Origin of the sequence: Micromonospora sp. SH-82, assembly GCF_051132485.1 — a bacterium.
Taxonomy (GTDB): Bacteria; Actinomycetota; Actinomycetes; order Mycobacteriales; family Micromonosporaceae; genus Micromonospora.
Genome location: NZ_CP148049.1, coordinates 5,222,405 through 5,453,090, shown reverse-complemented (window position 1 = coordinate 5,453,090; position 230,686 = coordinate 5,222,405). Strand labels below are relative to the sequence as shown.

194 protein-coding genes, 1 tRNA gene, 8 pseudogenes and 1 CRISPR repeat array are annotated in these 230,686 nt (G+C 70.5%); of the genes and pseudogenes, 116 read left to right on the top strand and 87 right to left on the bottom strand.

Annotated elements, in window-relative coordinates:
• Positions 1 to 58 precede the first annotated feature (58 nt).
• Positions 59 to 3,379 carry a penicillin acylase family protein gene (locus tag WHN02_RS23885; RefSeq protein WP_434740927.1) on the bottom strand — a complete coding sequence of 1,107 codons (3,321 nt, stop codon included), beginning with the start codon at positions 3,377 to 3,379 and terminating at the stop codon, positions 59 to 61.
• Positions 3,380 to 3,553: 174 nt separating this feature from the next.
• Here WHN02_RS23885 and uvrC point away from each other — a divergent pair, with 174 nt between their 5' ends.
• A complete protein-coding gene (uvrC, locus tag WHN02_RS23880) occupies positions 3,554 to 5,509 on the top strand; it encodes an excinuclease ABC subunit UvrC (RefSeq protein WP_434740926.1) in 1,956 nt (651 codons plus the stop codon).
• Here uvrC and WHN02_RS23875 read toward each other — a convergent pair.
• Genes WHN02_RS23875 through WHN02_RS23865 form a run of 3 tightly spaced genes read right to left on the bottom strand, consistent with a single transcriptional unit; the run spans position 5,497 to position 9,335 of the window.
• Positions 5,497 to 6,414, bottom strand: coding sequence for a sulfotransferase family protein (locus WHN02_RS23875; RefSeq protein ID WP_434740925.1), 918 nt, complete (start codon positions 6,412 to 6,414; stop codon positions 5,497 to 5,499). The genes uvrC and WHN02_RS23875 overlap by 13 nt on opposite strands.
• A 48-nt stretch (positions 6,415 to 6,462) precedes the next feature.
• The gene (locus WHN02_RS23870; RefSeq protein WP_434740924.1) at positions 6,463 to 7,782 is read right to left on the bottom strand and encodes an aminotransferase class III-fold pyridoxal phosphate-dependent enzyme; all 1,320 of its coding nucleotides are present in this window, start codon (positions 7,780 to 7,782) and stop codon (positions 6,463 to 6,465) included.
• Positions 7,779 to 9,335: an FAD-dependent oxidoreductase gene (locus WHN02_RS23865; protein WP_434740923.1), complete on the bottom strand. Its 1,557-nt coding sequence runs from the start codon at positions 9,333 to 9,335 to the stop codon at positions 7,779 to 7,781. The genes WHN02_RS23870 and WHN02_RS23865 overlap by 4 nt, the downstream gene beginning before the upstream one ends.
• 420 nt (positions 9,336 to 9,755) lie before the next feature.
• On the opposite strand from WHN02_RS23865, the gene WHN02_RS23860 reads away from it, so the two are divergent.
• A complete protein-coding gene (locus WHN02_RS23860; RefSeq protein ID WP_434740922.1) occupies positions 9,756 to 10,913 on the top strand; it encodes an MFS transporter in 1,158 nt (385 codons plus the stop codon).
• Between the two features lie 69 nt (positions 10,914 to 10,982).
• Here the strand turns inward: WHN02_RS23860 and WHN02_RS23855 are convergent, their stop codons facing one another.
• Positions 10,983 to 12,086: a hypothetical protein gene (locus WHN02_RS23855; protein ID WP_434740921.1), complete on the bottom strand. Its 1,104-nt coding sequence runs from the start codon at positions 12,084 to 12,086 to the stop codon at positions 10,983 to 10,985.
• 58 nt (positions 12,087 to 12,144) lie between these two features.
• Positions 12,145 to 14,013, bottom strand: a complete 1,869-nt coding sequence (recQ, locus tag WHN02_RS23850; RefSeq protein WP_434740920.1) for a DNA helicase RecQ — start codon at positions 14,011 to 14,013, stop codon at positions 12,145 to 12,147.
• A gap of 67 nt (positions 14,014 to 14,080) precedes the next feature.
• Between recQ and WHN02_RS23845 the strand changes: the two genes are divergently transcribed.
• The 4 genes from WHN02_RS23845 to WHN02_RS23830 all read left to right on the top strand — a co-directional run bounded on the left by WHN02_RS23845 (position 14,081) and on the right by WHN02_RS23830 (position 19,489).
• Positions 14,081 to 14,527, top strand: coding sequence for a helix-turn-helix transcriptional regulator (locus WHN02_RS23845; RefSeq protein WP_434740919.1), 447 nt, complete (start codon positions 14,081 to 14,083; stop codon positions 14,525 to 14,527).
• A 5-nt stretch (positions 14,528 to 14,532) separates the two neighbouring features.
• Positions 14,533 to 14,943, top strand: a complete 411-nt coding sequence (locus WHN02_RS23840; protein WP_434740918.1) for a VOC family protein — start codon at positions 14,533 to 14,535, stop codon at positions 14,941 to 14,943.
• 78 nt (positions 14,944 to 15,021) lie between these two features.
• The gene (locus WHN02_RS23835; RefSeq protein ID WP_434740917.1) at positions 15,022 to 17,406 is read left to right on the top strand and encodes an ATP-binding cassette domain-containing protein; all 2,385 of its coding nucleotides are present in this window, start codon (positions 15,022 to 15,024) and stop codon (positions 17,404 to 17,406) included.
• 337 nt (positions 17,407 to 17,743) lie between these two features.
• Positions 17,744 to 19,489 carry an ATP-binding cassette domain-containing protein gene (locus WHN02_RS23830; RefSeq protein ID WP_434740916.1) on the top strand — a complete coding sequence of 582 codons (1,746 nt, stop codon included), beginning with the start codon at positions 17,744 to 17,746 and terminating at the stop codon, positions 19,487 to 19,489.
• On the opposite strand, the gene WHN02_RS23825 is transcribed toward WHN02_RS23830, so the two are convergent.
• Positions 19,480 to 20,469: a hypothetical protein gene (locus WHN02_RS23825; RefSeq protein WP_434740915.1), complete on the bottom strand. Its 990-nt coding sequence runs from the start codon at positions 20,467 to 20,469 to the stop codon at positions 19,480 to 19,482. The genes WHN02_RS23830 and WHN02_RS23825 overlap by 10 nt on opposite strands.
• 211 nt (positions 20,470 to 20,680) lie before the next feature.
• On the opposite strand from WHN02_RS23825, the gene WHN02_RS23820 reads away from it, so the two are divergent.
• On the top strand, positions 20,681 to 21,373 hold the full coding sequence (locus tag WHN02_RS23820) for an NADPH-dependent F420 reductase (RefSeq protein WP_434744044.1): 693 nt from the start codon (positions 20,681 to 20,683) through the stop codon (positions 21,371 to 21,373).
• 150 nt (positions 21,374 to 21,523) lie between these two features.
• On the opposite strand, the gene WHN02_RS23815 is transcribed toward WHN02_RS23820, so the two are convergent.
• On the bottom strand, positions 21,524 to 21,865 hold the full coding sequence (locus WHN02_RS23815; RefSeq protein WP_434740914.1) for a hypothetical protein: 342 nt from the start codon (positions 21,863 to 21,865) through the stop codon (positions 21,524 to 21,526).
• 247 nt (positions 21,866 to 22,112) lie between these two features.
• Here WHN02_RS23815 and rapZ point away from each other — a divergent pair, with 247 nt between their 5' ends.
• The 7 genes from rapZ to secG all read left to right on the top strand — a co-directional run bounded on the left by rapZ (position 22,113) and on the right by secG (position 28,661).
• Positions 22,113 to 23,027, top strand: coding sequence for an RNase adapter RapZ (rapZ, locus tag WHN02_RS23810; protein ID WP_434740913.1), 915 nt, complete (start codon positions 22,113 to 22,115; stop codon positions 23,025 to 23,027).
• Positions 23,024 to 23,998 (top strand): gluconeogenesis factor YvcK family protein, encoded by a 975-nt coding sequence (locus WHN02_RS23805; RefSeq protein ID WP_434740912.1) that lies wholly within the window; start codon positions 23,024 to 23,026, stop codon positions 23,996 to 23,998. Before rapZ ends, WHN02_RS23805 begins: the two co-directional genes overlap by 4 nt.
• Positions 23,999 to 24,053: 55 nt before the next feature.
• Positions 24,054 to 25,034: a DNA-binding protein WhiA gene (whiA, locus tag WHN02_RS23800; RefSeq protein ID WP_350894965.1), complete on the top strand. Its 981-nt coding sequence runs from the start codon at positions 24,054 to 24,056 to the stop codon at positions 25,032 to 25,034.
• Positions 25,035 to 25,316: 282 nt separating this feature from the next.
• Positions 25,317 to 26,321, top strand: a complete 1,005-nt coding sequence (gene gap, locus WHN02_RS23795) for a type I glyceraldehyde-3-phosphate dehydrogenase (protein WP_434740911.1) — start codon at positions 25,317 to 25,319, stop codon at positions 26,319 to 26,321.
• A complete protein-coding gene (locus WHN02_RS23790; RefSeq protein ID WP_434740910.1) occupies positions 26,318 to 27,517 on the top strand; it encodes a phosphoglycerate kinase in 1,200 nt (399 codons plus the stop codon). The genes gap and WHN02_RS23790 overlap by 4 nt, the downstream gene beginning before the upstream one ends.
• Positions 27,517 to 28,308: a triose-phosphate isomerase gene (gene tpiA / locus WHN02_RS23785; protein ID WP_350894962.1), complete on the top strand. Its 792-nt coding sequence runs from the start codon at positions 27,517 to 27,519 to the stop codon at positions 28,306 to 28,308. Before WHN02_RS23790 ends, tpiA begins: the two co-directional genes overlap by 1 nt.
• Positions 28,309 to 28,403: 95 nt before the next feature.
• Complete coding sequence (gene secG, locus WHN02_RS23780) at positions 28,404 to 28,661, top strand: preprotein translocase subunit SecG (RefSeq protein ID WP_350894961.1); 258 nt, start codon at positions 28,404 to 28,406, stop codon at positions 28,659 to 28,661.
• Between the two features lie 80 nt (positions 28,662 to 28,741).
• Here the strand turns inward: secG and pgl are convergent, their stop codons facing one another.
• From pgl to tkt, 6 genes are read right to left on the bottom strand one after another with little or no spacing between them, the layout of a single operon-like run.
• Positions 28,742 to 29,512: a 6-phosphogluconolactonase gene (pgl, locus tag WHN02_RS23775; RefSeq protein ID WP_434740909.1), complete on the bottom strand. Its 771-nt coding sequence runs from the start codon at positions 29,510 to 29,512 to the stop codon at positions 28,742 to 28,744.
• A 58-nt stretch (positions 29,513 to 29,570) separates the two neighbouring features.
• Positions 29,571 to 30,587 (bottom strand): glucose-6-phosphate dehydrogenase assembly protein OpcA, encoded by a 1,017-nt coding sequence (locus WHN02_RS23770; protein WP_434740908.1) that lies wholly within the window; start codon positions 30,585 to 30,587, stop codon positions 29,571 to 29,573.
• Entirely contained in the window at positions 30,584 to 32,134 is a 1,551-nt protein-coding gene (zwf, locus tag WHN02_RS23765; protein ID WP_434740907.1) for a glucose-6-phosphate dehydrogenase, read from the bottom strand. Before zwf ends, WHN02_RS23770 begins: the two co-directional genes overlap by 4 nt.
• A gap of 2 nt (positions 32,135 to 32,136) precedes the next feature.
• Positions 32,137 to 33,786: a glucose-6-phosphate isomerase gene (locus WHN02_RS23760; protein WP_434740906.1), complete on the bottom strand. Its 1,650-nt coding sequence runs from the start codon at positions 33,784 to 33,786 to the stop codon at positions 32,137 to 32,139.
• Positions 33,783 to 34,901 carry a transaldolase gene (gene tal / locus WHN02_RS23755; RefSeq protein ID WP_434740905.1) on the bottom strand — a complete coding sequence of 373 codons (1,119 nt, stop codon included), beginning with the start codon at positions 34,899 to 34,901 and terminating at the stop codon, positions 33,783 to 33,785. The genes WHN02_RS23760 and tal overlap by 4 nt, the downstream gene beginning before the upstream one ends.
• Before the next feature lie 15 nt (positions 34,902 to 34,916).
• Positions 34,917 to 37,055, bottom strand: coding sequence for a transketolase (tkt, locus tag WHN02_RS23750; protein WP_434740904.1), 2,139 nt, complete (start codon positions 37,053 to 37,055; stop codon positions 34,917 to 34,919).
• 257 nt (positions 37,056 to 37,312) lie between these two features.
• On the opposite strand from tkt, the gene WHN02_RS23745 reads away from it, so the two are divergent.
• Both WHN02_RS23745 and WHN02_RS23740 read left to right on the top strand, forming a co-directional pair.
• Positions 37,313 to 38,269 carry a heme o synthase gene (locus tag WHN02_RS23745; RefSeq protein ID WP_434740903.1) on the top strand — a complete coding sequence of 319 codons (957 nt, stop codon included), beginning with the start codon at positions 37,313 to 37,315 and terminating at the stop codon, positions 38,267 to 38,269.
• 226 nt (positions 38,270 to 38,495) lie between these two features.
• Positions 38,496 to 38,831: a hypothetical protein gene (locus tag WHN02_RS23740; protein ID WP_434740902.1), complete on the top strand. Its 336-nt coding sequence runs from the start codon at positions 38,496 to 38,498 to the stop codon at positions 38,829 to 38,831.
• A 95-nt stretch (positions 38,832 to 38,926) separates the two neighbouring features.
• Here the strand turns inward: WHN02_RS23740 and WHN02_RS23735 are convergent, their stop codons facing one another.
• Complete coding sequence (locus tag WHN02_RS23735) at positions 38,927 to 39,904, bottom strand: COX15/CtaA family protein (RefSeq protein WP_434740901.1); 978 nt, start codon at positions 39,902 to 39,904, stop codon at positions 38,927 to 38,929.
• Between the two features lie 98 nt (positions 39,905 to 40,002).
• Here WHN02_RS23735 and WHN02_RS23730 point away from each other — a divergent pair, with 98 nt between their 5' ends.
• From WHN02_RS23730 to WHN02_RS23685, 10 genes are all read left to right on the top strand, one after another.
• Positions 40,003 to 40,791, top strand: coding sequence for a helix-turn-helix transcriptional regulator (locus tag WHN02_RS23730; RefSeq protein ID WP_434740900.1), 789 nt, complete (start codon positions 40,003 to 40,005; stop codon positions 40,789 to 40,791).
• The gene (gene sufB, locus WHN02_RS23725) at positions 40,788 to 42,218 is read left to right on the top strand and encodes a Fe-S cluster assembly protein SufB (protein WP_350894951.1); all 1,431 of its coding nucleotides are present in this window, start codon (positions 40,788 to 40,790) and stop codon (positions 42,216 to 42,218) included. Before WHN02_RS23730 ends, sufB begins: the two co-directional genes overlap by 4 nt.
• Positions 42,219 to 42,307: 89 nt before the next feature.
• A complete protein-coding gene (gene sufD, locus WHN02_RS23720) occupies positions 42,308 to 43,495 on the top strand; it encodes a Fe-S cluster assembly protein SufD (RefSeq protein WP_434740899.1) in 1,188 nt (395 codons plus the stop codon).
• Between the two features lies 1 nt (position 43,496).
• The gene (locus WHN02_RS23715; protein ID WP_350894949.1) at positions 43,497 to 43,820 is read left to right on the top strand and encodes a bifunctional 3-phenylpropionate/cinnamic acid dioxygenase ferredoxin subunit; all 324 of its coding nucleotides are present in this window, start codon (positions 43,497 to 43,499) and stop codon (positions 43,818 to 43,820) included.
• Positions 43,820 to 44,593 (top strand): Fe-S cluster assembly ATPase SufC, encoded by a 774-nt coding sequence (gene sufC, locus WHN02_RS23710; protein WP_434740898.1) that lies wholly within the window; start codon positions 43,820 to 43,822, stop codon positions 44,591 to 44,593. The genes WHN02_RS23715 and sufC overlap by 1 nt, the downstream gene beginning before the upstream one ends.
• Positions 44,590 to 45,894 (top strand): cysteine desulfurase, encoded by a 1,305-nt coding sequence (locus tag WHN02_RS23705; protein WP_434740897.1) that lies wholly within the window; start codon positions 44,590 to 44,592, stop codon positions 45,892 to 45,894. Before sufC ends, WHN02_RS23705 begins: the two co-directional genes overlap by 4 nt.
• Positions 45,894 to 46,370, top strand: a complete 477-nt coding sequence (gene sufU / locus WHN02_RS23700; protein ID WP_350894946.1) for a Fe-S cluster assembly sulfur transfer protein SufU — start codon at positions 45,894 to 45,896, stop codon at positions 46,368 to 46,370. Before WHN02_RS23705 ends, sufU begins: the two co-directional genes overlap by 1 nt.
• Positions 46,367 to 46,840 (top strand): metal-sulfur cluster assembly factor, encoded by a 474-nt coding sequence (locus tag WHN02_RS23695; protein ID WP_434740896.1) that lies wholly within the window; start codon positions 46,367 to 46,369, stop codon positions 46,838 to 46,840. Before sufU ends, WHN02_RS23695 begins: the two co-directional genes overlap by 4 nt.
• Before the next feature lie 270 nt (positions 46,841 to 47,110).
• A complete protein-coding gene (locus tag WHN02_RS23690; protein ID WP_434740895.1) occupies positions 47,111 to 47,986 on the top strand; it encodes a sulfurtransferase in 876 nt (291 codons plus the stop codon).
• Positions 47,987 to 48,070: 84 nt separating this feature from the next.
• On the top strand, positions 48,071 to 48,718 hold the full coding sequence (locus WHN02_RS23685) for an acVLRF1 family peptidyl-tRNA hydrolase (RefSeq protein WP_434740894.1): 648 nt from the start codon (positions 48,071 to 48,073) through the stop codon (positions 48,716 to 48,718).
• A 76-nt stretch (positions 48,719 to 48,794) separates the two neighbouring features.
• On the opposite strand, the gene ypfJ is transcribed toward WHN02_RS23685, so the two are convergent.
• Positions 48,795 to 49,712 (bottom strand): KPN_02809 family neutral zinc metallopeptidase, encoded by a 918-nt coding sequence (gene ypfJ / locus WHN02_RS23680; protein WP_434740893.1) that lies wholly within the window; start codon positions 49,710 to 49,712, stop codon positions 48,795 to 48,797.
• Between the two features lie 275 nt (positions 49,713 to 49,987).
• On the opposite strand from ypfJ, the gene WHN02_RS23675 reads away from it, so the two are divergent.
• The 4 genes from WHN02_RS23675 (at position 49,988) to WHN02_RS23660 (ending at position 54,975) form a co-directional block, all read left to right on the top strand.
• A complete protein-coding gene (locus WHN02_RS23675) occupies positions 49,988 to 51,592 on the top strand; it encodes an ABC-F family ATP-binding cassette domain-containing protein (protein WP_434740892.1) in 1,605 nt (534 codons plus the stop codon).
• Between the two features lie 162 nt (positions 51,593 to 51,754).
• Positions 51,755 to 51,982, top strand: coding sequence for a helix-turn-helix domain-containing protein (locus tag WHN02_RS23670; RefSeq protein WP_350894940.1), 228 nt, complete (start codon positions 51,755 to 51,757; stop codon positions 51,980 to 51,982).
• Positions 51,983 to 52,025: 43 nt separating this feature from the next.
• Positions 52,026 to 52,793 carry an enoyl-CoA hydratase/isomerase family protein gene (locus tag WHN02_RS23665; RefSeq protein WP_434740891.1) on the top strand — a complete coding sequence of 256 codons (768 nt, stop codon included), beginning with the start codon at positions 52,026 to 52,028 and terminating at the stop codon, positions 52,791 to 52,793.
• Between the two features lie 205 nt (positions 52,794 to 52,998).
• A complete protein-coding gene (locus tag WHN02_RS23660; RefSeq protein WP_434744043.1) occupies positions 52,999 to 54,975 on the top strand; it encodes an ABC transporter ATP-binding protein in 1,977 nt (658 codons plus the stop codon).
• Here the strand turns inward: WHN02_RS23660 and mug are convergent.
• The 5 genes from mug to WHN02_RS23635 form a co-directional block, all read right to left on the bottom strand.
• On the bottom strand, positions 54,936 to 55,550 hold the full coding sequence (mug, locus tag WHN02_RS23655) for a G/U mismatch-specific DNA glycosylase (RefSeq protein WP_434740890.1): 615 nt from the start codon (positions 55,548 to 55,550) through the stop codon (positions 54,936 to 54,938). The genes WHN02_RS23660 and mug overlap by 40 nt on opposite strands.
• A gap of 38 nt (positions 55,551 to 55,588) precedes the next feature.
• A complete protein-coding gene (locus tag WHN02_RS23650; protein WP_434740889.1) occupies positions 55,589 to 56,059 on the bottom strand; it encodes a hypothetical protein in 471 nt (156 codons plus the stop codon).
• The gene (locus WHN02_RS23645) at positions 56,056 to 56,910 is read right to left on the bottom strand and encodes a DUF692 domain-containing protein (protein ID WP_434740888.1); all 855 of its coding nucleotides are present in this window, start codon (positions 56,908 to 56,910) and stop codon (positions 56,056 to 56,058) included. The genes WHN02_RS23650 and WHN02_RS23645 overlap by 4 nt, the downstream gene beginning before the upstream one ends.
• Positions 56,898 to 57,806, bottom strand: coding sequence for a TIGR04222 domain-containing membrane protein (locus tag WHN02_RS23640; RefSeq protein WP_434740887.1), 909 nt, complete (start codon positions 57,804 to 57,806; stop codon positions 56,898 to 56,900). The genes WHN02_RS23645 and WHN02_RS23640 overlap by 13 nt, the downstream gene beginning before the upstream one ends.
• Positions 57,807 to 57,915: 109 nt before the next feature.
• Complete coding sequence (locus tag WHN02_RS23635; protein ID WP_434740886.1) at positions 57,916 to 58,488, bottom strand: TetR/AcrR family transcriptional regulator; 573 nt, start codon at positions 58,486 to 58,488, stop codon at positions 57,916 to 57,918.
• 153 nt (positions 58,489 to 58,641) lie between these two features.
• Between WHN02_RS23635 and WHN02_RS23630 the strand changes: the two genes are divergently transcribed.
• Positions 58,642 to 59,286: an HAD family hydrolase gene (locus WHN02_RS23630; RefSeq protein WP_350894933.1), complete on the top strand. Its 645-nt coding sequence runs from the start codon at positions 58,642 to 58,644 to the stop codon at positions 59,284 to 59,286.
• A gap of 184 nt (positions 59,287 to 59,470) precedes the next feature.
• Positions 59,471 to 60,409 (top strand): serine protein kinase RIO, encoded by a 939-nt coding sequence (locus tag WHN02_RS23625; protein ID WP_434740885.1) that lies wholly within the window; start codon positions 59,471 to 59,473, stop codon positions 60,407 to 60,409.
• Between the two features lie 18 nt (positions 60,410 to 60,427).
• On the opposite strand, the gene WHN02_RS23620 is transcribed toward WHN02_RS23625, so the two are convergent.
• Positions 60,428 to 60,673, bottom strand: coding sequence for a DUF2630 family protein (locus WHN02_RS23620; RefSeq protein WP_434740884.1), 246 nt, complete (start codon positions 60,671 to 60,673; stop codon positions 60,428 to 60,430).
• A gap of 339 nt (positions 60,674 to 61,012) precedes the next feature.
• On the opposite strand from WHN02_RS23620, the gene WHN02_RS23615 reads away from it, so the two are divergent.
• Genes WHN02_RS23615 through WHN02_RS23605 form a run of 3 tightly spaced genes read left to right on the top strand, consistent with a single transcriptional unit; the run spans position 61,013 to position 62,408 of the window.
• Positions 61,013 to 61,435 carry a roadblock/LC7 domain-containing protein gene (locus WHN02_RS23615; RefSeq protein WP_434740883.1) on the top strand — a complete coding sequence of 141 codons (423 nt, stop codon included), beginning with the start codon at positions 61,013 to 61,015 and terminating at the stop codon, positions 61,433 to 61,435.
• Positions 61,436 to 61,441: 6 nt separating this feature from the next.
• Positions 61,442 to 61,831: a DUF742 domain-containing protein gene (locus WHN02_RS23610; RefSeq protein ID WP_434740882.1), complete on the top strand. Its 390-nt coding sequence runs from the start codon at positions 61,442 to 61,444 to the stop codon at positions 61,829 to 61,831.
• Positions 61,812 to 62,408 (top strand): GTP-binding protein, encoded by a 597-nt coding sequence (locus tag WHN02_RS23605; protein WP_434740881.1) that lies wholly within the window; start codon positions 61,812 to 61,814, stop codon positions 62,406 to 62,408. Before WHN02_RS23610 ends, WHN02_RS23605 begins: the two co-directional genes overlap by 20 nt.
• A gap of 54 nt (positions 62,409 to 62,462) precedes the next feature.
• On the opposite strand, the gene WHN02_RS23600 is transcribed toward WHN02_RS23605, so the two are convergent.
• From WHN02_RS23600 to WHN02_RS23585, 4 genes are all read right to left on the bottom strand, one after another.
• Complete coding sequence (locus WHN02_RS23600) at positions 62,463 to 65,318, bottom strand: aconitate hydratase (RefSeq protein ID WP_434740880.1); 2,856 nt, start codon at positions 65,316 to 65,318, stop codon at positions 62,463 to 62,465.
• 259 nt (positions 65,319 to 65,577) lie between these two features.
• Complete coding sequence (locus tag WHN02_RS23595) at positions 65,578 to 66,234, bottom strand: C39 family peptidase (protein WP_434740879.1); 657 nt, start codon at positions 66,232 to 66,234, stop codon at positions 65,578 to 65,580.
• A gap of 412 nt (positions 66,235 to 66,646) precedes the next feature.
• Positions 66,647 to 67,297, bottom strand: a complete 651-nt coding sequence (locus WHN02_RS23590) for a C39 family peptidase (RefSeq protein ID WP_434740878.1) — start codon at positions 67,295 to 67,297, stop codon at positions 66,647 to 66,649.
• Between the two features lie 155 nt (positions 67,298 to 67,452).
• Positions 67,453 to 67,647, bottom strand: a complete 195-nt coding sequence (locus WHN02_RS23585; protein WP_434740877.1) for a hypothetical protein — start codon at positions 67,645 to 67,647, stop codon at positions 67,453 to 67,455.
• 54 nt (positions 67,648 to 67,701) lie between these two features.
• Between WHN02_RS23585 and WHN02_RS23580 the strand changes: the two genes are divergently transcribed.
• The 3 genes from WHN02_RS23580 (at position 67,702) to WHN02_RS23570 (ending at position 69,803) form a co-directional block, all read left to right on the top strand.
• Complete coding sequence (locus WHN02_RS23580; RefSeq protein WP_434740876.1) at positions 67,702 to 68,421, top strand: hypothetical protein; 720 nt, start codon at positions 67,702 to 67,704, stop codon at positions 68,419 to 68,421.
• Between the two features lie 69 nt (positions 68,422 to 68,490).
• Entirely contained in the window at positions 68,491 to 68,880 is a 390-nt protein-coding gene (locus tag WHN02_RS23575; protein ID WP_434740875.1) for a hypothetical protein, read from the top strand.
• Between the two features lie 212 nt (positions 68,881 to 69,092).
• Positions 69,093 to 69,803: a cellulose binding domain-containing protein gene (locus WHN02_RS23570; RefSeq protein ID WP_434740874.1), complete on the top strand. Its 711-nt coding sequence runs from the start codon at positions 69,093 to 69,095 to the stop codon at positions 69,801 to 69,803.
• Positions 69,804 to 69,930: 127 nt separating this feature from the next.
• Here the strand turns inward: WHN02_RS23570 and WHN02_RS23565 are convergent, their stop codons facing one another.
• Both WHN02_RS23565 and WHN02_RS23560 read right to left on the bottom strand, forming a co-directional pair.
• Positions 69,931 to 71,721 carry a hypothetical protein gene (locus tag WHN02_RS23565; protein WP_434740873.1) on the bottom strand — a complete coding sequence of 597 codons (1,791 nt, stop codon included), beginning with the start codon at positions 71,719 to 71,721 and terminating at the stop codon, positions 69,931 to 69,933.
• Positions 71,722 to 72,208: 487 nt separating this feature from the next.
• On the bottom strand, positions 72,209 to 73,690 hold the full coding sequence (locus WHN02_RS23560; protein ID WP_434740872.1) for an aminopeptidase P family protein: 1,482 nt from the start codon (positions 73,688 to 73,690) through the stop codon (positions 72,209 to 72,211).
• Positions 73,691 to 73,804: 114 nt separating this feature from the next.
• Between WHN02_RS23560 and asnB the strand changes: the two genes are divergently transcribed.
• Positions 73,805 to 75,766 carry an asparagine synthase (glutamine-hydrolyzing) gene (gene asnB / locus WHN02_RS23555; RefSeq protein WP_434740871.1) on the top strand — a complete coding sequence of 654 codons (1,962 nt, stop codon included), beginning with the start codon at positions 73,805 to 73,807 and terminating at the stop codon, positions 75,764 to 75,766.
• A gap of 92 nt (positions 75,767 to 75,858) precedes the next feature.
• Here the strand turns inward: asnB and WHN02_RS23550 are convergent, their stop codons facing one another.
• Positions 75,859 to 76,983 (bottom strand): lytic polysaccharide monooxygenase, encoded by a 1,125-nt coding sequence (locus WHN02_RS23550; protein ID WP_434740870.1) that lies wholly within the window; start codon positions 76,981 to 76,983, stop codon positions 75,859 to 75,861.
• Between the two features lie 411 nt (positions 76,984 to 77,394).
• On the opposite strand from WHN02_RS23550, the gene WHN02_RS23545 reads away from it, so the two are divergent.
• Positions 77,395 to 78,327: a carbohydrate kinase family protein gene (locus tag WHN02_RS23545; RefSeq protein ID WP_434740869.1), complete on the top strand. Its 933-nt coding sequence runs from the start codon at positions 77,395 to 77,397 to the stop codon at positions 78,325 to 78,327.
• A 112-nt stretch (positions 78,328 to 78,439) separates the two neighbouring features.
• Here the strand turns inward: WHN02_RS23545 and WHN02_RS23540 are convergent, their stop codons facing one another.
• Both WHN02_RS23540 and WHN02_RS23535 read right to left on the bottom strand, forming a co-directional pair.
• Positions 78,440 to 79,270, bottom strand: coding sequence for an MBL fold metallo-hydrolase (locus WHN02_RS23540; RefSeq protein ID WP_434740868.1), 831 nt, complete (start codon positions 79,268 to 79,270; stop codon positions 78,440 to 78,442).
• Positions 79,267 to 79,725, bottom strand: a complete 459-nt coding sequence (locus tag WHN02_RS23535; RefSeq protein ID WP_434740867.1) for a thioesterase family protein — start codon at positions 79,723 to 79,725, stop codon at positions 79,267 to 79,269. The genes WHN02_RS23540 and WHN02_RS23535 overlap by 4 nt, the downstream gene beginning before the upstream one ends.
• A gap of 125 nt (positions 79,726 to 79,850) precedes the next feature.
• Between WHN02_RS23535 and WHN02_RS23530 the strand changes: the two genes are divergently transcribed.
• Positions 79,851 to 81,092, top strand: a complete 1,242-nt coding sequence (locus WHN02_RS23530) for a phosphatase PAP2 family protein (protein WP_434740866.1) — start codon at positions 79,851 to 79,853, stop codon at positions 81,090 to 81,092.
• Positions 81,093 to 81,305: 213 nt separating this feature from the next.
• Here WHN02_RS23530 and WHN02_RS23525 read toward each other — a convergent pair whose 3' ends face one another.
• From WHN02_RS23525 to WHN02_RS23515, 3 genes are all read right to left on the bottom strand, one after another.
• Entirely contained in the window at positions 81,306 to 82,727 is a 1,422-nt protein-coding gene (locus WHN02_RS23525; protein WP_434744042.1) for a PH domain-containing protein, read from the bottom strand.
• Between the two features lie 326 nt (positions 82,728 to 83,053).
• A complete protein-coding gene (locus WHN02_RS23520; protein WP_434740865.1) occupies positions 83,054 to 83,602 on the bottom strand; it encodes a PH domain-containing protein in 549 nt (182 codons plus the stop codon).
• Positions 83,599 to 83,823, bottom strand: coding sequence for a hypothetical protein (locus tag WHN02_RS23515; RefSeq protein ID WP_350894914.1), 225 nt, complete (start codon positions 83,821 to 83,823; stop codon positions 83,599 to 83,601). Before WHN02_RS23515 ends, WHN02_RS23520 begins: the two co-directional genes overlap by 4 nt.
• Before the next feature lie 415 nt (positions 83,824 to 84,238).
• Between WHN02_RS23515 and WHN02_RS23510 the strand changes: the two genes are divergently transcribed.
• The 7 genes from WHN02_RS23510 to WHN02_RS23480 all read left to right on the top strand — a co-directional run bounded on the left by WHN02_RS23510 (position 84,239) and on the right by WHN02_RS23480 (position 90,808).
• A complete protein-coding gene (locus tag WHN02_RS23510) occupies positions 84,239 to 85,339 on the top strand; it encodes an AAA family ATPase (protein WP_434740864.1) in 1,101 nt (366 codons plus the stop codon).
• Positions 85,324 to 86,349 carry a DUF58 domain-containing protein gene (locus tag WHN02_RS23505; protein WP_434740863.1) on the top strand — a complete coding sequence of 342 codons (1,026 nt, stop codon included), beginning with the start codon at positions 85,324 to 85,326 and terminating at the stop codon, positions 86,347 to 86,349. The genes WHN02_RS23510 and WHN02_RS23505 overlap by 16 nt, the downstream gene beginning before the upstream one ends.
• The gene (locus tag WHN02_RS23500) at positions 86,346 to 87,296 is read left to right on the top strand and encodes a VWA domain-containing protein (protein ID WP_434740862.1); all 951 of its coding nucleotides are present in this window, start codon (positions 86,346 to 86,348) and stop codon (positions 87,294 to 87,296) included. Before WHN02_RS23505 ends, WHN02_RS23500 begins: the two co-directional genes overlap by 4 nt.
• Before the next feature lie 118 nt (positions 87,297 to 87,414).
• Positions 87,415 to 88,119 (top strand): 3-oxoacyl-ACP reductase FabG, encoded by a 705-nt coding sequence (gene fabG, locus WHN02_RS23495; protein ID WP_434740861.1) that lies wholly within the window; start codon positions 87,415 to 87,417, stop codon positions 88,117 to 88,119.
• Positions 88,120 to 88,140: 21 nt separating this feature from the next.
• Positions 88,141 to 88,908, top strand: a complete 768-nt coding sequence (gene fabI / locus WHN02_RS23490) for an enoyl-ACP reductase FabI (protein WP_434740860.1) — start codon at positions 88,141 to 88,143, stop codon at positions 88,906 to 88,908.
• 59 nt (positions 88,909 to 88,967) lie between these two features.
• A complete protein-coding gene (locus WHN02_RS23485; protein ID WP_434740859.1) occupies positions 88,968 to 90,032 on the top strand; it encodes a ferrochelatase in 1,065 nt (354 codons plus the stop codon).
• Positions 89,948 to 90,808 carry an HAD-IIA family hydrolase gene (locus WHN02_RS23480; RefSeq protein WP_434744041.1) on the top strand — a complete coding sequence of 287 codons (861 nt, stop codon included), beginning with the start codon at positions 89,948 to 89,950 and terminating at the stop codon, positions 90,806 to 90,808. The genes WHN02_RS23485 and WHN02_RS23480 overlap by 85 nt, the downstream gene beginning before the upstream one ends.
• Positions 90,809 to 90,838: 30 nt before the next feature.
• On the opposite strand, the gene WHN02_RS23475 is transcribed toward WHN02_RS23480, so the two are convergent.
• Positions 90,839 to 91,633, bottom strand: a complete 795-nt coding sequence (locus tag WHN02_RS23475) for a hypothetical protein (RefSeq protein ID WP_434740858.1) — start codon at positions 91,631 to 91,633, stop codon at positions 90,839 to 90,841.
• Positions 91,634 to 91,805: 172 nt separating this feature from the next.
• Between WHN02_RS23475 and WHN02_RS23470 the strand changes: the two genes are divergently transcribed.
• Entirely contained in the window at positions 91,806 to 92,639 is an 834-nt protein-coding gene (locus WHN02_RS23470; protein ID WP_434740857.1) for a DUF3097 domain-containing protein, read from the top strand.
• An 84-nt stretch (positions 92,640 to 92,723) separates the two neighbouring features.
• On the opposite strand, the gene WHN02_RS23465 is transcribed toward WHN02_RS23470, so the two are convergent.
• Complete coding sequence (locus tag WHN02_RS23465; RefSeq protein WP_434740856.1) at positions 92,724 to 94,034, bottom strand: serine hydrolase domain-containing protein; 1,311 nt, start codon at positions 94,032 to 94,034, stop codon at positions 92,724 to 92,726.
• Between the two features lie 122 nt (positions 94,035 to 94,156).
• Here WHN02_RS23465 and WHN02_RS23460 point away from each other — a divergent pair, with 122 nt between their 5' ends.
• The 7 genes and pseudogenes from WHN02_RS23460 (at position 94,157) to WHN02_RS23430 (ending at position 101,834) form a co-directional block, all read left to right on the top strand.
• Entirely contained in the window at positions 94,157 to 94,630 is a 474-nt protein-coding gene (locus WHN02_RS23460; protein WP_350899495.1) for an NfeD family protein, read from the top strand.
• A gap of 326 nt (positions 94,631 to 94,956) precedes the next feature.
• A pseudogene (locus WHN02_RS23455) lies at positions 94,957 to 96,042 on the top strand (SPFH domain-containing protein); the annotation flags it as partial.
• A gap of 289 nt (positions 96,043 to 96,331) precedes the next feature.
• Entirely contained in the window at positions 96,332 to 97,102 is a 771-nt protein-coding gene (locus tag WHN02_RS23450; protein WP_434740855.1) for a hypothetical protein, read from the top strand.
• A gap of 83 nt (positions 97,103 to 97,185) precedes the next feature.
• Complete coding sequence (locus WHN02_RS23445; RefSeq protein ID WP_434740854.1) at positions 97,186 to 99,411, top strand: transglycosylase domain-containing protein; 2,226 nt, start codon at positions 97,186 to 97,188, stop codon at positions 99,409 to 99,411.
• 74 nt (positions 99,412 to 99,485) lie between these two features.
• On the top strand, positions 99,486 to 100,445 hold the full coding sequence (locus tag WHN02_RS23440) for a hypothetical protein (protein ID WP_434740853.1): 960 nt from the start codon (positions 99,486 to 99,488) through the stop codon (positions 100,443 to 100,445).
• Positions 100,442 to 100,621, top strand: coding sequence for a hypothetical protein (locus WHN02_RS23435; protein ID WP_434740852.1), 180 nt, complete (start codon positions 100,442 to 100,444; stop codon positions 100,619 to 100,621). The genes WHN02_RS23440 and WHN02_RS23435 overlap by 4 nt, the downstream gene beginning before the upstream one ends.
• 76 nt (positions 100,622 to 100,697) lie before the next feature.
• Positions 100,698 to 101,834, top strand: coding sequence for a hypothetical protein (locus WHN02_RS23430; protein ID WP_434740851.1), 1,137 nt, complete (start codon positions 100,698 to 100,700; stop codon positions 101,832 to 101,834).
• Between the two features lie 77 nt (positions 101,835 to 101,911).
• Here the strand turns inward: WHN02_RS23430 and WHN02_RS23425 are convergent, their stop codons facing one another.
• The 5 genes and pseudogenes from WHN02_RS23425 to WHN02_RS23405 all read right to left on the bottom strand — a co-directional run bounded on the left by WHN02_RS23425 (position 101,912) and on the right by WHN02_RS23405 (position 105,866).
• On the bottom strand, positions 101,912 to 102,688 hold the full coding sequence (locus WHN02_RS23425; protein ID WP_434740850.1) for an SDR family oxidoreductase: 777 nt from the start codon (positions 102,686 to 102,688) through the stop codon (positions 101,912 to 101,914).
• Between the two features lie 243 nt (positions 102,689 to 102,931).
• Entirely contained in the window at positions 102,932 to 103,384 is a 453-nt protein-coding gene (locus WHN02_RS23420; RefSeq protein ID WP_434740849.1) for a SitI3 family protein, read from the bottom strand.
• Positions 103,385 to 103,397: 13 nt separating this feature from the next.
• Positions 103,398 to 103,784: a hypothetical protein gene (locus tag WHN02_RS23415; RefSeq protein WP_434744040.1), complete on the bottom strand. Its 387-nt coding sequence runs from the start codon at positions 103,782 to 103,784 to the stop codon at positions 103,398 to 103,400.
• 273 nt (positions 103,785 to 104,057) lie between these two features.
• Positions 104,058 to 104,210, bottom strand: a pseudogene (locus tag WHN02_RS23410) (DUF6244 family protein); the annotation flags it as partial.
• A gap of 369 nt (positions 104,211 to 104,579) precedes the next feature.
• A complete protein-coding gene (locus WHN02_RS23405; protein ID WP_434740848.1) occupies positions 104,580 to 105,866 on the bottom strand; it encodes a hypothetical protein in 1,287 nt (428 codons plus the stop codon).
• A 78-nt stretch (positions 105,867 to 105,944) separates the two neighbouring features.
• Between WHN02_RS23405 and WHN02_RS23400 the strand changes: the two are divergent.
• Positions 105,945 to 110,914 (top strand): annotated as a pseudogene (locus tag WHN02_RS23400) (DEAD/DEAH box helicase).
• A gap of 215 nt (positions 110,915 to 111,129) precedes the next feature.
• Complete coding sequence (locus WHN02_RS23395; protein WP_434740847.1) at positions 111,130 to 112,221, top strand: IS630 family transposase; 1,092 nt, start codon at positions 111,130 to 111,132, stop codon at positions 112,219 to 112,221.
• Between the two features lie 7 nt (positions 112,222 to 112,228).
• On the opposite strand, the gene WHN02_RS23390 is transcribed toward WHN02_RS23395, so the two are convergent.
• From WHN02_RS23390 to WHN02_RS23360, 7 genes and pseudogenes are all read right to left on the bottom strand, one after another.
• The gene (locus tag WHN02_RS23390; protein ID WP_434740846.1) at positions 112,229 to 112,471 is read right to left on the bottom strand and encodes a hypothetical protein; all 243 of its coding nucleotides are present in this window, start codon (positions 112,469 to 112,471) and stop codon (positions 112,229 to 112,231) included.
• Positions 112,468 to 112,896, bottom strand: a complete 429-nt coding sequence (locus WHN02_RS23385; protein WP_434740845.1) for a hypothetical protein — start codon at positions 112,894 to 112,896, stop codon at positions 112,468 to 112,470. The genes WHN02_RS23390 and WHN02_RS23385 overlap by 4 nt, the downstream gene beginning before the upstream one ends.
• Entirely contained in the window at positions 112,896 to 113,285 is a 390-nt protein-coding gene (locus tag WHN02_RS23380) for a hypothetical protein (RefSeq protein WP_434740844.1), read from the bottom strand. Before WHN02_RS23380 ends, WHN02_RS23385 begins: the two co-directional genes overlap by 1 nt.
• Positions 113,286 to 113,641: 356 nt before the next feature.
• Positions 113,642 to 113,848, bottom strand: coding sequence for a DUF397 domain-containing protein (locus WHN02_RS23375; protein ID WP_434740843.1), 207 nt, complete (start codon positions 113,846 to 113,848; stop codon positions 113,642 to 113,644).
• A 13-nt stretch (positions 113,849 to 113,861) separates the two neighbouring features.
• Positions 113,862 to 113,987, bottom strand: a pseudogene (locus WHN02_RS23370) (XRE family transcriptional regulator); the annotation flags it as partial.
• A gap of 106 nt (positions 113,988 to 114,093) precedes the next feature.
• Positions 114,094 to 114,297, bottom strand: a complete 204-nt coding sequence (locus tag WHN02_RS23365; RefSeq protein WP_434740842.1) for a DUF397 domain-containing protein — start codon at positions 114,295 to 114,297, stop codon at positions 114,094 to 114,096.
• The gene (locus WHN02_RS23360) at positions 114,287 to 115,183 is read right to left on the bottom strand and encodes a helix-turn-helix domain-containing protein (RefSeq protein ID WP_434744039.1); all 897 of its coding nucleotides are present in this window, start codon (positions 115,181 to 115,183) and stop codon (positions 114,287 to 114,289) included. The genes WHN02_RS23365 and WHN02_RS23360 overlap by 11 nt, the downstream gene beginning before the upstream one ends.
• A gap of 360 nt (positions 115,184 to 115,543) precedes the next feature.
• Between WHN02_RS23360 and WHN02_RS23355 the strand changes: the two genes are divergently transcribed.
• From WHN02_RS23355 to WHN02_RS23345, 3 genes are read left to right on the top strand one after another with little or no spacing between them, the layout of a single operon-like run.
• On the top strand, positions 115,544 to 115,861 hold the full coding sequence (locus WHN02_RS23355; RefSeq protein WP_434740841.1) for a DivIVA domain-containing protein: 318 nt from the start codon (positions 115,544 to 115,546) through the stop codon (positions 115,859 to 115,861).
• Positions 115,858 to 116,112, top strand: a complete 255-nt coding sequence (locus WHN02_RS23350; RefSeq protein WP_434740840.1) for a hypothetical protein — start codon at positions 115,858 to 115,860, stop codon at positions 116,110 to 116,112. The genes WHN02_RS23355 and WHN02_RS23350 overlap by 4 nt, the downstream gene beginning before the upstream one ends.
• Positions 116,109 to 118,217, top strand: coding sequence for a hypothetical protein (locus WHN02_RS23345; protein ID WP_434740839.1), 2,109 nt, complete (start codon positions 116,109 to 116,111; stop codon positions 118,215 to 118,217). Before WHN02_RS23350 ends, WHN02_RS23345 begins: the two co-directional genes overlap by 4 nt.
• Positions 118,218 to 118,331: 114 nt before the next feature.
• Here WHN02_RS23345 and WHN02_RS23340 read toward each other — a convergent pair whose 3' ends face one another.
• Positions 118,332 to 120,170 carry a thiamine pyrophosphate-requiring protein gene (locus WHN02_RS23340; RefSeq protein WP_434740838.1) on the bottom strand — a complete coding sequence of 613 codons (1,839 nt, stop codon included), beginning with the start codon at positions 120,168 to 120,170 and terminating at the stop codon, positions 118,332 to 118,334.
• Between the two features lie 185 nt (positions 120,171 to 120,355).
• Between WHN02_RS23340 and WHN02_RS23335 the strand changes: the two genes are divergently transcribed.
• On the top strand, positions 120,356 to 121,165 hold the full coding sequence (locus WHN02_RS23335; RefSeq protein ID WP_434740837.1) for a TrmH family RNA methyltransferase: 810 nt from the start codon (positions 120,356 to 120,358) through the stop codon (positions 121,163 to 121,165).
• Between the two features lie 85 nt (positions 121,166 to 121,250).
• On the opposite strand, the gene WHN02_RS23330 is transcribed toward WHN02_RS23335, so the two are convergent.
• Entirely contained in the window at positions 121,251 to 122,096 is an 846-nt protein-coding gene (locus WHN02_RS23330; RefSeq protein WP_434744038.1) for a M23 family metallopeptidase, read from the bottom strand.
• Between the two features lie 500 nt (positions 122,097 to 122,596).
• On the opposite strand from WHN02_RS23330, the gene WHN02_RS23325 reads away from it, so the two are divergent.
• The 10 genes from WHN02_RS23325 (at position 122,597) to WHN02_RS23280 (ending at position 133,481) form a co-directional block, all read left to right on the top strand.
• On the top strand, positions 122,597 to 123,799 hold the full coding sequence (locus WHN02_RS23325) for a dipeptidase (protein WP_434744037.1): 1,203 nt from the start codon (positions 122,597 to 122,599) through the stop codon (positions 123,797 to 123,799).
• Complete coding sequence (locus tag WHN02_RS23320) at positions 123,796 to 125,436, top strand: ABC transporter substrate-binding protein (RefSeq protein WP_434740836.1); 1,641 nt, start codon at positions 123,796 to 123,798, stop codon at positions 125,434 to 125,436. The genes WHN02_RS23325 and WHN02_RS23320 overlap by 4 nt, the downstream gene beginning before the upstream one ends.
• Before the next feature lie 37 nt (positions 125,437 to 125,473).
• Complete coding sequence (locus tag WHN02_RS23315) at positions 125,474 to 126,427, top strand: ABC transporter permease (protein ID WP_434740835.1); 954 nt, start codon at positions 125,474 to 125,476, stop codon at positions 126,425 to 126,427.
• A 115-nt stretch (positions 126,428 to 126,542) separates the two neighbouring features.
• Entirely contained in the window at positions 126,543 to 127,430 is an 888-nt protein-coding gene (locus WHN02_RS23310) for an ABC transporter permease (RefSeq protein ID WP_350896479.1), read from the top strand.
• Between the two features lie 3 nt (positions 127,431 to 127,433).
• Positions 127,434 to 128,609, top strand: coding sequence for a M24 family metallopeptidase (locus WHN02_RS23305; protein ID WP_434740834.1), 1,176 nt, complete (start codon positions 127,434 to 127,436; stop codon positions 128,607 to 128,609).
• Positions 128,606 to 129,439 carry an alpha/beta fold hydrolase gene (locus WHN02_RS23300; RefSeq protein WP_434740833.1) on the top strand — a complete coding sequence of 278 codons (834 nt, stop codon included), beginning with the start codon at positions 128,606 to 128,608 and terminating at the stop codon, positions 129,437 to 129,439. Before WHN02_RS23305 ends, WHN02_RS23300 begins: the two co-directional genes overlap by 4 nt.
• A gap of 1 nt (position 129,440) precedes the next feature.
• Complete coding sequence (locus tag WHN02_RS23295) at positions 129,441 to 130,424, top strand: ABC transporter ATP-binding protein (protein WP_434740832.1); 984 nt, start codon at positions 129,441 to 129,443, stop codon at positions 130,422 to 130,424.
• Positions 130,411 to 131,400 (top strand): ABC transporter ATP-binding protein, encoded by a 990-nt coding sequence (locus tag WHN02_RS23290; protein ID WP_434740831.1) that lies wholly within the window; start codon positions 130,411 to 130,413, stop codon positions 131,398 to 131,400. The genes WHN02_RS23295 and WHN02_RS23290 overlap by 14 nt, the downstream gene beginning before the upstream one ends.
• A 60-nt stretch (positions 131,401 to 131,460) precedes the next feature.
• A complete protein-coding gene (locus WHN02_RS23285; protein ID WP_434740830.1) occupies positions 131,461 to 132,663 on the top strand; it encodes a dipeptidase in 1,203 nt (400 codons plus the stop codon).
• Between the two features lie 89 nt (positions 132,664 to 132,752).
• Entirely contained in the window at positions 132,753 to 133,481 is a 729-nt protein-coding gene (locus WHN02_RS23280; protein WP_434740829.1) for a GntR family transcriptional regulator, read from the top strand.
• Positions 133,482 to 133,502: 21 nt separating this feature from the next.
• Here the strand turns inward: WHN02_RS23280 and WHN02_RS23275 are convergent, their stop codons facing one another.
• Entirely contained in the window at positions 133,503 to 134,861 is a 1,359-nt protein-coding gene (locus tag WHN02_RS23275; RefSeq protein WP_434740828.1) for a hypothetical protein, read from the bottom strand.
• A gap of 76 nt (positions 134,862 to 134,937) precedes the next feature.
• On the opposite strand from WHN02_RS23275, the gene murD reads away from it, so the two are divergent.
• Both murD and WHN02_RS23265 read left to right on the top strand, forming a co-directional pair.
• Positions 134,938 to 136,284: a UDP-N-acetylmuramoyl-L-alanine--D-glutamate ligase gene (murD, locus tag WHN02_RS23270; protein ID WP_434740827.1), complete on the top strand. Its 1,347-nt coding sequence runs from the start codon at positions 134,938 to 134,940 to the stop codon at positions 136,282 to 136,284.
• A 179-nt stretch (positions 136,285 to 136,463) separates the two neighbouring features.
• On the top strand, positions 136,464 to 136,793 hold the full coding sequence (locus WHN02_RS23265; RefSeq protein WP_434740826.1) for a hypothetical protein: 330 nt from the start codon (positions 136,464 to 136,466) through the stop codon (positions 136,791 to 136,793).
• Here WHN02_RS23265 and WHN02_RS23260 read toward each other — a convergent pair.
• Genes WHN02_RS23260 through WHN02_RS23250 form a run of 3 tightly spaced genes read right to left on the bottom strand, consistent with a single transcriptional unit; the run spans position 136,790 to position 137,477 of the window.
• Positions 136,790 to 137,065, bottom strand: coding sequence for a hypothetical protein (locus tag WHN02_RS23260; RefSeq protein WP_434740825.1), 276 nt, complete (start codon positions 137,063 to 137,065; stop codon positions 136,790 to 136,792). The genes WHN02_RS23265 and WHN02_RS23260 overlap by 4 nt on opposite strands.
• Entirely contained in the window at positions 137,062 to 137,217 is a 156-nt protein-coding gene (locus WHN02_RS23255) for a hypothetical protein (protein WP_434740824.1), read from the bottom strand. The genes WHN02_RS23260 and WHN02_RS23255 overlap by 4 nt, the downstream gene beginning before the upstream one ends.
• On the bottom strand, positions 137,214 to 137,477 hold the full coding sequence (locus tag WHN02_RS23250) for a hypothetical protein (protein ID WP_434740823.1): 264 nt from the start codon (positions 137,475 to 137,477) through the stop codon (positions 137,214 to 137,216). Before WHN02_RS23250 ends, WHN02_RS23255 begins: the two co-directional genes overlap by 4 nt.
• A 126-nt stretch (positions 137,478 to 137,603) precedes the next feature.
• Between WHN02_RS23250 and WHN02_RS23245 the strand changes: the two genes are divergently transcribed.
• Together WHN02_RS23245 and WHN02_RS23240 are read left to right on the top strand one after the other, a co-directional pair.
• Positions 137,604 to 138,407: a helix-turn-helix domain-containing protein gene (locus WHN02_RS23245; RefSeq protein ID WP_434744036.1), complete on the top strand. Its 804-nt coding sequence runs from the start codon at positions 137,604 to 137,606 to the stop codon at positions 138,405 to 138,407.
• Positions 138,398 to 138,583 carry a DUF397 domain-containing protein gene (locus WHN02_RS23240; RefSeq protein ID WP_434740822.1) on the top strand — a complete coding sequence of 62 codons (186 nt, stop codon included), beginning with the start codon at positions 138,398 to 138,400 and terminating at the stop codon, positions 138,581 to 138,583. Before WHN02_RS23245 ends, WHN02_RS23240 begins: the two co-directional genes overlap by 10 nt.
• Before the next feature lie 550 nt (positions 138,584 to 139,133).
• Here WHN02_RS23240 and WHN02_RS23235 read toward each other — a convergent pair.
• From WHN02_RS23235 to WHN02_RS23225, 3 genes are read right to left on the bottom strand one after another with little or no spacing between them, the layout of a single operon-like run.
• A complete protein-coding gene (locus WHN02_RS23235) occupies positions 139,134 to 139,946 on the bottom strand; it encodes a hypothetical protein (RefSeq protein WP_434740821.1) in 813 nt (270 codons plus the stop codon).
• Positions 139,947 to 139,954: 8 nt separating this feature from the next.
• The gene (locus tag WHN02_RS23230; protein WP_434740820.1) at positions 139,955 to 141,070 is read right to left on the bottom strand and encodes a hypothetical protein; all 1,116 of its coding nucleotides are present in this window, start codon (positions 141,068 to 141,070) and stop codon (positions 139,955 to 139,957) included.
• Between the two features lie 55 nt (positions 141,071 to 141,125).
• Entirely contained in the window at positions 141,126 to 142,475 is a 1,350-nt protein-coding gene (locus WHN02_RS23225; protein WP_434740819.1) for an acyltransferase family protein, read from the bottom strand.
• Between the two features lie 188 nt (positions 142,476 to 142,663).
• Between WHN02_RS23225 and WHN02_RS23220 the strand changes: the two genes are divergently transcribed.
• The 6 genes from WHN02_RS23220 to WHN02_RS23195 all read left to right on the top strand — a co-directional run bounded on the left by WHN02_RS23220 (position 142,664) and on the right by WHN02_RS23195 (position 149,560).
• Complete coding sequence (locus WHN02_RS23220) at positions 142,664 to 143,626, top strand: MurR/RpiR family transcriptional regulator (protein WP_434740818.1); 963 nt, start codon at positions 142,664 to 142,666, stop codon at positions 143,624 to 143,626.
• Positions 143,627 to 143,672: 46 nt separating this feature from the next.
• Complete coding sequence (gene ngcE, locus WHN02_RS23215) at positions 143,673 to 145,085, top strand: N-acetylglucosamine/diacetylchitobiose ABC transporter substrate-binding protein (RefSeq protein ID WP_434740817.1); 1,413 nt, start codon at positions 143,673 to 143,675, stop codon at positions 145,083 to 145,085.
• A 40-nt stretch (positions 145,086 to 145,125) separates the two neighbouring features.
• Positions 145,126 to 146,067, top strand: a complete 942-nt coding sequence (locus tag WHN02_RS23210; RefSeq protein ID WP_434740816.1) for a carbohydrate ABC transporter permease — start codon at positions 145,126 to 145,128, stop codon at positions 146,065 to 146,067.
• 15 nt (positions 146,068 to 146,082) lie between these two features.
• Entirely contained in the window at positions 146,083 to 147,033 is a 951-nt protein-coding gene (locus WHN02_RS23205; protein WP_434740815.1) for a carbohydrate ABC transporter permease, read from the top strand.
• A gap of 39 nt (positions 147,034 to 147,072) precedes the next feature.
• Complete coding sequence (locus WHN02_RS23200; protein ID WP_434740814.1) at positions 147,073 to 148,818, top strand: bifunctional 3'-5' exonuclease/DNA polymerase; 1,746 nt, start codon at positions 147,073 to 147,075, stop codon at positions 148,816 to 148,818.
• 148 nt (positions 148,819 to 148,966) lie between these two features.
• Positions 148,967 to 149,560, top strand: coding sequence for a nucleotidyltransferase family protein (locus WHN02_RS23195; RefSeq protein WP_350896456.1), 594 nt, complete (start codon positions 148,967 to 148,969; stop codon positions 149,558 to 149,560).
• A gap of 200 nt (positions 149,561 to 149,760) precedes the next feature.
• Here WHN02_RS23195 and WHN02_RS23190 read toward each other — a convergent pair whose 3' ends face one another.
• The 6 genes from WHN02_RS23190 to WHN02_RS23165 all read right to left on the bottom strand — a co-directional run bounded on the left by WHN02_RS23190 (position 149,761) and on the right by WHN02_RS23165 (position 159,677).
• Positions 149,761 to 151,164, bottom strand: a complete 1,404-nt coding sequence (locus tag WHN02_RS23190) for a GH1 family beta-glucosidase (RefSeq protein WP_434740813.1) — start codon at positions 151,162 to 151,164, stop codon at positions 149,761 to 149,763.
• Positions 151,165 to 153,402, bottom strand: coding sequence for an alpha-xylosidase (gene yicI / locus WHN02_RS23185; protein WP_434740812.1), 2,238 nt, complete (start codon positions 153,400 to 153,402; stop codon positions 151,165 to 151,167).
• A gap of 306 nt (positions 153,403 to 153,708) precedes the next feature.
• On the bottom strand, positions 153,709 to 154,518 hold the full coding sequence (locus WHN02_RS23180) for a metal-dependent hydrolase (RefSeq protein WP_434740811.1): 810 nt from the start codon (positions 154,516 to 154,518) through the stop codon (positions 153,709 to 153,711).
• A gap of 93 nt (positions 154,519 to 154,611) precedes the next feature.
• Positions 154,612 to 156,099, bottom strand: coding sequence for a protein kinase domain-containing protein (locus WHN02_RS23175; protein WP_434744035.1), 1,488 nt, complete (start codon positions 156,097 to 156,099; stop codon positions 154,612 to 154,614).
• Positions 156,100 to 156,262: 163 nt separating this feature from the next.
• Complete coding sequence (locus WHN02_RS23170) at positions 156,263 to 157,594, bottom strand: glycosyltransferase family 4 protein (protein ID WP_434740810.1); 1,332 nt, start codon at positions 157,592 to 157,594, stop codon at positions 156,263 to 156,265.
• A gap of 142 nt (positions 157,595 to 157,736) precedes the next feature.
• A complete protein-coding gene (locus tag WHN02_RS23165; RefSeq protein ID WP_434740809.1) occupies positions 157,737 to 159,677 on the bottom strand; it encodes an amylo-alpha-1,6-glucosidase in 1,941 nt (646 codons plus the stop codon).
• Between the two features lie 99 nt (positions 159,678 to 159,776).
• Here WHN02_RS23165 and WHN02_RS23160 point away from each other — a divergent pair, with 99 nt between their 5' ends.
• Positions 159,777 to 162,509: an MGH1-like glycoside hydrolase domain-containing protein gene (locus WHN02_RS23160; RefSeq protein ID WP_434744034.1), complete on the top strand. Its 2,733-nt coding sequence runs from the start codon at positions 159,777 to 159,779 to the stop codon at positions 162,507 to 162,509.
• A 159-nt stretch (positions 162,510 to 162,668) separates the two neighbouring features.
• Here the strand turns inward: WHN02_RS23160 and WHN02_RS23155 are convergent, their stop codons facing one another.
• The 3 genes from WHN02_RS23155 to WHN02_RS23145 all read right to left on the bottom strand — a co-directional run bounded on the left by WHN02_RS23155 (position 162,669) and on the right by WHN02_RS23145 (position 164,399).
• Positions 162,669 to 162,944 carry a hypothetical protein gene (locus WHN02_RS23155; RefSeq protein WP_434740808.1) on the bottom strand — a complete coding sequence of 92 codons (276 nt, stop codon included), beginning with the start codon at positions 162,942 to 162,944 and terminating at the stop codon, positions 162,669 to 162,671.
• Between the two features lie 47 nt (positions 162,945 to 162,991).
• The gene (locus WHN02_RS23150; protein ID WP_434740807.1) at positions 162,992 to 163,423 is read right to left on the bottom strand and encodes a hypothetical protein; all 432 of its coding nucleotides are present in this window, start codon (positions 163,421 to 163,423) and stop codon (positions 162,992 to 162,994) included.
• A 277-nt stretch (positions 163,424 to 163,700) separates the two neighbouring features.
• Positions 163,701 to 164,399 (bottom strand): VOC family protein, encoded by a 699-nt coding sequence (locus WHN02_RS23145; RefSeq protein ID WP_434740806.1) that lies wholly within the window; start codon positions 164,397 to 164,399, stop codon positions 163,701 to 163,703.
• A gap of 312 nt (positions 164,400 to 164,711) precedes the next feature.
• On the opposite strand from WHN02_RS23145, the gene WHN02_RS23140 reads away from it, so the two are divergent.
• The 10 genes from WHN02_RS23140 (at position 164,712) to WHN02_RS23095 (ending at position 176,896) form a co-directional block, all read left to right on the top strand.
• Positions 164,712 to 166,001: an ABC transporter substrate-binding protein gene (locus WHN02_RS23140; RefSeq protein WP_434740805.1), complete on the top strand. Its 1,290-nt coding sequence runs from the start codon at positions 164,712 to 164,714 to the stop codon at positions 165,999 to 166,001.
• A gap of 67 nt (positions 166,002 to 166,068) precedes the next feature.
• On the top strand, positions 166,069 to 167,082 hold the full coding sequence (locus tag WHN02_RS23135) for a carbohydrate ABC transporter permease (RefSeq protein WP_434740804.1): 1,014 nt from the start codon (positions 166,069 to 166,071) through the stop codon (positions 167,080 to 167,082).
• A gap of 1 nt (position 167,083) precedes the next feature.
• The gene (locus WHN02_RS23130) at positions 167,084 to 167,917 is read left to right on the top strand and encodes a carbohydrate ABC transporter permease (protein WP_350899216.1); all 834 of its coding nucleotides are present in this window, start codon (positions 167,084 to 167,086) and stop codon (positions 167,915 to 167,917) included.
• A gap of 11 nt (positions 167,918 to 167,928) precedes the next feature.
• Positions 167,929 to 169,134, top strand: a complete 1,206-nt coding sequence (locus tag WHN02_RS23125; protein WP_350899214.1) for an ABC transporter ATP-binding protein — start codon at positions 167,929 to 167,931, stop codon at positions 169,132 to 169,134.
• Positions 169,135 to 169,740: 606 nt separating this feature from the next.
• Positions 169,741 to 170,799 (top strand): iron-containing redox enzyme family protein, encoded by a 1,059-nt coding sequence (locus WHN02_RS23120; RefSeq protein ID WP_434740803.1) that lies wholly within the window; start codon positions 169,741 to 169,743, stop codon positions 170,797 to 170,799.
• 133 nt (positions 170,800 to 170,932) lie between these two features.
• Positions 170,933 to 171,643 carry a 2OG-Fe dioxygenase family protein gene (locus WHN02_RS23115; RefSeq protein ID WP_434740802.1) on the top strand — a complete coding sequence of 237 codons (711 nt, stop codon included), beginning with the start codon at positions 170,933 to 170,935 and terminating at the stop codon, positions 171,641 to 171,643.
• A gap of 65 nt (positions 171,644 to 171,708) precedes the next feature.
• Complete coding sequence (dapF, locus tag WHN02_RS23110; RefSeq protein WP_434740801.1) at positions 171,709 to 172,665, top strand: diaminopimelate epimerase; 957 nt, start codon at positions 171,709 to 171,711, stop codon at positions 172,663 to 172,665.
• On the top strand, positions 172,662 to 174,785 hold the full coding sequence (locus WHN02_RS23105) for a molybdopterin-containing oxidoreductase family protein (RefSeq protein ID WP_434740800.1): 2,124 nt from the start codon (positions 172,662 to 172,664) through the stop codon (positions 174,783 to 174,785). The genes dapF and WHN02_RS23105 overlap by 4 nt, the downstream gene beginning before the upstream one ends.
• Positions 174,742 to 175,728 (top strand): aldo/keto reductase family protein, encoded by a 987-nt coding sequence (locus WHN02_RS23100; RefSeq protein ID WP_434740799.1) that lies wholly within the window; start codon positions 174,742 to 174,744, stop codon positions 175,726 to 175,728. The genes WHN02_RS23105 and WHN02_RS23100 overlap by 44 nt, the downstream gene beginning before the upstream one ends.
• Positions 175,729 to 175,759: 31 nt before the next feature.
• Positions 175,760 to 176,896 (top strand): aminotransferase class I/II-fold pyridoxal phosphate-dependent enzyme, encoded by a 1,137-nt coding sequence (locus WHN02_RS23095; protein ID WP_434740798.1) that lies wholly within the window; start codon positions 175,760 to 175,762, stop codon positions 176,894 to 176,896.
• A 94-nt stretch (positions 176,897 to 176,990) separates the two neighbouring features.
• Here the strand turns inward: WHN02_RS23095 and WHN02_RS23090 are convergent, their stop codons facing one another.
• The 6 genes and pseudogenes from WHN02_RS23090 to WHN02_RS23065 all read right to left on the bottom strand — a co-directional run bounded on the left by WHN02_RS23090 (position 176,991) and on the right by WHN02_RS23065 (position 181,552).
• Positions 176,991 to 177,947, bottom strand: coding sequence for a DMT family transporter (locus tag WHN02_RS23090; protein WP_434740797.1), 957 nt, complete (start codon positions 177,945 to 177,947; stop codon positions 176,991 to 176,993).
• 214 nt (positions 177,948 to 178,161) lie between these two features.
• Positions 178,162 to 178,788 carry a LysE family translocator gene (locus WHN02_RS23085; RefSeq protein WP_434744033.1) on the bottom strand — a complete coding sequence of 209 codons (627 nt, stop codon included), beginning with the start codon at positions 178,786 to 178,788 and terminating at the stop codon, positions 178,162 to 178,164.
• Positions 178,789 to 179,001: 213 nt separating this feature from the next.
• A pseudogene (locus tag WHN02_RS23080) lies at positions 179,002 to 179,645 on the bottom strand (nucleotidyl transferase AbiEii/AbiGii toxin family protein).
• A 2-nt stretch (positions 179,646 to 179,647) separates the two neighbouring features.
• Positions 179,648 to 180,214, bottom strand: a complete 567-nt coding sequence (locus WHN02_RS23075) for a hypothetical protein (RefSeq protein ID WP_434740796.1) — start codon at positions 180,212 to 180,214, stop codon at positions 179,648 to 179,650.
• 188 nt (positions 180,215 to 180,402) lie between these two features.
• Positions 180,403 to 180,990 carry an HAD family hydrolase gene (locus tag WHN02_RS23070; RefSeq protein WP_434744032.1) on the bottom strand — a complete coding sequence of 196 codons (588 nt, stop codon included), beginning with the start codon at positions 180,988 to 180,990 and terminating at the stop codon, positions 180,403 to 180,405.
• 76 nt (positions 180,991 to 181,066) lie between these two features.
• The gene (locus WHN02_RS23065) at positions 181,067 to 181,552 is read right to left on the bottom strand and encodes a GNAT family N-acetyltransferase (protein WP_434740795.1); all 486 of its coding nucleotides are present in this window, start codon (positions 181,550 to 181,552) and stop codon (positions 181,067 to 181,069) included.
• A gap of 126 nt (positions 181,553 to 181,678) precedes the next feature.
• Between WHN02_RS23065 and wrbA the strand changes: the two genes are divergently transcribed.
• Entirely contained in the window at positions 181,679 to 182,299 is a 621-nt protein-coding gene (gene wrbA / locus WHN02_RS23060) for an NAD(P)H:quinone oxidoreductase (RefSeq protein ID WP_350899725.1), read from the top strand.
• 63 nt (positions 182,300 to 182,362) lie between these two features.
• Here the strand turns inward: wrbA and WHN02_RS23055 are convergent, their stop codons facing one another.
• Positions 182,363 to 184,270, bottom strand: a complete 1,908-nt coding sequence (locus WHN02_RS23055; protein WP_434740794.1) for a chorismate-binding protein — start codon at positions 184,268 to 184,270, stop codon at positions 182,363 to 182,365.
• A 284-nt stretch (positions 184,271 to 184,554) separates the two neighbouring features.
• Here WHN02_RS23055 and WHN02_RS23050 point away from each other — a divergent pair, with 284 nt between their 5' ends.
• From WHN02_RS23050 to WHN02_RS23040, 3 genes are all read left to right on the top strand, one after another.
• The gene (locus WHN02_RS23050; protein ID WP_434740793.1) at positions 184,555 to 185,967 is read left to right on the top strand and encodes an FGGY family carbohydrate kinase; all 1,413 of its coding nucleotides are present in this window, start codon (positions 184,555 to 184,557) and stop codon (positions 185,965 to 185,967) included.
• Positions 185,968 to 186,064: 97 nt separating this feature from the next.
• Positions 186,065 to 188,641 carry a sensor histidine kinase gene (locus WHN02_RS23045; RefSeq protein ID WP_434740792.1) on the top strand — a complete coding sequence of 859 codons (2,577 nt, stop codon included), beginning with the start codon at positions 186,065 to 186,067 and terminating at the stop codon, positions 188,639 to 188,641.
• Positions 188,638 to 189,063 (top strand): roadblock/LC7 domain-containing protein, encoded by a 426-nt coding sequence (locus WHN02_RS23040; protein WP_434740791.1) that lies wholly within the window; start codon positions 188,638 to 188,640, stop codon positions 189,061 to 189,063. The genes WHN02_RS23045 and WHN02_RS23040 overlap by 4 nt, the downstream gene beginning before the upstream one ends.
• 96 nt (positions 189,064 to 189,159) lie before the next feature.
• Here WHN02_RS23040 and WHN02_RS23035 read toward each other — a convergent pair whose 3' ends face one another.
• Complete coding sequence (locus WHN02_RS23035) at positions 189,160 to 190,644, bottom strand: GH1 family beta-glucosidase (RefSeq protein WP_434740790.1); 1,485 nt, start codon at positions 190,642 to 190,644, stop codon at positions 189,160 to 189,162.
• A 916-nt stretch (positions 190,645 to 191,560) separates the two neighbouring features.
• On the opposite strand from WHN02_RS23035, the gene WHN02_RS23030 reads away from it, so the two are divergent.
• Positions 191,561 to 194,458 (top strand): glycoside hydrolase family 48 protein, encoded by a 2,898-nt coding sequence (locus tag WHN02_RS23030; protein WP_434740789.1) that lies wholly within the window; start codon positions 191,561 to 191,563, stop codon positions 194,456 to 194,458.
• 282 nt (positions 194,459 to 194,740) lie between these two features.
• Here WHN02_RS23030 and WHN02_RS23025 read toward each other — a convergent pair whose 3' ends face one another.
• Positions 194,741 to 195,505 carry a DUF3159 domain-containing protein gene (locus WHN02_RS23025; RefSeq protein WP_434740788.1) on the bottom strand — a complete coding sequence of 255 codons (765 nt, stop codon included), beginning with the start codon at positions 195,503 to 195,505 and terminating at the stop codon, positions 194,741 to 194,743.
• Positions 195,506 to 195,591: 86 nt separating this feature from the next.
• On the opposite strand from WHN02_RS23025, the gene WHN02_RS23020 reads away from it, so the two are divergent.
• The 3 genes from WHN02_RS23020 (at position 195,592) to WHN02_RS23010 (ending at position 197,998) form a co-directional block, all read left to right on the top strand.
• Entirely contained in the window at positions 195,592 to 196,479 is an 888-nt protein-coding gene (locus WHN02_RS23020; protein WP_434740787.1) for a phosphatase PAP2 family protein, read from the top strand.
• Positions 196,480 to 196,578: 99 nt separating this feature from the next.
• Complete coding sequence (locus tag WHN02_RS23015; protein WP_434740786.1) at positions 196,579 to 197,409, top strand: alpha/beta fold hydrolase; 831 nt, start codon at positions 196,579 to 196,581, stop codon at positions 197,407 to 197,409.
• Entirely contained in the window at positions 197,402 to 197,998 is a 597-nt protein-coding gene (locus WHN02_RS23010) for a WHG domain-containing protein (protein WP_434740785.1), read from the top strand. The genes WHN02_RS23015 and WHN02_RS23010 overlap by 8 nt, the downstream gene beginning before the upstream one ends.
• A 124-nt stretch (positions 197,999 to 198,122) precedes the next feature.
• Here WHN02_RS23010 and WHN02_RS23005 read toward each other — a convergent pair whose 3' ends face one another.
• From WHN02_RS23005 to WHN02_RS22985, 5 genes are all read right to left on the bottom strand, one after another.
• Positions 198,123 to 200,390: a transglutaminaseTgpA domain-containing protein gene (locus WHN02_RS23005; RefSeq protein WP_434740784.1), complete on the bottom strand. Its 2,268-nt coding sequence runs from the start codon at positions 200,388 to 200,390 to the stop codon at positions 198,123 to 198,125.
• Positions 200,384 to 201,661 carry a DUF58 domain-containing protein gene (locus WHN02_RS23000; RefSeq protein ID WP_434740783.1) on the bottom strand — a complete coding sequence of 426 codons (1,278 nt, stop codon included), beginning with the start codon at positions 201,659 to 201,661 and terminating at the stop codon, positions 200,384 to 200,386. Before WHN02_RS23000 ends, WHN02_RS23005 begins: the two co-directional genes overlap by 7 nt.
• A gap of 8 nt (positions 201,662 to 201,669) precedes the next feature.
• Positions 201,670 to 202,665 carry an AAA family ATPase gene (locus WHN02_RS22995; RefSeq protein WP_434740782.1) on the bottom strand — a complete coding sequence of 332 codons (996 nt, stop codon included), beginning with the start codon at positions 202,663 to 202,665 and terminating at the stop codon, positions 201,670 to 201,672.
• 28 nt (positions 202,666 to 202,693) lie between these two features.
• Entirely contained in the window at positions 202,694 to 205,321 is a 2,628-nt protein-coding gene (locus WHN02_RS22990; RefSeq protein ID WP_434740781.1) for a fibronectin type III domain-containing protein, read from the bottom strand.
• Positions 205,322 to 205,558: 237 nt separating this feature from the next.
• Entirely contained in the window at positions 205,559 to 207,559 is a 2,001-nt protein-coding gene (locus WHN02_RS22985; RefSeq protein WP_434740780.1) for a hypothetical protein, read from the bottom strand.
• Between the two features lie 254 nt (positions 207,560 to 207,813).
• Here WHN02_RS22985 and WHN02_RS22980 point away from each other — a divergent pair.
• Positions 207,814 to 207,897 (top strand) — tRNA-Leu (locus tag WHN02_RS22980).
• Here the strand turns inward: WHN02_RS22980 and WHN02_RS22975 are convergent.
• Positions 207,879 to 209,624: a recombinase family protein gene (locus WHN02_RS22975; RefSeq protein ID WP_434740779.1), complete on the bottom strand. Its 1,746-nt coding sequence runs from the start codon at positions 209,622 to 209,624 to the stop codon at positions 207,879 to 207,881. The genes WHN02_RS22980 and WHN02_RS22975 overlap by 19 nt on opposite strands.
• A gap of 276 nt (positions 209,625 to 209,900) precedes the next feature.
• A pseudogene (locus WHN02_RS22970) lies at positions 209,901 to 210,275 on the bottom strand (site-specific DNA-methyltransferase); the annotation flags it as partial.
• 20 nt (positions 210,276 to 210,295) lie between these two features.
• On the opposite strand from WHN02_RS22970, the gene WHN02_RS22965 reads away from it, so the two are divergent.
• The 9 genes and pseudogenes from WHN02_RS22965 (at position 210,296) to WHN02_RS22925 (ending at position 219,507) form a co-directional block, all read left to right on the top strand.
• Positions 210,296 to 210,859 (top strand): ABC transporter permease, encoded by a 564-nt coding sequence (locus WHN02_RS22965; protein WP_434740778.1) that lies wholly within the window; start codon positions 210,296 to 210,298, stop codon positions 210,857 to 210,859.
• 57 nt (positions 210,860 to 210,916) lie between these two features.
• Entirely contained in the window at positions 210,917 to 211,618 is a 702-nt protein-coding gene (locus WHN02_RS22960; protein ID WP_434740777.1) for a class I SAM-dependent methyltransferase, read from the top strand.
• Between the two features lie 45 nt (positions 211,619 to 211,663).
• Positions 211,664 to 212,808 (top strand): IS3 family transposase gene (locus WHN02_RS22955; protein ID WP_434740690.1). Its coding sequence is split into 2 segments (ribosomal slippage): positions 211,664 to 211,937 and positions 211,937 to 212,808, totalling 1,146 coding nucleotides; the frame shifts between segments, so codons are not numbered across the junction.
• 232 nt (positions 212,809 to 213,040) lie between these two features.
• On the top strand, positions 213,041 to 213,454 hold the full coding sequence (locus WHN02_RS22950) for a hypothetical protein (RefSeq protein WP_434740776.1): 414 nt from the start codon (positions 213,041 to 213,043) through the stop codon (positions 213,452 to 213,454).
• A 207-nt stretch (positions 213,455 to 213,661) separates the two neighbouring features.
• The gene (locus WHN02_RS22945) at positions 213,662 to 213,871 is read left to right on the top strand and encodes a hypothetical protein (protein WP_434740775.1); all 210 of its coding nucleotides are present in this window, start codon (positions 213,662 to 213,664) and stop codon (positions 213,869 to 213,871) included.
• Positions 213,872 to 214,052: 181 nt separating this feature from the next.
• Positions 214,053 to 214,472, top strand: coding sequence for a DUF6879 family protein (locus tag WHN02_RS22940; protein WP_434740774.1), 420 nt, complete (start codon positions 214,053 to 214,055; stop codon positions 214,470 to 214,472).
• 218 nt (positions 214,473 to 214,690) lie between these two features.
• Positions 214,691 to 215,488 carry a hypothetical protein gene (locus WHN02_RS22935; RefSeq protein WP_434740773.1) on the top strand — a complete coding sequence of 266 codons (798 nt, stop codon included), beginning with the start codon at positions 214,691 to 214,693 and terminating at the stop codon, positions 215,486 to 215,488.
• Between the two features lie 231 nt (positions 215,489 to 215,719).
• Positions 215,720 to 216,767 (top strand): annotated as a pseudogene (locus tag WHN02_RS22930) (IS701 family transposase); the annotation flags it as partial.
• A 178-nt stretch (positions 216,768 to 216,945) separates the two neighbouring features.
• Positions 216,946 to 219,507: a BsuBI/PstI family type II restriction endonuclease gene (locus WHN02_RS22925; RefSeq protein ID WP_434740772.1), complete on the top strand. Its 2,562-nt coding sequence runs from the start codon at positions 216,946 to 216,948 to the stop codon at positions 219,505 to 219,507.
• 71 nt (positions 219,508 to 219,578) lie between these two features.
• Here WHN02_RS22925 and WHN02_RS22920 read toward each other — a convergent pair whose 3' ends face one another.
• Positions 219,579 to 219,818, bottom strand: a complete 240-nt coding sequence (locus WHN02_RS22920) for an endonuclease NucS domain-containing protein (RefSeq protein WP_434740771.1) — start codon at positions 219,816 to 219,818, stop codon at positions 219,579 to 219,581.
• A gap of 554 nt (positions 219,819 to 220,372) precedes the next feature.
• Here WHN02_RS22920 and WHN02_RS22915 point away from each other — a divergent pair.
• Together WHN02_RS22915 and WHN02_RS22910 are read left to right on the top strand one after the other, a co-directional pair.
• On the top strand, positions 220,373 to 221,671 hold the full coding sequence (locus WHN02_RS22915; protein WP_434740770.1) for a hypothetical protein: 1,299 nt from the start codon (positions 220,373 to 220,375) through the stop codon (positions 221,669 to 221,671).
• On the top strand, positions 221,668 to 223,002 hold the full coding sequence (locus tag WHN02_RS22910) for a hypothetical protein (RefSeq protein ID WP_434740769.1): 1,335 nt from the start codon (positions 221,668 to 221,670) through the stop codon (positions 223,000 to 223,002). The genes WHN02_RS22915 and WHN02_RS22910 overlap by 4 nt, the downstream gene beginning before the upstream one ends.
• A 292-nt stretch (positions 223,003 to 223,294) precedes the next feature.
• On the opposite strand, the gene WHN02_RS22905 is transcribed toward WHN02_RS22910, so the two are convergent.
• Positions 223,295 to 223,753, bottom strand: a complete 459-nt coding sequence (locus WHN02_RS22905) for a hypothetical protein (protein WP_434740768.1) — start codon at positions 223,751 to 223,753, stop codon at positions 223,295 to 223,297.
• Positions 223,754 to 223,850: 97 nt separating this feature from the next.
• Positions 223,851 to 224,441: a hypothetical protein gene (locus WHN02_RS22900; protein WP_434740767.1), complete on the bottom strand. Its 591-nt coding sequence runs from the start codon at positions 224,439 to 224,441 to the stop codon at positions 223,851 to 223,853.
• A 1,467-nt stretch (positions 224,442 to 225,908) separates the two neighbouring features.
• Between WHN02_RS22900 and WHN02_RS22895 the strand changes: the two genes are divergently transcribed.
• On the top strand, positions 225,909 to 226,301 hold the full coding sequence (locus WHN02_RS22895) for a hypothetical protein (protein WP_434740766.1): 393 nt from the start codon (positions 225,909 to 225,911) through the stop codon (positions 226,299 to 226,301).
• A 319-nt stretch (positions 226,302 to 226,620) separates the two neighbouring features.
• On the opposite strand, the pseudogene WHN02_RS22890 reads toward WHN02_RS22895, so the two are convergent.
• Positions 226,621 to 227,502, bottom strand: a pseudogene (locus WHN02_RS22890) (IS1380 family transposase); the annotation flags it as partial.
• A 137-nt stretch (positions 227,503 to 227,639) separates the two neighbouring features.
• A CRISPR array of direct repeats spans positions 227,640 to 228,333; the repeat unit is 30 nt; unit sequence GTTGCGATCCCTCCAGGGGTGATGAGCGAC.
• Positions 228,334 to 228,455: 122 nt separating this feature from the next.
• Entirely contained in the window at positions 228,456 to 228,908 is a 453-nt protein-coding gene (locus WHN02_RS22885) for a hypothetical protein (RefSeq protein WP_434740765.1), read from the bottom strand.
• A gap of 323 nt (positions 228,909 to 229,231) precedes the next feature.
• On the opposite strand from WHN02_RS22885, the gene WHN02_RS22880 reads away from it, so the two are divergent.
• Both WHN02_RS22880 and WHN02_RS22875 read left to right on the top strand, forming a co-directional pair.
• Positions 229,232 to 230,305 (top strand): MinD/ParA family ATP-binding protein, encoded by a 1,074-nt coding sequence (locus WHN02_RS22880; RefSeq protein ID WP_434740764.1) that lies wholly within the window; start codon positions 229,232 to 229,234, stop codon positions 230,303 to 230,305.
• Positions 230,305 to 230,679 (top strand): hypothetical protein, encoded by a 375-nt coding sequence (locus WHN02_RS22875; RefSeq protein ID WP_434744031.1) that lies wholly within the window; start codon positions 230,305 to 230,307, stop codon positions 230,677 to 230,679. Before WHN02_RS22880 ends, WHN02_RS22875 begins: the two co-directional genes overlap by 1 nt.
• Positions 230,680 to 230,686: the final 7 nt, after the last annotated feature.

Genomic DNA, 230,686 nt, shown 5'->3' with positions numbered 1-230,686 from the left:
GACGCCGACGGCCGGCCCGCTACCTGCGGGCCGGCCGTCGCCGGTCGGTGGACCTGGGTCAGTGGGAGTAGACGGACAGCTCCCAGAGGGAGACGCCGTAGGTGGTGGCCCGGGTGACCGCCCGCACCCGGACGTACCGGGCGGTGGTGGTGGGGAAGACGGCCAGGTCGGTGCCGCCGTCGCCGACCGTGGTCGACCAGGCGGTACGCCAGGACGTCCCGTCGGTGGAGACCTCGATCCGGTATCCCCGGGGGTACGCGTCCTCCCAGTTCAACCGGGCTCTGCCGACCTGTCTGAGGGAGCCCAGGTCGACGGTGATCCACTGGTCGTCGGCCCAGTCGCTGGCCCACCGGGTGCCCAGGTTCCCGTCGACGGCCCGCCCGGCCGGGTTGCCGAGCTGGGCGCTGGAGGCGGTCACCGGTCGTCCGGCGGCGAGGTTGCCGAGGTCGTCGCCCTGCCGGGCGGGGAACGACACGACCTGCTGGTAGGTGGGGCGGTTCTGCCAGGCGATGGTCGCGTGCTTGATCCCGCCCAGCGGGGACTGGACGATCGCGTCGGCGCACCACTGGTCCCCGGCCGCGCAGGTGGCATCGCCCGGGTAGGTGGTGGTGGCCGGGGTCTGCGCCGCCGTCCGCAGGGTGTCGAGCAGGATCTGCCGGCAGGCCCCCCGGTCGCCCTGGCCGCAGAAGGTACGCCCCGTTCCGCCGGCCACCGGCTCGCCGAGGACCCGACGCAGGTCCTTGTCGACGTAGCCCCACCAGCCGTACTGGAACGCCGAACCCTTGTGGGTCTGGGCGGTGGTGGCCGAGGAGGGCAGCGTGGACAGGTCGCCCTGCTGCAGCCCGGAGGGTGACTCGTTGAGCTGCATGGTGTTGACCAGCGACTGGTAGAGGTCCGGGCCGAGGGGCGCGCGGAAGATCCCCCGGACCAGCAGCGGCCACCAGGCGTCGAGGGTCCGGATCGCCTCGGCGTGCCGGTACACCTTGGACCCCTTGGCCGTCTCGACCCGCAGCGCCCCGTCGGCCCGCCACGCCTTCAGGCGGGTGATCTCGGTGGCCAGGGCGGTGTCGGTGACCGGTTGGCTCTCCAGCACCCGGATCAGCTCGTCGAGGACCTCCGCCCCGCGCAGGTCGGTCAGTCCGGCCCGTTGCACGAGTTCGGTGAGGGTGGCCCGGTCGTACTTGCGTCCGGCGGCGATGCCCGCCTTCAGCGGCTTGTCCAGCAGGTCGGCCCGGTGCACGGCGCCGAAGCTGAAGTTGCCGTCGGCGGCCCCGAAGTCCTTGGCCTGCTTGTTGTTCCAGCTGATGTAGTAGTCCTGGTTCGTGGACTGGGGGTGCGCCGAGGCCGGGGCGTACCGGGCGGTGTTGGTGTCGGGGACGAAACCCTGCCACTCGTACGCCGGTTCGGCCTTCATCGGCAGGTTCGGGTTGGAGCCGGGTGCCCGCAACGGGTTGAGCCCGGAGTTGAGGTACGCCGACTCCCTGGAGTTGACGTAGAACCAGTTGAAGGCGTACTCGACGTTGTTCGCCGAGTTGCGGAACGCGGCGGCGGTGCCCATCTGGCCGGGGTCGTTGAACATCTGGAACCCGATGGCGGAGTCGGCCTCGTGGCGGTAGGTGGAGCGCAGGTGGGTGAAGGCGTGCGGCTTGCCCCCGACGGTGGCCCGCCAGCCGACCAGCCCCAGCTTCGTCCGCCAGGCGACCAGTTTGTACGACCCGGCGGGGGTGCCGTCGGCGACTGTGGGGTTCCACCTGTTGACGTGGGACAGCTCCTCCATGGCCAGGCACTGGCCCCGGTAGAGGTAGCGGTCGGTGCCGAGGGTGGGGGCGGTGCCGTCGGTGGTGCACAGGGGCACGGCGTAGGTGTCGGTGATGTCGTGGACCGAGGAGGTGGCGCTCCAGGCGTAGTCCTGGCCCCGGCCGAGCAGGACGTACAGGTTGAGGCCGGCGAACGCCGCGCCCCGGGCGCTGATCCCCGGCCCCTGGAGTTCCTGGACCATCAGCAGCTGCGGGGAGAAGTAGCCGGTCTGCGGGCCGAACACGGCGACCGGGTGACCGGTGGCGGAGTGCGCGGCGGAGACCACGGCGGCGTTGGACATGCCCCGGTGGGCCGGGTCGATGGTCAGCCCGGAGAGGGCGGCGGCGAGGTCGGAACCGCTGTCGGCGGTGGAGGTGGCCGAGCCGGTCGGGTCGGTGAAGATCGGCTCGACGCGGGCGGTGCCGGCGTCGGGCAGGACCACGCTGGGGGCGTCGGGGTTCGCGTCGCCGTACGGGAAGCTCTGTCCGTCGTGCAGGGTGAGCACCTGCTCGGGGTCGTTCTGACCACGGAAGCCCTGCCACACCCGGTCGCCCTCGACCGGGCCGTACTTGGCTCGGGCGGCGATGCGGACCAGGGCGGACTGCATCTCGGTGCCGCCTCCGCCGCCGAACAGCCCGCCGACCACACCGGCGATGGCGATGAGGTCGGTCATGGTGAACGGCTTCGGTCCGCCCGCGTTGGTGATCGCGTCGAGGTGGCCGGTGAGGACGTACTCGCCGGGGCAGTTACGGGCGGCCATGCAGGTGCGGATGTAGGCGTTGATCCCGGCGATGTACTCCTGCACGTCGGCGTAGAGCTGCTCGCCGCGCCCGCCGCCCTTGCTGCGCAACGCCTCGACCTGTGTCTGGAGGTCCGCCTCGCGGTACGGGGAGTTGCGCCAGACGCTCTGCTCCAGTGCCCGGTTGCCGGGGGCGCCACCGGCGAACGGGGTCAGGGTGCCCCGGCCGACGTGCCGGAGCAGGTCCATGGTGAACAGGCGGTCCTCGGCTCCGGCGTATCCGGCGCCGTACATCGTCCCGCCCCTGGTGGTGCCGGTGATGTGCGGTACGCCGGTGATCCTGTCCCGGATGATCCGTACGTCCGACCGGGGTGAGTAGTCCCGCTCGATCTGGTTGGGGGCGACGCCGAAGGTGGCGTCGTGGAAGAAGGCGCCGATCTGGTCCTCGCGCAGCCCGGCGTACCCGTAGACCAGGTCGGCGTAGGTGCCGAGCTGGTCGGCGGAGTGGCGGGGGAGGGTGCCGAGGGTCTGGTTGCCGAGGATCTCGACGAGGGTGGCGTTGCCGTTCTGGCCGGGCGGCAGGATCTCGGAGCACTCGCCGAGGCAGTAGTCGTTCGCGGCGAAGCCGTTGCCGGAGTTGATCGGGGAGGCGGCGGCCGGTGCGACGGGGGCGGCCCGGGTGACCGCGGCGGCGGTGGTCTGGGCGGCTCCGGCGGCGGCGGTGGACGGACCGGGGACGGCGACGAGCAGGGCGGCGGTGGCGACGGCGGCGGTCGCGCCGGCCAGCAGCCGGCGGGTCGTACCGACTCCGGTCGACCGCCGGGGGGCTGCGGTGGGGGACATGACGATCCTCCGGGGGAGTGGGGATCAGGCGGTGAGCGGTGACGTGAGGAAACTTCGGTTACCGGATGGTAGGCGAACGACAGTCGATATCGGAAGGAGTCGATCGGCTAGTCGCGCCCGGGGTGGCCTGCGCGGTCCGTCGGGGGTGTCGGGGGTGGCGACTAGGCTCGAAGGGTGGCTGATCCGTCGACCTACCGCCCCGCCCCCGGCACCATCCCCGAGGCCCCCGGGGTCTACCGGTTCCGCGACGGCACCGGCCGGGTGATCTACGTCGGCAAGGCGAAGAACCTGCGCAGCCGCCTCAACTCCTACTTCGGTGACCTCCTGGGTCTGCACGAGCGGACCCGACAGATGGTCACCACCGCCGAGTCGGTGGACTGGATCACCGTCGGCACCGAGGTCGAGGCGCTCCAACAGGAGTTCACCTGGATCAAGCAGTACGACCCGAGGTTCAACGTCCGCTACCGCGACGACAAGTCGTACCCGTACCTGGCCGTCACCCTCGACGAGGAGTATCCACGACTCCAGGTGATGCGGGGGGCCAAGCGCAAGGGGGTGCGCTACTTCGGGCCGTACTCGCACGCCTGGGCGATCCGGGAGACCCTCGACCTGCTGCTGCGGGTCTTCCCGGCCCGGACCTGCTCGGCCGGGGTGTTCAAGCGGGCCGGGCAGGTCGGCCGCCCCTGCCTGCTCGGATACATCGGCAAGTGCTCGGCCCCCTGCGTCGGGACCGTCACCGCCGAGGAGCACCGGGACATCGTCGACGGGTTCTGCGACTTCATGGCCGGGCGGACCGACACCATGGTCCGCCGTCTCGAACGGGAGATGGCGGAGGCCAGCGCGGCCCTGGAGTTCGAGCGGGCGGCCCGGCTGCGCGACGACGTGGCAGCACTGCGCCGGGCCATGGAGAAGCAGACGGTGGTCCTCGGCGACGGCACCGACGCCGACGTGGTCGCCTTCGCCGACGACCCCCTCGAAGCCGCCGTCCAGGTCTTCCACGTCCGCGACGGGCGGATCCGGGGCCAGCGCGGCTGGGTGGTGGAGAAGACCGAGGAACTGACCCCCGGCGACCTGGTGCACCACTTCTGCACCCAGGTCTACGGCGGCGAACGGGGCGAGGCCGACGTCCCCCGGGAGCTTCTGGTCCCCGCACTCCCCGCCGACACCGACGCCCTGGCCGACTGGCTCTCCGCCCGCCGGGGCAGCCGGGTCAACCTGCGGGTGCCCCAGCGCGGCGACAAGAAGGACCTGCTGGAGACCGTCGGACGCAACGCCAGGGACGCCCTGGCCCGGCACAAGCTCAAGCGGGCCGGTGACCTGACCACCCGCAGCCAGGCCCTCGACGAGGTCGGTGAGGCGCTGGGCATGCGGACCTCCCCGCTGCGCATCGAGTGTTTCGACGTCTCCCAGATCCAGGGCACCGACGTGGTGGCCAGCATGGTGGTCTTCGAGGACGGACTGCCCCGCAAGAACGAGTACCGCCGGTTCGTCGTCCGGGGCGCCACCGACGACCTGTCGGCCATGTCCGAGGTGCTACGCCGCCGTTTCACCAGGTACCTCCAGGCCCGCGCCGAGACCGGGGAGATCGGTGAGGAGACCGCCGCCGACCCGGACCGCCCCGGAATCGACCCCACCACCGGCCGACCCCGCAGATTCGCGTACCCGCCGCAGTTGGTGGTGGTCGACGGCGGCCCGCCGCAGGTCGCCGCCGCCGCCCAGGCCCTCGCCGAGTTGGGCGTCGACGACGTGGCCCTGTGCGGGCTGGCCAAACGGCTGGAGGAGGTCTGGCTCCCCGACGACGAGTTCCCGGTCATCCTGCCCCGCACCTCCGAGGCGCTCTACCTGCTGCAACGGGTACGCGACGAGGCCCACCGGTTCGCCATCACCTTCCACAGGCAGCGTCGCTCCAAGCGGATGACCGAATCGGCGTTGGACGGGATCTCCGGCCTCGGCGAGGTGCGGCGTACGGCGCTGCTACGCCACTTCGGCTCCCTCAAACGGCTCGGGGCGGCGACGGTGGAGGAGATCACCGAGGTCCCCGGGGTCGGTCGGCGGACCGCCGAGGCGATCCTGCGGACCCTCGGCGGCGACGACCCGACCGACCCGACCGGGGACGTTCAGTCGACGTAGCCCAGCCGCCGCAACTCCGGGCCGGCGATCCGCTCGAAGTCGGCCACCTGTTCCGTGGTCAGGTCGGTCCGGTACCGCCCGGCGCGCCCGGTGTAGAGCGGTCTGGCGACGGCCTCGGCCGCTGGATGACCCCACGACCGGTGCAGCAACGAGTGCTCGAACTCGGAGTGCCGCAGGAGCGCGTCGTCCCACCGCAGACCCAGGAAACGCACCACCCGCTCCAGGGTCTCCCCGGGGGCCGAGACGAGATCCTCGTACCGGATCTCCATGTACCGGTCCGGTGGCGCGACGGTGTGCGGTCGGGCGACCACCTGCATCCAACCGTGCGCCGCGTCCGTCGCCGAGCGGTAACCCCACGTCGGCACCGTCTTGATGTGGCTGGCCGCCAGGTCACGCCCGTCGCGGACGATGTGCACGAAGTGGGCACCGGGCCACAGCCGGGCGTAGTCGTCCACCCGCTCGATCTTGCGTTGGAGTTTGAGGCCCCACCGTTTCGCGCCGACGGCCCGCCGTCGGAACTCGCCGATGTCGTCGATGAGCCGGCACCGGTCCTCGAATGACGACAGCTCGGTGCCCAGCGCGTCCCGCGCTGCCCTGACCAGCCCGGTCAGGTCGTCGATGCCGACCCCGAACCGCTCGCACTGCTTGACGAAGTGCGCTCCGTCGTACCAGTGGGGATCGGCGGTGTCGGTGCCGGGCCCGAGCACCCGAGGGTCACGCCGGGCCACCAGCTCCGCTGCCGTCAGGATGTGTTCGCCGAGGTTCGGCGGGTCGGGGAAGTCCAGCTCGGGTCCGACGACGAGGTCGGGATGGGCGTCGAGGACCACGCTGAGCAGGGTGGTACCGGACCGGTTCTCGCCGCCGAGCAGGATGGGATCCGAGGCGAAGGGAAATGGGGCGGACACTGTGCTCCTCTTCCGTCGGTTCAGGGGCTGCTGTCGCGTGGCGTGGGGTCAGTTGGGCTTCCCGAACCAGGTGTTGACCGTCTGCGGCGTCGCCGCGAAGTTCTCCCCGGCGAACTCCACAGCCGCTGCGTGCAGTCGTCGTTCGGTGGAGCGGTCCCCGGCGGGGGCCTCACCGGACTCGGCGAGAGTCGCCCGTAGGGCTGCGTGGGCGGCGTCGGCCACGGCCCGTACGTCCTCGTCGGTGGTCGCCGCCGAGGGCATGAACCGCCCGCCGTACTGCATCAGGAACCCGTGCCGCCACATCTCCTGGAAGAACCGCGTGCCGAGGTCGTGATCGGCGAAGACGACGTCGAACATCGTCGGGCAGGAACGGGCGACAGCGGTGACCCCGACGGTGGCGAAGACCTCGTTCAGGCTCGTCATCAGCCCCGTGCCGACGGTCCTGATCCGGTCCCGCACCGCCGGGTCGGCGAACACGTCGAGGGTCGCCAGGGCCGCCGCGAACGGCGTCACCTCCCGCTGGTAGGTGTTGCCGAGATAGGTCGCCTCCCCGGCCTTCATCACCTCGGCCCGGCCGAGCACTGCGGAGAGGGCGAAGCCGTTGGCCAGGCCCTTGCTGACCGCGATCAGGTCGGCGTCGACGCCGGCTGCGGCGTGGTAGCCGCCCGGGGCGTACCGGAATCCGGTCATCACCTCGTCGACGACGACGAGACCGCCGTGACGCCGGGCGACGGTGGCCACCTGCCGTAGATGTTCCTCGGGAAAGAAGTTCACCTCGGGGGTCACGATGACCGCGGCGATCCGCTCGTGCCGGGACGCCAACTCGTCCAGCCGGTCGAGGTCGTAGCCGAAGTCCATGGTGTCCGGGTCCCGGTCCGGCAGGGCGAGGTCCGGCCGGTACTGCAGGTGCCAGTCGTGCCATCCGTGGAATCCGCTGGTGAGGACCGGTCGGGCGCCGGTGTGGACGCGGGCGAGCCGGACCGCCGCCGTGGTCGCGCAGGAGCCGGTCCGGAAGAAGATCGCACGTTCGGCGCAGGGGAAGACGTCGACCAGCCGTTCGGCGAGTTCCACGCGGAGCATGGAGACCGGCCCCGGGAGGATCCCACCGGTGTGGACCATGGCCCGGGTCGCGGCGTCGAGCACACCGGGATGGCCGGCGCCGAGGGGCGCGGCTCCGCTGCACGAGGTGAGGTCGAGGTAGCGTCGGCCCTGCACGTCCCAGGCGTACGCACCCGCTGCCCGGTCGAGGACGATCGGGAAACGCCGGTCGAGGTCCCACATGTCGGAGGCGGTGACCGCTCGGGCTCGGGCGAGGGCTGCGTGGTGGGTGGCCGAGGTGGGTGTCGGTTCAGGCGTACGTCCGGTCACCTGTGGACCTCTCCTTCTGGTCGGGTCGTCGTTCGCGGTGCTGCGGTGCCGAGGTGGGCCGCTATCCGCTCGGCGATGCGCAGCGAGTTGGCCTGGATGGTGAGGGTCGGGTTCACCCCACCGGCGAAGGGGAAGAAGCCCCCGTCCACCACGTAGACGTTCTCGGCCTCGTGTACCCGTCCGTCCCGGTCGACCACCGACGTCTGGGGATCCTGACCGGCGCGGCAGCCGCCGTGCAGGTGGCGGCTGCCGAGGTGGTAGTTCGACGGCTCGGCGTGCACAGCGGTCACCCCGGCGGCGCGGAGCAGGTCGACCGCTCTGGCGGCCAGGTGGTCGCGGCGTGACTCGTCGATCGGGTGGGTGACGTAGTCCATGACGACCCGCGGTACGCCGAACGCGTCCTGTCCGGCCGAGAGCCGTACCCGGTTGCGGGCTCGTGGTTGGTCTCCCGCCAGGAAGTGCAGGCGGAGCGTGAGTCGGCCGTCGCGGACCCGGTCCCGCTCCGGGTTCGCCTCGTAGATGATGCCGCCGAGTCCGCTCGGGATCCGGGGGTCGAGGTAGTGGTCGGAGAAGGCCACGCTGGAGAACGGTCCGTCCTCGGGACCCGGGCCGGGAGCCGGTACGGATCCCCACCGGTAGCCGCTGACCTTGAAGGAGAGCCCCCGTCCCACCATGTCGTGGCCGTTGCCGAGTCCGGCCGGTGCGCCGCGTCCGGTGGACCGCAGCAGGAGCGCCGCCGACTGGACGGCGTTGGCGGCGACCACCACGGCGCGGGCTCGGGTGGTCCGGCGGGCGTGCCGGCGCAGGTCGAGCCATTCCACCGAACCGGCCACGCCACACCGGGCGAGGTTGATCCGCAGGGCCCGGCTGAACGGCCGTACCGCCAGGGAGCCGTCGGCGACGAGCGGGTCGAGCAGCATCGCGGCGAGATCCATCCGGGCCCCGGTGGGGCAGGCGTGTTCGTTGCAGGGGCCGCAGCGGTGACACGGCGGTCGACCCCGGTAAGGGACGGAGTTGATGGCCAGGGGGGTGGGGAAGGGGCGCAGACCCAGGGAGCGGCCGGCCCGGTCCAGCAGGGCGCCCTGGACGCTGTACGGGTGTGGGGGCATGACGGCGGGCCCGGAGCCCGGGTCCATGGGGTCGGCGTGGTCCGCCCGAGCCACCCCGACCAGACGCTCCACCGCCTCGTAGTACGGGTGGAGATCGCGGTAGGAGATGGGCCACCCTGGGTCCAGGGCGTCCGAACTCATATGTTTCCCAGCATCGAAGTCGACAATTCGATAGCGGAACATGATGCCGCCGAAGAGAGTCGTTCCGCCACCGAGGGCCTGTGCCGTCCACGGGCGTCCGGAGTTCGTGAGTCCGCCGTCGGGGTGCGGCCTCAAGGCGGGCTGCCACATTTTCTCCAGGCGCTTGAGTGAGTCACCGGGGCCCACTCGGCCGCCTTCTTCGAGGACGAGGACGGAGTAGCCCTGTCGGCTGAGGAAGTGTGCCGCGACGGCACCGCCGGCGCCGCTGCCGACGATGCAGACATCCACCGCGTCGTCGTCCATTCCCACCCTTCCTCGGCGTCGGAGAGCGATACGACGGTGCGGGACGAGGAGACTCGCCCGCTGGCTCCGCTTGCTGCTGGGTGTGCTTCGGTGCCGGCTGTCGGTGCTGCTCCCGCCGGTTCGGGCCGACGGCGCGACGTGGTGCCGCAGGTCCTGTCGGTCGACGGTGCACAGGTTCGGTCGGGCGTGATGAAAGACGTGTGCATATTCGGGTCGGTGCCACGTCGATGACGTCGAGGTAATCACGGTCGACGATTCATTGCAATGGATGTACGGTGATGTGAACCACGTCACATAGATGTTTCAATTTCAATTCACGATGTCGATCTCGGTGAGTGTCGAACGCCCTCTGAAGCGTTCGACACGGGACTCGGTGCGTGCCAGAATGGCGGCATCGAATTCCTCGGGAACTACCGACAGATGTTCGCCCGACCGGACGTCGCCCGACCCGTCGCGGCGGCCTTCCTCGCCCGGTTGCGTGACGGCGGCACTCCGCTGGCGATGGTGCTGCTGGTGCAACACGGCACGGGCTCGTTCGCCGTGGCCGGCTCCGCCACCGGAGCCTTCGGCCTCGCCGCCGCGCTGTCGCGTCCCCTGCACGGCCGGCTGCTCGACCGGCTGGGCCAGCGGGTGCTGGTGGGTACTGCCGCCGCCAACAGCGCGGCGATGCTCGCCCTCGTGGCCGCCGTACGACTCGGGGCGCCACCACCCACAATGGTGGGGGTCGCCATGGTCATCGGCCTGATGTTGCCGGCCCAGGCGGCGGCCCTGCGGTCCCTCCTGCCCGACCTGGCGGGCGAGCGGCTACGGCCGGCGGCCTACGCCGTGGAGGCCAACGCCCAGGAGTTGACGGCGATCTGCGGCCCCCTGATCGTCGGCGTCCTGGCGGCAGTCCTGCCGCCCGGCGGTGCGCTGGCCGTCCTGGCAGTGGTCGGCTTCGCCGGGACCGTCTGGTACGTGACCGCTCCGGCGGCCCGAGCCTGGCAGGGCACCGGATTCACCGGCCCCCGCCGGAGCGCCCTGCGGGCGCCGGCGCTGTGGACCCTGATGCTGACGGTGGCGAGCATCAGCATCATCCTCGGGGTGGTCCAGGTCGCCCTGCCTGCCTTCGCCGGTGACCGCGACGCCACCCACCTGGCCGGTCTGCTGTTGTCGGCGTTCGCGGTGGGGAGCCTGCTGGGCGGCGGCGCCTACGGTGCCGGGCAGTGGCGGTGGAGCACCGTCCACCAGCTGCGCGTGCTGCTCCTGGTCGTGGCCGCCGGGGTCGCGTTGCTGGCCGTCGCCGACGGCATGGTGCTCATGACAGGGCTCGTGCTCGTGGCAGGACTGGGGATGGCCCCCGCCTTCGCCGTGACCTTCCTCGCCTGCGACGCGATCGCCACGACCGGTCGCACCGCGGAGTCGTTCACCTGGCTCGGCGCGGCGAACACCGCCGGCTTCGGCCTCGGCGGAGCCGTGGCCGGCTTCACCATCGAGTGGTCCGGCACGAGCGCGGCCTTCGTCGTCGCCGCGACAGTGGTCCTCATGGTCGCCGCGCTGCTCTGGGTCCGCCCGACAGCCCTGCCGGTCCGTTCCTGACCCGGTCCGGTGGCGACGGACCGGGTCAGGTGAAGGCGGACCCGGTCCTCGGCGGTCGGTCGGCTCCGCTCAGCCGCCGTGCTGGATCAGGTTGTCCCGGGTCTGCAGGAGCTGCCACGCGATCTGCGGGCCCGCCGAACCCAGGCCCAGGCGCGCCACCACTGTGGTGCCGTCGGTGGTGATGTCGGCGACGGTCAGCAACTCCGACCAGGGCTGGCCTCGGAGTGACCGGCCCTCGGTGAGCAGGGTCCGCAGGGCGGTGGCGTTCGCCTCGGCGGCACCGGCGTCGCCGTGGGCGTAGGCGAGGACCAGGAACGGCTCGCCGTCGTGGACCAGCCCGGTGGCCACCCCGTCGAAGGGGCGCAGCGTGGGGGCGCCCCCGGGGCCGGGTCCGGCCTCGAAGGGACCCCGGGCGTACAGCATCGCCGCGTACGCCCCCTGCTTGTCCATCGCCTCGGCGAGGGTCCGCAGTTCGGGGAGGTCCGCGAGGGTCCCGCCGGACCCGAGTGCTGCCTGCACGTGCCCGGCGGTGGGGGAGACGAACAGCCGGTCCGAGTCCAGCGCCACGGTCAGGGGCTGGCCGGTCGGGCGGGCGGCACTGCGGTCGCGCAGGTTCATCGACATGTCCTCACCCTCGCCGACCCGCCACCGTCCGTTGTCGGGATCGCCCATCGCCTCGGTGAGGCGCTGCTCGGTGAAGGTCCCACCGGCCACTGTCAGCGTCGCCGGGGTCGTCGGGTACTCCACGAACCACCGCAGGTCCACCACCGACCAGCCCAGCTCCGCCTCGAACTCCTGCGCCTGGGCGACCCCACCGGGGACGACCCGGTCGGGCAGCGGGGCCGCGACGGTCGGCGGCGGCCCACCCCGGCCGGTCGTGCCGGTGACCGCGTTGACGTAGGCGGTGACCGCCGCCGGGTCGCTGACGTCGGTCGGCGGGGTGACCCCGGCGGCCTTCGCCGCCGCCTCCAGGTCGGCCACGGTGACCAGGACGGGGTCGTCGCCCCGCAGCAGCGAGTCGGGGAGCAGGGCGAGTCGACCGGCGAACGAGTCGCTGTCCGCGCCGCGCTCGCCGTCCCCGCCGGTGGCGCGGTCCGCGTCGGTGCCACCGCATCCGGCGCCGGCCATGCCGAGGGCGAGCAGGGTCGCGATCATGAGGCGTCGTCGTCGCATGGCCGAGATGGTAGTAACCCTGATCAAGGGAAAGAGCAGGTCGGGGCCGTGGAGAGGGTCAGTCGGCGGTGAGGACGGCCAGGATCGACTCGCCGTACTTCGCCAGTTTGTTCTCCCCGACCCCGCTGATCCGGGACAGCTGCGCGAGGTCGGCCGGGGCGTCGGCGGCGATCTGCCGCAGCGTGGCGTCGTGGAAGATGACGTACGCGGGGACGCCCTGCTCCTTGGCGGTCGCCGCCCGCCAGGCGCGCAGCTGCTCAAAGACGGGTACCGCCTCGGCGGGCAGTTCGGCGACGACGGTGGCGGCCCCCCGGGGCTTGGCCGCCCGGGTCGGCCGTTCCGCCTCGCGGCGCAGCATCACCGTACGGCGACGCCCCAGCACCTCGGCGCTGGCCTCGGTCAACGCCAGGGTGCCGTAGTCGCCCTCGACGGCGAGCAGCCCCTCGGCGAGCAGGTGTCGGACGACCCCCCGCCACTCGGCCTCCCGCAGCTCGGAGCCGATGCCGAAGACGGTCAGCTGGTCGTGCCGGAACTGGGTGACCTTGTCGTTCTGCTTGCCGAGGAGGATGTCGATGCAGTGTCCGGCACCGAACCGCTGGTTGCGCTCCCGGTCGAGGCGGTAGACGGTGGAGAGCAGCTTCTGCGCCGGGACGGTGCCGTCCCAGGACTCCGGCGGCTCCAGACAGGTGTCGCAGTTGCCGCACCCCCCGGTGCCCGGCTGGCCGAAGTATTCCAGGAGTTGGACCCGGCGGCACCGGACCGTCTCGCAGAGCGCCAGCATCGCGTCGAGGTGGGCGGCCAGGTTCCGGCGGTGGGCGAGGTCCCCCTCCGAGGACTCGATCATCTTCCGCTGCTGGACGACGTCCTGGAGGCCGTAGGCCAGCCACGCCGTCGACGGCAGGCCGTCCCGCCCGGCCCGCCCGGTCTCCTGGTAATACCCCTCGACCGACTTGGGCAGGTCGAGGTGGGCGACGAACCGGACGTCCGGCTTGTCGATGCCCATCCCGAAGGCGATGGTCGCCACCATGACCAGCCCGTCGGAGCGCAGGAACCGCTGCTGGTTGCGCGCCCGGGTCCCCGCGTCCAACCCCGCGTGGTACGGCAGCGCGTTCACCCCGTTGGCGACCAGGAACTCGGCGGTCTTGTCCACCGACGCCCGGGACAGGCAGTAGACGATCCCCGCGTCGCCGGGGTGCTCGTCGCGGAGCAGGGCGAGCAACTGTTTGCGGGGCTCCCGCTTCGGCACGATCCGGTACTGGATGTTGGGCCGGTCGAAGCTGGCCACGAAGTGCCGGGCCTCGGTGAGCCGGAGCCGGGTGGCGATCTCGGCCCGGGTGGCGCTGGTCGCGGTGGCGGTCAGGGCGATCCGGGGGACGTCGGGCCAGCGCTCGTGCAGCATCGACAGGGTGAGGTAGTCGGGGCGGAAGTCGTGCCCCCACTGGGAGACGCAGTGCGCCTCGTCGATGGCGAACAGGGCGATCCGGCCCCGCTCCAGCAGATTGAGCGTGGCCCGGCTGCCCAACGCCTCGGGAGCCAGGTAGAGCAGGTCGATCTCCCCGGCGACGAACTCCGCCTCGACCACCCGGCGGGTGTCCGGATCGAGTGTCGAGTTGAGGAACCCGGCCTTGACCCCGACGGCTGTCAACGCGTCGACCTGGTCCTGCATCAGGGCGATCAGCGGGGAGACCACCACCGCCACCCCGGGGCGGACCAGGGCCGGGATCTGGTAGCACAGCGACTTGCCGCCACCGGTCGGCATCAGGACCAGAGCGTCCCCGCCGGCCACCACGTGGTCGATGACCTCGGACTGGAAACCCCGGAACGCGTCGTACCCGAAGACCCGCCGCAGGGTGTCCAGCGCCCGGGAGGCCGTGACCTGCTCGTCGGTACGCGGTTCGGTGTCGCTCACGTCGGCGGGGGAGACCATCCGCAGAGTCTACGAGCGGCCCCCGACACCCGACGGGCGACGGGTCCGACGTGGCACGATCACGGGTGTGACCAGGAGACCCACCGCCGAGGAGCAGCTGCGGGACCTCGTGCTGCTGCGTCGGGTCCGGGACCGGATCGACAGGGAGTACGCCAACCCCCTGGACGTCGAGGCGCTGGCCCGGGGCGTGCACCTGTCGGCCGGACACCTCAGTCGCCGGTTCCGGCTCGCGTACGGCGAGTCGCCGTACTCCTATCTGATGACCCGGCGGATCGAGCGGGCGATGGCGCTGCTGCGCCGGGGTGACCTCACCGTCACCGAGGTCTGTTTCGCCGTCGGATGTGCCTCGCTGGGCACCTTCAGCACCCGCTTCACCGAGCTGGTCGGGGTGCCGCCCGCCACCTACCGATCCCGCCACGCCGAGTCGGGGGAGATCACACCCTGCGTGTCCCGGACGGTGACCCGACCGATCAGGAATCGAGAAGTCAGGGGCGTCGCGTCGCCGTTAGCGTGACCGGCATGGACATCACGATCAACGCGAGTTTCCTGCCGCACACCGACCCGGAGGCGTCCCTGGCCTTCTACCGGGACACCCTCGGCTTCGAGGTCCGCAACGACGTCGGGTACGCCGGGATGCGGTGGATCACCGTCGGCCCCGCCGGCCAGCCCGGCACCTCGATCGTCCTGCAACCGCCGGCCGCCGACCCGGGGATCACCGACGACGAGCGCCGGACCGTCACCGAGATGATGGCCAAGGGGACGTACGCGGGGATCCTGCTGGCCACCGCCGACCTCGACGGCACCTTCGAGCGGTTGCAGGCCGACCACGCCGACGTCGTCCAGGAGCCGACCGACCAGCCGTACGGCGTTCGGGACTTCGCCGTCCGGGACCCCGCAGGTAACCTGGTCCGCGTCCAGCAGCTCGGCTGACCCTGCGAAACCCCTCTGACCTGCACAGACAGCCTGCGGGCGGACCCGGTGGCGCATCCTGCGAGAGAGATGACGATCATGGCCAACAGTGCTGATCAGCAGTCGCCCGCCCGCCACGTCGCCGACAGTCACGAACTGATCCGGGTCCAGGGGGCGCGGGAGAACAACCTCAAGGACGTCGACGTCGAGATCCCGAAGCGTCGGCTCACGGTGTTCACCGGTGTCTCCGGGTCGGGCAAGAGCTCCCTGGTGTTCGGCACCATCGCCGCCGAGTCCCAGCGGATGATCAACGAGACGTACAGCGCCTTCGTCCAGGGGTTCATGCCGACCCTGGCCCGGCCCGAGGTCGACCTGCTCGACGGGCTGACCCCGGCGATCATCGTCGACCAGGAGCGGATGGGGGCCAACGCCCGGTCGACCGTCGGCACCGCCACCGACGCCAACGCGATGCTGCGGATCCTGTTCAGCCGCCTCGGTCGGCCGCACGTCGGGTCGGCGCAGGCGTTCTCCTTCAACGTGGCCTCGGTCAGCGGCGCAGGTGCGGTCACCGTCGAGCGCGGCGGCACCACCACCAAGGAACGACGCAGTTTCCGCATCACCGGGGGGATGTGTCCCCGCTGCGAGGGGCTGGGACGGGTCAGCGACTTCGACCTCTCCGCGCTCTACGACGACACCAAGTCCCTCAACGAGGGTGCCCTGACGATCCCCGGTTACAGCGTCGACGGCTGGTACGGGCGGATCTTCAGCGGATGCGGGTTCTTCGACCCGGACAAGCCCCTGGGCCGGTTCACCAAGCGGGAGCTGGACGACCTCCTCCACAAGGAGCCGACCAGGATCAAGGTCGACAACGTCAACGTGACGTACGAGGGGCTGATCCCGAAGATCCAGAAGTCGTTCCTGACCAAGGACCGGGAGGCGATGCAGCCGCACATCCGGGCCTTCGTCGACCGGGCGGTCGTCTTCGCCACCTGCCCCGACTGCGACGGGACCCGGCTCAGCGAAGCCGCCCGGTCGTCCAAGATCAGCGGGGTCAGCATCGCCGACGCGTGCGCGATGCAGATCAGCGACCTGGCCGAGTGGATCCGCGGCCTCCGGGAACCCTCGGTGACCCCGCTGCTGACCACCCTGGGTCGGACCCTCGACTCGTTCGTGGAGATCGGCCTGGGCTACCTCTCCCTCGACCGGCCGGCGGGCACCCTCTCCGGTGGTGAGGCGCAACGGGTCAAGATGATCCGCCACCTCGGCTCCTCCCTCACCGACGTCACGTACGTCTTCGACGAACCCACCGCCGGGCTGCACCCCCACGACATCGCCCGGATGAACACCCTCCTGCTGCGGTTGCGGGACAAGGGCAACACCGTGCTGGTGGTGGAGCACAAGCCGGAGACGATCGCGATCGCCGACCACGTCGTCGACCTCGGTCCCGGTGCCGGAACGGCCGGTGGCACCGTCTGCTTCGAGGGCACCGTCGAGGGGCTCCGGGCCGCCGACACCCTGACCGGCCGGCACCTCGACGACCGGTCCACCCTCAAGGAGAAGGTCCGCACCTCCACCGGGGTGCTGGAGATCCGGGGTGCGACGGCGCACAACCTGCGCGACGTCGACGTCGACATCCCGCTGGGGGTCCTGGTCGTCGTCACCGGCGTGGCCGGTTCCGGGAAGAGTTCACTGGTGCACGGGTCGATCCCGGCGGGCGCCGGAGTGATCTCCGTCGACCAGGGGGCGATCCGGGGGTCCCGACGGAGCAACCCGGCGACGTACACCGGGCTGCTCGACCCGATCCGCAAGGCGTTCGCGAAGGCCAACGGGGTGAAACCGGCCCTGTTCAGCGCCAACTCCGAGGGGGCCTGCCCCACCTGCAACGGCGCCGGGGTCATCTACACCGACCTGGCGATGATGGCCGGGGTCGCCACCACCTGCGAGGAGTGCGAGGGCAGGCGGTTCCAGTCCTCGGTCCTGGAGTACCGGCTCGGCGGCCGGAACATCAGCGAGGTCCTGGCGATGTCGGTCACCGAGGCGGAGGCGTTCTTCGGGGCGGGCGATGCCCGGACCCCCGCCGCCCACGCCATCCTCGACCGGCTCGCCGACGTGGGGCTCGGCTACCTCAGCCTGGGACAGCCCCTCACCACCCTCTCCGGGGGCGAGCGGCAGCGGCTCAAACTGGCCACCCACATGTCCGCCAAGGGCGGGGTGTACGTCCTCGACGAGCCGACCACCGGCCTGCACCTCGCCGACGTCGAACAACTCCTGGGCCTGCTCGACCGGCTCGTCGACTCCGGCAAGTCGGTCATCGTCATCGAGCACCACCAGGCCGTCATGGCGCACGCCGACTGGATCGTCGATCTGGGTCCCGGTGCCGGTCACGACGGCGGCCGGGTCGTCTTCGAGGGCACCCCCACCGACCTCGTCGCCGCCCGCTCCACCCTCACCGGCGAACACCTGGCCACGTACGTCAACCCCTGACCCGCCCCAGCCCACCCCGCTGCCCGTGATCGTTGTGCATCGAGCTGCACGACACGCCGGAAGGAGTGTCGGTCGATGCACAACGATCACGTGGAGCCGTCCGCAGCGATCACGTGGAGCCGTCCGCGCCGATCACGTGGAGCCGTCCCCCTCGTGCCCGCTGGCAGGGGTGATGCTAGCGTCGGGGGTATGAGTAGAGGCATCTGGTCGCAGAAGGTGCGCTCCGCCCGCTGACGGCGGCGCCCCTCTCGTAACCGATTCGCGCCCGCCGTCCCGGCTTCCCCGCCGGGCGGTCGCTTCGTGCTGCCCGGCTCGATCCCGAGCTGCGGAGTCTCCTGTGCCTCACACCCCTGATCTCTCTCTGCCCTCGTCGACCCTGCTCGACGTCGCCGACGCCGACGACCTGCTCGACCTCGCCACCTCCGGCGACCTGCCCGCCGGTTCCAGCGCCCACATCCGGGCGGACGGGATCGGTGTCACCCGAGGCGGTCGTCGTGTCCTGCACGACCTCTCCGTCGCGGTCTCCTCGAAGTCCCGGCTGGCCGTGGTCGGCGAGAACGGCCGCGGCAAGACCACGCTCCTGCACGTCCTCGCGGGGCTGCTCGTACCCGACGACGGGGTTGTCGCGCGGACCGGGACGGTGGGCATGGTCCAGCAGGAGTTGCCCACCCTCTCCGGCGAGACCGTCGGGACCCTCACCTCGGCGGCGCTGCGGGCCTCGCTTGCCGCATTGGCGGCCCTGGACGCGGCGACCCTCGCCGTCACCGAGGGGGTCGAGGGCGCCGACGAGCAGTACGCGGTGGCCCTGGACGCCGCCACCCGCCTCGACGCCTGGGACGCCGAACGCCGGGTGGACCTGGCGCTGGAGGCGCTGGGTGCCTGCACCGACAGGGACCGGGAGCTGACCACCCTGTCGGTGGGGCAGCGCTACCGGGTGCGGCTGGCCTGTCTGCTGGGCGCCCAGTACGACGTCCTGCTGCTCGACGAGCCCACCAACCACCTCGACGCGGACGGTCTGGGGTTCCTGACCCGGCAGCTGCGCGAGCACGGCGGGTTCGCCCTGGTCAGTCACGACCGGGCGCTCCTGCGTGAGGTCGCCGACCAGTTCCTCGACCTCGACCCCAGCCCGGACGGGCACGCCCGGCTCCACGCCGGGGGGTACGACACCTGGCAGGACGAGCGTCGCCGGGAGCGTGAGTCCTGGGGCCAGGAGCACGACCGGCAGCAGGACGAGCAGCGTCGACTCAAGGAGGCCGTCGCCCAGGCCCGGGACCGCCTCCAGACGGGGTGGCGACCGGGGAAGGGGACGGGCAAGCACCAGCGTCAGTCCCGCGCGCCCGGGGTGGTGCAGGCCCTCAACCGGCAGCGGGAGACGCTCGAAGCGCACCGGATCACGGTCCCGCCGCCGCCGCTGAGGCTGCGGTGGCCCGACCTCGGGGCCCGGTCCGGCGCGTCGCTGCTGCGGGTGGCGGACGTGGAGGTGACCGGGCGGCTCCGGGGGCCGATCGGGCTGACCATCGACGCCGGTGACCGGTTGCTGGTCACCGGCGGCAACGGTGCCGGGAAGTCGACCCTCCTGTCGGTGCTCGGCGGTCGGCTCGAACCGACCCGGGGGTCGGTCACCAGGTCGAACCGGGCGCGGATCGCGGTCCTGACCCAGGAGGTGCCCCGGTGGGACCAGGAGTCGACAGCCCGTGAGGTGTACGAGCGGCACGTCGGGCACCTGGTCGGCACCGGGACGATCAGCGCCGGGTCGGCTCTCGGGTTGACCTCGTTCGGCCTGCTGGACCGCACCGCCCTGAACATCCCGGTCTCCCGGATGTCGCAGGGGCAGCAGCGCCGCCTCGACCTGGCGGTCAACCTCGCCGGTCGGCCCGACCTGATCGTCTTCGACGAACCCACCAACCACCTGTCGTCGACCCTGGTTGACGAACTCACCGCCGCCCTGAGGACCACCGGGGCGGCGGTGGTCCTCGCCACCCACGACCGGCAACTCCTACGGGACCTCGCCGACTGGCCCCGGCTGCACCTGACCTCGGCGGCCGACCCGGAGGAGGGGATCCCTCGGATCGATCATCGATAGGTCCTGGCGGCGGCGTCGTAGGTGGGGCGCAGGCCGGGCAGCCGTGTCGGTGCACTCCCCGCAGTGGTGTCTCGGCCCGGCACCACCGGCGCCTGTGGGGAGTCCGAACTGTGCGTCGGGGTGGCGGGAGCGAGCCTCGCCGAGGCTGCGCCGACCCTGTCGGCCGCGTCTGCGGTGGCGGTCGGGCCGGGAGGCGCGGTGGCGGTCGGGGCGGTCGGGGCAGGAGGCGCGGGGGCGATTCTGACCCAGGCGGCGGCCGCGGTGTCGGCCCGGCCCGGAGCGCCGTCCGGGTACGCGCCGTAGGCCGGGTTGACGTTCTCCGCCCCTCCTGCCCCCGTACTCGGGCCTGCCGACGGCCCCGTGCACTGGTCGCCCTGGTCGCCCCTCCTGCCGGAACCCTTCCGGCCCTCACGGCGCTTTCCGATCACCATCGAGGATCCGACCTGCTGCAAGGGGCGGCCGAGCTTGCTGACGGCCTCTTGCAGCTCTGGAGGGATGGCTCGTCCGACCTGTTGTGCCCTGCTGAGCCAGGTACCGGCGTTGAAGATTCTGCCGCCACTGATCTCGACGTCGGAGTACGTTCTTCTTTGCAGGTATGCCTTCTCGAGCCCTTCCTTGATCTGTTCGTCGGACAGGGGTGGCCCACCCCTGGTTCGGGAGCTCTTCGTTGCAGGGGCGGTGTCTTCCTTCTGCTGGCGCCTGACGATTTTTGCCGTCCCGTCCTCCAGGAACTCCAGAGGCTCGTGCTTCCCGACCGCCTCCCGTAGGCCTTCGGGGATGGGCACCCCTTTGAGTCTCCTGTATTGCAGCCAGCTCCTCGGATGGAACTTCTTGCCGTTCTTCAGAGTGAGTACCAGGTCGGTGGAGGTGAAGCCGGGAAGTTCCCTTCGTCTTGCCGCTTCTTCCAGTCCCTCCAGGACTTCCTCTTCCGAGAAGTGCTGTTTCTCTGGGTTCTCCCTTGTTTTCTTCGTGTGGGTCACGTCAGTGCCTTCCTCGTTGGCTCAGGTGGCCGTGGTCGTACCGGAGCGACCGACCGGTGCGGCCGGCTGGCGTCGCACGTACCACGGCGCGTGAGGCCATGCGGTTCGACAGCTCCAGACGGACACCCGGTCCGACCGGGGCCAACAAGGACGACCTCGGCCACCGGGCCGGCGGGGAATTCGGGTGGGGTCGATGGAGTTGGCAACCGGCATGACGACTGTGGGACTGATCGGTAGTGGCAACATCGGTGGCACCGTGGCCCGGCTGGCGGTCGCCGCCGGACACGACGTGGTGCTCAGCAACTCGCGGGGTCCGGAGACCCTGGCCGACCTGGTGGCCGAGCTGGGGCCACGAACCCGGGCGGGCACCCCGGCGGAGGCCGCGGCGGCCGGGGAGATCGTGGTGGTGACGGTGCCGCTGCACGCGTACCGGCAGGTGCCCGTGGAGGAACTGGCCGGGAAAGTGGTCGTCGACACCAACAACTACTACCCGGAGCGCGACGGGCGGATCGCGGAGCTGGACGACGAGTCGACCACCACCAGCGAACTGCTCCAGGCGCACCTGCCGACGTCGAGCGTGGTCAAGGGGTTCAACAACATCTACTTCGAGCACCTGCTCGCCCTGGCCCGCCCGGCGGGAGCCGCCGACCGCAGCGTCCTGGCCGTCGCCGGGGACGACCCGGCCGCGAAGGCCACCGTCACCGCGTTCTTCGACAGCATCGGGTACGACACCCTCGACGCCGGGCCGCTGGCCGAGGGTTGGCGGTTCCAGCGGGACACCACCGCGTACGCGAGCCTCTACGCCGCGAACCCGGAGAACTTCTTCGACTCCGGTCCGGCCGGTGTCGACGCGGAGAAGCTGAGTGCCGCCCTGGCCGCCGCCCGCCGGTACGCCGACGCCTGACCCGCCGCCCGTCGGTACGCCGACGCCTGACCCGGCCGACCACCACGACCTGACCGTGACGCCTGAGGTTCGAGCGTCGACCCCGACGCGGTACGCCGACCGGATGGCCCGACACAGCGGGTCGCCCGGTCGGCGTACCCCCGGGGTGGTTCAGGACCCGGTGGGGCGGTTGGCCAGGGCGCGTGGCGGGGCCTTCATGCCCACGACGATGTCGACGACCTGGATGTAGCGGGCCTTGTTGCCCATCCGGAACGCGGTGGCCGCCGCGTTGATCTCCTCCAGGGTGTCCGCCTCGATCGTCGTCACCTGGTCGTAGGTGCCGTTGACACCGGTGCAGACCACGTGGGTGAGCTGCTTGGCGAACCTCGCCAGGTCCCGGGCGTGCTCGCGGGAGATCTCCCGGATGCCCTCCTCGCCGAGCGCGAAGTACTCCGGACTGATCTTGAGGAAGAGGAATCCGACGTATTTGTTCTTGTCGGCCAGATCGTGCATGACATCCTCCACTTTCTGTGGGCCGTCACCGACGGTGACCACGCACAGGATGCGGCGGTCGGCAGATCGTCGGCAACGAGTCGATCTGTCGGGAGTGCGACGATGAACCGCAGGTCGTCGCCGTGCGCCGACGGTGTCGTGTCACGGTGTGGCCACGACCCGATCGACGGCACCCGGCGGGATAGAGTCGCCCTTCGGCCGTCGGATGGTCGACCCGCGACGCGGTGTCAGGCATGGGGGTAGTGGATTGAGCGAGGTGCGGACAACCGGACCGGATCAGACGTTCGGCGAGCCGGCCGAGGCGGACACCAGTCTGGTGGTGGTCACCGGGCTCTCCGGTGGGGGACGCAGCACCGTCGCCCGCGCGTTGGAGAACGTCGGGTTCTACGTGGTCGACAACCTTCCCCAGGCGCTGCTGCTGGACATGGCGGAGCTGGCGGTGAAGGCCGGCGGGGCGGCCCGGCGTACCGCGATGGTCCTTGACGTGCGCTCGCGTGCCTTCTCCACCGACCTGGTCGGGGCGATCGAGGAGCTGCGGGAGCGGGGCTACGCGCCCCGGGTGGTCTTCGTCGACGCCGACGACGAGGTGCTGATCCGCCGGTTCGAGAGCGTCCGCCGGTCCCACCCGTTGCAGGGCGAGGGGCGTCTCGCCGACGGCATCGCCGTGGAGCGCGGCCTGCTGGAGGAGGCCCGGGACCAGGCCGACGTCATCATCGACACCAGTCACCTCAACGTCAACCAGCTCCGTCGTCGGGTCGAGGAGCTCTTCGGCGGCGAGGAGACCCGCCGCCTGCGGGTCACCGTCATCTCCTTCGGCTTCAAGTACGGGGTGCCCCCCGACGCCGACTTCGTGGTCGACGCCCGGTTCCTGCCCAACCCGTACTGGGTTCCCGAGCTGCGGGAACACACCGGTCGGGAGGAGGCGGTCAGCTCGTACGTGCTCGGGCAGGAGGGCGCCGACGCGTTCGTCTCCGCGTACGCGAACCTGGTCACGGCGACCACCCCCGGCTTCGAGCGGGAGGGCAAGCGGTACCTGACCGTGGCGGTGGGCTGCACCGGCGGTAAGCACCGCAGCGTGGCCATCAGCGAGGAGCTGGCCGCCCGACTGCGCCGGTCCGGGCTGACCGCGAACCCCCAACACCGCGACCTGGGGCGAGAATGACCGCGCCGACGGCGCCGGTACGGGTCGTCGCCTTCGGCGGCGGGCACGGTCTGTCGGCGTCGCTGCGGGCGCTGCGCCGGTGTGCCCCCGACCTGACCCTGGACATCACCGCCGTGGTGACTGTCGGCGACGACGGCGGCTCCAGCGGCCGGCTGCGGGCCGAACGGGGTGGACTGCCCCCCGGGGACCTGCGGCAGGCCCTGGTGGCGCTGGCCGCCGACGAACCGGCGACCCGTCGCAGCGCGACGCTGTTCCAGCACCGCTTCGGTGGGGCGACCACCGCCGGGCTGGCCGGACACGCGGTGGGCAACCTGGTGCTGGCCGGGCTGATCGACCTGCTCGGCGACCCGGTCGCCGCGTTGCAGCACGCCGGGTCGATGCTCGGCACCGTCGGCCGGGTCCTGCCGATGTCCTGCGAGCCGATCGACATCGAGGCCCGGGTCCGGGGGGCCGCACCGGACCGCCCGGACGAGGTGGTCACGATCCACGGCCAGCGTCACGTCGCGGTGACCACCGGCCGGGTGGAGGCGCTGCGGCTCACCCCGAACGCCCCCTCGGCCTGCCCCGAGGCGGTGGCGGCCACCGAGGCGGCGGACTGGCTGATCTTCGGCCCGGGGAGCTGGTACACGAGTGTCCTGCCGCACCTGCTGGTGCCGGGGCTGGCCGCCGCGATCGTGGCCAGCCGGGCCAGGCGGCTGGTCACGCTCAACCTGGCGGCGGAGAAGGAGACCCTCGGGCTCTCCGTCGCCGACCACCTCGCCGCACTCCGTTGGTACCTGCCCGACCTCTCCGTGGACCTGGTGCTGGCCGACGTCAAGGCGGTCGGCGATCCCGAGCCCGTCGAACGGGCGGCGGAGACCCTCGGTGCCCGCCTGATCCTCGCTCCGGTCGCCGTCACCGACGGCACACCCCGCCACGATCCGGATGCCCTGGGCGCTGCCCTGGTGCCGGTCCTGGGCGCCGATCGTTAGACACGTACGTAATCACCGGCGACACGCCGGAACCGGTCCGTGAGGGGACGCACTAATGGCGATGACGGCTGCGGTGAAGGACGAGCTGAGTCGGGTCGACGTGCCCAAGCCCTGCTGCCGGCGGGCGGAGATGGCGGCTCTGCTGCGGTTCGCCGGCGGGCTCCACATCGTCTCCGGCCGGGTGGTGGTCGAGGCCGAACTGGACACCGGCGCGGTGGCCCGCCGGCTGCGGCGGGAGGTCGCAGAGGTGTACGGCTACCCCAGCGAGATCCACGTGTTGGCCTCAGGGGGGCTGCGCAAGGGCAGCCACTTCATCGTCCGGGTGGTCAAGGACGGGGAGATGCTGGCCCGTCAGACCGGCCTGCTGGACGTCCGGGGACGACCGGTACGGGGCCTGCCGCCGCACGTGGTGGCGGCGAACGTCTGCTGCGCGGTGTCGGCCTGGCGGGGGGCGTTCATGGCGCACGGCTCGCTGACCGAGCCCGGCCGCTCCAGCGCCCTGGAGATCACCTGCCCCGGCCCGGAGTCGGCGCTGGCCCTGGTGGGTGCGGCCCGCCGGATCGGCATCACCGCCAAGAACCGGGAGGTCCGTGGGGTCGACCGGGTGGTGGTCAAGGACGGCGACGCGATCGCCGCCCTGCTGACCCGGATCGGGGCCCACTCCAGCGTGCTGGCGTGGGAGGAACGGCGGGTCCGCCGGGAGGTCCGGGCCACCGCCAACCGGCTGGCCAACTTCGACGACGCGAACCTTCGTCGGTCGGCCCGCGCGGCCGTCGCCGCCGCCGCCCGGGTCACCCGGGCGTTGGAGATCCTCGCCGACGACGCGCCCAACCACCTCACCGACGCGGGCCGGTTGCGGCTGGAGCACCGCCAGGCCTCGCTGGAGGAGTTGGGGGCGCTGGCCAACCCGCCGCTGACCAAGGACGCGATCGCCGGGCGGATAAGGCGACTGCTGGCCCTGGCCGACAAGCGGGCCCGGGACCTGGGCATCCCCGATACGGAAGCGGCAGTCACGCCGGACATGCTCGTGGTGTGATGGGACGGTGGGCACCGGGTCGGCGGGGCGGGTGGTGACACGGGGTCGGGTTTGCGCCCCCGCGAAGCGGCGCGCCGCACGCTCGGATAGGGTCGCAGCGTACGGCAAGGGGGCCGGTACCGGCCCATCCCGCCGCACCCACCGCCCTGGGCGGTCAGGTCTCCACGACCGCGGCGGGGCGGCCGAGATGAATCGTCGACGGCCGGCTCGAACGGTCGGCGCACACCATCCCGCCGGTCGACTCCGAATGCCGGCGGAAAACAACGCGAGGAGATGGGACCTGTGACCATCCGGGTTGGCATCAACGGCTTCGGCCGTATCGGCCGAAACTTCTTCCGGGCCGTGCTGGCGTCCGGCGCCGACGTCGAGATCGTGGGCGTGAACGACCTGACCGACAACGCCACGCTCGCTCACCTGGTCAAGTACGACAGCATCCTCGGTCGGCTCCCGCACGAGGTCAAGGCCACCGCCGACGAGATCACCGTCGGTGGGAAGACCTTCAAGGCGTACGCCGAGCGCGACCCGGGCAAGCTGCCCTGGGGCGACCTGGGTGCCGACGTCGTCATCGAGTCGACCGGGTTCTTCACCGACGCCACCAAGGCCAAGGCACACCTCGACGGCGGGGCCAAGAAGGTCATCATCTCGGCGCCGGCCAAGAACGAGGACGTCACCGTGGTCATGGGCGTCAACCAGGACCAGTACGACCCGGCCAAGCACAACATCATCTCGAACGCCTCCTGCACCACCAACTGCCTCGCCCCGATGGCGAAGGTGCTGCACGACACGTTCGGGATCGAGCAGGGTCTGATGACCACGATCCACGCGTACACGCAGGACCAGAACCTGCAGGACGCCCCGCACTCCGACCTGCGTCGGGCCCGGGCCGCCGCCCTGAACATCGTCCCCACCTCCACCGGGGCCGCCAAGGCCATCGGCCTGGTCCTGCCGGAGCTCAAGGGCAAGCTCGACGGGTACGCCCTGCGGGTGCCGATCCCCACCGGCTCGGCCACCGACCTGACCGTCAACCTGGCCCGCGAGACCACCACCGAGGAGGTCAACGCGGCGATCAAGGCGGCCGCCGAGGGCCCCCTCAAGGGGATCCTGGTCTACAACGAGGACCCGATCGTGTCGGCCGACATCGTCACCGACCCGGCCTCCTGCATCTACGACGCCCCGCTGACCAAGGTCGTCGGCAAGCAGGCCAAGGTCGTCGGCTGGTACGACAACGAGTGGGGCTACTCCAACCGCCTCGTCGACCTGGTCAAGCTGGTCGGTTCCTCGCTGTGAGCATCCGTACCCTCGACGACCTGCTCGCCGAGGGGGTGTCGGGTCGGCGCGTGCTCGTGCGCGCCGACCTGAACGTCCCCCTGGACAAGCAGACCGGCGCCATCGCCGACGACGGTCGGATCCGGGCGGTCCTGCCGACCCTGCGGGCCCTCACCGAGGCCGGGGCGAAGGTCGTGGTCTTCTCCCACCTGGGTCGCCCGAAGGGCGCCCCGGACCCGCAGTACAGCCTCCGTCCGGTCGCCGGACGCCTCGGTGAACTGCTCGGGGTGCCGGTGTCCTTCGCGGAGGACACCGTGGGCGACTCGGCCCGCTCCACCGTGGAGGGGCTCACCGACGGTCAGGTCGCCCTGCTGGAGAACCTCCGCTTCAACAAGGGGGAGACCAGCAAGGACGACGCCGAGCGGGGTGCCTTCGCCGACCAGCTCGCCGCCCTCGGTGAGGCGTACGTCGACGACGCCTTCGGTGCGGTGCACCGCAAGCACGCCAGCGTCTTCGACGTACCGGCCCGGCTGCCGCACGTGGCCGGTCGCCTGGTGCTGCGTGAGGTCGAGGTGCTGTCCCGGCTGGCCGGCGACCCGGAGCGGCCCTACGTGGTCGTCCTCGGCGGGTCGAAGGTCTCCGACAAGCTGGCCGTGATCGAGGCGCTGCTGCCGAAGGTCGACAGGCTGCTCATCGGCGGCGGGATGTGCTTCACCTTCCTCAAGGCCCAGGGCCACGAGGTGGGCACCTCGCTGCTGGAGGAGGAGATGGTCGACACCTGCCGGGACCTGCTGGCGCGGGCCGACGGCAAGATCGCCCTTCCGGTCGACGTGGTGGCCGCCGACGCGTTCGCCCCGGACGCCGCGCACGACACCGTCCGCGCCGACGCCATCCCGAGCAAGCGGCTCGGCCTGGACGTCGGTCCGCAGACGGTGGCCGCGTTCGCCGAGGTGATCGCGACCGCGCGGACCGTCTTCTGGAACGGCCCGATGGGTGTGTTCGAGATGCCGGCGTTCGCCGCCGGCACCCGGGGGGTGGCCGAGGCGATCACCAAGGCCGACGCCTTCACCGTGGTCGGGGGCGGGGACTCCGCCGCCGCCGTACGGGCACTCGGGCTGGACGAGTCGTCGTTCGGGCACATCTCCACCGGCGGGGGCGCCTCGCTGGAGTACCTGGAGGGCAAGACCCTCCCCGGCATCGCGGCTCTGGAGGACTGATGGCAGAGGTCACCCGCCGGCCGTTGATGGCCGGCAACTGGAAGATGAACCTCAACCACCTGGAGGCCATCGCGCTGGTCCAGAAGTTGGCGTTCAGCCTCAACTCCGACCAGCTCAAGGCCGTCGAGACGGTGGTGCTCCCGCCCTTCGTGGACCTGCGCAGCGTGCAGACCCTGATCGACGGGGACAAGCTGCTCATCGGCTACGGCGCGCAGGACCTGTCGCCGCACCGGTCGGGCGCGTACACCGGTGAGGTGTCCGGGGCGATGCTGGCCAAGCTCGGCTGCCAGTACGTGACGGTGGGGCACTCGGAGCGGCGCGCGTACCACAACGAGGACGACGCGCTGGTCAACGCCAAGGTCGTCGCGGCGTTGGAGAACGGCGTCAGCCCGATCCTCTGCGTGGGTGAGGGGCTGGACGTCCGCGAGCAGGGGCAGCACGTCTCGTACTGCCGTGACCAGCTCGACGCGGCCCTGAAGGGGCTCACCGCCGAGCAGGTCACCAAGGTCGTCGTCGCGTACGAGCCGGTCTGGGCGATCGGGACCGGCAAGACCGCGACCCCGCAGGACGCCCAGGAGGTGTGCGGGGCGATCCGTGCCCGGCTGGTCGAGACCTACGACCAGAGCACCGCCGACCAGGTCAGGGTCCTCTACGGCGGGTCGGTCAAGGCGGCGAACGTCGCTGCGATCATGGCCAACCCGGATGTGGACGGGGCGCTCGTCGGTGGGGCGAGCCTGGATGCCGACGAGTTTTCGCAGATCTGTCGGTTCCCGGAGCACATCTCCCGCTGAAGGCTCGCTATCCTGGATCCCGCCCGTCCGTCGGCCGGTGCCCCCGTGCCCGATCTGTCCGGGCGAGGATCGTAACGAGAGGACTGACCCCAGCCATGCCGATCGCTTTCGCATACACGTTGATCGTGTTGCTGGTCATCACGAGCGTGTTGCTCGTCCTGCTGATCCTGCTGCACCGAGGAAAGGGCGGCGGATTGTCGAGCATGTTCGGCGGTGGGGTCAGCTCCAGCCTGGCCGGGTCCTCGGTGGCGGAGAAGAACCTCGATCGCTACACCGTTCTGGTGGGCATCGTCTGGTTCGCCTGCATCGTCGGGTTGGGGCTCTGGCTCCGACTGCAGATGAACAGCGCCTGACCCAGGGTCTGAACGCGAACGAGGCCCCCTGCCGTAACCGGCAGGGGGCCTCGTCGTCTGTTCAACCCGCAGTGGTCTGCTCAGGCCGGGTGACGCAGGCGGGGCGGGACGTCGGCCGCCGCCGCCCGGTCCAGCAGCCAGAGGGTGCGGGACACGCCCTGCACCATCGCCGCCGGCAGCTGTCCCGAGCCGGTCCCGGCCAGGGCGGAGCCGACCGCCGAAGCCTTGTCCGCGCCCCCGGCGACCAACCACACCTCCTCGGCGCTGTTGATCGTCGGGAGGGTCAGGGTGGTCCGCACCGGCGGCGGCTTCGGGCTGTCCCGTACCGCGCTGACCGGGCGGCTGTCCTCCCGTACCGGGTGGTCCGGGAAGACCGAGGCGACGTGCCCGTCCTCCCCGACCCCCAGCAGCAGCACGTCGAAGTGGGGGAGCGCGCCGTGCCCGGCGCGGGCCGCCTCGGCCAGCTCCGCCGCGTACCGGGCGGCGGCGGCCTCCACGTCGTCGCCGTCGGGACCGTCGGCGGCCGGCATCGGGTGCACCCGGGCCGGATCCAGCGGCAGGGCGTCCAGCAGCGCCGCCCGGGCCTGGGTCTCGTTGCGGTCCGGGTCCCCGGCCGGCAGGAACCGTTCGTCGCCCCACCACACGTCCACCTTGGACCAGTCGACGGCGTGCCGGGCGGGCAGCTCGCCCACCGCCCGGTACACCGCCGCCGCGATCCGCCCGCCGGTCAGGACCACCGAGGCCCGACCCCGGTCGGCCTGCGCGTCGAGCAGCCTCACCACCAGTCGGGCCGCCACCGCCTGCGCCAACAGGTCGGCGTCGGCGTGTACGGCGACACTCGCCTCACTCATGCTCGGCCCTCGTCTTCCCATCGCTTCGCGATCATCGTCGACTCCACCCGGATCACCGTCACCCGTCCAACGCCGGACCGGCGTGGGCGGTGGCCTGGGCCTCGGTGCGCTGGGCGGTGGCCGGGTCCCGCCAGACGTGCACCCGCTGGGCGGGCCGGCGGTCCAGGCCGGTGAGCCCCGCCGAGGCCCCCAACGCCTCGGAGTAGACCTGGTCGGCGTCGAGCCGACGCAGTTCCTCGGCCAACTCGTCGCCGAGCGGACGGCGTACCAGCGGGAGTTGCCGGTCCTGACGTCCGGTACGGCGGAAGGTGGCCTGGCTCTCGTCCCGGGTCAGGGTCAGCTCGTCGCCGTTGGCGCAGCGCAGCTGCACCTCGCGCATCCGGGGGTAACCGTCGGTGGGCTCCCACCGGGGGGTGATCCCCAACCGGCTGCCCAGCCACCCGGCCATCAACGCGGCGGTCGGGTCGTTCGGCGGTGCGGTCACGATCGCCTCGGTGACCTCGGCCTGGGTGGTGTCGAACGCCCCGGCGACCAGGGTGCGCCACGGGGTGGTCCGGGTCCACGCCAGGTCGGTGTCGCCGGGGGCGTAGTCCCGGGCCCGCTGCCGCAGCGCCGCGATCGGTTCGGGGGACCGGGCGGAGTCGGTGATCCGCCGGTCGGCCACCACCCCGAGGAAGTCGGTGGCGATCTCCTCCGGGGGGTCCCCGTGCCACCAGGTCACCACCGGCACGTCCGGCACCAGCAGCGGCATCACCACCGACTCGGCGTGCAGGGCGAGCCGCCCGTACATCCGGGTCACGACCGCCTCGCAGGGGCCGAGTCGGCCGCCGACGACGATCTCCGCGTCCAGCCGGTCCCGGTTGCGCTCCACGTCGGAGCGGACCACCACCAGGAGCCGACACGGGTGGGCGGCGGCGGCGACGGTGGCCGCCGCCTCCGCCTCGCGTACCCGCTTCTCGTCGACCACGACGATCAGCGTCAGCGCCATGCCGCTGGCCACCCCACCCGCGTTGCGCCGCTCGGCGGCGAGCGCCTTGACCACCTCGTTGCCGGTGGTGTCCCACAGCCCGATCATGCTCGTCTCCAAGCCCGGCCCTCACGGGCCAGCATCTCGTCGGCCGCGCGGGGTCCCCACTCACCCGAGCGGTACGGCTCCGGCGTGGTGTTCTCCCAGGCCTCCACCAGCGGGTCCACCACCGCCCAGCTCTGCTCCACCTCGGCGGCGTCCGGGAAGAGGGTACGGTCGCCGATCAGCACGTCGAGCACCAGTCGCTCGTACGCCTCCGGGCTGGCCTCGGTGAACGCCTCGCCGTACTGGAAGTCCATGGCGATGTCGCGGACCTCCATGGTGGTCCCGGGGACCTTGGAACCGAACTTGAGGACCACGCCCTCGTCCGGCTGGACCCGGATCACCAGCTGGTTGTTGCCGAGCATCTCCATGTCGGTGGGGTTGAACGGCAGGTGAGGTGCCTTCTTGAACATGATGGCGACCTCGGTGACCCGGCGCGGCAGGCGCTTGCCGGCCCTGATGTAGAACGGCACCTCGGCCCAGCGGCGGTTCTGGATGCCGAGCTTGACCGCCACGTACGTCTCGGTGGTCGAGTCGGCCGGTACGCCGTCCTCGTCCCGGTAACCCACGGCGCGCTGACCGCCCACCCAACCGGGCAGGTACTGGCCGCGCACCGTGTCCCGGGTGACGTCCGCGGGGATGGTGATGGCGCGCAGGACCTTCAACTTCTCGGCCCGGATCTCGTCGGCGTCGAAGCTGGTCGGCTCCTCCATCGCCACCAGGGCGAGCAGTTGGAGCAGGTGGTTCTGCACCACGTCGCGGGCGGTCCCGACCGAGTCGTAGAACCCGGCCCGACTGCCGATGCCGACGTCCTCGGCCATGGTGATCTGCACCGAGTCCACGTAGTGCGAGTTCCACAGTGGCTCGAAGAGGTTGTTGGCGAAGCGCAGGGCGAGGATGTTCTGAACCGTCTCCTTGCCCAGGTAGTGGTCGATCCGGAAGACGTCCTGGGAGGTGAAGACGTCGTCGACCAGGTCGTTGAGTTCCTTGGCCGAGGGCAGGTCGTGCCCGAAGGGCTTCTCCACGACCACCCGTCGCCAGCCGCCGCACTTGGCGTTGTCCGCCATCCCGGTGCGGGCGAGCTGCTTGAGTACCACGGGGAAGGCGGCCGGGGGGATGGAGAAGTAGAACGCGGCGTTGCCGTGGATGCCGTGACTGTCCCGCAGGTCGTCGAGGGTCTGGGCGAGCCGGTCGAAGGCGGCGTCGTCGTCGAACGAACCACCGACGAACTTGACGTTGCCGGCCAACCGGGCCCACACCTCCTCCCGCCACGGTGTCCGGCTGTGTTCCTTTGCCGCGTCGTGGGCCAGCGACTCGAAGTCGCCGTCGGCCCAGTCGCGCCGGGCGAAGCCCAGCACCACGAAACCGGGTGGCAGGAGCCCCCGGTTCGCCAGGTCGTATACCGCAGGTAGCAGCTTTTTCCGCGCAAGGTCGCCGGTGACTCCGAAGATCACCAGAGCGCAGGGCTCCGGGATCCTCGGCAGCCGCCGGTCCTGGGGGTCGCGCAGCGGATTCACGCTGTCTCCTCGCTCCGCTCGTCTCACGTCGTTCATCGTCAGATGTTCAGCCGTGCGGCCGCGTCCAGTAGCTGGGCCACGCCCGCCACCCGGTCGGTCAGGTGCAGTCGCAGCACCGGCCGGTCCCGGCCGGTCAGCGCCGACCGGTCACCGGCGGCCTGCGCCGCCTGCAACCGGCCGAAGGTGTACGGCCGTCCCGGCACCGGCAGGTCGGTCCGGACCGCGCCGGTGAGTTGCAGATAGCTGCCCACCTGTGGGCCGCCCTTGTGGTACTGGCCGGTGGAGTGCAGGAACCGCGGCCCCCACCCGAAGGTGACAGGGCGCGCGGTGGTGGCGGCGAGCACCGCCCGCAGCCGGGCCACGTCGGCGTCGGCGACCCGGTCGAGGTACGCCATCACCGCCAGGTAGCCGTCGGCGTCGAGCCCCTCGACCAGGCCTCGTAGCACCCCCGTCAGGTCGTCGGGGGCACCTGCGGGGGCGTACACCTCGATCGCGCCCTCGGTGAACGAGGGCTGCTCCGCCGGCGGACCGGCGGTGAGGATCCGGTTGGTGTTCTCCTTGCTCTCGGCCACGTTCGGCTGGTCGAACGGGTCGACGCCCAGCACCACCCCGAGGATCGCGGTGGCGTACTCCCAGGCCAGGAAGTGCGCGCCCAACGGGCCGTTGACCGTCACGTCCGGTGTCGCGCCCCCGCCGGGGACCGCGTTCACCGCCAGGGACCCGCCGTAGGCCACGGCGAGCACGTCCGGGCCGGTCAGGCCGGGGCTGTCCGGTGACTCCACCACCACCGGCAGGACGCCCAGGCCGGACTTGCCGGTGGACTCGGCGAGCAGCTGTTCGGCCCAGTCGCCCAGCCCGTCGATGCCGGTGCCGTCGGAGACCAGGGCGATCTTGTCCCGACCGCCGGTGGCCGCCGCGCCCAACGCCGCGCCGAGGGCGAGCCCCGGGTTGTCGTGGTCCCGGGCGAAGGACTCGGCGAGCGCCTCCGCCTCGTCGAGCAGCCCGACCACGTCCACGCCGACCAACGCCGCCGGGACCAGCCCGAACGCGGTCAACGCCGAGTACCTCCCGCCGACCTGCGGGTCGGCGAGCACCACGATCGCGCCCATCTCGGCCGCCGTGTCGGCGAGCGGCGAACCCGGGTCGGTGACCACGACGAAGTGCCGGCCGGCCTCCGCCTCGCTCAACCCGGCGTCCAGGAACGCCTGCCGGTACGCCCGACGGTGGCTGTCGGTCTCGACCGTCGAACCGGACTTGCTGGCCAGCACCACCACCGTCCGTTCCAGCCGGTCGGCCAGGGCCGCCCGGACCTGGCCGGGGTCGGTGGTGTCCAGCACCGTCAACGACCGGCCGAAGGTCCGGGCGATCACCTCGGGTGCCAGCGACGACCCGCCCATCCCGGCGAGCACGACGTGGTCCAGGTCGGCCAGCTCGGCGGCCAGTTCGGCGAGCTGGGGGAGCAGGTCCCGGCTGCGCCGGAAGGTGTCCACCCAGCCCAACCTGGTCTCCGCCTCGGCCTGCGCCTCCGGACCCCACAGGGTCGGGTCCTTGGCCGCCAGCCTCGCCGGAACCCGGGCGGCGACGAGCGCCGCCCGGGTGGAGGCCGGCAGAGAGCGGTCCACCGCGTCGGCGCCGTGCACCGACAGTCCGGCAGCCGCCTCCACCGGCCCGTCCAGCAGATCCGTCATCCCTGCTTGCCCTTGGCGGCGGCGAGGTTGTCCCGCACCCCGTCGAGCAGCTCCTGCCAGGAGGCCTCGAACTTCTCCACGCCCTCACGCTCGAGGACGCCGATCACGTCGGACATGTCCACGCCCACCGCCGCGAGGGAGTCGAAGACCCCCCGGGCCGCGTCGTACGATCCGCTGATGGTGTCCGGCCGGGTCTCCCCGTGGTCGGCGTACGCGTCCACCACCGACGCCGGCATGGTGTTGACGGTGCCGGGGGCGATCAGCTGCTCGACGTAGACGACGTCCCGGTAGTCCGGGTTCTTCGTCGAGGTGGAGGCCCACAGCGGGCGCTGCGGGTGGGCACCGGCCTCGGCCAGGGCCTGCCACCGCGGCGAGGAGAAGACCTCGTTGTAGCGCTCGTAGGCGAGCTGGGCGTTGGCCACGGCGGCCTTGCCCAGCAGCGACTTCGCCTCGGTCGAGCCGATCTTCTCCAGGCGCTTGTCGACCTCGGAGTCGACCCGGGAGACGAAGAACGAGGCGACCGAGCCGATCGTGGACAGGTCGTGGCCGTTGGCCTTCGCCTGCTCCAGACCGGCCAGGAAGGCCTCCATCACCTGCGAGTACCGGTCCAGGCTGAAGATCAGCGTGACGTTGACGCTGATCCCCTCGGCGAGGGTGGCGGTGATCGCCGGCAGGCCCGCCTCGGTGGCCGGGATCTTGATGAACAGGTTGGGCCGGTCGACCAACCACCACAACGCCTTGGCCTCGGCGACGGTCTTCTCGGCGTCGTGGGCCACCCGCGGGTCCACCTCGATGGAGACCCGACCGTCGACCCCGGCGCTGCCGTCGTACGACGGGCGCATCACGTCACAGGCCCACCGCACGTCGTACGTGGTGAGCATCCGGACGGCCTCTTCGAGGTCGACCCCCCGGGTGGCGAGGTCACGCAGCTGCCAGTCGTACTCGGCGGCGTCCCCGAGCGCCTTGGCGAAGATCGTCGGGTTGGTGGTCACGCCGGCCACGTGCTTCTCCCGACGCAGCTGGTCCAGCCCGCCCGAGCTGAGCCGCACCCTCGAGAGATCGTCGAGCCAGACCGCCACGCCCGCTGCGGTCAGCTCACCCAGTCTGTCCGTCATGCTGCTCACGCTCCCTCAGTTGCCGGTGGTGAAACCGGTGATGTCGCCCTGTCGGGTCAACGCCGCGTGCGCGGCGGCCACGACCCGGTCGGGCGTGAATCCGAACTGCTCGAAGAGCACCGAGTGCGGGGCGCTGGCACCGTAGTGCTCCAGGCTCACGCACTCGCCGCCGTCGCCGACGATCGCCCGCCACGACATCCCGATGCCGGCCTCCACGCTGACCCGGGCCTTCACCGCGCGCGGCAGGACGGTCTCGCGGTACGCCTCGTCCTGCTCGAAGAACCACTCCTGGCAGGGCATGGAGACGACCCGGGTGGGGGTGCCGTCGGCTTCGAGGCGCTCCCGCGCGGTCAGGCAGATCTGCACCTCGGAACCGGTGCCGACGAGGATCACCTGCGGCTTGCCGGTGGAGGCCTCGGCCAGCACGTAGCCACCCTTGGCGACGCCCTCGGCGCTGCCCAGGGTCGACCGGTCCAGGGTCGGCAGCGCCTGCCGGCTCAGCGCCAGGGCCGTCGGCCGGTCGGTGTGCAGCAGCGCCTGCCGCCAGGCCCAGGCGGTCTCGTTGGCGTCCGCCGGGCGGACCACGTCCAACCCGGGGATGGCCCGCAGCGCGGTCAGGTGCTCCACCGGCTGGTGGGTCGGGCCGTCCTCGCCCAGCCCGATCGAGTCGTGCGTCCACACGTAGGTCACCGGCAGCTTCATCAGCGCGGCGAGCCGGACCGAGGGGCGCATGTAGTCGCTGAAGACCAGGAACGTGCCGCCGTACGGGCGGGTGCCGCCGTGCAGGGCGATGCCGTTGAGGATCGCGCCCATGGCGTGCTCACGGATGCCGAAGTGCAGGGTCCGGCCGTACTCGTGACCGGGGAAGCCCTTGGTGGCGTGCACCGCCGGGACGAACGACGGCTCGCCCTTCATCGTGGTGTTGTTGCTCTCGGCCAGGTCGGCCGAGCCGCCCCAGAGCTCGGGCAGGACCGGGGCGAGCGCCTCCAGGACCTTGCCGGAGGCGGCCCGGGTGGCGACCCCCTTGGCGTCGGCGGGGAAGGTCGGCAGCGCGTCGGTCCAGCCGTCGGGCAGGACCCGGCCGGTGAGCCGGTCGTGCAGCGCCCGGCGCTCCGGGTCGGCCTCGGCCCAGGTGGCGTACGCCTGGTCCCACTCCTGCTGGGCCTGCTCGCCCCGGCCGACCACCTGCCGGGCGTGGCCCAGGACCTCCTCGTCGACGGCGAAGGTGACGTTGGGGTCGAAGCCGAGGACCTGCTTGGTGGCGGCGACCTCGTCGGCACCGAGGGCAGAGCCGTGGATCTTGCCGGTGTTCTGCTTGTTCGGCGCGGGCCAGCCGATGATGGTGCGCAGCGCGATGAACGAGGGACGCGTGGTCTCCGCCTTGGCGGCCAGCAGCGCCTCGTACAGCGCCTCGACGTCCTCGTGGTAGTCGCCCTGGTCGGCGTCCCCGGCCCGCCAGTCGACGGTCTGGACGTGCCAGCCGTACGCCTCGTACCGGGCGGCGACGTCCTCGCTCATGGCGATCCGGGTGTCGTCCTCGATCGAGATCTCGTTGTCGTCGTAGATCAGGGTGAGGTTGCCCAGCTGCTGGTGCCCGGCGAGCGCGCTGGCCTCGTGGCTGATCCCCTCCTGGATGTCGCCGTCGGAGGCGATGCACCAGATCCGGTGGTCGAAGACCGAGGTGCCCGGCTCGGTGTCCGGGTCGAGCAGGCCGCGCTCGCGGCGGGCCGCCATCGCCATGCCGACGGCGTTGCCCACGCCCTGACCGAGCGGACCGGTGGTGGTCTCCACGCCCGGGGTGTGGCCGTGCTCGGGGTGACCGGGGGTCAGCGAGTCCCACTGCCGCAGCGCCTTGAGGTCGTCCAGGCCCAGCGGGTATCCGGAGAGGAAGAGCTGGATGTAGAGCGTGAGACTGGAGTGGCCGGCCGACAGGACGAACCGGTCGCGTCCGCCCCAGTTCGGGTCGGTCGGGCTGTGCCGCATGACGCGGTTGAACAACAGGTAGGCCGCGGGCGCGAGGCTCATCGCGGTGCCGGGGTGACCGTTGCCGGACTTCTCCACGGCGTCGACCGCGAGCACGCGGGCGGTGTCCACGGCCCGGCGGTCGAGGTCGGTCCAGTTCAGTGTCGGGTGCTCGGGTCGGTTGACAGCCACGTTGTCTGTACTCCTCGGTCGGCGGAACCCTCGGTCATGACCCTATCGAGCGGATCTAAACCTCCGCCTGCGGATCTGCGCACGGTTCGAGGTACGGGACACACCCGTGCGGCGTTCACCGCGGACTGTGACGGCCCGCACCGTTGTCGGGTCGCCCGGGCAGCGAAAACGACGACGCGTAGTCTGTCGTTCGGTGTGTGGCTCCGAGTCGAGCCCGACCGGACCGATCCTCCGCCGATGCCGGAAGGTGGCAATCCGTGAGCATGATCACCGAGCGCCCCGTCAGTAAACCTGCCGGGCCCCCGCCGGTGCGGACGGAAGGTGCGCCGCCGGTCACCAAGCGTGACGTACGGGCGGTCGTCGCGGCCTACGTCTCGCTCACCAAGCCCCGCATCGTCGAGCTGCTGCTGGTGACCACGGTGCCGGCGATGATGCTCGCCGCCGGTGGGCTTCCCTCGCTGTGGTTGATGGCTGTGGTGCTGGTCGGTGGGGCGTTGGCCGCCGGTGCGGCGAGCGTGCTCAACTGCTACATCGACCGGGACATCGACCAGTTGATGCGCCGGACGAAGCGGCGTCCCCTGCCGGCGCACACCGTGTCCCCGCGCAGCGCGCTCATCTTCGGGCTGGTGCTGGCGACGGTGTCGGTGGTGTCGATGGCCGTCTTCACCAACCTGCTGGCCGCCGGGCTGACCCTGGCCGCGATCCTCTACTACGACGTGGTCTACACGCTCTGGTTGAAGCGGACCACGGCGCTGAACACCTTCTGGGGTGGGGCGTGCGGGGCGGCCCCGGTGTTGATCGGCTGGGCCGCTGTCACCGGCTCGCTGGCCGCCGAGGCCTGGGTGCTGTTCGCTGTCGTCTTCTTCTGGCAGATGCCGCACTTCTACCCCCTGGCGATGAAGTACAAGGCCGACTACGCCCGCGCCGGGATCCCGATGCTGCCGGTGGTGGCCTCGCCCCGGCGGGTCAACGCCGAGATCGTGATCTTCGCCTGGCTGACCGTCCTGACCTCCCTGGCGCTCTGGCCGCTGGGCATGAGCCCGATCTACGGTCTGCCCACCCTGGTGGTCGGTGCGATCTTCGTGATCGAGGCGCACAAGCTCGCCGGTCGGGTGACCCGGGGCGAGGCGGTCAAGCCGATGCGGCTGTTCCACTGGTCGACGACGTACCTGACCATCGTCTTCGGCGCGGTCGCCCTGGACGCCCTGATCTGACGTGGCCCGGGGCCCGACCGTCAGGTCGGGTCCATTACCGCAGCTTTGTGTCGGATCCATGTCATCGGTCAAGATTCTGGCGATTTTTCGAGACCGACGTGCCCGGGTATATCAGGAAAATTCCGGCGAATCGGGCGGCGAAATGGGTAAACCTCTTCGTAATCGGCATCACAAATAGTTCATCGTTCTCGCACAAGCGAGTGGAAGTCTGCTTAGGCTTCGCGTCATGGCAGAAGGTTCCGATACAACCCTGACCGCCGAGCAGACCGCGGTTGAACACGCCCCCAACGGGGTGGTCGCCAGCCTCCGGTCCTTCGCCGCCGAGCACGGCGGTGCGAAGGCGGTCATCGAGTACGTCGGCAAGCGCGGAGCCCGGATCGTCCTGGTCGGCTCCGACGGGGCCTGGGGCGACCAGTTCACCGACGACACGGGTGTGGCCCGGCAGGCCTGTGCGACGGCGGGCGTGCCGGTGGAGAACGCCTGGGAACGTGAACTGATGGACCAGATGCGGCCGAGCAACGACCTGTGGCGCTCGATGGCCCGCCGGACGTTGGCCCGCTGATCCGCGAAGCGTGACCGTCCATCACCAGCCGGCCCGGGGGAGACCCCGGGCCGCTCTCGTGGCCTGACCCGCCGCTGCGGTCGGGGTCGGGCGGGTCAGGCGGCGGCCGGTACCGGGGTCTCGGACCGCGCCGCCGACGTGGTCGGGTCGGCGCTCTCGGGGGCCACCGGACGGCGTTCCCGGGTGGACCAGAGCATGTTCAGGGTGGCGATCAGGACCAGGCAGGAACCGACCATGTGCGCGCCGACCAGGAGTGCGGGCAGATCGGTGAAGTACTGCACGAACCCGATCACACCCTGCCCCAGCTCCACCGCGACCAGGATGACGGCGGCCCGGGTGGCCTGGGCCGCACCGACCGCGCGGAAGGCGAACACCAGCCCCACGGAGAGCCCGACCAGCAGGAAGACCCCGTCGGCGTGCAGCTGGGAGATGTTCTCCGGGTCCAGGCCGTTGCGGGCGGCACCGTGGTCGCCCGCGTGCGGTCCGCTGCCGGTGACCCAGGTGCCGACCACCAGGACCGAGGCGCTGACCGCGGTGGTCAGCCGGGCCAGGGTCCGCAGCGGCCCCGGCACCGTCGGCACCACCGGGCCGTCCGGGTCCTTGATCCGTCGCCACAGCGCGTACGCGACCGCGATGACCACCATCGAGGCGAGGAAGTGCAGCCCCACCACCCACGGGTTGAGGTCGGTCAACACGGTGATCCCGCCGAGCACCGCCTGCGCCGGGATCCCGGCGAGCACCCCGAGGGCCAGGGGCAGCAGCCCCCGCCGTCGGGGCCGGTGCAGCAGCACCGCGACCACCACGGCGAGGGCGATGGCCCCCACGGCGAAGGTGAGGAGCCGGTTGCCGAACTCGATGACCCCGTGGATGCCCATCTCCGGCGTGCTGGTGTACGACTCGTCGGTACACCGGGGCCAGGTGGGGCAGCCGAGGCCGGAGGCGGTCAGGCGGACCAGCCCACCGGTGCCGACGATCCCGACGTTCGCCACGATCGACGCGAAGGCCAGGCGGCGCAGCAGGGTGGTGGAGACCGGGAACCGGGCGGCAAGCGTCACACCACGAATCCTACGCAACGTAGTTGTCGGTCCTGGAGCGGCTCCGGTGTCCCGGTGGTTCGGATCACCCGGACCCGAGTTTGCAGGGCCTCCGGGAAATACGTAACGTTGGCGTTGTGAAAAACGCGGCGGCGCTGAACAGGCACCCACCGACGGCCGGTCCGGCCGCCGGTGCACCGGTGTCGGCGTCGTCGACCCCGGACGCCGGGGCCGCCCCGGCGGACGTCTCCACCCGTGACCGGGTCACCCGGTTGCTGCTGGAACAGGGCGCGACCACCGCAGGTCAGCTCGGCGCCGCGCTCGGGCTCAGCTCGGCGGCCATCCGTCGGCACCTGGACGCGATGCTCGCCGACGGTGACGTGACCGCCCGGGAACAGACCGTCCGGGGGCACCGGGGCCGGGGCCGACCGGCAAAGGTCTTCGGGCTCACCGACGCGGCCCGGGTCCGCTGCGGCACCCACCACTACGACAACATGGCCACCGCCGCGCTGCGCTGGATCGCCCGTACGGGTGGTTCCACCGCCGTCGAGGCGTTCGCCGCGGACCAGGTGGCCGCCCTGGAGGCGCGCTGCCGTGGTGCCATGGAGGACGCCGGTGCCGATCCGCTGGCCCGTGCCGAGGCACTGGCCACCGCGCTGACCGCAGAGGGATACGCTGCGAACGCGACAACGATCGCCTCGGGCGGGCAACTGTGCCAGCACCACTGCCCGGTGGCGCACGTGGCCGCCGAGTTCCCCCAGCTGTGCGAGGCCGAGACCACGGTGATCTCCCGTCTGGTCGGCACCCACGTGCAGCGCCTGGCCACCATCGCGCACGGCGACGGGGTGTGCACCACGCACATCCCCACCCAGCCGGGGCGCGCCCAGTCCGGTAAGACCGTCTCCACTGTGAGGACAGATAGATGACCGAGCAGATCGTCCAGCCCCTGACCCAGGAGGAGCAGCTCGCCGCCCTGGGCAACTACGAGTACGGCTGGGCCGACCCGGACGTCGCCGGGTCCGTCGCCCAGCGCGGCCTCAACGAGGCGGTGGTGCGCGACATCTCGGCCAAGAAGAGCGAGCCGGACTGGATGCTCGACCTCCGGCTCAAGGGTCTGCGGCTGTTCGGCCGTAAGCCCATGCCCTCCTGGGGTGCCGACCTCACCGGCATCAACTTCGACAACATCAAGTACTTCGTCCGGTCCACGGAGAAGCAGGCCGCCAGCTGGGAGGACCTGCCCGAGGACATCAAGAACACCTACGACCGGCTGGGCATCCCCGAGGCGGAGAAGCAGCGCCTCGTCGCCGGGGTGGCCGCCCAGTACGAGTCCGAGGTGGTCTACCACAAGATCCGTGAGGACCTGGAGGAGCAGGGTGTCGTCTTCCTCGACACCGACACCGCCCTCAGGGAGCACGAGGACATCTTCAAGGAGTACTTCGGCACGGTGATCCCGGTCGGCGACAACAAGTTCGCCGCCCTGAACACCTCCGTCTGGTCCGGTGGGTCGTTCATCTACGTGCCGAAGGGCGTGCACGTGGAGATCCCGCTCCAGGCGTACTTCCGGATCAACACCGAGAACATGGGCCAGTTCGAGCGGACGCTGATCATCGTCGACGAGGGCGCGTACGTGCACTACGTCGAGGGTTGCACCGCCCCGATCTACTCCTCCGACTCGCTGCACAGCGCGGTCGTGGAGATCATCGTGAAGAAGAACGCCCGGTGCCGGTACACGACCATCCAGAACTGGTCGAACAACGTCTACAACCTGGTCACCAAGCGCGCCGTCTGCCACGAGGGCGCGACCATGGAGTGGATCGACGGCAACATCGGCTCCAAGGTGACGATGAAGTACCCGGCGGTCTACATGACCGGCGAGCACGCCAAGGGCGAGGTGCTCTCGGTGGCGATGGCCGGCGAGGGCCAGCACCAGGACGCCGGCGCCAAGATGGTGCACGCCGCGCCGCACACCTCCTCGACCATCGTGTCCAAGTCGATCGCCCGGGGCGGCGGCCGGACCTCGTACCGGGGGCTGGTGCAGGTGCTGGAGGGCTCCCACCACAGCGCCAGCACCGTCAAGTGCGACGCCCTGCTGGTCGACACGATCTCCCGGTCGGACACCTACCCGTACGTCGACATCCGTGAGGACGACGTGTCGATGGGGCACGAGGCGACCGTCTCCAAGGTCAGCGAGGACCAGCTCTTCTACCTGATGAGCCGGGGCCTGAGCGAGGACGAGGCGATGGCGATGATCGTGCGCGGCTTCATCGAGCCGATCGCCAAGGAACTCCCGATGGAGTACGCCCTGGAGCTCAACCGCCTGATCGAGCTGCAGATGGAGGGCGCGGTCGGCTGAGGCCACCGTCCGTCCGGCGGGCCGCGCTCCGGCTCGGCCCGCCGTCCGCCCATTTCGACACCGTCGACACGGAACAGACCAAGGAAGAGATGACCACTCAGGCTTCCGCGCCGCCCAGCACCAAGTCGCAGGCGCTCCGCTCGTACGACGTCGCCGACTTCCCGGCCCTGACCGGCCTGGAGGAGGAGTGGCGTTTCACCCCGCTCAAGCGGCTGCGCGGGCTGGTCGGTGCCGACCCGTCCGGCACCGGCACGGTCCGGCACGCGTACGGCGCGCTGCCCGCCGGGGTCACCGTCACCCGGATCGGCTCCGACGACGCCCGGGTGGGCAGCGTGCTCACCCCCGTCGACCGGGTCAGCGCCCTGGCGTACGGCGGCGCGGACGGTGCCCTCCTGGTCTCGGTGGACCGAGAGGCCGTGGTCGACGAACCGGTGACCCTGCAGGTCGTCGGGGAGGGCGCCGACGGGCTGGCCTTCGCACACACCGTCGTCGAGGTGGGCCGGTTCGCCGAGGTGACCCTGGTGGTGGAGCACGTCGGGTCGGCGACCCTCGCCGACAACGTCGAGGTGACGGTGGCCGACGGGGCGAAGCTGACCCTGGTCACGGTGGCCGACTGGGCCGACGACGCGGTCCAGGCCCAGCACCTGAAGGTGCGGCTGGGACGGGACGCGTCGGTGTCCCACGTGCAGGTGACCCTCGGTGGTGACCTGGTCCGGCAGTACACGACGGTGGAGTACACCGACCGTGGTGGCGAGGCGGAGCTGTACGGCCTCTACTTCGCCGACTCCGGTCAGCACCTGGAGCACCGGCAGCTGGTCGACCACACGGTCCCGGACTGCCGCAGTCACGTCGGGTACCGGGGTGCCCTCCAGGGCGAGCAGGCGCACACCGTCTGGGTGGGTGACGTGCTGATCCGGGCCGAGGCGACCGGCACCGAGACGTACGAGATCAACCGGAACCTGCTGCTCACCGACGGCGGGCGGGCGGACTCCGTACCCAATCTGGAGATCGAGACCGGCGAGATCGCCGGTGCCGGACACGCGAGTGCCACCGGTCGGTTCGACGACGAGCAGCTGTTCTACCTGATGGCCCGGGGTATCCCGGAGGCCGAGGCGCGTCGCCTGGTGGTCCGTGGCTTCTTCGCCGAGCTGCTCAACAAGATCCCTGTCGAGTCGCTGCGCGAGCGGCTCGGTGCCGCCGTCGAGGACCGCCTCACCGGCGGGACGAGCGAGTTCGCGGGCCGCCCGGTCGCGGACGCAGCCGAGGTCGGTGCCTGAGATGATCCGGATCTGTTCGACCGAGGACGTACCGAAGGGGACCGCGATCAGCGCGGACGTCGACGGCACCAAGGTCGCCGTGGTGCACACCGACGACGGTTTCCACGCCGTCCACGACGAGTGCTCGCACGCCTCGGTCGCCCTCTCCGAGGGGGAGGTCGAGGGGTGCACGCTGGAATGCTGGCTGCACGGATCCCGTTTCGACCTGCGGACCGGTGAGCCGACCGGGCTCCCCGCGACCGAACCCGTACCCGTCTACCCCGTCGACGTCCGCGACGGCGACATCTACGTCAGCCTCACGCCGAGCAATGGAGTGACCCGATAATGAGCACCCTGGAGATCCGCGACCTGAAGGTGTCGGTCAAGCTGCCCGAGGGTGAGCTCAAGCCGATCCTGGCCGGTGTCGACCTGACCGTCCGGTCCGGGGAGACCCACGCCATCATGGGCCCGAACGGCTCCGGCAAGTCGACGCTGGCGTACTCGATCGCCGGCCACCCGAAGTACGAGATCACCGGCGGGTCGGTGACCCTCGACGGGACCGACGTGCTGGCCATGTCGGTCGACGAGCGGGCCCGCGCCGGGCTCTTCCTGGCCATGCAGTACCCGGTCGAGGTGCCCGGGGTGTCGGTGGCGAACTTCCTGCGGACCGCCAAGACCGCCGTCGACGGCGAGGCCCCGAAGCTGCGTACCTGGGGTGGCGAGCTGCGGGGGGCCATGGAGCGCCTCCAGATGGACCCGGCCTTCGCCCAGCGCAACGTGAACGAGGGCTTCTCCGGCGGTGAGAAGAAGCGGCACGAGATCGTGCAGCTGGAGCTGCTCAAGCCGAAGATGGCGATCCTCGACGAGACCGACTCCGGCCTCGACGTGGACGCCCTGCGGGTGGTCAGCGCGGGCGTCAACCGGATCCGCGAGACCGGCGACACCGGTCTGCTGCTGATCACCCACTACACCCGGATCCTGCGCTACATCAAGCCGGACCACGTGCACGTCTTCGTCGCCGGCCGGATCGTCGAGGAGGGCGGCCCGGAGCTGGCCGACAAGCTCGAGGAAGAGGGCTACGAGCGTTACGTCGCCGGGGCCGGTTCGGCGCGGGCATGACCTCACTCGCGATCCCGGAGGGCATGCCGCAGTACGCGGACCTGCCCCGCCTCGACGTGGCCCGGGTGCGCGCCGACTTCCCGATCCTGGACCGGGAGCTCAACGGGCACCCGTTGGTCTACCTCGACAGTGCGAACACCTCGCACAAGCCCCGCCAGGTGCTCGACGTCCTCGCCGAGCACTACGCCCGGCACAACGCCAACGTGTCCCGGTCGGTGCACACCCTGGGCACCGAGGCGACCGAGGCGTACGAGGGGGCACGGGCCAAGATCGCTGCGTTCGTCAACGCGCCCAGCGTGGACGAGGTGGTCTTCACCAAGAACTCCACCGAGGCGATCAACATCGTGGCGTACGCGTTCTCCAACGCCTCGATGCAGCCCGACGCCGACCCCCGGTTCCGGCTCGGCCCCGGTGACGAGATCGTCATCTCCGAGATGGAGCACCACTCGAACATCGTCCCGTGGCAGCTGTTGGCCGAGCGGACCGGCGCGACCCTGCGGTGGTTCCCGGTGACCGAGGCCGGCCGGCTGGACGAGTCGGGCCTCGACGACCTGGTCAACGAGCGCACCAAGCTGGTGTCGCTCGTGCACGTGTCGAACATCCTCGGCACCGTCAACGCCACCTCCCGGATCACCACGCGGATCCGTGAGGTGGGGGCGCTGCTGCTGCTGGACTGTTCGCAGTCGGTGCCGCACATGCCGGTGGACGTGGTGAACCTCGACGCCGACTTCGTCGTCTTCACCGGGCACAAGATGTGCGGTCCCACCGGTGTCGGGGTGCTGTGGGGTCGGGGCGAGCTGCTCGCCGCCATGCCCCCGGTGTTCGGCGGCGGGTCGATGATCGAGACCGTGTCGATGGCGGGTTCGACGTACGCCGCGCCACCGGCCCGGTTCGAGGCGGGTACCCCGCCGATCGCCGAGGCGGTGGCGCTCGGCGCGGCGGTGGACTACCTCACCGGCCTGGACATGCGGGCGGTGCAGTGGCACGAGAAGGAGCTGACCGCGTACGCGCTGGACGCCCTGGCCACCGTCCCCGAGCTGCGGATCTTCGGGCCGGCGGTGCCGGTGGGTCGGGGTGGGACGATCTCCTTCGCCCTCGGCGACGTGCACCCGCACGACGTCGGGCAGGTGCTCGACTCCCTCGGGGTGCAGGTCCGGGTCGGTCACCACTGTGCGAAGCCGGTCTGCACGAGGTTCGGGGTGCCGGCGATGACCCGGGCGTCGTTCTACCTCTACACCACCACCGAGGAGATCGACGCGTTGGTGGGTGGCCTGGAACAGGTGCGGAAGGTGTTCGGCTGATGCAGTTGGACCAGCTCTACCAGGAGATCATCCTCGACCACTACAAGCACCCGCACGGTCGGGGGCTGCGGGACGCCGAGGCACCCGACGACCGGGTCGCCGAGGCGCACCACGTCAACCCGACCTGCGGGGACGAGGTGACCGTACGGGTGGCCACCGACGGCGAGGTGCTGCACGACGTCTCGTACGACGGCCTGGGCTGCTCGATCAGCCAGGCCTCGGCGAGCGTGCTGCACGAGCTGCTGCGCGGCCGGGACGCTGGCGAGGCGTTCGCCGTTCATCAGGCGTTCGTCGAGTTGCTGTCCAGCCGGGGCCAGGTGGAGCCGGACGAGGACGTCCTCGGCGACGGGGTGGCGTTCGCGGGTGTGGCCCGTTACCCCGCCCGGGTCAAGTGTGCGCTGCTGCCGTGGATGGCGTTCAAGGACGCCGCGGCGCGCGCCGGTGTGGGTGCCAATTCGACGGAGGTGAAGGCATGAGCAGCGAGAACACCGCGACTGCGGCGACGCCGGAGGCGGGCGAGGGCGCTGTGACGCCGGCGACCGGCGCACTGGCGACCGAGGAGACCACGCCGGCCGGTGAGCCGGCCGCCGAGGCGGGCACTGCGCCGGCCGGTGGCGGGGCGAAGGCGAACCTCGCCGACGTGGAGGAGGCGATGAAGGACGTCGTCGACCCGGAACTGGGCATCAACGTGGTGGACCTGGGTCTGGTGTACGGCGTGCACGTCGACGACGACAACATCGCCACCATCGACATGACGTTGACCTCGGCGGCCTGTCCGCTGACCGACGTCATCGAGGACCAGGCCCGGTCGGCGCTGACCACCGGGCCCGGCGGGGGACTGGTGAAGGACATCCGGATCAACTGGGTCTGGCTGCCGCCGTGGGGCCCGGACAAGATCAGCGACGAGGGTCGGGACCAGCTGCGTACCCTCGGGTTCAACGTCTGACCCGGCGACCCGCACGGACGTCCGCCGAGCGCGCCACCCCACCGAGGGTGGCGCGCTCGGCGTCTCTCCGGCCGGGTCGAGCGTCGGGCCGGGGGTGTGCGTCGGCTCGCCGGTGGTGCCGGTGACGGTGCGCGTCTCGCCCGGGGGCGCCGACCGTCTATGGCGTGAGGCTTGCCACCTGCGGGAATGCCGGGAAAAGCGAGAAACTTGTCCCGGACGTGATGTCGGCTATTCCGATAGGGAATAGCGTCGATCTGACCGGGAGGACCCATGGCAACCACACCCGATCTGCCCACCCCGCTCGTCTCCACCGAGTGGCTGGCCGAACACCTCGACGACCCGAACCTGCGGATCCTCGACGCGACGGTGCACCTGGCCCCGCCGACCGAGGCGGGCGGCCAGTGGAGCCAGAGCTCCGGGAAGCCGGAGTACCTCGCGGCGCACATCCCGGGGGCGGCGTTCGCCGACATCATCGACGACCTCTCCGAGCCGGACGGCGCGTGGCTGACCAAGCCGTCGCCGGAGCGGTTCGCGGCAGCCGCCGGTCGGCTGGGCATCGGACCGGACACCACCGTCGTCGTGTACGCCGTCAACGTCTTCTGGGCCACCCGGGTCTGGTGGCTCCTGCTCGCCAACGGCTTCGACAACGTGGCAGTCCTCGACGGCGGCCTCGGCAAGTGGACCGCCGAGGGTCGGCCGACCCGCTCCGGCGAGGAGACCTACCCGCCGGCCCGGTTCGTGGGTACCCCCCGGCCGGAACTCTTCGCCGAGCTCGACGAGGTCAAGCAGGTGGTGGAGAGCGGCAGCGGAGCCTGCCTGATCCACTCCCTGTCGCCGGAGGACTACCACGCCACCGAGACGATCAACTACCCGCGCCCCGGCCGGATCCCGGGCAGCCGCAACGTCTTCGTCGCCGCCCTGCTCGACCCGGCCGACGGGACGTTCCGGTCGGTTCCTGAGCTGCGGGAGCTCTTCCAGGACGTCCAGGCACAGCCGGGGCGGAAGGTCACCTACTGCGGTGGGGGGATCGCCGCCACCGGGGACGCCCTGGCCCTGCGCCTGCTCGGCGAGACCGACGTCGCTGTCTACGACGGCTCGCTGATGGAGTGGACCAGCGACCCCTCCCTGCCGCTCGAGGTGGGCTGACCGGGTCCCGGGACCCCGGGGTGGCGGTGTGTGCGGGGGACGGCTGGGCGGGACCCGTCGGGTGAGGTGACGTACCGTCGGGAGATGTCCAGTCGACAGGCTGCCGGGGGCGGCCGGTGGGTCGAGGTCGACCCGGCGCGCGTGGTCCGTTGGGTCGACGGCTTCGCCGACCGGCACGGCCCGCCCACCACCACCCCCCTCGGGTACGGATTGCTCCTCACCGCCCCGGACGGCGCGACCGCCGAGGTCCACACCCCGCCGGGTGCCCGCCCCGCCCCGGACGTCCCCGGGCTGGCGGGCAGCGCTGCGGCCCCCCGCCGGATCGCTCTCCTCCTGGCCCGCAAGGGAGCGGTCGCGGTGGGCGTCGCCCACGGGGACGATCTCGTGGTCTCCAAGGTGGACACCCGGTACGTGCAGGGGCGGACCGCCGCCGGGGGGTGGTCCCAGCAGCGGTTCGCCCGTCGCCGGGACAACCAGGCCAAGGCCGCCCTGGCCGACGCCGCCGACTCGGCGGTGCGACTCCTGCTGCCGGAGGTGTCGACCCTCACCACCCTGGTCTGCGGTGGGGACCGGCGGGCGGTGGACCTCGTCCTGGCCGACCGTCGCCTCGCCCCGCTGGCCGCACTGCGCGCCGACCGGCTGCTCGACGTCCCCGAACCCCGGCACGCCGTCCTGCTCGCGGCGATCCCCGCCGCCCGGGCCGTCCACGTCCTGGTCCGCGACCCCGCCTGAGCCCCGGCTCTACGGTCGAGAAGGGTCCCTTCTCGACCGTAGGCGTCGAGAAGGGACCCTTCTTTCCCCGAGGGGGTCAGATGGCGCCGGAGAAGGTGTCGCACTGTCGGGGGTCGCCGGTGGAGTGGCCCCTGGTGAACCAGTCGCGGCGCTGGGCGGAGGAGCCGTGGGTGAACTCGTCCGGGTTCACCGGGCGGTTGGCCCGCTCGGAGATCGCGTCGTCGCCGATTCGTTCGGCCGCGTCGACGGCCTGCCGGATGTCCTCCTCGCCGATGCTGGTGAAGATCCGCTGCCCCTGGTCGTCGGCCGTCCCGGTCGCGTTGCGCGCCCAGGCCCCGGCGTAGCAGTCGGCCTGCAACTCCAGGCGTACCGACAGGTCGTTGGCGTTGCCGGGGTCACGTTGCTGCTGACGGCGGACCTGCTCGTTGGTGCCCAACAGGTTCTGCACGTGGTGGCCGTACTCGTGGGCCAGGATGTACGGCTGGGTGAACTCACCGGCCGCGCCGAGCTGGTCGGCCATCACCCGGTAGAAGCTCAGGTCGATGTAGACCTGGCTGTCCGCCGGGCAGTAGAACGGCCCGACGCCGGAGTCGGCCCGGCCGCAGCGGGTGTCGACGGCCTGCTCGAAGAAGACGGTCCTGGTCGGGGTGTACTGCTGGCCGAAGGCCTGGGGGAGGGCGGTCCGCCAGTACGCCTGGATCGAGTTGACGTAGAGGGTGTTGCGGCAGTCGAGCTGCTGGAGGGCGTCCTCGGCCGAGCACCGCTGTTCCAGGCCCCGGTTGTCTCCGGTGGCCTCTCCGCCGCCGTCGAAGGCCGCGTTCAGCCCGAAACCACCGCCGACCAGGGCGATGACCAGCATGACGGCGAGACCGACGAGGCCGCCCGGCCCTCGACCGATCGGGATGGGGATGCCACCGGCCCGTCCGCCACCACCGGATCCCCGCCGGTCGTCCACCTGGCTGGTGTCGATCCGCGCGTTCTCGTTCAGCTCCATGTCGACCCCTGATCGCCGATCTGACCGCAAGGACGTTCCGGTACCGGACCCGGCCCGTACCGACCTCGTATCGAGATCGGTGTCGGTACCGCCGCTCCCGGTACCCGATGATCTTGCCCGGTAATCCGGACGAACGGTTTACCGACGCCCGGTACACTTGTCGGGTGCTGCTCTGCGAAGGCTGAACCGCCCCCGCCGACGGGCCCCACGGCTCGCCGGCGGTTTCGCGTGCCCCGAGTCAGCCCTTCCGGACCCCGAGAGCGAGTTTCCCCGAAATGATCACTGCCACCGGCCTGGAACTGCGTGCCGGATCCCGGATCCTGCTGTCCGACACCACGCTGCGGGTGCAGCCGGGTGACCGGATCGGCCTGGTCGGCCGCAACGGTGCGGGCAAGACCACCACACTGAAGGTGCTCGCCGGTGAGGGGCAGCCGTACGCCGGTCAGCTCGATCGGCGCAGCGCGATCGGCTACCTCCCGCAGGACCCCCGTACCGGTGACCTGGAGGTGACCGGCCGGGACCGGGTCCTCTCCGCCCGGGGTCTCGACGTGCTGATGTCCCAGATGTCGGAGTTGGAGGCCCGGCTCGCCGAGGACACCGACGAGAAGCTGGTCCGTCGCTACGGCGTCCTGGAAGACCAGTTCGCCGCCCTCGGCGGGTACGCGGCCGAGGCCGAGGCGGCGCGGATCTGCGCCAACCTGGGGCTGCCCGACCGGGCCCTGGCCCAGACCATCGGGACCCTCTCCGGCGGGCAGCGTCGCCGGATCGAGCTGGCCCGGATCCTGTTCCGGGACGCGGGGGAGGACGGTGGGGGCATCCTCCTGCTCGACGAGCCCACCAACCACCTCGACGCCGACTCGATCACCTGGCTGCGCGGCTTCCTCGCCAACCACAAGGGCGGCCTGATCGTCATCTCCCACGACGGGGACCTGCTGGACGCGGTGGTCAACAAGGTCTGGTACCTCGACGCCATCCGCAGCGTCGTCGACGTCTACAACCTCGGGTGGAAGGCGTACCTGGCGGCGCGGGAGACCGACGAGCGGCGACGTCGCCGGGAGCGGGCCAACGCCGAGAAGAAGGCCGGGGCGCTGAAGGCCCAGGCCGACAAGATGCGGGCCAAGGCCACCAAGACCGTGGCGGCGCAGAACATGGCCCGCCGGGCGGAGCGGCTGCTCTCCGGGTTGGAGGAGGTCCGCGTCGCCGACAAGGTGGCGAAGGTCCGCTTCCCGAACCCGGCGGCCTGCGGCAAGACCCCGTTGACGGCGACCGGGCTGTCGAAGTCGTACGGATCGTTGGAGATCTTCACCGACGTGGACGTGGCAGTGGACCGGGGCTCCCGGGTGGCCATCCTCGGCCTCAACGGCGCCGGGAAGACCACCCTGCTGCGGATGCTCGGTGGTCTGCTCCCACCGGACACCGGTGGGGTGCACGCCGGGCACGGGCTGCGGCTGGGCTACTACGCCCAGGAACACGAGACCCTCGACGTCCAGCGGACCGTGCTGGAGAACATGCGGGCCGCCGCGATCGAGCAGACCGACACCGAGCTGCGAAAGATCCTCGGCGCGTTCCTCTTCTCCGGCGAGGACGTGGAGAAGCCGGCCGGTGTCCTCTCCGGTGGGGAGAAGACCCGGCTCGCCCTGGCCACCCTGGTCTGCTCCGGCGCGAACGTCCTGCTCCTCGACGAGCCGACGAACAACCTCGACCCGGTCAGCCGGGAGCAGGTCCTCGACGCGATCGCCCGCTATCCCGGGGCCATCGTGCTGGTCACCCACGACGCGGGGGCGGTCGCCGCGCTCAAGCCGGACCGGGCGATCCTGCTTCCCGACGGCGACGAGGACGCCTGGAGCGACGACCTGCTGGAACTGGTCGAGCTGGCCTGAACCGACCGGCGGGCGGTCGCCGGGAACGTCACTCTATCGGGTACCTGACAATGCAGAGCGTGTCGGTTGGCGAAGAGTTGATATCTGGCGCATGATCGTTGGAGGCGGTCTAATAGGTGGGACCGTATCCGAACCGCACAGTCTGGGACGTGAGGAATCAGCATGGCAGCCACTGGCACAGCCACCAGCACTGAGAAGGGTCGCCGGATCGTCGGGGCCGAGCGTCAGACGCTCGCCAAGGACCTGGTAAAGCGGTACACCGGCGGCGAGAGCATCCGGGCGCTCGCGGCCTCGACCGGCCGCTCGTACGGCTTCGTCCACCGGGTGCTCACCGAGTCCGGGGTGCAGTTGCGTCAGCGGGGCGGCGCCCGCCGTCGCAAGAAGGCGTGACCCGCCCGGCATCGTCAAGCAACGCCACCCGACGGGTAGCCCCGTGACAGAGGGCACCGACGGGGTACGCATCGACTACGCCGGGCCGGTCGCGACGGTCACGTTGTGTCGGCCCGACGTACTCAACGCCCAGACCCCGGCGATGTGGCGGGCGTTGCGTGAGTTCTCCCGGGACCTGCCCGGTGACGTCCGGGTCGTCGTCGTACGCGGCGAGGGGCGGGCCTTCTCGGCCGGGCTGGACCGCGCGGTCGTCGGCACCACCGGACCCGGTTCGTTCGCCGAGTTGGCCGGGCTGCCCGAGGCGGAGTGCGCCGACCGGATCGCCGAGTTCCAGGCGGCGTTCACCTGGCTGCACCGGCCCGACCTCATCTCGGTGGCCGCCGTGCAGGGGCACGCCGTCGGGGCCGGATTCCAGCTGGCCCTCGCCTGCGACCTGCGGATCCTCGCCGAGGACGCCCGCTTGTCCATGGCCGAGGTGACCCTCGGTCTGGTGCCTGACCTGGCCGGCACGAAACGCCTGGTGGACCTGGTCGGCTACGCCCGGGCGCTGGAGATCTGCGTCACCGGTCGGCGGATGGACGCCGCCGAGGCGGACCGGCTCGGCCTGGCCACCCTCGTCGTGCCCACCGCCGACCTGGACGACACCGTTCGTGACCTCACCGCCGGGCTGCTGGCCCACCCCCGCGACGCCGTCGTGGAGATCAAGGCCCTGCTGGCCGGGGCGTCCGGGCGTACACCGGCGCAGCAGCAGCGCGCCGAACGGGAGGCGCAGACCCGTCGGCTGCGCGACCTCACGGGCAGCGGCGAGTAGCCCGGCGTAGCCGGGTCGACCACCCGCCCGTGCCCGGGGTGCGGGTGGGGTCGTTCGTGGTGCCGGGCGAGGTGAACGACGATTCGCCCGTGCCCGGGGGGTGCGGGCCGCCGGGAACAGCGGGGTCGCCGCGGAAGTTGTCGTACTCGGCGGGAGAATCGACCCGACGGTCGGCGACAACCCGGAGGTGACAGTGTCCCATTCGATGTCCGGCGGCGGCATGGGCAGCATGCTCCGGTCGATGCGCAACTCCGACGAGGTCTCCGCCCACCGGCTCACCCGTGGCACCGGTCGACGGATCGTGGCCTTCGCCGGGCCGTACCGGCGCGACATCGGGGTCTTCCTCGTCACCGTCGTCCTGGCCGCCGTCATCGGCGTCGCCACCCCGGTGCTCGCCGGTGACGTCATCAACACGATCAACCAGGGGGGCGCCGACGCCGGGGCGCTGGTGGTCCGGATCGCCCTGTTCATCGCCGGGCTGGCAGTGCTCGACGCGCTGCTCTCGCTGGCCCAGCGGTGGTACTCGGCCCGGATCGGCGAGGGGATCATCCTCGACCTGCGCACCCGGGTCTACGACCACGTGCAGCGGATGCCGTTGCAGTTCTTCAACCGGACCCAGACCGGTGCGCTGGTCAGCCGACTCAACAACGACGTGATGGGTGCCCAGCGGGCGTTCACCTCGACCCTGTCCGGGGTGGTCAGCAACGTCATCCAGCTGGTGCTCACCGCCGCGGTGATGTTCACCCTCTCCTGGCAGATCACCGCCCTGTCGCTGGTGCTGCTGCCGATCTTCATCGTCCCGGCCCGGCGGGTCGGCCGCCGGTTGGCCGAGATCACCCGGGAGTCCTACGACCTCGACGCCAAGATGAACGCGACGATGACCGAACGGTTCGGCGTGGCCGGGGCGCTGTTGGTCAAGCTCTTCGGCGCGCCCGACGAGGAGGCCCGCCGGTTCGCCGGTCGGGCCGAGCGGGTCCGCGACATCGGCATCCAGTCGGCCATGTACTCGCGGACGTTCTTCGTGGCGATGATGCTCGTCGCCTCGCTGGCCCAGGCGCTCACCTACGGGCTGGGAGGCTGGCTCGCCGTCAACGACGCGGTGAGCGCCGGGACCGTCGTCACCCTCGCCCTGCTGCTCACCCGGCTGTACGGCCCGCTGACCGCGCTCTCCAACGTCCGGGTGGACGTGATGAGCGCCCTGGTCTCCTTCGACCGGGTCTTCGAGGTGCTCGACCTGCGTCCCGGCATCGAGGAGAAGCCGGACGCCGTCGCGGTGCCCCGGGCCGCCGGACGGGTCGAGTTCCGTGACGTCCGGTTCCGCTACCCGAGCGCCGCCGACGTCTCCCTCGCCTCGCTGGAGGAGGTCTCCGCCCTGGAGCGGACCGTCAACGAGCCGGTCCTGCGTGGGGTGTCGTTCACCGTGGAGCCGGGCCAGATGGTCGCCCTCGTCGGGCCCTCCGGTGCCGGCAAGTCGACGCTGTCGATGCTGATCTCCCGGATCTACGACGTCACCGACGGGCAGGTCCTGGTCGGCGGCGTGGACGTCCGGGACGCCACCCTCGCCTCGCTGCGCGACGAGATCGGTGTGGTGACCCAGGACTCCCACCTGTTCCACGAGACCATCGCGGCCAACCTGCGCTACGCCAAACCCGACGCGACGGACGACGACCTCTGGGCGGCGCTGGCCGGGGCGCAGGTCGCCGACCTGGTCCGGGCGCTCCCCGACGGTCTGGAGACCACGGTGGGCGAGCGGGGCTACCGCTTCTCCGGCGGGGAGAAGCAGCGCATCGCCATCGCCCGCCTCCTGCTCAAGGCCCCGTCGATCGTGATCCTCGACGAGGCCACCGCCCACCTCGACTCGGAGAGCGAGGCGGCGGTCCAGCGGGCCCTGTCGGTGGCGCTGACCGGGCGTACCGCGCTGGTGATCGCCCACCGGCTCTCCACGGTGCGCGACGCCGACCAGATCCTGGTGCTCGACGGGGGGCGGATCGTCGAGCGGGGCCGCCACGACGACCTGGTGGCCGTCGGAGGGCTCTACGCGGAGCTGTACCGGACCCAGTTCGCCGTCGCCGACTCGCCCAGCCCGTACGCCGACGCCACCGGTCCCGAACCGTTGGTCACCACTGTCCCGTCGGTGAGCGGCTACGTGTCGGAGGCGCTGCCCCCGACCGCCTCGAACTGACCTGTCGCCACCCGCAGCCGGGCGAACTCGGCGGCCAGCTCGGGGAGCTGGAAGTGCGCGTTGAGGCCGCTCGGGTTGGGCAGCACCCAGAGCCCGGCGTCGCCCAGCAGCTCCGGCTGCGGCCCGAAGCGGGCCCGGGGGCGGGCGAACCCCGTCCGGTAGGCGGTCACCCCCACCACCGCCACCCACCGGGGCCGGTGTCGGCGGACCTTCTCGGTGAGGATCCTCGCCCCGTCGACCAGCTCCTCGGCGTCCAACTCGTCGGCGCGGGCGGTGGCCCGGGCAGCCAGGTTGGTGATCCCCAGCCCGTACCCGAGCAGGGTCTCCTGTTCACTCGGAGGCAGCTGGCGCGGGGTGAACCCGCTGCGGTGCAGGGCCGGCCAGAACCGGTTCCCCGGCCGGGCGAAGTGCAGTCCGGTGGCCGCCGACCAGAGCCCGGGATTGATCCCGACGAACAACACCGTCAGGCCGGGGCCGATGACGTCCGGGATGGTCCGGTCGACCGCCGCCGTCAGGTCCTCCCGGCTCGGCCTGCGGGCCGGCACGTACCCCCGGTCGGAGTGTCGGCTCTCCATGGCGGGGATCCTGCCGCATCGGGACTGCCGGTGTCGCGTCAGGGGGCGGGGGGTCGGGGGGCCGCCCGGAGCAGGCGTACCCGTCCGGCGTACCCGACGGCGACGGCCCCGGCGGCCCGACCCAGCGCCGGGAACCGGCGGGGGCGGGGCGTCGTGTGCCCGTCGTACCGTCCGGTCGCCTCCCGGGTGGCCAGCTCGTCGGCGCCCAGGGCCGGCAACTGCGCCCGGTCGCGCAGGTGACGGGCGAAGTCCCAGCCGTCACGCAGCCCGCCCTCGGACGGCCGTCGGGCGGCCCAGTCGGTGAACCTCGGCACCCACAGGGGTCCGAGACCGGCGGCGAGCAGGGGCCAGTGGCGGGCCACCTCCCCGGCGCGCTTGCGCAGCAGGGCGGCGCGGGCCGCCTCCCACGGTGCCGACCGGAACCCGGGCGGGACGGGACCACCCGCGACCAGCGCCGCGACCAGCGCGGCCTGCCGGGCGGCGAGGTCGTCGGCCCCGGACCCGCTCACGTGATCACCGGGTGGCCGGCGGCCCTGGCCAGCGCGTCCAGTTCGGTACGGAGGTCGGCGGCGGGCGGGTACCGTCCGTCCCGTTCGAGGAGCACCGGGGGAGCGCTCCGGCGGGTGCAGAGCTCGCCGACCAGGTCGAGCACCGCCGACGGGAGCGGGTCGGTGTGCGTGTCGTGGTAGAACCCTCCGGCCTCGGCGCCCCCGGCGACGTGCACGTACGCGACCCGGTCCAGGGGAAGCCGATCCAGGAGCGCCACCGGGTCGGTGCCCCGGTTGCGGGCGTTGGCGTAGACGTTGGCGAGGTCGAGCAGGAGCAGCGCCCCGGTCTGGTCGAGGATCTCGGTCAGGAACGCCGCCTCGTCCAGCTCGTCGTCGGGCCAGTCGAAGAGGGCCGCGATCGGCTCCAGGGCGATCGGCACCGGCAGGTCGGCCTGGGTCCGTCGGACGTTGGCCACGGTGGCCGCCACCGCCGCCCGGGTGCGGGGCAGCGGCAGCAGGTGCCCGGCCTCCAGGCCACCGGCCCGGACGAAGGCGATGTGTTCGCTCACCAGGGGAGCGCCGGTCCGCTCGGCGGCCCGGACGAGTCGGGCCACCCGGTCCGCCTCGACCGGATCGGCGCCGCCGAGGGAGAGCCGGACGCCGTGCGGCACCACGACGACGCCGTGGTCGCTGAGGGTGTCCAGGCCAGGGGGGAGCGGACCGGTGGGCGGAATGCTCTCCGCGATCACCTCGACGAACCGGAGGCCCGGCAGCTCGGCGACGAATCCGGCGATCTCCGGCCGCCACCCGATGCCCACCCCGGTCAGGCCCGCGCCCGGGGACGGCCGGGCCGTGCCGGTCACCCGCCGCACCCGCCTCCGCCACCACCACAACCGCCGCCGCCTCCTCCTCCACTGCAACTGCTGCCGGCGTCACCGCCGCCGCCTCCCGAGGAGGCGGCCCCGGAGGCCGCCCCTTCGCGCTGGATCTCGGCCTGCTCGGCGAAGGTCGGGTCGAAGGCCCACAGCGCCGCGGTGCCGTACAGGGCGACCCCCATCGCCGCGCCGCCGGACCCGTAGGTGGCGTAGGCGGGTGCGGAGTCGGGCGACAGGTGACGGTGCTTCTGGCGCTGGACGCGCAGCATGGCTTTCGCGGCCCGGGTCTGCCGGGGAGCCCGGATGAGGACGATGGCGGCCACGACGGCGAACGGGATGCAGAGGAAGAGGTATCCGACCGGCCGGTCGTTGGCAAGCCCGGCGACGAGTCGGACCAGGCCGACCAGCGCCAGGGCCACAAGTACGTACGCGCCGAGCCGCAGACGGTGGCGTTGGGCCGGGGTGAGGATCAGGCCGCGTTCCTGGAGACCGGTCCGCAGGCGCTCCAGCGCGTCGATCACCGGCACCTCCCGGCCCAGGAGACGAGCGGAACTCCGCCGTTGCGCCGCGTCGAACACCGCCCGGTCCACCGGGGTGAGGCCGGCCGGTGGGTCGCCGACGGCGCGGAGCCGCCGGTCCGGGGTGACGTCGACGGTGCCACCGGCCCGGAGACCGGTCAGAGCGGTCCAGAGGACGAGTTTCTCGCCACCGTTGAGGTAGGCGAGCTGCTGGGCGTCGAGCGGCTGGTTGAACACGCCCCAACGTCCGTCGAGGAGAAAGTGCCTGTGGATCACCGAACAGACGATCGTGACGACGACCGCCGACAGGTAGATCCCGAGGAACACCGGGCCGGGGATTCCCCAGGTGTCACCGGGTGCGGCTAGGACGTTCATGCTCGGCTCCCGAGGCTCGTGCGCGGTGCGGTGGCACCAGTGTGGAGCAGCACCGCCACCGGCCGGATCCACCGGTGGGTGGAGATGCCGGTCCGCCTCGAGACGGTCCTCAGCGGCGGCGGACCGCCTCCTCGACGAGGTCGAGGACCCGGCTGAGGTCACCGGCGGGGCGCCCCATGGCCAGGTGCAACACGAGCCCGTCGTACGCCAGCTCCAGGAACTGGGCCAGCACGTCGATGGGTACGTCCTCGCGCAGCACCCCGGCGTCGCGTTGGCGGGCCAGCCGGTCCCTGGTCGCCTCGGCGATCGCCGCCGAGCGTTCGGCCCACCGGCGGGCGAAGGCCGGATCGGTCCGCAGCCGTCGGGACACCTCCAGCTGGCTGCCCAACCAGCCGGTGGTGTCCGGGGAGACCGCTCGGGCGAGCAGGTCCCGCATCACCTGGACCAGACCGTTGCGGGCGACCGTCTCCACCATGGCGGCCGCGTCGTCCTCGGCGACGGCCAGGAAGAGGGAGTCCTTGTCCCGGAAGTGGTGGAAGATGGCGCCCCGGGAGAGCCCGGTGGCCTCCTCCAGCCGTCTGACGGTGGCGCCCTCGTAGCCGTGTCGGGCGAAACAGGCCCGGGCGGCGGCCAGGATCTCCTGGCGCCGGGCGTCGAGCTGGTCCTGGCTTACTCTGGGCACGGGTCGATCGTGTCAGGTGCCGTAGGCCGGTGCAAACCGTACGTACGGCTTGGAGTCCGCCGGTGGCGACCGGCGCACGCGGTGGCGTCGACGGACCACTGTGGGCTACCCGGCACTGTTCGCCGGTCTGTACTGTCCCGTACGCTTCGGCGGGTGCCGTTGCTCCTGCTTGATCTGGAGAACACCCTCCTCGACCGGACCGGGTCCTTTCGTGCCTGGGCGCGGCGTTTCCTCGACGACGTCGGTGCCCCGGCCACCGACCTGGACTGGCTGCTCTCCATCGACGCGGACGGGCTCACCGACCGGTGGGACCTCGCCGACGCCATCCGAGACCGGTACGGCCTGCTCGTGCCCGCCATCGACCTGGTGGAGGAGCTGCGCGAAGGGCTGTTGACGCACACCCGCCTCGACCCGCTCGTCGCCTGTGCGCTGCGCATCGCCGACGACGTGGGGTGGGTTCCGGTGGTGGTCAGCAACGGCACGGTACGCCACCAGGAGGACCTGATCCGCCGTACCGGGCTGGACCGGTACGTCGCCGACTGGGTGATCTCCGAGGCGGCCGGGGTCAGCAAACCCAACCCGCGGATCTTCGCGCTGGCCGCCCAGCGGGTGCGGATGCCGTTGCGGGGTGCCTGGGTGATCGGTGACAGCCCGGAGTCCGACATCGGCGGGGCCACCGCCGTCGGCCTGCCCAGCGTCTGGCTGCACCGGGGCCGGACCTGGGCGGACTCCCGGTTCGCGCCGACCCACGTCGCCGGTGGTCTGATCGCCGCCGTCGCCGTGGTGATGGGCGGCTGAGCGGCCGGGTCCGGGGTGCGGTTAATCCGTTGCCCGATCGGCCGGTCCCGGTCAGGATGGGCGGCGCGCGTGCGGTACGCGTCCGGGTGTCGCCCGGTCGAGTGGTGAGGAGGTCGGTCATGGCCGTCTTTGCAGGGTTGCTCCACCCGCCCTCACCCGTCTCGACCAAGGGACCACCACCGACGTGCGCGAATCACACGACCTTCCGGCGCGGGAGCGCCGCACCCGCGGCCGAAGCCGCTTCGACGACGACGAACAGCCCTTCCTGAAGCGTGGCCGGGCCGCCGACCAGGGTCCGACCGAGCAGGACGACACCGCCGACCCGGAGGCCGGGGACCCCTGGTCCTCCTGGGACGCCGCGGTACACGGCCCCGAGCCGTACCCCGACTGGCTGGTCACCGACCTCGCGGCCCGGGACACCGAACTCGGCGTCCTCAAGTCCGGCAAGGAGGCCGACGTCCACCTGGTCCGCCGGGGTGTGCCGGACACCGACAGGTCCTGCCTGCTGGCCGTGAAGCGGTACCGGGACAGCCACCACCGGCTCTTCCACCGGGACGCCGGCTACCTGGAGGGGCGGCGGGTCCGCCGGTCCCGGGAGAACCGGGCGATGGCCGGCCGGACCAGCTTCGGTCGTCGGCTGATCGTCGGCCAGTGGGCCGCCGCGGAGTTCGCGGTACTGACCCGGCTCTGGGAGATCGGTTCGCAGACCGACGCGGTACGGGTGCCGTACCCGGTCCAGCTGCTCGGCACCGAGCTGATGCTGGAGTTCGTCGGCGACGCCGAATCGGGGCAGGCCGCACCCCGCCTCGCCCAGCTGCGCCCCGACCCGGACACGGCGCGCAACCTCTGGGCCCAGCTGGTGGACGCGTTGCTGGTCCTGGCCCGGGCCGGGTACGCGCACGGCGACCTGTCGCCGTACAACCTGCTGGTGCACGACGGGCGGCTGGTGCTGATCGACCTGCCGCAGGTGGTGGACGTGGTGGCGAATCCGCAGGGGCCGGAGTTCCTGGCCCGCGACGTCCGGGTCGTCGCTGCCTGGTTCACCGCGCGGGGGCTGACCCCCGACGAGGTGGATCCGGCCGGGTTGACCGAGGTGCTGCTGGGGGAGGCGGGTCTGCGCTGACCGCAGTGGTCCCGGTGACTACTGGAGGTACCGCTCGACCTCGGGAACGGCCCGGGCGCCCTGGGCGTCCGGGTCGCCGTGGGCCTGCCGGGCGGCCCGCCGTCGGCGCAGCAGGTCCCAGCACTGGTCCAGCGACTCCTCCAGGCCGCGGAGCCGGTCCCGGTCGTCCTCGGTGCCCGACTCCCTGGTCTGCGCCGTGGAGCGCAGCCGGTGCTCCTCCTCGACCAGTTCCGAGATCCGGTTCAGAATGCTCTTGTCGTCCATCTCCTGAGCGTGGCACAGCAGGGCCTGACGCGTCGGCTGGACGCCGATCCCACCGGTGCCGCCCGTCGGTGGCAGTGGTGCCGACGGGCCGTCCCGGTGCCGATCCCCGTCCGGCCGGTGACCAGGAGGTCGCCCGGCCGGGCGGGACCGGTCGTCTCCCCGTGCCGACGGCACGTCCATAATGGATGATCGGGTGGGTGGCGGATGGTGCCGACACCCGGGCCCACAGCCGCCGCCGGCCGTGCCGGGCCTTACCCGGTCCGGGCCGGGCCCCGGGTACGCCCCGGACCGGCCGACCCGCACGAACTGTGACACCAGCCCGGGAGAAGAGGACGACCAGTGGTACAGCAGACCGTTCAGAGCGCAGACCTCGCCTGGCTACTCGACGACCTGGTCGGTCGGGTGAAACAGGCCGAACACGCCGTCGCGCTCTCCGCCGACGGCCTGTTGATGGCCTCCTCGACCGGATTGGGACGCGACGACGGCGAACACCTGGCCGCCATGGCCGCCGGAATCCAGAGCCTGGCCCGAGGAGCCGGCAAACGCTTCGGTGGCGGGCGGGTCCAGCAGACCATCATCGAGATGCAGACGTCGTTCCTCTTCGTCACGGCGGCCGGGAACAACGCCTGTCTGGCCGTACTCGCCTCCGAGGACGCCGACGTCGGGCTCATCGCGTACGAGATGGCGATGCTGGTCACCCGGGTCGGCCGGTACGTCAACACCCCGTCCCGGCAGGCCGAGGCCCCGGCCGAGGGGCGGTAGCCGACGGTGACCGTCAACGGGGGAGCCGAACCGGACCAGTGGGTCGACGAGCAGGCGGGGGCGGTGGTCCGCCCGTACCTGCTCACCCGGGGTCGGGCCCGGCCGGTCGCCGGGACCTTCGACCTGATCTCGCTGGTGACGGCGAACCGGCCGACGGCCGAGACCAGCACGGCCGGGCTCGGCCCCGAGCACCAGACGATCATCGAACTCTGTCAGCGGGTGCAGTCGGTCGCCGAGATCGCCGCCCACCTCGACCTGCCGGTGGGGACCGTACGGGTCTTCCTCGGCGACCTCGTGGCCGGTGACCTCGTCCGGGTCCAGCAGCCACGCATCCCGGCCGACCCTTCCGACGACAGCATCTTTGAGGCGATCATCAATGGACTACGGGCACTCTGAGCGACCTGCGGACTCGACGCCGCTCCCCACGGCGATCAAGATCCTGGTCGCCGGCGGCTTCGGCGTGGGCAAGACGACGATGGTCGGCGCGGTGAGCGAGACCCGGCCGTTGCGCACCGAGGAGGTGCTCACCGCCAGCGGTGCCGCGGTGGACGACCTGTCCGGGGTGGAGGAGAAGTCGACCACCACCGTGGCGATGGACTTCGGCCGGATCACCATCAGCGACGACCTGGTGCTCTACCTGTTCGGCACCCCGGGGCAGGACCGGTTCTGGTTCGTCTGGGACGAGCTGACGTTGGGTGCGCTGGGGGCGGTGGTCCTCGCCGACACCCGACGGTTGGCCGACTGCTTCCCCTCGGTGGACTACTTCGAGCGGCGGGGGACGCCGTTCCTGGTCGCGGTGAACTGCTTCGAGGGCGCCCGCCGGTTCGAACTCGACGAGGTCAAGGCGGCCCTCAACCTCGACCCCGAGGTGCCGGTGCTGCTCTGCGACGCTCGGCAGCGGTCCTCCGGCAAGCAGGTGCTGATCGCGTTGCTGGAACACGCCAAGAAACTCCGGGCGCAGGCGTCGTCCTGAACGCGGGACGGGTCCCCCGGTGACCGAGGGACCCGACCCGTCGTGCGTTCTCGTTCAGTTGGCGATCATGCGGCGCAGGACGTACTGCAGGATGCCGCCGTGGCGGTAGTAGTCCGCCTCACCGGGGGTGTCGATCCGGACCACCGCGTCGAACTCCACGCCGCTGTCCGTGGTGACCTTGACCGTACGGGGGGTCCGCCCCTCGTTCAGCTCGGTCACCCCGGAGATGGCGAAGGTCTCGGTGCCGGTCAGGCCCAACGACTCGGCGGTCTCACCGGCCGGGAACTGCAGGGGCAGGACGCCCATGCCGATCAGGTTCGACCTGTGGATCCGCTCGTACGACTCGGCGACGACCGCCTTCACGCCGAGCAGCATGGTGCCCTTGGCCGCCCAGTCCCGCGACGACCCGGAGCCGTACTCCTTGCCGGCCAGCACCACCAGCGGGATGCCCGCCTCCTGGTACGCCGTCGAGGCGTCGTAGATCGAGGTCTGCTCGCCGGTCAGGTGGTTGACGGTGAACCCGCCCTCCACCCCGGGGACGAGCTGGTTGCGCAGGCGGATGTTGGCGAAGGTGCCCCGGATCATGACCTCGTGGTTGCCCCGGCGGGAGCCGTACGAGTTGAACTCGTGGCGCGGCACCCCGTGGTCGGCGAGGTACTTCCCGGCGGGGGAGTCCGCCTTGATCGCACCGGCCGGGGAGATGTGGTCGGTGGTGACCGAGTCACCGAGCTTGGCCAGCACCCGCGCCGAGTCGATGTCGGAGACCGGCGACGGCTGCAGCCCCATGCCCTCGAAGTACGGGGGCTTGCGGACGTAGGTCGACTCGCCGGCCCAGGCGAAGGTGTCCCCGGTCGGGGTGGGCAGCGACTGCCACCGCTGGTCACCGGCGAACACGTCGGCGTAGGCGGCACTGAACCCGGTCGCGCCGATCGCCGAGGCGACGACGTCCTGGATCTCGGCGGTGTTGGGCCAGATGTCGCGCAGGAAGACCGGGTTGCCCTCGGTGTCCTCGCCGAGCGGCTCGTTGGCCAGGTCGATGTCCATCGTCCCGGCGAGGGCGTACGCCACCACCAGGGGCGGGGACGCCAGGTAGTTCATCTTGACGTCCGGGTTGATCCGGCCCTCGAAGTTGCGGTTGCCGGAGAGCACCGAGACGACGGCGAGGTCGTTGGAGTTGACGGCGGCGGAGACCTCCTCCGGCAGCGGGCCGGAGTTGCCGATGCAGGTGGTGCAGCCGTACCCGACCAGGTTGAAGCCGAGCTTGTCCAGGTAGGGGGTGAGGCCGGAGCGGTCGTAGTAGTCCATGACGACCTTGGAACCCGGGGCCAGGGTGGTCTTCACCCACGGCTTGCGGGCCAGCCCCTTGTCGACGGCGTTGCGGGCCAGCAGGGCGGCACCGATCATCACCTGCGGGTTCGAGGTGTTGGTGCAGGAGGTGATGGCGGCGATCACCACGGCGCCGTGGTCCAGCTCGTACTCCACGCCGTCGGTCCCGGTGACCCGGATCGGGTTGCTCGCCCGGCCCCCGGACCCCGCCGCGGCCTTGGTCAGCTCCCGGGGGGCGTCGGCCGGGTCGTTGACCGCGTTGGCCGGGGCGTCGCTGGCCGGGAAGGACTCGGCGCTGGCCTCGTCGGCCGGACCGGCGGCACCGAACGGCTTGCTCTGCTGGGGCACGCCGGGCTTGCGACCCGGGTCGCCACCGGTCTCGTCGGCGGCCACGTAGTCGGTGAGCGCCGCCCGGAACAGCGTCTTGGCGCTGCCCAGCGGCACCCGGTCCTGCGGGCGCTTCGGTCCGGCGAGGGAGGGCTCGATGGTGCTCAGGTCCAGTTCGAGGCGCTCGGAGTACTCCGGCTCGGCGGCCGGGTCGTGCCAGAGGCCCTGCTCCTTGGCGTACGCCTCGACGAGCGCCACCTGCTGCGGGTCCCGGCCGGTCAGCTCCAGGTAGCGCACGGTCTCGGCGTCGATCGGGAAGATCGCCACGGTGGAGCCGTACTCCGGGGACATGTTGCCGATGGTGGCCCGGTTGGCCAGCGGTACGGCGCTCACACCGGGGCCGTAGAACTCGACGAACTTGCCCACCACGCCGTGCTTACGCAGCATCTCGGTGATGGTGAGGACCAGGTCGGTGGCGGTGGTGCCGGCGGGCATCTCACCGGAGAGCTTGAACCCGACGACCCGGGGGATCAGCATGCTGACCGGCTGGCCGAGCATCGCGGCCTCGGCCTCGATGCCGCCGACGCCCCAACCCAGCACACCGAGGCCGTTGACCATGGTGGTGTGGGAGTCGGTGCCGACCACGGTGTCCGGGTAGGCCTGGCCGTTGCGCTCCATGATCGTACGGGCCAGGTACTCGATGTTGACCTGGTGCACGATGCCGGTGCCGGGCGGGACGACCTTGAACTCGTTGAACGCGCTCTGGCCCCAGCGCAGGAACTGGTAGCGCTCCTTGTTGCGCTCGTACTCCAGCTCGACGTTGCGCTCGAAGGCGTCCTCGCGGCCGAACAGGTCGGCGATGACCGAGTGGTCGATGACCAGCTCGGCCGGGGCGAGGGGGTTGACCTTCGTGGCGTCGCCGCCGAGGTCGCGGACCGCCTCGCGCATGGTGGCCAGGTCGACCACGCACGGTACGCCGGTGAAGTCCTGCATCAGCACCCGCGCCGGGGTGAACTGGATCTCCACGCTCGGGTCGGCGGTCGGGTCCCAGCCGCCGAGCTGCCGGATGTGGTCGGCGGTGATGTTCGCGCCGTCCTCGGTCCGCAGCAGGTTCTCCAGGAGAATCTTCAAGCTGTACGGCAGCCGGTCGTGACCGTCCACCTTGCCGATCTTGAAAATTTCGTAGCTCGCGTCTCCGACGCGTAGCTGGGTCTTCGCACCGAAGGTGTCGAGGCTCGCCACGTCGTACTCCTTCACACCAGCGACCGTGAGTAGTCCTGAGCAGTCTGTCGCACCGGCCGGGGCGCCGCCGAGGTTAGGCGACACTTACCGCCCGGCACGCTCTCTACAAAACCGTACGTCCGTCTTGCTATTGGCGCAACCTCGGCCCCACCCTGCGGGACGGGTCGGGTCCCATGATCCACGCCCCCGGTCGCCGGTCGGCCCGGCGGTGACCTGCGGACACGACGAAGGGCCGACCCCGCCCGGGGTCGGCCCTCACGTGCGTGCCGGTGGCTCAGTGGATGTAACCGCGGGTGGCGATCCAGTCGGCCAGGTCCTCGACGTCCATCTTGTAGCTGGCCTGGGCCGGGTCGGCGGAGTCGGCGATGGTCACCGTCGCGCCCTCGTCGGAGTACCCGACCACGCTGATGTAGTGGCCACCCTCGAAGGAGTGGGCGGTGCCGTCGGTGTCGGTGGCGGTGCCGGCGATGTTCGCCACCACGGCCCGACCCTCGTCGACGGTCCGGACGATGTCGGCCCGCAGCCGGTCGGTCTGCTTGTCGTCGGCCTTGCCGCTGCTGATCTCGACGCTGCGGTAGGTGTCCTTGCCGGTGTGCTTGTTCATCACCGGGGTGATGTCGTCGACCGAGTCGGTGCCGGCCTCGGTGGTCCGCATCTCCTTGGCCATCTCGTCCACGGAGATGTCCTTGCCCAGCACGCTCAGGGCGTTACGGGCGGCGGCGGGACCGCAGTAGTAGAAGTTGGGCTGGGCCTCGTACCGGACGTCCAGCTCACGCTCCCCGCCGGGGCGACGCTCGGTCTGCACGGCGGCGGTGGCCCGCCCCTGCTCGGGGGCGGCGTAGGCGGCGGTCACGGGGCCCGCGATGGCACCGCCGGTGAAGGCGAGACCGGCAGCGGTCAGGGCAGCCTTACGAAGCAGAGTGGTACGCATGATGAATGGTTCCTCTCTGTCGGGGGTGCGCGGCACGCCTCGCGGGGGAGCGGGCGGTGCCGTCCTGCGGGGGATGTTCGGGGGAGGTGCCCGGCGGCTCGGCCTGCTCGGGCGTCCGGGGATGTGTAACGCCCCGGGGGGTGGTCGCATTCCGGCGGGGGGTGCCCGGCCCGGGCCACAGGGGCTGGGTCGGTGTCGCCGGGGGAGCGGGGCGGCCCGTGGACCGCTCGGGTATGCCGGTTACAACGCCCCGCCCCCCACAGCGATTCCGCGCCGGGGGTGACCCCGACCACCCGGTGAACCCCCCGTCGGGGGCGATACGGGACATCCGGTCGGGCCTGCGTTGGGGTGTCCGACCGGACCGACGGGATCCTCCGCCATGACCGGTTTCGGCCCGGCCGGGCGGTGCCTGTCAGTGGGCGTAGCCCCGACCGGCCGTCCAGCGGGCCAACTCCTCCACTGTCATCAGGTAGGAGGCGCGGGCCGGGTCGGCGGAGTCGGCGATCGTGAGGAGGCGGCCACCCTCGGCGTACCCGACCACGCAGACGTAGTGGCCGTACGCGAAGGTGTGCCGGGTGCCCGAGGTGTCGGTGCCGGTGCCGCCGGTGTTGGCCACCACGGCCCGCCCCGCCCCGAGGGTCCGGACGACGTCGGCCCGCAGGGTGTCGACCAGCGGCGGCGCCACCGGCCCGGCGGCGATCTCGGTGATCCGGTACGTCCCGGACCCGAACTCCCTGTTCAACACCGGTACGAGGTCGTGCAGGGACCCCGTGCCGGCCTCGGTGGTGCCCAGCTCCCGGGCCAGGGTCTCCTGGTCGACAAGGGTGCCCCGGACACTCAGGGCGTGCCGGGTGGCGGCGGGTCCGCAGTAGAAGAAGGTGGCCTGAGCCTCGTACCGGATGTCGACCCCACCGGCGGCCTGCGGCCGACGTCCGGTCTGGGTCGGGATGGTGGGGCTCGGGACGACGGGGCCGGGGTGTCCGGCGTCCCGGGGGGCGGCCACGGGGACGGCGACTGCGCCGTCGGTGGCGCCCGGTGGGTTCCTGCTGGGGTCGAGGTCCACGGCGACTCCTCCCGGTCGGGGGTGCGACACCCGCGCCGAGAGGGCGACGGGGGTCGGGCAGGGGAGTGCGGAGGCCGACGCGTCGATGCGGGCATCCGGCAGGTGCAACACCCCTGCCTCCCGTCGCCATTCCGCCGGGGGAGACCCCCGGCGGGTCAGGAGGTGGGGGTCTCGCCGGTGGGATCGGCGGAGGTGACCTCCGCGTGCCGGCTGCGCAGCCGGTCCCGGATCTCCTCAGGGGTGTACGCCCTGCGCCGCCGCTCCGCCCGGGCGATGACCACTCCGGAGGCGGCGACCCCCGCGAGACCGGCCAGCCCGAGCACCTTCCACCACCGCACCCGTTGCCGCATCGGCCTAGGGTAGACGCCGATGGGTGACCGAACCACCAGGGGAGCACGGGCGGCATGAGCATCAGCCTGGACGAGGCCGTGGAACTGACCCGGACCGGAGACGTGTGGGTGTTCCGGGGGCGCAGTGTGCCGGACCGTGCCATCCAACTGACCACCAACAGTCCGGTGAACCACGTCGGGATGGCGGTGGTGCTCGACGACATGCCGCCGCTGATGTGGCACGCCGAACTGGGCAGGTCGTTGCCGGACATGTGGACCGGCACCCACCACCGTGGCGTCCAGCTGCACGACCTGCGCGACGCCGTCTGCGTCTGGGCCAACCGGTACGGCCAGCGAGCCTGGTTGCGTCAACTCGAACCACCGGCGGACGAGGAGATGGAACAGGCCGTACTGCGGACCGTCGCCCGCCTGGACGGCACCCCCTTCCCCTCCACCGCGCAGCTGGCCTGGCGGTGGTTCCGGGGTCGGGTGCCGACCGTCCGGATGCCCTCGATCCGGGTGCCGGCGCTGGGACGCCGGGCCGACCCGCCGCAGCCCCCGCCCGCCGGGGACCCGGCCGAGGCGCCCGAGGAGATCCCGGTCGGCGACGCCACGTTGGAGACGGCGTACTGCGCCGAGGTGGTCGCCGTGACCTACGAGGCGATGGGGCTGCTCCCGGCCGGGCGTCGACCGAACTGGTACGACCCGGGGCGGTTCTGGAGCGGCGACGACCTCGGCCTCGGCGGCGGCGCCCAGCTGGGCAGGGAGATCGAGGTACGGGTCCCGCCGCGCTGAGCCGGTCGGCGGGTGTGATGCGGGGGAGCGGGACGTTTGACGCGGGGGCGGGACGGCAATTGCAGTGTCGTGACAGCCTCGACCGATCTCGACACGCTCACCGACTTCTTCGACAGGTACGGCGTCGCGCTGACCAACGGCGACGTGCCCGCCGTCGCCGCCTGCTACGCGCTGCCCGGGCTGGTGGTCGCCGACACCTACAGCTTCTCGTTCAGCACCCCGGCGGCGGTTGCGCTGTCCTTCGTCGGTGCCGCCCCCGACTACCAGGAGCACGAACTGATCGCGGCGAACGCGGTCATCGAGGACGTGCAGCAGGTCTCCGCCCTGTTGACCGAGGTGGCGATCGAGTGGGAGTTCCTGGACACCGCAGGTCGCCGGGTGCCCGGTGAGCGCTACCGCTACCTGCTGCGCCAGACCGACACCGGGCCGCTGATCTGCACAGTCATCCGGACCGGGTGACGTCGACCCCGCCGGAGACGGCGGGAGAGAGTCCACTGCGGAGCAGGTCCGAGGCTCCACTGCGGAGCCGGGACGGCCCGGATCCGGTGGGACGGCACCGACCCTGCCGCTTTCCGACAATGCCCACGATCGTTACGCTCTCCGGACGGGACCGACCGGGGAGGGTTATGTCCGGCATGCGCGGTGGTCAAGATTCGGTACGTACCGGAGTCGTGGCGTCCTCGCCCTGGATCGTGGTGTCGGTCGGCGTCGTCGTGATGGTGGTGCTCTTCGGGGTGGCGTCCTGGTCCGGTCAGGGCCGAGGGCCCGACGGAGAGGTCAGCTTCGACTCGGCCGACAACAACACCGTCTCGGTCCCCGCGTTGCCTCCGACGGAGGAGGAACTCGCACCGGCCACACCGGAAACGGTCGTCCGCACCCCCGCACCGCCGCCCGTCCCGGGTCTGTCGCCCCGCTCGACGGCGTCGAAGACGACGGAACCCCCGTCGCCGTCCCCGTCGTCGCCGAAGGCGACGCCCCGTACCGAGCGCGTCGAGGAGGGGGAGGCGGCCCGTCCGACCGAGCCGAGCCGGAGCACCACCCGTCCCGAACCACCCCGCCGGGCGACGATGACCGGGCGGTACCGGGTGACGAACAGCTACGGTGACGCCTTCATCGGCGAGGTGGTGGTGACGAACACCGGCTCCGGTGACGAGGGTTGGAAGGTCCGGCTGGTCTTCCCCCGCGGCCGACTGGTCACCGCCTGGGTGGACGGAACCGAGCAGGGACGGGCCGGCATGAACGGTGGCGTCTTCACCTATGTCGGCGGCGTCGACCTGCCCCCCGGGGGCACCGCACCCCTGCGCTTCCACATCGAACGGACCACCACCGACCACACCCCGGTGAGCTGCACCGTCAACGGTGCGCCCTGCTCCGGCTCCTGACACGGGGGCGTCGACCCGAGCCCGGGCGGACGAGGACCGACCCCGCCGGAGGCGGCCGTGAAGGCCGCGCCCGACGGGGCCGGTGTCCGACTCGACCGGTGATGGTCACCGGCCGTCCTGTGGTGTCTCAGCCCTGACAGTTGGCTGTCGCACCAAGCGGGAAGCAGTTGTTCGGGTTGTTCTTGAACACCCGGGACCGGGTGTCGACAGTGACGTTGCCAGCCGGTGCTGCGTTGAAGATCCCGCCGCCGTTGACGCCGGCCTGGTTCTCGGTGATGACGCTGTGCTGGATGACGACCGTTCCGGGTGTGATGTTGTTGATGCCGCCCCCGCTGACGGCAGCCTGGTTGCGCAGCAGGACGGCGTCGGCCAGTGTGAGGATGCCGTTGTTGGCGATACCCCCGCCGAGGAACCCGGCGACGTTGCCGAAGAACGTGGTGCCCTTGTGTTCCTCGACCCTCTTCTCCAACTCGGAGCCCTTGTCGTCCTGCCGGGCACCCTCCTGCTCGTCAGTCGTCCCGTCGTGGCGCCCGGTGTGGGACTTCCCCCCCTCGCGCTGATCGCCCTTGGCTGCGTCGTGGCGTTCTCCTCCGTCGCCGGCACCGCGCCCGTCGGCTTTCTCGGACTTCTCCGCACTGCTGTCCTTGTCGGACTTCCGCTCGCCGGACTTCTCCGCCGTACTGCCCTTGCCGGACTCCCGCTCGTCGACCTTGCGCTCGTCCTTGCCGGCGTCGCGCTCGTCGTCCTTGCGCTCGTCCTTGCCGGCCTCGCTCCGTTCGTGCTCGGCCCGTTCGACGAGGTCGGTCGGCAGCGCGGCGTCGCCCCGGAGAACGGTGGTGGTGGTCCCCGGCGAAGTGAAGAGGCCACCGCCGGACAGGATCGCGGTGTTCTGCACGAACTTGACGTTGCGCAGCTGGAGGTCGGCACCGGTGTTGCCGATGCCGCCGCCGTTGAAGGTGGCGATATTCAGTCGGAAGGTGGTGTCGGTGACCGACCCGGAGCCGGCGGTGAGCTGGAGCCCACCTCCACTGCCGGCCGTCTGGTTGCCGACGAAGGTGCTTTCCCTGACCTGCACCGTCCCGCCGGTGCTGGCGACCGCTCCGCCCCCGTTGGGTGCGATGCTGGAGGTCTTGTTCGCCTCGAAGTAGGTCTTCTCGACGGTCAGCGTGCCGGTGTTGGACACGGCGCCGCCGCTGCCCCCCGCGTTGTTCAGGGTCAGGCTGCTGTCCTTGAGGACCGTGGTGCCCAGGTTGGCGATCGCCCCGCCGACGCCTCCGCCCCCGGCGGCGTTGTTCTGGGTCAGCTTGACGCCGTTGAGCTCGGCCCGCGCGCCGGCCTGCACCAGAATGGCCCCACCGTCGTCCCCTCCGGTTACCAGGCCGTTGCGCAGGGTGGTGTCGCTCAGGCGCAGGTTGCCACCGGGGCTGACCTGGAAGATGCGGAACAGCGCCGGTGCCGCGCTCGGCAGGTCGAAGGCCCGCTCCAGGGACGAGTGCTCGCCCAGGATGGTGATGTCGGTGGTGATCGGGGGCAGCGCGTTGCTGCCCGTCGACGGGCCAGTAGTGGCGGTTCCGTTGCGCAACTCGTACGTGCAGCCCCGGGCGAGCTTCAGAGTCCCGCCCAGGTGCTGGTTGGCCCTGTTGATCGCGGCGAACAGTTCGTTGACGTCGCACGGCACGTTCGTGACGTTCAGGACCTGGTCGCCGTCACCCTCGCGGCCGTTCTGGCCCGAGCCGTCCCGCTGGCTCTGCTGGCCGCCGAGGTCGTCGACACGGGACACGGCACCGGCGTTGGTGGCCGCGACCAGGCCGAGGCTGACCACGCCGGTCAACCCGGCGATTCCGGTGGCGAGCCACTTCTTACGGCGGTTGCGCGCCGTCGGGTCGACGGCGTCGCTGGTGTTCAGGTGATTGGACATCGGAGCTCTCTGCCCTCTCCTTGTATCAGACAAGGTCGCTCCGCCATGGCGAGGCGCCCCTTGGCTACAAATCGGTTGTAGCTGCTGAAAAACACCGTAGGAGAGCATCCCTCGCTTCGAGGGCATATGCGAAAAAAGCCCACAACCGGGCATTTGCTGCCCGGTTGTGGGCGAGAGCGGGAGGAAAGGGTGGTTGGCGGGAGGTGCCGGGACCCGGGCGGGTACGGGTCGGGGCCCGTGCCACGGAGGGTCTCCGTCGCATGGGCCCCGAGCTATGTGGATCAGCCGAGCACCGTCGGGGCGGTGTCGGCGCGGCTCGCCGGTACGGTCCGGCGACGGCAACCAACGGGTGGAGCAGAAGGACTGTCGTGTTCACGTCCTAAAACCCACCGTAGCGGGCGAATCGCCCTTCGGCGGACTTAACCGAGGAAAGTCCGTATCGGTGGCGAACCTGCCGTCCGGGGACGAGCCGCGCGGCGGCGCCGGGTCACCCGGGCAGCCGTGGGCCGGCCTCCCGCTGCTCCGCCAACCAGGTCTCCACCTCGTCGGACCGACGCGGCAGCGCGGCCGACAGGTTCACCGCACCGGTCGCGGTGACCAGGACGTCGTCCTCGATCCGGACCCCCACCCCGCGCAGCTCCTCGGGGACCAACTCGTCCTCGGGCTGGAAGTAGAGCCCCGGCTCGACGGTGAGCACGTACCCCTCCCCGAGCGCCCCGTCCCGGTACGTCTCCTTGCGGGCGTTGGAGCAGTCGTGCACGTCGAGGCCGAGCATGTGACCGAAGCCGTGCAGCGTCCACCGCCGGTAGACCGACGACTTCTCGTCCATCGCCTCGTCCACGCTCACCGGCAGCAGACCCAGGTCGGCCAGCCCCTCGGCGAGGACCCGCATGCAGGTCAGGTGGACCTCCTTGAAGGCCACCCCCGGCTTGACGGCGTCGATGCCGGCCTGCTGTGAGGCGTACACGATGTCGTAGACCTGGCGCTGCAACGGGGTGAACCGGCCGTCGACGGGCAGCACCCGGGTGACGTCGGCGGTGTAGAGGTGGTGTCCCTCCACCCCCATGTCCATCAGGAGCAGGTCACCCGGTCGGGTGGCGCCGTGGTTGTGCACCCAGTGCAGGATCGTGGCGTGCTCGCCGGCCCCGACGATCGAGCTGTATCCGACGTCGTTGCCGTCGTGTCGGGCCCGCAGGGCGAAGACCCCCTCCAGCAGCCGCTCGGAGACCGACCGGTCGGCCGGGAGGACCCGCGCGACGTCCTCGAAGCCCCGGACCGTGGCGTCGATCGCCTCCTGGAGCTGGGAGATCTCCCACTCGTCCTTGACCAGCTTCAGCTCCGACACGGCGACGGCCAGCTCCCGGTCGCGTCCGGGTCGCCCCTCGGTACGGGGACCGTCGTACGGGCGCACCCCGGCGTCGACCCGGGCGTCGAAGCCACGCAGCACCCGGGTACGGGCCGGGGCGAGGTCGGCCAGCGCCGACTCCAACTCGGTCAGGTCGGCGGTGGGCAGACCCAGCTCGGTGGACTTCTCGGACAGGGTGTGCCGTCGGCCGACCCACAGCTCGCCGTGACGGCTGCGGAAGAACTCGTCGGTCTGCCGGGACGACCGGGGTCGCATGTACAGGGTGGCGTCGTGCCCCGACCCGGTGGGACGCATCACCAGCACGCTGTCCGGGTCGTGGTCGCCGGTCAGGTAGACGAAGTCGCTGCCGGGGCGGAACGGATGGTCGGTGTCGTTGGCGCGTACCTTCTCCCCGCCGGTGGGGACGACGAGCGTCTCGCCCGGGAAGGCCGCGGAGAGCGCGGCCCGGCGCTTGGCATGGTCGGGCGCCTGCGGCCGGGGGGTCACCGGGAGGGTGGTGTCCCGCCATCCCTGCCGCATGAAGGACAGGAACGCCTCCGGGAAATCAGGGTCGTGCGATTCGGTGCCGTCGGTGGGTTTCCCACCGGCCCGCTCCTCGTTCATGACTCAGCTCCCTTCCGTCGCCCACTGGTCCAGACGGTACCTGCGCGAGGGTGCGGGGTGGAGACCCTCCAGTGCCGCGACGGGGAGTCGCGGGCACGTGGAAAGATGACGGCCATGTGCGGACTCCTGGCCTTCTTCAGCGCGAACGGCAACGCCGCCGCCCACCGCGACCACATCGCGGGGGCGTTGGAATGCCTGCACCACCGCGGACCGGACGAGACAGGGGTCGAGGTCATCGGCGACGCCACCGGCCACTACGCGGACGGGGTCTTCGCGCACAAACGGTTGGCCATCATCGACGTGGCCTCCAGTCACGAGCCCCTGCCGTACGCGGGCGGCCGTTACCTGCTCACCTTCAACGGTGAGATCTACAACTACATCGAGCTGCGCGAGGAACTGATCCGGCAGTACGGGGCACAGTTCGCCACCGCCGGTGACGGCGAGGTGATCGTCGCGGGCTACCACTACTGGGGCGAGCAGGTGCTCACCCGGCTGCGCGGCATGTTCGCCTTCGTCATCTGGGACCGCCAGGAACGGCGGGCCTTCGGCGCCCGGGACAACTTCGGCATCAAGCCCCTGCACTACCTGGAGACCGCCGACGGGCTCTACCTCGCCTCGGAGAAGAAGGCGCTGCTGCCGTTCGCCCAGTCCGCGTACGCCGGGGACGCCGGGATCGACACGGCGAACCTCAGCCACTACCTGACCCTCCAGTACGTGCCGGAGCCGGGGACCCTGCACAAGGGGATCAACCGGATCGGTTCGGGGGAGTACCTCTCCTGGACGCCGAACGGGCGACTGGACGTGCGCCGGTGGTACCGCCCGGTGTTCCGGCCCGCCCCGGTCGCCGACGAGCAGCGGCTCTACCACCAGATCCGGGAGACGCTGCGGGAGAGCGTCCGGATGCACATGCGCTCCGACGTGCCGGTCGGCTCGTTCCTGTCCAGCGGCATCGACTCCACCGCCGTGGTGGCGTTGGCGCGGGAGTTCAACCCGAAGATCCTCACCTTCACCGTCGGGTACGACGTCCCCGGCTACTCCGAGATCGACGTGGCCCAGGACTCGGCCCGGCACCTCGACGTGACCACCATCCCGACCAAGATCGGGCCGCAGGACATGATCGACGCGTTGCCGAAGATCATTTGGCACCTCGACGACCCGGTGGCCGACCCGGCGCTGGTGCCGCTCTACTTCGTGGCGAAGAAGGCCGCCGAGCACGTCACGGTGGTCCTCTCCGGTGAGGGGGCCGACGAGTTCTTCGGCGGGTACACCATCTACCGGGAGCCGCTCTCCCTCAGCAGCGTCAACGGCCTCCCCGGCGGGGTCCAGAAGGGGCTCCGGGCGGTCTCCCGGGCCATCCCGCAGGGCGTCAAGGGCAAGAGCTTCCTGGAGCGCGGCACCACCCCGCTGGAGGAGCGCTACTACGGCAACGCCCGGATGTTCACCGAGGAGGAGAAGCGCAGCCTGCTGCGCCGGTACGACCCCTCGGTGCGCTACACCGACGTCACCGCCCCGATCTACGCCGAGTGCACCGAACTCGACGACGTCACCAAGATGCAGTACGTCGACCTCTACACCTGGCTGCGGGGCGACATCCTGGTCAAGGCCGACCGGATCTCCATGGCGCACTCCCTTGAGGTGCGGGTCCCGTTCCTGGACAAGGAGGTGTTCGACGTGGCGGCCACCATCCCGGTGGACCTCAAGCTCCCGCCGCGCTCGGAGGCCACCAAGTACGCCATGCGTCAGGCGTTGCAGGGGGTGGTCCCCCCGGCCATCGTCAACCGCAAGAAGCTCGGCTTCCCGACCCCGACCCGGGTCTGGCTGCGCGGGGAGATGTACGAGTGGGCCCGGTGGGTGCTGTCCAACTCCGGTGCCGGTGACCTGATCGACCTGTCGTACGCCATGCGGCTGCTGGAGGAGCACAAGCGGGAGGAGGCCGACCACTCCCGCAAGGTGTGGACCGTCCTGATCTTCTGCATCTGGCACTCGATCTTCGTGGCGAAGACCCTCGACCCGGGTATCCAGCGCAACCAGTCCGCCCTGCTCACCAAGCCGGTCGTCGGCTCGATGGTCCGCTGACCCGTCCGCCGTCCTGCGGCGTACCGACAGAGGGCGAGGGGGCCGTTCCCGTCACGGGAACGACCCCCTCGGTCCGTCGTGGTGACCTCAGGTCACCTGCCGGTGCAGGTGACGGTGGGCAGTCCGCCCGAACCGCCGGCCACGAACCCGAAGCTGGTCCGTCCCTCCGGTGCGAGGGTGCCGTTGTGGCCCGCGTTGGCGACGGTGATCGTCGAACCGGAGATGCTCGACGAGCCGTTCCACACGCTGTGGATCGTCTGTCCCGCCGGGAGGGTCCAGGTCGCCGACCATCCCGACCAGGTGTTGCGGGTGTGGTTCATGATCTCCACCTCACCCTGGAACCCGCCGGACCAGCTGCTGGTGACCTTGTAGACGGCCATGCATCCGGCACCGTTGTTCGGCGGCGTGGTGGGCGGGTTGGTCGGGCCCGTCGTCGGCGGAGTCGTCGGCGGGTTGGTGGGAGGCGTGGTCGGCGGGGTCGTCGGCGGCGTGGTGGGCGGGTTGCCGCCCGGGCCGATCCCGGTGACCTCACCGTTGCCACCGTCGAAGGTGACGTCCGAGCAGCCGAAGAAGTTCTCCTGGCTGTCCGAGCGGACCCAGCGGGAGTAGATGATGTGCCGGCCGCTCTTGTTGGCCGGCAGGTTCCCGCTGAAGTAGTAGTGGCCGTCGTTGGTGCCGACAGCGCCGCGCTGCGGCGGGTTGGTCACCTGCAGGAACGGCTGCTCCTCCAGGTCGGACCAGGCCAGCGGCCGGGTCGGGCTCCAACTGTTCTTCGTGACGTAGAAGTAGAAGGTGCCCGGGTGGTGCGCCCAGTTGGAGTACTTGAACTCCATCCGGGCCCCGGCGGTCAGGTGGGTCAGCGGCCAGTCGTTACGGGCCGCGTCGTACCCGCTGAAACCGGTGTTGCCGCCGCTGCACAGCTTCCCGTCCGGGATGAAGCCGACGGTCCGGCCGTTGGCGTCGGAGCGCAGCACACTGAACCAGTTGTACAGCGAGTTGGCCCCGCTGGTGTTGACGGCGGAGGTGCAGGCCGGGTTGTTCGGCTTGATCTCACCGGTCTGACTGAGGCCGTCGCGCCAACACAGGTAGGTGCGGCTGCCCGGGGTCATCGCCGCGCCGTGCGCGGCGGCCGGGGAAGAATGGATCACCACGGTGAGGGCACCGACGGCGAGGGTCACAGCCGCAGTGAGCAACGCGGCCGTACGGGAACGGTTCACGGAAGTTCTCCTGACTCGCGGAGCGGCCGTCGCCGACCGATCCGCTGACGAGCGGAATCGACGATCGCGTGACGCACCACAGCCCCGGTGGGCCGGGCGAGCGTCTGTCGCGTCGGTCCGTCACACGGACCGCGTGCCCTCGCGTTGGCTCTTACCCGCGATCGGGTGAACGCGGCAGCCCCCGCGTCGTCCGACCACCCTCATCTCACCACGCCGCACCCATCAGGTGCAATAGTCTGACTTCGATGTATCAGGGGTGATCGCCCACGTCAGGGGCGGCGCAGCCGGCGACCGGTGGGACCCCCGCCCCGGGCGCGGGGCGCGCCCGCCCCGACACCGGTACGGTGATCAAGACGCTGCCGGCCCCGACCGGCGAGGCGGTACGGACGCGGTGCGGTGAAGGGACTCCGAATGGGACACGCGGTGGTGCTCGGCGAGGCACTTGTCGACCTGCTCGACTCCGAGCACGACGGAGCCCCCGTCTTCCGACAGGCGATCGGCGGCGGCCCCCTCAACGTGGCCGTCGGCGTGGCCCGCCTCGGAGGACAGGTCCAGTTCGTCGGTTCGCTCGGCGAGGACACCCTGGCCGACCGGATCCGGTCCTTCCTCACCGACGCCGGTGTCGGACTGGCCGGCACCGTCACCGTGGCCGCCCCGACCACCCTGGCCGTGACCACCTTCGCCGGCCCCGAACCCGACTTCCGCTTCTACGGCGACCCCCCGTCCTACGGGCTGCTCGAGGCCGACGCGCTCGACACCGACCTGGTCGCCGGGGCCGACGTCCTCTACGCCGGGTCGATAGTGCTGCTCTGCCCGGCGACCCTCGCCGCCGCCCGACGGGCCTGGGCGCTCGCCGGTGGGATGCGGGTCTTCGACCCGAACGTCCGCCCCCGCCTGCTCGACGGCCCCGACGCGTGGGACGCGCTGCGGGCGGTGGTCGCCGAGTTCGCCGCCGGGGCGCACCTGGTCAAGCTGAGCACCGCCGACGCCGAGCTGCTCTACCCCGGCCAGCCCGTCGAGTCGGTGGCGGCGTACCTGCGGGAACTCGGTGCGACGGCCGTCGTGGTCACCCTCGGTGCGCAGGGCGCGCTGGTCGCCACCGGCACCGAGACGGTACGCGTACCCGCGCCGAAGATCGAAGCGGTGGACGCCACCGGGGCCGGCGACTCGGTGATGGCCGCGCTCGTCGCCGACCTGCTCGCCGACGGAGAACCCGCCGACCTCGCCGGATGGGCCGACCGGGTGGCCTTCGCCCTCCGGGTCGCCGCGGTGGTCTGCGAGTCCCCCGGCGGGGCCACGTCCATGCCCACCCGCCCCCAGGTCCACACCCGCTTCCCCGGGTAAGGAAGGGCCCCTCCTTAACGCCTCCGGTAGAGAAGGGCACCCCTTTCCCGTCACCCCCGCAGGCGATGCCGAGGTGGGCGGGTCCGGGGTTCGCGGGTGGGAGGTGCCCGGGTCAGTCTTCGCCGTCGAGGTGGCGGTAGCCCCGTCGGGCGGCGGTGAGGGCGGCACGGGACCCGAAGGGGGCCTCCGCCGCGACCCGCTCCGGCGGGGCCCCGGCGGTGTGGGCGGCCCGGATCAGCCAGGCCAGCTCGGCGAGCCGGCTGTGCTGCTCCTGGACGAAGGCCACATCCACCGGATCCCCGTGACCGGGGATGACGACCGTCTCCGGGGTGCTCGACCGGAGCAGGTCGGTGACCGCCTCCGGCCAGTGCAGGGGGTACGAGTCGGCGAAGTCCGGGGGTGCCCCCTGCTCCACCAGGTCCCCTGCGACGAGCACCGCCGCGTCGGGTACCCGGACCACCACGTCCCCGGCGGTGTGCCCCCGACCGGGGTGGCGCAGCAGCACCGGGCGACCCCCCACGTCGATCCACTCCTCGGTGCGCACCGTCCGGTTCGGGGCCAGCACCTCCACCTCGGCCAGCTCGGCGGCGAGCCCCGGCAGCTCGGCCCGGATCTCCTCGGCCCCCTCCCGACGGATCCGCCCGGGCTGCTCCCGAAGGGCCTCGGCGGCCAGCGGATGGGCCCAGACCGGGCAGGGAGGATCCCCGGCCAGCGTGGCGTTGCCGAAGCAGTGGTCGAAGTGGTGGTGGGTGTTGACGATGCTCCACGGGTGGGGGGTCACCTCCCGTGCGGCGGCGGCCAGGGCGGCGGCCTGCCCGGGGGTGGAGAGGGTGTCCACCAGTAGGGCCGCACCCTCTCCGCAGATCAGGGTGACGTTGACCCGCAGCTGGGGCTCCCGCAGCACGTACACCCGGTCGGCCACCTCGACGAAGCGCAGGCTCACGCCGACCCCCCGGCGGAACCGGCCGTCGCGGTGGGACCTGGCTCGTCCGGAGGCGTGCCCGGCACTGCCGGGCCGATCCGGTCGAGGAAGCGTCGCCGGTCCACGAGCATCCGCTCCACCCGCCCCCGGGCCGCCGTCTCGGCACCCTCGGTGAGGGTCACCTCGAAGGTCAACCGCCGCCCCTGTACGTGGGTCAGCCGGGCCTCGGCCACCACTGTCCGGCCCACCGGGGTGGCCGACAGGTGCTCCAACTCCACCCGGACCCCCACGCTCGTCGACCCGGGGGGTATCCGGGGTGCCAGGGCCGCCACGGTGGCCGCCTCGGTCAGGGCCAGCACCCGGGGGGTGCCGAGCACCGGCACGTCCCCCGAACCGACAGCCAGTGCCGTGTCGGACTCGGTCACCGTCAGCTCGACCCGGCCGCTCAATCCCGGGGCGAGGGATTCCTCCCGCATGCCCCACAGCCTAGGCGGGTCCGGGCCCGCCGGGAGCAGGATCATCCGGTACCCGAGCAGCGGGGTCGGTGATCGGGGGTGGTCGGCGTCCATCGATACGACTTACGCCGTTAACCTTGACCGCGATGGCCGTCGTGACTGACCCCCAGCCCCCCGCCCGCACCGACCCGCCCGTACCGGATGACGGTGGGCGACGTCGCCTGATCGCCATGTCGATCTGGAGTGTCGCCTTCGTCGCCGGCTGGCTGACGATCGGCCTGCCCACCGACCCGGTCTATGCCTTCGTGTGGATCTGGGCGGCGACCATCGCCTGGAACTCGGCCCGCCCGTGGCGCAGCCATCTGCGGTTCGGTCGGGACTGGGCGCCGGTGGTGATCCTGCTCGTCATCTACAACCTCTCCCGGGGCTTCGCCGACAACGGCGCGATCCCGTACTCCTACGACCTGATCGTCGCCGACCTGGTGATGTTCGGGTGGCTCACCGGCGGTGTCGTCCCGACCGTCTGGCTCCAGCAGCACCTCTACGAGCCGACCGTCCAGTGGTACGACGTGCTGGTCAGCTGGGTGTACTTCTCCCACTTCGTGGTGGCCTTCGCCGCCGCCGCCGTCCTCTGGATGCGCAACCGGGCCCGGTGGATCGCGTTCATCAGCCGGTTCGGGTTCCTGTGCGCCTCGGGGCTGGCCACCTACTTCATCTACCCGGCCGCCCCGCCCTGGTGGGCGGCGCAGTACGGACTGATCGAAGAGGTCGCCCGGATCTCCACCCGGGGCTGGCGGGCGTTCGGCATGGGCGGAGCGGGCAACCTGCTCAACGCCGGCCAGATCGCCTCGAACCCGGTCGCGGCGATGCCGTCGCTGCACACCGCCTGGGCGCTGTTCGTGGTGCTGTTCTTCTTCCCCTCGGTACGCCGCCGCTGGTGGCCGCTGCTGCTGCTGTACCCGCTGGCGATGACCTTCACCCTGGTCTACTCCGGGGAGCACTACATCATCGACGTCCTGGTCGGCTGGGTGTACGTCGGCATGACGTTCCTCGTCGTCGGACTGGCCGAGCGGTGGTGGCGCAAGCGCCGTGGACGGCGTACGCCGGCACAGGAGGCCGCCGGGCCGGACTACGATCCGGCGGCGGTCGGGGCGGAGGCCGCAGCCCGGGACGCCGGCTCCGGGGCCACCCCGGCGACGGCGAACGGAACGAGCCCGCAGTCGGGACCCGTCTCCGAGCCGGGGGCGAACCCGGAGCCGGGGACGGATCCGACGCCGACGGCGGAATCGAAGCCGGGGACGGACCCGGAGCCGACAACGGGTCCGGAGCCGGATCCCGACACCAGGCGTCGGCCCCCGACCGAGACCCCGGGCGTGCCGGTCAGCTGAGCGAACCCGACCGACCGACCGACCCGGACAGAGACACCGGACACCGACACCCGACGCCCGTCCGACCCGCACCGATGCGGGCCGGGCGGGCGTCAGTGTCGGGCACTGCCGTCGGTGACGAATGCGGGCGTCAGTGTCGGGCACGGCCGCCGGTGACGGATGCGGCCGTCGGGGACGGCCGTCAGTGACGGATGTGGCTTTCGGGGACGGCCGTCAGTGTCGGGTACGGGCGGCGTGCGCCCGGTCGGTCAGCTCCGCGGCCAACGCCCACGCCTCGGCGAGATCCCGGTCCTTGGCGGCGGCACCGGCCCCACCGGCGGTGTCGGCGTGCACGGTGGCGAGGCGCAGTCGCCGCTGCAACGGCCCCTGGACCACCCGGACGCTCTGGATCCGGGCGTACGGCACGAGGGCCAGGTTCCGGGTCAGCAGACCGGACCGGGCGGCGAACACCTCGTCGGAGAGTCCGCTGCCCAACCGTGCTCGGCTCAGCGGGTTCAGCCAGCGGGCCCGGGGCGGCGGCGGGGCCATCGGCAGGTCGGCCAGGCGTACCCCGGGCAGCACCTCGGCCACGATCATCTCCCCGGTGGGGAGGTCACCGACCGGCAGCAGTCGGTCGGGTCGGTTGCGGTCGTCGGACTCGCCGACGGAGTAGCCGGCCACCTCCAGTCGCAGCCGCAGCCAACCCTTGAACCGCCAGAGCAGCGGCCAGGTGATCGCGACGGTCTGGACCCGGTTGAGTGGAACGGTCTGCGCCCGGGTCTCCAGCAGCCCCTTGTGGATGCGGAGCACATCGTCGTCGCGGGCGATGCGGAACGCCCAGTCGTCGAGGACCCGTCGGATCGGTTGCAGCACGACTCCGGCCATCGCGGTGAGCGTGCTCGCCACCGCGACGAAGGACCAGGAACCCTCGGAGAGGAACTGGGTCGTCACGAACGCCACGCCGACGGGCAGCATGATCGCCTGCGGGGTGAGTAGTTGGCTGATCAGCAGGTGCTGGTTGCGGACCGCGTGCAGGGGCCGACCGGCCGGGGCGGGTGCCGGGGCGGCCTCGGTGGTGGTGGCCTCGGACGTGTCCGTCGGTGCCGGAGCGACCACCCCACCGGCCAGGGCGAGGAGCCGGGCGCGCAGCGCGGTGGCGTCGGCGACTGTCAGGTACGCCAGCGGGGCTTCGGTCTTGCCGCCGCCCACCACCTCCAACCGCAGCTCGGCCAGGCCGGTGAGCTGGGCGAGCAGCGGCCGGACCACCTCGACGGCCTGCAACCGTTCCAACGGGATGGCCCGGGTACGCCGCCACAGCAGCCCCTCGTAGACCCGCAGTTCCCGGCCGACGACGTGGTATCCGGTGTTGTACCAGCTGATCACCGCCAGGACGGTGGCACCCAGGGCCAGCACGGCGACCATCACCGCGAACCAGCCGAACCCCACCCGGGACAGGGTCGACCAGGACAGCCCGGCGATCACCACGACCAGTGACTTGGCTCCCTGCAACGCCGGGCTGAGCGGATGCAGTCGTTGCCGGGGCTCCACGGTCGGACCGACGCCGACGTGCGGCCCACCGGTCGGCGGGTGGACCGGCTGTCCGACCGGCCCGCTGATCGCCCCTCCGGCGGGGCCGTGCACCACCCCGGTCGTCACCGGCACCGGAACGCCGGGCACCGCCGGCACCGGGGCGTCGGACGGTACCGGGGCGTCGGGCACCGCCGGTGTCGGGGCGTCGTGGGTCGGGGCACCGGCGTCGGTCTGCTCGGGGGTCGGGTCGAACGCCCCGCCCGGCGGCGGTGTCGGCTCCGCGTCGAACGGTTCGGGCTGTGGCGCGGGGGCGGGCCGGTCGTTCGGCTCCGCGTCGAACCGTCCGGTCGTCGGATCGGGGTCGGGTCGGTCGTTCGGCTCCGCGTCGAACCGTCCGGTCGTCGGATCGGGGTCGGGTCGGCCGTTCGAGGGTGCCGGTCCGGCGGCTGCGGTCACAGCCCCTCCGCCCGGTCCTCGCCGAGTGCGGTGAGCCGGTCGCGGAGCCGGGACGCCTCGGCCGGGCGCAGCCCGGGCACCCGGGCGTCGGTGGCCGCCGCCGCCGTGTGCAACTGCACGGTGGCCAGGTCGAAGGCGCGCTCCAGGGGACCGGCGCTGACGTCCACGAACTGCATCCGGGCGTACGGCACGATGGAGAGCCGCCGGACCAGCAGCCCGTGCCGGACCAGCAGGTCGTTCTCGCGTTCGGCGTACCCCCAGGCCCGGACCGCGCGGACGATCGCGATCACCCGCAGGACCCCGGTCAGCACCACGAGACCGAGGGCGGTGCCGAAGAGCCAGTGACCCGTCCACGCCCACCCCACCGCCGTGCCGAACAGCAGGACGGCAAGGGTCATCGACAACCGGATCAACTCCACCCAGATCTGGTCGTGGGAGATCGACTGCCAGCGTACGGTGGCCGGCCACGGCTCCAGGGGGCTGACCGGGGCGGCCTCGGTCTGGTCGTCGCCACTGACCGTCGGTGATCTGTCGGGTGCGTTCACGTGTCGAGCGTAGGCGATCCGGGTGCCGCCGCGACCTCCCGCAGGAAGCCACGGGCACCGAGGAAGTCCCCGAGGAAGGCCCGGTGCTCGGGGCAGGCCATCCAGGTCTTGCGCCGATCGGCCTGGTGGAGGCGGGGATTGTTCCAGTGCAACGCCCAGGTGGCCCCGGCGCGGCAGCCGCGGGCCGAACAGACGGGCGGCGGTTCGACGGGGGCACTCATCCGAGCGAGTCTAACGCCGTCGCCCTCGACCGGCTGGGGGCGAAGGCCCCCGAGCGGCGGTGCGACGCGGACACCTTGGAGGACGGCGCAGACACCGGGAGGGGCGACGCAGACACCGGAGAGGCGGTGAAGACACCGGGGAGGGCCGCGAGGACGCCTGTGCGGTGGGGGTGATTCGGCGGCCGGATCAGGTCGGGCGGCCGGGAGTTTGAGCGCCGGGCGGCCACGGGGGGAGCCGCCCGGCGACGGGATGAATCGTACACATGCCGGACCCCTCCGTGTCCACCCGTGGCGGCGTTTCGGGCACCCGGGACGGGAGGGCGAAAATCGGCTTCTCCGTGTCTCGGCTCTCAGCCGGGCATGCGAGTCTTGTACGGCACGACGACACGACGACCGACCACGCTGTGGAGGACCGGTGGCCCAGCCGACCACGCCCGACGCCCCGACGCCGACCGACGGCGACCCGCAGGGCCCCTCCACTCCGGTGACCACCCCGGCGGAGGACGCCACGCTGGTGGAGCGGGCGTTGTTCGAGATCAAGCGGGTGATCGTCGGGCAGGACCGGATGGTGGAGCGGATGTTCGTGGCGCTCCTCGCCCGGGGCCACTGCCTGTTGGAGGGGGTGCCCGGGGTGGCGAAGACCCTCGCCGTGGAGACCCTGGCCACTGTGGTCGGCGGTTCGTTCGCCCGGGTGCAGTTCACCCCGGACCTGGTGCCCGCCGACGTGATGGGCACCCGGATCTACCGGCAGTCCAGCGAGAAGTTCGACGTCGAGCTGGGGCCGGTGTTCGTCAACTTCCTCCTCGCCGACGAGATCAACCGGGCGCCGGCGAAGGTGCAGTCCGCCCTGCTCGAGGTGATGAGCGAGCGGCAGGTCTCGATCGGCGGTGAGACCCACCGGGTGCCGGATCCCTTCCTGGTGATGGCCACCCAGAACCCCATCGAGCAGGAGGGGGTCTATCCGCTGCCCGAGGCGCAGCGGGACCGGTTCCTGATGAAGGTGGTGGTGGGGTATCCGACCGACGCCGAGGAACGGGAGATCGTCTACCGGATGGGTGTGGCCCCACCGGTCCCGGCGCGGGTGTTCACCACCACCGACCTGATCGCTTTGCAGCGCAAGGCGGACCAGGTCTTCGTGCACAACGCGCTCGTCGACTACGCGGTCCGGTTGGTGCTCGCCACCCGTACCCCGGCGGAGCACGGGATGCCCGACGTCGCGCAACTGATCCAGTACGGTGCCAGCCCGCGTGCCTCCCTCGGGCTGGTCCGGGCGACGCGGGCGATCGCCCTGCTGCGCGGCCGGGACTACGCGTTGCCCCAGGACGTGCAGGACATCGCGCCGGACGTGCTGCGGCACCGGCTGGTGCTCAGCTACGACGCGCTCGCCGACGACGTGCCCGCCGACCACGTGGTGCACCGGGTGATGTCGACGATTCCGCTGCCCTCGGTGGCCCCCCGGCAGCAGGCCACCCCACCCCCGGTCGGTGCGCCGGGCGGCGGGTGGCCCGGACAGTAGCCGTGACCGAGTCCACCCCCACCGGCTCGGGACCCTCCAACCCGGCCGTCACGCCGCGGACCGAGGCCGTCCTGTCCCGCCTCCAACTGATGGTGACCCGCAAACTCGACGGCCTGCTCCAGGGCGACTACGCCGGTCTGCTGCCCGGACCGGGCAGCGAGGCGGGGGAGTCGCGGGAGTACCGCCCCGGCGACGACGTACGACGGATGGACTGGCCGGTCACCGCCCGGACCACCACCGCGCACGTGCGGCGGACCGTGGCCGACCGGGAGTTGGAGACGTGGCTCGCGGTGGACCTCTCGGCGAGCCTGGACTTCGGCACCGGGCAGTGGCTCAAGCGGGACGTGGCCATCGCGGCGGCGGCGGCGATGACCCACCTGACGGTACGCGGGGGCAACCGGATCGGCGCGGTGATCGGCACCGGCCCGGCGACGCCGCCGGCACCGCCCCGACGGTGGCGGCGATCCGCCCCACCCCCGGAGCCCGGCCCGGGCGTGACCGTCCGGGTTCCGGCCCGGTCCGGTCGCAAGGAGGCGCAGGGGCTGCTGCGGGCGTTGGCCCGGACCCCGGTCCGGCCGGGGCGCAGCGACCTCGGTGCGCTCGTCGACATGCTGAACCGGCCGCCCCGGCGGCGTGGGGTCGCCGTGGTCATCTCCGACTTCCTCGCCCCGCCGCAGCAGTGGAGCCGACCGGTCCGTAAGCTTCGGGTCCGCCACGACGTGCTGGCCATCGAGGTGGTCGACCCGCGTGAGCTGGAACTGCCCGACGTCGGGGTGCTCCCGGTGGTCGACGCGGAGACCGGGCAGTTGCACGAGGTGCAGACCGCCGATCCGGGGCTGCGCCGCCGGTACGCCGAGGCGGCTGCCGACCAGCGGGCGGCGATCGCCCGGGAGCTGCGCGGGGCCGGGGCCGCGCACCTGCGTCTGCGTACCGACACCGACTGGCTGCTGGACATGGTGCGCTTCGTCGCCGCACAGCGGCACGCCCGCACCCGGGGGACGACACGATGATCCGATTTCTGCAACCGTGGTGGCTGCTGGCCGTACTGCCGGTGCTGGCCCTCGCCGCCCTCTACGTGTGGCGGCAACGCAACCGTCGGGCGTACGCGGTCCGGTTCGCCAACGTGGACCTGTTGCGTACCGTCGCGCCGAAGGGGTTGGGCTGGCGCAAGCACGTGCCGGCCACCGCGTTCCTGCTCTGCCTGCTGGTCCTGTCCAGCGCGTTGGCCCGGCCCGCGTTGGACACCCGGGAGCCGTTGGAGCGGGCCACCATCATGCTGGCCATCGACGTGTCCCTGTCGATGCAGGCCGACGACGTCTCCCCGAACCGGTTGGAGGCCGCCCAGGAGGCGGCCAAGCAGTTCGTCGACGAGCTTCCGGAGACGTACAACCTGGGGTTGGTGTCGTTCGCCAAGTCGGCGAACGTCCTGGTGCCGCCGGGCAAGGACCGGGCCGCGGTGACCGGGGCGATCGACGGGCTGGTGCTGGCCGAGGCGACGGCGACCGGGGAGGCGGTCTTCACCTGCCTGGAGGCGATCCGGTCGGTGCCGGCCGACGGGGCGGCGGGCATCCCCCCGGCGCGGATCGTGCTGCTCTCCGACGGTTTCCGGACCTCCGGCCGGTCGGTCGAGGAGGCCGCCGGTGCGGCGCAGGCGGCGAACGTCCCGGTCTCCACCATCGCCTTCGGCACCGACACCGGGATGGTCGACATCGGCGGTCAGCTCCAGCGGGTGCCGGTGGACCGGATGGCCCTGGCCCAACTGGCCGAGACCACCGAGGGCTACTTCTACGAGGCCGCCTCGGTCACCGAACTCAAGCAGGTCTACCAGGACATGGGCAGCTCGATCGGGTTCCGGACCGAGGCCCGCGAGATCACCCAGTGGTACGCCGGCCTGGCGCTGCTGCTGGCGCTCTGCGCCGGGGCGACGAGCCTGCTCTGGACCTCCCGGATCATCTGAGCCCGACGCGGCACGGGTTCCACCCGGTGGGGTGCCGGGCGTGGTGGGTTAGCGCTTACCTGCCGGTAACGCCTAGGCTCCCCACCGACGTGGATCAGCGACACTCCGAGGGGGACCCGTGGCCCGTACCGTGCTGGTGACCGGTGGCAACCGGGGGATCGGCCTGGCCATCGCCCAGGCCTTCGCCAAGCAGGGCGACCGGGTGGCGGTGACCCACCGCTCCGGTGACGCGCCGGACGGACTCTTCGGGGTCAGGTGCGACGTCACCGACGCCGCCTCGGTCGACGCGGCGTTCACCGCCGTCGAGGCCGAGCTGGGGCCGGTCGAGGTGCTGGTGGCCAACGCCGGGATCACCGACGACACCCTGCTGCTGCGGATGGGCGAGGAACAGTTCACCCGGGTGCTGGACACCAACCTGACCGGCGCGTTCCGCTGCGCCAAGCGGGCCTCGGGGAAGATGCTGCGGGCCCGGTGGGGCCGGATGATCTTCATCTCCTCGGTCATCGGTCTCTACGGCGGCCCCGGTCAGGTGAACTACGCGGCGAGCAAGGCCGGCCTGGTCGGCGTGGCCCGGTCGATCACCCGGGAACTGGGCAGCCGCAACATCACCGCCAACGTGGTCGCGCCCGGCTTCATCGACACCGACATGACCGCCGCCCTGCCCGAGGAGCGTCGGGCCGAGTACGTCAAGGCCATCCCGGCCGGCCGACTGGCCAGCCCGGAGGAGGTCGCCGCCGTGGTCGCCTGGCTGGGCGGGGACGGGTCGAGCTACATCTCCGGCGCCGTGATCCCGGTCGACGGCGGCCTGGGTATGGGTCACTGAGAAGACACGGAGGAACACCACATGTCCGGACTGCTGGCCGGTAAGCGACTGCTGGTCACCGGCGTCATCACCGACGCCTCGATCGGCTTCTCGGTGGCGAAGCTCGCCCAGGAGAACGGCGCGCAGGTAGTGCTCACCGGCTACGGCCGGCTCTCCCTGGTCGAGCGGATCGCCAAGCGACTCCCCGAACCGGCCCCGGTGATCGAACTCGACGTCACCGACGCCGAGCAGCTCGCCGGCCTCGCCGGGAAGGTACGCGAGCACGTCGACGGGCTCGACGGGGTGGTGCACTCGATCGGGTTCGCCCCGCAGAGCTGCCTCGGCGGTGGGTTCCTCGACGCGCCGTGGGAGGACGTGGCGACGGCGTTGCAGGTGTCGACGTACTCGTACAAGTCCCTGGCCATGGCCGCGCTGCCGCTGATGTCCCCCGGCGGGTCCGTGGTCGGGTTGACCTTCGACGCCACCAAGGCCTGGCCGGTGTACGACTGGATGGGCGTGGCCAAGGCCGGCCTGGAGTCCGCCTCCCGCTACCTGGCCCTGCACCTCGGGCCGAAGGGCATCCGGAGCAACCTGGTCGCCGCCGGCCCGCTGCGGACCATCGCCGCGAAGTCGATCCCCGGCTTCGACCGGTTCGAGCAGGCCTGGACCGAGCGGTCCCCGCTGGGCTGGAACCTGACCGACGCCGAGCCGGCCGCCCGGGCCTGCCTGGCCCTGCTCTCGGACTGGTTCCCGGCCACCACCGGCGAGATCGTCCACGTCGACGGCGGATACCACGCCACCGGCGCCTGAGATGTAGGGAAGTGAGGGGTGTCGGCGGGCCGTCGGGGTGGGCGGGCCAGAATGGTGCCATGGCGTACGACGCGGTGGTGCTGGTCTCCTTCGGTGGCCCCGAACGGCCCGAGGACGTGATGCCGTTCCTGCAGAACGTGACCCGAGGGCGGGGGGTCCCGCCGGAGCGGCTCGCCGAGGTGGCCGAGCACTACCAGCACTTCGGTGGGGTGTCCCCGATCAACCAGCAGTGTCGGGACCTGCTCGCCGCGATCCGTGAGGACTTCGCCGAGCACGGTCTCGACCTGCCGGTGTACTGGGGCAACCGGAACTGGCATCCGATGCTCGCCGACACCGTGGCCCAGATGCGCGACGACGGGGTCCGGAGCGCCCTGGCCTTCGTCACCAGCGCGTACGGCGGGTACTCGTCGTGTCGGCAGTACCAGGAGGACGTCGTCGCCGCCCGAGCGGCGGTCGGCGCGGACGCGCCGGTCATCGACAAGCTGCGCCAGTTCTGGGACCACCCGGGTTTCGTCCAGCCGCACGCCGACGCGGTCCGGGCGGCGCTGACCCGGCTCGACCCGGCCCGCCGGGACACCACCCGGCTGGTGTTCACCGCCCACTCGATCCCCACCTCGATGGCGGCCAACGCCGGTCCGCACGGCGGCCGGTACGAGGCCCAGCTGCGGGAGACGGCCCGGTTGGTGGCCACCGAGGCCGCCCCGGACCTGCCGTACGACCTGGTGTGGCAGAGCCGTTCCGGCCCGGCGCACGTGCCGTGGCTGGAGCCGGACGTCAACGACCATCTGGCCGCCCTGGCCGCGGGGGGCGTCTCCTCGGTGGTGGTCAGCCCGATCGGGTTCGTCTCCGACCACCTGGAGGTGGTGTGGGACCTCGACACCGAGGCGCTGGAGACCGCCCGTCGGCTCGGCCTGGACTTTGTCCGCGCCGGCACCCCGCAGACCGATCCCCGGTTCGTGGCGATGATCCGGGAACTGGTCCAGGAGCGGATCGACCCGGACGGGGTGGGTCGGCGACGCCGCCTCGGTGAGCTGCCGATCTGGGACACCTGCCCGACGGTGTGCTGTGTGCCGGCCCGTCGACCCTCGCCTGCGGGGACGACGTCGCGGGGGGAGGGACGATGACCGAACGCAAGCCGGTCGAGAGTTGGCTGACCGACATGGACGGCGTGCTGGTGCACGAGGGGCAGCCGGTGCCGGGGGCACCGGAGTTCGTCAACCGGCTCCGCGCCTCCGGGAAGCCGTTCCTGGTGTTGACGAACAACTCCATCTACACCCCCCGGGATCTCTGCGCCCGGCTGGCCCGGATGGGGTTCGAGGTGCCGGAGCGGGCCATCTGGTCGTCGGCGTTGGCGACCGCGCAGTTCCTCGGCGACCAGCGGCCCGGCGGGACCGCGTACGTGATCGGGGAGGCCGGTCTCACCACCGCCATGCACGCCGTCGGCTACGTCCTCACCGACTTCGCCCCGGACTACGTGGTGCTGGGGGAGACCCGGACGTACAGCTTCGAGGCGATCACCAAGGCGATCCGGCTGATCAACGACGGGGCGCGGTTCATCTGCACCAACCCGGACGCGACAGGCCCCTCGGTGGAGGGTGCCCTGCCGGCGGCCGGTTCGGTGGCGGCGATGATCTCGAAGGCGACGGGGGTGGACCCGTACTTCGTGGGCAAGCCCAACCCGATGATGATGCGGTCGGCGTTGAACACCATCGACGCCCACTCGGAGAGCACCGCCATGATCGGTGACCGGATGGACACCGACATCCTGTGTGGTCTGGAGGCCGGGTTGGAGACGATCCTGGTGTTGACCGGGATCAGCTCCCGGACGGAGGCGGAGCGCTACCCGTACCGGCCGTCGCGGATCGTGAACTCGGTCGCCGACCTGATCGACGAGATCTGAGCCGTCGGCTCCGCACGGCGGTCCGGGCGGTCAGGGGCGCAGCGGGGCGTTGCAGGCGGCGACCAGGGCCTGCCGGCAGGCGGCGGTGAGGGGGCGCAGGGCCGCGTCGCGTAGCTGTGCCTCGTAGTTGTTGACCGCCCCGCCGGGTGCGGCGTGCCCGGCCAACGCCAGGACCCGGTCGAGGACGGCGGCGCGGGCGAAGAGCCGACGGGCGCGCGGGTCGAAGCCGGGGGGCAGGTCGGTGGTGCCGTCGGGGCGGCGCAGCGCGGCCAGCGCCCCGGCCAGTTCGGGTCGCCACTGGGCGACGTCCAGTCGGGTCAGGACGGCGGTGGTCTCGGCCAGCGCGGCGGCCAGTTCCGCTTCGGCCTCCGCCGCGCAGGGGGCGGAGAGGGCGGCGGCGGGGGTGTGCACGGGCAGCGGCCACACCCGCCACAGGACGGTCTCGAAGGTCATGCCCGAGCCGGAGGTGTGCGTGCGTACCTGCGGGATCAGTCCCAGCTCCCCGGCGACGACGGCCTCCCCGGCGAGCAGTGCGGTGCCGGTGAAGTCGCCGGGGCCGGGCAGTCCGCGTGGGTCGCCGGGCGCGGGCAGCACCAGCCGGATCTCGTCCGGGGAGAGCTTCGCCAGGGTGGGCAGCGCCTGGGAGAGCGGGACGTCGGTCCAGGTGCCGGGGGCGTCGGCGACGAGGTGCTCCTCGTCGCCGGCGATCGCGTCGGCGACGTCGTCGTAGGGCACCAGGCCGGCCCGCCACGCGCGTACCCAGGCCACGAACCGGCTGGACCGGCGCGGGGCAAGGGTGTCTGCGCCCGTTGCTGGGGTGGACATGCAGCAAAGGGTACGTGGTGAGCGCCGTCTGTGTCTCGACTGCGGTGAGCAGGTACCGGTCCACGGCACCTGCGTCGAATGTCCGACGTCGTAGGGTTTCTACGGGCTGCGCCGTCGGGTGGGCGGCGCGTCGTGGCCAGGTGGCCTCCGACGTCGGGTTACCGTGATCGACATGGGGCGGCGATACGGCGATGACGTGTTGGCGGGCGACTGGCGGCGACGCCGGACCACCCCGGAGGTCGACGCCGATCCGGATCTCGTGGTCGAGGACGCCGACTCCGGCTTCTGCGGGGCGGTGGTCGGGTTCGACTCCGGCGCCGTGGTCCTGGAGGACCGGCACGGCCGACGACGTAACTTCCCGCTGCTCCCGGCGGCCTTCCTGCTCGACGGCCGGCCGGTGACCCTGCGCCGACCGAAGGCCCCCGCGATCCCGGCCGCCCGGCGGCGGACCGCCTCCGGGTCGATCGCCGTGGACGGGGTACGGGCGCAGGTCGCCAAGGCCAGCCGGATCTGGGTCGAGGGGATCCACGACGCCGCACTGGTCGAGCGGATCTGGGGCGACGACCTGCGGATCGAGGGTGTGGTGGTGGAACCGCTGGACGGGATCGACGCCCTCGACGCCGAGGTGCGCGACTTCGCCCCCGGCCCGGCGCGGCGGCTCGGCGTCCTGGTCGACCACCTGGTCCCGGGCAGCAAGGAGAGCCGGATCGTGGCCCGGGTCGACTCGCCGTACGTCCTGGTCACCGGTCACCCGTACGTCGACGTGTGGCAGGCGGTGAAGCCGTCGGCGCTGGGTATCGCGGCGTGGCCGGTGGTGCCGCCGGGTCAGCCGTGGAAGGAGGGGGTCTGCGCGGCCCTCGGTGTCGCCGATCCGGCCACCATGTGGCGGCACGTCCTGTCCCGGGTGGACAGCTTCGCCGACGTGGAGACCCCTCTGATCAACGCGATGGAGCGCCTGATCGACTTCGTCACGGAACCCGCCGAACCCGCCGACCACGAGGGCTGAGCCCGGCGGCGACCGATCCGAGCCCCTCACCCCGCCCGGCCCCTCACCCGCCCCGGCCCCACTCGGTCAGGGCGCCTCACCTGGTCAGGGCGCCTCCTCCGGGGTGCGGGTGAAGACGAAGGTGCCGATGTCCAGGGCCTCGGCCCGTCCGTCGGGGTCCCGCAGCACCGTCAGGATCTCCCCGTGCTGTTCCCCGGAGTGGCCCCGCCAGCGGTCCGGCCCCTCCCGGGTGAACCGCAGGTCCGCCGCCCCGACCGGTCCGGCCAGCAGCTCCTCACCGGTGGCCCGGACCTCGTACTCGATCCCCATCCACCACCAGCGGCCGGTCAGCTCGGCCGACTCGGGGCGGGGCGGGGCGGTGGCCGGCAGCCAGGGGGCGACCGGGGTGGGCTCGGCCTCCAGGACGTCGGTCAGCACCGTCCGGGACAGGCCCCTGAGGGTGGTGCCCCGCAGCCCGTACGAGTTGGCGAAGGCGATCACCCCGGTCCGGGTGGGCCGGTGCACCATCAGGTGGGCCACGTACCCGGGCATCGAGCCGCCGTGCCCCGCGTACACCCGGTCGCCCTGCCGGTACAGCTCGATGCCGAGGCCGTGGCCCCCGGTCCAGGAGTCCGGGTCCTTGAGGGCCACCGGGTTGCACATCTCGGTGACGGTGGCGGGGGCGAGGACGCCGGGCACCGGGTCGGCGAGGAAGGCCGCCCACCGGGCCAGGTCCGTGGCGGTGGACCAGAGCTGTCCGGCGGGGGCCATCGCCCCGGTGTCGGTACGGGGCTCCTCCCGCACCGTGTCGTGCCAGGGGTGCACCACGTATCCCGGGGCGTACGGCTCCTCGGGGTGGTAGGTGGTGCGGGTCATGGCCAGCGGGTCCAGGATCCGTTCCTGCAGCACTGTGGCCCAGCCGGTGCCCCGGTTCCGTTCCAGGACCGCCCCGAGCAGCGCGTACGCGAGGTTGGAGTAGTGGTACGCGTGGTGCGGGGGATAAGCGGTCTTGTCGGGGGTGAGCCCGGCCAGGAGGGTGTCCAGGTCGCGGCCGGCGGTGCGTTCCCACCACGGTCCGTCCGGTTCCCGCTGCAGGCCGCTGGCGTGTCCGAGGAGCTGGCGGAGGGTGAGTTCGCCCACCGGGGTGCCGGGCAGGTGCTGTTCCAGCCGGTCGGCGAGGTCCAGTCGACCGGCGTCCCGTTCCGCCATGATCAGCACTGCGGTCATGGTCTTGGTGATCGACCCGAGTCGGTACTGGAGGTCGGCGTCGGGGCGGGGGTGTTCCCCGGCGCCGGACAGGTGGGCCAGGGCGCCGTCCCGGACGACGCCGAGCAGCAGCGAGGGTGCCCGGCCGGTGGCCTGCGCGGTGGTGACCAGGGTGTCCACCCGGCGGGCGGTGTCGGACGTCAGCGACACGGCGAATCCTCCTCGTTGCGCGGCCGGTTCGGGGTACGCCGAAGCGGCCCGGCGGGTCCGGTGACGGCGTTCCCTGATCATGACACTCGGCGGTGCGAGCGCGGACGTGTCACGATTCAGGGGTGGACGCCGTGCTGTGGATCGTGCTGGGAGTCGTGTTGGCGGTGGCCGAGATCTTCTCGGCCACGCTCTTCTTGATCATGTTTTCGGTCGGTGCGTTCGCTGCGGCCGGGGCTGCGGCGCTCGGTGCGCCGGTGGCGGTGCAGGCGGTGGTGTTCGCGGTGGTCTCCGCGCTGACCACCCTCCTGGCCCGGCCGACGATCCAGCGGCACCGGCGCAGTGCGCGGGAGACCGGTGATCAGCCCTTCGGTGTGGAGGCCCTAGAGGGGTCCGACGCGCTCGTCCTCGAGCAGGTCGACGTCGACCGTGGCATGATCAAGATCGACGGCGAGTTGTGGAGCGCCCGCTCCTACGACGCCACCCAGGTCTTCGCGCCCGGTGAACGGGTGCAGGTGATCAAGGTTCAGGGTGCCACCGCCCTGGTGTGGCGGGACGACATCACGCCCGGAAGGCAGCTGCCGGAGGCGGAGGGGTGAGCCGATGGAGATCCTCCTGACGGTGGTCGCGGTGGGCCTGGTCGGTGCCGTCGTCCTGTTCTCCGCCGTGCAGCGGGTCCCACCGGGCTCACCGTGACGACGCCGCGCAGCGTGATCGGCGCCCTGGACCTCCGGTCGGCCCTGGCCAGCCGGGGGGAGATCTCCCGGCAGCTCTTCGGGGTCCTGGCACAGGCGGCGGGATCACAGTGACCCGCGCCGACGTTGTAGCTGTCGAACCACCACCCACGATGACGACTCAGGGTGACACCGGGACGGGCGGGGAGTTCGCCTCCCCCACCGGAGTGCCCCAACGGAAAGGTGAGTGAATGGAAGTCATTATCCCGGTCCTACTGATCGCGTTCGCGCTGATCGGGGTGATCACGCTGGCGAAGTCGGTGCGGATCGTCCCGCAGCAGCGGCAGGACGTGGTGGAGCGGCTGGGCCGGTACAAGCGCACCCTCAACCCCGGGCTGAACATCCTGGTGCCCTTCGTCGACGCGGTGCGTACCAAGGTCGACATGCGCGAGCAGGTGGTGAGCTTCCCGCCGCAGCCGGTGATCACCTCCGACAACCTGGTCGTCTCGATCGACACCGTCCTCTACTTCAAGGTGGTCGACTCGGTCCGGGCGACCTACGAGATCTCCAACTTCCTCCAGGCCATCGAGCAGCTCACCGTCACCACCCTGCGGAACGTGATCGGTTCGCTGGACCTGGAGCGGGCGCTGACCAGCCGGGAGGAGATCAACCGGCACCTCTCCGGTGTGCTCGACGAGACCACCGGACGGTGGGGCATCAAGGTGACCCGGGTCGAGATCAAGGCGATCGAGCCGCCCCCGAGCATCCGCGACTCGATGGAGAAGCAGATGCGCGCCGAGCGGGACCGCCGCGCCGCGATCCTCAACGCGGAGGGGCACAAGCAGTCGCAGATCCTCTCCGCCGAGGGTGAGAAGCAGGCCGCCGTGCTGCGGGCCGACGGTGACCGGCAGGCCCGGATCCTGCAGGCCGAGGGTCAGGCCAAGGCCGTGCGGACCGTCTTCGACGCGATCCACAAGGCCAACCCGAGCCAGAAGGTGCTGGCCTACCAGTACCTCCAGGCTCTGCCGCAGATCGCCAACGGCACCGCCAACAAGGTCTGGATCGTGCCGACCGAGCTGACCCGGGCCCTGGAGGGCATGGGTGGCGCGCTCGGCGGGCTCAGCCAGATGGTCGGCGACGCGCCGACCAAGGAGGCCTCGCAGACCGCGAGCGAGGTCGAGCGGGAGGCCGCCGAGGCCGCCGAGGCCGCCGCAGCGGCGGCCCAGGAGATCCACAACGAGGTACGGGTCGCCGAGGCGCAGGCCTCCGGTGGCAAGAACACCCCGCAGGGGCTGCCGGCCCCCGAGCCGGTCTCGGCGCAGAGCCTGGTCGGCGACCCGGGTCTGACCCAGGACCTGGGTGGTATGGTCCACGACCCGGCCCACCAGCAGTACGAGCAGCACCAGCAACACCAGCAGTACGACCAGCACGACCAGCAGCAGTACGACCAGCACCAGCAGCAGCGGCACCCACGTCGCTGACCGCATCCGTCCCACCTCGGGGCAAATGCGAGAAACACTCATCTGGCGCCCCGGTGCCTGCCACGATCGGTCTGAGAAGGCGGATTGGTGAGCGGGCGTCGGGGCGCCGGTGCGTCGGCGTACCGCACGGTGAGTGAGGTGACGCATGAAGGATCCGGCGAACAGGCTGCACTCGTCGTCCCGGGGCGGCGCGCACGACCCGGTCGGCCCCCTGGGCACCCGGCGTACCGGAGGTGGGTTCGGGGTCCTGCCGTTCCTCGTCGAACCCACCCCGACCTTCCCGGCCACCGACGCCACCTGGGCGTGGTCGCTGCGCCGGTTCGCCCGCGCCGCCGTGTGGCTGCTGCCCGCGTACGCGATCCTCTACGGTCTCGTCGCCTGGGCCAGTGACGGCGGAGTCGGCAACGACCCCTACCCGGCCGACGGTCGACCGCTGTACCTGATCGGCTGGGTGGCCGCCGTCTGGCTCGGGCTGCTCGCCCTGCTGGCCCTGGCCGGACTGCTGGTCGCCACCCGCAGTCGCCGGACCGCCGCCGCCGGACTCCTGGTCGGCCTCGCCGGTACGGTCCTGATGCTGCCCTTCGCCGGGCTCGCCGAGCAGACCCCGGTCTTCGGCACCACCGCCCGGTCGTTGGTCCTGGTCGGGGCCGCCTGCTACAGCGTCGGCTGGTTCCTTACCGGCTGGGCGGTCGCCCGGTCCGGCGCGTTCAGCTACGGCGACGGGATCCTGCTGATGATCGCCGCCCCGCTGCTCGGCCTCGGCGGTGCGCTCGTCGGACCGTTGCAGACCTTCGGCGCACTCTTCGTCCTGATCGCCGGAATCGGCATCGGATACCGGTCCGGGCGATTGGTCCCGGCCGCCATCGCCCGCGACGCGGCCACCGCCAGCGTCCCCACCACACCGCCCGCCGCGTGAAGCGTTCGCGCAGGTGGGGTGAGGTGGACGACACATCGGGCCCGAGGGTGGTCGGCCAGCCGATTTCGTGGCAATGCTGGACCATGCCGTCATCCCGGACGCACTCCTCCCGGTCGCCGCTGTCCCGCCTGTTCACCGCCCTGCTCGCCGGTGTGCTCGTCGGACTCGTCGTCGCGGCCGTCGCGCTCCCGGGCAACCTGGTGTTCGGGTTCGCCGCCCGGTCGGCGCTCGGGGCGTACCAGGACCTGCCCGACGTGCTCGCCACCCCGGCCACCCCACAGCGGTCGTACCTCTACGCCAGCGACGGCACCACCCTCATCACCACCTTCTACGACGTCAACCGCACCGACGTGCCGCTGACCGAGATCGCGCCGGTGATGCGGCAGGCGATCGTGGCCGCCGAGGACCGCCGGTTCTACGACCACGGCGGGGTCGACCTGCGGGGGATGGCCCGCGCCCTGGTCTCCAACGTCACCGACGGCACCACCCAGGGCGGCTCCACCCTGACCATGCAGTACGTCCGCAACGTGCTCAAGAACGACCCCAACCTCACCGCCGAGGAGCGGCGGGCCGCCACCGAGCAGACCGTCGGACGCAAGATCCAGGAGATCCGGTACGCCACCTCGCTGGAACGGGAACTCGGCAAGGACGAGATCCTCAACCGCTACCTCAACATCGCGTACTTCGGCTCCGGGGCGTACGGCGTCGCCGCCGCCAGCGAGCGCTACTTCGGCAAGCCCCCGGCCGACCTGACCCTCGCCGAGGCGGCCCTGCTGGCCGGGCTGGTCCAGTCGCCGGAGGCGTACAGCCCGATCGACGGCGACCCCGAGGCCGCGCTGGCCCGCCGGGCGTACGTCCTCGACTCGATGGCCGCCACCGGCGTGATCACCGCCGAGGAGGCCGCACAGGCCACGGCCGAGGAGCTGAAGCTCGACCCGACCGGTCAGCCCAACGGGTGCACCGCCGCACCGGACGGCGACGACACCGGGTGGGGATTCTTCTGCGACTACCTGCGGCAGTGGTGGCTGACCCAACCGGCCTTCGGTGACACCGCCGAGGAGCGGGACCAGGCGCTGCGCCGGGGCGGGTACACCGTCGTCACGACCCTCGACCCGGACGTCCAGGCCACCGCCCAGCAGCAGGCCACCTCCGTCTACGACTACGACAACGAGCGCGCCCTGCCGATCGCGGCCGTCGAACCGGGCACCGGCAAGGTCCTCGCCATGGCCGTGAACCGGCACTACAGCGTCGACGCCAACCCGAACGGGCAGGCCAACCACCCCAACACCGTCAACCAGCTGGTGGCCGGTGGGGGCGGCGTCGAGGGATACCAGGCCGGATCCACGTTCAAGCTCTTCACCATGCTCGCCGCGCTGGAGAACGGCCGTACCCTCTCCACCGGTTTCGACGCACCCACCCGGCTGCCCACCCGCTACCCGGCCGACTCCGGCGACGCCACCTGCGACGGCCGGTGGTGCCCGGCGAACGCCAACCCCGCCTGGATGGACGGGTACCGGATGATGTGGGACGGCTTCGGCCGCTCGGTCAACACCTACTTCGTCTGGCTCGCCGAGCAGGTCGGGCAGGACAAGGTGGTGGAGATGGCCCAGCGACTGGGCATCACCTTCCGCTCCGGCGCCGACGCGGACTTCGCCGAGAACAACGCGGCCGACTGGGGCTCCTTCACCCTCGGCGTGGCCGCCACCACCCCGCTGGACCTCGCCAACGCCTACGCCACAGTCGCCGCCGAGGGCGTCCACTGCGCGCCGACCCCCGTCGAGTCGGTCACCACCCCGGACGGCACCCGCCTGCCCGTCGGTGACCCGTCCTGCGAGCGGGTCCTCGACGCCGACGTGGCCCGGGCCGCCACCGACGCCGCCCGCTGCCCGGTCGGCCAGCAGTCCGCCTTCGGCCAGTGCAACGGTGGTACGGCCACCGCCGTCAACAGCCTCCTCGACGGCCGTCCGACGGCCGGTAAGACCGGCAGCTCGGAGCGGGCCGCCACGGAGAGCTTCGTCGGGTTCACCCCGCAGGTGGCGGTGGCCGGCATCGCCGCCAACCCGGACGACCCCACCGACTCGGTCGGCGCCGCCGTCCAGGCCCGGGTCATCTCGGGCGTCGCCCGGGTCATCGCCACCGCGGTCGACGGTGAGGAGGTCGCGCAGTTCACCGCCCCGAGCCGGGACCTGGTCGGGATCCCGACGCGCCCGTCCCCGCGTCCGGCCCCTCGCCCCGGGCCGGAGTCGACTGACGAGTCACCGACCCAGCGCGCCGACATCATGCGCTGGCTCCAGGGCCGCCGAGGCTGACCAGATCTCGGGACGGATCGAACCGGACCGGGCGGGCCGCCGTCAACAGACGGCGACCCTGTCTGGAGGACGATGTGACCGACCCGTGGCAAACCGGCCAGCCCTATCCGGAACTCGATCTAACCATCGAGGAACTCGACTCGGGTGTGCCCGCGCTGACATGGGAGGAGGCCCAGTGGGTTTGGGAGAGCATGAACCTCGGCCCGGGCGTCGTGCATCCGGCTCAACCGGTCCTGGACCTCGCGACCACCGAACAACCCGGGCCGGCGGTCGCTGGGCTGTTGTCAATGGCGCAGGGTCACGAAGAAGGTTTCCTGGCTGCTCTCAGCTCCGAGGATGACAGAGATCGATCTCGCTACACCGCCATGCTCGAGCACCTCCGGGCGGGCCGGCTTCGGACGAGGAAAGACATTCCGCATTCAGAGTTGAATCTGGTGCAGAACTGGCGCTCCAACGGTGTGCCGGTGCGAGCGATCGAGACGTGTCCGGAGTTGTACCGCGAGCTGGACCAGGAATTCCCCGGGGAGTTCAGGCCGTCACAGGCCTGGCTTGAGAAGGACCGGAGCCAGGCGGCGGAACTGCGCAGTTTCGCCCAAGATCGCTTGCAGGGGGGTCCGCACGGGCGTGTGCAGCGGTGGCTGGGACGTCTTGGGAGGGGCGAAGTAGCAGCCCTGGGAGACGAGCAGTTCAAGGTGTTCTACGAATATCCCTTCCTGAGGAAACACCTCAAGCCCGGGTCGATGAACGCGCACAGATTCGCTGTGTTCAGTCGGGCGTGGGAGGAATCAGCCCAGACATCGCGACAAGCGCCTGCCCAGAGCCTGGAACAGTGGCCGGTGGCCGGTCAGGTGCAGTGGCCGGCGGCGACGTACCAGGCCGCAGCCCTGCAAGGGCCGCCGGCGGGCGGCCCGGCAGGCAATCCACCGGCCGGCGCTGCGGTCACACGGTACGGCGATCGTCCACGTGCACCGTACGGCGGTCCTCCGGGTCCGCTCCCGAGTCACCCGGGCGGGCGTCCGCAGAGCCGGGGATGACCATAGCCACCGCGGTCGACGGTGAGGAGGTCGCGCAGTTCACCGCTCCGAGCCGGGACCTGGTCGGGATCCCGACGCGCCCGTCCCCTCGCCCGAATCCCGGGCCGGAGTCGACTGACGAGTCACAGACCCAGCGCGCCGACATCCTGCGCCGGCTCCAGGGCCGTCGGGGCTGACCCACGCCGGGGATGGAATCGAACCGAACGGGGATGGCCGCCGTCGTACCGGGCTGGATCCAGTTTGGAGGACGACATGACCAACCCCTGGAGCAGTCAGCCGCTGCCTGACGCCGAGACGGATGCGGCCACGGCCGCCGAGGAACTCACCGCGTACTTGGCCGCGATGACCGAGGAGGAACGCCGAACTGCCATTTCCGACGCCTTCCGGTCAACGTTCGGGACCTCGTTCCCAGACCCGCAGGAGACCCGGCGGCCCACGAACCCCACCCATCTGCGGCCCGCACCGACGAGGTACCTCCCTCCTGATCCGGAGGAACAGGACAAGGAACTCGCCTGGCAGTTGAGGGAATACGCGGCAGGCATGTTGAGTTCGGAGGAAACCTTCGCGGTGGAAACCAGGCTGGCCGACATGTGGCAGGGCAAGGACCTTTCCATGGGGCGCCACCAGTTCGCGGCGCTGTACGACAACCCTTCCCTGCGACTCAACCTCAGACCTGGAACGGCCAACGCGCAGAGTTACGCTGCCTACAAGCGGGATCGTGAGCCCTGGGGGACGGGTGGAGGGCCGGAACCCGGTGCGATGTCACTGTCGGGGCCATCGAGGCAACCGCTTGCCGCCGACGACTGGAACAGGGCAGGGCCGTCAGGCACATCGTCGGTTGTCTCCGCAGCAGCGTTTCAGCGTGCAGATCGTTTCGGAACGCAGGAGCCGTCGGCGGGCCACTCACAGGGTCGAGAGCACTATCTGCAGTACGTACAGGACATATCAAGAGGGAAGATAGCTCGCCATCCTGACGGGACTACCCGTCCGAACGGAGCACCGGTTTTCAAAGCCGCGGTAGTGGAGGGCTGGTTGTCGGACGGTCTGCCGCAGAGTGTGGCCGACATCTGCCCCGAGCTTCCTGCCGCGCTGGGAAAGCTGGCACCCGAGCGGTTCAGAATCGCTCCGGAACAGATTTCACCCGACCGATCGATGGGTTCTGTCGCGCCGCAGGAGTTCGTCGGATACGGGCAGGTGCCAGGAAATGTCGGGTACGGGCACCTGCCCGGAGGGCAGTGGCCGGCAGCGACGCCCCAGTACGCAGCCCAACAGATCCCGTGGGCGGGTTACGACACCAGCGGTCCGACGGGCCAGCCGTACGGCAACCCCCGGACGCAGATGCCGCAACCCCCCTACCACCAGCGTCCGGAGCGTCCGAGAAGCCCCTGACGCTGCCGGCCGCCCCGGTGCCCCGGCGCGATTGAGCGCCGGGGCACCTCGGGAACGGACGGTCCCGCCGGGGCATTTCAGGAACGGATGGTGCCGCCGGTCGCGTCGATGAAGGAACCGGTGATCCAGCGGGCGTCGTCGGAGACCACGAAGGCGACGATGTCGGCGATGTCGGCCGGCTGACCGACCCGGTTGAACATCGACCCGGCAGCCATCTGCTGAACCGCCTCCGGGTACTGGAACACCGGGTCACCGTTGTCGACCACCGCCGGAGCGACGGTGTTGACGGTGATTCCCCGCGCCGCCAGGATGGGCGCCATGTGCCGGGTGACCTGCTCCAGGGCCGCTTTGCTCATCGCGTACGCGATCTGCTGGGGGTAGGTGGTCCGGGTGATCGCCGAGGAGATGTTGACGACCCGACCGTTGTCGGCGAGCAGCCGTAGCCCGTCCCGGATCAGGAAGAACGGTGCCTTGGCGTTGACGGCGTAGCAGCCGTCCAGGATCTCGTCGGTGACGTGCTCCGGGTCCTCACCGGCAAAGTTGGCGAACCCGACGTCCGCCGCGTTGTTCACCAGGATGTCCAGACTGCCGCTGCCCGTCGCTGCCCGCAGACCCGCCTCGGTGTCGGTGAGCAGCTTCTCCACCGCCCCCGGCGTCCCCAGTTGGGCCTGGACCGTGAAGGCACGACCGCCGGCCTCCTCGACGAGGGCGACCGTCTCCTTCGCCGCGCCCTCGTTCGACGAGTAGTTCACCGCCACGAGGGCACCGTCGGCGGCGAGCCGCCGGGCGATCGCCCGGCCGATACCCCGGCTGGCCCCGGTGACAAGTGCTGTCTTGTTCTCAAGTCTGCGCATGGGAAGCCTCCGAATCGGCGTACCTGCCACCGGTGGGAGCCGGGAGCAGGCCCCTCATCCTTGATGCGGCCGGGCAGCACAGAAGGGGATGTTCAACGTGGAGTGGGCACGCGAGGATCACCGGCCGACCCCGTCGGAGCGGCAAGATCCAAACGGCTGGGTGCCAGGCTAGCGGCTGACCGCTCGATAGGGAACCGCCGAGTTGTCGCAGTTGGACAGTAGTCTCGCGGCCTCCGGCGAACGTCAGCCGACGGGGACGTCGAGGCCGTAGTGGTTCCACCACTGCCGCTGCCGGTGCTTGCGGACGACCCCAGCGGTACGCGTGAGCAAGAGGTAGTTGCCGTCCTGGACGAGTGCGGCGTCCTCGCGGCGACCGGCCAGCACGCGACCGACGGTCGCCACCATGTTCGGGATGCCCTTGTCGACGAGTCCATCGGTACGCATGTCGAAGTCGACGTTCACGTAGGTGTCGAGTTCCCACTCCCAAGGCGATTCGTTGTCACCCTCGGCATAGTAGTAGCCATCGGTGCCGGAGTAGACACTGAGGAGGTAGCCGCGCTGGTCATACAGGCGGGCAGTGAGAAGTGTGTCTCCAGCTTTGGGCGTGGGCCGCTCGGCTGGGCTGATGGCTGTGACAGCAGCAATCTCATGCAGTGGTGGCTCACCAGCCAGAGCCAGTCGGAACTCCACACTCATCGTGCCGTCTCCCTCAGTCTCGCCGAGCGATCTCGTGGATCGTACCGCTGCGTGTTACGACTATGACTTCCTTCAGCCCATCGATGGGCCACTGGTCGAATTGACGTTGTAGCGCTGTCGGGTCGCCCTGCCAGTCCTTGAGGTTGATGACCACCCGCTCGGTCTGCCGCTTGTCGACCTTGTTGCGGACCTGGCTCCATACGTTCCGTACGGGTATTCGAGTGCTGGGGGAGTAGCAGTCAAAGACGTGTCCTTCAATGAGGTAGTCGGGCTCCTTCTCACCAGCGCCAGAGTCACCGGTGTGCCTGCGGGCACTGCCGATCTCCGTCGAGGACGGGTTCTGGTGGACTTGGTAGCCCTTGTCGGCCAGAACGTCCGCACAGTCGTTCTCCAACTCCAACGAGCGCCTGGTGCTGTCGTCCGCGTTCGGGGCGATTCGAGTTCGGGGTCCGGTCGGCCTACCGCCTTGAAAACCAGTGGGACGCCTGCTCCATGAAGGGATGGTCTCAGGGTTGGTGGAGGTGCTATCGGTCGGAGTCGAAGCATTGTCGGTGTCGGTGCCGGGACGAGGGCTGACAGGGTTGTGCTCACCAGCCCCTGGCATTTCTTCCGGTGATCCGAGTCGACGTACCTCATGGATCGCTACCTCGACTGCCAGTTGGGTGCCGGTTGATCGTCGGACGACGAGAATCAGAACCTGCTTGACGCCGTCGAGCGCTTCGAGAAGCGGTCCGGGTTGACCACCTTGCAGGGCTATGGTGACCAGGCGTTGGACGTCGGTGAGCTGTGTGATCGCGGCCCTGGCGACCTGACGCGTCGCGGTCATCCCCTCGTAGACCGCGGCCAGCCCGGCGATGGTCTCCTCCGGGGTGGGGGAATGAGGTACGGCTACGACGGCTGTGGTGGCCGCACCGATTGCGGTGGACAGCATGGCGAGGCCACCCTGGACCGTGGCTATGGCGGCGCGGGCACGCCCGATGCTGACAGCGACTGTGGTGAAGCCCGTCGCGGCTGCTCGTAGGGTGATCTCCTGGGCTTGGTGATCGGCGGTAGCAGCCAGGGTCTGCGCCCGTTCGACGCCGTTCGACAAGGTCCGGATCTCGCTGACGATCTCCTCGATGCTCGCCACGTACCGGACACCTCCTGAGAGAGGGGACGATCGAGATTGCACATCACAAGAACCAGGAGGGGAGGTTCAGAAGGACACCGAGAGCATGCAGCCGTCAGGCGACGTGACGATGTCGAGTGGCACACCCGGCCGCCCGCGCGATGTGCCGCGTACGACGTTGTACCTGCCACCCTCCCGGCGCCCGAAGTAGGTGCCGCGTCGCTGCTCAGCCGCCAATGGGTTGTCGGCGGCCAGGAGTTCCTCGGCGACGCCGGTTCGGACTTCGAGCATCCGATCACCGAGGGGGATCCGGGTCGTCTCGCATCGGAAGGCTGTGCCGTCGGCATTGACGACTTCCAACTCACTGATGGTTGACTGCACCTGGCGACGGAGTTCCCAGACCATTCCAGGAGCAACGGGAACCCCGGCGAAGGACAGCAACCGGGCTTGGTCCAGGTCGATGGCCCGGTCTCTGACAGCCCGGCTCTCTACGGCGGCCTCGTACCCCGCCGGGTGCTGCTGGGTAGTGAACGGATGCCGTTCTGCCCGAATTCCTGCGGACTCCTCTGCCGCCAGCAACTCGCTGGCCCGCCAGCGCAGGGACGGATCCTGCTCCGCGGTCTCCACGGCGAGTGCCTTGAGGTGCCCGCCGGCCAGCGTGACCCCGATGACGATGCGCCGCATCGTGACACCCTTGATCTGCTTCGGCACCGACACCTGCTGGATGCCTCGGCACAGCTGCTTGACACTTTGCGTGCGCCTACCACTGGTGCCCTTGACCTCTACCACAAGGACGTCACGGAGCTTCCCGGCCTCGGTGCCGTACCAGAAGTAGTCGGGCCGGTGCGTACCCAGGCCGCCAACCTCGGTTCCCAACATCCAGTCGTAGCTGACCGCGTCGGCATCCACCACCTGCGCCGGCCGGTCGAGGATCACCTGCTCGACCAGGTCGGTCGCCACCGCGATGCCGAACTGCTCGGAGAAGAGCGTGCGTTGGTGGCTCCTGACCTGCTCGGTGAGGGCAGACAGCCGCAGGTCAGGGCGATTCTCCGCGAAGGCCCAGAGGTACCGGATGATCGCCCATCTGCTGGCCGTCCGTAGGGCGGCGAGCCCGGGTAGACCACCGGCCCCCGGAATGGCCAAGCCGGGTAGAGCGCTGGTGGTCTTTCCCAGACCGAGGAGCAGTTCGAGCGGTCTGACATTGTTCCGGACCTGGAGTTCCGCAAGTTCAGGAACAGGGCGAACGTCGATGTCAAGATCTTTTGACTTGAGCATTTGTCTTACCTGGTCGGCCAGCTTCCAGCTCGACTCGACGGGGTATTGACCAGGTGCAGCGAGAGCCGTCGGCGGCGACGAGAGAAATGCAGAGAGCACGCGGCGATCGTGCCACTCGTCTCTCCTTCTGCACAGTCACTTTCTGGCCGTCCAGTCCTTCGCTTACCCCGGCTGGGCATGCAGGTTGCCTGCTGCTGGTGTCGCTTAAGGCGGGACGGACGAAGGGCGCTCCGTGTTCGGATCTCGTCGGCGGGGGGCGGTAGAGTCTCGGCCGTGACGACGACCATGACGGTGACGGTGCATGACGTCATCAGGGCGATCCGGGATCTCTCGCCGAACAACCGGGAGCGCGGGACCCGCTTCGAGGAGCTGATGCTCCAGTACCTGAGCACCGACCCGCAGTGGACCGAGCAGTTCAGCCGGGTGTGGATGTGGGCGGACTGGCCGGGCGCGGCCGACGACAAGCGGGACACCGGTATCGACCTCGTCGCGCAGGATCGAGAGACCGGCGGCTACTGCGCCGTGCAGTGCAAGTTCTACGAACCGCGACACACGGTAGAAAAGGCAGACATCGACTCCTTTTTCACCGCCTCCGGCAAGGGTGGGTTCACCCGCCGCCTGATCATCTCGACGACCGACAGGTGGAACGTCCACGCCGAGGCGGCGCTAGCCGACCAGCAGGTGCCGGTCACCCGGGTCGGGCTCGTGGAGATCGCGCAGAGCCCGGTGGAGTGGTACATGCCCACCTCGGGCCACCAGGTCGAGATGACGCTCCGGGAGAAGAAGTCACCGCGCAAGCACCAGTATCAAGCGATCGACGACGTCTTTGCCGGCTTGGCCGAGCACGACCGAGGCAAACTCATCATGGCGTGCGGGACCGGCAAGACGTTCACCAGCCTGAAGATCGCCGAACGGCTGCAAGCCGAGCGCGCCAAGGCTGGCAAGGGCGAACATACGAACGTGCTGTTCCTCGTCCCGTCCATCGCGCTGCTGTCGCAGAGCCTGCGGGAGTGGTCGTACGAGGCCGAGCTGCCGCTGAGGGCGTTCGCGGTCTGCTCGGACTCCAAGGTCGGTAAGCAGCGGGCCGCCCTGGGCGACGACAACGACATGGCCACGTACGACCTGGCTCTGCCGGCCACCACCAACCCGGACCGCCTGGTCGAGCAGATGGCCGGTGTCGCCGCCGAGCCGGGGCTGACTGTCGTCTTCTCCACCTACCAGTCCATCGCGACCGTGTCGGCGGCCCAACAGAAGGGTCTGCCCCGCTTCGACCTGATCCTCTGCGACGAGGCCCACCGCACCACCGGTGTGACCCTCGCCGGCCATGACGAGTCGGCGTTCGTCCGCGTCCACGACGACAGCTACCTCGGTGGGGACCGTCGTGTCTACATGACGGCGACGCCTCGGATCTACAACGAGGACACCAAATCCGAGGCGCGCAACGCGGATGCGCTACTGGCTTCGATGGACGACGAGACGACGTACGGGCCGCAGTTTCACCGGCTCGGGTTCGGCCGGGCTGTCGAGCAGGGCCTGCTCACCGACTACAAGGTGCTCATCCTCACCGTCGACGAGGGGCGGGTTGCCAAGACGTTGCAGCAGGGCCTCTCGGGTGGGGAAGGCGAGCTGAGGCTCGACGACGCGGCGAAGATCATCGGCTGCTGGAACGCGATGGCGAAGCGCACCGGTACTTTTGCGGACGGCTCTGGTTTCGCCGAGGGCGAGGCACCGATGAAGCGGGCGGTGGCCTTCGCCCGCTCGATCGCCGACTCCAAGGCGATCGCCAGCCGATTCAACGAGGTGGTCGACGCCTACGACGACGCCGACGACGAGGTGCTGCGCTGCGAGGTCGAGCACGTCGACGGCACGTACAACATGCTCCAGCGCAACAAGCTGTTGGACTGGCTGAAGCAGGACGCCGGCCCGGCCAACGCCCGAATCCTGTCGAACGCGCGCTGCCTCTCCGAGGGCGTGGACGTGCCGGGCCTGGACGCCGTGCTCTTCCTGCACCCTCGCAACTCGGTGGTGGACGTCGTCCAGTCCGTCGGGCGGGTGATGCGCCTCGCCCCGGGCAAGAACTACGGCTACATCATCCTGCCGGTCGCCATCCCGGCTGGCATGGCACCGGAGAAGGCGCTCGCCGACAACAAGCGTTTTAAGACGGTCTGGCAGGTCCTTCAGGCGCTCCGCTCCCACGATGACCGGTTCAACGCCACCGTCAACCAGATCGAGCTGAACAAGAACAAGCCGGACAACAAGATCGGCATCGGCAGCGTCGGCCCCGGTGACGAGGCGATCGGCGACCGGGACGGGTCGAGTACGTCGGCCAGCGCCGAGGCGGCGAAGGAGAAGGAAGCCCAGAGCGCCAAGAACATCCAGGAAGCGCTTTTCTCTGTCACGGACTGGCGGGACGCCATCTATGCCCGGATCGTCGACAAGGTCGGCAAGCGGCAGTACTGGGAGGACTGGGCTCGGGACATCGCCCAGATCGCAGACCGGCACGTCACCCGGATCAAGGCTGCCCTGACCCTGCCCGAGAAGCGCAGCGCCTTCGAGGAGTTCGTCGGCGAGCTGCGGGCCAACCTCAACCCCGGTGTCACCGAGGGCGACGCCATCGACATGCTGGCCCAGCACATCGTTACCAAACCGGTCTTCGACGCGTTGTTCAAGGACTACGGCTTCGCCGAGCACAATCCGGTCTCCAAGGCCATGCAGCGGATGCTCGACATCCTCGACGACCAGGGGCTCGACGCCGAAAGCAAGAAGCTCGACGAGTTCTACGACTCCGTGCGGGTGCGCGCTGAGGGGATCGACAACCACGAGGGCCGGCAACGGGTCATCGTCGAGCTGTACGACAAGTTCTTCAAGACCGCCCTCCCGAAGACCGCCGACGCTTTGGGCATCGTCTACACCCCCGTCGAGGTTGTCGACTTCATCATCCGTGCCACCGAGCAGGCGCTGAACAAGCATCTTGGCCGCTCGCTGTCGGACGAGGGCGTCCAGATCATCGACCCGTTCGTCGGCACCGGCACCTTCCCGGTCCGTCTCCTACAGTCCGGCTACATCAAGCCAGAAGACCTGCTCCGCAAGTACACGAGCGAGCTGCATGCCAACGAGATCGTGCTGCTCGCCTACTACATCGCCGCCGTCAACATCGAAGCGGCCTTCCACGACCTGGCCGGCGGCGAGTACCGCCCCTTCGAGGGCATCGTCCTCACCGACACCTTCCAACTCGCCGAGGGCACCGCCAAACTCGACGGAATGGACGTCCTCGAAGGCAACAGCGAACGCGCCAAGAAACAACAGAAACAAAATGTTACCGTCGTCATCGGAAACCCTCCCTATTCCGTCGGTCAGGACAGCCAAAACGACAACAACCAGAACCTGAAGTACGAAGTGCTCGACGGCCGGATCAGAGATTCGTATGCCGCGCTGTCGACGGCCAAGAACAAGAACTCGCTCTACGATTCCTACGTCCGCGCCATCCGTTGGGCATCGGACCGGATCGAGGACGAGGGGGTCGTGGCGTTCGTCTCGAACGGCGGGTATATCGACGGAAACACGGCCGACGGGCTACGTAAGTCGTTGACCAGCGAGTTCGACGCCGTCTACTGCTACAACCTGCGGGGAAACCAGCGGACTGCCGGTGAACAGTCGCGCAAAGAAGGCGGAAAGATCTTCGGATCTGGCAGCCGGAACACCGTCGCAATCTTGATTCTAGTCAAGGGCGGTGGAAGAATCGGGGTGGGCACCGAATGTCGACTCTATTACCGAGACGTCGGAGACCATCTCAGCCGTGAAGACAAGCTGCGAATCATCGGCTCACAGGACCTGGGCGCGGTTCAGTGGGAGCAACTGAGTCCGAATGTGGACGGTGATTGGATTAACCAGCGAGACGAACGTTTCGGCGACTTCCAGGCGATCGGTGAAAAAGACAAAACCGCAAGGGCGAAGGCCGTCTTCGAGCTACACACCGGCGGTCTCAAGACCGGACGCGATCCCTGGGTGTACAACTTCTCTGCCGACAAGCTCAAAGTTAATGTGAAAGCTATGATTGACTTCTACAATCAGCAGGCGGAGAAGTTTGCAGAACACCGTCGGGCGGCGAAAATCGAGAGGCCGACCGCAGGTCAGGTTGCATCCTTCGTTGACTCGGATCCGAAAAAGATTAGCTGGAACGAGGCTGACAGAGATCAAATTCGGAAAAATGTTCGTTACGCTTTCGATTCAGCTGCTCTTCGTGCGGTAGTTTATCGACCTTTCTCTAAGCAGTGGGTTTACTTTAATCCACGACTCAATCAGCGGACTTATCAGCTGCCGAGTGTTTTCCCGGTAGGGGTTGAGAATGTCGGATTCTATATCACTGGCACTGGGTCAGACGAGCCTTTCTCAGTTCTGATGGTCGATTGTATTCCTGACCTTCACGCTGTGGGCACCAAAAGTGTGGGGCCTTACTTCCCGCGCTACACCTATCAGGAGATCGGCGGCGACAGCGGACTCTTTGCGGCCGTTGAGCGTGTGCGTGTCGACAATATAACAAATGCAGCACTCGTCAGATTTAGTGAAGGAGGCGGCGGTCCTGGCATCACCAAAGATGACGTTTTTACTACACATATGGGGTGCTGCATTCGCCAGAATATAGAGTGCAGTACGTGGCGGATTTAAAAAGAACACTTCCGCGTGTTCCCAGAGTGGTTGATTTCCACGCATATGCCGAAGCCGGGCGAGAGCTCGCGAAGTTGCATCTCGACTTCGAGCGCGTGGCACCATACGTCGGAATCGTGGAGACGGTTGCGGGCGAGGTCTCGACTACTCCGCTCAATGAATTATATCGCGTCGGCAGGATGAAATTTCCCAAGGTCAAGGGTGTGGCCGACCGATCGACAATTCTTTACAACCATCGGGTGACCCTTAGTAATATCCCCGAAGAAGCATATCGCTATCAGCTTGGCAGTCGTTCGGCAATCGAGTGGATCATGGATCGGTATCAGATTAAGACCGATAAAGATTCAGGCATTGTCAACGATCCGAATGACTGGTCAGGTGATCCACGCTATATCGTTGAGCTGCTCAAGAGGATCGTGACGGTCAGTCTAGAGACGATGAAAATCGTGGACAACTTGCCGCCATTGGTGATCTTGGATTAGGTAAGTGATGGTCCCGCCCAAGGAGCGACTGGGGTCGGATAAGGGCTGCGTTGCCCGGTGACGAATCGCATCAGAGACGGGCTGTTTTGGCTCGTGAATTGCGGCTTACTCACTGTTAGTGCCTCGTCTTTGAACGTTGGTCGTGTAATCCGTCGGTTCTGAGCATCTATCGGGCAGGCTGTCTCCCAGCAACTTGTCTGGGGAGGTGGTGGCTGGTGGGTAGACGGCCGGAGGTGTTCGTCCGGCAGGTGTCGATGGCCGAGGGTCAACGGTTGCAGCGGATCACCCGGACCTCGAAGGATCCGGTGAAGCTGCGGCGGGCGATCGTGGTGCTGATGTCCGCCCAAGGACAGCCCGCCCTCGACATCGCCCACCTGCTGCAGACCAGCGAGGACTACGTGCGGGACGTGATCCACGCGTTCAACGGGCGGGGGTTCGACGCCCTGTCCCCAAAATGGAGCGGGGGCGCACCGAGACGGATCGATGAGCAGACCCGTGACTGGATCTGCGTCATCGCCCGGTGCGACCCCCGCTTCCTCGGCCGACCGTTCTCCTGCTGGTCCCTGGCCAAGCTGCGCGACTACTTGATCGACGCCGGCTACGTCACGACGATCAGCGTCGAGACTGTCCGGCGGGTCCTGCACGAGCGCGGCGTGTCCTGGCAGGCCACCAAAACCTGGAAGGCCAGCACCGACCCCGACTTCACGGCGAAGATGCGCCGGATCCTCGACCTCTACGACCACCCACCCGCCGACGGCCGGGTCCTGTGTGTGGACGAGTTCGGACCGTTGAACCTGCAACCCCGACCCGGCCGCGCCTGGCGGCCAGCCGGACATCCTGTGCGACTACGGGCCACCTACACCCGCGATCACGGCGTGCGGCACATGATCGCCGCCCTCGACCTGGCCACCGGACGCCTGCACTACCGCATCCGCGACCGGAAACGCCGGCATGAGTTCCTCAGCTTCCTCAAGACCGTGCGCCGCCGCTGGCCGGCCGAGAGGCTGTACCTGATCTGCGACAACTTCTCGCCGCACAAGCATCCCGAGGTTCGCACCTGGTGCGCCGCCAACCAGGTCGACCTGGTCTTCCTGCCGACGTATGCGTCCTGGCTGAACTGGATCGAAGCCGAGTTCGCCGCCGTGCGCTACTTCGCCCTCAACGGCACCGACCACCGCACCCACATCGAGCAGGACGCCGCGATCGGCGCCTACATCCGATGGCGTAACCAACGAGCCCGACCGAAAACCGGGTTCGCGACCCACTCCAAGATCTGCCACCCCGATTACCCGTTCAAAGCTGCGTGACGAGGCATTAGATTGCGGCGCGGTAGGTGCCCAGGTGATCGGCGGCTGCGGCCAGTTCGCTGGTTGAGTCGTGGACGTGACCGCGAGCCGCCGTCAGACGGGCTTCCAGGGCCAGGACGATTTCCGGTCGCCCACCGGCGAGTGCGGCGTTGAGCGCGTTCTGGCTGGCCCACATCGCGCGGTGGATCTCGGCGAGCTGGCGGGAAGCCCGGTTGAGCTGTTCGACGACAGCGTCCAGCCCTCCGATCACCTGGCGATACTCGCCGAGGCGGCACGGGAGCGGGGGAGTGGTGTCACTGTGGCGGCGGGCGTCGCGCTGCTGCGGGCACCGCCGGAACCGGTGGTACGGCGCTGGGCCATCGAACGGGATCCACTGGCTGTGCTGGCTGACTGCCGCTTCTCTCGGCGTTCGCGAGCATGATCGAGGCTGGCCACGACGATGGCCTTGCCCTGGGCACCCAACATTCCGCCGATGATCGCCCCACCGGTGGACGCGACGCCCGGGGAGACCGGCAGCCCGTACTTCGCACCCGCCAGCCCGACCAGCATGCCCACTCCGGCGCTGCCCCATTCGACCATCTTGCCGAGCGCCTCCTTGGCGCTCTCGTACTTCAACCGCCGCGCGAACGGCCGTTCGACCTGCTTCTGGCGGCGGTTCCCTTTGCGCCAGCCCATCAGTTCGGTACGGGGTCCAGATAGCCGCAGCCCATGGCAATCATCAGCGGAAGATGGAGGGCTAGGTCCTGGGCGACGTCCTGCGGGGTCGTGTTCGAGGGCTCGTCGCCTTCTGCCACGTTCTCAGAGTCATCCGCGTACAGCACACATGCCTGCCACAGATCAGAGTCACGCCACGAGAACGACCAGAGGCCGTAGACGTCGACCGGAACGGCGAGCTTGGGTTGGCCGGCGTGGCCGATCCGGTGGAGGTGGGGCTCCTCGGCGGTGGAGCCGAGTCCTTCGCCGAGAGGGAGGAGCTTGTGCTTGCGGAAGACGAGTTCGAGGCTGCCGTCGGTGTCGAACTCGACGAGGAGGCGGCTGCGAGAGCGGCGCTGTTCCCCGCGCACGCGGGGGTGATCCCGGCCTGTCCGTCTGGCTGGACCGGACGGTTGCCTGTTCCCCGCGCAGGCGGGGGTGATCCCCGGCGCGCTGGACGGGTTGAGCATCGCCTCAACTGCCCCCGCGCAGGCGGAGTGATTCCATGTCATTGATGTCTGGAGCTGCCTCGGTTATGAGAAGGGGTGCTGCGGGCGGGGAGAAGCGCCTTCCCGTCGCGTGCCGCGCCGGAGGCCGAGGGCCGCAGCGGCCGTCTTTCGAGGTGCCCCGTTTGTGAGGGCAGCTCGAAAGGACGCACACCGGTAGTACTCCCGGTCGTGGCGGAGGCGCTGTCCGGGGATCGGACAGCGCCTCCGAGTTGCAGAAATCAGCAGCTCAGGTTGTGTTCCTTGAGTCCGAGGACGAACCGGGACCAGGCGGCTGGCTCGAAGGTGAGGGAGGGGCCGGTCGGGTCCTTGCTGTCGCGGAGCCCGACGACGCCGGGGAAATTGTCGGCGACCTCGACGCAGTTGCCGGAGCCGTTACTCCGGCTGCTCTTCCGCCAGATCAGCGGGGTCGTGCTGACTTCGTTCACGGGCGTCGTCCTCTCATAGCGTGGCCATCGCCTCCTGGATCAGGTCGCGCGACTTCCGGGCGTTCGCCGCTGTGGCGACCAGGTGCTCGAACACCCGGTTGCACTCCCTGACCTGTTGGCCGTCGAGGGAAAGGCTACCGATGAGGTCCGTCGATACAGAAGAAGTCGTGTCTGCCCGACTTCAGGATCGCCGAAAAGTGGCACGGCTGCTGCCTCCGAAGGGACAGCAGCCTGCGGTACGAGGGTCAGCAGCCCAGTTCGTGCTGCTTGACTCCCTGAACGAATCGGGACCAGGCGGCTGGCTCGAAGGTGAGGGCGGGGCCGGTCGGGTCTTTGCTGTCGCGCAGCCCGACGACGTCGGGAAGGTTGTCGGCGACCTCGACGCAGTTGTTGCCGTTGCCGCTCCGGCTCGACTTACGCCAGCGGGGGTTGTGATCTTCAGTTGTCACGGACGGCCTCCAGAGCAGAAGTGATCATCTTCTTCGACTCGTTCGCGTTGAGCGAATGACGGTCGATGTCTTCCCAGACGAGCTGGTAAGCGTTGAACTCTGCTGGTTTGTTGAGGTAAAGCGCCCCGGTCAGGGTGTCGACGTAGGCGAGTGGCGGCTCCAGCGGCTCGCTGCTCATCGGGTCGCTGGGGAAGTCCAGCAGCACGAAGGGCGTGCTCGCCGCCATACCGGCGTGCAGTCCGACAGTGAAGGGCAGGACTCGAATGTTGATGTTGCCGCGTGCGGTCAGGTCGAGTAGGTGCTTGAGCTGCTCGGTCATCACCGCCGGTCCGCCGACGACGCGGCGAAGCACGGCCTCGTTGAGGATGACACTGAGATGAGGGGCTCGGGGGCGTGACAACAGAGCCTGTCGTTCCATCCGAACGCCGACTCGGCGCTGCCGCTCGTCGTCGTCGACGTAGTCGGCGGGAACCCGATGGACTTCCTCGGCGTAACGCCTGGTCTGCAGCAGGCCGGGGATGAGTTCGACCTCGTACTGCCGGATGGTTTCGGCGGAGTCCTCAAGTGAGACGTAGAGACCGAAGAAAGCGGGTAGTTCGGTCTCGGTGCGGTCGTGCCACCAGGACTTGCGGCGGCCGTTGCGGGTCTCGGCGGTGAGGGCGAGGAGGTGTTCGGTCTCCTCGGGAGTGGCACCGTAGATCTCCATCATGGCCTTGACGTCGATGTCGCGGAAGCGGACGGCCTGTTCGCCGTCCTCCATCCGGGCGATCGTCGCGCGGCCCTTCTGCAACTTCAGCGCGGCCTGTTCCTGGGTGAGCCCGGCTCGACGGCGCAGCGCCTCCAATCGTCGGCCGATGTAACGCCGCAGTAGTGCGGAACCCACGATCTCGGTCACCAGTGGATCGCCTCTCCTTTGTGGGCGTCTGTCTCGCCCAGATAGTACATCCAAACATGCTTCTCGTGTTCTGGGCTGTATTCGATCTGGCGCGCCTTAAAGATCAATCCTTTTTAAGTCGAAGACACGGCGAGCTGATTGCTGAGAGTCATTGCGTTATGGGCGTGCCCAAAGTCTAATGAGGTGGTTGCGGCCCTGAGGCTGATCCTCGGGGCGGTGCGCGCCCTCCTGTCGTACTTGCTGGTCGTGGCTGCGGTGGGAGGTGCCGGGTGGGGCCGTCGGTGCGCGACGGGCCGACGGACCCACCCATCCCCCGACAGGCGGCACCGACGGTGAAGGTGGGTCCGAACAATGCGCTTCTTCCTCCGACAACGGCGGTCGCGTCGGCGACGGCCGAACCGGTGGTCCACCTGCTACCGGTCGGTGGCGTGTCCGACGTTGCCGCCGGGTCAGGTGCGGGGGCGGCGGTTCGGGTGGACGTCGTTCGGGCGGCGCGGGCTGGACCCCGCCGAGGTGTACGCGTTCCTGGACCGGGTCGCCGCAGAGTTGACCGCCGCCTACGACGCGGTGGCCGCCAGCCGGGAGGAGAGCAGCCGTACCAGGGACGCTCTGCGGCGGTGGCAGGCGGAGCAGTTCCAGGCGCGCAACGAGCGGGGATGGCAGCGATGACCGAACGGTGGGTCATCCATCTGCCGGTGACCGCCCCGGATCTGTGGGCCGCGCAGCGGCTCGCCCGGGTGGTGGCCCGGTGGACCCGGATACTTCCGCAGACCGACCCGGGTGAGCTGACGGTGTCGGCGGAGGACGCCCAGGGCGTACGGCATCGGGTCTTCTGTGACCTGAGGATGGCCGGTGGCCGGCGGTGCCAGTTGGGGGCCGACCACGACGGGGCCTGCGGGAACGGGTCGGTGCTGCGGTGACCGGGGTTCCGACGATCGTGTGCCCGGAGTGCTCCGGGCTGACCCACACGGTGCTGCGGTGCGAGTGCGTCAGCGGCGGCGACCAGCTCATCGTCGACGGGGCCGGGTACGCGGACGAACCGTACCGGGACTGTCGGCTGTGTCGTGGTGACGGGAGCGTCCTGCGGCCGTGCCTGTGGTGCGGGCGGACCGGGGTGCGCCGGGCGGAACTGGTCGTGTCGGTGGTGAACGTGGACACCGGTTCTGTCGCGTCGCAACGGATTCGACCAGGCCGGATCACCGTTGAGCGCGGACCCGACGGGGTCTGGGCGATGCCGCTTCGGCCGGTGGTGGACCGGCTCGCCGGGCAGGTCGGGGCCGTCGACGTGGCCGGACTCCCGGCGGTCGGCCCCGACCCGGACGGGACCCTGGTGTGGTTGCCCCGGAGCTGGGCGCCCGAGCTTCCGGCGGCCGAACGGCACCGGATCGAGGCGGAAGCGCTCGCGCGGGGGGACCACTCGCCGTGGCGGGTACTGCTCGGGCGCAGCGTCCCACCGGCCGCCCCGCCCGACCCGGGACGCCACCTGGGGGAGCTGTGCCGGGTGGCGAACCTCCTCCACGTTGATCTTGTCGTCGAGGCCCGGGACCAGCACGGCCGGGTGGTCTGGGACGTCCGTTACGAGCTGCCCGGTGGCACCGTGCCCGTCGACCCTCACCTGTACGAGGTGGACCTGCCCTCCGCAGTCGCCGCCACGACAGTCGTCACCGCGACGGCCCGGCTCGGTGAGACCGGGCTGACCGCGCCCGCGTACACGGTGCGATCGTCGCTCGGGATGCTCCCCGCGCCCACCGTCGTCGACCTGGCCGAACTCGAACGGTGGCTGAGGGTGGACCTCGCAGGCTCACCCGGAGCGCAGGTGATCTGGCGCAACGGCCGGTGGTGGCACACCCGACTGTGTGAGGGCGACCCGATCGAGGAACTGTACGAATGGGACACCGGGCAGGTGGTCCGGTACGTGACTCCTCGCCTCCTGCGGGTCACCGAGCCGCCCGATCCGACCTGGTGGGGTGCCCCGATTCGGGGCCACGAATGTCCGGACTGCCGACCCGGCGACCGGTTACGCCGCTGCGACTGTCGGGTGCGTGGCACCGACCCGGACCCGGACTGCCCCCGCTGCTGCGGGGCGGGGTTCGCCCCCGGTCAGGGTGCCTGCCCGACCTGCGGGGACAGCCGTCGGATCCACTCGGCTCTCACGGTGACGGTCACCGACCTGACCCGCGCCACCCACCACCTGTGGCAACCGACGGTCGAACTGTCGACCGCCGGTGGGCGGGTCGCCGGGGAGGCGGCCGTCCGGGTCGGGTGTCACCCCGACGGGACGCCGATCCTCCAGCTCCGCGAGCACTACCGCGCCGCCGGTCTCGCCGACCGGTTCGGCGTACGCCCGGAACACCTGATCCGGCTCGACCAGCCCGGCGGGCACCCCCTCGGTCAGGATCTCCTCGAAGGCACCCTCACCGGCCCGGACCCCGACACCGCCCCCGGCCCGGACTCCCAGGCACCCCGCCCCGGCCCGGACTCCCAGACCCCCGACCCGGGCGGCGACGACCCGGCCCGGCGGTACGTCACCCGGGCCGCCCGTGGGGTGCCCGGTGCCCGACTCCTCGTCCTGGCCCGACCACCGGCGGCACCTCCGACAGTCGAGCTGATCCGCCTCGCCGTCGGACTCCACCTCGCTGTCACCGTCGTCGCCTGCGACCACCGACGCGACGCCGACGACCCCAACCGGCTCCACGGCGTGCGGTGGCGGGTCGACGTCACCTCCACGGCGTCCGATCTCGACCTGCGTCGACCCTGGTGGCCCAGCGTCGAAGCCGCTGTCGCGGACCGCTTCGCCCACCTCGGTCCGACACTGCGGGACACCCTGCCGACCTCCGCTCACCAACCGCTTCCCGCACCGACGACGGTGGACCCGGTCGGGGTGCAGGACCCGACGTCGGCGTTACGTCGACTCGCCCGCCGGCATGCCGGGCAGGTCGTCGCCGCCCGCCTCGACGGCACCGGCTGCCGGTTCTGGCACGCCGACACCACCGGACCCCGAGCCTTGACCGATCGTTGTCCCTGACCGCCGCCTGCGCCACCCGCCACCTTGCCCGGCCCTTCGACCTCGCCCGGCTCTGAGAGATTCCGGAAGGAAATGGCCCCTCTGGGGGCCGTCCGCTTCCAAGATCTCCCTGGGTCAGCCGTGGTGGCGGTAGGTGGCGATGGTGGCGGGGAGGCCGCGTCGGATGATCTCGGACCGGTCGGTGTCGCCCCGCAGGATCGCCGCTGCGGTCTTGCGGGCCTGGTCGACTGTGAAGTGCGGGGGGAGCATCAGTTCGGCGGCGTCCACCATCGCGTTGACCACGACCGGGCGGTCGGCGGTGAGGACCCGGTCCCAGAGTCCGGGGACCTGGTCGGGGGAGTCGACCAGCTCGCCGCGCAGCCCCAGGACCTCCGCCCAGTGGTGGTACGCCACGTCCGGCACGTCCTGGCTGTCCGGGAACATCGGGCTGCCCTCGGTGGAGCGTTGTTCCCAGCTGACGAAGGCCAGTTCCCGGTTGTTGAGGACCAGGATCACGAATCTCGGGTCGGCCCACTGACGCCAGTACTTCGCCACCGTGATCAGCTCGTTGACCCCGTTCATCTGCATCGCCCCGTCGCCGAGCAGGGCGACGACGGGTCGGTCCGGGTGGGCGAACTTCGCCGACAGGGCGTACGGCATTCCCCCGCCCATCGACAGCAGGGTGCCGGAGAGGCTGGCCAGCATCCCGGGGCGGACCCGGACGTGGCGGGCGTACCAGGCGGTGGCGGTGCCGCAGTCGACGGCCAGCATCGCGTCGTCGGGTAGCGACTCGTCTAGGGTGTGGAAGAGCAGTTGCGGGTTGACCGGGCGGGCGGCCTGTTCGGCCAACTCCCGCTGACCGGCCCGCCACGCCGACGTCGCCTCGCCGATGGCCGCCCGCCACCGGGTCGGGGCCGCTCCGGTGCCCAGCGCGGCACGGAGCGCCCGGAGGGTGGGACCGGCGTCGCCGGTCAGGTTGACCTCCGTCGGGTAGCGCAGCCCCATCCGGGTGCCGTCCACGTCGATCTGCACCGCGCGGGCTCGTCCCTCGGGGGGATAGAACTCGGAGTACGGCATGTTGCTGCCGACGATCAACAGCGTGTCGCACTCCTGCATCATCTGCCAGCTCGGGCGGGTGCCGAGCAGCCCGATCGCCCCGGTGACCCAGGGCTCCCGGTGGTCGACCGCGGCGAAGCCGAGCAGCGCCACCGCGACACCGGCACCGAGCCGGTCGGCGATCAGGCGTACCTCCTCCTCGGCGCCGAGGGCACCCTGGCCGACGAGCATCGCGACCCGCTCGCCGCCGCGCAGGACCTCCGCCGCCCGGCGCAGGTCGGCCTCGGGCGGGACGGTGGTGGCGCTGCTCGGGACGGCGCTGGTGTGGTAGTAGCCGTGGGCGTGTGGGGGGTCGGGGACCGCCGGTTCGTCCTGCACGTCCAGGGGCAGGACCAGGGCGGTCACGGTACGCCGGGCGAGCGCGGTGCGGCAGGCCCGGTCCACCAGGTGTCGGACCTGGGAGGGGTGGTCCAGTTGGGCCAGGAAGTCCGAGGCGACGTCCTTGTAGAGGGCGAGCAGGTCGACCTCCTGGTAGTAGCCGCCGCCCTCGGCGGTGAGCGCGGTGTTGCCGACCAGGGCCACCACCGGTTGGTGGTCGAGTTTGGCGTCGTACAGGCCGTTGAGCAGGTGGATCGCGCCCGGTCCGCTGGTGACCAGGGCGCAGCCGATCGGGCCGCCCCCGTACTTCACGTGGGCGCCGGCGGCGAAGCCGGCGGTCTCCTCGTGGCGTACCTGGATGAACTCGGTGTGGTCCTCGGCGCGTTGGAGCGCCGAGGTCATCCCGTTGATGCCGTCCCCGGGGAAGCCGAAGTAGCGGTGTACGCCCCACTGGGCGAGCCGGGCCACGATGTGGTCGGCGACAGTCGCATTCCGGCGCAGTCGACCGTTCGCGCCCCTACCGTCCTGGTTGCCCCGCATCGGGTCCGCCCTTCCGCCTGGTCGTCCGTGGCGCGCGCCTTCCCCCTCGACGGCGGGCGAAACGTCCGGCAGCGGGCGCACTACGTCCCACTCGACGGCGGAAGGAACGTCCGGACGTCGGGTGGAACGTGTCGCCCGCGACGGCGGAAGGAACGTCCGGACGGCGGTCGGGCAGAATCGTCGCCGTGCCCGTCGACGAGATCACCGACCCGGACGACGACCGGATCGCCGACTATCGTGCCCTGACCGACGTCGAGCTGCGGACCCGGTGGGAGCCGCCGCACGGGTTGTTCATCGCCGAGGGGGAGTTGGTGCTGCGGCGGGCGCTGCGGGCCGGGTACCCACCCCGGTCGTTTCTCGTCGACGCCAAGCGGGTGGGTCAGCTCGCCGACCTCGACACCGGTACGGCCCCGGTCTACGCGGCGACCCCCGACGTCCTGGAGCGGGCCACCGGGTTCCACGTGCACCGGGGGGTGCTCGCCTCGTTCCACCGCAGGCCGTTGCCGACGGTCCCGCAGGTGCTGGAGACGGCCCGTCGGGTGGTGGTCCTCGAAGACGTGAACAACCACACGAACCTTGGTGCCATCTTCAGGGCGGTGGCGGCGCTGGGGGTGGACGCGGTGCTGCTCTCCCCGTCCTGCGCCGACCCGCTGTACCGGCGCAGCGTACGGGTCAGCATGGGGGAGGTCTTCGCGGTGCCGTACGCCCGGTTGGAGCCCTGGCCGGACGGGCTGGCGCAGGTCCGCGCGGCCGGGTTCACGGTGCTGGCGATGACCCCGGCCCCGGACGCGGTGCCCATCCAGCGGCTCACCCCCGCCCAGCGGGACCGGACGGCCCTGCTGTTCGGGGCGGAGGGGCCGGGGCTGAGCCGGGGGGCCATGGCCGCCAGTGACCTGCGGACGGTGATCCCGATGCGTCGTGGGGTGGACTCGCTGAACGTGGCCGCCGCCACCGCGGTGGCCTGCTGGGAGTTGGGCCGCGACGACCTGCCCTGACCGGCCCCCGCCGCTCCGGCGCTGAAGCGCCGGTCGCCGGTCGCCGGTCGCCGGGCGCCGGTCGTCGGGCGGCAGGTGGTGGGCGTCAGGTGGTGGTCAGGTGTTTCCCGTTCTCGGGGACCCCGGCGGTGGGCGGGCCGTCGTCGATGCGGATGCCGGTGAAGCGCAGCGGCAGGCCCCGGGCGGCCGTCGCGTCGGCGCGGTCCATGAGGTGGGCGTGGACGTGGGGCTCGCTGGTGTTGCCGGAGTTTCCGCAGCGTCCGATCGGCTGTCCGGCCTCGACCCGGTCCCCGACCCGTACGGCGACCGAGCCCTTGGCCAGGTGGGCGACGAGGGCGAAGGAGCCGTCCCCGGCGTCGATGACGACGTGGTTGCCCAGGAGCGCCGACGGTCCGGCGAGGTCCCGGAAGGCCGCCTCGGCGAAGAGGTAGGCCACCGACCAGATCCTGGTACGGCTGCGGTGGTCGCGGGTGCCGTCGGTGACGCGTACGACGGTGCCGGTGACCATCGCCAGGACGGGCTGCCCGAAGGCGGGGTAGTCCTCGGCCGGGCGCATCCCCGGCCCGGCCCCGAACTCCGGGCGGGTGCCGTGGCCCTCCTCGGGGAGGGGGTCGTAGACCAGATCGATGGCGTGGGACTGGCCGTAGCCGCGGGTGCCGTGGCTGGGTACCCGGGTGGCCGGGCTGTTGAGGGCCAGCCATCGCCCGGCAACCGGGGGGTGTACCTCTCGTACCGGGGCATCCGGTACGTCCCCGACGGGCAGCAGGATCCCGGCGGCGCCGACCAGCCCGAGACCGGTACCGACCAGGAGGGCGATTTCGAAGATCGTCCCCGCTCCGGGCCAGAACACCTGGACCAGGATCGCCAGGGCGGCGAGCCCCAGTCCACCGAGGAGGATTCGACGGGAGTGACGCCGCAGGGCTTCGATCATGGTCGACACGGGGCTCAATCTACGACGGACCGGCCCGGCTCGCAGCGGTAGCGGTCCGGCGGCCCGGCCCGGTCCGGCTCGCAGCGGTAGCGGCCCGGCCCCGACTCGCTGGCGGTGGCGGTCCGGATCGGGTCGCGGTGGTGGCCCGGCCACCGATCAATTGGTCTGACCTCTCCGGGTCGGTGGGTGCGTTCCCACGGTGTCGTTCTTCGTCGTCGGGCCGCTCATGGTCGCCCGGGTCGCCCCGAAGCGTCGAGATCCGTCGTACGGCGGGCTGAGGTCGACCGTTCCGCCGATCCCGGCATCACCCGCTTGAGCAGGCCCTTCGTTGCAGTGTGGTTAATTCGGCCGGGTTGGATAACGGTCGGGTCACGGGATCTTCCCAATGTGTTTGCCGCTCACATAGCGTGCCCCAAGGCAGGAGGTCAGACCTCCATCCTCATGCCTCTTCCCGCCGTCCCGGCGGGGAGAGGCCCGAGCGGACCGAGGTGAGCTGGTTGGTGCAGGAAGTAGCCCCCCGATACGACGGATACCGGTCGTTCGACTACCTGGAACCCCGGGTCGACTACAAGGTCTTCGACCTCGCCCCCCAGCTCGGCCGGGTGCCCGAGCACGACCTCGGGCTCAGCGACGAACAGCGGCAGCGGGTGTCCCGGCTGCTCACCGAGCAGATGGCGATCTCCCTGCACGAGCACCCGAAGATCCTGCCGGCCGACGTCACCGAGCTGCGTGACTACAACCGCACCGGGCGCAACTCCTTCGGCTTCGAGGGGCTCGCCCGCTCCGGGATGACCGCCGTGTTCGACAACTTCATGAACGGCACCGGCTGCGTCACCAGCGAGCACGCCTGGAAGTGGGACGACGTCATCTACGACATCGGTCTGCGCTTCGCCGACGTGGCCAAGCAGGACTACGTGGTGGTGGCCACCACCCTGGAGGAGATCTTCGCGGCCAAGCGCGACGGCCGGCTCGCCCTGGTGGCCGGGCTTGAGGCGGCCACGATGATCGAGAACGAACTGGACCGGATCGACATCCTCTACGGGTTCGGGGTCCGGCAGATGGGCATCGCCTACAGCCAGGCGAACATGCTCGGTTCCGGGCTCTCCGAGGTCACCGACGGCGGCCTGACCCACTTCGGTCGGCGCGCGGTGACCCGGATGAACAAGCTCGGCATCGCCATCGACGTGTCCCACTCCGGGGACCGGACCTCCCTGGAGGTCGTCGAGGCGTCCCGGGTGCCGGTCTTCATCACCCACGCCGGGGCCCGCACCGTCTGGAACACCCCCCGGATGAAGTCCGACGAGGTGATCCGGGCCTGTGCCGAGCGCGGTGGCGTGATCGGCATCGAGGCCGCCCCGCACACCACCCTGTCGGAGAAGCACCCGCACCACTCGATCGAGTCGGTGATGGACCACTTCACCTACTGCGTCGACCTGGTCGGGATCGACCACGTCGCCTTCGGCCCGGACACCAACTTCGGTGACCACGTCGGGCTGCACGACAGCTTCACCCAGCACCTGGCGATCAGCAACGCACACGGGGCCGTGGAACACCCCCGGGTGCCGTACGTCTCCGGCATGGAGAACCCGGCCGAGTGCTTCAGCAACATCGTCGGCTGGCTGGTCAAGCACGACTACTCCGATGACGAGATCACCAAGGTCATCGGCGGCAACATCGTTCGCGTCCTTCAGGAGGTCTGGTGAGCACGTCAAACATCCGCCGACACGGCCGGTGGCGGGTCGCCGTCGCGGTCGGCGCGGCCGCCGCGCTGGCACTGTCCGGCTGCGGCCTCAACGAGGGCAACGACTCCGGTGAGGGTTCCTCCAACGGCGCCGGCACCGTCCTGCGCATCGGCACCACCACCGACGTCTCCAACTTCAACCCCTTGCAGTCGCTGTCCAAGACCGACTCCTGGATCCTCAACGCGATGTACCCGCACCTGCTGCGCATCGACGAGAACGCGCAGAAGGCCCCGGAGCTGGCCAAGGACTACGGGTACGAGGACGACGGCAAGACCGCCGTGTTCAACCTCCGCGACGACTTCACCTGGACCGACGGCAAGCCGGTGACGGCCGAGGACGTCAAGTTCAGCGCCGAGAAGATCATGGAGTACAAGCTCGGCAACGTGGCCGCGAAGCTCACCTGGGTCGAGTCGATCGAGGCCCCGGACGCCACGACCGTCAAGTTCAAGCTCTCCCAGCCGTACGCGCCGTTCGCCGAGGGCGTCGGCTTCTGGATGTCGATCGTGCCCAAGCACGTCTTCGAGCAGGCCGGTGACCTGTCGAAGTTCGCGAACGACTCCGACTGGGTCGGTGGTGGACCGTTCGTGCTCGACAGCGCCACCCGGGGTCAGCGCTACGTGATGAAGCGCAACGACAACTACCCCCTGGCGCCCGACGGCAAGGCGGCCCTGACCCAGGTCGAGTACCGGGTCTACCCGGACGTCAACACGATGATGCTGGCGCTGCGCAACGGCGACATCGACCTGATGGGCAACCCGGTCCCGGCCTCGGCCACCAAGTCGTTCGAGGGCGACGAGAACATCGAGCTGACCAAGGTCGGGGCGCTGGGCTTCGCCCACCTGACCTACAACATGACCAACGAGCACCTCGCCAAGCAGGAGGTCCGCCAGGCGCTGTCGATGTCGGTCGACACCAAGGCGATCATCCAGTCCGTGTTGCAGGGCGACGGCCAGCAGATGGCCGGTCCGATCTCGCCGATCTTCAGCGAGTACGACAACACCGATATCCAGCCGTACCCGTTCGACCCGGAGGGGGCCAAGGCCAAGCTGGCGGCGGCCGGTTACACCGACGGCGACGGCGACGGGTTCTTCGACGGCCTCACCTTCGGTGTCGCCTGCGACCAGTCCAACGCCAACATCACCCGGGTGGTGCAGCTGTTCCGGGAGAGCGCGGCCAAGGCCGGGGTCAAGCTGGAGAACGAGTGCGTGGAGCGCAACACGTTCCTGGCCCGCACCAAGAGCGGTGAGTACGACATCGACGCCACCCAGTGGGGTGTCTTCGACAACCCGATGGACCAGCTGCGCAGCACCTACCTGTCCAGCAACCCGGGCGGCATCAACTACAACCTGCTCAAGTCCGACGAGATGGACCGCCTGATCAACGACGCGGCGGGCACCACGGACCAGGCCGCCTTCGTCGAGAAGATCAAGAACATCGACAAGGTCGTGCACGAGCAGGCGTACCTGACCCCGCTGTACGTGGAGAACTTCCAGTTCGCCCACAACTCCAGCAGGTTCACCGGCTTCGTCGCGTCGCCGTCGGACCTGCTCGGCATGGTCACCGCGTACTCGTTGGCCCAGGTCAAGCCGGTCGGCTGAGCCGGCACACACACCCGAGAAGGGAAAGGGGGTCCCCGTGGCACGGTTCGTGCTCAGCCGGGCGGTCAAGGCCGTCCTGACCGTGTGGATCGCGATCACCGCGACGTTCTTCCTGCTCCGGCTGCTGCCCGGGGACCCCACGACCCTGATGGTCGAAGGGGACATGACCCCGGAGATGCAGGAGGCGCTGCTGCGCACGTACGGCCTGGACCGGCCGTTGTGGGAGCAGTACGTGTCCTACCTGCGGGAGTTGACCCAGGGCAACTTCGGCATCTCGTTCCGGCAGATCCAGCCGGTCACCGACATCCTGGTCGACCGGCTGCCGTGGACGCTCATGCTGGCCGGTACGGCGTTCCTGGTGACCATCGCCATCGGCATCCCGATCGGGGTGTACGCGGCGGTGCACCGGGGCCGCTGGCCGGACAAGGTCCTCCAGGCCGCCGGGATCGGCGGGCACGCCCTGTTCGTGCCGAGCGTGGCGATGCTGCTGCTGGTCTACCTCGGTGCCCAACTCGGCTGGTTCCCCATCGGCGGGGCGATCGACCCGGACACCCGGGGGTTCGCCGCGTACCTGAGCCTGGCCCACCACCTGGTGCTGCCGGTGGCGTCCCTGGTCCTGGTGCAGCTCGGGCCGTACGCGTTGACGCTGCGGACCAACATGATCGAGGTCCTCGGCGAGGACTACATCCGGGCCGCGCGGGCCCGGGGGCTGTCCACCCGACGTCGGGTGTGGAAGCACGGCCTGCGCAACGCCATCCTGCCCGCGCTGACCCTGATGGGTCTGCAACTGGGCACCCTGGTCGGCGGGGCGGTGCTCACCGAGACCGTCTTCGCCTACCCCGGGGTCGGTCGGCTGATCTTCGAGGCGGTCGGGCAGCGCGACTACCCGGTGCTCCAGGGCGCCTTCATCATGCTCGCCGTCACTGTGGTCGTCGCGAACACCCTGACGGACCTGCTCTACGCCGTCCTCAACCCGCGGATCCGGTTGTGATCCGCCGATACCCGGCCGGGGTCGGGCGTCCGGCCCCGGCCCGGCACCGGCCGGGCGGTCCGCCCGGCCCCGGCCGTCACGCCCCGACGGTCGTCGTCGACGAGAGGAGAGTCCGGTGAGCGCTCCGGTGCTGACCGAGCAGACGGTGCCGCCCACCGAGCCCCAGGTCGGGGCCACCCGGGCGGCCTGGCGGGAGTGGCTGCGCCAGCCGTCGGCCCTGGTGTCGGTGGCGATCCTGCTGGTGATGGTGCTGCTGGCGGTCTTCGCCCCGCTGATCGCCGACGAGCCCGGTGGGACCGGCGCCGAGGTCCTGCAACCCCCGTCGGGGCGGCACTGGTTCGGCACCGACGACCTGGGGCAGGACATCTTCGCCCAGGTGGTCTGGGGCACCCGGACCAGTCTGGTGATCGGGGTGGCGGCCTCCCTGATCGCCCTGGTGCTGGGCACCGCGATCGGTCTGGTCTCGGCGTACGTGCGAGGGGTCGACGCGGTCGGCACGGTGATCACCGACGTGATGCTGGCGCTGCCCACCCTGCCCCTGATGATCATGTTGGCGGCGGTGGTCAGCCCCAGCGTGGTGACCCTGACCGTGATCATCGGCGTGTTCGCCTGGCCCGAGGTGGCCCGACTGATCCGCTCCCAGGGCCTGGTGGTGACGGCCATGCCGTACATCGACGGGGCCCGGGTGCTCGGTGCCAGCGGGTGGCGGATCGTCTCCCGGGAGATCCTCCCGGCGGTGATCCCGCTGATGGTGGTGAGCGTCCTGCTGACCGCCTCCCGGGCGGTCATCTCCGAGGCCGGTCTGAGCTTCCTCGGCCTGGGCGACCCGGACTCCTGGTCCTGGGGTCGGATCCTGCTCAACGCCCAGCGCAGCGGCGTGGTCACCATCGCCTGGTGGCAGACGCTGTTCCCGTCCCTGGCGATCCTCCTGCTGGTCCTCGCCGCGACGGTCGCCGGGATGCGCTTCAACGACTCCCGCGACCCACGACGCAACGGAGGCTGACCCGTGCGGCTGCCCGACAGTTTCTACTCCACCGTCCGTGCCCGGCTGACCGAGGCGCTGCACGAGCGTGACCTGGACGGATTCCTGGCCAGTTCGCCTGCTGACGTCGCCTTCCTCAGCGGGTTCTTCTACATCGCCACCGAGCGTCCGGTCTACCTCTGGATGCCCCGCGAGGGCGACCCGCTGCTGGTCGTCCCGCACCTCGACGTCGAGTACGCGGCCCAGCAGGGGGTGTCCCTGGACACCGTCAGCTACGCCGAGTTCCCCGGGCTGGTCACCCCCGAGCAGACCCTCGCCGCCGCGCTGACCGGACGTCGTACCCGCCGGATCGGTTTCGGCGCCGGGCTCACCGTCGGCGCGTTGGGCAAGCTCACCGCCGCCCTGCCCGCCGCCGACCTGGTGCCCACCGACGCGGTGGCGAGGCTGCGGCTGCGCAAGTTCCCCGAGGAGATCCCGCTGCACGAGGCGGCGGCCCGGATCTGCGACGACATGCTCGCCGCCGGCCGGGAGCTGATCGCCGAGGCGCTGCGGGCGGGACGGGAACTGCCCCGCGAGGACGAGATCGCCCGCCACGTCATCGGGTACGGCACCGACCGGATGTACGCCGAGTACGACATGGTCGTCTACACCACGAAGCTGGCCGGGGGACTGGTCTACGCCGGCCCCAACTCGGCGCTGCCGCACGGCCTGCCGACCCGGCGACGGATCCAGCCCGGCGACACCCTGATCCTCTCCCTCGGCGCGGCGGTGGCCAGCCGGTTCGTGGAGAGCGAACGGACCTTCGTCGTCGGTGAGCCGACCGCCGAGCAGCGCCGCTACTACGAGGCCGACCGGGAGGCCCAGCAGGTGGGCACGGAGGCGATGCTCGTCGGCCGGACCTGTGCCGAGGTCAACCGGACCTGCCTGGACGTGCTGCGCGGACACGGCCTGGGCGACTACATCAGGCACCGGCAGGGCCACGGGATCGGGTTGCAGAACCACGAGCCGCCCTGGGTGGCCGACGGGGACGACACGGTGCTCGCCGACGGGATGTTGCTCTCCAGCGAGCCCGGCGTCTACGTCCCCGGGCACGCCGGTTACCGGATCTCCGACACCGTCCTGGTCACCGACGCCGGTCCGCGTCGCCTGACCAGCTACCCCCGCGACCTGGAAGCCAACATCATCGAGGGAGTCCGATGAAGATCAACGGTGCCGAGCTGGTGGTCGAGGCGTTCGGCCCCGAGGACGCCCCGGCCATGATCGTCCACCACGGCGCGCCCGGCCTCGGGTCCCGCTCCGAGCCGACCCGGTCGTTCGGGCCGTTCGCCGACCGGATGCGGGTCATCGTCTTCGACGCCCGGGGGTCGGGGGAGTCCAGCGACGACGAGCCGTTCACCCACGAGCAGTGGGTCGCCGACGTCGACGCGATCCGCGAGCACTTCGGCTACGACCGGATCGTGATGGCCGGCGGATCGTACGGCGGGTTCATCGCCATGGAGTACGCCATCGCCCACCCCGACCGGGTCAGCGCGTTGATCCTGCGCGACACCGCCGCCGACACCGCCCACGACCACCTCGCCGTGGACCGGGCCCGCACCACCGACCGTACGGTGATCCCGCAGTGGGCCATCGACCGGATCGGGACCGGGCGGTTCACCAGCGACGACGAGCTGCGCGACTACTGGCGGGCGATCCTGCCCCTCTACGACCACCGGCACGACCCGGCCAAGGACGCCGCCCGGCTGGCCGCCACCCGGTTCCACTACCGCACCCACAATGCGGCCTTCGGGCAGAACATGCCCGGATACGACCTCAAGCCGAAGCTGCCCGGCATCACCTGCCCCACCCTGGTGACCGTCGGACGGCACGACTGGCGTACCCCGGTCGAGGCGTCCCAGGTCATCGCGGACCTGATCCCCGACGCCCGGCTGGTGGTCTTCGAGCACTCCGGACACTCCCCGCAGCTGGAGGAGACGGAGCGGTTCCAGCGGGTGGTCCGGGACTTCCTCGACGAGGCCGGGGTCGGCTGACATGGATCCGTTGCTGAACGTCACCGACCTGCGGGTGTCGTTCCCCGGGCCGAGCGGACCGGTGAACGCCGTCAACGGGGTGTCCCTGGAACTCGCCGCCGGCCGGACCCTCGCCCTGCTCGGCGAGTCCGGCTCCGGCAAGAGCGTCACCGCCCAGGCGGTGATGGGGATCCTCGACGTCCCCCCGGCGAAGGTCACCGGGTCGGTGACCCTACGGGGGCGGGAGCTGCTGACCCTGTCCCCACGGGACCGGGACAGGGTCAGCGGCGAGGAGATCGGCATGGTCTTCCAGGACGCCATGGCCGCCCTCAACCCGGTCTTCACCGTCGGCGACCAGATCACCGAACTCCTCCGGGTCCGCCGGGGGATGTCCCGCGCCGACGCCCGCCGCCGCGCCGTCGAACTGCTCGACCGGGTACGCATCCCCGCCCCCGCCGACCGGGTCAAGGACTACCCGCACCAGTTCTCCGGCGGGATGCGCCAACGGGTGATGATCGCCCTGGCCATCGCGCTGGAACCGGCGGTGCTGATCGCCGACGAGCCCACCACCGCCCTCGACGTCACAGTCCAGGCGCAGGTCATGGAGCTGATCGCGGAGATCCAGCGGGACACCGGAACGGGACTGCTGCTGATCACCCACGACCTGGGGGTGGTCGCCGAGGTCGCCGACGACGTCGCCGTCATGTACGCCGGGCGGATCGTCGAACGCGGCACCGTCGAGCAGATCTTCGACGGGCCGGCCCACCCCTACACCGAGGGTCTGCTCGCCTCGATGCCCCGGGTGGACCGCACCGACGAGCAGTTGTACGCCATCCCCGGCTCCCCGCCCAACCCGGCGCGGCTGCCGACCGGCTGCCCGTTCCACCTGCGCTGCCACCGGGTCACCGACGTGTGCCGGAACACCCTGCCGGCCCTGGAACCCCTCCCGGCCGGGCGGGCCAGCGCCTGTCACCACCGCACGGAGGTGTTGGATGCCACCCAGTGACGACGTCGTGCTCCGGGTCGAGAACCTGGTCAAGCACTTCCCCCTCAAACGCAGTGGATCCCTGCGGGCGAGCGGGGTGGTGAAGGCCGTCGACGGGATCAGCTTCGACCTGCGGCGGGGGGAGACCCTCGGGGTGGTCGGGGAGTCCGGGTGCGGCAAGAGCACCCTGGCCCGGACCCTGGTCGGCCTGGAGAAGCCCACCTCCGGCACCGTCCGCTTCGGCGACGAGGAGGTGCACACCGCCCGAGGTCGACGGCTGCGGGCACTGCGGCGACGCATCCAGATCGTGCTCCAGGATCCGTACACCTCGCTGAACCCGCGTCGGACGATCCGGGAGATCCTCACCCAGCCCTTCGAGATCCACCCGGAGGTGCTGCCGAAGGCCCGCCGGACCGAGCGGATATCCGAACTCCTCGACCTGGTCGGCCTCGACCCGAGCCTGCACCTGGACCGGTACCCGTACCAGTTCTCCGGCGGTCAACGCCAGCGCATCGGCATCGCCCGCGCCCTGGCCCTGCAACCCGACGTGGTGGTCTGCGACGAGCCGGTCTCCGCCCTGGACGTCTCGGTCCAGGCGCAGGTGGTGAACCTGCTGGAGCGGTTGCAGAAGGAGATCGGGGTGGCGTACGTCTTCATCGCCCACGATCTGTCAGTGGTCCGGCACATCTCCGACCGGGTCGCCGTCATGTACCTCGGCAAGCTGGTCGAGACCGGTCCCGGTGCCCCGTTGTACGACGCGCCCCGACACCCGTACACCAAGGCCCTGCTGTCGGCGGTCCCGGTCCCGGAACCGGCCGGCCGTTCCGACAGGCAGCGGATCCTGCTCGCCGGTGACCCGCCCAGCCCGGTGAACCCGCCGTCCGGCTGCCGGTTCCGAACCCGCTGCTGGCAGGCCACCGACACCTGCGCCACCCAGGAGCCCGTCCTGAGCGGCCCGGAGCACCCGGTCGCCTGCCACTACCCGCTGGCCGCGTGACGAGCCGGCACTACCCGCCGACCGCGTGACCGGCCGGCACGTCCACGAAGGAGACACACTGTGCTGCAAGAACCCGCGCCGCGGTACCAGGGCCACAAGTCCTACGAGTACCTTGAGCCGCACTCGGACTACCGGGTGTTCGCGTTGGCGCCGGAGCTCGGTCGGGTGCCCGGACACGACCTCGGCCTGACCGACGCGCAACGACAGCGGGTCACCCGGCTGTTGACCGACCACATCGCCGTCTCGCTGCACGAACACCCGGTGATCCTGCCCGAGGACGTCCGGGAGCTGCGCGCGTACAACCGGACCGCCAGGCAGCGCACCGGCTTCGAGGGGCTGTCCCGCTCCGGGCTCACCGCCGTGTTCGACAACTTCATGGCCGGGGCCTCCTGCGTGACCAGCGAGAACGGCTGGAAGTGGAACGACCTGGTGTACGCGGTCGGGATGCGGCTGTCCGACGTCTACAAGCAGGACTACGTGACCCTGGCGACCTCGCTCGCCGACATCCACGCCGCCAAGCGGGACGGCCGGTTGGCCCTGGTCGCCGGCCTGGAGTGCAGCAGCCCGATCGAGAACGAGCTGGACCGCATCGACATCCTGTACGGCTTCGGGATCCGGCAGCTCGGCATCGCGTACAGCCAGGCCAACATGCTCGGCGGTGGGCTCTCGGAGCGCCACGACGGCGGCCTGACCCACTTCGGGCGCCGCGCCGTCGACCGGATGAACAAGCTCGGCATCGCCATCGACATCTCCCACTCCGGTGACCAGACCTCCCTGGACACCGTCGAGGCGTCCCGGGTGCCGGTCTTCATCACCCACGCCGGGGCGCGGGCGGTGTGGAACACCTCCCGGATGAAGCCGGACGAGGTGATCCGGGCCTGCGCCGAGCGCGGTGGGGTGATCGGCATCGAGGCCGCCCCGCACACCACCCTGTCGGAGAAGCACCCGCACCACTCGATCGAGTCGGTGATGGACCACTTCACCTACTGCGTCGACCTGGTCGGGATCGACCACGTCACGTTCGGCCCGGACACCATGTTCGGCGACCACGTCGGGGTGCACGACACGTACGCCGCCAACTACGCCCACGACGCCGGCAACCGCCCCGAGCACCCCCGGGTGGAGTACGTGTCCGGTGTGGAGAACCCCGCCGAGGCGTTCGGCACCATCGTCGGCTGGCTGGTCCGGCACGACTACTCCGACGACGAGATCGCCAAGGTGATCGGCGGCAACACCCTGCGGGTGCTGGAGCAGGTGTGGTGAGCACGGTCCACCCGACGGTGTCGGCCGGACCCGGCTAGCAACTACACTCCGTACGCCCGGTCGGCGGCGGTGAGCGAGAGGTGACGTGGATGGCTCGGCGCGAGACCGCGCTCAAGGCGGCACAGGGTCGGCTACGGGAGCTGATCGGCAGCGAGTTCCACGCCGGTGACAAGTTGCCCAACGAGCGTGAGCTGGCCGACCTGCTGGAGGTCAGCCGGGCCACCGTCCGGGAGGTCCTCGGGCAGCTCTCCGCCGAGGGTGTGGTCCGCCGTACCTGGGGGATCGGCACCTTCGTGCACGAGCCCGACGGGAGGGTCCCGGTCACCATCGGGGACGTCACCGCCCTGCGGGACCGGATCACCGCCTCCGGTCACCGCCCGGCCCTCAGCGACGCCACGGTGAGCCGGGTGCACTGCCCGGGGCACTGCGCCGAGACCCTGGGGTTGACGCCGGGCGACCCGTGCTGGCGGGTCGACAGGCTCTTCGCCGTCGACGAGGTCCCGGCGGTGTTCATCCGCGACCACCTGCCGTTGCGGGTCGCCGACCGGGACCTCGACCCGTCCGGGCTGCTCAGCATCGACCTGGACATGTTCGAGTTCCTGGCCGTGGCGACCGGGATGCCGGTCCGGCGGGCCGAGATCGAACTCGCGGCGGTCCTCGCCGACGACGAACTCACCGCCCGCCTCGGCGTCCCCACCGGACATCCGCTGATCAACGCAACCCAGATCGGGTACGGCGACGGCGACGTGGCCCTGTTCCACGGCCACATCACCGTCCGGACCGACATCCTGACCCTCCGGATCAGTCGAGGCGGCTGACCTCCCCGAAGGGGCCGCTCCTCACACCTGGGGGGTGAGGTCGGTGAGGGCCTCGGCGTAGGCGGGCGGCACGAAGTTCGGGCCGCCGGGGGTGAACACGTCGGAGCGGGCGGCGGTCGCCCACGCGGTCTCCGGGACCGCGTCGGCCAGGGCCAGGACCACCGGGGCGTCGCGCCACTGGTCCTGTTCGGCGAGGATCGCCAGCGCCGCCACCGACTCCTCCACCTCGCCGACGCACTCGAACGGCTTGTGCCCGTCCACGCCGAGCAGTTCCCGGTAGCCGGGGAGCTGGGTCTCGTCGGCCAGCAGGTCACCGCCGAAGATCCCGACCACCCGTTCCCGGGACATGTGGGGTGCCATCGCCAGGAAGACGAACCGGCACTTCGGGCAGTCCCGGCACCACCGTTCGCTCGCGTCACGCAGCTTGAACGCGGCGTTGCAGCTGGTCACCACGGCGTCGTACCTGTCGATGGCGGCGAAGAGCCGGGCGATGTGCAGCTCCGACAGCGACCGCAGGAGGCTGAAGTACGGCTCGGTCAGCCCGGCGTGCCCGGCCAGTGCCGCCCGCAGCAGCCTCTCGGCCTCGACCCCCTTGGACCACTGGTGGTTGACCTCGTGGCCGTTCCAGACCAGGTTCGGGTCCGACGCGGAGCGCTCGTTCGACATCACCACCGGGCCGAGCCCGTGCAGGACCGCGGTGGCCACCGCGATCAGCGAGTTGATCGCGGTGGCCGGGATGTGCCCGTTGAGCGCCCCGGCCGCGTTCAGGTCGAACAGCACCGGGTCGATCCGCCGCCGGGCCGCGAGGGGGGTCAGCCCGGACGCCTCGTTCACCGCGACGATCACGTGGTTGGGGTTGACCGAGAAGGGCACCGGGTCGAACCCGGCCTCCCGCAGCGCCTCCAGGCTGACCAGGGAGTCCTTCCCACCGCCGACAGCGCTCAGGGGCCGCAGCTCGGAGTTGTCGTAGACCCGGGCCGGGGGGACCTCACCCGGGGGCACCTCGGGGGTCAGCTCCAGGACGTGCGGGAGCTGGTTGCGGTAGGCGTACTCGGCGAGGCCATGGGTGTAGACGGCGGTGACCAGCGCGACGGCGTCGGCGCCCAGCGGGGCGGGCAGCACCAGCCGGGGCGGGGCCGCGGTCTTGTAGTAGCTCACCCCGGCGACCAGGTGCAGCAGGGCCAGGACCCGGTCCAGGGTGGCCACCGTCTGGTCCGACGGCGGCTCGTCCGGCACCGGAAGCGTGATCACCTCGGTGAACCGCTGCTCGCCGTCGGGGCCGGTCAGGACGTAGTCGAACAACGCCTCGCCGGTGGCGAGATCGATCGAGTACGACGGGAAGGTGAAGGCGTCCATCCGCCGGAGCTGCTCGTTGGGCACACGCCATACTAGGCCCTGGTCCACCCCTGCCGTCTCGGGTGCGGGTGAACCCCGCTCACCGTGGAGGAGATCACCTGTGCGCCTGTCTGACCTGCGCGGACGTACCGTCGCCGTTTGGGGGACCGGTCGGGAGGGCCGGGCGGCGGTGACGGCGATCGCCGCCCACGCCCCGGCGGAGCTGGTCGCCGTCGACGACAGCGCCAACTTCCTGGCCCTGCCCTGGGAGGGCGAGCTGGCCGCCGCCGCGCCGTTGGTGACCGGAGAGCAGGGGTACGCCCGCCTGGCCGCCGCCGACGTGGTGGTCCGCTCCCCGGGGGTCCCGCAGACCCACCCCTGGATGGTGGAGCTGCGGCGGGCCGGGGTCACCGTCACCGGGGGGACCGCCCTCTGGATGGCCGACCACGCCGACCGGACCGTCGGGGTGACCGGGAGCAAGGGCAAGAGCACCACCGCCAGTCTGATCAGTCACCTGCTCACGGCCGTCGACAGGCCGAACGTCTTCGGCGGGAACATCGGGGTGCCCCTGCTCGACCTCCCCGACGCCGACAGGTACGTCCTGGAGCTGTCGAGCTACCAGTGCGCGGACCTGACCGAGTCGCCCCGGGTCGCCGTGGTCACCTCGCTCTTCCCCGAGCACCTCGACGCGCACGGCGGGGAGCGCGAGTACTACCGGGACAAGCTGAACCTGATCGCCCACGGCCCTCGGACGGTGGTCGTCAACGGTGGGGACCCCCGGCTGGCCGTCGAGTTGGGCGACCGGGCGGCGATCCGGGCGGGCACCCCGGACACCACGAACGTGGCCACCGGTGCCGACGGGACGCCCTGGTTCCACCTCGGTGACCGGCCGCTGTTCCCCCGGGCGGTCCTCCCGCTGGTCGGGCGGCACAACGAGGGCAACCTCTGTGTGGCCCTGGCCGTCCTGGACGCCCTCGGGGTGGACGTGATCGACCAGCGGGACACCCTGGCCGTGGCGGTCGCCGGGTTCCAGGGGCTGGCCCACCGGCTCACCGAGATCGTCGACCCGTCGGGGCTCACCTTCGTCGACGACACCCTCGCCACCAGCCCGTACGCGGCCATGCACGCCATCGACGCGTACGACGGGCGGCCGTTGACGGTGATCGTGGGTGGCACCGACCGGGGGTTGGACTACACCCCGTTCGCCGAGCACCTGGCCGAGCGGGAGATCACGGTGATCGGGGTGCCGGACAGCGGTCGACGGATCGTCGAGGCGCTGGCCGGGTTGCCGAAGGTGCGTACCGAGGTGGTCGAGGACCTTGTGGACGCGGTCCGGCTGGCCCGCACCGTGACTCCGGCAGGCGGGGTGGTCCTGCTCTCCCCGGCGGCCCCCAGCTACGGCCGGTTCCGCAACTTCGAGCACCGCTCCGAGGTCTTCGCCCAGGCGGTCGCCGACACCCGGGACTGACCCGGCACGTGAAGGGCAACGGCGATCATGGGTAAGGCGAAGAAGCCGGTCAGCGACGGCGCGCCCCTCGACTCAGGTGACACATGGCACAGAATGCCTGGTCACGGGGGGTGAACCGGTGCCGGGGAGCTGCGTAGAGCTGGAGTCCGCAGTTTCACCGGTACGTGAAGGAGACCGACATGCCAGTCCCGAATCCCGACGGCGCCCAGGGCCGGACTGCTTCCGCTGATCAGAAGACGGTCAGCGCGGTCGCCGGTATGCGCCCGGGGTCGGACCCGGTCGTCGAGTCGGAGGATCTCCGGCGGGCGAGGATCGTGGCGCAGGCCCGACATGGGCTGGTCAGGGTCTCGCACGCGATGGGTGACGCCGTCGAGCATCAGGACAGGCTGACGTATCAAGCCCTGCAAGCCGACGGCAGAGTGGTGTCGTTGGAGGACAAGCACTCCGCCCAGACGCCCAAGGGGCCGGTTGCGCCGCCGCAGGGCAGGCAGGGCGGCAGGGGCATCTAGCGTCGACTGTTCCGGGGGGTCGGTCGGGGTCGTCGTGCGGTGGGGGGCTGCGGGGTGGGAAGCGCCCGCAGCCCCACCGGCCGTACGAAGATGGTCCGGCGTTCGACCGCCTCGCCCCGCTTGTCCAGGGCGTAGCCGTCGAGCCAGAGCCAACCGTGGTACGTCTTCAGGTCGTCGCGGACCCTGATCACCCGGAACCGGATCGGTCGGGTGCCGAACTGGACGCTCGCCTCCCGCCCCACCAGGAACTCGTCACCGGCCCTGATCGTCACGAGCCGTACCGTCGCCAGGCCCGGATCCGGATCCGGGAGACCTCCACGCGTGGACAGTGCCCGTTGCCGGTGCAGGACGGACAGGTGCCGCTGCGGTGTCGGAGCAGGACGGCCCAGGCGAGCCGGACGAGGAGCGGAACCCGGCCCGTCACGAGGTCGTCCTCCGGTCCGGGTTGTCCCGGATGGCCTGGGCGCGGATGAGGAGGGTACGGGGTTCGATCTCGCCCCCGTCGACTGTCACTGTGACCCCCCGCAACCAGACCCAGTCCAGGGCGACGAGATCGGCGTTCGCCGGTATGAATGTGACTCGGAATCGGAGGCGCTGCGAACCGGACAGATAGTCGCGCGGTTCGAGGACGAGAATGTCCCCCTCGTGTACGAGATTGCGCCGTTCCGGCAGAAAGTTGTCCATGCTTTGACATTGACCGAGGGTGGCCTTCTTGTTCTAGAGTTGCGCCCACGGTGGAGGGTGGCCGACCGTCTGGACTGGAACGCGCCGATCGCGATGGAGCGAGCCCGGGGAATAACCGGGGAAAGGGTGGGGAACGTGAGCGCGACAGCGATTCTGATAGACGAACTCCGCAGATGTCGGATGACCCGGGGCCTCAACCAGGAGGAGTTCGGGCGGGTGATCAGCTACAGCGGCACCCACGTGAGCGCGATCGAGACGGGGACCCGGCCCCCCACCCCGGAGTACGTCCGCGCCGTCGACAAGGCCATGAGCACCGGCGGCCTCTTCGCCCGCCTCCTGGAGAAGCTGCCACCCCTGGACCGCACCCCGGTCTGGCTCCGAGAGTGGATCAAGATCGAGGAACAGGCCACCTCCCTCCGCTGGTACGAGCCGTCCTACGTCCCGGGACTCCTGCAAACCGAGGCGTACGCCCGAGCGTCGTTGTGGGCGAGCGGGATGGCGACCGGTGAGATCGAAGCCGGGGTGAAGTCCCGCGTCGACCGACAGGCGATTCTGAACCGCGAGAACCCGCCGAAGCTGGCAGTGGTGCTCGACGCGAATGTGCTCACCCGCACCGCGCAGGACAGCCGGAAGATGATGCGTGAGCAGCTCGACCACCTGATCGCGGCAGCAGGGCTCCCACACGTGCAGATCCATGTGGTGCCCGCAGAGGCCGGGCTTTATCCTGGCCTGCAAGGCGGATTCGCCCTGGCAACCCTGTCAGACGGACTGGTCATGGGACATGTCGACGGGCAGGTTCGTTCGCAGGTGCTGAGCATGGCGGGTGACCTCGCCAACCTCGAAGCGACCTGGGAGTTCACCTGTCGCAGTGCCCTTCCCGCCAGGCAGTCCCTTCTACTCATCGAGGAAGTGGCCCGATCATGGACCTGACCAACGCCCGGTGGCGCAAGTCGAGTAAGAGCGGTTCCAACGGGGGTGCCTGCGTCGAGGTGGCGGGGAATCTGCCGGGCGCCGTGGCGGTACGGGACAGCAAGGACCCCTCGGGGCCGGTCCTGAGCTTCACACCGGGTGCCTGGGCCGCCTTCACCGCCGACCTCAGGCGCTGACCACCGGCCGGAGGGACTTCCCACCCGTGTCCGGGTGGGAAGTCCCTCCGGCTTCTGGAGACCCTTCTCGGGCCTACCGCTGTGGCTTCGGTGCGGCACCGGCGTCGCCTCCTGGCGGACTCATCCCAACCTGGGGCGCTGCCGTGGCGGTCCCGGGGATTCCGGCCGCGAGGACGCCGATTCCTCGCGGGATCGGCGGCCGGGTGTGGAGGTGGGGATCCGGGCGGCGGCCTGAGCGGCGAGCTCGGCCTGAGCGGGCTCGCTGGGGATCTCCTCATCGTCGGACGCCGGTCGCGAGAACAGTTGGCGGAACCCGTAGTCGAAGTCCTGTGGAGTGAGGCCGTCCGGGTAGGACCACTGAGGGACCGGCTCCGCCTCGGGTGTCCGGCTCCGCGATGACGCCACCACCGTGGCCTCCCCGTCCGAGAAGTCAAGGTCAGGGTCCGTGTGGGGCATAGGTTCCTCGCGATTGTCGGTGCCCTGCGTCAGGGCCGGTCTCAGGTGTGGCGCGGGCCGGTCAACTGTGGCTGTGGGAACGGTCATGCCCGGTTCACTGGAGTCTCGGTCGACGGCTCGGCGGTGCCTGCCCGGCCGGTCGCCGCTCCTCGCTGTCCCCTCGCGGCCGGCGCTGACCGGCGCGGCCTCCGGGCGAGACGGACACAGCTGCGGTCACCTGGGCGGATGATCCACGCAGCGTCTGCCGTCGGGCCGCCCTGTACGCCGCATCGTCCGGCATGACCCTGCCGGTCGAGGGGTCTGTCTTGACCGGAATCCCGTTACGCTCGAACGCGCTTCTCAGCGTCGACATCCGATTCCAGTTCTCGCGGGACAGGCCCTCCCACTGGAGTTTGAGCAACCCGTCGACCTCCCTGTCGGGCCACACTCCCGGACGAGTCGCGGTGGCCCGGTCCAGTTGGGTGATCAGTTCCGTCTCCCAGCCGGACCGTCGAGGGGGCGAGCCCATCGGCATGTAGGTCAGCGTGGCAGGCAGGTGTGGCACTTCGGCGCGCACGTCGCGCAACGCCAGTCCGTGGTAGTCGAATGCCTCGCGTACGACGGGGCCGAGCGTGGTGGCATCCACCCGAGCTCCGTTGGTCAGCGCATCGGCCAGTTCGCCCAGGGGAACCTCCTTGCCGTTGGGCAGGGACTCGACCTCGTACTCCTCGATGTCGAGCCCCTGGTATTCGGGTCGGTCACAGCGTTGCCTGAGGGCGTCGACGAAGTCCTGCTGCGTCAGGCCCTCAGGCATCGACCACATCGGCGAAGCCTGCGAAATCGACTCCGGCGAGGATGCCCTCCCGTTCCACGGTGACGGTGACCGTTCTTGATCCGAGGAATGGTCGTCCATGTAAGGCAATGTCATCTCCTATGTCAGTGCCGAGGGCTCGGGGGGCGAGGAGGGCCTCCGGGTTGCTGGTACGCACCGGGTGTGAACCGCCAGGCTTGATTCCCGTAGGCGGCGGGTGGGGGGAAGGAGCCGACCGGTGGGGGCCGGTGTCCTGCGCCGGCGAGCGACATTCCTGCGGCACTGGCTACCGGAAAGGCGGGGTCCCAGGTCGCTGGGTCGGTGGGCGTCGGAACCGGGGCGGACTGCCATGCCGGCATCGTCGAAGGCCCGGGCGTCGGAAGTGTCGGCTTCCGCTGCTCCGCCAGTATCTGTTCGTAAAACTCGCGGCTTCTGGTCCCCGGGCGCAGGAAGTGATCCTTCCAGTCGGGGTGTGATTCAAAGAATTCGAATTCGTCGGGGTTTGAGGTCGCCGCACCCTTTCTGTGGCTGTAGAGGCGCTTGTGGCATTTTAGGAACCCCTTGTCGTCGGGTTTTGTGAATTCGGAAGGGATTCTCCCTCCGAGATGTCGATAATACTGTTCGTAGATCTCCGACCAGGTGCCTTTCAGTCCGCGGGAACCGCTGAGCGTGAATCGGTTCCCAAGGTGGCGGTCGGCGAATAAGGCTTGGACGATCTCTTGGTGGCGATCCTGAATCTTCTTCGGGATACCGTTCCGTACCCAGTTGGAAATATCCTGTTTGACGTAGTGTCCGTCTACGCCGTGAACGAGACCGTTGTCATCGATTTCCCCGATCTGTCGGAGCCGGTGATATTCGGGTACCCAGTGGGCGTTGACGCCCCGCTCGGGCTTCGTCGACGCAGGCTGCTGCCGAGGATCGCGGTAAAGGTTCGGGGCGGGCGGTGGCGCGAAGGCGGGGGTCAGTGCGGGCGACACGTTGGGCGCGTACTGCGGGGGAAGGGGAGCGGGGAAGGCGCTGGCGAAGCCTTGATGCTCTCCCACGGGATCGAACGTCGACTCGATCGTCATGGCGTGCGCGCAGTTGTCGATGTTCTCAAGGTCCTCCGCGGTGAGTTCGAGCCCCTGCGAGGTGCCGGGGTTCGGGGAGAGGAACGCGTTGTCCGGGCCTCCACCCGTCAGGTACTGCTCGTCGAGATTCCAGTCCGGTTTTGCCCAGTCCGGGTTCCACTGGTGCGCCATTGGTCCTCCACGGTGGACGTCGTCGTCGTGACGACGTACGCCGTGGGTTTCCGGTTCACCTGAGTGACGGACGAAGCAGGGTGAGGAGGCGGAGCAGCCCGGCCCCGGCCAGGTATGCCACCAGGGCGACGACGGGCAGTCCGTACGGCTCGGGGGCGTACTTCGGGGTCTGGCTGTTGACCACCAGTGCGACGACGACGGCGGCGTACCCGGCGACGACCAGGACACCGCGTACCGGTGAGGTGGGTTGCGGGGTGGTCCGTTCCCGGCGCAGGGTGCGGGCCTCGACCCGGCCGAAGACCGCCACCAGGGCGGTCAGGACGGCGGCGAGCATCAGCAGCCACGGCACCCGCCAGGCGAACCAGGCCGCCGACCCGGCCGCCGGGGTGGGCAGCCGCCCCACCGCGTCCAGCGCGCCGACGAGCAGGATCGCCGCCGTCAGGTGCCACAGGAACAGGGTCAGCACCACCGAGTTCACGGCGACCACCGCCTGCCAGGGGCGACGCCGGTGCAGCCACCGCTCGACAGGGGACCGGACCAGCAGGATCAGCCCGAGCTGGGCGGTGAAGAGGGTGAGCAGGGCCAGGCTGGGCGGGGAGGCGTTGTGCAGCGGCTGGCCGGGCACGTTGAGCATGCTCACCGGGTACGGGCCGGGGACGGTGAGCAGGACCGTGGCGCCCAGCCCACCGACGAGCATCGCGAGGGCTGCCGGGCGGCCGGTGGGGAGCCGTCGCCGTCGATCGGGCTGCCCGGTGTGGGCGTCGTACCAGGCGAACCCGACCTGGTGCACTGCCAGCCACCCGAACACGAAGCCCCCGAGTCCCCACGTCTCGTGCCCGGCGAACCGGGCCACGTCCCCGGCGGCGACGAGGACCACCAACCCCAGCGGTACGGCGAGCCCGAACCGGCGGTGCAGCGCGTACATCGGTGGGGTGAGGGGGACGACTGCCAGGTAGGCGGCGAGGAACCACAGGGGGATCGTGGCGAACCAGGCCACCGTCCGGATCCGCTCCGAGTCGACCCCGACCAGTGACGCCTGGGCCGCGCCGACCATCAGGACCAGGACCAGGACCGTGGTCGGGCGGACCAGGCGGTTGCTGCGGTCCAGCAGCCACCCGGCCCCGTCGCCGCCCCGGGCCCGGAACGAGTGCAGGGAGGCGGCGTTGGCGTACCCGCCGACCAGGAAGAAGACCGGCATGACCTGGGCCGCCCAGGTCAGCGGGTACGCCCAGGGCAGCTCCGGGAGGGCGGAGTGGCCGTCCGGTGATCCGGAGAGGTCGTACACGACGACGGTGACCGTCCAGTGCCCGAGGACCACCGTGACGATCGCCAGGGCGCGGAGCAGATCGAGGTAACGCTCGCGGTCCGGCGGCGTACGGTCGGCGAGCTCCCGCAGCCGGGTCATCGGACCAGGCTAGCCCAACCGGCCGGGGTTGGTGCTGTTCGTGCTGGTCAAAGGCGTTCTTCCGACAGTCGTGATCGGAGGGTGCCTCGGTAACAGTTTGAAAACTTCATCCATGGTCTTGACAGAACGGTGTCTCCAGTAAGAACTTTTACCACTAACAGTAAACATTCTTTTCGGAAAGGATCTCGATGGCCGACCACGACGGGGACCCCGCTGCGGTGACAGCGGTGGTCGATGCCACCCGGGTCGACCGGCGAGGTTCCCGGAGCATCACCGGCGACAGCGTCCTGGCCCGCGTCCGGTCCGGACTGGACGACCTCACCGGAGCACTGCGCCGGGTCGCCGACCACGTGCTCGCCGACCCGGAGACCGCCGCCCGGTCGACGATCGTCGAACTGGCCGAGGGGAGCGGGACCTCACCCGCCACCGTCACCCGGTTCTGCCGGGCGATGGGCTTCGACGGCTACGCCGACCTGCGGCTGGGCATCGCCGCCGAAACCGGTCGGGCCCGGTCCGCCGGATGGTCGGTCGACATCGGACGGGAGATCCAACCCGGCGACCCCCTCGACCGGGTGCTGGAGCAGTTGATGGCCGCCGACACCCGGGCCATGCACGACACCGCCGCCCTGCTCGACCTGATCGAGGTGGAACGGGCGGCGATGGCCATCGCCGGTGCCGGTCGGGTCACCATCGTCGGGGCGGGCGGCAGCGCCCTCGTCGGGCAGGAGATGCAACTCAGTCTGCACCGCATCGGGGTGGCCGCCTGGGCCTGGAACGACGTACACGACGGGTTGGCCAGCGCCGCGCTGCTCGGCGCGGGCGACGTGGCCCTCGGCATCTCCTACACCGGGCAGACCAGGGAGACCGTCGAGATGCTCGCCGAGGCGGGCAGCCGGGGAGCGACGACCGTCGCACTCACCGGATTCCCCCGCAGCACCCTGGCCGACCTGGCCGACGTGGTGCTCCTCACCGCCAGCCAGTCCACCAGCTTCCGACCCGACGCGCTCTCCGCCCGGCACCCCCAGCTGGTCGTCCTCGACCTGCTCTATATCGCCGTCGCGCAGCGCACCCACGGACGGGCCCACGCGGCCTTCCGGCGGACCGCCCAGGCCGTCGGGGGTCACAAGGCCACCACCGCAGCCGACACCTGAACCGCAGCCCCACGCGTCACCATCCGACACCACGAGGAGAGACACCATGTCGGTAACCCCCGAGAACCACGCCGACCTGAACCGCCGTACGCTGCTGCGCCGGGCCGCCGCCGCGGGCCTGCTGGTCACCCCGGCCGCCGGACTGCTCAGCGCCTGCGCCGGCAGCGAACCCACCCCCGCCAACCAGGACGAGGGTGCCAAGAGCAAGGACAACCCGTTCGGGGTGCAGGACGGCAGCGCCGTCAAGGTGGTCATCTTCAACGGTGGGCTCGGCGACCAGTGGGCCAAGGAGGACCAGGCGGTCTTCAACGCCAAGCACGCTGGCGTCACCGTCAACATGAGCTCCAGCCAGAAGATCAAGACCGAAGAGCAGCCGAAGATGGCGACCCAGCCCAGTGACCTGGTGATGAACTCGGGCGCCGACATGATGGACATCAGCACCCTGGTCAACGAGGGCGCGATCGAGCCCCTCGACGACCTGCTCGCCGCCCCCGCCTGGGACAGCGAGGGCACCGTCGGCGACTCGCTGCTGCCCGGCACCCGCGAGGACGGCACCTTCCAGAACAAGTTCTACGTCGTCAACGTGGCCTTCACCGTCTGGGGCAACTGGTACAACAACGCCCTGTTCACCAAGGAGGGGTGGACCCCGCCGACCACCTTCGACGAGTTCTTCGCCCTCGCCCCGAAGATCAAGGCCAAGGGCATCGCCCCGTACGTCCACGACGCGGTGCACGGCTACTACCCCCGCTGGGCGCTGATGGCCACCATCTGGAAGTCCGCCGGCAAGCAGGCCGTGATCGACATCGACAACCTGAAGGAGAACGCCTGGCGGGCCGAGGGGATCCTGCCCGCCCTGGAGGTCTGGGAGAAGCTGGTCAAGGACCGCCTCCTGCTGCCGGGCAACCTCAACCACACCCAGTCCCAGCAGGCCTGGCTGGACGGGAAGGCCGCCTTCATCCAGGTCGGCACCTGGCTGAAGAACGAGATGGCCGCCACCATCCCGCCCGGCTTCGAGATGAAGATCTCCGACTACTGGGGTCTCGGCGCCACCGACAAGGCCCCCAAGGACGTCTTCGCCGGAGCCGGTGAGGGCCTGGTCGTCCCGAGCAAGGCCCCGAACAAGGCGGCGGCCAAGGAGTTCCTGCGGGCGGTGCTCTCCAAGGCCGGATCGGCGAAGTTCGCCGAGCTGACCAAGTCCCTCGCCTCCACCAAGGGCTCCGGGGACGCCGTCCAGGACACCGCCCTGTCCAGCGCCAACCAGCTGATGAGCCAGGCCCCCGCCGACCTGATCAAGACCAAGTTCTGGGACTTCTACGCCGACCTGGACAAGGAGAGCCAGAACCTCTCCGCCGAGCTGATGGCCGGACGGCTCACCGCCGCCGGGTTCGTCGACCGGATGCAGAAGGCGGCCGACAAGGTCGCCAAGGACTCCTCGATCACCAAGCAGACCCGGTCCTGACGGGACGCCCCGAGGCGATCCGTTCGAGAGAGTAGGTTCGATGCGGCACGGTGTCGGGCGATTCGTGGCAGGCTTCCTCTTCCTGCCCGTCGCGCTCTATCTCCTGTACGTGGTGTGGCCCTTCGCCCAGGCGGCCGGCTACTCGCTGACCAACTGGGGTGGGTACTCCGACCGGCAGGAGTTCGTCGGGCTGGACAACTACGTCCGGCTGTTCTCCGACGAGTTGATCCGCAAGGCGTTCTGGCACAACGTCTTCTTCCTGATCACCGTGCCGCTGGTCACCATCGCGCTGGCCTTGTTCCTCGCCTTCCTGCTCAACGTGGGCGGACGCGAGGACAGGGCCGGCGTACGGGGGGTCTTCGGCTCCGGGTTCTACCGGGTGGTGTTCTTCTTCCCGCAGGTGCTGTCCCTCGTGGTGATCGCCGTGATGTGGCAGCAGATCTACCGGGGCGACGGGCAGGGGCTGATCAACGGCCTGCTGATGAAGGTCGGCCTGGTCGACGAGGAGAACCCGATCGCCTTCACCGCCGACCCGGAGCCCTTCCTCGGCGTACCGGCGGTCCTCTGGTGGCTGCTCCTGATCGCCGTCTGGAGCGGGGCCGGGTTCTACATGGTGCTCTTCTCGGCGGCCATGCAGTCCATCCCGAAGGACATCTACGAGGCCGCCATCCTCGACGGGGCCAGCCGGTTCCACACCTTCTTCCGCGTCACCCTGCCGCTGCTGCGCGACACCGTCTCGGTGGCCTGGGTGTACCTCGGGTTCATCGCGCTGGACATGTACGCCCTGGTCTTCGTGATGACCCCCAGCCAGGGCGGGCCGGACCACGCCAGCGAGATCTTCGCCTCGGTGCTCAACTTCACCGCCTTCCAGAAGGGCCAGTTCGGCTACGCCTGCGCCATGGGCGTGGCGTTGGCGCTGTTCACCATCCTGCTGGCCGCGCTCCAGCTCCGGATCACCCGCCGAGAGCGGATCGAGTACTAGTAAGGAGACGGTGCCATGAGCACGATCACCCGGGCATCCGAAGCCGCTCGTCCCGCCGACGACGACCCACCCCGCCCGTCGACGCGCGGGAACGCCGGGCAGCCCCTCGGCGGACGGATCTTCAACGGGTTCTCCCACCTGTTCCTGGTGGTCTGGGCGGTGATGGTGATCTACCCGCTGCTGTGGGTGGTGATGTCGTCGTTCAAGTCCGACGCGGAGGTCATCCGCCAGCCACTGTCACTGATCCCCGAGAAACTCAACTGGGACAACTTCTCCCGCGCCTGGGTGGACGGGCACCTCGGGTCGTTCTTCGGCAACACCCTCCTCGTCCTGGCCGGCAGCATCGCGTTGACCATGCTGCTCGGCTCGATGGCCGCGTACGTGCTGTCCCGGTACGAGTTCCCCGGGAACCGGGCGATCTACTACATGTTCCTGTCCGGGTTGACCCTGCCGATCTACCTCGCGGCGGTCCCCCTGTTCAAGGGCGTCTACAACATGGGCGTCGTCTTCCCGCTGCTCGGCCCGAACAGCCACCTGATGCTGATCCTCGTGTACGTGGCCTGGTCGCTGTCGTTCACGGTCTTCTTCATGCACTCGTTCTTCCGTACGCTGCCCAACGCCGTCGCCGAGGCGGCGATGGTCGACGGGGCCTCCCACAGCCGACTCTTCTTCAGCGTCATGCTCCCCATGGCCCGCCCCGGCCTGATCAGCATCGGCATCTTCAACGTGCTCGGCCAGTGGAACCAGTGGTACCTGCCGACGCTGCTGATGCAGTCGGTCTCCGGGGAACCGAAGAACCAGGTGATCGCCCAGGGACTCATCGAACTATCGGTCAACCAGGGCTACCGGTCGGACTGGAGCGGCCTCTTCGCCGGGGTGACGATGGCGATGCTCCCCGTCCTCGTCGTGTACCTCGTCTTCCAACGCCAGGTCCAGTCCGGCCTCACCGCAGGCGTCAGCAAGTAACCTCCCTCCCCACCCCCGGGTGGGCGGGGTGCGGGGTGGATGTCGTACGGGCCGGGCAGAATCACGTTCGTGCTGGTGGCGGTGGTGGCGGACGAGCGGGGCGGCGGGTTGCTGCAACCGCTTGACCCGACCGGCCACCCCACCGGGCCGACCGAGCGGGTCACCGACCTGACCGCCGCCGTGGCCGCCCGGGAGGCCGCCGAGAGGCCCCGGTGGCTGTGGGCGTCGACAGCGTCGGCGTACCCGATGTTCGTGCGCGCCGGAGTGCGCGTCGAGCGTTGCCACGACCTGGAGTTGACCGAGGCCCTGCTGCTCGGGCACGCCGGTCGCTTCGGTGAACCCCGGTCGGTCGCGGCGGCGCTGGCCCGCCGCGACGGCGGCCCGGTGCCGCCCGACCCGCCGCCCCGACCCGTCGAACCGCCCGGGCGCGGCCAGGGCGCGCTCTTCGACGCCCGGCCCGGCCCACCGCCCGCCGACCTCACCGCACTGACCCGGGTGTACGCCGACCAGCTGGCCCGGATCGCCGGGACCGGGCACCCCGGCCGGTTCCGGCTCCTGGTCGCCGCCGAGTCGGCCGGTGCGTTGATCGCCGTCGAGATGGGGGCCGTCGGGTTGCCCTGGCGGGTGGGGGTGCACGACGAGATCCTGGCCGACCTGCTCGGTGAGCCGTCCCCGGTCGGCGGACAGCCCCGGCGCCTGGCCGACCTGGCGGCCCGGATCGCCGCCGCCTTCGGGCTGCGCCACCTGCACGCCGACTCCCCGGCCGAGCTGCTGCGTGCCTTCGCCCGGGTCGGGATCGACCTGCCCAACACCCGGGCCTGGGTGCTGCGCGGGGTCGACCACCCGGCCGTGCCGCTGGTGCTGGAGTACAAGGAGCTCTACCGGATCTGGACGGCCCACGGGTGGGCGTGGCGGGACGCCTGGGTGTCCGGTGGCCGGTTCCGCCCGGAGTACGTACCCGGTGGGGTGGTCTCCGGCCGGTGGGCCACCCGGGGCGGAGGTGCGCTCCAGATCCCCAAGGTGATCCGGCGTGCGGTGGTCGCCGACCCCGGCTGGCGGTTGGTGGTCGCCGACGCCGGTCAGGTGGAGCCCCGGGTCCTCGCCGCGGTCTCCGGTGACCGACGCCTGGCGGCGGCCGGTGGCGCCGGGGACCTCTACGCGGCGCTGGCCCGGGAGTCCTTCGCCGGTGACCGGGACCGGGCCAAGGTGGCCCTGCTCGGTGCCATGTACGGACAGACCGGCGGCGAGGCGGCACCGGCGCTCGCGGTGCTGCGCCGCAACTACCCGACCGCTTTCGGGTACGTGGAGGCGGCGGCCCGGACCGGCGAGGCGGGAGGCCTGGTCCGGTCCTGGTTGGGGCGGACCTGCCCGCCCGGACCGGGCAGCGGCATGCACGACGACGGCGGTGGCGGCGATGCTCTTGGCGGTGGGGGCGACCCGGCGGGGGAGTTCGACCCGGAGCCGGCCGACCCGCAGTCGCCCCGGGCCCGGGCGGCGCGGTCGCGGGGCCGGTTCACCCGCAACTTCGTCGTCCAGGCGACCGCCGCCGAGTGGGCGTCCACCCTGCTCGCGACGCTGCGGACCGAGCTGGCCGGGACGGCTGCGGAGCTGGTCTTCTTTCAGCACGACGAGGTGATGGTGCACTGTCCGGCCGACCAGGCCGACGCGGTGGCCGAGGCGGTCGCGCGCAGTGGGGAGCGGGCGACGTCGCTGCTGTTCGGGCAGACCCCGGTCCGGTTCCCGCTGGACCTCTCGGTGGTCGACTGCTACGCCGACGCCACCTGACCCGGCCCACACCCACCGGGGGTGCCCGGACCCCGAGGTCATGTCCGTCGACATCCGGCACGAGGATGCCGCCAATGTTCCGAATATCCGTTTCGCCCCGACACTCATCGGGGAACCCCTCGTTGCACCCGGTGTGCGAATAGCAGGAATGATCATCGCCGCAGGCGGCGGCCGTCGGCTCGGCGGACCCGAGGCCCTGTTACGCCAGGGGGAGCAGCCGCTGGTACGCCGGATGATCGACACCATGGCCGACGCCGGTTGCACCCAGACGGTCCTCGTCCTCGGCGCGGCAGCCGAGCAGGTACGCGAGTCGGCGGACCTCACCGGTGCCACGGTCGTGGAGAACCGGGCCTGGGGAACCGGGGTGGGCTCCTCCATCCGGGCCGGACTGGCAGCCCTGGCCGATCGGCTGATCGAGGCGGTGGTGGTGGTGCCGGTGGACATGCCGGGGCTGACAGTCGACGCCGTACGCCGGGTGGTCGCACTGCCGTACCCGGATGCCCTGGTCTGCGCGACCTACGACGGGCTGCGCGGGTACCCGATGCTCTTCGGACGTCGGCACTGGCCCGGGATCGCCACCCTGGCCAGCGCCGACGTCGGAGCCCGGCCCTACCTGCTGGCCCACAAGGACCAGATCGTCGACATCGCCTGCGACACCGTCGCCGACGGCAGCCGTGTCGACACCCCCGAACTCATGGCCCTCTACGGCCTGACCGTCCCACCCCAACGCATCCCCGCCTGACCCACCCCCGCCTTCCTCCGTCTCCCCGTCTCCCCCCGTTTCGCCCTGTTGATCAAGGGATTTGCGTCGGGATCCGAGCCTCGGATGACGCAAATCCCTTGATCAACGCGTGCGTGCGTGCGTGCGGACGGGCGGGCGGGCGGGCGGAGGGGGAGGGGGCAGGGGAAGGGCGGGGGCGGCAGGGGGCGCTGGAGGCTGGGTCAGGGGGTGGGGAGGGTGTTGGTACGGGTCAGGGTCTGGTACCAGTGGGCGCTGTCCTTCCAGGTTCGTACCTGGGTGTCGTAGTCGACGCGGATGATGCCGAACCGGCGGTCGTAGCCGTACCCCCACTCGAAGTTGTCCAGCAGGGACCAGACGAAGTAGCCGCGCACGTCGGCCCCGGCGTCGATCGCCGCCCCGACCGCGTCGATGTGCCGGTACAGGTAGTCCACCCGACGCTCGTCGTGGATCCGCCCGTCGGCGGAGACCTCGTCGTCGAAGGCCGCCCCGTTCTCGGTGATCATCATCGGCTGGTTGGGGTACTCGTGGTGCAGGCGTAGCAGCAGCTCGGTCAGGCCGCTCGGGTCGATGTTCCAGCCCATCGCGGTGTACGGGCCGGGCTGGGGGAGGAAGTCGACGTCGTCGGCGCCCACCCACGGGGTGTGCACCGAGTTGCCGTGCCCGTCGTTGTCCGAGCGGGCCGAGGTCCCGTCCCAGGCCCGGACCAGGGTGGTGGAGTAGTAGTTGACCCCCAGCACGTCCAGCGGGACCGCGCAGGCCTTCTCGTCGCCGTCGCGCACGAACGACCAGTCGGTGACGGCGGCGGTGTCGGTGAGCAGGTCCGCCGGGTAGGCCCCGCCCAGCATCGGGCCGAGGAACGCCCGGTTGGCCAGGGCGTCGATCCGCCGGACCGCGTCGGCGTCGGCGGCCGACTCCGACGCTGGTCGGATGACGTGCAGGTTGAGCGTCACCGACAGCTGTGCCGCCGGTGCGGTCTCCCGGATCACCCGACCGGCCAGGCCGTGCGCCAGGTTCAGATGGTGTACGGCGGCCAGGGTCTGCGCCGGCTCGGTCCGGCCCGGGGCGTGTACCCCTGAGGCGTACCCGAGGTAGGCCGAGCACCACGGCTCGTTCAGCGTGGTCCAGGTGTGGACCCGGTCGCCGAGGGCGGTGACGATCCCGGCCGCGTACTCCTGGAACCGCAGCGCGGTGTCGCGGACCGGCCAGCCCCCGGCGTCCTCCAGCTCCTGCGGGAGGTCCCAGTGGTACAGGGTGGCGACGGGGCGTACCCCGGCCTCCAGCAGGCCGTCGACGAGCCGGGAGTAGAAGTCGATCCCGGCCTGGTTGAAGGCGCCCGAGCCGCCGGGCTGCACCCGGGGCCAGGCGATGGAGAACCGGTAGGCGTCGAGCCCCAGTTCCTTGATGTGTCCGAGGTCCTCGGCCCACCGGTGGTAGTGGTCGGCGGCCACGTCACCGGTGTCGCCGTTCAACGTCCGTCCGGGGGTGTGGCTGTAGGTGTCCCAGATGGACGGTCCCCGCCCGTCCTCGGTGGCCGCACCCTCGATCTGGTACGCCGCCGTGGCCGAACCCCAGACGAAACCCTCGGGAAAACTCCGTGCCGACATCTACCGTGCTCCCTCCGCGTTCACGACCTCACAGGTGTACCCCGACGACGCCCCGTCCACCAGGTCGACAGTGGCGACCCCGTCGGCGTACCCGATCTCGAACACCGCGCCCGGTCCGTCGCCCGGCGACGGGATCCGCACCCGGGTCCGCTGCCCCTGCACCGGTGCGTAGCAGCGCAACCGGACACCGTCGGCCCACTCGTAGTCGGGGCGGTCGTGGACCGCGCCGAAACCGACGACCGCCCCCGGGCGGGCGAGCACCGGCACGCTGGTGACGTCGTGCTTCTCGGTGCGCCACCCCGGTCCGGTGATCCGGGCTCCGGTGACCAGGTGGGTCCAGGTGCCGGTCGGCACGTAGTAGGTCACCTCCCCGTCGGCGCTCATCACCGGTGCCACCAGGACGTCCGGGCCGAGCATGTACTGCCGGTCAAGGTACGCGGCGGTCGGGTCGTCGGGAAACTCCAGCACCATCGGCCGCATCATCGGCCACCCGTCGGTGTGCACCTGTTCGGCGACGGAGGCCAGGTACGGCATCAGTTCGAGCTTGAGGCGGGTGAAGTGGCGCAGCACCTCGACGGCCTCCTCGTCGTAGGCCCACGGGACCCGGTAGGAGCCGGACCCGTGCAGCCGGGAGTGGGAGGAGAGCAGCCCGAAGGCGATCCACCGTTTGAACACCGCCGGGTCGGGGGTGCCCTCGAACCCGCCGATGTCGTGGCTCCAGTACCCGAATCCGGACGCGGCGAGCGACAGTCCACCGCGCAGCGACTCGGCCATCGCGGGGAACGTCGACTCGCAGTCGCCACCCCAGTGCACCGGGAACTGCTGTCCCCCGGCGGTGGCCGACCGGGCGAAGACCACCGCCTCACCCGGGCCCCGCTCCGCCTCCAACAGCTCGAAGACGACCTTGTTGTAGAGGTACGAGTAGTAGTTGTGCATCCGCTGCGGATCCGACCCGTCGTGCCACCGGACGTCGGTGGGGATCCGCTCCCCGAAGTCGGTCTTGAAGCAGTCCACCCCCATGTCCAGCAGGGTGCGGAGCTTGCCGGCGTACCACGCGGCGGCCTCGGGGTCGGTGAAGTCGACGAGCGCCATCCCGGCCTGCCACTTGTCCCACTGCCAGACCGAGCCGTCCGGGTTGCAGACCAGGTATCCGGCCTGCCGCCCCTCCTCGAACAGGTACGACCGCTGGGCGATGTACGGGTTGATCCAGACGCAGACCTTCAGGCCCCGCTCGTGCAGTCGGCGCAGCATCCCCTCCGGGTCGGGGAAGGTCTTCGGGTCCCAGACGAAGTCGACCCAGTGGAACTGGCGCATCCAGAAGCAGTCGAAGTGGAACACCGACAGGGGAAGGTCCCGCTGCGCCATCCCGTCGATGAAGGAGGTGACGGTCTCCTCGTCGTACGAGGTGGTGAAGGAGGTCGACAGCCACAGCCCGTACGACCAGGCGGGCACCCGGGCCGGTCGGCCGGTCAGCGCGGTGTAGCGGCGGAGCACGTCCTTGGGGGTGGGGCCGTCGACGAGGAGGTACGTCAGGGTCTGCCCCTCGACGCTGAACTGGGTCTGGGAGACCACCTCCGACCCGACTTCGAACGACACGTGCTCGGGGTGGTCGACGAAGACGCCGTACCCGGCGCTGCTGAGGTAGAACGGCACGTTCTTGTACGCCTGCTCGCTGGCGGTGCCGCCGTCGGCGTTCCAGATGTCGACGGCCTGGCCGTTCTTGACGTACGCGCCGAACCGTTCGCCGAGGCCGTAGACAGTCTCCCCGACGCCGAGGGCGAGGCGTTCGTGGACGAACCGGCGGCCCTGGTCGTCGGTGACCACGCCGACGCTGCGTTCGGTGGAGGAGGTGACGACCCGGTCGCCGTGCAGGAAGTCGACCTGCCAGGCCCCGACCAGCCCGACCCGGACGGTCAGGTCGCCGGTGGTCAGGGCGGCCGTCGACTCGGTGACGTCCACGGTGACCGGGTGGTCGTCGTCGGTGTGCAGGGCGAACCGGGGCTCGCGGGGGAGCCCACCCGTGTGGTGTCCGATCGTCACCCCGACCACCCCGGGGGCGGGGGAGAAGAACCGGACGGTGACCACCGGCCGGTTCAGGGTGTCCCCACGGCCGGTGAGCACGGCGGTGGGGGCGTAGACGGTGAAGCCGCGTTCCTGCGTCTCGACCGATTCGACGGCCCGGGGTCGGAGCACCTCGACCCCGGGCCGCATCTGCCAGTACCCGTCGGTGAACTTCACGTCTCGGCTCCTACCGTGATGCCGCGGCTCAGCGTGCGTTGGAAGACGAGGAAGAGGACCCCGCAGAGACGCGAGGGGGCACCGGGGGAGGTCCGGGTCGGTGACCACACCGGCTGCGGCAACCTGACGTCGAAACGCTTCGACGAAGCGCTTCGACAGACCGTAGGGCACGTTTCCGGCGACCGTCAATAGCCGGTACGGCCGCGCGACGGGCGCAGGTCACGCCGGTGCGGCGGGGGACCGGACACCCTCCCGAAGGCGATCATGCGCTGAGACGGGCATCGATGTGGTGGGCCGGTGGAGTCCTCAGAGGTCGGTGGGGAACCGTTCCAGGACTGAGGGGGCGACCAGGCCGACCGCGGACAACACCGCCACCGCCGTCATGATCGAGCGCAGCACCACGACCTCCGTCTTGCTGCCGGTACGCAGGGCGATCTTGCTCGGCAGCCGGATCGGCATCCACATCCGCCGCTTGATCGGGATCGGCCAGAGGATCGGCACCCCGGCCCGGGTGATCAGGTCGCCGAGGATGTGCACGAAGCAGCCCACCCCGACCGCCAACCCGATCAACGGATAGCCCCGGTCCCCGGGCAGGTTGGCGTAGGTGAACCAGGCCGCCCCGGCCGACACCAGAGTGACGATCACCCAACCGGCCCGCTCCGCCCACTTGTCGAACAGGCCGCGCAGGGCCAGTCCGATCATGAAGAACAGGATGCCGATCACCGCCCACTTGCCGTACGTGGCACACAGCCAGGTGGTGCCCCACCCGACCAGGACGGTGAACGGAATGGTGTGGGTCAGCGTCCGGTGCCCGTTGTTGCGTCGGGGATCCTTGCTGAGCTTGGTGGCGTAGTACACGCCGAGGGAGACCTTCTCGATCACCTCGGCGGCGAAGAGGCTGACCACACCGAAGGTGCGGGCGACAGTCGCCCCGCCCCGGTTACGGGTCACCTTGCCGGAGAGGTCCAGGTCGGGGAAGAGCGCACCACCTGCGCAGACCGCGGTGCCGACGGCGAGGGCGAGGGGAGACTGCTCGTAGTCGGCGAAGTAGTCCAGGGCCAACGACCCGGACAACCACACCGCCGCGCCGGACAGCGCGTGGGACGGTCCCATCATTGTCGCGTCACCCTCCCCGGGAAGATCGTGATCGACAACCTACGCCACTGTGTCCCGTGTTGATCGAGGGGGATCGGGTGGGTCCGATGTGGACTACGACGGCGGTGCGGGACGGAAACTCTGCCGGACCATCAGGAAGTAGGTCGCGTTGACCTGCCAGTCGAACTCCCCCGTCTGCCAGGTGAGGGTGTACGCCCGCTCCGGGGAGGTCCGGATCAGCAGCCGGGCGGCGTGCACCGGGTCCCCGGCCCCGTCACGCCACCGGCACTCCCACACCGCCCCACCCTGGTAGAGGTCGATGGCGGAGATGTCGACCCGCTCGTAACCGGGCAGGAAGCCCGCACCGGTGATCCGCTTCTCCTCCGCCCGCCAGTGCCGGACCGGATCGGCCGGGGCGGCACCGGCGGCGACGCTGAGCAGCCGGGAACCGTTCGGCTCCCGGAAGCACACCGCCGCCGCGTCCGTCCACCGGTGCCAACCCACCGGGGCGGCGATCCGGAACCCGCTCGGGTCCAGATGCCAGGTCCAACCGGGGACGAGCGCCGGCTCCTCCTGCGGCGGCGGGACCGACGGCACCGGCCGGGCGGCCACCGGTGGGCTGCCGGCACAGGCGAAGGCGGCCCGTCGATCGACCGGGGTGGCGGTACCCCCGACCGGACCGGGATCATCGCCCCCGCCCGTGCTCACCAGGACACCGGCCACCGCCACCAGCACCACCGCCGCCCCGACGGCGACGACCACCCCGACCGGCCGTCCCCGGGCCGACGTCGCCCGCACCCACTGTCGCCCCCCGGTGGTGGCGGGCCGGTCGGCGGGCGCGTCGGCGACCCCGGAGACGACCTGCCGGAGCAGCCGCTCGACCTCGTCGGGGTCCAGCCGTCGGGCCGGATCACGCTGCAACAACCCGGTCAACACCGGCCGCAACGGTCCGGCCCGCCGGGCGGGAGCGGGCGGTTCCGTGGCCAGCGCACTCAACGTCGCCATCGCGCTGCCCCGGGCGTACGGCGACACACCCTCGACCGCCGCGAACAGCGTCGCCCCCAGCGACCACAGGTCGGTACGCGGATCGGCGACCCCCTCCCGGGCCCGCTCCGGCGCGACGAACTGCGGTGACCCCAACACCATCCCGGGGCCGGTCATCGCCGCGTCACCACCGACGAAGGTGGCCAACCCGAAGTCGGTCAACACCACCCGACCGTCCTCGGCGACCAGCACGTTGTGCGGCTTCACGTCACGGTGCAGCACCCCGGCCGCGTGCGCGGCCCGCAACGCCGCCAACACCGCCAGGCCGATCCGGGCCACCCGGCGCGGCGGGAGCGGCCCCTCGGCGGTGATGATCTGCTGCACCGACCGGGAGGGGACGTACTCCATCACCAGCCACTGACCACCCCGGTGGGTGAGGACGTCGTAGACCCGGACCACGTTCGGATGGTCGAGCCGGGCGGCGGTCCGGGCCTCCCGCAGCGTCCGGTGCCGGATCTCGTCCCGCTCCGCCTCGCCCAGCCAGGCCGGTGGGACGATCTCCTTCACCGCGACGTCACGGTGCAGCATCTCGTCGCGGGCCCGCCACACCCGGCCCATCCCACCGGAACCCACCAGGTTCAGCAGCCGGTACCGGCCGGCGATCAGCGCCTGCTGCACCCAGTCCCCCCTCGGCTACGTGCGGTACACGATAGCGAGCGGGCAGACGAAACTCATCCGCTCCAGCGGGACCCGGACCGGATCGGCCCGGGTCCGGCGAGGATCAACCGGCGAGGCCGGCGGCGAGCAGCAGGTTCCCGTCCGGGATGGAGACCGGCCTGCGCCCCGCCCCGAGTCGCTCGGTGGCGCGGCGGACCGCGAAGGCCCGGTGTTCCCGACCGGCGGTCAGGTACGTCGCGGCGGTGCGCTCCGCGATGGCCGTCCACCCGTACCGCCTGCCGACCATCTTCCGGGCGCTGCGGGCCACCCGCCGGGCGAACACCTCGTCGGCGAGGAGCCGGTCGACCGCCCCGGCGAGGGCGTCCGGGTCGCTGTGCGGGAAGGTCACCCCGGTCACGCCCGGCTCGACGATCTCGGCCAGTCCACCGGTGGCGGCCACCGCGAGCGGTGCCCCGGCGGCCGCCGCCTCCAGGGCGATCATGCCGAACGGCTCGTAGAGGCTCGGCACGACGGTGGCGTCGGTGGCCCCCAGGACCGCCGGCAGCTGCGTGGCGTCGAGGAACCCGGTGAAGCTCACGGTGTCGCCGAGGTCCAGCCGGTCCGCCTCGGCCTGCAACTCGCCACGGTACGGCCCGTCCCCGGCGATCAGCACCCGCAGCCCCGGGTGCCGCTGCCGCAGGGAGGGCACCGCCCGGACCAGGTGCTGCACCCCCTTCTCGTAGACCAGCCGTCCGGCGTACCCGACCAGGGGGCCGTCCCCGGCGAACCGGGCGCGGGCCGAGGCGACAGCCCGGGGGCGGGCGTGCCAGGCCCGGTCGTCGACCCCGTTGGCGACCACGTCGACCCGCGCGGTCGGCACGTCGAACAGCGTGGACACCTGCTCGCGCATGTACCCGGAGCAGGCGATCACCCGGTCGGACTCGTTGGCCAGCCAGTGCTCCACACCGTGGATGGTCCGGTTCATCTCCTCGGGCAACCAGCCCTGGTGCCGCCCGGCCTCGGTGGCGTGGATCGTGGTGACCAGAGGCAGGTCCAGGTGCTGGGCGATGGTGATCGCGGTGTGGGCGACGAGCCAGTCGTGGGCGTGGATCACGTCGTAGGCGCCGGTCTCGGTGGCGCGTAGGGCGGCGCGGGTGAGGGTGTGGTTGAAGGCCATGGTCCAGGCGAGGAGGCTGCCGGTGGCCAGGGGGAAGGTGACCGGGTCCTCGGCGGCGCGCAGGATCCGGACGCCGTCGGCGTACTCCTCCAGGGGTGCGCCGTCGGTGTGGCGGGTGACGACGGTGACGTCGTGTCCGGCGGCGGCGAGGGCGACGGAGAGGGCGTGGACGTGGCGGCCGAGTCCGCCGACGAGCACCGGGGGGTACTCCCAGGACAGCATCAGGATGCGCTGGCGACGGGCGGAGTGCAGGTCGATGACGTCGGCGTCCGGTGACACGTGTGCCCCCTTTGAGTTGTCAGGTGTGCGCGGCCCGGCCGGCGCCCGACGGGCGCCGGCCGTGTCGACCCGGATGAGGGCAATCCTCACCCGGCCCGGATAACCCCGGGAGACGTCGCCGTTGCGGTCCTGTAAAGCGCGCCTATCGGATCCGTCGGACACGCAGTAGTTCCGCCACCGACCACGCCTGGAACGGGCAGCCCGTCGCCCGGTGCGGGGCCAGCCCGTCGGCGGTCTCGCTCACCGAACCTACCCCGTGCTCACGCAGGTGCGCCTCGACCCCGCCGAACAGGTCGTCGACGTCGAGTCCGGACCGTCGGGCCGCGTCGGTGTACGGGCCGAGCAGCCACGGCCAGACCGTCCCCTGGTGGTAGGCGCCGTCCCGCTCGGCCGGCGAACCCCGGTGCCGACCGGCGAAACCGGGGGAGTCCGGGGCGAGACTGCGCAACCCGAGCGGGGTGAGCAGACCCGCCGCGGCCCGGCGGACCGCCTCCGCGTCCGGCTCCAACGGGGCGTACGGCAGCGACCAGGCCAGCAGCTGGTTGGGACGCAACAGGTCGTCGTCGTGGTGGGCGGCACCGCCCAGCGGGTACGCCGGGGCCGGGGCGTCCACCACGTCGTGCAGCCAGCCGACCGGGGAGGGGAACCGCTCCCGGAACGACGCCTGGGCCCGGTGGTGCAGACGCCACAGCTCGGCCGGATCCTGACCGGCCAGTTCGGTCAGCTCCGCCACCCCGGCCAGACCGTTGATCCACAGCGCGTTGACCTCGACCGGCTTGCCGGTCCGGGCGGTCACCGGTACGCCGTACACCCGGGCGTCCATCCAGGTCAACGCCGTCCCGGGGGACCCGCAGGCGAGCAGGGCGTCGGCCGGGTCGACGCCGATGTCGTACCTGGTGCCCTTGACGTGTGCGTCGACGATCCCGTGCAACGCCGGGAGCAGCTCGTCACCGAGGTCGGTGTCACCGGTGACCGTCACGTGCCGGGACACCGCGTGCAGGAACCACAGCGTCCCGTCGACGGTGTTGTACTCCACCCGACCGGTGTCGGCGGTGTTGGCGAGCATCCCCTCCGACACCGTCGACGCGTACGACCGCAGCAGCTCCCGCCCCTCGTCGGCCCGCCCGGCGCAGAGGAACAACCCCTCGTACGAGATCATCGTGTCCCGCGACCAGGTGCCGAACCACGGGTACCCGGCCACCACGTCCACGGGTGCCTGGGCGGTACGCACCACGAACGCGTCCGCCGCCAACGCCAGGGTCGCCTCGACGTCGTCGACCGGCTGCGCGGCGGCCACCACCCGACGGTTGCGCCGACGGGCCGCCGTCACCACCTCGGCCGCCGGCACCGGCTCCAGGTCCAGCTGCCCGGCCCAGGCCAACACCGACACCGTGTCCCCGGGACGCTCCAGCGCCCCGGAGAAACGGCCCGCGTACCAGAGGTCCTCCTCGGCGTTCAGACCCCGGGCGGCCTCCTCCCGGTGGTGTACCCCGTTCCACCACTGCCCCTGCGGCACCCAGCCCGGCCCGGACAGCCGGTAGGCGCCCTCGACCACCGCGCCCTCGGCGACCGGCTCGACCCGGGGAGCCGGGCCGTCCGCCCGACGCTCGCCGTGCGCGTCCCGCCAGGTGCACACCGCCGCCAGGTCCAGCTGCACCGGGCCACCGGCGACCAGCCGGTGCACCACCGCCACGCAGGACCGGCCGGGCAGCATCGCCAGCTCCCGCTCGATCACCACGTCACCGATGCGCCACCGCCAGCGGGGCACACCGTCGATCACGGTGAACTGCTCCAGCAGCTCGAACCCGCGCGGGTCGACCTCCCCGGAGGACCACTCGTGGGCACCGAGGCGTACCTGTGCCCCGGACGGCAGCAGCACCGCCGGATCCAGGCTGACCAGTCCCACGTTGCGGGCCGCCGGGGTGTCTCCGGCCACCACGAGCAGCCCGTGGTAGCGGCGGGTACGCAGCCCGCTGACGGTCCCCATGGCGTACCCACCGACCCCGTCGGTGACCAGCCATTCGCGGGTCGCCCCGCTCGTCAGCTCGCCACAGACCTGCGGACCGAAACTGATACCGATCAACTTTCCTCCAGCGGCGGCGGGGTGTAACACGCAACGGGAACAATGGCCGAAGTGGTCAAGTGCACCCGTGGCGTCGAAGATTGACAGGTGATCACTGACGTGTCGGTTCCTCACGAGCTGTCCCACGATGCCGAACGCACCCGGTTGGCCCAGGCCGACGCGGGCGAACAGGCATGGCGAGCATGGGGTCCCTATCTGTCCGAACGGGCGTGGGGGACGGTACGGGAGGACTACAGCGAACACGGCACGGCGTGGGACTACTTCCCCCACGACCACGCGCGGTCCCGAGCCTACCGGTGGAACGAGGACGGGATGGCAGGCGTCTGTGACGATCGACAGACCTTCTGTTTCGCGCTCGCGTTGTGGAACGGCGAGGATCCGATCCTCAAGGAACGGATGTTCGGCCTCGGTGGGGACGGCGGCAACCACGGCGAGGACGTCAAGGAGTACTGGTGGTACGAGGACTCCACCCCCACCCACTCCTTCATGCGGTGGCGCTACCACTACCCGCAGGCCGCCTTCCCCTACGACGACCTGGTCTCGGTCAACACCCGGCGCGGCCGGGACGACACCGAGTACGAACTCGTCGACACGGGGATCTTCGACGAGGACAGGTACTGGGCGGTGACCGTCGACTACGCCAAGGCGTCCCCGACCGACCTGTGCATGGTGGTCACCGTCGCCAACCGGGGGCCGGACCAGGCCACCCTGCACGTGCTGCCCAGCCTCTGGTTCCGTAACACGTGGGCCTGGGGGCTGCCCGGCAGCGACCGGGTGCCGCACCTGGTCGGCGAGCCGGCCCGACGGGGTCGCCGCCGGGCCAGTTCCCGGGGACCGGCCGGCCCGGCCACCCCGGCCCGGCTGGTCGGCCGGCACGACACCACCGGCCAGGTGGTGCTGGCCGGAGACGGGAGCCCGACCCCGCTGCTGTGCGACAACGAGAGCAACGCCGAGCGGCTCTGGGGGCTGCCGGGACGGTCGGCGTACCCGAAGGACGGCATCAACGACCACGTCGTCGACGGCGCGGCCACTGTCAACCCCGACCGGGAGGGGACCAAGGGCGCCCTGCACTACGTGCTCACCGTCCCCGCCGGTGAGCAGCGCCAGATCAGGCTGCGCCTGACCAGGACCGGCCCGCCCCCCGGGACCGCCCCGCCGCCCGCGCTCGACCTGGGCACCGGGTTCGACGCGGTGCTGTGGGCCCGACGGGCGGAGGCGAACCGGTGGTTCGACTCGCTGTTGCCCGAGACGACCACCCCGGACGAGGCCCTCGTCGCCCGGCAGGCCATCGCCGGGCTGATGTGGGGCAAGCAGTTCTACCACTTCGACGTCAAACGGTGGCTGGAGGGCGACCCCAACTCGTCGCCCCCGCCCGAGGGGCGTCGGCAGGGACGCAACAGCGCCTGGTGGCACATGACGAGCTTCGACGTCATCTCGATGCCGGACCCCTGGGAGTACCCCTGGTACGCGGCCTGGGACCTCGCCTTCCACTGTGTCAGCCTGGCCCGGGTCGACCCCGGTTTCGCCAAGGAACAGGTACTCCTCCTGCTCCGGGAGTGGTACCTGCACCCCAACGGGCAGATCCCGGCGTACGAGTGGGCGTTCGGGGACGTCAACCCGCCGGTGCACGCCTGGGCGGCGTTGAAGGTCTTCGAGATCGACGGCTCCCGTGACCGGGAGTTCCTGGCCCGGGTCATGCACAAGCTGATGCTGAACTTCACCTGGTGGGTCAACCGCAAGGACACCGGGGGGAACAACGTCTTCGAGGGCGGCTTCCTCGGGCTGGACAACGTGGGACCGTTCGACAGGTCGGCGGCGCTGCCCGTGGCCGGGGTGCTGGAGCAGTCCGACGCCACCGGCTGGATGGCGATGTACGCGCTCAACCTGCTGGACATCTCGATCATCCTGGCCGAGCAGGACCGCACCTGGGTGGACACCGCCTGCAAGTTCTTCGAACACTTCGTCTACATCGCCGCCGCCGCGTACTCCCAGGGGCTCTGGGACGACGAGGACGCGTTCTTCTACGACGTGCTGCGCCTGACCGACGGCAGTCAGGTCCCCCTGCGGGTCCGGTCGGTGGTGGGGCTGCTCCCGCTGGCGGCGACCACCCGGCTCACCGCGCAGACCCTGGAACGGCTCCCCGAGTTGGGGGCCCGGATCCGGTGGTTCCTGACCAACCGCCCCGAGTACGCGCACGTGATGGACGCCCGGCGCCTCGGCCCCGACGGCCGCCAGCAGCGGCTGCTCTCCATGGCCGGCGCGGACCACGTGGTCAAGCTGCTGGCCCGGATGCTGGACACCGACGAGTTCCTCAGCGAGTACGGCCTGCGTACCCTCTCCCGGGCGCACCTGGACAAGCCGTTCACAGTGACCCTGGGCGGCCAGGAGTTCGGCGTCGGATACGAACCGGCGGAGTCGACGAGCGGCCTGTTCGGCGGGAACTCCAACTGGCGGGGGCCGATCTGGATGCCCACCAACTTTCTGCTGATCAGCGCGCTGCGCGACTACGCGGCCTTCTTCGGCGACGACCTCCGGGTGGAGTACCCGACCCGGTCGGGGGTGCAGCTCACCCTCGACGAGGTCGCCGACGACCTGTCCGCCCGGTTGATCTCCCTGTTCACCCGGGACGGGTGGGGGCGTCGGCCGATCTACGGGGCCGCCCAGCTCTTCCAGACCCATCCGGACTGGCGGGACCTGATCGCCTTCCCCGAGTACTTCCACGGCGACAACGGCGCCGGCCTGGGCGCCTGGCACCAGACCGGATGGACCGCCCTCGTCGCAGACCTGATCCTCACCCGCCGCCCCACCCCCCGCCCGGACCCACCACGCTGACCAACGGACCCCCGCCCCACCCGGATTCTTCGCGTTGATCAAGGGATTTGCGTCATCGGCAGCTGGAATCCTGACGCAAATCCCTTGATCAACCCCGCAACCGGGCGGGAGCGGGGGGAGGGGAGGGGGGAGGGGAGGGGAGAGGGGTGGGGGGTGGGGTCAGGTGAGTTCGCGGCGGACTATGGCTACCGCTACGCGGCAGAACTCGTCCATGTCGGGGGTGAAACCGGCGGCGATGTCGGGGTGCAGCCCGGAGCGGGTCTCGTCGAGCAGCCGTTGGCAGACCTGCTCCACCGGCTCCCCGGCGTAATCGGCGCTGACCCGCCCGGTGGCGGCCTTGAGCGCCGAGGTCAGCTGATCCTCCAGCGGTCCGCGCAGACGCTCCTGCACCGGGTCCAGCCCGTTGGGGTCGAGCGTGACATGTGGCTCCGACATCGCCTCTCCCTTCCTCGGCATGCGCGGTACCCGACCGCGCCCGCCGGTCAAACCACCGTCGGTACGGTGGCCACCCGAATCTGGTACGAGAAGTCCTCGGCCGGCACCTCGGCGTACGACAACCGGCGGATCTGCCGGTCGTCGGCGTAGAGGGCGACGTCGACGAGGACGCCGAGGTGGGACAGCCCGACGGTGGACACCCGTTTCTTGTCCTGGAGCACCGCGCAGACCCCGCCCAGCAGGGTGCTGGCCTCGGACGTGCGATGCCCCGGCGGACAGCGCAGGGTCAGGTCCACCTCGACCGGCCCGGTGAGCGGGGTCCAGCCGGTACGCTGGGCCGCCGCGCAGGCCGCCTGGAGCAGGGTCCGTACCCTCGTCGCCTGGCGGTGGCCGGCGGCGAAGATGGACAGGGCTTCGGTCTTTACCGGTGGCAGGCCGCTCACCTCGAACGTCAGGGCGAGAGCGCGGGTGTCCTGCACGACGGCACCTCCTCGGGAGACGATCCTGCCGAATCCGGGCGACGGGCAGCTGCTGTTCCCGCGAATACCCACCGATCGGGCGGCAGGGGATGGGCGACCGGAGGCGGGTCGACGTCGACGGCGACGCGCCGGCGGAAGAAGGTCTGCCGAAAACGCTAGTCGACCGGGTCGCCGCCCGGAAGCGCCGGTCGGTCACCTGTCGGACTCGGTCGGGTGGGGTCCACGGGTGGAATCGGCGACCCCGACGGCGAGCGGGTGACCCAGGCCGGTGGGTGGGTCAGGCGGGTGGGAAGGCGCAGAACTCGTTGCCCTCCGGGTCGGTCAGGACCCACCACCGGGCCGTCGCGTCCGGTTCCCGCAGCAGCGTCGCCCCCGCCCGGATCAGGGCGGCCGGGGTCGGTTCGGTGAGGTCGACGTCCCAGTGCAGCCGGTTCTTGACCGTCCGCCGCTCCGGGGCGAGGTCGAAGACCCAGCGTCCCCACGGGAAACCGGCCGCCTCCACCAGCAGGGCCTGTCCGGGGTCGGTGCGGTGCCGGACCCGCCCGCCGACCATCGCCGCCCACCAGGTCGCCTGGGCCAGCGGGTCGCTGGCGTCCACGACCAGGGCGATCGGCCCGGCGGCGGTGTCGTCACCGGGCGGGAAGGCGCAGAACAGGTTGCCCTCCGGGTCGGCCAGGACCCACCAGTCGATCTCCGAGTCCGGCTCGCGGACCAGGCGGGCCCCGGTGGCCAGCAGGCTCCCCGGGTCCGGTCGGTCGAGCCGCAGGTCGAGGTGGACCCGGGTCCGTCCGGTGCGGGGTTCGGGCACCTGGTTGACCCAGATCCCCTCGGCCGCCGTGCGGCCCGCACCCGGCAGGATCCGGGTGTCCCGGTCACCGGCCTCGACGAGTTCGCCGCCGAGTACCCGGGCCCAGAAGGCACCGAGCGCACGGGCGTCGGCGGCGTCCAGCACGAGGTCCTTGAACCGGGCGATCATCGCCACATCATGCCGTACCCGTACCGGCGGGGCGACGCCAGTGGCGGCCCTGTCGCTGCACGTCACCGCCGTGACAAACGATCTACCTGGTACTTTCTACCAGACTGTCCGGAATTATTCAGTAGCGTCCCGACCAGGTTTCACGACTGCGCAGGTCGGGCAGTGTTAGCGCCACACATTGCCTGGGACGGGCCGGATCGACGCCGGAAGGCGGGGGTCGCCCCGGCGGGGTCACCGCCGAGGGTGCCTCGCCGCGCGCCGGGGCCATGGGCACCTCCCCGGCTCTCGCCTGTTCAACCGAGGGGGAGGGCGATGACCGACCACACCGACCAGGTGCGACATCGACGCCGGCCACGGACCCGCGTCGCCGCCGCGACCGCCGCGTTGGCCCTGGTGGCCCCGCTGGCGGCCTGCGGCTCGGACGACACCGGTGGTACGCCGACGATCAACCTGTACTACGGCCCCGAGCAGAACCTCCAGCAGGTGGTCGACGACTGCAACGCCGAGGCGCAGGGGCGGTACCGGATCGTCTACCGGACCCTGCCCCGGGAGGCCGACGACCAGCGGGTGCAGATGGTCCGCCGACTGGCCGCCGAGGACACCGGGATGGACGTCCTCGGCCTGGACGTGACCTGGACCCAGGAGTTCGCCAGCGCGAACTGGATCCGGGAGTGGACCGGCCAGGACCGGACCGACGTCGAGCAGGGGACCCTCGCCGGGCCCCTGGAGACCGCCACGTACGAGGACAAGCTGTACGCCGCGCCGAAGAACACCAACGTGCAGCTGCTCTGGTACCGCAAGGACCTGGTGGACCAGCCGCCGACGACCTTCGACGAGATGATCTCCCAGGCCCAGGAGCTCAAGGGTCAGGGGCAGCCGTACCAGGTCCTCACCATGGGAGCCCAGTACGAGGGCCTCGTCGTCCTCTACAACACCCTGGTCGCCAGCGCCGGTGGGAACATCCTCAGCGCCGACGGCAAGCGGGCCGAGATGGACGAGGGTGCGGTCCGGGCGCTGGAGCAGCTCCAGCGCTTCGCCACCTCCGGGGTGACCTCCCCGTCGTTCAGCAACGCCACCGAGGACCCGGTCCGGCTGGAGTTCCAGGCCGGTGACGGTGCCTTCCAACTGAACTGGCCGTTCGTCTACCCGGCGTTGCAGGAGGCCAACCCGCAGCTCGCGGAGCAGGTCGGGTGGGCCCGGTTCCCCGGGGTCGACCCGCAGACGCCCAGCAAGGTCACCGTCGGCGGGTACAACCTGGCGGTCAGCTCGCACTCCCGGCACCCGGAGGAGTCCTTCGAGGCGGCCAAGTGCCTGCGTAACGAGCGGAACCAGAAGTTCTCCGCCGTCAACGACGGCGTCCCGCCGACCATCGAGGCCGTCTACGACGACCCGGAGATGAACGAGGCGTACCCGATGAAGGAGACCATCCTGGAGGAGTTGCGCGACGCCGCGACCCGGCCGTTGACCCCGGCCTACCAGAACATCTCCACGGTCATGTCGGCCTACCTCTCCCCGCCTGCGGCGATCCGCCCCGAGCAGACCGCCGGAGAGCTGCGCACCGCGATCGGTGACGCGCTGGAGTCGAAGGGCGTACTGCCATGAGCGAGCGGAGCGAGCGAATCATCGCTGTAGGTACTCGTGTCGACGCGTCGCGGAGCGGGGTGGCGGCATGAGTGAGCGGACCGGTCCCATCGGGGCGGCCGAGGTGCTGCGGGTCGAGGGCGACGAGACGATCGGTGAGCGGGCCGACGGCAAACACCCGTTCGCGCCGCCGCCGCGGCGCCGTCGACGCAGGGAACCGCTGAGCGAGAACAAGCGCGCCGAACGGAAGCTGGGCTGGCTGCTCTGCGCCCCGGCCGCGCTGGTGATGGTGGCGGTCACCGCGTACCCGATCCTGTATTCGATCTGGTTGTCGTTGCAACGGTTCGACCTGCGCTTCCCCGACCAGCGGGAGTTCGTCGGGCTGGAGAACTACGTCACCGTCCTGACCAACGACTTCTGGTGGACGGCGTTCGGGGTGACCATGCTGATCACGGTGGTCACCGTGGCCGTCGAGTTGGTGCTCGGCATGGGGTTGGCGCTGGTCATGCACCGGACCCTGGTGGGACGGGGAATCGTCCGGACCGCAGCGCTGATCCCGTACGGCATCGTCACGGTCGTGGCCGCCTTCTCCTGGCGGTACGCGTGGACGCCGGGCACCGGGTACCTGGCCAACCTCTTCGACGGCAGCGCGCCGCTGACCGAGCGGGGCAGCGCGTTGGCGATCATCATGCTGGCGGAGATCTGGAAGACCACGCCGTTCATGGCGCTGCTGCTGATGGCGGGCCTGGCGTTGGTGCCGGAGGACCTGCTCAAGGCGGCCTCCACCGACGGGGCCACCGCCTGGCAGCGGTTCACCAAGGTGATGCTGCCGGTGATGAAGCCGGCGATCCTGGTCGCCCTGCTGTTCCGCACCCTCGACGCGTTCCGGGTCTTCGACAACATCTTCGTGTTGACCGCGGGGAGCAACGAGACGTCGTCGGTGTCGATGCTCGCCTACAACAACCTGATGCGGGGGCTGAACCTCGGCATCGGGTCCACCATGTCGGTGCTGATCTTCATCACCGTGGCGATCATCGCGTTCGTCTTCGTGAAGCTGTTCGGTACCGCTGCCCCGGGCAGCGACGACGGGGAGAGGCGCTGACATGGCGGACACCACCTCCAAGGCCCGGTTGCAGTGGGGCCTGATGAACACCATCGTGGTCGTCTTCGCCCTGATCCCGGTCCTCTGGATCATGTCGCTGTCGTTCAAGACCCCGGCCACGTTGACCGACGGCAAGTTCATCCCACGGGAGTGGACGCTGGAGAACTACCGGTCGATCTTCGCCACCGACCAGTTCGTCAGGGCCCTGGTCAACTCGATCGGCATCGCGCTGATCGCCACCGTGATCGCGGTGACCCTGGGGGCGATGGCCGCGTACGCGATCAGTCGGCTGGACTTCCCCGGTAAGCGGGTCCTGGTCGGGGTCTCCCTGCTGATCGCCATGTTCCCGCAGGTCTCGCTGGTCACCCCGCTGTTCGAGATCGAGCGGCAGTTGGGGCTCTTCGACACCTGGCCGGGGCTGATCCTGCCGTACATCACCTTCTCGCTGCCGCTGGCGATCTACACCCTGTCGGCGTTCTTCAAGCAGATCCCGTGGGATCTGGAGAAGGCGGCGAAGATGGACGGGGCCACCCAGGGGCAGGCGTTCCGTCGGGTGATCGCGCCGCTGGCCGCGCCGGGGCTTTTCACCACGGCGATCCTGGTCTTCATCTTCTGCTGGAACGACTTCCTCTTCGCCATCTCGCTGACCTCCACCGAGCGGTCCCGGACGGTGCCTGTCGCGTTGTCGTTCTTCACCGGCGAGTCGCAGTTCGAGGACCCCACCGGGGCGATCTGCGCCGCCGCCGTGGTGATCACCGTTCCGATCATCCTGTTCGTGCTCTTCTTCCAGCGCCGGATCGTCTCCGGTCTGACCTCCGGCGCCGTCAAGGGATAGGTGGGTAAGTCGTGGCTGACATCGTGCTGGACAAGGTGAGCAAGAAGTTCCCCGACGGGACCGTCGCGGTGGCCGACGTCGACCTGGAGATCGCCGACGGCGAGTTCATCATCCTGGTCGGCCCCTCCGGGTGCGGTAAGTCCACCACCCTGAACATGATCGCCGGACTGGAGGACATCAGCTCCGGTGAGCTGCGCATCGACGGGAAGCGGGTCAACGACAAGGCACCCCGGGACCGGGACATCGCGATGGTGTTCCAGTCGTACGCGCTGTATCCGAACATGACCGTACGGGAGAACATGGCCTTCCCCCTGCGGCTGGCCAAGCTCGACAAGGCGACCATCGACTCGAAGGTCGAGCAGGCGGCGAAGGTGTTGGAGCTGACCTCGCTGCTGGACCGTCGGCCGTCGAACCTCTCCGGCGGGCAGCGGCAGCGGGTGGCGATGGGTCGGGCGATCGTCCGTCAGCCGAAGGCGTTCCTGATGGACGAGCCGCTGTCCAACCTGGACGCGAAGCTGCGGGTGCAGATGCGGACGGTGGTGTCCCGGTTGCAGAAGCAGCTCGGCACCACCACCGTCTACGTGACCCACGACCAGACCGAGGCGATGACCCTCGGCGACCGGGTGGTGATCATGCGGGGTGGCGCGGTGCAGCAGATCGGCCCGCCCCAGGAGCTGTACGACCACCCCCGCAACCTCTTCGTGGCCGGGTTCATCGGCTCGCCGTCGATGAACTTCCTGCACGCCCGGGTGGCGGAGGGGACGCTCTCCACCGCTCTGGGTGAGGTGCCGGTCGGCGACCGTCTGCGTCGACAGCTGACGGAGGCCGACGCCCCCCGGGAGCTCATCCTCGGCATCCGCCCCGAGCACTTCGAGGACGCCGAGCTGGTCGACGAGGACAACCGCCGTCGGGGGATGGAGTTCACCGCGCCGGTGGACATCGTCGAGTCGATGGGTTCGGACAAGTACGTCTACTTCACCGTCGAGGGCGAGAAGGCCACGGCCGCCGAGTTGGAGGAGTTGGCCGCCGACGCCGGTGCCGCCGACTTCGCCGGAGGGTCGAACCTGGTCACCCGGCTGTCGGCGGAGTCGACCGTCACCGAGGGCTCCGATCGTCGGGTCTGGTTCAACCTGGAGAAGATCCACCTGTTCGACCCCTCGACCGGTCGGAACCTGACCCTGCACGAGGGTCGTTCCGCCGGTGCCCTCGCCGACTGAGGTGTCCTCCGGCGGCCGGTGACGGCCGGGCCGCCGGGTGGTCGTGGTCTCCGCTGCGCGGGTCCGCCCCGAGTCGTCCCGGTATGCCGGGCCTGGGGGTGGGCCCGCGAAGCTGCCCCATGGGCCGGGCAGTCCACCGGTGGGCGGTGTCCGACCGAATACTGGGACGTGCCGCGCGGATGTGGCCCAGTCGTGGTGTGAATCCGCTGGTCGGCGTGGGCGTTCCCGAACAGGACCCGAAAGGTTCACGAACCGGCCTCGACATCGATGAATGTCCTCAGTAGTGTGACTGCTTGTGTTCAGGGCGTAACTCCCTGATCTTGTCGGGAACGCCGCCGACGAGGCAGTTCCGCACCGGACAGTCGTGCCCGGGGGTCTGCCCGCCGCACGCGTACCCACACCCCGCTCCACCCGTCGTGTTCCTCCGCGCCCGCCGGACGGCCTCCGCCACAGGCCCCCGACCCGGGCGGTGCCCGTCGCTGCCCGGCGGCGGACAGGGGACCCCGGCCGGTGGTGGCCGGGGCCGGCAAGGGGGGGGGCGAGGACCTGTCACGCCGCGCCGGAAAGCACGTTCACGTTGCTCTACCCGGATCAGGGGGAGGTTCAGTGCCCGTCATCAACGACCGGCTCCGGTTCTCTGTCGAAGCGGCTCCTGCAGCCGAACTGGTGGACCAGATCAGCTCGTGGCTCGCGGTACCCGCAGACAAGGTCGACCAGGACCTGGGGGAGGACCGGGGCCTCATCCTGTCGGCAGTGCACCGGCTCAACGACCGAGCCGCCGACGACCCCGACGCCCGTCACCAGCAGCAACTCCTGCTCGCCCGGATCTACGCCCTGCTCACCGCCCTGCCCGACGGCGCGACCGCCGAGGGCTCGGTGATCGTGTACGAGGTGACCCGCCTGCTGGAGGGGGCCACCATCCGATCCGAGGACGGCTGGATCGACCCGGCCGTGTACGACGTCATGCCCGGACCGGGTCAGCCCTTCCTGTCATGGTTGAAGGGGACCGCCCGGCGGCACCGGGTCTTCAAGCACCCGTACTACGCCGACTTCATCAACCACCACGCCGACTCCGACGACCTGCGCACGTACGTGATGCAGGAGTCCCTGGTGGACGGGCGGTTCGACGACCTGCTGGCGATGATGCAGGTCGGGACCAGCGGCACCGCCAAAATGGAGATCGCCGCGAACTTCTGGGACGAGATGGGCAACGGCAACCCCGCCGAGGTCCACACCCACCTGTTCAACAAGATCTACGACGTGTTCGACATCTCCGCCGAGGAGATGGAGAGCGCGATGACCGCCAGTGACCTGCTCGCGGGGAACCTGGCCGTGCTGCTGTGCCGGTACCGTCACCTCTACCCGGAGGCCGTCGGGTTCCTCGGGATGACCGAGTGGCTGGTGCCGGACCGGTTCCAGAACGTGGTCCGCGCCTGGGAGCGCCTCGGGCTGCCCGACGTCGGGATCACCTACCACCGGCTGCACATCACCATCGACTCCCAGCACGCGGCGGGCTGGTTCCACAACATCGTCCTGCCCGCCAGCGAGTCCGCGTACATGCGTCGGGGGATCGCCCGGGGTGTGCTGTGGCGGTTGAACTCCTCCGCCCGTCACCTCGACGAGCGACTGGCCCTGGCCCGGCGGCGTACCCCGGCAGTGCGCTGAGCGCCGCCCGGGTCCGGGCGCCCCGGCCCGCCAGGCCCGTCGTGCCGGCTCCCGGCCCGCCGCGCCCACGTGTCGGCTCCCGCCCCGGCCCGCGTCCCGCCCAATCGCCATTCCTCGTGAAGGGAGATCATCGATGTCCGTAGTCACCGAAGGTTTCAAGATCATCGACCTGCCTCCGGCCGGACAGGAGCTGCTGGACAGCTACGACAACTGCCCGCTCGACGAGTACATGGGCAACCAGACCCGGTACAAGCGGTTCAGCCAGTACCGGCTGGCCCACTCCGAGGACCGGGGATGGCAGTTCGAGCTGCTCCCGCACCGGGCGTACACCGCGTTCAAGAAGTTCAACCCGATCGGCGGCGGGATCAGCCGACCCCACCCGCCGCTGGAGGCGGACCTGACCCCGTACGTCCGGCTCGGGGTGGCCGGGCTGGAGCTGGACACCTCCGAGGACTGGCAGATCAACGTCCACCAGAACCGGACCCGGGCCACCGTGGAGAAGCCCGGCCTGCTCACGCCCGAGGGCGTCCACCAGGACGGCCACGAGTTCGTCATGATCGGCGTCCTGCGGCGGCACAGCGTCGTCGGCGGCGAGACGCGCCTGTGGCGCCTCGGTGCCGACGAGCCGTTCTGGACCGGCACCCTCCAGGCCGGTCAGGCGGTCCTGCTCGACGACCGGGCGGTGGCCCACGACGTCACCGACGTCCTGCCCGAGAACGGCCAGGCGGGGCACCGCGACATCCTGATCGTCGCGTTCTCCCGGTGGAAGGAGAAGTGGTACGGCGAGGAGCACGACGCCGCCGTCCTGGCCGGCGGCGAGCCGGTCGTCGACACGTCGATGTGACCGGCGTCCGGCGTGACCCGGCCCCGGTCGGGCCACGCCGGACCACCAGGCGAACGGAGACGAGCATGGGCGACTTCGTCAAGTACCACGCCCTCGGCAACGACTACCTGATCATCGACCCCCGGCGGGTGGACCTCCCCGCCGCCGGAGCCACCGCCCGACTCCTCTGCGACAGGCGGTACGGAGTGGGGGCCGACGGCCTCCTCGTCGGCCCGGTCGGTCCGGTCACCCGGGGGGAGCCGGTCGAGCTGCTGATCTTCAACTCCGACGGCAGTCCCTGCGGGCGCAGCGGCAACGGCATCCGGATCTTCGCCGACCACCTGCTCGGCCGGGAACCGCAGCTGGGAGACGGCCCCTCGGGTCGGGGCCTCACCGTCCGGACGACCAGTGGCACCTCCCGGGTGGAGATCACCGCCCCCGGCACCGTCCGCATCACCCTGGACGCCCCGACCTTCACCACGACGACCGACCCGGTCCCGTCCGACCCGGCCTCGTCAGCCCCGGTGCGGTTCGACGCGGTCCGGTCCGGGCAGCACCGGGAGCGGCTGCTCCGGCCGTTGTCCGTCGGGGGCCGACACCTGCCGGTCCTCGTCCTCGACAACGGCAACCCCCACGTGGTGGTGCCGCTGTCGGCAGTCGACCGGGCCGTCGCCGAACGCTGGGGAGAGCCGATCGCCGGACACCCCGACTTCCCCGGGCGGACCAACGTGGAGTTCCTGCGGGTCACCGAGCGCGGCCTGATCGAGATCGAGGTGTGGGAACGGGGAGCGGGCTACACCACCGCCTCGGGCAGCGGCGCTTGTGCCGCCGCCAGCGCGGCCCACGCCCTGGGACTGATCGACGACCGGGTGCTGGTCCGGATGCCCGGGGGCGCCGTCGAGGTCTACATCGCCCCCGCCGGCACCGTCGGCCTGACCGGCCCCGTGGAGGAGGTCTTCACCGGGATCCTCGGCGGGGAACTGCGCACCCGGCTGACCGCCGAACGCCGGTCGTCGACGCCGGTGGCGGAGCCGGTCCCGTGATCGGCGACCGTGAGGTGGTGGGGGCCTGCCCCCTGGACTGCCCGGACGGATGCAGCTGGACGGTCACCGTCCGCGACGGCAGGGCGGTACGGCTGCGCGGCACCGCCGACCACCCGTACACCAGGGGCACCCTCTGCGTGAAGGTCAACCAGTACCTCGACCACACCGCCTCACCCGACCGGCTGCTGTACCCGCTGCGCCGTACCGGCCCGAAGGGGGAGGGGCGCTTCACCCGGATCAGCTGGGACGAGGCGCTGTCCGAGATCGCCGGACGGCTCCGGCGCATCGTCGCCGACAGCGGCGGCGAGGCCATCTGGCCGTACCAGGGCACCGGGAACCTCGGCTACCTCCAGGGACTCCAGGGCCGGGCCGGGGCCCGACTGTGGAACGTCCTCGGTGCCAGCCGACACGAGCTGACCATCTGTTCGATCGCCGGACTCGTCGGCACCGAGTACGCCACCGGCACCCCCCGGGGCATCGAACCCGAATCGCTGGTCCACTCCCGGCTGATCCTGCTCTGGGGGGCCAACCCCCTCACCACCGGCCACCACCTGTGGCGCTTCGTCGAACAGGCGCGGCGCGCCGGCGCGTACGTCGTGGTGATCGACCCGGTCAGGACCAGGACCGCCCGCCAGGCCGACGAGCACGTGGCCCCGCTGCCCGGCACCGACGCCGCCCTGGCCCTCGGGCTCCTGCACGTGGTCCTCGCCGAGGACGGCGCCGACCAGGACTTCCTGGACCGGCACACACTGGGCTGGCCCGAGTTCCGCGACCGGATCCTGGACTACCCGCCGGAGCGGGTCGCCGCCCTCACCGGTGTCCCCCGGGAACAGATCGTCGACCTGGGGCGGCGGCTGGCCCGGACCCGCCCCACCGCCGTGCGCGCCGGCATCGGCGTGCAGCGGCACGCCGGCGGCGGCGAGGTGCTGCGGACCCTGGCCTGCCTGGTCGGGGTGACCGGCGACTGGCAGTACCCGGGCGGCGGGCTGGCCTACTCCACCGACGGGTACTTCGGCGGCGACCGGGCCGCACTGGCCCGCGACGACCTGCTCGCCGCACCGGTACGGACCCTGTCGATGACCCGCCTCGCCGACAACCTGCTCACCCTCACCGACCCGCCGGTCCGGGCGTTGGTCGTGTACGGCTCCAACCCGGTGGCCAGCGCCCCCGACCAGAACCGGATCCGGGAGGCGTTGACCCGCCCCGACCTGTTCACAGTCGTCCTCGACCACTTCCCGACCGACACCGTCGACTACGCCGACATCGTCCTCCCGGCGACCATGCAGACCGAACACCTGGACGTGCACGACGGCTACGGACACGTCTACGTCGCCTGGAACGAACCGGCGGTACCACCTCCGGGGGAGTGCCTGTCCAGCACCGAGACCTTCCGCCGCCTGGCCCGACACCTCGACCTCACCGAGCCCAGCCTGTACGACTCCGACGAGGAACTGGCCCGGCAACTCCTGGACAACGACCATCCGTCGCTGGCCGGGATCACCGTCGACCGGCTCCGCCGACAGGGCTGGGCCCGGCTGAACTACCCACCCGCGTTCGTGCCGTTCCGGGACGGGTTCCCCACCCCGTCGGGCCGGTTGGAGTTCCGGTCCGACCGGGCCGCCGAGGCCGGGCTCGACCCGGTGGCCGGCTACACCCCACCCCGGGAACCCACCGACCCCGACCTGTCCACCCGGTACCCGTTGACGCTCATCGCCGGTGCCGGGCACTTCTTCGTCAACACCGTCTTCGCCAACAAACCGGAACTGGCCCGCCGGGCCGGACCGCCCCGGGTCGTCCTGCACCCCGACGACGCCGGACCGCGCGGCCTCGTCGACGGCGGACAGGCCCGGATCTTCAACGACCGGGGGGAGTTCCGGGCCGCCGTCACCGTCGGCGCGGACCTGGTACGCCCCGGAGTGGCAGCGACCACCAAGGGCCACTGGCTCAAGCTCACCGGCGGAGCCGGAGTGAACGCCACCGTCGACGAACGCGACGCGGACATGGGCGGTGGTGCCGTCTTCCACGACAACCGGGTGCAGGTCGAACCCGTCGTGACCAGTGATGAGGAGAACGTCGATGGAGTTCCGCCACCTCGGTCACAGCGGCCTACGGGTCAGTGAGATCGCGTACGGCAACTGGCTTACCCACGGTTCGCAGATCGACGAGGACGCCGCCAGGGCGTGCGTGGCGGCGGCCCTCGACGAGGGGATCACCACCTTCGACACCGCCGACGTGTACGCCGGGACCCGGGCCGAGGCGGTGCTCGGCGACGCCCTGTCCGGACAACGCCGGGAGGGCCTGGTCCTGTGCACGAAGGTGTACTTCCCGACCGGCCCCGGCCCCAACGACCAGGGGCTGTCCCGCAAACACGTGACCGAGTCGCTGCACGCCTCCCTGCGGCGGCTGGGCACCGACTACGTGGACGTCTACTACGCCCACCGGTTCGACCACCACACCCCGCTGGTGGAGACGCTGCGCGCCTTCGACGACCTGGTCCGCCAGGGAAAGGTGCTCTACCTCGGGGTGTCGGAGTGGACGGCCGAGCAGATCGGTGCCGCCAGGCGGATCGTCGACGAACTGGGGCTGACGCCGTTCGTCTGCAACCAGCCGCAGTACAACATGCTGTGGCGGGTGATCGAGAGCGAGGTCGTCCCGGCCAGCGAGAAGGCGGGGATGAGTCAGGTGGTGTGGTCCCCACTGGCCCAGGGGGTCCTCAGCGGCAAGTACCGGCCGGGCGAGCCCCCGCCCTCGGGGTCCCGGGCGCTCGACGAGGTGGGCAGCACCTGGGTGGAGGCGTACCTGCGGCCGGAGGTCCTGCGGCGGGTCGCCGGTCTGCTGCCCCTGGCCGAGGAGGCCGGGCTCTCCCCGGCCCAGCTCGCCGTGGCGTGGACCCTCGCGAACCCGAACGTCGCCTCGGCGATCGTCGGCGCCTCCCGGCCGGAACAGATCCGGGAGAACGTCGCGGCCTCCGGGGTACGCCTCGACCCGGACCTGCTCCGGCGGGTCGACGAACTCCTCGGTGACGTCGTGGAACGTGACCCGGCCAAGACCGACAGCGCCTGATCCACCCGCCGCCGCGAGGAATCGAGGTCCGATGCGCTTCACCCCCTTCGACCTGGTGCAGTGGCAGTCCCGGTACGAGCCCACAGTGGACTACACCCTCGCCGACAGCAGCTGCCGGCCGGTGGAGTTGCGCGACTTCCTCGACGAGACGCAGGTCGCCCGGCTGGTCGCCGGTGCCCAGCACTATCCCGAGGTACGCGGGACCCCCGAGCTGCGTCGGCTCGTCGCCGGGTGGCAGGGCTGCCGCCCGGAGGAGGTGGTCGTCACCGTCGGGGCGGCCGAGGCCAACAGCATCCTGGCCGGGGCGCTGATCGGCCCGGGCGACCACGTCGTGCTGATGGAACCGGGGTACCGGCAGGTGTGGGGGCTGGCCCACAACGCCGGGGCGAAGATCAGCGTGGTGGGGCTCGACGAACGCAACGGGTGGCGACTCGACGTGGCGGCGTTGGAGAGCGCGGTCCGGCCCGACACCCGGGTCATCGCGGTGACCAACCCGAACAACCCGGCCGGGTCGGTCCTCACCGCGCAGGAGATGGCGGCGGTGGTGGCCGTGGCCGAACGCAACGGCACCTGGCTGATGGTCGACGAGGTCCACCGGGGCACCGAACTCGACACCGACGAGGTCACGACGACCTTCTGGGGCCACTACGACCGCCTGGTCTGCGTCGGCAGCCTGTCCAAGGCGTTCGCCCTGCCGGGGCTGCGGGTCGGGTGGATCGTCGCCACCGGTGACCTGCTCGACGAGCTGTGCCGGCGACACGAGTACGCCACCGTCAGCACGGGTCTGCTCGCCATGCGGATCGCCGAGGCGGCCCTGACGACGCCGTACCGGGACCGGTTGCTCGACCGCAACCGACGGCTCATGCGCGAGGGCCGGCAGCTGCTGCTGCGGTGGGCCGAGGCGCACCCCGACCTCGTCTCGATCGTCGCGCCCACCGCGACAGCCCTGGGGCTCCTGCGGTACCGGGCGGAGGCGACGAGCCTGGAGGTGGCCCACGCGCTGCGCCGACGCGGCGGGGTGCTGGTGGCCCCCGGAGCCCACTTCGGTGCCGACGGCCACCTCCGGGTGATCCACTCCCTGGAACCCGGGTACGTCTCGGCGGCCCTGGACCGGGTGGCATCGGTGCTGACCGAGGGCGTCGAGACCGGCGACCCGCCCACCCGCTGACGCCGGTCCGGTGCCCGTCGCCGGGGTCGACCCCGACGACGGGCACCTGCCGGTTCAGCCCGGCCGGTGCCGGTTCAGCCCGGCCGGTGCCGGTTCAGCCCGAGCGGGCCGGTGCCGGTCGGGGCTGCGTGCCGGTCGGTGGCGCGGCGACCCGCCGTTCCCCGAGGGTCAGCGCGACCACCGCCCCGAGCAGGATCACCGATCCGGCGGTGGCGGTGACGGTCAGCCGCTCGTGGAGCAGGAGCACCGCGATGACGGCGGCGGTGACCGGTTCGACGAGCGCGATCACCGACGCGGTGGTCGCCCGGACGGTGGCCAGACCGGCGAAGAACAGACTGTAGGCCAGTGCCGTCGGGGCGAATCCCAGGTAGGCGAGCAACCCCAGGACCGTCCCGGGGTCACCCGAGGTGGGCAGGAGCCCTTCGACCAGGGCCAACGGGAACAGGCAGACCATCCCGACGGCGAACCCGCCCAGGGCTGTCGACCGGGGGCTGCCGTTGCTGCCGTCGCGGCCCAGCTTGCGGTTGAGCAGCGTCACCCCGGCGTACCCCGTGGCGGACAGCAGCGCGCAGGCCAACCCCAGCATCGGGGCCGACCCGGTGCCGGTGCTCCCCCCGCCGACCAGCAGGACCAGTCCGGCCAGGGCCATCACGACGGTGACGGTGCCCGCGCGGCCGAGCCGTTCGGCCATCAGGAACCGGGACCCGACGGCGATGAGGACCGGCCCGGAGCCCAGGGTCACCACCGTCGCCACGGCCAGCCCCGCGTAGCCGACGGCGGCGAAGTAAGCGGTCTGGTAGACGGCCAGGCCGACGCCGGTGGTCACGATCTGCCGCCACCGCCCACGCACCGGGGCCACCGCCGCCCGGCGCCGGACGACCAGATGGACGGCGGCCAGGAGCAGGACCCCACCGGCGAACCGCCAGAAGGAGACCGCGACCGGACCCAGCCCGCTGGTGTCGTAGAGGAGGGCCGCGGCGGCACCGCCGGTTCCCCAGGCGATCGCGGCCACACAGATGTAGAGGATTCCGCGCCCTACCGAAGAGGGCATCGTCGTGTTCACACAGTTCTCCGTTGTCGACGCCGCCCGGGCACCACGAACGCACCCGGGCTCAGGAAAGTGAGAGCCGGGTCGGGGTGGGTGGATTACCGGTTCTGCGGTGGCGGCGAGACGACGAGGAACGTCATCCGGTCACCGTACCGTCGCCGGGTGGGCCGGACAATCGACGTCGATGCCCGGTGTCCCGGGCCGGGACGCCGTGGTGTCAGTCCCGGACGAGGACCAGTCGCAGGGCCAGCCCGAGGAAGACCGACGCGGTCACGACGTTGAGGGCCTTGATGATGCGGCGGCTGCGGCGCAGCACCTGCCCGGCGTGCCCGGCGGCGAGCCCGATCGGGCCGTCGATGAGGAGGTCCACCACGACCAGGGTGACGCCGAGGACGAGGAACTGACCGACGACGTTGCCGGCGGCCGGGTCGACGAACTGGGGCAGGAACGCGGCGTTGAACAGGATCACCTTCGGGTTGAGCAGGTTCACCACCGCCGCCTTGCGGAACGCCTGCCAGTGGCTGATCGTGGCGGCCCCGTCGGCGCTGCTCACCACTGTCAGGTCGTCGCGTTCCATCCAGGTCCGGATCGCCAGATAGATGAGGTACGCCGCCCCGGCCCAGCGGAGCACGTCGTAGAGGAACGGGGCCACGGCGAAGATCGCGGCGAAGCCGAGGATGGCGGCCAGGGCGTGGACGGCGAGGCCGACAGCGACGCCGAAGGCGGCGGAGAGCCCGGCGAGGGGGCCGCCGCCGACGCCCATGGTGATGATGAAGGCCATGTCGGGCCCCGGAACGATCACCAGAATGACGACTGCGACGACGAATGCCTGGTAGAGCGACATATCGAGCACCGGCATAGTCTGCCACGGCTGATGCCGGATCCGGGTACCCGACCCGGCCCGCCATCCACGGGTCGGAATCCGGATGGGAATTGCATCAACCTCGGCCCTTCGTCGAGGGCGGTCCGGTGGTGAGGCCATCAGGCCCACGTCGCCCAAGCCATCCAGATCCGCCGCCGCAGATGCCGCCTCGACCAGCCGAAAGCTGCCGCCGAATCATCCCTCGTCGTCGAGCAGTTCGCGGTGCCATGCGGCGAATCGGCTACGGAGATCGTCCAACGCTCGGCCGGTGAGGCCGTACTGGGCGAAGTCGTCGGGATCGAGCTGGGTGGCTTGTGTGAGAGCGTCGGCGAAGATGCGCGGGTCGAAGCCCCGGTCGGCGCGCTGCGCGAGGGCGAGGAGGGCGTCGCGGGTGTAGCGGCCGGATCGGAGGGTGGCGTCGATGTCGATGAAGTCCCGGGCGAACGCTCGCCCGTAGAGGGCGCTCATCTTGTTCGCTACCGCGTCGTCAGGGTGGAGGACGGGTCCGATCGCCATGAGGATCGGTTCGTTGGCGCGCCAGTCCACGCCGAGTTCGACCTTGGAAACCCGTACACCGTCGGTGACGGCCAGCCGGGCGAAGGTGTCGTACTGGCGCTCGGTCTCGACGGTGAGGCCGTCGTCTCGGTAGGCGCGCACGACGGCGGTGACCGCGGCGTGAACTCGTCGCGGCGGTCCCAGGCGGTGAACAGGTCGACGTCCTCACTGGGCCGCTCCAGCAGCCCGGCGGCCTGAACCGCGTAACCGCCGGCCAGCGCGAAGCCGTATCGATCGGCCGCCCCGAGCCCGGTACGGGCGAGGCGTTCGTGGAAGGGGTCCACCGCTACGCCGCGTTGCTGCGGGTGGCGGCGAGTTCGGGGAAGGCGTCCTCCCAGTGCTGCCGGAGCTGGGGTGGCAGCCAGAGGGTGGGCCAGAGCCGCCGAAGGAGGTCGGCACTGAGCCAGGTGTGCAGATCATCGACGGTACCGGCTTCGGTGAGCACCACCTTGTACATGCTGGCTAGGCGCGCGGGCCGGTTCAGGTCGTACTCGGAGTTCCCGGACCAGTCGAGGTGACGCGGAAGCGTGACCATGCCCTTGGTGGGGCCGTGCAGCGCGGCGAGGGTTTCGGCGATCACATAAGGCTTCCGGTCACCGTATGGCCGGTAGTCCGCTGGTGGCTGGGGTGATGTCCTGCGACGGTTGATGTTGGTCGCCCGCCGGACTTCCGGTCGTAGTGCCTGACGGATCGTCTCCCTGCTGTATCCGGTGGCCCGTTGCAGGTCCACCGGCCGCCAGCCGGCCGCGTGGAACGCTCGCAGCTGCTCGTCCCGTTCGGTCAACGCGGCCGCGCGCGTCGTCTCGTACCTGGCGACAACTGCGTGCAGCTCGTCCTCGGAGAACCTGCCCATGGGCGTTAGCCTATCAGGCTAGGCCCAGCGCGCTTGGCTACGTCGTATCTCTTCAGCCGGCGGACCAGTCATGATGATCGCGAGGGGATGCGCTCATGTTCTGGTTGGTGAGGCACTCGCCGGCCTGCTTCCGAGGGCTGGGCAGGCGTGCTGCTGCCCCGCTGTCCGCTGCGCGTCGTGGCCCGTACTCAGCCTCGGCGCGGCTGTGGCACCCGGACGCTCGCCATGCCGGCGGCCGTGGCCGCCTCGATGCCCAGGTCCGCGTCCTCGAAGACGAGACAGGCGTGCGCGGGCACCCCGAGCAGCTCGGCGGCGCGCAGGAACGGCTCCGGGTCCGGCTTGGGGCGGGCGTACTCCCCGGCGCAGACCAGGACGTCGAACCGGTCGAGGATGCCGAGCGCGTCCAGGGACGCGACGACCGACTCCCGGACGCTGCCGGAGACCACGGCGAACGGGATCCGCCCGTGGGCGTCGTCGATGTGCGCCAGCACCTCCGGGATGCCGCCGGCCGTCGGCAGCAGGTCCTGGTAGAGGGCCTCGCGCCGGGCGGCGACCTCCGCCACCGGCATGGCCAGACCGTGCCGGAGGTTGAGGTCGACGATGATGTCGGCGATCGGCCGACCCGCCCAGGCGAGGAAGAGGTCCTCGGGGAACTCGCAGCCCCACTCGGCCAGGGACCGCTGCCAGGCCGTGAAGTGCTGGGGCATCGAGTCGACGATGGTCCCGTCGCAGTCGAACAGGTACGCCTGGAATTCGCCGGTGGGCAGGGGCAGCATCACCGGGCCAGGGTATCGACAGCCGCGTCGCCGCCGGTCCGCCGGTCGGACCGTCGCCGTGGTCCTGCCGGTCGGGTCACAGCCGCCGGTGCATGACGAGCAGGTCGACGTACCCCTTCGTGGGGTGCGCGAACGCCTCGGGCACCCGGCCGACCACCGTGAAACCGAGCGAGCGCCACAGCGCCACCGCCCGGGTGTTGGTGGACACCACCGCGTTGAACTGCATCGCCCGGTACCCGTCGGCGCGGGCCAGGCCGAGGACGTGCTCGCCGAGCCGTCGGCCGACGCCCCGACCGGCGGCGTGCGGCGCGACCATGAAGCTGGCGCCCGCGATGTGGGAGCCGGGTCCGAGCTGGTTGGGGTTGAGCTTCGCCGAGCCGACCACGACGCCGTCGTCGACGGCGACCACGACCCGTCCCGGCGGGTCGACCAGCCAGATCCGGCGGGCCGTCTCCTCGGTGACGTCACGGGGATAGGTGTACGTCTCACCGGCCGCCACGATCTCCCGCAGGAACTGCCAGATCGAGGGCCAGTCGTCGACGGTGGCTGCCCGGAACCGCATGGCCCGCAGCATGCCAGTTCCCACCCGTCGGCGCGCAACCCGGATTCCGGCAGGCCGGAGTGATGTTTGACGGCGCAAGTAACGGGTAGTCGCCGGAGTTGATCCCGAAAAAGGAGGAAACCCCTGATGGCTGGCCAGACCAAGGTGGCAGTGATCTACTACAGCGCCACCGGCATCACGTACCAGATGGCGCAGTCCGCCGTCGAAGCCGCCGGTGACGCCGGGGCCGAGGTCCGACTGCGCAAGGTCCGGGAACTCGCCCCCGAGGAGGCCATCCGGTCGAACTCCGGCTGGCACGCCCACCGCCTGGAGACCCAGGACGTGATGGAGGTCGAACTCGACGACCTGGACTGGGCCGACGTGGTCATCTTCGGTTCGCCCACCCGGTACGGGATGATCGCCGCCCAGCTCAAGCAGTTCATCGACACCACCGGACCGCTCTGGGCCAACGGCAAGCTCGCCGACAAGGTGTACTCCGCGTTCACCTCCACGGCCACCTCCAACGGCGGGCAGGAGTCGACACTGCTCAGCCTCTTCAACGTCTTCTACCACTGGGGTGGCATCGTCGTGGCCCCCGGCTACACCGACCCCAGCCAGTTCGTGGCGGGCAACCCGTACGGCGCCTCCCACACCAGCAACAACGGTGAGGTCCCGCCGGACGACGTGGCGCTCGCCGCCACCGCGCTGACCGCGAAGCGGGCGGTCCGGATCGGCACCGCCGTCCGGCAGGGCCTCGCGGCGGGCTGACCACCCACTGGCGTCACGGGGGTCCGGACGGGTCGAGAACCCCGTCCGGACCCCCGGCGTCGCCTACAGGCGGGCGGCCAGCGGGCGACCCGGATGGGCCAGCAGCGGCCCCACCAGCTCGGCGAGGACCGCCAGGCCGTCGGGGCTCAACACCGACTCGGGGTGGAACTGCACCCCGGCGAAACCCGGTCCGCGCAGCGCGTGCACGGTCTCGTCGGCGGGGTCGCGGGCCACCTCCACCGGCCCGTACCCGGTGGTCAGCAGGTCGGTGGGGGACAGCGCGGTGAACGTGGAGTAGAAGCCGACCCGGCGGGCCGTCCCGAAGCAGTCGACGCGCCGCTGCAACCCCTGGTAGGGCACGGGTCGGCGGTGCATCCCCAGGCCGAGGTGCCGGGCCAGGACCTGGTGACCCAGGCAGACGCCCAGGACCGGACGCCTCCGGGCCAGCAGCCCGGTGAGCAGCCGACCCAGCTCCGTCACCTTCGGGTCTTCGCCGCCCGGGTCACCCGGGCCGGGACCCATCACCACCAGGTCGTGGTCGTCGAGGTCACCGGGCCGCTGCCAGGGCCGGACCTCGACGGTCAGACCGAGGGCGGTCAGCTGGTGGGCCAGCATCCCGGTGAAGGTGTCCTCGGCGTCCACGATCACCGCCCGGCGGCCGACCAGTTCGGGTCGGGCCGTACTGCCCGGCGGGCGCTGGTCCAGCCAGAACCGGGCCAGCGGCGCGTTGCGGGCGGCCAGGGCGGCGCGTACCCGAGGGTCGTCGGCGAGCCGCGCCGGCGGGTGCGGGCCGGGGTCAGGGGCGTCGGGTCCGAGCCCCAGCGCCGCCAGCACCCCGGCGGCCTTGGCGTGGGTCTCGGCCACCTCACCGGCCGGGGTGGAGTGGCGGACCAGGGTGGCCCCGACCTTGACCCGCAGCCGTCCGTCGGGGGTGAGTTCGGCGGTACGGATCAGGATCGGCGCGTCGAGGGTCTGCCGACCCGCCTCGTCCCGACCGAGCAGGGCCAGCACCCCGGCGTAGTAGCGCCGACCGGTGCGCTCGTGCCGGGCGATCACCCGGCAGGCGTTCTCCATCGGGCTGCCGGTCACCGTGGGCGCGAACATCGTCTCCCGCAGCACCTCCCGGACGTCCCGGGAACTCCGCCCGGCCAGCAGGTACTCGGTGTGCACCAGGTGGGCCATCTCCTTGAGGTACGGCCCGACGACCTGCCCGCCGTGCTCGGCGACCCGGGCCATCATCTTCAGCTCCTCGTCGAGGACCATGTACAGCTCCTCGACCTCCTTCGGGTCGTCCAGGAACCGCAGCAGCGCGGTGGGGTCGGCGACGGCCCCGGGGTGCCGGAACGTCCCACTGATCGGGTTCATCATGACCAGCCCGTCGTCGACGCTGACGTGCCGTTCCGGGCTGGCCCCGACCAGGGTCCGGGTGCCGGTGTGCACCATGAAGGTCCAGTACGCGCCCCGTTCCCGGGTCGACAGCCGACGCAGTGCCGCCAGGGCGGCGCGCAGCGGCGACCCCTCCACCCGGGCGTCGAGGGTGCGGTGGAGGACGAAGTTGGCTCCCTCCCCACGGCCGATCTCCTCGGCCAGGACCCGGGCGACGGTCTCGGCGTACTCGTCGTCGGTGCTGTCGAACCGCGCGCCGGTGGCGACGACCGGCAGATCCGGCAGGGCGGCGAGGGCCTCGGCGGGGTCGATCCGCTCGACCGCGTCGACGACCAGGCACTCCAGCGGCATCGCGTCGTCGACGCAGTCGAACCCCCGTTCGGTGACCTGCCGGTAGGGCACCAGGGCCAGGGTGTGCGGCCCGGCACCGGCGTCGGGCAGGGGGAGGTCGGCCAGCCCGTCGACGGTCCGCAGGGCGCCGGTGAACAGCTCCAGGTACGCGGTGCCCTCGCGGCGGACGAGGGCGAAGGGACCGGGATCGTGGCCGTCGGCGACGGCGGCGAGCAACTCGGACAGGCGGGACATCGGTTCACTCCTCGGGGACTGGGTGCCACCACGGGGCGGACCGGGAACCGGGAGAGACCGACGGCCGCCTTCGGGGCGGCCGCGTCGGGAAGCTACGCGCGGGGGTGGGCCGCCGGGTCGGCGGGCCACCAGGAGAAGGACGGCGCGAGCATGCCCCCAGCCTACGCTGCTCTCGGCGTCGGCCGGTACCGGTGTCCGCTTACCGGCGGGACCGTGTCCCCGGACCAGGGGGCGGGGCGCGGAACGGGTTCTGGCGGACCTCCGGTTGGGTACCGTGACCGTCGATGAGGATTCTCGCGCTGGACCTCGGCACCTCCTCGGTACGCGGGCTGGTGCTCGACGCGGACACCGAGGTGATCCCCGGTGCCCTGGCCCGGCGCGTGATGCACGTCGACGCCACCGACGAGGGCGCGGGCACCCTGGACGGCCCCCGGTACCGGGACGGGCTGACGGCCTGCCTGGACGAGTTGGCCGACGCCGGGCACCTGCGCGGGGTGGTCCTGGTGGCGGTCTGCGCCCAGTGGCACTCGGCGGTGCCGCTGGACACCCGCGACGAGCCGCTCGGCCCGGTGTTGACCTGGCTGGACACCCGGGCCGTGCCGACGGCGGGTGCTGTCGGCCCGGTCGACCCGCACGCCTTCCACCAGCGCACCGGGGCGTGGTGGCACCGCACCTACTGGTCGGTGCGGCTGCCCTGGCTGCGGGAGCGGGTCTCGACCCGGGTGGCCCGGTTCGCCGGTCTGGCCGAGTACGTCCTCGGCGGACTCCTGGACGACGCACCCATGTCGATCTCCCTGGCCTCCGGGACCGGGCTGCTGGACCTGCGGACACTGGGGTGGGACGCCGAGGCCTGCGAACTCGCCGACGCCCACCCGGGCGAGCTGCCCGAACTCGCCCCCGAGGACTGGCGGGGGCGACTGCGGGCCGAGCACGCCCGTCGCTGGCCCGAGCTGGCCGGGGTGGACTGGCACGTGCCGTTGGGCGACGGAGCCGCCTCCAACGTCGGCTCCGGATGCGTGGGGCCGGGCAGGGCGGCGGTGACAGTGGGGACCTCGGCCGCGGTACGGATGATCGAGGCGGTCCCCGCCGGTGGGCCGCTGCCGCCGCTGCCGCAGCGGTTGTGGCGTTACCGGGTGGACCACGACCACGTGGTCACCGGGGCGGCGTACTCCGCCGGGGGGAACCTGTTCGCCTGGGCCGACCGGGAGCTGCGGCTGCCCGAGGGCGCGGAGTTGGAGGCGGCGCTGGCCCGGATACCGCCGGACGGCGCGACCCCGGCCGACCCGCGCTTCGGTGGCGACCGTCCACCGGGTCTGGCCCCGGCCGGATCCGGGCGCATCGACGGGATCAGTTTCCACACCACGGCGGTGGAGATCCTCGCCGGGCTGAACCGGGGGCTCTGCCTCCAGGTCGCCGAGGACCTGCGGGTCCTGGAGCACACAGTGGACGAAGCGGTCGAGGTGGTGCTCGGCGGGGGTGCGATGGCGGCGTCCCCGTGGTGGCGGCGGGCCTTCGCCGCCACCCTCGCCCCGCGTACGGTGCTGTACCAGCCGGATCCGGAGATCGGCGCGAGTGGCGCCGCGCTCGTCGCACTGGGCCGAATCGGTGACGCTCCGTGTCCGGTCGACATCGGCCGGACGGATGAGCCGGAGTCACCGACCACGCCAGGTTCCACGCCCTGCGCGTCTTCTTCCTGACCGCGACCGCACCCCGACCCGTTGACACAGCTCACAGGCCTGGTTGGATGAACCCGCTCGCCGGCTCGCGGCGTGACGGGGACCGAGGAGGCAGAGAGTGGGCACACGTCCCGACTCGAATCCGGGCGGGGTGTCGAGCCACCGCCGACGCAGGTTCGACGTTCGGGTCGTACCCCATCGGCGTCGGTCGGCGTTGCGGCTCAAGGACTGGCGGATGGGCACCAAGCTCGCCACGGTCCTGGTCATCCCGACGTTGGCGTTCCTGGTGCTGGCCGGTGTGCAGACCGTCGGCCTGGTCGGCCGGACCACCACCCTCAGCGACTTCGCCGCCCAGGTGGAGGTGGGTCGGGAGATCAACGCCGCGGTGCACGCCTTGCAGCAGGAACGCGACCGGACCGCCGGTGAGCTGGCCGAACTGCGTTCCGCCGGGCGGAGCAACAACGGCGACGAGGCGATCGCCGCGCTGCGCCCGCTGCAGGAGAGGACCGACGGTGCGCTGGCGGACCTGCGTCGGGCCGCCGAACCGTTGGCCGACTCCGCCCCCTCCTGGCAGGTGGCCTACGCCGAGGTGCTGGAGGCCGCCGACCAGGTCGTCTACATCCGGGGCGCGGTACCGGCGGCGGTCCTGAGCAGCGACACCATCCTGAGCAACTACCACCGGGCGATCAACGCCCTGCTCGACCTGCTGGCCGAGCCCTCACCCGGTGAGGCGCAGCCGGCCCTGACCGAGTCGGTCCTGCGCTACGTGCAGCTGGCCCGGGTCAAGGAGCTGTCCAGCCGGGTCAGCGCCCAGCTCTACGAGGCGTCCCGCGCCGGGGAGTACGGCCTGGAGGACCAGGTCACCCTGACCGACCTGCGGGCCCAGCAGCTGACGGTGCTGGGGGCGTTCCGGGAGGCCGCCACCGAACCCCAGGTGACCCGCTACGAGCAGGTGTCCCTGGAACCGACGTTCGTGGCCGCCACCGAGCTGGAGGAGAGCAGCCTGCCCACCGAGGGCAACGAGCCCGCCGTGCTCGCCGCCGACGAGTGGTGGTCGGCCAGCGGGCAGCGTCAGGACCTGCTCGGCGGGCTGCTGACGCAGGTCCTCGACGACGCGGTGGAGCAGGCCAACGGGGCCAGCAGCAGTCAGCTTCGGCAGACCCTGCTGGTCGCCGGGGGGATCGCCACGGTGCTCGGCGCCGCGGTGCTGACCTCGGTGCTGATCGGCCGGTCGATCGCCAGGTCGATGCGGATGCTGCGGGGTCAGGCCCTGCGGATCGCCCAGGTCGACCTTCCCGACGCCCTGGACCGACTCCGGACGGTCAGCGGCGGGGTGCCCGAGATCGAGGTCTCCCCGGCGGTGGTCCGGTCGCTCGACGAGATCGGTGAGCTGGCCGAGGCGTTCGTCGCGGTGCACCGCAGCGCGGTCAGCGTCGCCGTCGAACAGGCGACCATGCGGCGCAACGTCAACGCGATGTTCGTCAACCTGGCCCGCCGCAGCCAGGTCCTCGTCGAGCGGCAGTTGAAGCTCCTGGACGACCTGGAACGGGAGGAGGGCGACCCCGACCAGCTGGAGAACCTGTTCAAGCTGGACCACCTCGCCGCCCGCATGCGACGTAACGACGAGAGCCTGCTGGTGCTCGCCGGTTCCGAGTCGACCCGGCGGTGGAACCGGCCGGTGAACCTGGGCAACGTCCTGCTCGCCGCCAGCGCCGAGATCGAGCAGTACCAGCGGGTACGGCACGAGTCGGTGGGCGACGCCCGGCTGGTCGGACACGCGGTGGGGGACCTGGTCCACCTCCTGGCCGAGCTGCTGGAGAACGCCACCTCCTTCTCCCGCCCGGACACCACCGTGGTGGTCAACGCCTGGACCGGACAGGACGCCACCACGATCGAGATCGTCGACCAGGGTCTGGGGATGAGCGAGACCGCCCTGGCCGAGGCGAACCAACTGCTGGCGGCCCCGCCGGCGGCCGACGTCGCCGCCTCCGAGCGGATGGGTCTGTTCGTGGTCAGCCACCTGGCGTCCCGGCACGGGGTCGAGGTGCGGCTGAACCCCGGCGAACGGTCCGGCCTGGTGACCCGGATCCGACTGCCCGTCTCCCTGCTCGCCACCGACGACACCGACCTGGAACTGCCGGGTGGTCCCCGCACGCCCCACGGTGCACCGGGCGCGCCGACCGCCCCGACGGTCTCCCTGGTGGACGCACCCACCCTGGCCATCACCCCGGTGGTGGTGCCGGGGATGCCCGAGGTGTCCACCGCCGAGCAGCCGGCGGAGCTGCCGGTGGCCGGTCAGCGGCCCCGCCCGACGACGGTGCCCCGGCCTCCCCGCCCGGTGCCGGTCCGCGCCGACGACGTGCTCACGCCGACCGGGCGGCAGGCACCCGAGAGCGGGTGGTGGTCGGCCCAGGGGCCGGCACCGTCGACCGCCGGGTCGTCGGCGCCGCCGGAACGTCCGGTGACCGCCGGAACCAACGCCCAGGGTCTTCCGGTACGGGTGCCCATGGCCCAGCTCGCCTCGGTCAGCCAGCCGGCCCGGCCGCAGGAACCAGCGCGGCACGACCCCGACCCGGAGAAGGTCGGCGGCATGCTCTCCCGCTTCTACAGTGGGGTACGCAAAGCCGAGGTCGAGGAGACCAGTCAGATGTTCATGCCGCCGGCCGGCGGGCGCAGTGAAGGGGGACAACAGTGACGACGACGTTGAGCCAGGAGGCCCGGGACCTGAGCTGGCTGGTCAGCGCCTTCACCGAGCGGGTCCCGGGGGTGGCGCACGCGGTGGTGGTCTCCACCGACGGGCTGCTGGTCGCGATCTCCGACCACCTGCCCCGCGACCACGCCGACAAGCTCGCCGCGGTCACCTCCGGCCTGATGAGCATCACCGCCGGGGCGGCGCAGATGTTCGACGGTGACATCGTCAAGCAGACGGTGGTCGAGATGGGCCGGGGTTACTTCCTGGTCATGCAGATCCGGGACGGTTCCATCCTGGCCACGCTGGCCGCCGGGGACGCCGACATCGGTGTGGTCGGCTACGAGATGGCCCGGCTGGCCAAGCAGGCGGGGGAGATGCTCACCCCGGCGCTGCGGGCCGAACTCCAGCAGGCCCTGCCCCGCTGAACCGACGGCCGTCGGCCCGGTCCGGGTGGGACCGAGCCGACGGCCACCGTACCTGCCGTCGGCCCACCGGTGGGCGTGCCGACGGCAGCGGTCGGGTCAGAATCCGTTGTCGCTGATCACCTTCCGGTACCAGTGGGCGCTGCGCTTGAGGATCCGGCGCTGGGTGGCGTAGTCGACGTAGACCAGGCCGAAGCGCTGGTCGTAGCCGACCTCCCACTCGAAGTTGTCCAGCAGCGACCACACGTGGTAGCTCTCCAGCGGCACCCCGGCGGCGATGGCCCGGTGCGCGGCGGCCAGGTGGTCGCGGAGGAACTCGACCCGGGTGCTGTCGTCGACGGTGTCGTCGGCGGCCAGGACGTCCCGGGTGGGCAGTCCGTTCTCGGTCACGGTCAGCGGGATCGGCCCGTAGTCGCGGGTGACCCGGGTCAGGATGTCGAAGAACCCGTCCGGGTAGATCTGCTGCCAGCCGGCGACCGAGGTGGGCCAGCGCTGTTCGGTGCCGCCGTCGGCGGTGACGTAGATCGGGGTGTAGTACTGCACCGCGAGCAGGTCCACCGGGGACGAGATGACGTCGAGGTCACCGTCGAGGATGCCGGTGGCCAACCGGCTGGTCGGTCCGAGGTCGGCCAGCACGTCGGTGGGGTAGCTGCCGCGCAGGATCGGGTCGAGGTAGAGGCGGTTCTCGTACCCGTCGTAGAGGCGGGTGGCCTCGGCGGCGGCGGGGGAGTCGTCGGCGGCGTAGCAGGGGTGCAGGTTGAGCGCCGGTCCGATGCGGCCCGGCTCACCGGTGGCGCGGAAGGCCTGCACCGCCAGCCCGTGGGCGAGGTGCAGGTGGTGGGCGACCAGGTAGGCGGCGTCCGGGTCCTGCAGGCCGGGGGCGTGGTGGCCGCGTAGGTAGCCGTTCTGCACCACGGTCTTGGGTTCGTTGACGGTCAGCCAGACCGGGATCCGTTCGCCGAGGGCACGGAAGACGATGTCGGCGTAGTCGGCGAAGCGGGCGGCGGTGTCCCGGGACTCCCAGCCGCCCTTGTCCTGGAGGGCCTGCGGGAGGTCCCAGTGGAACAGGGTGGCCATCGGGGCGATGCCCCGTTCGCGCAGGCCGTCGGCGAGCCGCCGGTAGAAGTCCAGACCGCGCTGGTTGGGGGTGCCGGTGCCGTCGGCCTGGATCCGGGTCCAGGAGATGGAGAAGCGGTAGCTGTCGAGGCCGAGGTCGCGCATCAGGTCCAGGTCGGCGGGCCACCGGTGGTAGTGGTCGGCGGCCACGTCGCCGGTGTCGCCGTTGCTGACCCGGCCGGGCGTACGGCTGAAGGTGTCCCAGACGGACTCACCTCGGCCGTCCTCCTTCGCCCCTCCCTCGACCTGGTAGGCGGAGGTCGCCGCGCCCCAGCCGAAGGTGGCGGGGAAGCGCAGGGCGACCTGCGGTTCGGCGCTCGGACCCCGGTCCTCGTCGGAGGCCGGCGCGGCGGTGGTGGGGCCGGCGGCCACTGCCGCAGCGGCGCCGAGGGGGGCGCCGGTCGCGCCGGTGGGCGCGGGGGACGACGCGGCGCGTTGTAGCAGACGCCGCCGGGTGAGCATCGACATTGGGCGTTCTCCTCACAGCAGGTTGCCTGCCACCGACGACCGGGAGCGCTCCCAGAATAGGGTAGGCGCGGCCGGTCCGCGTAACTGCCTGCGGTGGACCGCGTTCTGACGCGGCCTGACGGACCACAGTCGGCGGCCGGATGGAAGGGGTGGAGCGGTCGACGCCATCTGCCGAGGTCGACGCGGCCGGCGAACGGGCGCCGGGGGCGAGCGAGGTCGGCGGGGTGCGCCGCTTCTACAGCGAGCGAGGCCGTCCGGGTGGCGTACGCCTGTCCCGTCGGCCTCTTTTCCCGTCGAGGACGGGGGTTTAGTGTGGGGACGGGGGAGGGCAACCCCCGTCCCCAGCAGTGGTACTGCACACGCACTTGTGATTGTGGGATCTGCGTGCGTGGTGCGCGGGAGCCGGGCCACGCGAGTGGCTGGGTTCCACCTCCCTCCAGTGTCGGTGGGTCATCGGCTGGCGGCGGTGTCCGGGCTGGCCCGCCGTCAGCCCTCGGGCTGTTCTGCCGGGGCGTCCGAGGACGACCCGGGCTGTTTCCGACGTTGTGCGTACCATCGTCGATGGAAGCGCTCCCATCGGCGATGAAAGCGACTGTAACGCTCGTCACGGGTTTGTGAAAGCCCCTCAACGAGATTGAAACATCCGAGTGTCTTCCCTTGCTGTGGGAGCGCTTCCATGCAAGACTGTCGAATTACTGCGACGCGGAGCCAGTATCACGCGAGCGTGGGTCGCCGAGGGCATCCCGGTCTCCGACCGGTACGGCACCCCCACGGTGGATCCCGGTGATCCACCGAGCCCGGCGCAACCGCCGGGCGATGACCCCCACCCGAGCGCCTCCGTCCCCCCGCGTACGACACGTGTGGAGGTGCTCAGCCGGGACTCGCGCCCGGCCTGGCCCGAGGAGACACCGCGCACATGAGACTCAGGGCAAGTCGTCGCCGCGTGGCGATGCTCGCCGCAGCCGTGCTGGCCGTCGGCGGGGTGACCCTGCCGGCCGGTGCCGCACAGGCCGCCCCCGCCTGCGACGTCGTCTACACGACCAGCGACTGGGGCAGCGGCTTCAGTGCCAACGTCACCATCAGGAACCTCGGCGACGCGATCAACGGATGGACGCTGAAGTTCGCCTTCCCCGGCAACCAGCGGGTCGCCCAGGGCTGGTCGGCGAAGTTCAGCCAGACCGGCAACGAGGTGACCGCCGTCAACGAGACGTGGAACGCCGCCATCCCCACCGGTGGCTCCACCAGCATCGGGTTCAACGGCTCGTACAGCGGCAGCAACCCGAAGCCCACCTCGTTCTCGGTCAACGGGGTCACCTGCGGCGGCACCGCGCAGAAGCCGCCCACCGTCGCCCTGACCGTGCCGGCCGGGCCGTTCACCGCACCGGCGACGGTCCCGCTGACCGCCACCGCCGCCGACGAGGACGGCACCATCAGCAAGGTCGAGTTCTACCGCAACGGGCTGCTGGTCAACACCGACACCACCGCGCCGTACGCGTACAGCCTGGCGAACCTGCCGGCCGGTGACTACACGGTGCAGGCCAAGGCGTACGACAACACGAACCTCAGTGCGGTGTCGGAGAAGTCGTTCACCGTCCGCCCGGCCACCGGCCCGGCACTGGTGGCCACCCCCACCTCGGTCAGCGTGGCCGAGGGCGGTACGGCGACGTTCAACCTCAAGCTCAGCGGCGCCCCCTCGGGGACCGTGCCGGTGACGCTGACCCGTACCGGCGACGCCGACATCACCGTGTCACCCGCCTCGCTGAGCCTGACCACGGCGAACTGGTCCACCGGGGCCACCGTCACGGTCGCCGCGGCGCAGGACGCCGACACCGTGGGCGGGACCGCCACCATCACCGCCTCGGCCACCGGCCACACCCCGGTGACGGTGACCGCCACCGAGATCGACGACGACGTGCCCGGCGGGGACAACGTCTGGGTGGAGCGGTTCCTGGCCCAGTACGGCAAGATCAAGAACTCGGGGTACTTCAGCCCCGAAGGGGTGCCGTACCACTCGATCGAGACCCTGATCGTCGAGGCCCCCGACCACGGCCACGAGACCACCTCCGAGGCGTTCAGCTTCTGGCTGTGGCTGGAGGCCAACTACGGGCGGGTCACCCAGAACTGGACCCCGTTCAACAACGCCTGGACGGTGACGGAGAAGTACATCATCCCCTCCACCGCCGACCAGCCCACCGCCGGCGCCCCGGGCACCCCCCAGTACGCCGCCGAGAACGACCTGCCCAGCCAGTACCCGTCCACGCTGCAGCCCAACGTGCCGGTCGGGCAGGACCCGCTGCGCAGCGAACTGCAGTCCACCTACGGCACCGGCAACATCTACGGCATGCACTGGCTGCTGGACGTGGACAACACCTACGGCTACGGCCGCTGCGGTGACGGCACCACCCGCCCCGCGTACATCAACACCTTCCAGCGGGGCACCCAGGAGTCGGTCTGGGAGACCGTGCCGCAGCCGGCCTGCGACACGTTCGAGCACGGCGGCCAGTACGGCTACCTGGACCTGTTCATCAAGGAGTCCAACGCCCCGGCCAAGCAGTGGAAGTACACCAACGCCCCGGACGCCGACGCCCGCGCCGTCCAGGCCGCCTACTGGGCCCTGGTCTGGGCCAAGGAGCAGGGCAAGCAGGCCGACATCGCGGCCACCGTGGCCAAGGCCGCCAAGATGGGCGACTACCTGCGGTACGCGTTGTTCGACAAGTACTTCAAGAAGGTCGGCAACTGCGTCGGGGCCAGCACCTGCCCGGCGGGCAGCGGCCGGGACTCGGCGCACTACCTGCTGTCCTGGTACTACTCGTGGGGCGGGGCGTACGAGGCCAACCAGAACTGGTCGTGGCGGATCGGCTCCAGCCACAACCACTTCGGCTACCAGAACCCCTTCGCGGCCTGGGCCATGACCAACACCCCGGAGCTGGCGCCGAAGTCGCCGACCGCGGCGGCGGACTGGACCAAGAGCCTGGAGCGGCAGCTGGAGTTCTACACCTGGCTCCAGTCCGCCGACGGCGGCATCGCCGGTGGCGCGACGAACAGCTGGGGCGGGCACTACGGCCAGCCGCCGGCCGGGACCTCCACCTTCCACGGCATGTTCTACGACGTCGACCCGGTCTACAACGACCCGCCGTCGAACCAGTGGTTCGGCATGCAGGCCTGGTCCATGCAGCGGATCGCCGAGCTGTACCTGCAGACCGGCAACACCAGGGCCAAGGCGCTGCTGGACAAGTGGGTGCCGTGGGCGATCGCGAACACCAGGGTGGGGTCGAACTGGTCGATCCCGGCCGACCTCAAGTGGACCGGTCAGCCCACCACCTGGGCCGGCTACCCGCACACCAACCCCAACCTGCGGGTCGAGGTCATCTCCACCGGGCAGGACGTCGGCATCGCCGCCGCCTACGCCCGGACCCTGATCGCGTACGCGGCCAAGTCCGGCAACACCGCGGCGAAGACCACCGCCAAGGGGCTGCTGGACGCCCTGCACGCGGCCAGCGACGCCAAGGGTGTCTCCACCCCGGAGACGCGCGGTGACTACCGCCGCTTCGACGACACCTACGACGCCTCCACCGGGCAGGGCCTGTACATCCCGCCGGGTTGGACGGGTCAGATGCCCAACGGGGACCAGATCGCCGCGGGCAAGAGCTTCGTCGACATCCGTTCCTTCTACAAGAACGACCCCGACTGGCCGAAGGTCCAGGCCTACCTCGACGGTGGACCCGAGCCCGTCTTCAACTACCACCGGTTCTGGGCTCAGGCCGACGTCGCCATGGCGTACGCCGACTACGGAAAGCTGTTCCCGAACGGGTGACCCCTGTCCTCCGGGTGGACGTCTGGTACGTCCGCCCGGAGGAGCCGACCGGATCCGGGGATGGACGACTCCCGGTCGGCGACGGGCCTGATTCCCACGATCAGGCCGTGGTGGGCCGGTCGTCCGGCCAACGCAGCGGATCGGCCGGCCCACCACACCGCAGCCGTACGGCGTTTTCCTGTGCACATACCGGAAAAGACGGGCGCGAGGGATAACGCGACGGCGAATGACGGAGTAACGTACGTCACCGGAGAGGCCGCTCCCCCCGTGGCGGCCTCTCCATCATCTTCTCGGGTCGACAGGCGTGTTCGGATCGACAGGGTCGCCTGGACCGACAGGCGGGGCGGGTGAGTCCGGATCGGCCGGTGAGTCCGGCGCGGCCTGCGGGGTGGATTCCTGATCGGGGTCGACCGGATGGCGCAGCCCCGGGTGGCCGGGCGGCAGCGACCGGCGGATCACCACCCAGCTCACCGCGATGGCGGTGGCCACCAGCGGCCAGGTCAACGCGACCCGGGCCACGACGAGGGCGACCACCTCACCGGAGAGCCACAGCGGAACGAAGACCGCCAGCCGGACCACGTAGGTGGCCGCCCACACCCAGCTGCCCCGGCTGTAGGCGCGGACCAGCGCCGGGTCCCGCCGCCACCGCCCCCGCTGGCCGAGCGCCGCCGCGACCACCACTCCGAGCAGGGGCCACCGCACCACGATGCTGATGACCCAGGCGAGGGTGCTGGCCGCGTTGGACAGCAGTTGCAGCAGGAAGAAGTCGGCGGCCCGTCCGGTCCGCAACGCGATCAGGGCGGCCACGCAGACGGCGAGCAGCCCGATGAGCACCGAGCGGGGTCGGTCCCCCCGTCGCAGTCGCCAGCCCGCCAGGGTGAGTCCGGCCAGCACCGCCGCCCACACCCCACCCCAGAGCGAGTCGCCGCCGACGAACCAGCCGACCGCGAACGCCACCGGGGGGATCGTCGCGTCGACGGCCCCGCGTCGACCACCGAGCAGATCGCCGAGTGACTCCGGTCGCTGCGCTCCTGTGCTTCCGGTCACGTCATCCCCTCACGTCCGCACTCCAACCTAAACGTCGGAGGCTTCGGTGGGCCACCGGCGGACGTGCCGTGTCGGGCGGCTAGGGTTTGCGGGTGCGAGCGACGGCAAGGGGTTGGACCGCAGTCTGGTTGGTCGTACTGGCCCTGGCCCAGATGGGAGCCTTCGTCGTCCTGTGGCGACTCGCCGTGCACACCCCCCTCGGGCAGTGGCTCGACACCGTGGCGCTGACCGGCAACCAGATCGGCCGTGACCAGATCACCGGCCCGGTCAACAAGATCCTCAATGCGATGTCGGTGGTGTCACTGCTCGCCGCGACCGCCTTCATCGGGTTCATCGCCCTGATCCGGGGTCGGGTCGCGCTGGCCATCACCGCCACTCTGCTCATCGGCGGGGCCAACATCACCACCCAGATCCTCAAGTACGGGATGGACCGGCCGGACTTCGGCGTCGACCCGGAGCGGGCCTTCGTCGGCAACAGCCTGCCCAGCGGGCACACCACGGTGGCCGCCTCGGTGGCGGTGGCGCTGATGCTGGTCCTGCCCCCGAAGGTGCGGGTGCTCGGGACGGTCCTGGCTGCCGGGTACGCCGCGATCGCCGGGGTGGCCACCCTGTCGGCCAGCTGGCACCGGCCCAGTGACGCTGTGGCCGCGTACCTGGTGGTGGGGGTGTGGGCGGCGCTGGCCGGGCTGGTCCTGCTGCTCACCCAGCGGGAGGACGCGAAGATCAGCACCGCCGACGCGCACCGGGTGGCCGCCCTCGTGCTGGGCGGGGCGGGGGTGGTGGCGATCTGCGTGTCGGCGGTGGCGCTGGCCTGGCTGGTCGACCTGCCCCGGGTCGCCCCCGACCAGCTCACCCGACGACCACTGTTCGCCGGTTACGCGGGCAGCGCGGCCGGTATCGCGGGGGCGATGGGTGTGGTGGCGGCCCTGATGCTCGCCGTGGTGCACCGGCTGGTCCCTCGGCACAAGGGCTGACCTGTCTCCTGGATCGTGCGACCCGGCACACTTGCCACCATTGGCTAATGACGTTAGCGTTTCAGCTAACCAACTTAGCTTCTGATGGGGGTGCGAACCATGACCGAGCTGCTGACCCTGGCAGACGGAACGATCGCCTACGACGTGACCGGCGAAGGACCCCTGGTGGTCCTCGCCCCCGGCGTCGGAAACGGACGCGACGCGTACCGGTTCGTCACCCCGCACCTGGTGGCCGCCGGATACCGGGTCGCCACCGTCGACCTGCGCGGATCCGGGGAGTCCAGCGTCGGCTGGCCCTCCTACAGCCGTACCGCCATCGCCGGTGACCTGATCGCCCTCATCCGCCACCTCGGCGGCCCGGCCGTGCTGGTCGGCCACTCGATCTCCGGCGGTGCCGCCACCATCGCCGCCGCCCAGGCACCCGACCTGATCACCGGCATCATCGAACTGGCACCCTTCACCCGCACCCAGTCGATGCGGCTGGGAGACCTCCGACACGGCCCCTACCGCCGAGGCGCCCTCCGACTGGTCGGCACCCTGCTGGGCAGCCGCTCGTCCTGGCAGCGGTACCTCGACGTCGCCTACCCCGGGACGAAACCCGCCGACTGGGCCGCCCACCTCGCCGGAATCGACGCCATGCTCCGCGAGCCCGGCCGGATGCAGGCCCTGCAGAGCATGCTCCGGTCGGCACCCACCGACGCCGGAGCACACCTGGCCGACGTACGCTGCCCGGCCCTGATCATCGAGGGGTCCCTCGACCCGGACTGGGTCGACCCCCGGGCCGAGGGCGAGGCGATCGTCGCCGCGATGCCGACCGGCCTGGCCCGACTTGAGATGATCGACGGCGCGGGCCACTACCCGCACGTCCAGTACCCCGCCGAAACGGTGGCCCTGATGCTCACGTTCCTCCGGACCCACGCCCATGCCTAGAGCCGGCCTCGCCCTACCCGCCGTGATCGCCGCCGGGGCGGAACTCGCCGACGAGGTCGGCCTGCCCCACCTGACGATGGCCCTCCTCGCAGAACGGGTCGGCGTCCGGACCCCGTCGCTCTACAAGCACGTCGAATCCCTGGACGCCCTGCGCCGCGGCATCGGCGTCCAGGCCCTGCGCGAGTTCGGCGAGGCGATGTCCCGGGACGCCGTCGGCCGATCCGGCCCCGACGCCGTCCGCGCGATCGCCGACGCCTACCGCCGCTGGGCCACCGACCACCCCGGCCGGTACGCCGCGACGCTGCGCGCACCCGCCGCCGACGGCGCGGACGAGGAGTACCGCCGGGTCAGCGACGACGTCGTGCACATCCTGTTCGACGTCCTCGCGGGCCTCGACCTCCCCGACCCGAACGCCGTCGACGCCGCCCGTGCCCTGCGATCGGCCCTGCACGGGTTCGTCACGATCGAGGCCGCCGGTGGCTTCGGCCTGCCCCGCGACGTCGACCGCAGCTACCGGTTCCTCGTCGACACCCTCGTCGCCGGCCTCCGACACGGCACCGACACCCGGGACGACACCGCCCCCCGCTGACCGGACCGGGGCACCGTACACCCGGGGGCCGACCAGAGACGCCACCGCAGCGGGCCGGGACACCGGTGGGCCGGTCAGCGACGCCACCGCAGCGGGCCGGGGCAGCCCACTCCCAGGAGGTCGGTCAGGGACGCCACCGCAGCGGGCCGGGGTGGACCGTCCAGAGCAGCCGACGCCACCACGGGCGCAGCCCCTTCAGCCCCGTGACGTACCGGCGGGCCGCCGTGACCGCCCGTTCGGCCTGGGCGGGGGTGGCGGTGCCCGGGGCGAACGCCACCTGGTTGAGCAGCTCCGCCAGCTCGGCCACGCCGTCACCCACCACCGGGTCCGCCGCCTTCCCGGAGGTGGGCGGGGCGGCAGCGCGCAGGACCTCCCGGGCTCGGGCCGCCACCTCCGTCGCGGCCAGGTCACCGCCGACCGGATGCCCGGCCAGCCGCAACGCGTCGGTCACCTCCCGCCAGGCGCCCGCTATCCGCCGGGACGGGTCGTCGACCCCCAACCGGGACCGGCTCCGCGCCCGACGCAACCCCGCCAGGGTCACCAGCACCCCCACCACCAGCACCAGGACCCCGCCGACGACGCCCACGACCAGCACCGCCACCGGCACCCCCGCCGACCCGTCCGGCGACTGCGGGGCAGCGACCGGCTCCGGGGAGTCGGTCGGCTCCGGGGTTTCCTCCGCAACGTCCGGCGGCGGGGTCTCCTCCGGCCGGGGACGGAAGTCCTCCTCCACCGGACGCGGGTCCTCGTCCGGGCGGGGGAGCGGGTCGAACGCCACCCACCCCAACCCGTCGAACAGGACCTCCGGCCACGCGACGGCGTCGGCCGCCCGGACCGGACCGTCAGCGCCGGGCCGGAACCCCACCACCACCCGGGTCGGTAACCCCGACAACCGACCCAGCACCGCGAACGCCGCCGCGAACTGCTCGGAGGTCCCCCGCTGCCCGCCCGCGTTACGCGGTCCGAACAGGAAGAACTCCAGATTCGGGTACGCGTGCCCGCTCGGCGCGTCGGCCACCACCCGGTAGTGCTCGGCGAGGAACTGCTCGATCGCCCCCGCCCGCGAGTAGGGGGCACCGTTCTCCTCGGCGAGCTGCCCGGCGAGGCGACGCAACGAGTCGGGCACCCCGTCGGCGACCTGCACCACCCGGGCGACCTCCTCACCTGCCGGGACGTTCACCGTCGGCAGGAGGTTCGTGTCGGGACGCTCCCGGGCCGACGTCACCGCGTACCGCAGACCCGACGTCAACCCCTCCGGGTGGATCAAGGTCCCGGTCGTCGCGTCGTACGCCACCCGCGCCCCGGTCACCTCCCGAGGGGTGGCCACGGCGGGCAGGAGACGCCCGGTGAGGTCGGCGACGGTGATCTCCTGCCGCACCTCGTCGACCGAGCTGTACGTCGCCGCCTCGGTGGCCGGGAGGATCCGGCCCGCGTTGCGGTACGTCGCCCCCACCCGCCAGGTCACCCCGTCGTAGTCACTGAGCACGGCGAGCCGGATCCGAGGCGGGGCCACCCCGGCGTCGCCACCGAGGGTGGTGACCTCCAGGAGCTGCTGCTGCGGGTTCAACGCCCACCCGGAGATCCGGATCAACGGATTCTCGTCGAGGGACTCCACCTGCGGTGGCTCGACGTACCGACGGGGATCCACAGGTCGCCTGTCGACGAGGGCGGCGACCGCCGGGCCGATCAGCGCGGCGGCGGCCACCACCACGACCACCCCGGCCGCGGACGTGGCGGCGAGGCGGACCCGCACCGCCGTACGCGCGGGGGCGGGCAGGTCGGCGACCGGAGTGACAGGCCGCACCGGTGGTCGACCCCCGGGCACGGCCAGGCCCAGCGCGGCCACCGCCGCGAACGCCACAGTCGGCCAGATCGCCGGGTCCGCGTTCGGCCCCACCACGTACAGCGCCCCCACGAACAGCGCCACACAGGGCAGGTACCCGAGCAGGACCCGACCGGCCCGTAACGCCACCTCCGCCCCGGTCAACCCGGCGAGCCAGGCGGCGACCAACGGCACCAGGACGGTGTCCGGGGTCGGCTCCACCGGGATCATCGCGGTCAACAGCCGGGGGACGGCGTTACCCGCCGCGTCGACGGCGATCTCGGCCAACCCACCGGGCAGGTCGGCCGACCGGGCGGTCAGCCGCAGCGACCAGAGCGCGTACCCGGCCAGGGCGAGCACCGACAGCGGGGCCACCAACCAGGACCGCAGCCGACGGGCGGCGAGACTGACCAGCACCGCCCCGGCCCCCGCCCCGCCGACCAACCAGGTCAGCTGGTCACCGGCGTACACCCGGCCCAGGACCACCCCGGCGAGGGCGACCAGGACCGCGAGCACCACGGCCAGGACGGCGGGACGGGCCACCCGCCCGACCCGCCCGGCGGTCACCACCGGCGGATCCGGTCCCACTCGGCGGCGAACGCGGCACCGTCGGCCGCCTCGACGACCGCCGGACCGGTCGCGGCGGTGGTGAGGGGACCCGCAGCGCCGAACACTCCGACCACCACCGACGGGTACCCGCCGCGCAGCCCCCCGACCAGGGGCAGGTCACCGTGGGCGCCGGGGCCGGTGAGGAACACCAACGTGTCACCGAGCCGGTCCGCGCGCAGCCGGGCCGTCGCCGCCCGCAACGCCGCCGCGCCGTCCCCACCGTCCAACCGCACCGCAGCCAGCCGGTCCAGCGGACCGCTCGCAGCGACACCCTGGCCGCTGCCGCTGCCGCTGCCGCCGGTGTCGGACGGGTCGGCCCTGCCGGTGCCGGACGGGTCGGTTCCGTCGCTGCCGGAGGGGTCGGTCCCGGCGTCCGGCGACGGGTCGGGCAGGCCGCTGGCCTGCGGAGCCACCAACAGCAGGGTGACAGGCAGGTCGGCGTGGAACGCCGCGCTGACCACCGAGGCGGCCGCCTCGCAGACCGACTCGAACGACTCCACGACCCCGTCGACCACCCCCGGGTGGGCCGCCTCCCGGTTGTCCACCACCACGACGAGGCGCGGCAGACTGGTGTCCACGTTCTCCCGCACCATCAGCTCACCGACCCGGGCGCTGGTACGCCAGTGCACCCGACGCAGCTCGTCGCCGACCACGTACTCCCGCAACGAGTCGAAGGTGATCGACCCGTGCGGTACGGCGTCGACCCGGCCGTCCAGGCTCCGCCCCACCCCCGTCGGCGTCGCCGTCAACCGGTGGATCCGGGGATGCACCCAGACCGGCACCGTCCTCCCGTACGGGCGGGCCAACTCCACGAGGCCCAGCGGATCCCGCCGGGTCACCCGCAACGGGCCGACCGGCACCACCCCACGACGCAGCGTCGGCACGTCGTAGCGCACCTGCGTGTCCCGGCCCGGCCGCAGCCGCAGCAGCGGCACCGCGACCGTCCGACCCCCACACCGGTCCTGCGCGACGAGACTCGTCGAACGGAGCCGACCGGCGTTGCGGACAGTCAGGACCATCGTGGCCGGGTCCCCCCGGGCCACCCGGTCCGGGTCGGCCCGCCGCGACACCGCCAACCGGGGCCGCCACACGGCGGTGACCAGCGCGTACCCGACCGCCAGGGCGGCGACCGCACCGAGCACCGTCAACTCCGGGTACCCGAACCAGAACCCGGCCGCGAGGAACCCGACACCGACGGCGAGCAGCCCGGCACCCCGGGCGGTGACGCCCACGCCGCCGGTCAGCCGGTCGCCGAGGCGGACTGCCCCGACGGCAGGGGCACCGGCACCGAGGCCAACGCCTGACGCAGCACCTCCGCCGGGCTGACCCCGCGTACCTGCGCCTCCGGGGTGAGCAGCAGCCGATGGGCGAAGACCGGCTCCACGAGGGCCTTCAGGTCCTCCGGCATGATCCAACCCCGACCGTCGATCAGCGCGTACGCACACGCCGCCCGGGTCAACGCGATCACCCCGCGAGGGCTCACCCCCACCCGGACGTGCTGGTGGGTGCGGGTCGCCGCGGCCAGCCGCACCGCGTACCCGTAGAGGGGTTCGGCGATGTGCACCCGGCGGGCCATCCGGACCATCTCCCCGACGGTGGCCGTGTCGGTCAGCGCGGTCAACGCCTCCGGGGAGCGGACCGTCGCCCCCCGCAGCACCTCCACCTCCACCGCCTCATCCGGGTAACCCACCGACAACTTGACCAGGAACCGGTCCAGCTGCGCCTCCGGCAGCCGGTACGTGCCGTCCATCTCCACCGGATTCTGGGTGGCGACCACCAGGAACGGCTGCGGCACCGGATGACGGATCCCGTCCACGGTGACCGTCCGCTCCTCCATCACCTCCAGCAGCGCCGACTGGGTCTTCGGTGACGCCCTGTTGATCTCGTCGGCGATGACGATGTTGGCGAACACCGGACCCGGATGGAACTCGAACCCCCGCGTCGCCTGGTTGAAGATGGTCACCCCCACCACGTCCGAGGGGAGCAGGTCGGGGGTGAACTGGATCCGCCGCCACTGACCCTGCACCGTGGCGGCCACCGCCCGGGCGAGAGTCGTCTTCCCGACCCCGGGAACGTCCTCCAACAGGACGTGGCCCTGGGCGAAGAGCGCGGTCAGGGCCAGCCGGACCACCTGTGGCTTGCCCAGCACCACCGAGTTGATGTTCTCCGCCAACCGGGCGGCCAGGGCGGCGAAGCCCTGCACCTCCTGCTGGCCGAGCGGCTCGATCGCGTTCACTGTGGGGTCCGGCTCCTCGGATGGTCGGTCAGCAGGTCGGCAAACTGGTGATCTCGTCGCCGCCCTCAAGGTTCAGCCAGGCCCACGGGATGTAGTTCTTCCCCTCGAACTCGACCTGCACCCACCAGGTGCTGCGCTTCTCGTCGTTGTAGATGTAGGCGTAGACCTCCTCGCCCCGACGCTTGCAGTACGCCTCCAGCCGCCGACCGGGCTTCGCCCAGCCCACCTGCCTGTCGTTGTCCTGCCGGGGCACCGAGAAGATCTCGTTGCCGTTACGCCCGTCCCGATCCCGATCGCAGTAGGTCGCCTCGTCACCCGAGGCACCGTTCACACAGGTCGCCACCCCGAACATCGCCTCCGTGGACACCCGACGGGTCGCCGTACCCTCACCGGCCGCGTTCCTCGCCGTCACCGTCAACGGGTACGCCGTACCCGGGGCCAAGTTCGGCACCGTCAACCGGGAACACGACCCCGACACCGTCGGCTCACCAGGCGTACCCACCGAACACGTCGCCTCCCCACCACCGGCGTCCACCGTCACCGACACCGTCACCGAGGTCGCAGTCGCCGACGCCCCCGTCACCGTCACCCGGGGGGCAGCCACCGTCCGGGCCGAACCGGTCACCGCCGGACCCTCCCCGGCCTCGTTGACAGCCGTCACCGACACCGTCACGTCCTGCCCGTCACCGAGCCCCTCCACAGTCGCCCGGGTGTCTGTCACCTCACTGCGACGACCCCCCACCTCCACCCTGTACGCGGTCACCGGCCGACCGTTCGCCACCGCCTCCGACCAGCGCACCGACACGGTGCCCGGTCGATCCGCCACCGTCGCCGCCGACAGGTCACCCGGCGCGCCCGGAACGGCGAACGGCACCACAGTGTTACTCACCGGCGACGCCGTCGACCCCGCACCCGCCTGCGTCACCGCCACCACCGTGAACGCGTACTGGGTGCCGTACTCCAACTCACCAGCCCGCACCACGAGCTCGGTCCCCGTCGCCTCACCCACCGGCGCGTTCGCCCCCGCCGACGTGGCAGTCACCGCATACCGGGCGACGGTGTTGCCCTGCCCGTCCGCCTCCGGCCACGTCACCACCACCGTCCCGTCCGGGCGTTCCGACGCCGTCACGCTCTCCGGCGCGTCCGGCACGTCGGCGGTCGGGGTGACAGGGTTGGTACGGCGAGCCGGACCCTCACCCTTCGCGTTCACCGCGTGCACCGAGAACCGGTACTCCTCCCCGTTCGTCAGCCCGGTGACCTCCACCGCCCGCTGATTCGCACCCACCTCCTGACGCTGACCGGCGCCCTCCACCACGTACCGCATGATCTGCGCCCCGTTGGCGGCAGCCGGACGCCACGTCACCCGCGCCCGACCGTCCCCGGCGGCAGCCGTGACGTCACGCGGCGGCCCCGGCGCACTCACCTTCGGCTTCGGCGGCGGGGGAGGCGGCGGCGGAGGCTCCTGCGGCGGATCCGCGCCCAGCACGTCACTGGCGTACTTGTCGACGTCACGGACCTCGTGCCGGTCGTTGACCACCCGGGCCCGCGCCGACTGCGGGGCGTTGATGAACAGGTGGTTCTCCCGGACCTCCAACTCCAACGGCCCGGCCAACCCCTTACCACCCCGGATGGTGTCGACCACCTGCCCCGACGCGTCGAACGAATAGATCGTCCGGGTCGCCTCGTCGGCCGTGTAGAACCGGTCCGCCCACGCCACAGTCGGACTCAGCCGGTCACCCCGGCCCGGAACGGTGAACGTCCGCACCCGCTCACCGTCGACCACGTGGACCTGCCGCTCCCCGGGCACCGTCACCGGGATCCGCGCCCCGGTCGTCCGAGGCGGCAGATGGCCCACCCCGGTCAACCCCAACGGCGTACGCGTCACCACCCCGCCCCGGACCGCCACCAGGTCACCACGGGTCCGGTCCAACACCGCCACCCCGTCGTCCAACGTCGACAACACCAACTCGTGGTGGCCGTCCGCCACGTCGTACGTCGCGACCTGTTTCGGACTCAACCCCGCCCCCGACGGCCCCGGACTCTCCGGCAGATCCGCCGCCGTGACCGCCGACACCGTCCCCTCACTCGGCACCCCCACCCACAACCGCCCCGCCCCGTCGAACACCCCACCGGTGATCCCCGGCGGATACCGCACCGGCTCACCCACCGGCACCAACGACCGAGGATCGAGCTGACGCACCACCCCCTGCACCGCGTCCACCACGAACGCCGCGTCCCCGTCCAACGCCACACTCACCCCGAGCCCCGGCGTCGTCCGCGTCGTCGCCATGATCTGCAACGTGGCCAGGTTCAACGAACTCACCTGACCGGTGTCCAGATCCCGCAGAATGAGCTGCTTGTCGGTCTGCACCACCTGCATCGAATGCCGCCGCGCCCCCGGGATCTCCACCCGGGTGTCCACCCGCGCGGTCACCCCGTTGACCCGGGCCATCTCACTGCGCGCCGAACTCCACAACCAGGACGAGGCGTCGTAGTTCGCCGCAGCATTGTCGGCCGCCCCGAGCCCGAGGACCGTCAACCCCATCGCCGCCAGCAGGGCGGACACCGTACCGATGGTGACCAGGCCACCCGGTATCCGACGGACCCGCCGGGAACGCGTGGCACCGCCGTCGCCGGCATCCTCGATAGTGGCCACAGCCGGGTGCCTCCCCGTCTCGTCGGTCACGGCAGGTAGGCCCTGTGACAGCGGCCGGACCAGCCCGGAGCCGGGTGACATCATATGGGTCCTCAGAGGACGGCGGAACCCGCACCGTCAGCATCGGTCATACCCAGCGTGCACACCACAGACGAACCTCGTCACCGCATCAGCGGCTCGGGGTGCCCGCCCGCCGCCTGTGGCACGGACCAGACCGGCTTCGATCTCGTCGCGGCGTCAGCGGCTCGGGGTTGCCCGCCCCCGATCCGTGCACACCTGACCGGAGGTGGCGAACACGTCGGTCGAGTAGACGGCCAGCACCGTGAAGCAGTAGTCGAGCCGCGAGTTCAACCCGTTCAGGGTGTAGGTGGTCTCACCCGGGGCGACAGTGGCCATCACCCCCAACGCCCGCCCGGCCCGACCCCCGGCCACCATGAACGGCACCGTGCCGCCCGTCGGATCCGACCAGGTGATCGTGATGGTGGTCGCGTCGTCACGCAGCTCCAGGTCCTCCGGGGGCGCGCTGCTGGGCGTCGGATCAACAGCCGGGGGAGCGGAGCCTCCGCCCGGCCGCGACCCGGAATCCCCGCCGATCAGCACCACCCCGGCCACCCCACCCACCATGGCGACCGCCACCACCACCCCGGCGACCACCACCGCCGTCCACCCCCGTCGCCCCATCCCGCCCGCCGGGGATCCGGTCACCCGGGGTGCCGCCGGTGGGACCTCACCGGATCGGGGAACCGCAGGTAGGACACCGGTGGGGCGGGGAGCAGCCGGTGGGGCATCGCCCGGTCGGGTCGCCGCAGGTGGGACATCGGTGCGGAAGAGCGCAGATGAGGTGCCGGCGGATCGTGGGTCCGCAGGTGAGGTGCCGGCGAAGCCGGGGTCGGCCGGAAGGGCGTCGGTGGGGCTCGGGCCGGACGGTGGGGCAGCGGCGGGACCGAGGTCGGCCGGTGGTGCACAGGTGGGGCCGGGGTCGGTTGGTCGGGCACCGGGTAGGCGGGCGTCGGGTCCGGCAGGAATCCCGGACGGCGGACCGGACACACTCTCCCGCACCGGCTCGTCCCACCGCAGCGAGTCGATCTGCCGGACGTGCACGGTCGGCTCGTCCACCGGCTCCGTCCCGAGCGACGGGTACGCCGACTCCGGCCCGTACCCCGGAAACTGGTCCGGCGGGCGGACCGGCGGCGCGTCCCGGCCGGGAACATTCGAAGGCACCACCGGCGTCGGTGGCTCCGTCGACACCGGCGTGGGCGTGGGCGGCTGCGCCGGGACGGGCGGCCCCGACGTCCCGGACGAGACCACCGGCGCGGGCGGTCGCATCGGCGGAGTCGGCACCACCGGCGCGGGCGGCCCCGTCGGTGGAGTCGGGACCACCGACGTGGGTGGCTCCGTCGCCGCAGCGGGAAGCAACGGCGCGGGTTGCCCTGTCGGCGTGGGGGGAGTGGGCTGATGGGGCAGCACCCGGCGTGGCACCGGAATCGGCGCGGGACGCCCCTGTCCGACGTCGGCCGCCGACACCGGACCCGGCGGCCCGGGGGAGAAGGTCTGCCCCGCCCCCGTACCCGCCCCCAACGTCGGAGACGGCGCCCACGGCGACACCGCGAGCGCGTCGCCGGGCATCTGCGGAGGCGGAGTCGATGACGAGCCAGCCGAACCCGGCGGCTGGTGGGGTGGGGTCGACGGAGCCTGGACCCCGCCCGGTACGGATGGCGGGAGCAGGGGCGGCGAGGGCGGCGTCACCGACGGCTCGGCGTACCCCGATGTGGCGGCAGGCGGAACCTGGCTGCCGGTGGGAGACGGCGAGCCGGGAAGGCCCAGGTACCGTCGGGCGGCCTGGACCGTCGGGTGGTCCGGGCCGAGGACGTCCGGCCCGTGCTCGACCACCCTGGTGTAGTTCCGGCGTGCCTCGTGCCGGTTGCCCAGCTCCTCGGCGACCGAGGCAAGCTCGAACGAGATCGCCAGCATCAACGGCTCCGCCGGACTCCACCGCCGCTCACCGGCCGCCCACGCCTCCTCCAGGACCCGCCGGGCCGCCATCGGGTCGTCCGCCTCCCGGTGCAGCTGAGCCAACAACCGGCCGGTGCCGAGCAGGTCGGGGTGATCCGCCCCGTACCCGGGACCATACGACTCGACGACGTCGGTCAGCAGACGGCGCGCCCCGGCGAGGTCGCCGGAGTCACGCAGTGCGAGTGCCCGATGCCGGGCGGCGCTCAGCGGCGAGGGTTGTGACACTCGGCCAATGCTGCCGGTAGTCGTCGGCGTACGCCACCCGCACCCCCTCGCCGACACCTCCCCCAGGAATGCGGGACCCGTCTTGACCTGGGTGAGCAGGGGTGCGTCTGTCTCTTCGACAGACACCTGCGCCACTACCGGAAGGCGATGTGCATGATCCAACCGGGCCGTGTACAGTAAGCCCCCGTGCGGCCCGCCGGGGCCGGTACCGGGTGCCGAAAGCGCCGGGCCGACACGGTAGGCTGAACGAGCAAGTCCGGGTGGCGGAATGGCAGACGCGCTAGCTTGAGGTGCTAGTGCCCGTATAGGGCGTGGGGGTTCAAGTCCCCCCTCGGACACGTACAGTTACCCCACAGTAATCAGCGTCGGGCTTAGCCTCGACGCTGATTTTGTTTTGGCCGGGGTTGTAGGTGAGGGTGAGCCGTAGCTCGCGGTAGACGTTGCTCTTGTCCTCGCTGCGGGCGTCGCGCAGGGTGGTCCGGATGTCGTCGAAGCTGCCGACGAGGCGTCGGATGTCGTCCTCGGTGAGGTGACGGGGAGCGGGTGCTTGGGTTGCCGTTGCCGTGTTGCGTTGAGCGAGGGCGGCGGCGCGTTGGGCGTTGACCTCGGCGATCCAGGCGGCGATGGTGGCGGGGTCGCCGCCGGCGTCGGCGATGGCGCGGTACTGGACGAGTTTGGCGTCGCAGGCGGCGATGATTTTGTTGGCGGCGGTGATCTCTGGCGCGACGCTGTCGGGTCCGGCGTCGGTTTGAGCGGTGTGAAGCTGGCGGATCGTATCGGTCAGTCGGTGCGGGGCGAACGCGGTGAGGAGCCAGTTGTCGAGTGTGGGGACGACGTCTCGTTCGGCGACGTAGACGTTGCGGGGGTGCTCGACGTGGTTGGCGAGGGCGTACTCGTTGGGGTAGCGGCACCGGTAGTAGGCGGTCTCGTGTGCCTGGTGGCTTTGCATCTTGCGTCCGCATAGCCCGCAGAGCATGAGTCCGCGGAGGACGTAGTGGCGGCGCGCCTTTCGCTGTTTGTTGCCGGTGCGGCCTCGTCCGCTGGCCGTCATGATCGTCTGGACCAGTTCGAAGTCGTTGACGGTGACGAGCGGTGGGTGCGCGATGGTGTCGGACCACACCCAGGAGTCTTTGTCGTTCCAGCGCATCCGGGTTTCGTAGCCGAGGGCGACGTCGTTGATGTCGAGGAGTACCTCGTCCTTGCGCTGCTTGTTCCATACTTGGCGGCCGGTGTAGCGGGGGTTGGACAGGATGTTCTTGACGGCGCTCTTGGCCCAGCCTTCACCGGTGCGGTGGGGGTTGCGGGCGGGGTCAGCAGCCGATGGTGACGGGATGCCGTCGCGGGTGAGTGCCTCGGCGATGGCGAAGTAGCCGTTGTTGGCGAGGTACATGGCGAAGATCCGGCCTACGAGGGGGGCGGTGGTCGGGTCGGGTTCGAGCTTGTGCCGTCGGCGGCCGTCGGCGGCCTTGCCCGGGTTGGGGTGCGGTCCGGCGTCGGCGAAGCGGTACCCGTAGGGCGGGCGTCCCCCGAGGAACCAGCCTTCGATCTTTGCTTGGGAGGTCATGGCGGTGCGGACGCGGACCTTCACACGGGTTCGTTCGCCTTTGGACATGCCGCCGAACACACTCATGATCAGGTCGTGGGCTTCGGATTCGGGGTCGATCGCGCCGCCGACCTCGGGTACCCAGAGTCCGACACCGTAGTGGGAGAAGACGGGCATGGTCAGGCTGTACTGGTTGCCGTAGAACGCGCGTTGGGGCTCGCCGATCACGACCGCGTCGAAGCCACGGTTCGGGTCGGCGAGGGCGTCGAGCAGGTTGGCGGCGAGGGGGCGTCGCTTCCATGGCAGGGAGCGGGACAGTCCGATGTCGAAGAACTCGGCGACGATGATGCCGCCAGCCGGTTCGATGAGGCCGGTAGCGCGTGTGCGCTGCCAGTTCCTTGACGCCACAGGGACCTGCTGGTCTTCCGTGGAGACGCGGTCGTAGAACGCGAACCGCTGGTAGTCAATGCCGGCGAGCAGGGCAGCGGCAGTTTCTTCGATACGGGGTATATCGATGGTCACGGAACGTGCCTTCCGGGGGTGTGGGGTGTGCGTCCGCCGGCCACCCAATGCACCGGTGGCCGGCAAACGCGCTATCCATCAGATCCACGCATACCGGGATGAAGGGATCAAGCGTCAGCGGACTCGACCGGACCCTGGTGATTGCTGGCTGACGAGCGTTGCAGCAACGTCAGCAGCGCGCGGGCCACGGCGTCGGTCAGCACCGGTTCGGTAAGAAACTCGACGGTCGGCGCCGGTCTCGTGACGGAGGTTGTAGCCGGTCTCTCCGGCAGGCGATCACTCATCAGAGGAAGCCCTCAGGATCACCACGTCTTCGTGCTGAACGAGCCATTGCGGGTCGCCGATGGCAATGGCGTCGCGGGTGTTCTTCTGCTGGAAGAACGAGGCGCGGGGGATGATCACGCCGTTGCGGACGCCGCAGATGAGGGCGATGCACTCTTCGACGAGTTCGAGGCCGGCGTTGATGCCGGCGGCGGCGACCATGCCGGGGATGTCGATGAGTTCGCCGTGGCGGCGGTAGGGGCGGGCGGTGACGACGACGTGTCCACCGGGGCGCAGCATGGTGCGGCAGCCGGCGAGGATCGCGGCAAACCCGTCAGCGAGTTGGCCGTGGCTGCGGTAGGCGAGGTTGTCGCCGCTGCCGTACTTATGCGTCCACCCTCACCACGGCGATGGCCGGCTACGCCCTCGCCATCATCACCGCCGTGACGCTGGGGACCGTCCTGTCGATTTCACGACGCCTCGCCGACGCGGTCACCCCCGCCCTGCTGACCCTCAGCACCATCCCGAAACCCGCCCTCGTGCCCATCCTGATCATCGCCCTCGGCTTCGGCCCCGGACCCAAGATCACGCTGGTGTGGCTGATGTGCTTCTTCCCGATCGTCCTGGCCACCACCGCCGGCCTGACCGGCACCCCGGCCGAGCTGGTCGACCTGACCCGCTCCCTGGCCGCCTCCCGCTGGCAGACCCTCACCACCGTCCGGCTACCCGCCGCCCTGCCCCACCTGATCTCCGGACTCCGGATCGCCCTACCCCTGGCCATGATCGGCGCCGTCGTGAGCGAGCTGTTCGGCGGTCTGCACGGCCTCGGCGTCGTCATCCAACAGGCCGGCACCCGCACCGACCTCGCCTTCGCCGCCATCGCCGTTCTCGCCTGGATGAGCAACCTCCTGTTCAGCCTCCTCACCACCTGCTGCGACCTCGCCGCCCCCTGGATCCGCCACACCACCGCCTGACCCCAACAACCCGGCCGACAACGGCCGGGTGCCGCCTATCCCTCGAAAGACGAACACATGTCCGGATACCTGTTCCACGACACCATCCCGACCACCCGCACCGACAACGCTCTGATGCTCGACGCCCTGGCCGGCATGTTTGACCCGGTCTCCCGCCAGCGGCTCCGCCAGTCGGCCATCCCCGTCGCCGCCCGCTGCCTCGTCGTCGCCGTCGGCGCGAGCTGCATCGCGTCGACCCTCGCCGAGATGTGCCACATGGGCGAGGTCATCGCCACCGACCTCGAACTGGCCCCCGCCCGCCGACACCCCCGCGTCCACCTCATGCGCCACGACATCGTCACCGACCCCCTACCCGAGGGTGGCTTCGACCTCATCCACATCCGGCTGCTGCTCGCCCACCTACCGGCTGAGCAGCGGGAGGATGTCCTCGCCCGGCTGGTCGGCGCCCTCAACCCCAACGGCCTGCTGATCGTGGAGGAGTTCGAGGCCACCTGGCGCCCCTCGGTGCTGTCCGCCCCGAACCTCGACGAAGCCGACCGGTTGTTCAACGCCTACCACGTGGGCTTCCAGGCCGCCCTCGCCAAAGCCGGCAACGACCCCCGCTGGGGCCGCCACGCCCACCATGCCCTGCGCATCCACGGCCTCGACGTCACCACCACCGGCCACACCGGCACCTGGACCGGCGGCAGCCCCGCCTGCCTCCTACCCCACGCCACCACCGGCATCATCCGCCCCCGGGACTGCACCCGGTTTGGTTGACTCCTGATTTGTGAGGATGCGTTCCTCGCTGGAAGGATGTCTGTCATGCCGAAAGCGTTCCCGCCGGAGTTCCGCCGTGACGTGGTCGCGGTCGCTCGCAAGGGTGAGGCGCCGTTGCGGCAGATCGCGAAGGACTTCGGGATCTCCGAGGGCTGTCTGCACCGCTGGCTCAAGCTCGCCGACGTCGAGGACGGCGTCCGTCCGGGCGTCACCGGTTCGGAGTCGGCCGAGTTGCGGGACCTGCGACGGCGCAACAAGCTCCTGGAACAGGAGAACGAGATCCTCCGGAGAGCGGCGGCGTTCTTCGCCCGGGAGATCTCCCCAAAATGATGTACCCGCTGGTCGGTGACCTGGCCGCGGACGGGATCCCCGTCGCGGTGACCTGCCGGGTGTTGGGGTTCAGCAAGCAGGCCTACTACGCGTGGCGCGCCGACCCGGTGTCGCGACGCGACGTCGATGACGCCCACCTGATCAACGCCGCCCTGGACATCCACCACGATGATCCGGCGTTCGGGTACCGGTTCATCGCCGACGAACTCCCCGCCCACGGCGTCACCGCCGGCCGTAACCGGGTCGCCCGACTGTGTTCACAGCAGCGGATCTGGTCGGTGTTCGCCAAGCGCAAGGGCCTGACCAGGCGTGCCGGACCGCCGGTACACGACGACCTGGTACGACGCCGGTTCACCGCCGACGCCCCGAACCGGCTGTGGCTCACCGACATCACCGAACACCCCACCGCCGAGGGCAAGCTCTACCTGTGCGCGATCAAGGACGTGTACTCCGGCCGGATCGTCGGCTACTCCATCGACACCCGCATGAAGGCCTCCCTGGCCGTCACCGCCCTGCGCAACGCGATCCGACTACGGAACCCGGCCGGCACCGTGATCCACTCCGACAGAGGAAGCCAGTTCCGGTCGAAGAAGTTCGTGAAAGCACTACGCCGCAACGGTTTGGTCGGCTCGATGGGCCGCGTCGGCGCCTGCGGTGACAACGCCGCGATGGAATCGTTCTTCGCCCTGCTGCAGCGCAACGTCCTGGACCTCCAACGCTGGCACACCCGCCACGACCTACGCCTGGCGATGGTGACCTGGATCGAACGCACCTACCACCGCCGACGCCGGCAACAACGCCTCGGACGGCTCACCCCGATCGAGTTCGAGACAATCAACAGACCCGCACACGCGGCCTGAACCACTCAACCCCGCGAGTCAACCAGACCCGGGGCAGTCCCAAACCTGGTCATACGACCGCGACACCGACAGCACCATTTCGATCGATCACCGCAAGTGGATAGGCCCCGACGGCTCCGGCCCCCTCCACATCCGCCCACACCCCGCCCTACCCGGTCGCATCCACCAACCCACCCCCGCACAGCACAGACGCCTGACCACCGGCCGCCACGTCGCCATAACCCTTCCACCCATGTTCAAGTACCCGCCCTCACAACCCCTCCCCACCGACCCGAAGGCCCTCGCCGCCGGCCTCGTCGACCGCGTCCCGCTCGACACCGACGTCTACCCCCGCGTCCTCACCGACGACCTCTTCCACCTGGCCATGAGCCGCCACCTGACCACACCCGAACGCGCCACCACCCTGCGCACCCTCGCCACCCTCCCCACCCTCACCTACCGAGGCGAAACCACCGACATCGCCGGCCGCACCGGCCTCACCTTCGCCGTCACCACCACCCGCCTGACCATCGACCCCGATACCGGCGAACTCCTCCTCCTCCACGAATACGACACCAGGAAGCCGGCCGAGCTGGGGAAGTACCTCCTCATTCTCGAACGCGCTCGCACCGCGGGGCCCGACATCACAGAGACGCAACCGCTCTGACCCTGGCCGCGGGTACCCGGGAGCGCGACATCAGAACCGAGAGGCGTGGGTGTTGGGGAGTCGGCCGCGGCGGGATCGATGCCGTTGGTACTGCCCCCACCCCCGTCCCCGGGGCCCAGGCGAGAACAAGGAACACGACCCCGTGACCACAACCCACCGGTGCCTACTCGCGTGCACCTCAGACACAAAGAACCCGGCGGAGGTGGCATGACCGATCCCGAGGGCGGAACGCAGCCGGGTGAACTTCTCGCGGTGATCGGTGTGCTCCTGCTCGTCGCCGCCCTGGTCAGGGCAAGCATGCCCACCCTGGCCTGGATCCTGTTCCGCCAACGACTTACTCGCCTGATCACCATCGCTCTGGCCCTGCTGCTCCTGATCGCCTGCTTCGCTGCCCGTACCGAGGGTCCAACGCAGTGACCAAGTGACCTAGCAGCCGCGCTCGTGAACCAGACAGCCTTGGCCGCGCCGCACCGCTATCCCCACACTCGCTTGGTTGTTCGGGACGCCCACCACCGAGACGCGACGACAGCTTTTCGGGTCGCGACGGAGGACATCACCGTGAGACGACTCATCACCGACCCCCAGGCGTTCCGGCAGTTTGTTCGCCACCTTCGAGCGCACCGCGCTCAAACTGGAGGTCCGTAGGAACTACCGCATCCCGTCGGAGGACCACGCCTTCCAGGAGTTCCTCGAAGGCCGCGCCCCCGGCACCGACTGGCTGCAACCATGGCTCGACCTCGTCGCCGCCCAGACCGCAGCAGGGAAACGGATCAAGCGGATCCGGATCGTTGACAACCCGCCGAGCGACTACCTCCGCTTCGAGATGGCCGTGACTCCCCACAACCTCCGTGCCGGCGAGGACATCCGCTACCTCAGCCGCCGCCGAGTCACCACCCTCGCCCTACCCGACTACGACTTCTGGCTCCTCGACGCCCACACAATCGTCGACCTGCACTTCACCGACGACGACCGCTACCTCGGCTACACCACCACCACCGCACCCCACCTTGTGGCATAACACCGGCGATGGCAGAAACTCGCATGGCGGGAAAGCCTCACCCCGGCGCGCTTTCCGGCTGCCGCAACGTCCATGCGACGCCGACCCCGCTACATCGCACCCAACCCCTGAGACGAGGGTGATGCCGCCGGCATCACCCCCAGAGTGCGGAGAGCCACCACCAGGTCGATCGGTATTTTGCTACTCGTGCGGCAGGCCAGCGCAGCGAAGGGACAACCATGATGACAACCGAGGAATCGACGACGCCGGTGATGGCCATGGACGGCGAGCCCTGGGAGATCATCGGTCGCGCTGGCCGGGCCAAGCTGCTCGTCGTGCTGGTCCGGCGTGGCCGACTCTCGACCATCCTTGGCCTCGACCCGGACGTGCTGACCGTCATGGGGCACATCACCTGGACTGCTGGCCCTAACGATCATGTCGGCGAGGTCAATGACACCCAGGTCCGCAAGGACAGGACGGAGCGTGGCGTCGGCCTTGTCCTGTGCCGGGCCGCGCAGGAACTGGTCGGTGTCGACGCCTGGACGGGGCTGACGATCCCGGACAGCGATGACGATGTGTGTTCGTTGCAGGATGCCAACGCCATCAGCACACGGCAACCTGACCCGATCGTCGATCTAGTTGCCGGGAGTTCGGCGATGGGGGAGGTGCACGTCGTGTTTCACCGCGAGGGCAGTGCGGTCGTTGTGGCGCTCGCGGCCGACACCCTCGCCTGGATCGGTCACCTGGCCTGGACAATCAACCGGCCAGGTGGGCGCCTCGACGGCCCTGACGCCGGGTTGACGGTGGGGGAGGTCAAGCGCGTCGACAGGCGGAAGGGGTGTGGTGAGAGGGGCGTCGCCGACCGGATGTACCGCCGGGCCCGCAAGGTGGCAGCCGGACATGGCTGGCCGGTGGAGGTCGACCACAGCCCGGACCGAACGGAATCGGGTGACCACTGGGCGATGAAGGTCGGTGGATGGCGGCCTGCGCTCTCCTCCGGGAGGCACGTGCTGGAACCCAACGACTTCCTGCGCTGATGGGGGTATCCAGGATCCGTGGAGCCCGCAGCGCGGCTTTGTATTCCAGCAGCACTTGCCTGATCCGGAGTTTCGGCAGCTCACCGGTGTGATCGACGCGCGGACGGCGCCAGTCCTGCAACTGCATGCGTCGATGCTGTTCGTGTGATGGGTTGAGTGGTCGCACCGTCTGTCTGTTGTGGCCGCTCGTGGGGCGGGCAAGCTATCGCTTTTGTATTGATCGATGAGATCGTGGGCTGGCGGGCGGGCCTGGATGATCTGCTGGCGTGGTTCGCGCACCGGTTCGGGCGTGCGGAGCCGCGCCGGCAGGCGCTGACCTACCTGGTCGGGTTGCTGTCGCCTTTCGCCGGCAAGAACGGCTGGGACCCTGGCCGAAGCCGCCGGTGACGCCACGCCGGACCGGATGCAACGTCTGCTCAACCGGTCCGCGTGGAACCCGGATGCGCGGTCCGGGACGATCTGTTCGCCTGCGTGTCCGAGTACCTCGGTCACGATGATGGGGTGCCGATCGTTGACGAGACCGGGTTCCTGAAGAAAGGGGATCAAGTCGGCCGGGGTGCAGCGCCAGTACTCTGGCACGGCCGGCCGGACGGAGAACTGCCAGCTCGGGGTGTTCCTTGCCTACGCTGGCCCGCACGGGCGCACGCTGATCGATCGGAAGTTGTATCTGCCCCATGGCTGGTGCGACGACTCCGCCCGCCGCGAGGGAGCCGGCATCGCCGCCAGCGTCGGGTTCGCCACGAAGCCTGCGCTGGGTCTGCGAATGGTCGAACGCGTCGTCGACGCCGGCCTGCCGGCGAGGTGGGTGACCGCGGACGAGGCATACGGACAGGACTCGAAGTTCCGGACGTGGTTGCAGCAGCAGCGCATCGGCTACGTCCTGGCCGTGCCCCGAAACCAGCGGGTCGCGACGACGGTGGGCAACTCCCGCCCGGACGTCCTCGCCGCCGCCGCACCGGCCGTGGCGTGGAAATGGCGTAGCTGCGGCGACGGCGCCAAGGGACCGCGACTCTACGACTGGGCCGTGGCTTCCCTGCCCGGCACGGTCGATGGATACGGCCACTGGTTGCTGATCCGCCGCAGCATCACCGATCCCACGGATATGGCCTACTACCTGTGCTTCGGCCCGGCCAGGACGCATGACGAGGATCTAATCCGGGTCGTCGGGAACCGGTGGGCGATCGAGGAGTGCTTCCAGACCGCCAAGACCGAGGTCGAACTGGACCACTACCAGGTCCGCCGCTACGACGCCTGGTACCGCCACATAACCCTCGAACTGGCACGGCTCGGCCCACATGACCTGACCTGGGTGGCGTAGGCGAGGAACACGGAGTGCTGGCAGATCTTTGTCCTGTCGGCGGTACCTGAGTCTGCGTATGTGTATCCGTTGATTGAACCTGCCCGAGCGATCTGACCGGGACCGCTGACGCACCTCGGCGTGCCACTCGATCCGGACCATGGCCGGCATCGGCAGACACAGTAGGCTGCGCGATGTGACGGCACATCCCAAGCTTGACCTGGTCATTGAAGGGCTCTTGTCCCGGACAGAGGCCCGACGCGGGGCCCTGATGCAGGCGATGGATCCGGTCCGGCAACGGATCCTCGGCCAGTACTTCACTCCGAGGGTAGTGGCCGAGCGAATCGCGACCGAACCGCGGCTGCCGGATGGCGGAGTCCTGCGGTTGCTCGATCCCGGAGCGGGCTCGGGGTCGCTGACTGCGGCGCTGGTCGCCCGGGTGTTGCGTGAGTGCCCCGGTCTGCGGGTCGAGGTGACTGCGGTCGAGGTAGAGCAGGCATTCCATGAGCAGCTTTATGCGACGCTTCAAGACTGCCGAGATACCGCTCGAACTGCCGGTGGCGATGTCGATTTTGTGATTGTTAAGGCTGACTTTGTCGAATGGTCCGCCGATCATGCCGGCAGCGCCATCGGATTCCACGAGCAGCCCGCACGCTTCGACCTAGTGGTTCAGAACCCGCCCTACGGGAAGGTCGGGAGGAATTCGTCAGTTCGAGCGGCGCTGCGTCAACTCGGGTTGGATGTGCCGAACCTGTACGCGGCGTTCCTCGCGCTTTCGACAGCCCTGCTGGCGGAAGGCGGTCAACTGGTTGCGATCACACCGCGCAGCTTCGCCAACGGCGCGTACTTCAGGTCGTTCCGCGAGTGGCTGTTCGCGCGGCTGGGTATCGACCGAATCAGTGTGTTCCAGGACCGGGGCGCGCTGTTCGCCGACCTGTCGGTGCTACAGGAGAACATTATCTTGGCGGGCACACTAGGCCGCCGCCCGGACAAGGTCGCCGTCGTCGCCTCGCGCGGCTACGCGGACCCGGCCCACGAGCACTGGGTTGACTACGCAGAGATCATCAGACCGGGCGACGCTGAGGCGTTCCTGCATGTCCCCACCGACGTTGACGACGGGCACGCGGCGAGCCTGTTCGCCGACCTGCCGGCCAGCCTGGCTGATCTCGGGTTGAAAGTCTCCACCGGCAAGGTCGTGGACTTCCGTGCCAAGCACGCCCTACGCGCCATGCCGAGCGGTGACACGGTGCCACTGATCTATCCAGGTCACCTGCGCGATGGGAGGGTGCAGTGGCCCCTGCCTGACTACCGCAAGCCGAACGCCATCGTGGCCGACGGATCGACTGCCAGCCTCATGCTGCCCGCTGGCGTGTATGTGCTGGTCAAGCGCTTCTCCGCGAAAGAGGAAACCCGCCGGGTCGTGGCGACCGTCGTTCACCCTACCGACCTGCCTGGCGACACAATCGGGATCGAGAACCACCTCAACGTCTTCCACGACAACGGCGCCGGCCTCGACGAAGTTGTGGCCAACGGTCTCGCGGTTTGGCTGAACTCCAATCTGCTCGACACTCACTTCCGGCAGTTCAGCGGCCATACCCAGGTCAACGCCACCGATCTGCGTAACCTCCGCTACCCCGACACCGCCCATCTTCGCCGACTGGGTGAGAATGTCCAGCCAGGACAGTGGCCCACCCAAGCCGAGATCGACGTGCTGGTGCACCAGCACGTGCTCGCCGAAGCAGGCGCCACGCAGCAGGGAGGAATCGTGAGTCAGGTGCCGGAATCGGTGCAGCAGGCACGGAAGCTACTCAAGACCTTCAACTTCGACGACGAACGGTGCAACGAACGTTCCGCCCTCGTACTGCGCGCGCTGCTGGGCTTGCTGCCCGACGAGCCGTGGTCGCAGGCCACCAATCCGACGCTGCGCACCGTGGAAATCATGGACTCCCTGCGACAGCACTACGGCCGTGACTACAAGCCCAACACCCGAGAGACGATCCGTCGGCAGACGCTGCACCAGTTCGCCGCCGCAGGGCTTGTCGTGCAAAACCCAGACAAACCCGACCGGCCCATCAACTCGCCCCGCTGGTGTTACCAGATCAGCGATCCCGCCCTGGCCGTTATCCGCTCCTACGGCAGCGAAGAGTTCGACACCACCATCAGGAACTACCTGATCGACCTCCCTGGACAACTGGACGCCTATGCCGCGGAGAGGAAGATGCGCCGTATTCCTGTAGTGCTGCCCGGCGGCAGAAAGGTCACCCTCAGTCCCGGCGGCCAGAACGAACTCCTCAATGTCATGATCAAGGATTTTTGCAGCTACTTCACGCCCGGTGGCATGGTGCTCTACGTCGGCGACGCTGGGGACAAGTGGTCAGTCTTTGAAAAGAAGGCTCTCACCGACCTGGGTGTGGTCCTCGACCCTCACGGCAAGATCCCCGACCTGATTGTGTACATGCCGGACAGGAACTGGCTAGTGTTGCTGGAAGCCGCCCCCAAGCACGGACCCATCGACGCCAAGCGGCACACCGAACTCCGCACTCTCTTCGCTGGCAGCACCGCAGGTCTCGTCTTCGTCACCTGTTTCCCAACCAGGCAGAACGCGAGGAAATACCTTCACCAGATCGCCTGGGAGACCGAAGTGTGGTGTGCGGACAACCCGACCCACATGATCCACTTTAACGGCGAGCGGTTCCTTGGCCCCTACCTACTCGAAACCTGACTGCGTCACCGAGGCGCTACGAACCGTCGAGGTGATTGGTGACCTGAACAATGCCGTTGCATTCGTAGTCATCACTTTCTCGGCACCGAGCGTAGCCGAGTAAACCCTGCGGGGCGCCAGCTTTCCGACAGTTGCCCACTATTGATCTCGATGATGACGTGGGCCCCGGTGGTGTCTTTCGCGAGAATGTCGATCTTTCCGATACTGCCGGCGTCATTCGGCAGCCGGAAGTTGGTCGCCACCAAGTTGAGCCCCGGCTCGATGATCGACAAGTTCTCGGCCAGCTTGTCCCGGATCTCATCCTCATGCACATCGCCAGCTTATCGGCAGTCCTTGTCTTCAACTTGACGTCGAGTGCCAACGAGACCGGTTGCGTCCACGGAAGTGGTGTACGACTTGCCCGTGATGGGCGTGTTGTGTAGGTGAGAGATGGCCTAACGGTGATGATTTGCGGCAAACTTTGATCAGCGGTCAGCCGCACCTGTGCTGGTCAGCGCTTAATCGCGACGACCAGTGACAAGCTAGAAAGGGCGATGGTCGAGGAGCGTAGGTCGACGGTTCGATTCCGTCAGGCGGCTCAGAGGGAGGCCCTGACCAGCATCAGTGCTGGTCAGGGCCTCATTTTCATCGATGTATATCTGAATCGCCCCCCGAAAGCCCCCCGATAACGCCGGTGGGCGATCAGGTTCGAACTAGCTGCGCCAGTGTGGTACCAGGTGCTGTTTGTATGCAGCCTTGTCACCCACCGCGCCGGTAGGGCAGCGCCCCGGTGCCGATTGGGGCGGCGGGCGGAAGCCCCAGTGGGGCATAATGCTCTCCCCTGGGGAGCTTCAACGCGGTCCCAGCGACCCGGAACGGAGCAGCCGTGACGATCATGACCGACGCTGAGTTAATGCTCGGCTTGTCTCGCCACCTCTCCGTCTACCAGATGGGTACGGAGCGTGCCGCGCTGGAGCAGTTGGAGTTCGCCGGCCGGGTGCTCGATGTCGCGTTCCGTCTGCGCGGCAGTACGACCAGCAGCGCCGACCGCGTCCGGGCGATCGGGCTAGATGTCGGCCTTGGGCCGCGCAGTCTCAAAGACGTCGTTACCACGATGGAAACGCTCGGTTGGCTCTCCGTCGTGCGGGACGCTGGCAATGCGCCGATCTCGATTTCGGAGAGCATTCCGGCACCGGGAGACCTAGTCGCCTCGGCCCCACAACTACTGAATCTGCTGATGGTGGAAGCCTCTGAACGGGCGGCCCTGGCGATCCTGCGCGCCACCACGCTGCAGCCCTTGCTGGTCGAGGACGCGCTAGACACGGCGACCACGGCTGCTGGGGTCGACGGGAATGAGGAGGCCGCCGAAGCGGCCCTACGCCACCTCACTTTCCTCGGCCTCGTGCGCCGCGTAGTCGCAGACGACGGTCGCGAGGTTCTCTACAACCCAAACGTGTGGACACAAGGCGATGCCATCGCCCAAGCGGCGCTCAGGGCCGCTGACGCACGGGCGACCGGTGAGGTCACCGCGCTGCTCCAGGAACTCGCGTCGAATCCGGGTCTGCCCGAGGCGCATGTTAAGTCGACCGAGTCCAAGTGGGTGGCTTTCGCCGTCTCCCAGGGTCTTGTCCAGCGTTCAGTGATCCAGACGTCCGAGGGGCTCGAACAGGGCTTTTTGTTTACGCCGCATCTGGGGCGCGATCCCTTCGGGGGAACCGTTGGAGACGCCTCCGGACAGGTCCGGCAGCTCGTCGGATCGATGATCTACGCAGCGACCTTCGCAAAGATCAGACTAATCTATCCCGACGTCTTCCTTCGGTCGCTGATCAACCGCGGTATCGCGGGAGACGTGTCGTCTATCGGTACGGACTACCCCATGTTGGAAAAGGCCGGCGTAGTAAAGGTGGTCCCAGGAAGCTCCTCAAGCCGATTCCGGCTTGAGTTGCTGCAGTCGGAGGTGGCGGAGGACGCCCTGAAGCTTCTTTCAACCCGAGAGGGGAGCAACGGTAGCAGCACATCCGATGCAGACGCTGCGGCCCTACGGGCCCAACGTTCCTACATCCACGTCGAGCGAGAACGCGCCCGGCTGGCACTGACCACAGACACCGATGAGGTCGAGCAAGCTCGCCTGCTGGCAGCCCTACGAGAAGTTCCCGTCCAGCGCATGATGGGCGGTCGATCATGAGCGAACAGCCAGAACTCGATCGGGAGACCCCGGACAGCGCGGCGATTCCCAACGGCCGGCAGCGAAACAGCGGCGTCACGGGCGGCGAACGAGCGAACCGCTCCTCAACCAGACGGCCGGGTGCGGGCACCAAGCCAAGCGATACACCTGGCGGCCAGCTGGAGCGCCGAGTCGCCCGCCTTGAGTTCGCGGAGGGTGCGTTTGCGCGCCTCCGAGTGAAGCTCGCCGCAGATGACGCTGACAGCGGACGAGATGTCCTGACGGACGTCGACATCCTGTCGCTTGATCTCGACCGTCGGCTGCGTCTTTCCCGGTCGGTGCTTGAATGCAAGAGCGGCAAGGGCCAGAGCGGCGAGCCCTACACGATCGTATGGCTCGCCGGATTCCGCCAACTTCTGAAGCTCGAGCGTGTGACCCTTGTCCGTCAAACGATCAGCAACAGAGGAGTCAGCCTCGCCAAGAGGCTCGGCATTGTCGTGATGGATGAGGCCACAATCCGAAGGCGAGAGGAGGCGCACGCCTGGCTCCCGGAGAAATTTGCCCATCTCGATGGAATTGCGTGCGCCGCGGCCGAAAGCCGCACAGACACCCAGTTGAGGGGTCTGCCTGACATACCTACTGGCCTCGCAAAGTTCCTTCGGGGTGAGGCACTCCTCGCTGACTCGCCCGCACTTCTTGCTGCCGTCCAGCGCTTCGGTGGTGCGGTCGAACGACAAGGAGGATTGCCCGATCCGTGCGCCAAGGTTCTATCCGGCCACGCCATGGTCGCGATCGTGCTGGCCGGGCTTCAAGACGCAGGCAAGCTCGATGCGGTGCCCGTCAGTAACCTCCGGGGCCGGCTGGAGCGGGCGCTCACCGTCGGTGACCCTGACGATGTTCACCTGCTTCCCATGCTCGAACGAGCCGACGCGCTGGTCCGCCACCTTCAGGATCGAACTCACAGAGCGTATGTCGCCGCTGGTGCGGAGGCGATTCGCATCGATATCCCGTCCTTACGTGACGCGATCGCGACGCCCCCTGCCTATCTAGACGACTACATCGACTTTGTCCAACGGCTGAGGAGCAATCCGCAGGTTTCACGAGACCTGCTACAGACCGTGGAACTCGCCTGCTTCGACGCTCTGCTTGGTGACCATAACTGGAAAGCGCCAGCCTTTGCGCACCTCTTCACCGCCGAGCATCGTGGACTTGTCCTCGTCGCACTCCGGTGCCTCACGCGCGTTGCCGGCGGTAACGTGGCGGCGCCACTACGGGAACTCTCGGACCTGCCATTCAACGGGGTATCCGGACGGGTGCCGGATCGCAATTTACCGGCGGCACTCGAAGACTGACTGTTACCGATGTTGTGATCGCACAGCCCTACCAGATGCTTGGCCAGGGGATTGAGGGCTGCCGCGCCTCTCATTAGGATCAGCCGAAACCAGTATCAAGATCGACTAGATGGCACAGTGGTAGAGCTGGCAGCGATACCCAGGGATCTGCTCCGGCACCCCACCGAGCCGTTTCCAGCATGCCGGAACAGGCCACCCCCGCGATGCTCTCAGCACACACCCTGAACTCGCCGGCTGCTGAGTTTGAGGTTCGGTCGGGTGGGTATGCGCTGCGCCCTACCGTCTGCTCTCTTCAGTCGTTCGTGCGGCTGGAGATCTCGGCGGCACCGGTCCTCGCCGTGCTTTCCAAGCGTCGATTGATCGAGCGGATCACGTCCACGACCGTGACTCCGATCTCGGGTTCGGCGAGGTAGGGCTCCAGGAGCACTGTGGTGGTGTGGGTTCCGACATAGGCGAGGTCCGCGATGAGTTCTCGGCGTGCGTTGTGGGCCGTCCGTCGGTCGAACGGCGGTCCGGCCCGAACGTGATGTAGCAGGCACCATTCGAACAGTTGCCGCGTCTGGTCGGGCCACGTTTCGATTAGGCATTCGTACGGTGACGGTTCGAGTGGGACGAGGCTGAATCTGCAAGCTGATTTGACATATGCGACAGCATCGACTGCATTGGCTGCGAATGGTCCCAGCAGTTCGGACCACAGCGTCGCCAGGAATTTGGCGTTTTTGTCGGTGCCGCGGAAGGCTTGAAACAGCAATTCATCGACGATGCGCCACGTCGAGTGACTGGATCGCCGTCATCGACTGGGGGCGGCGGCAGGCGGTCGGTGAGCTTCGCCCATCCGTAGATTGCAATCAAGTGGGCGCGAATCGCCTCGTCCTGAATGGGTGGCCCCAATCGAGTCGCCCGATCGCATCGCGCAGGACTGCTCGGGCGTCGTCGTCGTTCGGGGCGGCGTGATCAATGATCACCTTAAGGATCGTATCCTGGTTGTACGGGAACCTGCTGCTGCGGGCGGCCATGACATGCAGCCGTAGCACGTCGGCGTCTTCCAGCCCGTAGAGCACTTCGGCGTACGGTCCGTGCAGACGCTGATCCTCGAAAATCATGCCGGTCATGGCCTGTGCGGCGTCCCACGCCTGCGGGTCTGCCGGCGAGGCCAGAATCTCGGCGATCTCCGCCCGAATATCATCGTCGGTCTTCAGCGGGTCAAGACCGCCGTGGGCCGCCAATGCCTCGAACAGCAGGCTGTTGAGCAGGACGTTGTCCTTCTCGCAGTCGTCCAAGAGTGAACGCATCCGTTGACGAGTGGATTCCTCGGCGTTGTAGGACGCCCGCATCGCTGCGTCTAGCGCTGTCAGTCGTAGGTGGTAGCCGTTGGCTTTCCAAGCGGCGACAAACACGTCGGGTAACAGCCGCAGGTCGGCACTGATGTCCGGGTCCATCAGTAGCAGTGCGGCCGTGAGCCGCCCCCATCGTGGTTGGCCGGGATGGTCCCATAATCTGCGCATCGCCGATGGCGTTGGCGGTGGCTTATTCTTCTTGATCCAGCCATGCTCGCTGGCCCTGACGACTACCGAGGCGGCAGGTTGGCGGCGCTCGCGGTCGTCGCCGTAGACGAATCGGCCGTACGTGGCCTGTACGACCACGCTGATTGCGCGGCGGCTACCGGCCTGGCCGGACTACCCCGCCGCACCCCGTCACACCGACGCCCTGAGTGCAATCAGGTAGCCGACTCACAAGCAATGTTGATGGATCTTGTCGTGAGCGGGAGGATGGGGCGTGTGGCGAAATCACGTATCCCGGACAGCTTCTACGACGGCAAAGTGCTCCCGCGTACTTGCGACGGCCCGCCTAGTGTCAACCGCGATGAGGCACCACCTCACCCTCGACCAGCAGGTGTCGACTTAGAACTGCTGTCAATCTACGCAGCTGACTACTTCCCAGGCGGGGCGGACGAACTACGGCCTCAGTCGATGGATCTCAGGCCGATGCTCGATGCCTTGGCTGCACGTTGGGACGGTTGCTCTGCCTGCTCAGCGCACCACAGCGCATCGATTGCAACAAGCGCGTCCCTCACGACGCACATCGTGGGAGTGGCCTTACTGGCTTCGAATATCAGGGAAGCGCCTGCCCGCCTTGTTTTGCAAATGCTGGATCCAGATGGCTGTGCGCTTGCGCTCACCATTCGGAATAGTGGCCTTGAAGCAGCGGCAACGCTAGCCGAGTCCATGGATGTCAAGAGGCGTCAAGCGGCGGTCGCAATCGCCTTGGGGGTTCTCGTCCCAGCAAGCTGGCTAGACATGCCGGTGTCGAACCTCTGTCCGCCCAGCGTTCGACCCGCTCGTTCAGACTTAGGTGATGTTGAGATTCTGAAGGCCCTCCGCTCGGACGGCTACCTGCCCTGACGCAGAAACCCTGCTTTCGACCGGAGGCGTGTTCGTAGTTTGGGTTGGCTGGGCCGACTTTGCCGCACAGGACCGCTGGTGGTGGTCCGACATGTGTGCTGCGTGTCCCTCAAGAGTGGGGAATCAGCCTGATAGTCGGACATGAGGCCCGTTCGTGTCGATGTGGAGCCTGCCATTCTGGGCAGCCGAAGAGTCTGCCGAATGGATGTTCGATTGCATGCCAATATTCCGACTGAATGATCCAAAGCTACAGTCGTACCTAGAAGAATTAGCCAAAGAAACCGCAGCAAACTGGCCGCCTTTGAGTGACGAGGCGACGGCGAAGTTGGCGCAACTATTGAGCCCTCCGATAGGGCGCTCCACATCGCGCGACAATCGCAATCTGCCCGACACGGGATTGTCAGTAGATGATCGGCAGCCCTCGCGAGGGCGAGGCACGGGGTAACCGGCAGCCCGCCACCACCGACCTTTGCGTACCTCGCCCCTGTTGCCGACACTGTTCCTGTGACATCAGCAGCGGAACGACGACTGAACAGCCGTGGACTCTTCCTCGACGAGGGAACCGACCTGGGGCGGCACGATGAACCCGACATTGGTGGCTACCTGGTGCTCGTGCCGGACGAGTCGGGTGCGGTGGTGAACGCCATCGTTCGGCGCGGCGTGGAGGCCGAGTTCCGGGCCATGTTCGCGGAGTGGGTTGAGCAGCGCATTGACCGGTTCTTCGAGCATGGCCCGGAGCCGGATGGGTGGAAGCGACGGTCGAGCGACGGCGGCTGGCAGTTGTGGGCGCGTCTGGTGGAGTTGCCGCAGTTCGACCAGGGACACCAGTCGTCTAGCCTCGGCCCTTCGTTAAGGGCTGTCCAAGGAGTGGACCGGGAACGAAGAAGTTCCTTCTGATCAGGGAAAATAGGACTTGTCGAGGGTCCGAGTTTCCTGTCACGGAAGGCACTTGCTGGGTGAAGGCTACCGCAACACGTCCGAAGATCACGGTGACTGGGGACGGGCGGGGCGTGGTCGGTCATGCCGGTGCCCGGTTGCTCGCCGATCTGGCCGACGCAACCGGGTTGACTAGCCTCGGTCTTTCACTTGGGTGTCGGCTCATAGCTTCGGTTCGATGAATGTGATTCGTCGTTTTTCTGTCGTTCTGTTGGTATGTCGATGGCCCGGCGCTGGGCCGGGTTCCTCCGTGCTGCTGGTCGGTGCGTGAGTCGTGGGGTCAGCCAGTGGGTCGGGGTAGTGCGGCAAGGTTGCTGAATGCTCTGGTCAACGCGTCGCCCCAGGGCCAGTCTGCGGCGATGGTCAGGCGGGTCTGGCGTGCGGTGCGGGTGATCCGGCCGGCGACGTGTAGTAGCCGGTAGCGCAGCTTCTTCGGTTCGGCGGTGGCCAGGTCGCCGTGCAGGAGCAGGGTTTGGGTCCAGGCGAGGAGGTCGATGCCGGTCAGCGCGAGGTGGAGCCAGGCCTGGTTGATCGCGAAGATCCGGGACGGGAACCGGCCGAAGCCGGTGTTCTTGCCGCAGCGGATGCGGTCCTCGACGCGGGCGTGGGCGCGGTGCCGGGCCTCCAGGAACTGGATGTTGCCGCTGCCTGGCGGGGTGTCGGTGGCCACGACCTGATGCCGCCATCCTTCGATGGTGTCGAACAGCGACAGTTGGGCACCCGGATGTGGGCGTTCCCGGCGAACCAGGAACCGGGTGCCCTCCGGCCAGCCGGCAGCGTCGAACAGGCCGGTGATCTCGCAGACCTCGGCGTGTTCGCGCAGGCCGCCGCCGGTGTCGACGGCGGGGACCCAGCCGGTCGCGGCGCGGATCGCCGCCCGCACCGGCTCGGTGATCGCGGCGCCGACACTGAATCGGATGTCGAGATGCTGCTCGCGCAAAGCTCGGATGTGAGCGAGGAACCCGTGGCTGGAGCCGGCCGCATCGGCGCGCAGCAGGATCGGGGTGCCGTGCCGGACCGGGTCGGGGATCTGGGCGAGGGCCTGGTCGAGCACGGTGATGTGGTCGGCGGTGGTGTTGGACCCGGCCCGCCCTTCGCGGAGTACACCGGCGAGGGCCTCGCCGGTGTTGTCCAGGAAACACAGCAGCGGGTGGAAGCCGAAGTCGTCTTGAAGGATCGACGCGATGGCCGTCTCTCATCTACGCAACACGCCCAACACGGGCAAGTCGTACACCACTCCCGTGGACGCAACCATGAGCGACGGGAGCACGAGCACTTCAAGGCGACCGTCTGCTTCACGTTGCGATCCCTCCAGGGGTGATGAGCGACCTCCGTGACGAATTCCCGCATCTGCGTCGCCGTCTGCGTTGCGACCCCTCCAGGGGTGATGAGCGACCCACTCGTGCACCGCCTCCGCCCTCACCCGCCCGTCGTGTTGCGATCCCTCCAGGGGTGATGAGCGACCGGCCAGCTCGGCCCGGGCGGTGTCCCGCTCGACCGGTTGCGATCCCTCCAGGGGTGATGAGCGACGGAGCACCTCATCCCCGCCAACCCGGCCAGCGAGGGTTGCGATCCCTCCAGGGGTGATGAGCGACCGCCCCGGCTCAAGAGCCGGCTCAAGGCTGAGTCGTTGCGATCCCTCCAGGGGTGATGAGCGACCCCTGATCTCTGCCGCCGTGGGCGACCCGGTGGAGTTGCGATCCCTCCAGGGGTGATGAGCGACCGGGGACGGACTCCTCCGGGCGTTCGCCCCGGCCGCCCTGTTGCGATCCCTCCAGGGGTGATGAGCGACCCGGCGAACGGCATCGTCTGGGTTGAGCAGGTCGGCGTTGCGATCCCTCCAGGGGTGATGAGCGACTCCACCGCTGTCGCCCCGGGTCCGTCGCCACCAGCAGCGTGTTGCGATCCCTCCAGGGGTGATGAGCGACCCCTCAGGGGTGGGGCTGACGCATTGAGGCTGCGTGTTGCGATCCCTCCAGGGGTGATGAGCGACCCGATCCTTAAGTCGCAGGTCAGAGGCGACTTTCGGACCCTGCTTCGAGCCATTTTTGCAGCGGTCCGCCGGTTGTGCATCTGTGCTGGTCAGAGGGTCGAACTCAAGCGTTCGACCAAGCGTCATGACGGTCTCGTCCCGTCCGGTGTCTTCTGTTGCTGACGCTCGCCGCCTGCGCGTGCTGCCTTCTCGACTTGTAGGAGGTTGTCAATGATTGTGGCGATGCCGTCTTGAGCGGCGGGGGAGAGTTGGGTGATGGAGCGGGCCATGACGCGTACGCGGCGGTTGTGTTCTTCGTCTTCGGTCTGGTCGCCGAGGAGGTAGCCGGCGGGGACGTCGAAGAACTGGGCGAGTGCGCGGAGTGTGGAGGCTTTGGGGTTGATCCGGGGGTTGCGTAGGAGGTTGCGGATGCCTTCGGCGGTGATCCGGTGGCCGGCTTGGGTGAGGGCTCGGGCGACTTCGGTTTCGGTGTAGGGGCCTCGGCCTTCCCTGTCTGCGTCGAAGAGCGTGCGTAGTCGGGTCTGGATGAGTGCGGAGGCGTGGTCCTCGGCCTCGTTGGCTGGTGTGTCGGTCATGGCACCCTCCGAATCCAACTACAGTTGGTCGCACGCTCATCTACGGTTGACGCCCGCGGGTGGGGCGTGCTTAGCTCTTGCTGTCCAGTCAACTGCAATTTGCAACAGAGGTAAGCGCAGTTGATTGGAGCGTAGCTGATCGGGGTGCCGCTATCCAGGCACGTCCGGTCGGTGGAAGTGACGGTTACCTGTCAGGTCGCCGTCGCGCAAGGGCCTGCTCGTCTGGTCAACGTCCAGGTCGTGACAGCAACGGGGGACCGACGACGTCGAGGTGACTCGACGTGGTTTGTGCTGTGCGGCAGTCCTCGCGGGGGGAGGCGGACGTGGCTTCTGCAGACGAGCGGCCCGATCCATCCGCTGCTCTGGCTCTCACGAAGAGCATCGGCAGCGCGGGGAGGGAGCCGGTGGGGGCGGGAAGAACAACCCCACCGGCTCCCGACCTCGAACAGATCAAGGCCGTTGCGAGCCTGCTACGGGTGGGCGGGTGGCAGCCACCGGCCCCACCCGTCGTACGGCAGGTGCCGCGCGAGTTCGGCGCGGGAAGCCGGGTGGAGGGGCTGTGGCAGCGAGCGGCGGCGCTGAACGGCGGCTGTCCGCTGGTGTGCGTGTCGTCGGCCGACGGCGGGGTCGGTCGGTCGACGTTGACGGTGGCGCTCGGCGGGTTGCTGGCCCTGGCGATTCCCGGCCCGGTGGTGGCGGTCGACGCGACCCTGAAGCCGTGGGGTGGCCTGGAGCATCGGGTCTTCCGACGCGGTTCGGCGACGGTGTGGGACGCCGTGTCGGCCGGTACGGACCTCGACGACCTCGAGACTGCTGAGCGTCTGATGCAGGACGGCCCGACGGGGCTGCGGGTCCTGGTCGGGGAGAGCAAGGTGTCCGACCAGCGGCGGCCACCGAACTGGCCGGAGCTGCTGGGTGTGGCGGGCCATCTGCGGTCGAGGTACGCGATGGCGCTGCTCGATCTGCCCACAGCGGACACCACGCCGACGTGGCGTGCGCTGGGGTGGGCGACCGTTCCGGTGCTGGTGGCGCGGGCGACGGTCGACGGGGTCCGGCACACCCTGCGTCTGCTGGCCCATGTCCGGGCGGCAGGTCTGCACAGTGTGGGCGACGGGGCGGTGGTGGTGGTCGTCGCCACGTCACCCAGCACGGCCCGTGAGGTGCGGGCGGTGGAGAAGTTGGCCCGGCAGTCGGCTGCCGAGCTGGTGCGGGTGCCCTACGACCCGGTCCTCGCGCGTCCCGCGCCCCTGGACCCGCGGTCGCTCAGCAAGGCCACCCGGTCGGCGATCACCGAGGTCGCCGCCGCGGTAGTGGACCGATGTCCGGCCGATCTGTCACGGCTGGTGGCGGCTCCGTCCGCCGGTCAGCCGACGTTGCACGGGGAGGAATCGTGGTGATGCTGCACTGGTTGACGTCGATGTTGACGGTCCGGGGCGCTGCGGCGGCGGACATGCTGTTGGCGGCACCCGACCCGTCTCCCTCGGCGGAACCGTCGGGCGGTGGGTTCGACTTCGGGCGGATCAGCCCGGATCCGGCCGCCGTGCCGAGGTCGGACCTGTTCTACACCCTGGCCAACGCCGCCCTGTTCCTCGGCGTGGTGGCGGCGGTGGCGGGGCTGGCCGCCGGTGCGGTCGCCTTCGGGGTGGGGCCGATCTTCGGCGCGCACATCATCAGTGACCGGGGGAAGGCGATGATGTGGAAGGCGGGCCTAGTGGCGATCGTCATCGGATCCGCCACGTCGATCATCGCGTTCCTGCTGACCGAGATCTAGGCGGTCG

Excerpts from the sequence above, each read along its gene's own strand:
- WHN02_RS23420 (WP_434740849.1), bottom strand. The coding sequence starts at position 103,384 with ATGAGTGTGGAGTTCCGACTGGCTCTGGCTGGTGAGCCACCACTGCAT.
- WHN02_RS23430 (WP_434740851.1), top strand. The coding sequence starts at position 100,698 with ATGACCAACCCCTGGAGCAGTCAGCCGCTGCCTGACGCCGAGACGGAT.
- WHN02_RS23640 (WP_434740887.1), bottom strand. The coding sequence starts at position 57,806 with ATGAACGTCCTAGCCGCACCCGGTGACACCTGGGGAATCCCCGGCCCG.
- WHN02_RS23145 (WP_434740806.1), bottom strand. The coding sequence starts at position 164,399 with ATGATCGCCCGGTTCAAGGACCTCGTGCTGGACGCCGCCGACGCCCGT.
- WHN02_RS23705 (WP_434740897.1), top strand. The coding sequence starts at position 44,590 with ATGACCTCACTCGCGATCCCGGAGGGCATGCCGCAGTACGCGGACCTG.
- WHN02_RS23865 (WP_434740923.1), bottom strand. The coding sequence starts at position 9,335 with ATGGACGACGACGCGGTGGATGTCTGCATCGTCGGCAGCGGCGCCGGC.
- WHN02_RS23300 (WP_434740833.1), top strand. The coding sequence starts at position 128,606 with ATGAAGATCAACGGTGCCGAGCTGGTGGTCGAGGCGTTCGGCCCCGAG.
- ngcE (WP_434740817.1), top strand. The coding sequence starts at position 143,673 with ATGTCGGTAACCCCCGAGAACCACGCCGACCTGAACCGCCGTACGCTG.
- WHN02_RS23225 (WP_434740819.1), bottom strand. The coding sequence starts at position 142,475 with ATGACCCGGCTGCGGGAGCTCGCCGACCGTACGCCGCCGGACCGCGAG.
- sufD (WP_434740899.1), top strand. The coding sequence starts at position 42,308 with ATGACCACTCAGGCTTCCGCGCCGCCCAGCACCAAGTCGCAGGCGCTC.
- sufB (WP_350894951.1), top strand. The coding sequence starts at position 40,788 with ATGACCGAGCAGATCGTCCAGCCCCTGACCCAGGAGGAGCAGCTCGCC.
- WHN02_RS23065 (WP_434740795.1), bottom strand. The coding sequence starts at position 181,552 with ATGCGGTTCCGGGCAGCCACCGTCGACGACTGGCCCTCGATCTGGCAG.
- tpiA (WP_350894962.1), top strand. The coding sequence starts at position 27,517 with ATGGCAGAGGTCACCCGCCGGCCGTTGATGGCCGGCAACTGGAAGATG.
- WHN02_RS23010 (WP_434740785.1), top strand. The coding sequence starts at position 197,402 with ATGCCTAGAGCCGGCCTCGCCCTACCCGCCGTGATCGCCGCCGGGGCG.
- WHN02_RS23685 (WP_434740894.1), top strand. The coding sequence starts at position 48,071 with ATGTCCAGTCGACAGGCTGCCGGGGGCGGCCGGTGGGTCGAGGTCGAC.
- WHN02_RS23350 (WP_434740840.1), top strand. The coding sequence starts at position 115,858 with ATGACCGAACGGTGGGTCATCCATCTGCCGGTGACCGCCCCGGATCTG.
- sufC (WP_434740898.1), top strand. The coding sequence starts at position 43,820 with ATGAGCACCCTGGAGATCCGCGACCTGAAGGTGTCGGTCAAGCTGCCC.
- WHN02_RS23470 (WP_434740857.1), top strand. The coding sequence starts at position 91,806 with ATGGGGCGGCGATACGGCGATGACGTGTTGGCGGGCGACTGGCGGCGA.
- WHN02_RS22925 (WP_434740772.1), top strand. The coding sequence starts at position 216,946 with ATGGCCGGCATCGGCAGACACAGTAGGCTGCGCGATGTGACGGCACAT.
- WHN02_RS23090 (WP_434740797.1), bottom strand. The coding sequence starts at position 177,947 with ATGCCCTCTTCGGTAGGGCGCGGAATCCTCTACATCTGTGTGGCCGCG.
- WHN02_RS23835 (WP_434740917.1), top strand. The coding sequence starts at position 15,022 with ATGGCCAACAGTGCTGATCAGCAGTCGCCCGCCCGCCACGTCGCCGAC.
- WHN02_RS23695 (WP_434740896.1), top strand. The coding sequence starts at position 46,367 with ATGAGCAGCGAGAACACCGCGACTGCGGCGACGCCGGAGGCGGGCGAG.
- WHN02_RS23860 (WP_434740922.1), top strand. The coding sequence starts at position 9,756 with ATGTTCGCCCGACCGGACGTCGCCCGACCCGTCGCGGCGGCCTTCCTC.
- WHN02_RS23760 (WP_434740906.1), bottom strand. The coding sequence starts at position 33,786 with ATGACGGATCTGCTGGACGGGCCGGTGGAGGCGGCTGCCGGACTGTCG.
- WHN02_RS23435 (WP_434740852.1), top strand. The coding sequence starts at position 100,442 with ATGACCATAGCCACCGCGGTCGACGGTGAGGAGGTCGCGCAGTTCACC.
- WHN02_RS23690 (WP_434740895.1), top strand. The coding sequence starts at position 47,111 with ATGGCAACCACACCCGATCTGCCCACCCCGCTCGTCTCCACCGAGTGG.
- recQ (WP_434740920.1), bottom strand. The coding sequence starts at position 14,013 with ATGGTCTCCCCCGCCGACGTGAGCGACACCGAACCGCGTACCGACGAG.
- WHN02_RS23175 (WP_434744035.1), bottom strand. The coding sequence starts at position 156,099 with ATGGGCCGGGTGTGGCGGGCCCGCGACGAGATGCTGCACCGTGACGTC.
- WHN02_RS23190 (WP_434740813.1), bottom strand. The coding sequence starts at position 151,164 with ATGTCGGCACGGAGTTTTCCCGAGGGTTTCGTCTGGGGTTCGGCCACG.
- WHN02_RS23030 (WP_434740789.1), top strand. The coding sequence starts at position 191,561 with ATGAGACTCAGGGCAAGTCGTCGCCGCGTGGCGATGCTCGCCGCAGCC.
- pgl (WP_434740909.1), bottom strand. The coding sequence starts at position 29,512 with ATGAGTGAGGCGAGTGTCGCCGTACACGCCGACGCCGACCTGTTGGCG.
- ypfJ (WP_434740893.1), bottom strand. The coding sequence starts at position 49,712 with ATGGAGCTGAACGAGAACGCGCGGATCGACACCAGCCAGGTGGACGAC.
- WHN02_RS23220 (WP_434740818.1), top strand. The coding sequence starts at position 142,664 with ATGGCCGACCACGACGGGGACCCCGCTGCGGTGACAGCGGTGGTCGAT.
- WHN02_RS23235 (WP_434740821.1), bottom strand. The coding sequence starts at position 139,946 with ATGACATTGCCTTACATGGACGACCATTCCTCGGATCAAGAACGGTCA.
- WHN02_RS23035 (WP_434740790.1), bottom strand. The coding sequence starts at position 190,644 with ATGTCGATGCTCACCCGGCGGCGTCTGCTACAACGCGCCGCGTCGTCC.
- WHN02_RS22935 (WP_434740773.1), top strand. The coding sequence starts at position 214,691 with ATGATGACAACCGAGGAATCGACGACGCCGGTGATGGCCATGGACGGC.
- WHN02_RS23155 (WP_434740808.1), bottom strand. The coding sequence starts at position 162,944 with ATGTCGGAGCCACATGTCACGCTCGACCCCAACGGGCTGGACCCGGTG.
- WHN02_RS23115 (WP_434740802.1), top strand. The coding sequence starts at position 170,933 with ATGTCCGTAGTCACCGAAGGTTTCAAGATCATCGACCTGCCTCCGGCC.
- WHN02_RS23840 (WP_434740918.1), top strand. The coding sequence starts at position 14,533 with ATGGACATCACGATCAACGCGAGTTTCCTGCCGCACACCGACCCGGAG.
- WHN02_RS23295 (WP_434740832.1), top strand. The coding sequence starts at position 129,441 with ATGGATCCGTTGCTGAACGTCACCGACCTGCGGGTGTCGTTCCCCGGG.
- WHN02_RS22945 (WP_434740775.1), top strand. The coding sequence starts at position 213,662 with ATGACCGATCCCGAGGGCGGAACGCAGCCGGGTGAACTTCTCGCGGTG.
- WHN02_RS23425 (WP_434740850.1), bottom strand. The coding sequence starts at position 102,688 with ATGCGCAGACTTGAGAACAAGACAGCACTTGTCACCGGGGCCAGCCGG.
- WHN02_RS22910 (WP_434740769.1), top strand. The coding sequence starts at position 221,668 with ATGAGCGAACAGCCAGAACTCGATCGGGAGACCCCGGACAGCGCGGCG.
- WHN02_RS23075 (WP_434740796.1), bottom strand. The coding sequence starts at position 180,214 with ATGGGCAGGTTCTCCGAGGACGAGCTGCACGCAGTTGTCGCCAGGTAC.
- WHN02_RS23855 (WP_434740921.1), bottom strand. The coding sequence starts at position 12,086 with ATGCGACGACGACGCCTCATGATCGCGACCCTGCTCGCCCTCGGCATG.
- WHN02_RS23140 (WP_434740805.1), top strand. The coding sequence starts at position 164,712 with ATGACCGACCACACCGACCAGGTGCGACATCGACGCCGGCCACGGACC.
- WHN02_RS23290 (WP_434740831.1), top strand. The coding sequence starts at position 130,411 with ATGCCACCCAGTGACGACGTCGTGCTCCGGGTCGAGAACCTGGTCAAG.
- WHN02_RS23620 (WP_434740884.1), bottom strand. The coding sequence starts at position 60,673 with ATGGACGACAAGAGCATTCTGAACCGGATCTCGGAACTGGTCGAGGAG.
- WHN02_RS23675 (WP_434740892.1), top strand. The coding sequence starts at position 49,988 with ATGATCACTGCCACCGGCCTGGAACTGCGTGCCGGATCCCGGATCCTG.
- WHN02_RS23475 (WP_434740858.1), bottom strand. The coding sequence starts at position 91,633 with ATGTCCACCCCAGCAACGGGCGCAGACACCCTTGCCCCGCGCCGGTCC.
- WHN02_RS22875 (WP_434744031.1), top strand. The coding sequence starts at position 230,305 with ATGCTGCACTGGTTGACGTCGATGTTGACGGTCCGGGGCGCTGCGGCG.
- WHN02_RS23050 (WP_434740793.1), top strand. The coding sequence starts at position 184,555 with ATGAGGATTCTCGCGCTGGACCTCGGCACCTCCTCGGTACGCGGGCTG.
- WHN02_RS23530 (WP_434740866.1), top strand. The coding sequence starts at position 79,851 with ATGGCCGTCGTGACTGACCCCCAGCCCCCCGCCCGCACCGACCCGCCC.
- asnB (WP_434740871.1), top strand. The coding sequence starts at position 73,805 with ATGTGCGGACTCCTGGCCTTCTTCAGCGCGAACGGCAACGCCGCCGCC.
- WHN02_RS23250 (WP_434740823.1), bottom strand. The coding sequence starts at position 137,477 with ATGGACAACTTTCTGCCGGAACGGCGCAATCTCGTACACGAGGGGGAC.
- WHN02_RS23205 (WP_434740815.1), top strand. The coding sequence starts at position 146,083 with ATGAGCACGATCACCCGGGCATCCGAAGCCGCTCGTCCCGCCGACGAC.
- WHN02_RS23560 (WP_434740872.1), bottom strand. The coding sequence starts at position 73,690 with ATGAACGAGGAGCGGGCCGGTGGGAAACCCACCGACGGCACCGAATCG.
- WHN02_RS23670 (WP_350894940.1), top strand. The coding sequence starts at position 51,755 with ATGGCAGCCACTGGCACAGCCACCAGCACTGAGAAGGGTCGCCGGATC.
- WHN02_RS23820 (WP_434744044.1), top strand. The coding sequence starts at position 20,681 with ATGACGACTGTGGGACTGATCGGTAGTGGCAACATCGGTGGCACCGTG.
- WHN02_RS23210 (WP_434740816.1), top strand. The coding sequence starts at position 145,126 with ATGCGGCACGGTGTCGGGCGATTCGTGGCAGGCTTCCTCTTCCTGCCC.
- WHN02_RS23280 (WP_434740829.1), top strand. The coding sequence starts at position 132,753 with ATGGCTCGGCGCGAGACCGCGCTCAAGGCGGCACAGGGTCGGCTACGG.
- WHN02_RS23240 (WP_434740822.1), top strand. The coding sequence starts at position 138,398 with ATGGACCTGACCAACGCCCGGTGGCGCAAGTCGAGTAAGAGCGGTTCC.
- WHN02_RS23330 (WP_434744038.1), bottom strand. The coding sequence starts at position 122,096 with ATGATCGAAGCCCTGCGGCGTCACTCCCGTCGAATCCTCCTCGGTGGA.
- WHN02_RS23195 (WP_350896456.1), top strand. The coding sequence starts at position 148,967 with ATGATCATCGCCGCAGGCGGCGGCCGTCGGCTCGGCGGACCCGAGGCC.
- WHN02_RS22960 (WP_434740777.1), top strand. The coding sequence starts at position 210,917 with ATGTCCGGATACCTGTTCCACGACACCATCCCGACCACCCGCACCGAC.
- WHN02_RS23585 (WP_434740877.1), bottom strand. The coding sequence starts at position 67,647 with ATGCGGCAACGGGTGCGGTGGTGGAAGGTGCTCGGGCTGGCCGGTCTC.
- wrbA (WP_350899725.1), top strand. The coding sequence starts at position 181,679 with ATGGCTGGCCAGACCAAGGTGGCAGTGATCTACTACAGCGCCACCGGC.
- WHN02_RS23715 (WP_350894949.1), top strand. The coding sequence starts at position 43,497 with ATGATCCGGATCTGTTCGACCGAGGACGTACCGAAGGGGACCGCGATC.
- WHN02_RS23055 (WP_434740794.1), bottom strand. The coding sequence starts at position 184,270 with ATGTCCCGCCTGTCCGAGTTGCTCGCCGCCGTCGCCGACGGCCACGAT.
- WHN02_RS23580 (WP_434740876.1), top strand. The coding sequence starts at position 67,702 with ATGAGCATCAGCCTGGACGAGGCCGTGGAACTGACCCGGACCGGAGAC.
- WHN02_RS23265 (WP_434740826.1), top strand. The coding sequence starts at position 136,464 with ATGCCAGTCCCGAATCCCGACGGCGCCCAGGGCCGGACTGCTTCCGCT.
- WHN02_RS23485 (WP_434740859.1), top strand. The coding sequence starts at position 88,968 with ATGGCGTACGACGCGGTGGTGCTGGTCTCCTTCGGTGGCCCCGAACGG.
- WHN02_RS23605 (WP_434740881.1), top strand. The coding sequence starts at position 61,812 with ATGGACTACGGGCACTCTGAGCGACCTGCGGACTCGACGCCGCTCCCC.
- WHN02_RS23015 (WP_434740786.1), top strand. The coding sequence starts at position 196,579 with ATGACCGAGCTGCTGACCCTGGCAGACGGAACGATCGCCTACGACGTG.
- WHN02_RS23660 (WP_434744043.1), top strand. The coding sequence starts at position 52,999 with ATGTCCGGCGGCGGCATGGGCAGCATGCTCCGGTCGATGCGCAACTCC.
- WHN02_RS23885 (WP_434740927.1), bottom strand. The coding sequence starts at position 3,379 with ATGTCCCCCACCGCAGCCCCCCGGCGGTCGACCGGAGTCGGTACGACC.
- WHN02_RS23340 (WP_434740838.1), bottom strand. The coding sequence starts at position 120,170 with ATGCGGGGCAACCAGGACGGTAGGGGCGCGAACGGTCGACTGCGCCGG.
- zwf (WP_434740907.1), bottom strand. The coding sequence starts at position 32,134 with ATGAACGACGTGAGACGAGCGGAGCGAGGAGACAGCGTGAATCCGCTG.
- WHN02_RS23565 (WP_434740873.1), bottom strand. The coding sequence starts at position 71,721 with ATGTCCAATCACCTGAACACCAGCGACGCCGTCGACCCGACGGCGCGC.
- secG (WP_350894961.1), top strand. The coding sequence starts at position 28,404 with ATGCCGATCGCTTTCGCATACACGTTGATCGTGTTGCTGGTCATCACG.
- WHN02_RS23135 (WP_434740804.1), top strand. The coding sequence starts at position 166,069 with ATGAGTGAGCGGACCGGTCCCATCGGGGCGGCCGAGGTGCTGCGGGTC.
- WHN02_RS23095 (WP_434740798.1), top strand. The coding sequence starts at position 175,760 with ATGCGCTTCACCCCCTTCGACCTGGTGCAGTGGCAGTCCCGGTACGAG.
- WHN02_RS23070 (WP_434744032.1), bottom strand. The coding sequence starts at position 180,990 with ATGCTGCCCCTGCCCACCGGCGAATTCCAGGCGTACCTGTTCGACTGC.
- WHN02_RS22900 (WP_434740767.1), bottom strand. The coding sequence starts at position 224,441 with ATGGACCCGGACATCAGTGCCGACCTGCGGCTGTTACCCGACGTGTTT.
- WHN02_RS23595 (WP_434740879.1), bottom strand. The coding sequence starts at position 66,234 with ATGCGTACCACTCTGCTTCGTAAGGCTGCCCTGACCGCTGCCGGTCTC.
- WHN02_RS23085 (WP_434744033.1), bottom strand. The coding sequence starts at position 178,788 with ATGTCGCTCTACCAGGCATTCGTCGTCGCAGTCGTCATTCTGGTGATC.
- WHN02_RS23445 (WP_434740854.1), top strand. The coding sequence starts at position 97,186 with ATGCCGTCATCCCGGACGCACTCCTCCCGGTCGCCGCTGTCCCGCCTG.
- WHN02_RS23545 (WP_434740869.1), top strand. The coding sequence starts at position 77,395 with ATGGGACACGCGGTGGTGCTCGGCGAGGCACTTGTCGACCTGCTCGAC.
- WHN02_RS23100 (WP_434740799.1), top strand. The coding sequence starts at position 174,742 with ATGGAGTTCCGCCACCTCGGTCACAGCGGCCTACGGGTCAGTGAGATC.
- sufU (WP_350894946.1), top strand. The coding sequence starts at position 45,894 with ATGCAGTTGGACCAGCTCTACCAGGAGATCATCCTCGACCACTACAAG.
- WHN02_RS23515 (WP_350894914.1), bottom strand. The coding sequence starts at position 83,823 with ATGAGTGCCCCCGTCGAACCGCCGCCCGTCTGTTCGGCCCGCGGCTGC.
- fabI (WP_434740860.1), top strand. The coding sequence starts at position 88,141 with ATGTCCGGACTGCTGGCCGGTAAGCGACTGCTGGTCACCGGCGTCATC.
- WHN02_RS23200 (WP_434740814.1), top strand. The coding sequence starts at position 147,073 with ATGTCGTACGGGCCGGGCAGAATCACGTTCGTGCTGGTGGCGGTGGTG.
- WHN02_RS23740 (WP_434740902.1), top strand. The coding sequence starts at position 38,496 with ATGGCAGAAGGTTCCGATACAACCCTGACCGCCGAGCAGACCGCGGTT.
- WHN02_RS22950 (WP_434740776.1), top strand. The coding sequence starts at position 213,041 with ATGTTCAAGTACCCGCCCTCACAACCCCTCCCCACCGACCCGAAGGCC.
- WHN02_RS23535 (WP_434740867.1), bottom strand. The coding sequence starts at position 79,725 with ATGCGGGAGGAATCCCTCGCCCCGGGATTGAGCGGCCGGGTCGAGCTG.
- WHN02_RS22965 (WP_434740778.1), top strand. The coding sequence starts at position 210,296 with ATGGCCGGCTACGCCCTCGCCATCATCACCGCCGTGACGCTGGGGACC.
- dapF (WP_434740801.1), top strand. The coding sequence starts at position 171,709 with ATGGGCGACTTCGTCAAGTACCACGCCCTCGGCAACGACTACCTGATC.
- WHN02_RS23450 (WP_434740855.1), top strand. The coding sequence starts at position 96,332 with ATGAAGGATCCGGCGAACAGGCTGCACTCGTCGTCCCGGGGCGGCGCG.
- WHN02_RS23355 (WP_434740841.1), top strand. The coding sequence starts at position 115,544 with ATGCGCTTCTTCCTCCGACAACGGCGGTCGCGTCGGCGACGGCCGAAC.
- tal (WP_434740905.1), bottom strand. The coding sequence starts at position 34,901 with ATGACGGACAGACTGGGTGAGCTGACCGCAGCGGGCGTGGCGGTCTGG.
- WHN02_RS23805 (WP_434740912.1), top strand. The coding sequence starts at position 23,024 with ATGACCGCGCCGACGGCGCCGGTACGGGTCGTCGCCTTCGGCGGCGGG.
- WHN02_RS23130 (WP_350899216.1), top strand. The coding sequence starts at position 167,084 with ATGGCGGACACCACCTCCAAGGCCCGGTTGCAGTGGGGCCTGATGAAC.
- WHN02_RS23230 (WP_434740820.1), bottom strand. The coding sequence starts at position 141,070 with ATGGCGCACCAGTGGAACCCGGACTGGGCAAAACCGGACTGGAATCTC.
- whiA (WP_350894965.1), top strand. The coding sequence starts at position 24,054 with ATGGCGATGACGGCTGCGGTGAAGGACGAGCTGAGTCGGGTCGACGTG.
- WHN02_RS23385 (WP_434740845.1), bottom strand. The coding sequence starts at position 112,896 with ATGGGCTGGCGCAAAGGGAACCGCCGCCAGAAGCAGGTCGAACGGCCG.
- mug (WP_434740890.1), bottom strand. The coding sequence starts at position 55,550 with ATGGAGAGCCGACACTCCGACCGGGGGTACGTGCCGGCCCGCAGGCCG.
- WHN02_RS23180 (WP_434740811.1), bottom strand. The coding sequence starts at position 154,518 with ATGATGGGACCGTCCCACGCGCTGTCCGGCGCGGCGGTGTGGTTGTCC.
- WHN02_RS22885 (WP_434740765.1), bottom strand. The coding sequence starts at position 228,908 with ATGACCGACACACCAGCCAACGAGGCCGAGGACCACGCCTCCGCACTC.
- WHN02_RS23770 (WP_434740908.1), bottom strand. The coding sequence starts at position 30,587 with ATGATCGGGCTGTGGGACACCACCGGCAACGAGGTGGTCAAGGCGCTC.
- WHN02_RS23500 (WP_434740862.1), top strand. The coding sequence starts at position 86,346 with ATGATCCGATTTCTGCAACCGTGGTGGCTGCTGGCCGTACTGCCGGTG.
- WHN02_RS23815 (WP_434740914.1), bottom strand. The coding sequence starts at position 21,865 with ATGCACGATCTGGCCGACAAGAACAAATACGTCGGATTCCTCTTCCTC.